The sequence below is a fragment of the Gluconobacter sp. Dm-44 genome (assembly GCF_018256175.1).
GTDB classification, from domain to species: Bacteria; Pseudomonadota; Alphaproteobacteria; order Acetobacterales; family Acetobacteraceae; genus Gluconobacter; species Gluconobacter cadivus.
In genome coordinates, this window is sequence record NZ_JAERLZ010000002.1 from 1 (window position 1) to 230,686 (window position 230,686).

A 230,686-nucleotide genomic window follows, 5' to 3' on the forward strand; every position below is an offset into this window, starting at 1 on the left:
GGCCCACCCTCCATCGGTAAGACTGTGAATCACGGAACACCGCTCAGTTCAATAAATTAATAGGTCCTGAGCCTAGAGGCGCACCAAGAGAGCTACGTCGCCCCTTTGCGTACCAGTGCTGGTTTGAGAGTCTCTCAACGAGAGCTGTCCATATCTTTTTGATACAGCCATTTATCTCGCTCGCTGTTCTCAGCAGATCTGAATGAAGAGGAGGTTGAAGTCCTCCCGCCTGATTCCACTCATCAAGCTGAGTCATATGCCTACGGGCATTTTCCAACTGAAACTGCCATTGCCGCTGGTCTTCCGGCAAAAACCATCCGGCGTTTGCCCAATATTCTTCTTTGTCTTCCATAGCCGCCCCACGCCAGCCGTCCCCACGCATAAACTGGAGCGACGCGGCGGGCCAGACGTGGGGTTCCGGCGTTCGGCGGCCAGACCTAGCCGCGCCAGCCATCACCATGCGCCCGCCGCAAAAAGGAAACAAGCCGTGAACAGAGCCCGAAGACATGGAACCGGCCGATAACGACATGGCCCCGCTCACGCCGTCACCTCAGCACCCTGCCAGAGCTGCTCGAACAGCCCGTGCTCCTGCTCTGGCATCTGGAGCGTTACCGCATCCACCACCTCGCTCAGATCGCGCTCACTGGCTTTCATGAGAACCGGCAATGCAGAGGACAGGCACCTGACCACCCGCGTCACATTCTCTGAGCGGTACAGAGGAACGGTGCCACCCACTGGCTCCAGATCCACCGCCCGAAGCGTTTCCAATGCCGTAAAGACCTGCACAGCAGCGTCAGCCAGCGTCCCGGACGGCAAGAGCGGCAGCATATCGTGTAGGGCAAGCTCCACGCTTTCGGCCGCAGCGGCATCCAGAGCAGACCGCCTTTGATTCACAATCTCTCCCGGTCCCGTCAAAACCTCGGCAGCGTCCATACGCTGATCCTTGAGACGTTGAGCCCGGCGTATGCGTTGCGCGACCTCATAAGGCCCAGACATGGCCGTAGACACGGAGACAGGCGATTGCGTCGGGCCAGCGTGCATGATCTGCGCCTGATCCCGCAGGATCGCCGCAGCCACCTGCCCGAACCAGTCCGGAGCCTCGGCAATCAGACGGTCATAATCCATCTGAGGACGACCCAGAGCAGCCAGAGCCTCCATCTGAGCCTTATGCCCTTCCGGCGTTGTCGCCCGCTGCACCAGGAGATCATCCAGAAGCTCACGCGCCCGATCGGACACAGCCGGAGCCTCAGGACTGGCAGGAGCCGTCTCCATCAGCTCATCCTTCGCCCGCATCACCTGGACGAACTCACCACACAGAGGGACCAGAACCGCATCAGGAGAAGGCTGGCCTGCAACACAATGGGCCGCATCATTTTTGATCGTCTGCATCACAGGAGCCCTCCCTGCATGTCTTCCAGCAAGGAGCGCATCAGGGCCTCCCGCATATTTCGCGGCACCACCGCATCTCCCAGGACGAGGCGCACGGCCCGGGCCTTGGCTTTAAGACCGTCCCTGCTGGCTGCTCTGGTTTCGCAAACCGCGGACATCAGCATCTGACGCCGAGTCAAAAGCCCACCCAGCTGAACAGAGGTCAAATTACGCGCGGCCTCCATCTGGCGATGACGCTCCCGCTCCGTTGACGCCAGATCCGCGCAAAGCCCGACCAAACGCGCATCAGCAGGAGGCGCACAGAGCGTCACAGAGTCCGCCGCGATGGCATCTGTCCCCGTCATGGCTGCGCCTCTCCCGCTTTCGCAGAAGCCAGCAGGAGTGAGGGGCGGGCATAATGGTGAGGGACAGATTTCGCCGGGCCGTGCAGATACTCCGGCTGGGCCAGTGTCAGGACAGAAAGCAGGAACAGACCTGCACCCAGAACAGCAGGCACTGTCTCAGATACAAGATGCACAGACGCAATCACTGCCCGGCACAAGCCGGACGTGTTAAAGGCATGAATAGCCATTGCCGAGGATCCTCTCGGTATGTGGTTAGGCCGGTAGGGAACTTCCACCTTCCCTACCGGCTGCAAATTTCTTGCCCATATATCCGAACACAGTTACGATCTCTCTGCAATAAAAATCGTATCAGGGTTCTGATTTTGCTACCTGTTCAATGTAAGATGGCGCGCGCCGCCATAGCTTGGGGCGTCCGTGATTTGGCTCGTGAAGCCAATGTATCGCCGGATACGATTGCCCGGCTCGAACGGGGCGACCCCCTTAAAGAGAATACGATCGCAGCCATCCGCAAAGCCCTAGAAGCCGCAGGCGTAGAGTTCATTCCCCAAAACGGAGGCGGCCCCGGCGTGCGGCTGAAGGACTGAAAATGCCAGCCTTTACAGATGCACAGGTTCGCAACTGGATCGAATATGGTGGGGATGATCTCTACCTGTTTTATTCGACAGTCACAGACGAAAGTTTCCCCGAGCTCGGCCCACATGAAAAACGCGAGCTGTTTCTTGAGGTTTTGGAATACTGCCTACAAAAGCGATACCTGCTCCTGAAAGAGCATCCTGAATTTGTAGAGTACAAATATTCAAAGATGCACCCCGGAGAAAAGGGCAAACCCAAGCAGCCCCATACCCCGAAAGAATTTGTAGAATATTACAGAATCTCTTGGCCTGACCCTACTCAGTCAAAAGACTACGACACTGATGTGATGATCAATCTGGAGATGGGCGGCCGCATGTGGTGGACAATTGACGGCAACGAACCGACAGAATGGTTCAACGATTATCCGGAAAACTTTCAGTGGCCGCACCAAGAATGATCTCACGCCAGAGATAAGGATATTGGGAGGTCTCTGACGAAGGAAACATCCCAATAAGCAGCAGTGAATATTGAGAACGTCAGGAGACAAAATGCGCGGCCCTAATACCAAAACACTCCTCATGGCTCTTGCGCTGCTCTCTCCTGCCACCGCCCTGGCAGACGGCGTTTTTCATCCCGCCGGGCAGTCCTATGCCTGCGTGAACCCACGAGCCACGCGCGCACTCGCCAATCACACGGATCCACGCCAGAACGATCCCGGCTGGGTCCATTTCGTCATCACGGACGGCCGCTGCTTTCAGGTGGACCCCAGCGAGAAATGGGAACAGATCAGCCAGGAAAACGGACTGCTCCTCTTGCGCCGAGATCCGCCGCGCACTGGCATGCCCCCGCTGTTCTTCCTTCCTCAGCAGGTATCTTCCGGCCTTCCCATACCTCCTCAGTCTTCTGCTGAGGCTCCAATAGACGGGCCGGGGCAGATTGCCCCTGTAACTCCGGATACGGAAACGTCACAGCCTTCTGGCGAGAACACCGATGTTCTCCCTAGAGGATGGGAAAAACCACGACATGACGCGGAACCTACAACCACCGAAGCATCAGGAGACAATTCTTCACTACTTGAATCCGCGCCTTCCATCTCATCTTCCAACGTTTCGAACTCATCGCCAGATACAGAGACAAAATTTGGCGGTTTATTAATTTTTACTCCACTTTTAATCGGAGCCATTGGATATTTCGCTTTTCGCGAACGTCGCCGGGCCACCCGTGAACGTCGGGCATGGGGAATCATCGACAAAGAGATCCGCAACCAGGCTACGGCCTTGCAGATCCGCCGCCTGCAACTGGTGACGACAGATGCCTATGGCACGATTCATCTGACCAAATGGGCCAAGGAAATCGGCTATTTCTGCAACACCCGTATCCTGTCCCTCCTCCAGATCGAAGGGCTGACAGATCAATGGCCGCCTCTCAAAGCCCGTGCAGAAGCCCGAATTGAGGAGATTGCCCAGCGTACGCCGCCCGGCGCTGTGCTCAATCAAAAGCCCCTAAGTGATCCGCGTGTGTTCGATCCTCAGATGGACCCCTTCGACTACGAACGACACTGTGCCCTGCTCCTGGAGCAAGCCGGATGGGACGCCCGCGTAACACAGGCCAGCGGCGACCAGGGCGCGGACATCATTGCCACCAAAGGCGGCCGGAAGATCGTGGTTCAGTGCAAGCTCTATAGCCAGCCTGTCGGCAACAAAGCCGTGCAGGAGATCTACACAGCCAAGCAGCACCAGCAGGCCGATGAGGCTGTCGTGGTCTCAAACGCCGGTTACACCATCCCAGCCCGTCAGCTCGCAGCCACAACCGGCGTGCATCTCCTGCACCATCAGGAGTTGGCTTCGTTCTGTGAGCGGCTGGCGGCTTAGTCATCATATCAGTTTTGAATGTATAATTTTGGATTCTCGAAATTAATCCACGCATCCATGTCAACATAAAATAGCCGCAAAGTTTGGTTGCGAAAATTCTCAGGTGGAGTAGATAATCCCGAGTAATGCCTACTCCAACTTATCACCTCTTTGTAGATGATAGCGGATCTCGCTTCATCGATCGTCCATCCACCCCTCGAAATGATGGAATGGACTATTTTGCAATGGGGGGAATCCTCATAAAGGCTGAAGAGGCACGTCAAACTACCGTCGATTTAGATAAAATCTGCGAAAAATATAGTATAAATTATCCGCTGCATTCCACAAAAATTCGTTCCAAAAAGAAAGAATGGTCTTGGTTGGGAGACCAAAAACAAAAGAATAAAGCTGATTCATTCATGGAAGACCTTAGTAATTTTTTGTGCAATATTCCAGGACATGCAACAGCTTGTGTAGTTCATAGGCCGGGATACCTAGAAAGATATTCTCATTACCCGGCCCTAGAAAGATGGAAGCTGTGTAAGAGCGTCTATTCTATTCTCATAGAACGAGCTGCCAAAATAGCTTTGAGAGATGGAAGAAAGCTAGCCGTTTACATAGAACAAACCGGCAAGCGTGAGGACGCTGATATTTGCCGATATCATACAGAAATGATAGAGAAAGGAATAAATTTCAATCCCGTTACTTCTTCGAAATATAATCCTCTCAATTCGCAAGATTTTTCTTCATCCCTTTTAAAGAATCCAAATTTTTTCAACAAATCTCTTCGAATGGGACAAGTTGCTGATCTCTTATTGTATCCCTTGGTAAAAGGTAGATATGATAAGAGTTACCTTCCTTATATTAATCTCCACAATTCATGTAAAATTATTGACAATACACTAAAGGAAACCGAGGAGCACCTTGGTGTGAAATACTACTGCTTTGACGGAGTTTAAACAGACAAAAGGCCCGAGAGTATAAACTCCCGAGCCTCCTATCCCGCTGTCATACGACAGCGCCCGGCCTCAGTTGGCCCTATGGGTCGCCTTATAACGACTTACTTGTAACTTTTGAAGCCTCAAAAAGTTTAAATTTATATTTTATCTTATATGACCGAAAATCGTCGAAGATTATCAACTGCTTAATGTCAAAATGTCATAGCTTCACATTTATACTACTTACTGATTACAAGCACGTAAGTCGTCCAACTATCCATGGCAATCTCCCGTTCTTTAAGAAACTCATGGCGTTGATAGACGGCCGCCACACCTTTGATCGTTCCCTGCACATGGTTCAGCACCCGATCCGCCACATGCGGTCCCACCCCTAAACGGGCCATGACCGTCACACCTGTCCGCCTCAGGTCATGCAACCGCCAGCCCGGCGCGGGCAGGGTGCAGACTTCTTTTCCCGACGAATTTTGAGCCTGCTCCGCCTCAATCAGCTTCTCTAGCCGTTCCTTGGCCCCTGAGAAGTCCGAGATGGGCGTTCTGCCGGTATTGGTGAAGACGTAAGGCGAGATAGCTCCCGTCTTTGGATCTGTCTGCCTATGCAGCACAGCCAGCACATGTCGGGCCGGTTCGGAGAGATGGACGATATGGGCTCTGCTGTTCTTCGTCCGTTCGGCCGGGATCGTCCAAGTCGTCAGATCCGGCGATATTTCCTCCCACCGCATCTCCGCAACCTCTGCCCGGCGTTGAAGGGTGAGCATCAGCAACCGAAAGAACGGTCCAAAGGGGTAGGCCATCTGTCCGGCCGCCCGCCATATCTCACCGACCTCCTCATCAGTCAGAACGCGATCCCGCGAGACCTCCCGTCCTTCCACGATCAGGCGGGCAAACGGATTATCCTCCACCAGCTGACGCTTCACGGCCCAAGCATACATGGCGCGGGCATAGGCTTGCAGCCGCCGGGCCGTGGTGGGGTGCTCTGCTGCAATCTCATCCAGCCGCGCCTGAAGCTCAGAGGCGGTCAGGGACTGGGCAGGACGAGCCAGAAACTGCTGGAAATTATACCGGATTCGCTGCGGCCCTTCCTTCCTGTAAACCGCGCTATGCTCCCTGAGCGCCATGCTGGCCCAGCGATCAATCAGGACATCCAAGGTCAGGGCATCTATCGCAGCCTGCGCTACCTTCTCCTGAAGGGAGGTCTGATAGGCCACCACCTCCGCCTTGCGCTCACCCACTGGATCTCCGCCAGCCAGGACGCGCCCACGAGCCTCCTCAGCCATCTTCCGAGCCTGGCAATGGTGACAGTTCCATACTCTCCCAGCTTGAGACGACGGACCTTCCCCGCGTAGCGATACTGAAAGAGGAAGATCTTTGCTCCGGTTGCCGTGACACGGACCAGAAAACCCTTGGTCTCCGTATCCGAAAACAAGGCGTCCCGTTTACCCGGCGGGCAGGTGAGGGCGTCTATTTCCCGTTTTGAAAACCTCATGCCCGAGGCTCCATAACACCTTTAACACCTTCGAAATCGAAAGGTGTTAGTGGAAAAACAGGCAAAAAACACAGTGAAATCAGTATATTATATATGTGAGTAACACTAATAACACCTATAACACCGTAATTGTGTAGCTACCTGAATTTCATTTTGCCCATTTCCCCTATCCGGACCCGCTGACGTGTTTTCGCGGACTCAATCCGGACTCATCTGAAATAGCAACCGGTGCGCTTTGGTGCGTCTCTTTGCATGAACCGTCCCAGACGCCTTTCTGTAAGACGTTGTTATTGCACGTCTTTGCGTTTCTCTGCGTCTTAACTGTATTTCGCCGGGCGTAACTCTTAATCAGCGGGTCCAAGGTTCGAGCCCTTGTGTGCCCACCATGCCCGTCTCCGGTTATTTTCCAGAAATTTCATATTGAATTTCCAAAGCCCGCCAAGGCTCTTTTCGTGCTTTTCGGCAGCCCCTGAAATCCAGAGACTGCCGCGCAAGTTCAGCCCCGGAAATCTGGCAGTTCGTTGACCGTCACGACACGCCACAGGCAGTCGATACGCTCCAGAATGGTGATGGACAGGTTCTGGATCGAAAACCGCAGCGCCGTATCAGGATGCACGCCCAGCGCATGCGCCAAAGCTGCGCGGATGGCCCCGCCATGACTGACGACAACCATGTCCTCACCTTCATGGGCATTCGCCAGATCCTCCAGACCATGCGCCACACGCGTACAGACATCCAGCATACTCTCCCCGCCCGGCGGCAGTTCACATGCGGAAATGGACCAGAACGGATTGGGGGGCAGTCGCAGCAGGGACATGAACTGCGTATGCGGCGTGCCATGCCATTCCCCGATCGACTGCTCGATAAAGCGGTCGTCAATCGTCACATCCTGCGAGAACGCCCCCGCCCTGCGGATTTCGCTCGCAGTATCGCGCGCGCGTTGAAGCGGCGAACTATACCACAGCGCATCGGTCGGCAGACGCCGCGCCAGCGTGGCATAGCCGCCCTGCTGGCTCGCCATTGCCTCGCGGCACAGCGGCACATCGAGCGCCCCATACATTGTCTTGCGCGCACTGGCTTCCACGACCGCGTGGCGGATCATCCAGAACCGGGTCACGCCCTTCGGCAGTTCCGGCGTATCGAGAAAATGCCCGTGCGGGACCGCTTTATCTGTCTGGGTCATACTAATGGGGCGTAACGGGGGACGGGGTTCGCGTCCAGCAGAACATCCCAGTGTTTGAGGATCAGTTCCAGTTTTCCAAGCACCCGGCGCGCATCCATGCATTCGCGCTGTAAGCGGCGCTCCTCGTCCAGCCCTTCATGCGACGGCTCACCCGAAACCAGCCGCGCCCCCGCACACAGACGCAGCGCGCCCGCCGGTCCATCCAGCATCGGATGCGGCACTGGGACGGGCTGCCCCAGAACACAGAGCAGACTGCCCTCCCCTTCCGCCACCCAGGGCGACAGATCCGCATTCAGCCAGCGATGCAGCCGTCGCGCATCTTCCAGCGCAAGAGGCTGACCGGGCACATGAGGGTCCTCCACCAGAAACGACAGGATGGTCGGAACCGCATCCCAGCGCCCGTCATCAAAAGGCGTCCCCATGGGCAGCATAGTCAGGACAGGACGGGCCCGCACCATGGCAACGGCCTCCGTCATGAACCGCGTCAGACGACTGCGAATGACCGGATCGGGCAGCGCAAACAGCGCGTCCATTTCGGCCAGCGCCGCATACCAACGCAGGGCCAGCCCGATATTGTGACCGTTATTGAGCGCCGACGCATCCGCGCCTTCCGGCCACTCATCGCGGTTGCCATAAGCCCGCAATCCCTTCGGAAGCGACAGGGACGGTAAACGGTTGCGAATTTCAAGAGGGAGAAGAATGGCCCCACAGAAAGGTGGGCCCGTAAAGAACTTGGAGCCGGTCACCATGACGATGATTCCCCGCTCCACCCAGTCCGCCACCCGCGACGGACTCAGTCGCGCCTGACAGACATCGATAACGACGCTGAGCTGATCGCCCAGCTCGGTACACAATTCCCAGACAAGATCCATGTCCGGCGCGGCAAGCCCGGTCTTGGACTGGTCCAGCCGATGCAGCAGCACATGACGCCCCTCAGCCGCTTCGCGTCGCACAAGAACCGCACATTGCGCATTGATCTCCGCAACAGGCCGCGCCGTCCCGTCAGCCGCACGGATATCAACACCGATCAGCCGCGTTTCCGGAGAAAACCCTTCGATCACCTCGCCCTTGCCCACCAGCGTGGAGCACGCACTGTCCGTCGCAAAATGTCGACCACAAGCTGCCAAAGGCACCCCGCTGCCCGTTTCATCCGGGGCCAGAAGAATGGACGTCACCGGGCGCTCCGTTCCCGCCGCCACAAGCGCCAGAACCGCCAGTTCACAGTCCGTCCCGGATGCCGACAGCAGAACCGCATCTTCCGGCAGACCATAATGAGCCCCGATCGCCGCACGGGCCCGGCGCACGACACCTTCCTGAACCAGATCCGGGTCCTGCTTGGCAAGCAGCGCACTCATCATGGTGCGTCGAGCGGATTCAGCCCCCCCAAAACCGCGTTCGGACAGCGAAGACGCCGTCGATGACCCAAAAGTGATCGCCCAAGGCCGAGGACGATGGGAGCTGGAATAGCGGTTGAGCCCGGTATGCGGATCAACGGCCAGCCGGGAATCCCCGCCCCCGCTCATCAGGCTCTCGGCGGGTGCCAGAACGGGCCACAACGGGCTCAGAACCCCTTGCAGACGCTCGGCTTCAGACTGTGTGAAAGGCGGCAGATCCGGCAAAAACGCGCTCAGCGTCTCCCAGCTCTGCAAAAGGGCCGGAGCGTCAGGCACGTCGCCCGCAAACACGGCCAGCCAGGCCGGAAGCGGCGCGACATCACCAGTATCCAGCGCATGAAACAACGCCGCCACGCGCGCCGCGGCAAAGCTGGCCAGAAACGGATTGGCGCCCGGCTCCAGCAACCGCATAAGTTCAATCGCATGGCGCAGGAAAGTCGGCGCAAGGCGCGGGGCCTCAAGACATAGTCCGCCGAGCTTGAGCGTCGCTGTACGCAGGCAGAAAGCCTGCCCCGGCACCAGCTCTCCCTCGATCCGGAACGGAAGCGGCAGTGACACATCCAGAACCGGAACCAGCCCATCCGCAATCACCCGCAGATCGGGACGCTCCAAAACATCCGTCAAAGAGCGTGTCAAAGTATCAGCCAGCATGCCTGCCTCTCCTGCCTCCGCACGACTGTGGGATTAGCCCATCCGCCCCGCCAGCGCGAGAGGCGAAAACAGTCCGTGAAAATCATCTTCATGATTTCACAGAAGCTCTCGCAGCGTTATTTGCGCTGTTCCAACAACACTGTAAGATCAAATGACTCTGCAGGGGTCCAGACCCTGATTTTAACCAAGAGGTTCAAATGCGGATTTTGCTGACAGGCGGTTGCGGCTTCATAGGATCGGCCGTTATACGCCATCTGATCCGGAACACGGACCACTCGGTCCTGAATGTTGACTGCATGACTTATGCAGCCTCAGAAGACACCATCAGCGAAGTCGCAGGCGACCCCCGCTACTCCCATGCGCGTGCGAACATCGTGAACGGTGTGGAAATGCAGCGCCTGTTCGAGGAATATCGCCCCGACGCCGTCATGCATCTCGCGGCGGAAAGCCATGTGGACCGCTCAATCGACGGCCCCGGCATTTTTATCCAGACGAACGTCGTCGGCACCTACTCCCTCCTCGAAGCGGCCCGCAAATACTGGAACACGCTGGGAGACGCTGAAAAGAAAGCCTTCCGCTTTCATCATATTTCCACGGACGAAGTCTTCGGCCATTTGGAGCCCAACGATCCGCCCTTTACGGAAACAACCCCCTACGATCCCCGCAGCCCGTATTCGGCCTCCAAGGCGTCGTCCGACCATCTGGTCCGTGCCTGGTTCCATACCTACGGCCTGCCGACCTTCGTCACCAACACCACCAACAACTACGGCATCTGGCATTTCCCGGAAAAGCTGATCCCGCTGGTCACGATCAATGCGATCGAAGGCCGCGACCTTCCGGTTTACGGCAAAGGCGAAAACGTCCGCGACTGGCTGTTTGTCGAAGACCACGCCGAAGCTCTGGTCAAGGCGGTCGAAACCGGCAAACCGGGCGAAACCTATGCCATCGGCGCCCGCCAGCCCCGCACGAATCTTGAAGTCGTCAAGAAGATCTGCGCCATCCTCGACGAGCTTCAGCCCGACCCGGCTGGCCCGCGCGAACGCCTGATCCGCTTCGTCACCGACCGTCCCGGCCATGATTTCCGCTACGAAATCGACCCGTCCCATGCCGAGAAGGAACTCGACTGGAAAGCAACGCACGATTTCGAAAGCGGCATCCGCAAGACGGTCCAGTGGTATCTCGACAACCGCGCCTGGTGGGAAGGCATCCGCTCCAAGCGCTACACAGGCCAGAGACTGGGAGCCAGCAAGTGAGCACCATCGAGACCAAGCCCATGAAGGGCATCATCCTCGCCGGCGGTTCGGGCACACGCCTGTATCCGATGACGATGGCAGCCTCCAAGCAGCTGCTGCCGGTCTATGACAAACCGATGATCTACTATCCCCTCTCCACGCTGATGCTGGCGGGAATCCGGGACATCATGATCATCACGACGCCCCATGACATGCCCCAGTTCCAGCGTCTTCTAGGCGACGGCTCGCAGTTCGGCGTGACTTTCGAATATCGCGTCCAGCCCTCCCCGGACGGTCTGGCACAGGCCTTCCTGATCGCCGAAGACTGGATTCAGGGTGCACCCTGCGCGCTGGCGCTGGGCGATAACCTGATTTTCTCCGAACATCTCGGCGTCCTGCTGCGCGCAGCCTCCAACCGCCCCGAAGGTGCCACCGTCTTCGCCTATCAGGTCCGCGATCCGGAGCGTTATGGCGTGGTCTCCTTCGATGAAAGCGGCCTCGCCCTCAAGGTCGAGGAAAAGCCGACCCATCCAGACTCCAACTGGGCCATCACCGGGCTCTATTTCTACGATCACCGCGTCGTGGACTTCGCCAAAAAAGTGAAGCCTAGCCCCCGGGGCGAACTGGAAATCACCGACCTCAACCGCATGTATCTCGAAGAAGGTACGCTTCAGGTGGACCGTCTGGGCCGCGGCTGCGCTTGGCTCGACGCCGGTATGCCCGACAGTCTGATGCAGGCCGGAACTTTCGTGCAGACCATTCAGTCCCGCCAAGGCATGCTGGTCGGCTCTCCCGCCGAGGTCGCCTTTCGCAACAAGTTCATCAATGCTGATCAGCTTCGCGATCACGCCAAGAAGATGGGCAAAACCGAACTGGGCCGCCTGCTTCTGGAACTGGCCAACAGCTGATTTTGTTCCCAGGGTTCCTGGTCCGCTGAAATACGCGACCGGAACCCTTTTTTAGAAATTTTCACGGCAGGATTTCAGCATGAAGGTCGAACGTCTTTCCATTCCAGAGGTCATTCTCGTTACGCCTCCCCGTTTTGGTGACAATCGCGGCTTCTTCTCCGAGACCTACAATGTTGATCGTATGAACGACGCTGGCATTACCCTGCCTTTCGTTCAGGACAACCAGAGCCTGTCGCGCCAGAAAGGCGTCGTCCGTGGCCTGCACTGCCAGCTGGCCCCCTATGCGCAGGGCAAACTGGTGCGCGTCACACGCGGCGCCATCTGGGACGTCGCCGTCGATGTCCGCACAGGATCGCCAACTTACGGCCAATGGGCAGCCGCTGAACTGTCCGCAGAAAACTGGTCCCAGCTCTGGGTGCCGCCGGGCTTCCTGCACGGTTTCGTGACACTCGAGGAAAATACGGAAGTCCAGTACAAATGCACTGCGCTCTACAGCAAGGCGTCGGAACGCGCGGTCATCTGGAACTGCCCGGAACTGAAGATCGACTGGCCCGTTTCCGAAGCTGATGCCGTCCTGTCCGACAAGGATCTGGTCGCACCGCATTTCTCGGAATCCAAAGGCTGGTTCCAGTACGAAAAGTGAGCATGACCATGCCCGGCACAGGTCCCATTCTCGTCACAGGCGGCAACGGTCAGCTTGCCACGTCCCTCCAAACGCTCGGCAATGACCGCGTCATCCGTATCGGACGGCCGGAATTTGATTTCGACCACCCGGAAACGATCCCCGCCGCCGTCGAAAAATACAAACCTTCCGTCGTCGTGAACGCTGCCGCCTGGACGGCTGTCGATCTGGCCGAAACGGAAAAAGAGGGCGCTGCCCGCGCCAACACGTCCGGCCCGGCTGCACTCGCGTCTGCCTGTGCACAGGCAGACATTCCGTTCATCCACGTCTCGACGGACTATGTTTTCTCCGGCGACAAGGGCGCGCCTTATACCGAAGACGACGCTACCTCTCCCGAGACCGTCTACGGCAGCACCAAAGCCGAAGGCGAACAGGCCGTCCTGACCGCGAATATCAAAAGCATCATCCTGCGCACGTCATGGGTCTATTCGGCCCATGGTAAAAATTTCGTCCGCACCATGATCAATGCGGGCGCCAAAAACCCCGTGCTCAAGGTCGTAGGAGACCAGAGCGGCAATCCGACCAGTTCAGACGATCTGGCCGAAGCCATTCTCGCCATCATCGCTCTGATCGAGCGGGATGGCTGGAAACCGCAGTACAGGGGCATTTTCCATGCCAGCGGCTCCGGCGAAACCACATGGTACGGCCTTGCCGTCGCCGCTCTGGAAGAAGCCGCGAAACACGGCCAGACCATGCCGCAGGTCAACGCCATCCGCACCGAAGACTGGCCTACCCCAGCCAAGCGTCCGCAGGACTCCCGGATGGACAATGACAAGCTCCATCGCGTTTTCGGCGTAAAGATGCCAGACTGGCGCCACAGCGTGACGCGTATCGTTCACAAGCTGTTTTCTGAAGCCTGACCGACTGTTGCCCTCTCCCGGCAGGGGGCAACCGCCTGTCTCTCTCTGGCGTTGCGTTCGAATGATTCCCTTTCTCCATCTTTCGGCCTTAAGCCCGGGTGCCGAAACATGACACAGAAAAGGGCCGAACCTTCCCGCCACGTCGCCATCCTCCTGTCATTACATAACGGTGCCGCTTATCTGGACGCGCAACTCGCCAGCATCCTGGCCCAGACCCATACGGACTGGACCCTGTACTGGCGCGACGATGCCTCCACTGACGGCTCCAAAAGCCAGATGCGCACTTTTGCAGAAGGTCCCGGACGGGGACGATGCGTCGAAATCGCAAACCGGCATGAACGCCTTGGTGTCGCCGGGTCCTATGCCCATCTGCTCGACGCCGTCCCGGACACACCCTATGTCGCCTTCGCCGATCAGGACGACATCTGGGAAAAGCAGAAACTCGGATGGGCCGTGAAAGAAATCGAAGACGCGACCCGCCGACACCCGAACGGAACCCCGCTCCTGTATTGTGCCCGGCAATATCTGACGAATGCCAATCTCACCATTCTCCAGAAATCCCCGACCCTGCGACGCAAACCCGACTTCCCGGCCTCCCTGACACAGAACATCGCAACAGGACATACGGTTCTGCTGAACGCCACAACACACAGGCTGCTGCGAAACAACCCTCCGCCGCCGTCGATCCTGCATGACTGGTGGGCCTATCTCCTGACAGCCGCCGCAGGCGGCGAGATCATTTTCGACAACCGTTGCGTCAGCTACTACCGGCAGCACGCCCAGAATACGGTCGGTGCAACCGGATCCTTCATCAGACGTGCCGTGGCAGCCTGCCGCCGCGGCCCCAAGGCCTTCATGACGATCTTCCACACCAACGTGACACATCTGCTGGACCAGCCGGAAAACCTGTCTCCCCCAGCCCTGCGTCTTCTGCAGGATCTCGCGGCGGCACAAACATTCCCTGCGCGCCTGAGCCTGCTGTTCAGATACCAGAACCTCAAACGCCAGAGATTTTCCGAGAATGTTGTCTTCCGGCTCTGGTATCTATTTGCAGACCAGGAATGATTGAAACTCAACCAACACGACAATAAGATTTTCTACGCTCTCAGCCGAGAGAGGCTGGAATGACCGTAATATTCCAGATAAAATCTTGATTAACTTTAATATTGTGGGACTATATTCATAAATCTTTCAGCCGTCTGACAGATAACCAGATCGGGCTTCTCTTTTTCCACAAGATCAAAATCAATATTTGATGACCAGACGCAATAAAAATTTTCTAAATAGTTGGAAAACCACCACCCAAGACATCCCTGGTCAAGACAGTTTCCAAAAAAAGAATTTCCAAAAGCAATTACTTTCTTTTTTACGGGCGCTGATGGATTGTTCCAGACTGAATATTGCCCTGTATGCTTTCCAGGAACGCCATGGAAAGTTTCCACATTAATCCTGTCAGACATAAATTCATCATTTTCAGTCTCATAGAATTTATCGTAAATGAAATTACCTAAAATTCGATCACTCAAATCCCCTTTTAAAATCATTTCTTTATTAAATTCTTTTTCTTCAGAAATAAAATTAAAAATTAATCCCAATATGTGTGAGAATATTTCATAACTTCCTCTTGGCTGAAGGTGCGTATCAAGCTTTTTATATAAATTTTCCTTATTTTTTAAGTCTTTCCTAGAAAAGACACTCAAAATAGACGTGTAAAAATCATCTTCATGAAGTTTTTTTTCTAATTCAAACAAATTGTTTGTTGGAGTTCTAATTTCAAACGGAAATAAATCAGGGTAAACAGATATTTTTTCTGGTATTATTATTTGAATAAATTTTGAATTCAAACTACTTACTTTTTTATTTCTTATTTTTAATAGGGAGTACCATGCTTCTGACGTCAGATCCTTTTCATTTTTATTATCATATTGTTCAATCAAATTATTTGAACCACCGGTCAAAAAAGCATGACCCTTTCTCCCCATCACCGCATCTTTATGCGCAGACATAAATCCCACTGGGATTTCAATAGGAGTTGTCTCAAATACTTGGGAATTTCTATCTCTTTCAATATAATTTCTTAAAGAAGCGGAGAGAATTCCAACACCAAGATCAGGAACAATGTCAAAACTATCTGATTTTTGATTTTTTAAGAAATAAACTGCTTCTTTTATTGAATTTCCTATATTTTTCTTTATAATTCTTAGGTAGTTTTCATTCTTTACAATATATTCTTTTAAAAGAAGTGGATAAATATCTAAGTTTAAATCTCTAAAATTCTTTATTATATATAAATCCTTTACAAAGCTTGCCCAACCCAAATCTGAATTTAAAATAATATCTCCATCTAAGTGAGATGCTTTTATAATTTCTTCGCAAACTAATTTAACATTTTCATCAGATTTATTTTCATCAAAATATAATTCATTCAATTCTTCCCATCCTAAATAATGAAACCCCAAATCATCAACAGTCTCACTAGACGGTATACATCTTAGATAAGTTCCTGTTTCTAAAAAATTTATTCCAATACTTTCTCTTAAATATGCTTCATCTATGGAAATAATTTTCTTAAAACATTTAGTAAAACTTTCAATTCCAATATCAGGATCAAAATTTTCCAGAGAAAAAATAATTCCTAAAGCCGGAAATTTCTTAAATTTAAGCATTATTATTTTACGCAACGGATTTTTTGGATTTTTATTTTTTGAAAATTCTTCGTTGCATCTAATAACGAATTCATCTTCTGCTGATTTTATATAATATGCCATAATAACTTTCTTTAAAAAATCGGCGTGGTTTTTATTAAATAGATCAAACCTGTATGCAAATCTACTCCAACAATCGCCTTGGAAAAGATAACCATTTCTTGAGAAAACAAGAAAATAACCCCTGGATTCACTATCTCAACAAAGAAAACCTTACGCGTTTTCAGCGGATACGATCATAGGTTTATTACATCCTGAGCCAGAAATAAAAACCGGCGCATGGCCTCCATGAACGCACCATCCTGCTCCACGCTGGACGCACGCGCGGCGTCGTAATCATAGACCGTCCCCGCCGGACGCTTAGCTTTTTCGGGATCTTCGGACGCATAGCGCGGCACGATATGGGTATGCAGGGACGGCGCCAGATTGCACCACGTCTCATAATTGATCCGCACCGCGTCCGTGACCGCCAGCAGCGCATCCCCGACCGCCGCCATGTCGGCCAGATACTGTGCCCGTGCCTCGCCGTGCAGGTCATTGATCGTCGGCACAACCGGGTCGGCCAAGAGCTGACAATATCCCGGCAGAGGCTGCGTCTCTCCGATCACCAGCCAGCCCGATTTCATCCGCCCGATAACAGAAGGGTTGCTGCTACGTCGTGCGGCAGCAACCCTCTGTGCGATAACATCCGTCATGGTCGGTTCCCCTTCTGCGTGAAGGGGAGAGCGTATCATGCAGCGACTTCGACGTCCTCGTCTTCGCTCTGCACGATCCGCGTATTCCCGCGGGTGGGGCGAAAGCGCTTTTCAACCAGCGCTTCTTCAATATCTTCCAGAGAGGCCCCCGCCGTTTCCGGTACGAAGAAGAACACGAAGATCACGGACGCCAGATTGACGAACGCATAGAACCACATCGTCCAGCTCAGCCCGATGGCTTCCGCCATGCTCAGCGCCGTGCTGGTTACCAGCAGATCGGCTCCCCACAGCGTCGCGGCATGAAGCGATGTCGCCTGTCCACGCATCGACAGCGGGAACATTTCCGCCCCCAGCAGCCAGCCACACACCTGAATCCCGCCGGAATTGAACATCATGAACAGCAGCAGGAACACAACGATCAGATAGGCCCCCGTGCTGCCCGGAGCCGGATGGCTCAGGAACATCACGCCAAGCCCCACGAGCGACAGCGCAGCCCCCGGCCCCATAATGAGCATCAGACGACGACGGCCGATCCGGTCCACGAACATGCAGCCCAGAAACGTCATGATGCAGTAAATCACCGCCACACCCAGCGACGCCAGAAGGGCGGAAGACGTGCCGAAACCCGCATCATTCAGGAAGGTCGGAGTATAGTAGATCATCATCTCCAGGCCGCCGCACTGCGTAAAGAACGCAACACCAAGCGCCGCCACAAGCGCAGGACGAACCCACGGCTGGAACAGACCGCGCCAACCCCGGTTCTGCGGCTCGATCCCTTCCGCATTTTCGCGAATGGTCTGGACTTCCCGGCGGATGGCCCGCTTGGTCGTGCGGATGCGCCCAAGCTGAATGATGGCACTCTTCATGCCTTCATTTTCAGCCACCCAGCGTGGGCTCTTGGGCATGAAGAACATGGAAACGAACACGATCGCCGCCGGAATGGCCGCAATACCCACCATCGGGCGCCAGCCCCAGGCCACACGCTGGGTAAAGCCGATGATGTTGGCAATCAGAATGCCCAGACCGATCGCCACATTAAACAGCGTCACCAGCGTGCCGCGACGTTCCTGCGGCGCCAGTTCGGAAATATACATCGGCACGACCTGCGTCGAACCGCCAACCGCCAGCCCCAGCACAAACCGTGCCGCAATCAGGCTCCAGACATCCGGCGCCAGCGAGCAGGCCGTCGCTCCCGCCACGAACACGCCACTGACCAGACAGGTGGTGTTCCGCCGTCCGAACTTCTCCGACAGACTTCCTGCACCAAAGGCCCCGAAAATCGCCCCCAGAAGGATCGCGGAAGCCACCCATTCCTTCATGGTGGCATTCAGATGGAAATCATCCCCGATCAGAGGCAGCGTGCCCGAGATGATGCCGGTGTCATAGCCATACAAGCCGCCGCAGATCGCAGCGACCACAGCGGCCAGAATCAGCATCAGCTTGGCATTGGGAGAAACTTCGATGGACGCGGGATCAATATGCTCCCGTCCGGTTCGGACTGTTTTCGTATCGTTTTCCATAGGGGGATAACATATCACGAAACGATTGGTTTTTCAGGTTCGGCAGAAAACAGCCGAAAAATACACTCAAAATACGTTCAGGATTGACTATCGTCCTACAAAACCGTCAGGATACCCATCATGCAGACACCCGATACAACCAACGATGTTCCCGTTATTGGCACGAAAGCGCTGATCATCATGCATGTGATGCTGGTTGCATTCATCGCTCTGGTGCATTTCAAGCTGACGAGCGCTACGGACTTCTGAACCGCCGCCACAGATCGGCCAGCGCATAGGACAGGGCAGCCCCAAGCCCGATCCAGAACGGAACCGGCGCATCCGTCACCCAGGACAGCATCAGTCCACCCCACGACAATCCCAGCGCCAGCCCGACGGAAACGGCAATCCCGGCGAGCGGTCCCAGCCCGAGCTTCAGCGCTGTCGCGGCAGGCCCGATCATCAGGCTGAACGCCAGAAGTGCCCCGGCCACTTCCGCACAGGCCGCACAGGCCAGCGCCGCCACGGCCATAAACACCACCGACACCAGCCGCGCCGGAACACCCCGCGCCCGCGCCACTTCCGGCGCCAGACTGGCAAACAGCAGCCGACGCCCCAGAAACGCCAGCAGCCCCAGACACAGCACGGCCACCCCGCACAGCGCCTCCAGCGTCGGCACATCAATGCCCAGAACATCGCCGAACAGCAGCGTGGTCGCCAGACTGGAGCCGCGGTTGCTCATATGCAAAAACCACGCCCCAAGCCCCAGACTGGCCGCGAGCACAAGCCCGATCGTGCTGTCGCGCTGGGCGGGAACACCGCGCTCCCCTTCGCGCTCGGCCCCGATAACGAACCCCGCCATCAGACTGAACGCCACCATCCCCGAAAGCGGCGGAAAGCCAAACCAAACCGCCCCGGCTGCCCCACTAAATCCGATATGCGACAGCGCATGGGCCGCAAACGCCTGACGCCGCAGCATCAGGAACCAGCCCACCGTTCCCGCCAGAACAGAAACAACCGCCGCGCCCACAAAGGCATGGCGCATGAAATCAAACTCGAACATGCAGCCCCCCGTCCGCAAGCTGCACAACCCGCGTAACAACCCCGGACAGAGCCTCGGTTTCATGTGACGTCAGAACAATCCCGATCCCCAGACGATCCGTCAAATCCCGCAACAGACGCACCGTCCGCTCCTGCCCCGCCTGATCGAGCGCCGCCAACGGTTCATCCAGCAACAGCAGATCCGGACTGCCCGCCAGAGCCTGCGCCAGCCCGACCCGCTGCCGCTCCCCGCCGGACAGCAGCCCCAGCGGACGATGCGCAAACGCCGAAGCCCCCGTCAGCGCCAGAAGCCGGTCCGCCTCTTCGCGCCGAGACCGCAGACGCAGCGGCAGCCCCCAGCGCACGCCGTCCACCGCCGCCCGCACATGACTGACCGCCGGAAGCAGCAGCGCCGCATCCGTCACACTCTGCGGCATGTAACCGATATGCTGCCGGGCCTGCGCCGGCGGCAAACCATGCGTGAGAATTTCGCCCGCCTGAAGTGGAATCAGCCCCAACATCGCCCGCAGCAGCGTGGACTTCCCCGCCCCGTTCCGCCCGGACAGAAGCGTCATGCCCGAAAGCGGCACCGTCAGGGACGCATCCCGCAACACACAGGTCGATCCTGCCGTCAGCGTCACGTCCCGCAGAACCAGCCCGCGCTCCGGCTGACAGCAGACCCGTTTATTTTCCGCCATCACCCAGCGCCTGCTCCACCGTCTGAAGAATGCCATGAACCCAGCCCTGCCAGGACTGCCCCGGTGGCAAAGTCTCCCCAATCGCCACAACCGGCAAGCCCACAGCCTGCGCCCGGTCCACCAGCCGGTCGATCTGCGGCGAATGAATCGCCGGATTGGTCATCAGCATCCGCACCTTACGCCCGTCAATCAACATATCAACCTGCGCCACATCGCGCGGAGACGGTTCCGCATGGTTCATGATCGCAAGAGCAAAATTCTCATCCACAACCGCCAGCCCCGCATCACGAAGCAACGTCTCCCCGACCGGCTCCACCGCCGCCACGGGCACAGCCTCATGACGGGCCTTCATCGCCGCCAGACGATCCGTCACGCCGTCCAGTTGCTTGCGGAACGCCGCCAACCGCTCCGCCACGGCCGGTGCGGAAATTCCCGGCTGATGCGACAGCCTGTCCGCAAAGACCTGCGCAACTTTCCCTACCGCCACCGGATCGAGAAAGAGATGCGGATTGTCGCCGGGCCGCCACCCCGCCAGAGACGCCACCACGATCCGCTCCGGCACGGAAGCCGTAAAGGGAAGCGCCCAGTCGTCATAGGTCGCCCCATTCACGACCGCGATGGTCGCCCCCGCCATGGCGCGCGCCATGGAGGGCGAGGGTGTCAGATCATGCGGATCGATCCCCGGCGTCGCCAGAAGGGCCTGCGTCTGCACATCCGCCCCCCCGATCTGCGCCGCCACATCGCACCAGGCTGCTTCAACGCACACCACACGCACGGGGGCCTGCGACGGCTCGGCCTGAGCGACGGCTACAGATCCTGAAATCAGTGCAGCCAGCAACAAAGCTGGAAAAAAACGCATCATGGTCCTCAGGGCAGGGGTCAAGGCTCAGGTGTTATAAAGTAACATTTACAGCCTGACCATCCTCACCGGATCGTCTTATCCCTGACGCAGATAAAGTGCCGCCGCCGCGGCCACAACCTTGCGCTGGTAATCCAGATTGAGCGGCAGCGTGCGGGAATGATAATCCCCGATCGCCTTCATCAGATTGCCATGCTCCTCATTCAGCGCCCTGCGCAGGATCATCGCCGCCGCTGCGATATTGAAACACGGCTCCAGCGCCAGACGCGCCGCAACCTGCGACACCGGCTGATGGGTCATGGACGCGATCGGCAAAATCCAGCGCGAATTGATCTGCATGAGCCCGATATCGACCGAACCGTCCGTATTGGTGCTGACATGCCCCATCGTCCCGCCCTCGACCCGCTGGATTGCAGGCAGGATGCGCGGCGGCAGATGGTAATGCAAAGCCGAAGCCAGCATACAGGCCAGCAGACCGCCAGCCATGATTATGAACAAACCACAGGGTGAATCATGCCCCAACCCTAGCATCGGAAGCGCCTGCCTGCCATCCTGAACCCCTCGTGATGACCGCAAAGGACAGGAGGACACGTGCAGGACACATCCGCGACCCTGACACTGGACGCTCTCGGCATTCCCTATGAACGCCATGTCTATGACTACGACCCCTCAGCAGGGAAACTCGGCGTGGCCGCCGCCGCAGCGCTGGGCCTGTCGCCGGATCACGTCTTCAAGACCCTGATGGTTCAGATCGACGGACGCCCCGCCTGCGTGGTGCTGCCTGCGGATCGCGAACTGGATTTCGCCCGCGTGGCACAGGCCTTTGGAGGCCGGAAAGCCAAGATGCTCTCCCGCCCCGATGCCGAACAGCGCACCGGCTACCGTATCGGCGGCGTGAGCCCTTTCGGACAACGCAGCGCCGTCCCCACGGCCTTTGAACAATGCGGCATGGACGGCCCGCCCGTCGTCATCAATGGCGGAAGCCAGGGCCTTCTGATCACGTTGTCCCCGCAGGATGCCCTGACCGCCACTGGTGGCCTCGTGGCCGATCTGGTCAAACCGCTTTAAAGGGCCGCTTTAAGCAGCGCCATATCCATCTGGATGGTCCACACGCCAGCGCAGAGCCGTCTCGACAATATCATCAAGCTGACTGAACTTCGGGTCCCAGCCCGTTTCCTTGCGGATCTGCGAAGAATCCGCCACCAGAACCGCCGGGTCTCCCCCACGGCGCGGCGCCCATTCCCAGGGCACTTTCCGGCCGCTGACGCGCTCGACACTCTGGACGACTTCCAGATTGGTAAAGCCCAGACCATTGCCCAGATTATACGTCACGGACCGCTCATCGAGCTGCCCCATGGCGCGGATATGCGCATCGGCCAGATCCGTCACATGGATATAGTCGCGCACACAGGTGCCATCGCGCGTCGGATAATCGTTTCCAAACAGCTTCAGCCCGGCCCGACGCCCCAGCGCCGCGTCGATCGTCAACGGAATGAGATGCGTCTCCGGCCGGTGATCCTCACCCAGACGTCCCTGTGCATCCGCACCCGCCGCATTGAAATAGCGCAGGCACGCGCTCTTCATACCGCAAATCCGGTCCGCCCAGACCAGCGCCCGCTCGATCAGATATTTGCTCTCGCCGTAAGGCGATCCCGGATCAACCGGCGCATCCGCCGAAATCAGCGGCGGACGATCATCGCCACCAAACAAAGCCGCCGTCGAGGAGAACACAAAGCGCTTTACGCCATGCCGCGTGCAGGCCTCGATCAGGTTCAGAGCTGTGATGTAATTCCGGCGCAAATAGAGAAAAGGCTGGCTCATGCTTTCGCCCACAAGCGACAGCGCCGCGAAATGCAGAACCGCATCCCACTGTCCCGAAGCCACCGCCCGGTCCGTCGCCTCTGCATCCGCCAGATCGACATGAATGAACTGCGCGCCCTGCGGCACGGCCGCCCGATGGCCCGTGCTCAGATTGTCGAGAACAACAACCTCATGTCCGCCATCTACCAGAGCCTGTGCCAGATGACTTCCGACAAACCCGGCCCCGCCCGTAACGAGATACTTCACTGATCCAGTTGTCCTTTTTCCAGAAATACCCGGCCCGCCATGACTGATCCATGACGGGCCGGCTCAAGTAAGAGAAGACCAGAACAGGTCAGAGAAGATTCTGGGCGCGGCTGAGGATCATGCTGCACAGCTTCTGCTTCATCTGCCCCTTGAGGCTCGACAGCGACAGCGGATTGCTACCCCCCGTCAGAAGCTGCCCCTGCTGTCCGGCGGCATAATCGCTGGAGGACGTCACGTCCTGTTTGCCTGTCAGGCTGCTCAGGGCTGAAGTGGCGCTGCTGCCACTCAGATAGTTGTTCTGCACACAATAGCTCAGAACACCCGCAACATTGCCCGTGCTGGCGGAAGACACGTTCGGCAGCATGCTGCCCATGATGCCGGTGCCCCCGGTCATGCCACTCATGCCCGACATGCCGCTCATGGCATTGCCCGCACTGCCAACACCCGGAATGGACTGGGCATGTGCCGAGGACGCAACAAGAGCAGCGACCACAAGACCCGCGAAGAGACCGTTCGAGTAACGCATCCTATTTCTCCTTCAGAAGACGCTCAGGGCAGCACCTGTCAGAAGTCACCGTCGCTGCCGACATGTTTACCGAAAGTGACGCTAACATAGGATGGCAGCGGGTTCACCCGTCTAACGTCCGCAGAACTCCCGCGCTGCACCATAAATATGGTAGAGCGAGCTGGCCGGAACGTCAGAGACTGTCGCGTTTCCAAAGGCGTCGAAGCGATCCACCCACAAAGCGCTCTTCTGATCGGGGCTGAACGTTCCAAAGAAATGTTCCGTCAGCCCCCGCAGAATATCCGGCCTCTCATTCCGACAGACAAGTAGGCGGCAAAGCTCGGTCTGCGGCCAGATCCGCGTTGCCTTTTCAACGGTCTGCCCTCTCTCCGTCACGGCATCCCACACGACAGCGCCCTCTCCGACACGCCCCACGCCATGTGCTATTCCGAACGCGAACAACCCGTCCGCCGCCCGGCCAATCGCGCCGGCGTCCGGCGTTCCCGGCTCAAGACGCAGATACTCTCCCAGCAGCCAAGCCCATTCAAAGAGATGCCCCGGTTCTACCCGGTTGCTCCCCACAGGAGCCGTCGGGCGCCAGTCTGTCATGAAATCTTCAAGAAGCGCCCCCGATCCGGGCTGGATAAATTTCCCCAGCGCCAGACGCACCAGAGAACGCGCCTCGTCCAGATAAAAGCTGTCTCCCGAAACCTCGAACAGCACCAGAAATGCCTCAAGCAGATGCATATGCGGATTCTGATGCCGGACCGCTCCCGTCAGCGGCACCTCGTCCAGAAACCCGCCATGCTCCGCCCGGAAAATCTGATGCAGTTCCAGCACCGTCTGCCGCGCCACTGCCAGAAAATCCGGATTGCCACTCAGGCGATACGCCCAGCCATAGGCAAACAGAATGAAGGCATGCGCATAGAGGTCCCGTTTCGTCCCGACCGGCGTTCCGTCCGGTGCGACGGAAAAGATCCACCCCGCCTGCCCGTCCCGATGGCGATAAAGCCGCTCGACCTTTTCCAGACACATCAGCGCCTGCCCGGACGCCTCATGCAGCCCGTCCAGCGCCGCCCGACAGAATGTCGAAATCTGCCGCGCCTGCACCATCAGCCGCGACGCTTCCAGAACCAGAGGCTCTCCGGAAAATGTCAGACGCTCGTGATACAGACCGCGTGTGCGATCAAACCCCACATCGCTCCAGAACGGCAATACCGTCCGCGTCAGCCAGCTGCCCCAAGGGGCCTGCTGCTCAGCATTCATGAGGGTCGGCAAAGAGGTGTGAGGCGTTCCGGTCTGCATTTGACTGCCGTATGAGAGCTGAACGTCCGCGTCAACAGACATAGATCAACCACAGCAGAGCCGGACCGGAAATTTCATATTTTTAGGAGAGAAGGAAACTGGTGGAGCCAATCGGGATCGAACCGACGACCTCCTGAATGCCATTCAGGCGCTCTCCCAACTGAGCTATGGCCCCACATGTTTCATCTGCGGCCCCTTTGGGACGGAGCCGGATGAGGGCGGTATATCGTCATGATTTCGCCCTGACAAGCCTGAAAAACAGATTTCGACAGCAGTTTTCACGCAGAAATCGCCTTCAGCCTCCGCAGTTCCTCCAATAACGGAAGCAGCGGCAGCCCCAGAACGGCATCCTGCGCCCCTTCGACAGCCGAAAAAAGCTGTATTCCAGGGCCTTCCAGTCGATACGCCCCCACACAGGATAGGATCGCCGCCCCTTCCCGCTCCAGATAGGCCTCAAGAAATGCCTCCGAAAACTCCCGCATCGTCAAACGCGGCGATGCCAGATGCTCCCAGATTTTCTCGTCCCCCTTATAGAGAACCACCGCCGTGCGCAGAACATGCGTCCGCCCCCGCAGCCGACGCAGATGCTCTCCTGCCTCCGCCACAGAGCCCGGCTTGGCAAAGGCCATTCCGTCCAAATCGAGAATCTGGTCCGCAGCCACAGTCAGATCCTCGAAGCCCACATCCCGTGTCGCGAGATTGGCTTTTGCATCTGCCAGAGCGATCGCCGTTTCCGAAAGCGTCTGTCCCTGTACCTCACAGGATCGCCGCAGCGCTTCCTCATCGAGATCGACCGGTCTGGCCTGCACCGTAAGACCTGCATTTTCGAGCAACATACGCCGGGCTGACGACCCGCTGGCAAGAATCAGGGAAGTACTGAAAGACATCATGATGTACGACTCCGTACTATCGACTGCGGAAAGGAGGACGAGTACTGCAAGAAACCCTGTGAAGGCATTGCGTCAGTACTGGGGTACATGGGGATAGTACCTGCCCTCCCGAAAGGAGTACCGAGTACCGTGGATTGTACGGTACACCAGCCGGAACTGGGGGTTGTACACAGCCTCTCTGTGGGCAATTCGGGATAGAATCAACGACTCCCTTGCAGACTGCGGCCTTCAGAGTTGTACACAGTGTGAACAAGACGGGGTACATTTTCAGAAAGCCGGGTACCCCGGTATCCACAGGGATCATCTTAACCTCCAGCATTTCTTTCTTTTTTCTTTTATGATTAGTGGGCGGCATGATTTCGGAAAACGCATCTTCCTCACCCTCATCAAAACCGCTTTTGCGGGCTCTCCGTGGTGAAGCCGTCTGGCCGCCTCCGGTCTGGCTCATGCGTCAGGCAGGCCGCTATCTCCCCGAATTCCGCGCCATGCGCGACAAGGCCGACTTCCTGACCCGGTGCATGACTCCGGACATGGCCACCGAACTGACGATCCAGCCGATCCGCCGCTACGGCATGGACGGCGCGATCCTGTTTTCCGACATCCTGATCCTGCCCTGGGCCATGGGTCAGTCTCTGGACTTCATCGAAGGCCGCGGCCCGGTCCTCGGCGCCATCCGCTCCGAAGCCGACCTCGCCCGGCTCGATCCCAAGCGCGTACAGGACGCCGTCGCACCCGTGCGCGAGACCTTGTCTCGCCTCGCCAAAGAGCTTCCTGACGTCACAACCCTTCTGGGCTTCGCAGGCAGCCCGTTTACGGTCGCCTGCTACATGGTCGAGGGCGGTGGATCGCGGGATTTCGCTGAAACCCGCCGCATGATGCAGACCAACCCGGCCCTGTTCGATCGCCTGATCGACACCCTGACTTCGAGTACCGCCGAGATGCTCTGCGGCCAGATCGAAGCCGGTGCGGAAGCCGTGATGCTGTTCGATTCCTGGGCCGGAATCTTGCCCCCTTCAGCATTCCGCCGCTACGTGATCGAACCGACGCGCCAGATCGTCGCGTACATCCGCGCCCGTCACCCCAACACCCCGCTCATCGGCTTCCCACGCCTCGGCGGCATCATGGTCCGCGAATACGCGCAGAAAACCGGCATCAACACGCTGGCGCTCGACACGGTCGCCGACCCGGCCCAGATTTCCGAACTCCTGTCTGAAGCCGTTCCGGGCCTCACCCTTCAGGGCAACATGGACCCGATGATCCTGTTCTCCGGCGGTGAGACAATGATCCGTGAAGCCCAGGCCATCCGCGACGCCATGCGCGGAAAACCCCATGTTTTCAATCTCGGACACGGCGTCATGCAGCATACGCCTCCTGAAAACGTGGCGGCCCTCGTCGAAGCGGTACGGTCCGTATGACAACCGCTCTGGATCCAGCAGGCGAGCTGAAACTGGTCATCTTCGACTGTGACGGCGTGCTCGTGGACAGCGAAGGCCCGTCCTGCCGGGCCACGGCGGAATTCGCCCGATCCAAGGGCCTGTCTATTTCCGACGAAGAGGCGCATCAGCGTTTCGCAGGCATGGCCCTGCCGCAGATCGTAACCGAACTCGAACACGAAATCGGTCATGCCCTTCCGGCAGAAACGGCAGTCATGCTGCGCGAAAATCTCGTACAGATGATGCAGAAAATCGCAGAACCTGTAGGCGGAGCGCCAGAAATGCTGGCAGGCGTACGGTCTTTGGGACTGCCGGTTCGCGTCGGATCGAATTCTTCCGTCCGAGAGATGGAAGCCAAGTTCGAAAAAACCGGAATGTCGCAGTATTTTCCCGAAAACCGCGTCCACTCCGCCAACGATATGGGCTGCCCCAAGCCCGCCCCGGACGTCTATCTGTACGCGGCAAAAGTAGAGGGCGTCCTGCCAGAAAGCTGTGTCGTGATCGAAGACAGCGATACTGGAGCAGAAGCCGCCTGGAAGGCTGGCATGGCCTGTGTGCTTCTTCGCCCGGAAGACATGCCCGCACCGCCCTTCTGGCCCGTCGAAGGCTCGGTCCGCATCGCCCATCTGGACGAGTTGGTACCGCTGTTGCGCCGGACGCTTGAAAGCCAGACACACGCATGACCGACTTTCTCGCGACCTATCAGAGCTGGATACTGTCCCTACACATCATGGCGTTCATCGCCTGGATGGCCGGGACGTTCTATCTCCCGCGCCTGTATGTCTATCACTGTCAGGTGGTACCGGGGTCTGCCGAGAGCGAGCGGTTCAAGGTCATGGAGCGCAAACTCCTGCGCCAGATTATGACGCCCGCCATGATCGTGACATTCCTCGCAGGCGGCGCTCTGGCCTCCATTCCCGGACTGATCGACTGGAACGCAGGATGGTGGTGGACAAAGCTGATCTGCGTCTTCGGTCTCGCCGGATTCCACGGTGCCTGCGGCACATGGCGTCGCGGTTTCGCCGAAGACCGCAACCAGCATCCGGAAAAATTCTACCGGATCGCCAACGAAGTCCCCACCATCCTGATGATGGTTATCGTCATCATGATCATCGTCCGCCCCTGAAAAAGATCCCGAATAAAAGTTTTTGGTGAAGCTTTTTTCAAAAAGCTTGAAAAGACCGTCACCTTTTTGAAAAAAGGCGACACCCCAAAACTTTTATCACTTTTAGATCAGGCAGTATTTTACGCCGGTCATCTGTTCCGAGACGGTCCACAGACGCGCGGCCAGTTCGGGTACATGCGCCAGAGCCGGCAGCCCCGCGATCCCCGGCACGCCACGGCGTTCTCCCGGCCCCTGCGGGCCATAATAGCTGCCGTCATGCGCCTGCGGACTGGCAAGAGCATAGAGCAGCGGCCACGCCCCCTCCTCGACGGTTTGCCCCATGGCGTGAAACACCGGCCCGGCGACACTGCGCGCCAGACTGCGCATGAACCGCGCGGCTTTGTTGGCGGACTGGTCCAGACTGCCGTTATTCGCGACGATATCACTCGCCGCCCACCCCGGATGCGCCGCACGCGAATGAATGGGCCAGGGCGCTTTCGCGGCCCGGCGGTTCAGTTCGAGCGCAAATAGCAGGTTGGACAGCTTGCTCTGACGATACCGCACCATCGGATTGTAGGAATGCCGCGCATTCAAATCACCAAACGGGATTTCGCCCTTCAGCGCCGCGAGAGAGGCCACGGTCATGACCGTGGCATTCCCCGCCGCCAGCAACGGCAGCAGCCGTCCGGTCAGAGCGAAATGCCCGAGATGGTTTGTCCCGAACTGCAGCTCGAAACCGTCTTTCGTCGTCAGACGCGTCGCAGGCCCCATGACCCCGGCATTGTTCGCAAGAAGATGGATCGGCTCGCCCCGGCTGCGCATCGCGGAGGCAAACGCCTCGATCCCGGCCAGAGACGCCAGATCCAGCAGTTCAAACCGCGCTTTGACGAACGGCACGCGCTCCTGAAGCCGTGCCAGCGCCGCCTGTCCTTTGTCATGACTGCGACCGCTCAGCACGATCGCAGCACCCTGCTTCGCCAGCCCGCAGGCGACTTCGAACCCCAGCCCTCCGGTCGATCCGGTGATGAGCGCCGTCTTTCCGTCCAGACGGTCAAGAGAGTCCGTAGACCATGCGGGAGCGGAGGGCTGTGTCATGACGTCTGTCCTTCCAGTCTGTGTCAGCTCGGTTTCTTGTCCATACGCGATTCCTCACGCTTTTCGTCTTCCTCGGCCTGCCGGAGCGCCTCATCCGTCAGGCGCTTCTCGTTCTTCTTGAGAAAAACGAGCCCCCCGATCAGACAGCAGACCCCCACGACCGCCATGGCGATCCCGACCGGCCCGGTGATCTTCTCGATCTGCTTGCCAAGCTCATAGGTCACAAAGGCATAGCCACCGGCCCAGCAGATGCCACCGAGCGCATTGAAGAACAGGAACGAATGCCAGGGCATCCGGTTCGCTCCCGCCAGCAATGCGACGAACACGCGCAGCACCGCGACGAAACGCCCCAGAAACACGACGATCCCACCATGCCTGCGGAACAGATACCGCCCCAGCATCAGCCGCTCTTCAGTCAGACCAACTTTCTGACCGTGCTTTTTCAAAATGCCGTAACCGAAGTGATGGCCGATCAGATAGCCGATATTGTCGCCCATAATGGCGCCAAGCACGGCTGCCAGCGCGATCCAGCGGATTTCAAGATGATGGGTGCTGCCTGCATAAAGCGAAGCGGCGATAATGACGCTCTCCGCTGGAAGTGGAAGTCCCATGCTCTCGAACATGACGGTGATGCCGACGACGCCATAGCCATACTGCACCAGCATGTGATCGAGAAAATGACTGAGATGAAACAGTGTCCTGGTCCTGTTCAAGCTGTGGCGGAAGAGAGTGCCACGGGCTACGATACTACGGCATCGGAGACAGGATGAAAAATGACGCCCCCTTCCCCCGCATCTTCCGCAGCCTTGTCGGGACACTGGCCGTCCTGGGTGACGCCCGAACTCGTGGCCGGACGCACACTGTCCTTCTCCGAACTGCGCACTGCTGGGGAGTGGATTGTGTGGCTCGAAAGTCGCCCCGACGAACAGGGTCGCTCCGTCATCACGGCCCGCGACCCTGAAGGCCACATCCAAAACCTGATTCCGCCGGAATACTCGGTCGGCACCCGTGTGCATGAATATGGCGGTGGCGCATGGGACGTACGCCTGAAAGACAACGCCAAAGACAATGCCCCGCAGGTCGTTTTCAGCGATCGCAAACGCGGCGGTGTCTGGTTCAGTGACGGCACGACAGCCACGCAATGGGCCGTGGCGGGTGAAAGTCCCGAACACCGATACGCCGACCTGACGTTCGACCCGGTTGCCAACGCCGTATTTTGCGTGCGTGAAAGCCATGGCGATGGCGTGCCGGTCGCAGCGCTGGTCCATGTGCAGGCCGACGGACGCGAAATCGTGCTGGTCGAAGGCGCGGATTTCTACGCCGCCCCCCGCCCCTCACCCGATGGAAACTTTCTGGCTTGGTTCAGTTGGAACGACCCGGCCATGCCCTGGACCGCCACGACCCTTTCCGTCGCCCCCTTCGACCGCACAACCGGCACACTCGGCCCCGTCACCGACCTGACCGGACCCGAACCCTGCAGCATCATCGAACCCTGCTGGTCCCCCGACGGCACGCTCTACGCCACGTCCGACGCTGAAGGCCGCTGGACCCCCATCCGCTTTTCCCATGACGAGACAGGCTGGCACCCCCACTCCCTCGATGGCGCCAATGCCGAAATCGGCCTGCCGCACTGGGTGTTCGGGCAGCGCAGCATGGCCCCGCTGCCCGGAAACCGCCTGCTGGCCCTCGGCATCCGCCACGGCCTCAACCACGTCCTGCTGGAAGACAACGGACGCTGGACCGAACTTGCGCTCGGCACGCCCGTCAACGTCCCCGAACCTCTCGGAAACGGGCAGTTCGCATGGATCGACGCCCCGGCCGATGCCCCCGCCGCCATCGCCTTCGGCCGCCCCGGCGAAGCCTACGACCGCTTTCGCATCAGCGTCACCCTCCCGCACGGCGTCACGAAAGCCGATATCGCAACCCCCACCCCCCTGAGTTTCCCAACTGCAAACGGTGCAGAAGCTCATGCCTTGGCCCACGCCCTGTTCTACGCCCCCGCCAGCAGCACCAGCGCCCTGCGGGAAGGCGAAAAACCCCCGCTTATCGTCATGGCACATGGCGGTCCGACCGGCCGCGCCAATCCGTCCTTCGCCTTTAAAGTGCAGTGGTGGACGTCGCGAGGTTTTGCCGTCCTCGACGTCAATTATCGCGGCTCAACCGGCTTTGGCCGCGCCTACCGCGAAGCACTGGACGGACAATGGGGTGTCGCGGATATCGAAGACTGCCTCGCCGGCGTGCAGGCCGTGCTCGATCGCGGCCTCGCCGACCCCGCCCGCTGCGTCATCCGCGGCAGCAGCGCCGGCGGCCTGACGGTCCTCGGCGCCCTCGCACAGTCAGACCTCTTCGCCGCCGGAACCTCCCTCTACGGCGTCACGGATCTGCGCGCTCTCGCCGAAGAAACCCACAAATTCGAAGCCCGCTATCTGGACGGGCTGATCGGCCCCTATCCCGAAGACGAGGCCGTGTATCTGAAACGTTCTCCCATCACGCAGGCCGAGGGCATTACCGTTCCTGTCCTGTTCCTGCATGGCGGCGCAGATAAGGTCGTCCCCCTGTCACAGGCGGAGTCCATGCGCACAAAACTCGAACATTCCGCCCTGCACGTCTATCCGGAGGAAGCCCATGGCTTCCGCGCCCGCGAAACCATAGAAGACGCCCTGCAACGGGAACTCGCCTTCTATCAGAAGGTTTTTAGTGCATAGATCCCGATTTTAGTCGTCAGAGAGTCCAAACTGGCTGGGATAGGGCATGGCGTTGCGGCTGAGCCTCTTCTTTTTCCAGTCCGCCAGCGCCCTGTCATATTCGACATGGCGCAGGGCGAACTGCAGCGCTTCCACATGTCGCTCGTTTTCGGGGTCCATCAGGTTCCGGCGCCAGCCCGCCGCAATCAGCCAGTATTCCCCGGCCAGTCGCCAGTCTCCGGCCTCATGATGCTCCAGCGCCAGACGCTCAAGTCCATGATATTTATTTTTCGGATTGGCGAGCGCTTCGGGCGTGAGAATGAAATCATCCCCTTTCCAGAGGAACGTCGATTTCATGTAGGGAAACTGCCGGGTCATCACACCCGGATCTCCGAAATGTTCTTTAATCAGCATCGGAACCAGTCTGTCGTAAGACCTACGCCATTCGCACTGCACAGACCGTTTCCCTGAAAATCACATTGAAAGAGTGCGGCCTCTATAACGAACAGGAACACCAGAGTCGATTTCTTCAACCTGCTCCCTGTCCCGCGTTAATAACAATATAATTGTTATTAATAAATAAAATTATGTTATCATTCAATCTATACCGTAATTGTCAAAGAAAATATTCGAAGTCCCGAAAACAGGTTTGAATTTCCATAATACTTCTTCTAAGAAGCCTGACCGCAATTACCGATGCCCTTTTCAGGCCCGAACGCTCTGTCATGCGTTCAGAGGGCACAGGGTTATTTTTTCGGCACGATTCCTTCTCTCTCCCGTCAGAGTCCCCGAGCCTTATGGACACCAAAACCCTCTTCTCCGGAATGGCGCTGGCCTTCGGAGCATACTCCGCATTCGCCATTAGCGACGCCTTCTCCAAATTGCTGGACGGGAGTCTCGATCCCTTCGAGGTTGCGTTTTTTGGCGGGGTGTTCGGGTTCCTCGTTCTTCCCTTCATCCGCAAATCAAACGAGTCCTACCTCGACATCGTGCGCCCGAAGCTTCGCGGCATGTGGCTGCTGCGGGCTGTCTGCGTCTTCGTCGCCACGGCTGCCAGCGTCGAAGCTTTCATGCTGCTCTCGATGCCCGAGGCCCTGTCGATCACCTTCCTGATGCCGCTGTTCGTCACGATCCTCTCCGTCGTGCTGCTCAAGGAGAAAGTGACGTTCTGGGCATGGCTTGCGGTTGCTTTGGGCTTTGCGGGCGTTCTGATCGTGCTGCGTCCGGGAATGCGCCCGCTCAATCTGGGCCATCTCTGTGCGCTTCTGGCAGCCTGCGCCAATGCGGGCAGCGTGATCGCCTACCGGATCGCCAGCAAGGAGACCGTGCGCCTGTCGCTCTTCGGGTCCAGCCTGATGGGCGCACTGGTCGGCAACGGTCTCCTCATGCTCGCCCACGCCACATGGCCCTCCAGCACAAAGATCTGGTTCTACCTGTTCGGCTACGGCTCCCTGGCCGCCCTCGGACAGCTCTGCATGATGCTCGCAACCGCCAGAGCACCGGCAAACCGCGTCGCCCTGCCGCAATACAGCCAGATGGCCTGGGGCGTTGCGCTGAGCTACTTCCTCTTCAAACAGCCGCTTGATCGCTGGACCTTCGTCGGTATCGCGGTCCTGACAGCATCAGGCATGCTGAACTGGATCCGTCAGCGCATCCGCTACGAGAAAATGGCAATGAAAGAGCGTCTCGAACGCCTCAAGGCGCGCAAAGTCGCCAAGGGAAACCTCAAAGCCGCCAAGCAGAGCGCGCTCTCCACTCGCTAAACACGCGTTCCGCCGCTGCGCATGCGGGTCAGAATGCTGACTCTCAGAGACGCGGCGGCACGCCTGATGACGGCTCTATAATCCCTGGCTCCAGCTTCCGGATCACCCGGAATGCCGTCACGACCGCGAGACTGCCAAACAGCACCACGCCCAGCGACTGCCCGACCAGAATCCCGACCGGCCCATAAGCCGACCCGATCCAGACGAACGGAATGGTCCCCAGCGTCGCCCGGCCCCAGTTGAAACCCGTGGAATAGAACGGGTGCCCCAGATTGTTGAACGCCGTATTGGCCACAAACAGCAATCCGACGAACATGTAACTCAGCACCAGCCAGCAGCAGAACAGTCGAACGATATCGACGCCCACCCCCTGAAGCTCGAAAAGCTGGATGATGTAAGTGTGCGCCGCTGCCAGAACCAGCCACGTCGTGCCCACACACAGCGCCGTCAGTTTCAGTGCCGCTAGAAGCGCCTCCTGCACACGAGGGATCTGCCGCGCGCCGAGGTTCTGCGCCATGATCGGCCCGACCGATCCTGTCAGTGCAAAAACGAGCGAAAACGCCACCGGCACGATCCGGTCGATGGTCGCCTGTCCCGAAACAGCATTGAGCCCGAACCGCGCCATCGCATGCGTCACGAACAGCGCGCCCGTCGGCGTCGCCAGATTGGTCGCAATCGCCGGAACCGCAATCCCGCCAATCAGCCGTGTGGACGGCCCGAAAGCGGAACGCTGCGGCCATTCCAGCATGGCGTGGCCCCGAAGATTCAGAAATCCGCTCGCCGTAATGGCCAGCCGCGCCAGAACCGTGCTGATCGCTGCCCCCTCAAGTCCCAGATGCAGCCCGAAAATCATGATCGGGTCCAGACACGCGGACACAGCCGCCCCCGTCAGTGTCACCCGCATCGAGCGTTTGGCATCTCCCACTGCCCGCAGCAGCGATGAAAGCGCCATCCCAAGACACACAAGCGGCAGCGCCGGCGACACGATATGCAGGAACGTGGCGGCATGCTCCTGCGCCGCGCCATGCGCGCCCAGCAAGCCAAGCAGAGGCATGGCAAAGGTCGCCGTCAGCAGGCCCAGAACGGTCGCAATCCCAACCATGACCACCAGAAACGCCGAGGCCATCCGACGCGCCTCGGCATGCTGACACGCCCCGATCAGCCGCCCCGTGCAGGCCCCAAGCCCGATCGTCATGCCAATGGAAACCGACACCTGCACGTAGCTGACCGCCGTCGCAAACGCGATCGCCGCCGTGAGCGTCTTGTCATGCAGATGCGAAATATAACCGTAATTGAGCAGATCCACGGCAAACACGGCCATCAGCCCGATCGCCCCGGTCCCGGCCATCGTCACGACATGACGCATGATGCTGCCATGAACGAATCTGGCCGGTCTTACCGGGGAATCGTCGGGAATACAGGGCTTTTTGGGGTCGTCATCTGGCTCTGGCATGTCCCTATATCATGCCCGTTTCAGGGAAGGAGAACCAGAGGTCGGGAGCGTTTTTTCGCCCCGGTCTTTACTCTGTCTCTGTTCGTAACAGTAGGCGAATCCGCCCTTTTCGGGCTTGTAAGGACTTCTTTAATATCCGGTGTGGAATCCTCGGCAGCGATGCTCGGGCATACGACCCGCAGCCTGTTCCATGTCCGGGAGTATGCCATGTCCTCGATCATCAATGCAGTTCACACTGCCGTCAGCGGCCTGAACTCGCAGTCACACGCCTTCAGCGATCTGTCCAATAACATCGCCAACAGCCAGACCACCGGTTACAAGGCCAGCACCACCAGCTTCGAGGACTACGTCACCAACAACGAACTGGCCAGCGACGGCGAAGCCCTGAGCGACAGCGTCGTCGCTACCACCCGCCAGCACAACGACAACCAGGGTATGGTGACGACCTCGACCAACAGCACGGCCCTCGCCATTTCGGGAAACGGCTTCTTCAACGTCGTGCAGGCCACCGGCCAGAGCAACGACAGCACCCCTGTTCTCGGCACACAGCAGTATTACACCCGCAATGGTGACTTCTCGCAGGACAAGAACGGCTATCTGGTCAACACGTCGGGCTATTACCTCGAAGGCTACAATGTCAACGCCTCCACAGGCACCCTGAGCACAGCCCTCAGCCCCATTCGGGTGCCCTCCACCGTCAAATTCCAGCCGACGGAAAGCACGAAGCTGACCCTGACCGGCCAGATCGGCAGCACCGCCACTTCCAGTGGCGGAAGCGCTACGACGTCGGCTACGGCCTATGACAGCAAAGGCAACGCCCAGACTGTCTCCCTGAACTGGACACAGGTGAACGCCACGACCTGGACCGTCAGCAACGCCAGTGACGCGACCAACAGCGCGACCGTGACGTTCGATTCCTCCACCGGCGCGATTGCCTCCGTCAACGGACAAAGCCAGGCCTCTGGCTCTACCGCCAGCTTCGAATATGACGGCTCACCCCAGGACATGACCGTCAGCCTCGGAACCATCGGCGGCACGAGCGGCGTCAGCCTCGCAACGGACGGCTCAACTCCGACCGGCGTTACGGCGGTGTCCGACAGCGTGACCACCGGCACGTTCTCCGGCATTTCCATGCAGACGGACGGCTCGGTTATGGCAACGTTTGACAACGGCTACTCCCAGCTCGTCGCCAAGATCCCGCTGACAACCTTCGCAAGTCCGAACAACCTGTCTCCCCAGAACGGACAGGCCTACACCGCCACGTCCCAGTCCGGCACTCCGCAGATCAACGCCGTCAATACCAATGGCGCCGGCACCCTGAGCACGGCCTCGGTCGAAGACTCCACAACCGATCTGACTGGCGATCTCAGCAAGCTGATCGTGGCCCAGCAGGCCTATGGCGCGAACACGAAAGTCGTCTCCACGGCCGACCAACTTCTTCAGACAACCCTGGCAATGATCCAGTAAGCACGACTGAAGGGACACCGGATCCATGGGACTGAACAGCGCACTCTCGATTGCAACTTCCGGCCTGAATGTCGTTCAGAATGCCATGGCCGTTGCCTCCAACAACGTCTCCAATGCAGGGACAAGCGGCTATATCAAGGAAAGCGCCAACGTCCAGTCGAGCGTGGCTGGCAATACAGGCAACGGTGTCCGCACTGCTGCCACCACACTCGCGACCAACCAGCAGGTCCAGAAGGCGCTTTACGCCCAGAACGCGGATGTGGCGGCCTACACGGCCACCAGCAATTCCCTGTCCAACATCACAGCGCTTCAGGGCTCCACCAGCGCCACATCCGGCAGCAGTGGAACGCTTTCAGATGAACTGGGTAACCTCCAATCGGCCCTGACGTCCCTGACTTCTACGCCTGATAGCGCCTCGGCCCAGAGCACGGTCGTCTCCGCCGCGTCCACCTTCGCCCAGTCCGTCAACACGCTGGCTTCGGCCTATCAGACCCAGCGTCAAACGGCCCAGAATGCTGTCGTTTCTTCGGTCTCGGACATCAATACCGATCTTACCACGATCGGCACCCTGTCCACCAAGATCATGAACCTCAAAAGCACGGGTCAGGACACGGCCGCGCTGGAAAACCAGCGCTATACGGCCCTCTCCTCCCTGTCCTCCGAGCTTTCCGTCTCATGGTCCGAGTCCGCAAACGGCGACATGACCATCGCCACGGCCGATGGTGTCACCTTGCCCACGCGTGACACCAGCAGCTCCAGTGGCGCGACCGTCTCGTCAACATGGCCGCTCACCACGTCGTCCGCCCAGATTTCGGTCAGCACGACCTATCCCGGCACATCGTCCAGCAACACCATTCCCGCCATCACCCTGAACGGTCGCGATGTCACCACGCATCTGACGGGCGGGACGCTGGGCGCAAACATCACCCTGCGCGATACGACGCTCCCCACCATGCAGGCGCAGCTGGACTCCCTGTCTTCGACGGTCGCCACCCGTTTTCAGGCTCAGGGCATGTCCCTGTTCACGACATCGGGCACAAACGGCGTTGTTCCGGGAACCTCCCAGACAGACCTTATTCCCACCGGAAGCGTCGGCTTTTCGCAGGACATCAGCGTGTCCAGCACCTATTCCAGCGACCCATCCAAACTGCTCGACAGCACGACGTCCGGCACGCAGACCATCCAAAACGTCCTGAGCTACACGTTCGGCACAACCTCAGATGCTTCCGGAACTGCCCAGACGGCTGCGCCCAGCACAAATCTCGGAATGACCGGAACCCTGTCCACCGGATACACGGGCAACCAGAAAATTATTTCCCTTGCGACATCCCTGACCGCCAATCAGGCCGCCACGGCCAGCGATGCAAGCAGCGGCCTTGCCCTGTCGCAGACAACGCAGACCAGCCTGACGTCCAATCTGTCCGGAACGTCCACCGTCTCCATCGATACGGAAATGGCGAATATCGTCACGCTCCAGAACGCCTACGCTGCCAACGCCAAGGTTGTTTCGACCGTCCAGACAATGTTCAGCGCCCTGCTGAGCGCAATCGGAACCTGATCATGACCGGAACCATCTCCAGCTTCGGCTTTGGCGGAATCTCCAGCCAGCTCCTTCTCGGCGTCCAGAATCTGTCTCAGGCGAAAGACGCCCTTCAGCTTCAGGCCAGCACCGGCGTTCTCGCCAGCAGCTATGCCGATCTCGGGTCTTCGCGGACACAGGCCCTTGCGCTTCAGCCCGCCATCACGCAGGTTTCTGCCTGGACAAGCAACGTCACGAACGCCCAGACGACGCTGACGACAACACAAAGCGCCCTGTCCCAGATTTCCACCATCGCCCAGGACCTGACGAGTTCGCTTTCCACTCTTGGCAGCACGCTGTCTTATTCAACCGTCACGACGGCTGCCTCTGCCGCCCAGTCGGCGCTGACCTCTCTCGGCAACCTGCTCAACACCCGACAGGGCGACAGCTACGTCTTCGCCGGGCAGCAGAACACGACCGCTCCCGTCAGCACGGATCTGGGCACGTCGGACCTCGCGACCCAGATTGCCAAAACAGTCAGCCAGCTCGGATCGACCAACGCAGCGGATGTGCTCAGCACAACGGAAAATCTGGCCAGCAATACGGCTGCCGGACAGCCTTTCTCGGCCACGCTGTCCACATCGCCCGATCAGGCACAGCAGCAGAACACGCGCATCGTCGTCGGACAGTCTGAAACAGTGTCCGTCGGGATGGTCGCCACACAGGGCGCGACATCCACGTCCACCACTTCCCCGATCCGCGATCTTATGCGCAATCTGATGGTGGTCGCTTCCCTAGGCTCGTCGTCCACCAGCACCACCGACTACGCCAGCCTGATTTCCGGCCTTCAGAGTTCCATGAGCACGGTTACGAGCGGCCTTGGCACCATGAGCGGCCTGCTCGGGGTCCAGCAGAACAGCCTGACCAACCAGACCGCCATGCTGACCCAGATGTCCTCGGCTTTAACGACCCAGCTCGGTCAGGTGAAAGACGCTGATCTTGCACAGGTTTCCACGCAGGTGACGGATACCAACAACCAGCTTCAGGCGTCCTATTCCCTGATCGCGGACATGAAAGGCATGACGCTGGCTTCTTACCTCTGATCAGGCCTTTGATCCCGGTTGAAAAACCGTTTGTGACATCGCATATCAAGATCACTTTCCTGAACGGAGATTGATGAAATGAGTGAAACGAACAACCAGCAGGCCGCCGAAAAGCATGAGTTCAGTGCAGAGGTTGGACGGCTGCTGGACCTTGTGGTCCATGCCCTTTACTCGGATCGTGAAATCTTTCTGCGCGAACTCGTCGCCAATGCGGCGGACGCGACGGACAAACGCCGTTTCGAAGCTCTGACAGACAGTGCTGTGGCGCTTCCCGAGAATGCGTCCATTCGCATCAATCCGGACAAAAGCCAGAAAGAGCTGACAATCTCCGATGACGGCGTGGGCATGACCCATGACGAACTGGCCCAGAACCTTGGCACGATCGCCCGCTCCGGCACGCGCGCTTTCGGAGAAAAGCTGAATTCGGCAAAGCCTGAAGACCGCCCGAACCTGATCGGTCAGTTCGGCGTCGGGTTCTACGCAGCTTTCATGGTCGCGGACCGTGTGGAGGTTACCTCCCGCAAGGCCGGTTCCGATCAGGCCTGGACCTGGTCTTCGGACGGCAAGGGCGCCTTCACGCTGAGCCCCGCGTCCCGCTCCACGCCGGGCACCGATATCGTCCTGCACATGAAAGACGATGCCGACGAGTTCCTCGACAGCTGGCGCCTGAAATCCATCATCCGCAAATGGGCGGACCATATCTCCTGGCCCATTACCCTGCGTGAAACCAAGGAAGACGGCACCACGGAAGATCAGGCCGCCAATGAAGGCACGGCCCTGTGGAGCAAGCCGAAATCCGACATCACGCCGGAACAGTATGCCGAGTTCTACCGGCACATTGCCCACGCTTTTGACGAACCCTATGCGACGCTGCACTGGCGCGCGGAAGGCGTGACCGAATTTACGGCGCTGCTGTTCCTGCCCAGCGCCCGCCCGTTCGACTTCATGGAACAGTCCCGCGAAAGCCGGATCCATCTCCATGTCCGCCGGATGTTCATCACCGACGAAGCGGAACTGGTTCCGAACTGGATGCGCTTCGTGCAGGGCGTGGTCGATACGGAAGACCTGCCGCTCAACGTTTCGCGTGAAATGCTTCAGGCCACCCCGGTTCTGGCCCGCATCCGTAAAGCGGTCACCAAGCGTGTCCTGACCGAGATTCGCAACCGTGCGAAGGACGCCGAGGGCGGTTTCAACACGTTCTGGGAAAACTTCGGCGCGGTCATCAAGGAAGGCTTGTGGGAAGACGCCGAACACCGGACGGAAATCGCCGGTTTCGCCCGTTTCCATTCCACCCAGGGCGACGATCTCGTCACGCTGGACGACTATATTGCGCGCATGAAGGATGGTCAGGACGCCATCTATTACCTGACCGGCGACAATCTTGACGCACTGAAATCCTCTGCCCAGCTTGAAGGCTTCCGCGCCCGGGGTCTTGAAGTCCTGCTGCTGTCCGATCCGGTTGATGGCTTCTGGCCGGAGCGCCTGTCCTCCTATCAGGACAAGCCGCTGCGTTCCGTCGCCCATTCCCATGGCGATCTGGAAAAATTTGAATCCACGGATGCCGATACGACCGAAGCCGCGGATGTCGAAAAGCTGGTTCCGGCCCTCAAGGACGCCCTTGGCGAGCAGGTCAAGGACGTTCGCAGCACGGTGCGTCTAACGGGAAGTGCCGTCGTCATCACATCCGATGGCGGACCGGACCTGTCGATGCAGCGCCTGATGCGCCGCTCGGGTCAGGCCATGCCCGCCATGCCGCCGATCCTTGAAATCAACCCGAAGCACCCGCTCATCAAGGCTCTGGCCGAGCGGGTTGCAAAGGGCGAGAGCATTACCGCCTATGCCAGCGTCCTGCTGGATCTGGCGCGTGTGCAGGAAGGCGAACCCCTGCCTGACCCGACCGGTTTCGGCCGTTCGCTCGCCACGCTGCTGGCGGGGCCGGCTGTCGGATAAAGCGGATCTGAACGCAGCATTCGTTTCGTTCCTATCCATCAAAGGCGAGGGATTTTATTCCTCGCCTTTTCTTTTTGCTAAGTTCCGGTGAGATATGGAACAGGTGCATGATTAAAGGAGTAGCAGACCGTGATCGACGATTTCCGCTTTGGCCGCATAACGATCATCGGCGATCTGCTGCTGGATCAGTATATCTCAGGAGACGTCAGCCGTATTTCTCCTGAAGCCCCCGTCCCCGTCGTCCTGCATGATGGCTTGCGCTGCGTGCCGGGCGGAGCCGCAAATGTTGCGGTCAATGCTGCCGCTCTGGGGGCGCAGGTGCATCTTGTCGGTCTCGTCGGCGAAGATGAGTCGGCCCAGCGACTGAAAGACAGCCTGAACCTCTGGCCCACCATCCAGACGGACGGGATCGTCTCCGCCCCGGACTGGACCACCATTACCAAGACCCGCGTCGTCAGTGGTCGCCAGCAGATTGTGCGTATCGACGTCGAAAAACTGGCCCCCCTTTCCGACGCACTTCAAAAGCGCCTCATGGAAGAAGCCCTCCGCGCGATTGAGCTTTCGGACGTGCTCGTCTGCTCGGACTATGCCAAAGGCGTTCTGACGGATGAGGTCCTGAAGGTCATCATTGCAGCGGGACGTGCCAAAGGCATTCCTGTTATTGTCGACCCTAAAAGACGCACGCTGGATGCCTATGCCGGTGCCACACTCGTGACGCCCAATCGGATCGAAGCGGAACAGGCGAGCGGACTGTCTGTCCGGACGGATGACGATGTCCTGAAGGTTGCTGAAATCCTCTCCCGGCAGTTCGGCGGCGACGTTCTCGTCACCCGTTCGGAAGACGGCATGACGCTGTGGCAGCGTGACGCGACCCCCCTGCATGTCGCCAGCCGCAAATCCGAAGTGTTCGATGTTTCCGGCGCCGGAGATACCGTCGTCGCCACGGTCGCCGCAGTGCTGTCTGCCGATCAGACGCTGGAAACTGCCGTTGTCATCGCGACAGCCGCGGCCGCCCTGTCTGTCAGCAAATTTGGCACCGCCACCGTCTCGCGCGAAGAACTCTCCCGCGAACTTCTTCAGGAAATGCCTGAAACAGGCGCGCTTGTTCCGGTCAAACAGGCTGCCCGTATCGTGGAAAGCTGGCAGCGGCATGGTGCAAAAGTCGTGTTCACGAATGGGTGCTTCGATCTGGTCCATCCGGGACATGTCAGCCTGCTTCAGGCGGCAGCCCGCGAAGGAGACCGCCTCATCGTGGCCCTCAATACCGACAGTTCCGTCAGCCGTCTCAAAGGGCCAACCCGTCCGATTCAGAAGGAAGATGCCCGGGCCAGGGTGATCGGCGCCCTGCGTGCGGTCGATCTGGTCGTGCTGTTCGACGACGACACCCCGCTCGACGTCATCCGCACCCTGAAGCCCGATATTCTCGTCAAAGGAGCGGATTATACGGAAGATCAGGTCGTCGGTGCCGATGTGGTGAAGGGATATGGCGGCAAGGTGGTGCTGGTGGACCTCGTGGAAGGCCAGTCTACCACACGCCTCGTCAAAGGAATGCAGTCAGCCCCGGCCTGAGGCCCGTGTCCCCGGCCTCATGGCCGCCCGCTGCCGGATTTCACGGGGAGATGCACCGAATTTCTGCCTGAAACGCCGGGAAAAATGCGCGGCATTGCGAAAGCCGTGGTTTAGAGCGATTTGAGCAATCGGGAGCGCATCATGGGCCGGATTCGTCAGATCCGAGTGAATGCGCTCCAACCGACGGTTCAGAATCCAGCCCGCGACCGCGCCTTCTTCCCCGTCGAAAAGCTGGTAAAGCGCCCGTGTCGAAATCCCGGAAGCCTCCGCAATGCTCTGCGGGGTCAGATCATGCTCGTGCAGCCGTGATTCAATATGACGCCGGATATGCCTCTGCCGATGCCGCCGGCGTCCCGCCACGCTGACTTCCAGATCCAGACAATCCAGAATTGTCGTGATCATCAGATCCGTGACATGTTGCAAAAGGCGCTGACGCGTCTGGGGGATGGCATCGTCCAGAACGCCAGATTCAAGCATGGAAGCCTCGGCCAGCAGAAAAGCCCCTGGCCCCCGCGCCAGATCAAACGACAGCGGGGGCAGGCCCGAAAGCATGGGAAGATGTCGCAACAATGCCTGACGCGCCACACTGAGCAGAAAGACATCAGCCGTGGGCTCGATGCCGGGCGGTTTGGCGAGTGTGGAGAACTGGTGCGGGTCCAGATACAACTTGCCCGTGGACTGCCGAGACAGCACCAAAACCGTCCGACCCTGATCCAGAAGGGTGGCAATTGCCGGTGACAGCGCCGTGCGAAGACGAACGACAGACGGGTCCATCCCGCGGGGAGAGGCCGCAAGCGTCGCCAGCGGAATGATGCGCTGGGCATTCAGGCTGCCGTGAGGGATGTCAGTCACGACCATGCTCTGGAGAAGAATGTTGAGATTCCGTTAAACACCATTTTCAGTAGTAAAGCCAATTGAAACAACCATAACGGGCTGGATATAGGGAAAATCAGCCAGAATGGAAATAGTTGTCTCGTATTTCATACTGTGTCGCCAAAGGACGTGCTCTGGATGTCTGAAGCGTAGCCTTCAAACAAAGTAAATATTTTTTTATAAAAAGAATTATATTTCTATAGAATATGGAATTTCTTTCGAATTATTTATAATATACCCGTGGTGGGTAAAAAACAGAACTTGGGTTTTCTCTGAAAGCTCCGCGAGTATCTCCATTCCCGCTCCCGTCCGGGCTTCATCGAACGTCACGAACAGATCATCCGCCAGAAATGGCAGACGAATACCCCGCTCCAGCGCCTGTTCTACTGATGCCAGACGCAGTGCCAGATAAAGCTGATCGCGTGTGCCCTCGCTCATTGCGTGAACCGGAACAGGCGTCGTGCTCGCCATGCGCTGCCCCGCCAGAACCAGACCGTCCGACCCGCTCTCTTCCGTCACAAGCCCCTCGTACCGCCCAAGCGTCAGACGTGAGAACAGGGCCCCCGCCCGCGACAGAAGAGGTCCATGCGCCTGCTGACGGCCCTGCTCCACCAGCCGTGACAGCATCAACTGTTGAAGCCGGAGCGAAACATACCGGCTGGCCCGCTCGGTAATTTCTGCTTCCGTCTCCTGAATATCTTCCGCGACCTCACGCACGCCACGGGCATTTTCCAGTTCCGCCAGCGCGCTCCGCGCCCGCAACAGTCGTTCCATAACCGCTGATTTGCGGGCATCCAGTGCGATTGTTTCAGCTTCGATCTCCTCGAAGTCCCGCTCAAGCTGCTCCGGGTCCGTCATGCGCGCTTCGTCCAGAAGCGCCTCAAGGGAGCGGCCATTCCCGGCCTGAAGAATCTGCTCCTGCAACTCGTCGTGCCTGTCGCAGAGCCCTGCCCGCTCCCGTGCCCGGGATAGCGCATGACGCAGGTCGTCCTCTGCCCCAAGACCCAGAAGACGCCGCACGGGGTCCAGCTCCTGTTCCAGTTCCACAATCCGCAGATCGGACTGCGCGATCTCGTCTGCAAGAGCCGCACGCTGCTGCAGAACGGATTTCCGTTCCTGCTCGCGCTCCTGCTCCAGCATCAGGAACCGTTCAAGTTCTGCTGCAGATCCCTGCCCGTAGCGCTGAAGAAACACGCCCAGTTCCATACGGAACGCTGCGATATCGCGCGCTTCGGAGTCCTGCTCTTTCTGCTCGCTGTCCAGCCGCGTCCGGATTGTCAGCGCCTCTTCCACATCCCGCAGATCAGCCTGCTCGGGCCGCCCCGGATAGCGGCAGTCTCCACATGCCCGGCCCCAGTCTTCCTCCCAAAGCGCCAGCTTCTGCTCCACGCCGGACAGGGCTGCCCGGTCTTTAAGCAAAGACTCCTCCCGCTGAAGACGGTCCTTTTTCCGCGCATCCGCCTGCCGCGCCGCGTCCTCTCCTTGCTCCAGCAAGGACGTCGCCTGCCGAATCTGAACCGCCAGTCGTTCGGACGCAGATTCCGCACCAAAAACCTGCAATCGTCGGCTCATATCGGCCCGGCTGTCCGTCTCGGCCTGAAGCTGTTTTTTTGCGCTCTGCAACGCCTCTTCCGCGGTCAGAGCCTCCTGACGTCGAACCACCCAGACCTGAAAAGACGCAGGCGGCAGCACCGGAGCCCCGAATGTTTCCAGCAAAGCGCTCCACGCGGTCTGACGGCGGTCTAGTTCGTCCTGCGCCCGCATTCCTCGCCGACGGGCTTCCTCCGCCCGAAGCGCGACATCCTCACTCTGTCGCAACAGGGCCGCAAGCTGCGCCGACTGCTCGGCATGAGCATGACGCCGGTCCGCCAGACTATCCGCATTCTGCATCAGAACCCCGAACGCCTCCCGCGTCGCAGGAGCGGGACACCCGCCGGAGCGGAACTGATCCTCCATGCCCTGCCAGAGCCGGTCGCGTTCCTGCCGCGCTGCGGAAAGCTGCTCCCACGACACGGCCTGCCCGTCTTCTTCCAGACGCCGACACTGCTGCGCAAGACGCGCCCCTTCCGTTTCCGCCGCCTGCGCCTCGTCCCGTGCAACGCGCCGTTGCTCGTCCAGCATTGCCCAGAGCCGCGTTTCTTCTTCCAGAACCGTCCCGTCCGGCAATCCAAGCGCCGTCAGTTCTCCCTTGCGATCGGCAGTGCTGGCGCGCCATGGCATCAGCGCCCCATAAGTCGCAGTTGTGGTGTCTTCCTGCCGCAAGATTTCGGCGGCAAGACTGTCAATCCGGTCATCCACTGCACCCAGACTGCGGGCCTCATCCAGCTCCAGCCGGAACCGGCGCAGATTTCCAGGGTGGATTTTTTCGTTCGTTTCCGAAACGGACTGAGGATGCAGAATATTCAGCGCCTGCTCCGTTTCCTGAAGCCGCGCTCGCAGATCCTGTTCCTGTGTCCGCAGCAACGCCCGCGCCTGAAGCCTCTGCTCCAGATCGTCCAGTTCTTCCCGACTGGGCAGCGTACCGGCCTCACAGCCATGCCGTGCCCAGAACTGTTCGAGCGAGATCGCATCCCGCGTTAGTCGTGTTTTCCGCTCGTCGACCTTTGTTTCAAGGCGCGCGATCAGATCACTGCGTTTCAGAAGCGTTTGGATGGCATCTTGTTCTGCAAGGACTGGGGAGCCGTCGCCAAATGCCTGAATTTGCCCGCATAACGCTTCGAACCGCTGCCGCGCGATCGAGATGTCATGTGCTTCACGCTCTAACGATTTAAGAATATTTTCAAACCGAGCACAGTCTTCAATCGTTAAAACCCAGCTTGGAAAAGACCCTATTTCCGTTTCGATTTGCATGAGTTTTTGAAAAGGAACGGATGTCATTTTCAGCCGGGAATTGGTTCTGCGACGCACACCAAGTTCCTGTGCCGCCGCGTCGCAGGATTGTTTTTCTGTTTCTGATTCAGAAAGTTCCTTATTGGAAACGGATAGTTTTTTGACGGTTACGGCGTCGCTCCGCAGGGTGCTTTGCAATGCCGTCAACTTCAGTCTGGCCTGTTGCAACGCCGAACGTGCGCGTCCAGATTTCCATTCCGAACCAACATCCTCCTGCAGCCGCGCACTCAGTTTTCCAACACCCTCAAGTCCCAGTCCGGCCGCCAGAATCTGAAGTCCGGCATCGTCTTTTAGGCGGCGCATTTCCTCGCCGCCGCCGCGCAGCCGCGTATGATCCAGCGCCCAGGCCGCCTCAAACCCCTTCGAATCCAGCCCTCCCAGCCAGCTCCGCAATGAAAGATCCTCCAACGGCGTCCTGTCATCGGCCGCAAACAGTGTCTGGGTCCGCCCCCTGCGTCGCACGCCCTCAAAAACCGTTCCATCCTGCTCCAGACTGGCCCCGACCCGCAGCAGCGACGCCGCCGTCATCCAATCCCCGGCGATATGATGCGGAAACCCGAACAGGAAATCCCGGATTGCACAGAGAGTCGTCGATTTTCCGGCTTCATTCGCGCCATAAATGACGTGCAGGTCGCGCGGCCCTTTCGGAAAATTCAGCGTGGTCTCCTGAAATCCGCCATAGCGCAGAAGATCGAGGCGTTCGAACCGCATTATTCCGTCTCCCCCAACAACCGTGCCCTCAACGCCGCCCGCGCCTGTTCAAGCGGGAACTGGCCCTCCGGCATCAGACTGTCACGCTCCACGCAGGAGGGCAGGGCAGAGAAAAATCCTTCGAAATCGTCGGGTAGGGACGCCAGAAACGCCTCGTCCTGCATGAGCCCGTCCAGCGCCAAATCAAGTTCCCGCGTCTCTTCCACGCCGCTCTGCCGAAGGGGCGCAGATGTCTCGTTGCGAATTTTCTCTAGAGCAATCTGTGCCGTCCCGTCGGCGGACTCCTGCGCCATCGACACTGCAATGCCCCGCAGATCGTCTTCCCAACTCTGCGACGCCCATAACCGGTCATGCAGAATGCTGCGTCCCGTCAGGACGATCCGCGCAATCACCGTGCGTCCTTCCGCTTGGGAAAGGGCGCGTTCCATCTCCCGTCGCGCGGCCCCCAGAACGCCATCCATGCTCTGCATGTCACTGACATCCAGCTCCAGCCGACACCAGCGCACGACATCACAGTTCACGAAATCGACCGAGCGGACGATCCCGTCCTCAACACTCACCAGCGCACAGCCACAGGCTCCGGTCTCGCGAGCGTGACGCCCCTGAAGCACGCCCGGAAACACGATCCACGGATGTTCGCAGACGATTTCGCGCGCATGCACATGCCCCAGCGCCCAGTAATCATACCCCTTCGCCGACAGCGTTTCGACGGAGCAGGGCGCGTAGGTCTCGTGCTCGCCATACCCCGATAGCGACGTATGCAGCACACCAATATTGAAATACCCCGCGACGGGCGCGGGATAGGATCGCGTCATGTCGTGCGGGACATGACGGTCGCGAAAACTCTGCCCATGCAGCGCCACGCCGAGGTCCGCCCATTGAAATGTCAGCGGGGTCTCATAGGAAAAATGCTCGATCCCGTCGGGCAGCGGCAGTTCGCGTGCAATAACCGACTGTGCATCATGATTGCCCGAAAGTGTCACAACCCGGATGCCCGCCTGAACCAGTCGGCTCAGGGCCTTGAGCATGTAGAGCCCGGTCCCCACATCCTGCCAGGTCCCATCATACAGGTCCCCCGCCAGAATGACGAAATCGACTTTTTCAGTCAGGGCTGTCTCGACAAGCCGATCCAGCGCGCGCCGCGTGGATCCACGGATTTCCGTCTCGGGAAGCCCCTCGTAACGGCTCAGCCCCTTCAGGGGGCTGTCGAGGTGAATATCAGCGGCATGGAGAAAGCGGAAAGAGGACATTCGCGAAGTTTACGCCCTCCACGATGTCTTGCAAGCAGCCCCGCCGGGATCAGGCGGCGGCCAGATATTGCGACACGATATCCGGCATCAGGCGCTCAAGCGCCTCGGCCGAAGCCGTCTCTTCGTCCTTCAGACATTCCAGCGCCGAGGCATCCTGCGCAAAACCAAGCTGCCGCGCCAGCACGATCAGAACTTGAAGTGACGTGATCTGGTGCGCCCGGTATCCACTCGCCGCCAGCACGTTCTTCAGAACGTCCCGCGCTTCGCCGCCATGCAGCAGCCCTGAAACGGTGCTGAGAATGGACGACACCGTTTCATGCGGAACCGGGGCAGGGTGCCCGTGCCGCGAAAGAAGGACCGTGATCTCCCGCGCATGGCTCCTCCCCATCGCCAGATCCTGCTCCATCCGCTGGCACAGCCCCGGATACCGCTCACACACCGGAAGCTCCGAAAGCGCGGTCTCGATAGCCTTGGATTCAATGGACAGATGATCCCGAAGAGCGCCCAGATAGATATCCAGAGCTGACCTGTCCGTCGTTTTCGTTCTGCCCACCGTGGATCCTTATGTGTCTCTGGTGTGTCGCGAGTGTGAACTTAAATGGCCATATTGTCCAATGGAGTGCAAGAGCGCAGCACTCCGTTTTGGAATCCCTTCATGGTCATGAAAAACCCCATGCCGGAGACCGGCATGGGGCATTCAGGGACAGCAGGATCTGAAGGATCAGAAACCGGCGCTGATGGAACCCGTCGCAGCGAACGGTGCCGCGATCATGTAGTTGGGAGCGGTACCCTTGATCGAGGTGCCGAAGATGCCAGTCTGCGTCTGGGCGTTGACGCGGGTGCTGGTCGGGAAGCCCAGATAGTGCTTGTTCGTGATGTTGGTCAGGTTGAACTTGATGTTCGGTGCCTGCAGGAAGCCGAGATTCTTGAAGCGGTAACCCACGGTGATGTCCATCTTGACGTAACCCGGGATGCTTTCGTCATTCATGAACGTGGCATACTGCTTGGCGACATATTTCAGCTTGTAGGCGCCGAACAGGTTGCCGTCGTCATAATCGAGGTTGAAGCCGACCTGATACTTGGGGGTGTCAGGCGCGAACTTGCCGCTTGTGCGCATGTAGTCGACCTTGTTGCCCGAACTGGAGAGCAGGTTGCTGGTCGTGCGCGCGTCCACATACTCGAACGAGGCATAAGGACGGATGTGATAAAAGATCGGACGCGTTCCAATTTCCGCATCCACACCGTTCGTGCTCTGGCCACCCGCGTTGATGTTGGTGGTTGCGTAGTTGAGGCACGCGTTGTCGAGGCATTCCTGCTGGGAGATCAGGCGGTTCGTGAAGTTGTAGTGGAAATACGTGACCGAGGCCATGACCGTCGGGCCCGTGTAACGCCAGCCAGCTTCTTCCGAGATGGAGATTTCCGGCTGCTGGTTCTTGTTGGCCTGTGTGCTGTAGCCGCCGTTCTTGTAATAGGCGCCGGCGTCATACAGGGAGTAGTTCGTCGGGATACGGAAGTTCGTGGCGCCCGAGACGAAAACCTGCATTTCGGGATTGATCTGATAGCGGATCGACGCTGTCGGCAGGGGCTCGTAATACGTCTTGTCGATATACGGACCCGTGGAAGTGTCGGGCAGCATGTTGTGACCGTCACGGGTGACGATCGCATATTTCAGACCGGCATCAATGGTGAGCTTGTTGTTCAGCAGCGACAGGCTGTCACCGATGAACATGGTGTGCGTCCGCGTCTGCGTCAGGCTGGCGCGATACTGATAGGTGGTGCCGTCATTGAATACGTAGTTCGGTCCGCCACCCCAGATATCCCAGGGCGTACCATCGGCGCCGATACCCGTGGCGGGAGCCGTCTGGGACTGTTTGGCGTATTCGAACCAGTAACCGACCATCAGGCGGTTGACGCCGGTGGTAAGCGTCAGCTTCGTGACGGCACCCGGACGATAGGTCGTGGTGATGGACGGTTCATAAAGCAGCGAGCCTTTGGCGACGGGCTTGCCATCCAGTGTGCCGCTCATGGACGTTGCGCCCCAGCTCGTGGGAACCGTGTAGGCTCCACCACCGCTGCCGCTGCCGTACCAGAAATATGGCGTCTCGGTCAGGACAAGGTGATCCGTCAGCTTGAAAGTCGAGGGAGCACTTGCGTATATGTTGGTGAACGGGTTCTGGTGGAATTTGTAATAGTTGGCGTCGCCAGCCTTGTAAGCGCCGTTATAGACCGTGTTGTTGATCGTGGCGTTGCTGGTGTTCTTGAACGTCGTACCATCCGGACGGGTACAGGTGCTGCCGCTGTAGCAGGAGGCCACATACTTGTCTTTGACGCCGAAGCCATAAGCGTCCCAGGACGCCTTGTTCACGCTGGGTGTCAGGTAGTTGTACAAACGGTTGCCGACGATGGCGAGCGAGACGCGGTTTCCGTCGCCCCAGTCGTTCACGATCTTGGCTTCGGCATGCAGCTTGCGGTTCGTGGCCATCGAATGGATGGCATCTTCGGTCGCATAGGAACCGGAGAAATAGGCACGCAGGTTGGTCTGGCCGATCTTGCCTGTGTCGAGACGCAGGAAGCCGCGCGTATAGGCGTAGGAGCCGTAGGACACGTCGAACGCGCCACCCTTCTTCATCTTCGGGTCGATCATATACATGTCGACCACGCCGCCGGTGGCGCTCAGATGGGGGCTGTCGAGGTCAGCAGAACCCTGTGCGAGGCTGATTTTGCGCAGGTTTTCGGAGTCCACGATTTCCTGGGAGTAAACCGCGAAGGACCCGATATCGTTGATCGGGAAACCTTCAAGCGTGAAACCCATCTGCGACTGGTCGAGGCCGCGGGCGCTCATGTGGCTGCCCGTCAGACCTGCCGGATCGGAGGATGTGACGTTTGCGCCCGGAAGCATGGCGATCAGCTGCATCGGGTCCTGACCCGGCGCCTGCTTTTCGATGTAGTCGCGCGAGATGGCTGAAACGGACTTCGCCGCGTCCTGTTTCTGCATCAGACCACCACCAACATCGCGGCGTGTTACGCCATCGAAATAGGAATGGTGACCGCTGACTGAGACATGTTCTTCATGTTCGTCTGTTGGAGCCGTGTTGCCCATCATGGACGGAGCGGCAGCTGCGACTTTCGTAGGGCTCTTCTTTGTCGAAGGAGCCGTGCTGTCTGCGGGTGCGGCAAATGCCGACACTGTACCAAACGCAAACAGGGCCGAAGTCGAAAGCAGGCGAGCAAGGCGCATTGTGTTTTCGGTCTTTCTCGGTCAGGTGAACTTTCGGCCGAGAAAAAGCATGAGTGCACACTTCATTTCAATCAGATGTGCCATGATACACTATGACATGAGGGGGGTATGGCAATTTAGTCACATTTCACCTTCGGAACGGCGATAAATGGCAGGAAACTCCCTGCCGATTGTGACATTTGGAAGACATGTCCCGTTTTTCTGAGGAAAGATCGTTTCAAAATCCTACCCTGTGGGGCGCAGGTCTTCATCTGCGCTGTAGATCTGTCGAATCCTCTTTGCCTGTGCAGGCGTGGCGACGGTATCGTGGCTGTTGCTGTTCAGATGGGGCACGATCCTGCCGCGCAGGGCAGGTACCAGATCGGGCAGGGACGAGATCCGCTCCATCGGAACAAGCTGATCCACCGCAAGCCGACCATTCCGATCACAGACATACAGGCTCTGGGGCCGGAACACGTGGTCCATGTCATAAACGGAGGAGCAGGATTCCACATGGTTGATGGCATCATCCAGCGTGTGGAGCGAGCGGTAGAACTGGTTGAAGGAAGGATGGATCCGAACGCGCGCCGTCCCGCCGCGCCGTGCGAAAGACCATGCGGAGACGAAACGCTTCACAGGATCGCGCCAGATCGCAAAACTGGGTAGCGTTCGACAGAGTTCTGGCGCCACATGATGATAATACCGCCATGTCTCATGCAGCATGATCCCGCCATAAAGCAGGTCACAGACCGATGTCCCGCCATTTTTGGGAACATGGATGAACAGCGCTCCGGCTTCTCGGATACGTTCAAGCCGCTGCAGGCGCTTTCGACCAAGCGGCAGTTGTAGCCTCAGATCGGCGGCACGGGCATGAACATCGGGATACTGATGCACTCCGAACAACTGACACAACATCCGTTGCGGAAGGCCGGAGCCTTCTGGGCCGCGATCGACGGGGTCAGCGAGAAGGGTATGGGTCTCGTCACTCATTCGAACGGCAGAAGGGGGCGTCATGACCGTGTCCTGATCCTGTCTCTGTTGAAACGGACACTGGCGGCGGCAGGAAACGGAGGCAAAGGGTAGATTGTAACGGAATGAAAGCCATGTTGCGGACTTTACTGTGTCAAATCTGTCACAAAAGGTCTTTTGTATTTGACTTGCCCTGTGCAGGGCGCTTCATGACAGCTGACGGTGCCCGTTTGCGCGGGTGAAAAGGGAATGCAGTGTGAAACTGCGGCTGCCCCCGCAACTGTAAATGCTGGCTGCTACCCCAACAGGCGAGCAGCACGATTTCAGGACAGAACCCACTGGCGCAGGCCGGGAAGGGACCTGAAGACGGAGCATGAGCCAGGAGACCTGCCGTCAGCATGAGTTGTCCGAAGGACGGTCCGGGCGGGGTGCATCGGAACGCCGGGTCAGACCGCGCGACGGCGGGTCTGCCTCCTTCTTGAGGGCAACGCAGAACGACGAGACACCACCATCACCATGCCCCGTATTTCCCGCCTTCTTCTTGCGACAAGCATGCTCGTCGCTGTTCCGGCGCTGGCGTCCGTTCCGGCACAGGAGCCGGTTTCGCCGCCGAAGCCCAAGGCATCCCCGGCTCCGAAAGCCGTTTCATCGTCCGTCCCCGAGACTGTTACGGTCACGGCAAACCGCATCCCGCAGGATCTGAGCAAGGTCGGCTCGCAGGTTACGGTTGTGACCCAGCGTGACATTGAACTTCTCCAGCGGCGTGACCTCGCGGACCTTCTGTCTCGTGAGCCGGGTCTGAACATGGTGCGCACGGGTGGTCCTGGGGGTACGGGGTCGATCTTCATGCGCGGCACCAACGCCAATGAAGTGAAGGTGCGGCTGGACGGAATGGACATCAACGATCCGTCCACTCCGGCCGGGGCGTTCGATACGGCGCAGTTCCTGACGGACGGGCTGGCCCGCGTGGAAATCCTGCGCGGCCCGCAGAGCGGCCTGTACGGTGCGGATGCGATGGGTGGTGTCATCGACATGACAACCAAGCAGGGGCAGGGACCGCTGCACGGTTTCGTCCGGCTCGAAGGCGGCAGCTATTCCACCAAGAACCAGACGGCCGGGTTCTCGGGCTCGCTCCATCGTTTTCATTATATGGTCGAAGTCTCGCACAACCATGTCGGCGACTATCAGGCCGTGCCGAAAGACATTCGCGCGCAGGTTCACGGTCATGACGTTGCGTCCAACCGCAACGACAACCGGACGGCCAATGTGCGCCTCGGCTATGACGTGACGGATAATTTTGATCTCGGCTTCACGGCCCATCTGACGCAGGCGGACTACGAATACGTCGCCGACGATTACAGTTCCTACCCGACGCTGCCCTCAGCCAAGCAGAATGAGAGCGATCTCAAACAGGCCATCCTGCGCGGAACGGCCCATCTGAAATCTTTCAAGGGTGTGTTCGAGCAGACGCTGGGCGTCGGTTACGTCACCTATCGCCGCCATGACATTACGGCCGGGGAATCAGACATTGCGTCCAATCGTGGCGACCGATTGAAAGTGGACTGGCAGGGCCTGACGCATCTCGGCCATAACGGCTCATTCCTCGTCGGATATGATTATATCCGCGAGCGCATCCTGACGCCGATCGACGCCCAGACCACGACGAACGCCGCCTGGGGGCAGCTTGAGGGGCACTGGCACGATATTCTCTTCGGCTCGGCCAATATCCGCTACGACAACAATTCGCGTTACGGCAACTATGTGACATGGCGTGTGGCCCCGGCTGTAAAAATCCCCGGAACGGGTCTGACGCTGAAGGCCAGCGGTGGCTCGGGTTTCCACGGACCGTCGCTGAACCAGCTTTTCGTCAGCTACCCGGCCTATTATTTCCTCGCGAACCCGAACCTGCGGGCCGAGCGCCTTCTGGGCTTCGATGCCGGGTTTGAAGAGCGCCTCCTCAACGGAAAGCTGACCTTCGGTGCCGACTATTACGGCAACCATGTTCGCAATCTTATCAATACAGCGCTGTCGGGCTACAACTACACCTATGTCAACGTGGCCCGCGCCCAGACGCATGGTGTGGAAGCCTTTGTTGATTACCGCATCATCAAGAGTGTCGATCTGCGCGGCACCTATACCTGGACGGACGCCACGGATCGCAGCACGGGTGCGGCTCTCGTGCGTCGCCCGCGTCACAAAGCCACGGCCAGCGTCATCTGGACGCCGACCAAGCGCCTGAGCATCACACCAAGCCTGCTTTATGTCAGCGGCTGGCACGATCTCGACCGGTATACGTCCATGAGCACGATCGGCCATGATTATGTGACGGTGAACATTGCCGCCGAATACAAGCTGGCCAATTTTGTCACCCTGTTTGCGCGTGGCGACAATCTGGGGAACCGGTATTATGAAAACCCGGTCGGCTACCTCCAGCCGGGCCGGTCTTTCTACGGCGGTGTCACGTTTGGCCTTTAAGGCGTTCCTTCGCGTCCTTTCAGCTCCGGCGGCAGTGCTTCTGCTGTCGGGCGCTCTCGCCGGATCAGCCTGTGCCGGTCCGGTGCGAACCCGTATCGTCTCGCTTAATCTGTGTACGGACGAACTGCTGCTTGAACTGGCGGACCCCTCTCATATCCTCGGCCTGAGCCCGCTGGCCACGGATTGCGCGGAATCCGTCCGCTGCGAACTGGCACAGACTTATCCCGTGCAGCGCCCTGACGGGGAGAACCTCGTCGCCACTCATCCCGATCTTGTTCTGGACGGCACATGGCACCGCCTGACTGCCGCGCTCGTGACGGGTGCCCTGCATGTTCCGTTCGTCCAACTCCCCTCTATCGCGTCCCTTGCGGACATTCCCGTTCAGATCCGGACAGTCGCCCACGCCATTGGCGAAGAGGCGCGCGGCGAGGACATGATCCGCGCCTTTGAGGAACGGCTTGAAAACCTCCATCCCGCCCAGCCTGAAAAAATCCTGACGGCAACGGTTATCGGTGCGAACCTTGCAGGAGAAGAGGGGGGGCTGATCTCCGATCTTCTCAAACGCGCCGGGTTCCGCCTGTCCGCTTCCGAGCGCCCGGATGGCACCATCGCGCTCGAAACTCTGATCGCCCATCCGCCAGACCTTTTGGTAACCGATATGATTTCCGAAAGTTCGTCCCTGGCTGAAAATGTCGTTCACCATCCCGCCTTACAGGGACGATTTACAGGCGCGCACCGTCTGGCACTCCCCGGCCGTTTGACAATGTGCGGCACACCCGAGACCCTCGATGCGCTGGAGGCGCTGGTCGCCGCGCATGATCGCCTGACCGCAGCGGAGCCTTCACCATGAGCCGTTACGCCCTGACCGTCGCTGTTTTGGGGGGATTGGTTCTGGCTCTCGCCATCCTGTCTCTGGCCGCGGGCCCGGCGGGGATCGGCGTTCTTCCGGGGCTGTCCGATATGCTGCATGGCCGCGAGACGATCGCCGCGACCATCATCGGCCAGATCCGCCTGCCGCGCATGATTCTCGCCCTGCTGGTTGGCGGGACGCTTGGTCTGTCGGGAGCTGCGCTTCAGGGGCTGGTCCGTAATCCGCTTGCTGATCCGGGTGTGCTGGGCATTTCGGGCTGCGGCGCGCTTGGGGCGGTCCTCGTTTTTTACACCGGCGTCTCGGCAGTCTGGGCGCCCGCACTCCCGTTGGCGGCGCTGTCCGGCGCCGGGCTGGCAACGCTTCTGCTTCTGGCCCTCACGCGCGGCGGAACGCTCGTTCTGGTACTGGCCGGTGCAGCGCTGGGCTCCATGAGCGCAGCACTTCTGGCGCTGACGCTCAATCTCGTGCCAAGCCCTTATGCGTCCTATGAAATCATGCACTGGCTGATGGGCTCCTTGTCCCGTGCGAGCCTGCATGACGTTCTGATCGCTTTGCCCGGTCTGCTGATCGGGTCGGCGTTTCTGCTCGGGACCGGACGGTCTCTGGATGCTCTGACTCTTGGCGAGGATGTCGCCCACACGATGGGTTTTTCCCTGCGCGCCGTGCAGTGGCGCGTCGTGATCGGAACGGCACTGGCTGTTGGAAGTGGTGTGGCGGTCGCAGGCGGGATCGGGTTCGTCGGCCTCGTCATGCCTCACCTGCTGCGCCCGCTCGTCGGAGCGCGACCCTCACGTTTGTTGTTGCCGTCCGCGCTGGGAGGGGCCGCACTGCTGCTGGCGGCTGATCTGTTCGTGCGCCTGCCTGTCAGTGGTACCGAACTGCAACTCGGCGTCGTCACTTCCCTGATCGGAACGCCGGTTTTCTTCTGGCAGGTCTGGCGCCTGCGCGGCCGGCCGGTATGAGGCACGAATCATGATCCTTCAAACCGACACACTCAGCCTGACCCTTCAGGGGAACAAGCTTCTGCATGACATCACGCTCGACGTCCGCCCCGGCGAAGTGCTTGGCGTGATCGGCCCGAATGGCGCAGGTAAAAGCACGCTCCTGCGCGTCATGGCCGGGCTGCTTCGTCCCGAGACCGGGCGTGTCCTGCTGGACGGGCAGGACCTGTTCTCCATGCCGCCCGATCAGCGCGGGCGGCATCTGGCTTATCTGCCGCAGGACGCCCCGGCCGCCATCGGCATGAGCGTGCGGGACGTTGTGACGCTCGGTCGTCTGCCCCATCGCCGCACAGCCTCGGCGGAACAGGACATAGCTGCCGTTCAGCAGGCGCTTGAGGCCGTGGGAATGCGTGCCTTCGCTGACCGCTCCTGCGCCAGTCTGTCAGGCGGCGAACACGCGCGCGTTCTGCTCGCCCGGGCGCTTGCGGTGCAGGCTCCCGTCCTGCTGGCGGATGAGCCGGTCGCAGCGCTCGATCCCGCTCAGGCCCTGATGGTCATGGAGTGGTTTAACCGGTATGCGGCGCAGGGTCAGGCCGTGGCCGTCGTCCTGCACGATCTGGCGCTTGCAGCCCGTTTCTGCACCCGGATCGCCGTGTTGTCGGAAGGTGCTCTCGTCAGCATCGGCACGCCATCAGACGTACTGACGGACGCGCTCTTCGCCGAGGTTTACGGCGTGGCGGTGCGGCGCTGTGGAGAGGTTGTCGTCCCCTGGTCGCTGGTGTCAAGAAAACGCGTGCTATAGCGCCGGGCCAGCAGCGTGCAGGTGAAAAGCTGGATCTGGTGATAGATCATGAGTGGCAGCACGATGATGCCGACCGACGCCGCCGGGAAAATGACGCTCGCCATCGGCACGCCTGACGCCAGAGACTTCTTCGATCCGCAGAACTGAAGCGCGATACAGTTTGATGTTGTCTGCCCAAGCCCCTTGCCCATCAGATGCGACAGACCCAGAACCAGCGCCAGCATGGCACTGTCGAGCAATGCGACTTCCAGAAGATGCGCGCCCGAAACACGATGCCAGATCCCCTCCACCACGGCGGAGCTGAACGCGGTATAGACTACGACGACAATAGAGCCGCGATCAGTAAACGAGATCAGGATCTTGTGTTTGCGCACGATCGGCCCGACCCATTTCTGAAGGATCTGCCCGAGTGCGAAGGGCAGCAGAAGCTCTTTGCTCACGTCGAGGATAGACCCCAGCGGGGAATGCTCCGCCCCCACATGCCCGAGCACCAGCCCGGTCAGCAGCGGCGTCATCGCGATGCCCGCAATATTAGAGACTGTCGCAGCACAGATCGCCGCCGTGACATTTCCCCTCGCAATGGAGGTCAGTGCGATGGAAGATTGCACGGTGGACGGTAGGCAGCACAGGAACAACACGCCCGACCACAGTTCCTCGCCGAACAGCGCATCAGGAAAGATCGCCCGGAACAGCAGATGAAGCCCGACCCCGAGCAGAGGAAACAGAGCGAACGTGCAGAGCAGAACGCTGCCTTGAAGTTTCCAATCCTTCACGCTGTCCACGATAGCATGACGTTCGAGCTTCGCGCCCTGAAAGAAGAACATGAAGGTGATGAGGATCGTCACGACATGCTGAAGAAGATGCTCCATCTGTCCGCGGCAGGGCAGGATGGAGGCCAGCGCAATCGCGCAGATCAGGGAAAAGAGGAAAGGGTCAAGGCGCTTCATGCCACACTATGTCCGTATTCACCCTGAACATGCAACGGTTCGGGAAATGAGGGGTTCCAAACCGTGTCGGGATTTGATCGGTGCCCCTTAGGGACATGTTTGACATCTGCTGGTATCTGGAAGGTCCTTCGGACATTTTATCTTGCCTCATCAGGTTGTTACAAAATCCTTAATTCTTACCGTGCAGATCTTTTCCAACAGACAAACCAACGATATGTTATTTTCCATCTTCGATGGAGTTACATTTCTATGGCTGGCAAGTTAGGTATTGGGATTATTACCTATAATAGAAAAGATATTCTTTTAGAGACAATCCAAAATATCTTCCGTTTTACAAAAGTACCGTTTGATTTTGTTGTGGCTGATGACGGGTCTTCTGATGGCACTCAGAAAACCCTAAAAGAGATGCGGATCACATGTGTTACCGGAGATAATAGAGGAATAGCGTGGAATAGAAATAGAGCTATTTGGTATCTTAAAAACGAAAGAAAATGTGACAATATCATCATCTTTGAAGATGACTGCAAGCCTGTAGAATTCGGGTGGGAGCAACAATGGATTGATGCGTTAGAGTCCTTTGGGCATATCAATTATATGCCTGAGATCACCATCGAAATAGACAATGATATTTCCTCCGGATCGGGAACAGCCGTCGATCCTTATATTGCGCCCATGCATCAGGCATTATGTGTGGGATATCACGCAAAAGCTCTTGATTACGTCGGGTTCTTGGATGTCAGATTTAAGAAATATGGCGAAGAGCACGTTGAACATACGCACCGGTTTCTCCGAGCAGGCTATGGAGGTCTGCCTCAATACCTTACTCCGGAACGGGGGCAGGTTTATTATCTTCGCGGCGGGCTCAGTGTTATGCCTTCCGAAAGTCATGGAGATCATGAAATTGCCAGCTATAATCAGCGTGTTCATGAAGAGATCAAAAAAGATCCCATATACCGTTCGCCCTGGAGAACGGACGAGCAAATGTTTTTATTCAGAGAAGAAATTAATTCTTCACTGAATCGCCCTTCAACAAATAACGATTTCGAAGACAAAGAATTCGATTCCATAATTTCGTTGGGAGGAGACCATCGCTCTTCCTTATTTGTGGAAAGTTTCTTTCATAAAACAGGTCCGGACCTGTTTGGACAGTTTGTTACGCCTTTTCATACACTGATATCGCTATTTGAAACGAATTTTGAGCATCTCCTTTCTACGGTATGCCTGTATGGATATTATGATGCCCTGCGATGCCGTGAAACATTATTGATTTATCATAAAAACATTAATAATATTGCAGAGCCAGCGGAAAGAGTTGGAAATTTTGTCTCCAATATAGATGATACAAGAAAAAACTATCATTCTCTAATTGAGAAGATGGACAGTGCGTGTGATGGTTCCAAAAAGGTTCTGTTCGTAAGGGACTGGCGGGACAGTTATCTGTACGCGGGAAGTCATCGTCCTGAAGGCTCTAATACAGCTGATTTTCAGCGTCTTATTAAAGCTATATCTGCCCGCTATCCTAATCTGGACTTTAAAGTCTTGTTCGTTAATTTTGGCTCTTCGGCTAAGGCCGATCCTAGAATGCTATTTTATAACACCGATGTCCCAGATATCTGCGAAGTCGAAAGAGAACAGGAAGCATGGAATCAAATGTTCAGGAATTTGAACATATCGTGCCGTATACAGGACTAAAATTTAACTGAATTTCGAAATAATAATAGTAATATATTGCCTGTATGCCGTCGCCGCAATGCGGTCGGCATACAAAGGGTTTCTTGATTCTGTGTGATAAAAGATAGTTTTTGGCAAGAATGGGCGTAATTCAACACTGCTCTTTACGAAGAGCAGTGAATGCACTCCGATCTGATGGAAAAATCAAACGATCATTGACGATCTTCTGTCGCGCTGGTTGGTGACGCGTTGTGAGCAATGAATCAACGTTGCAGAAATCATGATCCACATCCTCATGGGAAGCCTGATGATATGCCGAATTGCTCCTCCATGAGGTTTCAAAAATCTCTTCACACACTGAAAAATTGAGGAAAGTTCGCGCATTGGAGGAGTGTTAGCTATAAGGGTTTCAGTATATAAACCGCTTTTGGTTCGTAAGTTACATATACGGTAATTTCTAGTAGAGCAGGAATATAGGATGATTGTTGTTACCGGAGGAGCCGGATTTATTGGGTCTAATATCGTTGCGTCTCTTAACGAATCTGGCCAAAATAATATTGTCGTCTGCGATACTCTCGGGTCCGAAGGAAAATGGCAAACCCTTGGGCGACGAATCGTGCAAGACGTCATTCCTCCGGATGAACTGATGTCGTGGCTACAGGGCCGCACAGACATCGAAGCCATTGTTCACATGGGCGCCAATTCATCCACCCTGGCTCAGGATGGGGATGAGGTCATGAAAAGTAATTTTCGGTTCTCCCTGAAGCTGCTTGACTGGTGTACGGAGCATCAAGTCAAGCTTATTTATGCCTCATCGGCTGCGACCTACGGTGATGGCAGCCATGGCTTCGACGATGATATTTCTCTCTCGTATTTGCGCCAGCTGAGGCCTCTCAACCTTTATGGCTGGAGCAAGCATCTCTTCGATCAGGTTATCGCTACCCGTCTTGAGAACGGGGAAAAATTGCCTCCCGTCTGCATCGGACTGAAATTTTTCAATGTCTTTGGACCCAATGAGCAGTTCAAAGGTGGAATGATGAGTCTGGTCTCTAAATATTTTCCCCTCATCCGAAATGGCGAAACCGTAAACCTGTTTAAAAGCTACAAACCTGACTACAAAGATGGAGAGCAGCTTCGTGACTTCGTCTATGTCCTGGATATAACCCGCACCATCGAATGGTTACTGCAACACGCTCAGGGCGTCGCTCTTTACAATCTTGGGAGCGGCGAAGCGCGGAGCTTCCTGGATCTTATGTATGCCATTTTCGATACGCTGGGTCTGGAAAGACGGATCCGTTTTGTTGAAATGCCCGAAACAATGCGTGAGCGTTACCAGTATTATACCAAAGCTGATCAGAAGCGTCTGCGAGCAGCAGGTTATCCTGTACCGTCCACTTCTTTGGAGACAGCGGTACGTCATTGCATCGACACGTATCTCAATTCTGAAGACCCTTATCGTTAAGCTGCATTGTCCATTTTTCACTATGGAATTTAGAGTAGGATTGTCTCGCCGTGCATTCAGATGACATATTGCACTCTCATGACTGGCAGTACGGCAATGGCAGTCGTTCTCTATTCGGCATTGCAGAGCGTTGGTCTGATTTGCCTGCCTATCAGGCCTTCAACAAAAAAGTGCCTCTTGAGCGCATCTTGCTGATCAAGGCGGATGCCATAGGTGACTTCATTTTATCGCTTGATGCTATGCTTGCCATGCGTCAGGCATTTCCTAATGCACATCTGACATTAGCTTGCGGACCCTGGAATGTAGAAATTGCACGGGCGCTGGATTTCTTTGACGAAATCCATGTCGTAAATTTCTTCGAATCCCGTGCAGACATACCTAGGCCGCCTTTCTCCGTTAAGCTCCTTAATGGCCTCGAAAAGAAATTTTTCGATCTTATCGTGGATGTGCGTATCGATATCGATACACGGGTCATGTTTCCTCATCTTCAGGCAACTTATAAATGTGGCTTTGATTCAGGCTCGCATAAATTAAATCAGATGATGACCATGTGGCTCCCACATGCCATGCCTCCAGGAACAGACATGAACCTGGGCATGCATCAGACCCTTCTGATGAAAAGACTGGCTGATAGTGTTATCGGCCTGTTCCGGACCTCTCCAGATATCGGTCGACTCTTGAGGGAACGCCTTGCGCAACCTGCTGCTGTCGATTTGGGATTTGCTCAGGGGCGCATCGTTGTCGCTATAAATACTTCGTCCGGGCGTTTGGTAAAAAACTGGCCTCTGAGTCGTTATCAGTCTTTGATTTCATGGCTCTGCAACAAAATGAAAGTAGCGGTTTTTCTTTTGGGAGGGCCGGATCAGAAAGAAGATTCGGATTATCTTCTGGAAACCTGCCGAACACCTTTTCTTGCGTCGTTTATTGGTCAAACGACTTTAAGAGAATCTATGGATCTGCTGACTCGCGCTGACTTATATATCGGCAATGACACGGGCCTGACCCATATGGCGGCGAGGATGGGAGTCTCATCGGTCAGTATTTTTTCCGGCATTGATCCTACCGCTATGTGGGCACCTGTCGGGGAAGACGTTACCGTTCTGCGCGTTCCCACACCCTGTTCAAGTTGCCATATTTTGCAGCTGAAAGACTGTAACCACAATCATAGCTGTATTCTCGATATCACTCAGGAAGATGTGCGGGCGGCTGTTAGAAACAAGATTATCGCGGCCCATCGACGCCGCATGACGACCGGCGTAATAGGGGCATAAGGATTTCACATGTTTCAGATGGCAAAAAATATTCGCAGTTTTCCACGCGATGTTTTCAGCGTTCTTAAAGTTATTCTTGATAGACTGGATATACTCTCAAACAGAGTGGATGTTCTTGAGAGAAAGAAAATCATCATACCGCAGTCTCTTATCCGTGAAATGACTTCGGGTATGTCTTCCGTAAACGAGTTCTGTGATGAAACAACTCAGTTTCTGATCGAGCAGCAGCGCGATATCACTAATTTGCTGAATACCCAGAAAAAGCTGTTGGAGCAAAGCACCAATACAGAAGCTCTGGCCAGAATCATTGTACCTGCAATGGAGCAGAGTATCCCATCCATCGTTCAGGAACAGATCGACAGGTTAGCGCGCCTTTCTGAAACTCAAAATCAGAAGCTGGAGGTTTTGGAAAGTCTGGCGCGTGCCCAAGAAACAGTCTTTCCAAGCTGGAACGCGACGCCCGAAGGGTCGGAGGAGATACGCCATATTCTCCGCTTCCTTGCTCCAAGGAGAGCAAAAGACGTCGAAAAATGCCGTGTTGGACGTGATTACGATGGCGGATATGTCATGCTTGACAGTTTTCCATCGGGAAGCGTGGCAATTTCCCTAGGCATCAATGATGATGTTTCCTGGGACCTCGCTGTTGCAGAACGCGGTTGTGACGTCTTTCAGTACGACCATACTATTAGCGCATTACCGCAGTCGCATGAGCGTTTTCATTTCTACTCCCAGCGTATTACAGCCCAGGAAGAAGAGGAGGGGCGTCTCCTTCGGGATGTAATTTCGGATAACGCTATTCCTCAAAATGCCCCGATCATTCTGAAAATGGATATCGAGGGAGATGAATGGTCGGTTTTCGATACAACCTCCTTGGATATCCTCGAACGGTTCACTCAGATTGTTGTGGAATTCCATCATTGCGAGCGTCTTGCAGAGCAGGAATTCCGTGCGCGAGCAGAAAGGGTTTTTAAGAAGCTGGCAGAGAAATTTTTTGTTTTTCATGTCCACGGGAACAACTGCGGCAATCTCGTAAATGTGCAGAATATTATTCTGCCGGAATCTCTTGAGATCAGTTTTGCCCGAAAAGACCTTTATTCATCCGAAGAGACGGATGAACTTTTCCCGCAGGTTCTCGACATGCCCAATCAGGAAGGGCGTGCAGACTTCTATCTTGGCTGTTTCAGATTCTGACGGGAAATTGTATCCATGACATGTCGCATAGGTTTTTTAGGAAACTGTCAGGTACAATCCTACAGTGCTTTAACGCCCCTTATGGTCGCCGGAGCTGAAGTTGTAGCGCTGGATTATTCACGGCCTGAAACCCGTGAAGAGGCTGTTCGTGAGCGGTTTGTTGAGCAGTTGGAAGACTGCGATTATATTTTTACCCAAACAGCATCCTTTTCGATCACAAACGAAACAGCTCTGCGTGAACGTTTTGGTTCGAAAGTCAAAACAATTGCAAACTTCTATTTTCGAGGGCTTTTTCCCGATAGCTGTATGATAGGCAGCTTTGGAAATCGCCTGGATAAACCTACGGCTATTAACAGCATTGTTATTCTGGATGCCTTCCTACGGGGAGAAAGCGAAGAAAATGCTGCCCATTGTTTTAACAGGGAAAACTATAGTCGGCTTGGTCTCCTGCAGGCATGGGAGAACAGTATGGCGGAAATGTTTCGCCGTGAAGGGAGCAATAGTGTCGATGTTCCAGGCGCAGCCCTCATGGAACAGGCCTGTTTGCGCTATCCCGCATTCATCACAATGAATCACCCTTCTCTCGCCCTGATGTCAGAATATCTTGAGAAGGTTTTTCTGCATTCTGGTGTGATCTATAGAAGTATCAACCCTGTTATTATCGAAGACCCTCTGGAAGAGCATGATACAACACCGATCGATAATCTGGTTGCTGAAATGCGAAACCTACCTTATCGGGGGTCGGGCTATTGGCGCATCAATTCGTTGGGGCGTAGATTTATAAATCGTGCTGAATTGATTTCGCAGTTCTATGATACGTATAAAAATACACCACGTAGAGATCTTGTTGTTCACTCCCCAAGCGATTTGACCCAATATTATTCTAACGAAAGTAATCTACGTTTTCTTGTAGATCCGGATGCGCCTGTTATCCAGCCCCCTATGAGGGCCAGTCTGAAACGTCGGTTTTAATATTTCCATATCTTTGGTCCTGAATTAAAACCTAACCAAGGATATGAAAGCCCTTATCTAGACGCGGCACTCATAGCCAAATCCACTCACTGCGAGATACCAGTGCTCATTGCCGCGATCAGAATTCTCCACTGATCGGGCTTGGTAAACTCTATTATGGAAATGATGATGAGGCCTGATCATACACAAAACGAGGACGTTGGTTTGCCTGGAGATGTTCCAACCCTGAATGCAACACATGAGGGTCAGCAGTATGAATCCTCTATAAGGTGCGATAATCCGCAGGACAGCGTGCCGGATGAGGAAAAACAGTTTGAATGTCCCTGTTGCGTGAACCCTTGGTTTCGCTGACTGATAATCGCTCACATCAGCAGACATTCTGTGCAGAAAAACACATGAATGTTTTTCCGTTTGACAGGTTTTGGTCTGTCGGAAATCCATAACTTCAGACAGACCGGATACCTCATCAGTCCAGCCGAATGGAGGGACGGACAAAACCTTCCACCCAGTCGGAGAAAAAGGAAATCAAACCGCGATAGTATCCAAACAATTCGATTTGATGCTGTCGATACAACATAATATGCCCCAGCCTTGCCGACAGGCCGTGAGAAAAGCCACCACCCCAGACAGTCCCCCCCGGTAAGGCTGCCCAGCCGTTGTATTTACCCAACGCCACGATGGCGCCTTTGTTGTGGAAGATGCATCCTGGCACGTCCCGCCCATGCTCGATCCAGGCCGGCAGATGTCGCCCCAGATGATTGGCCTGCTGTCGCGCAACCTGTGCTGTCGCTGGTAATGGATCGTCTTCGATGAACGAGCAGTCTCCCATGGCAAAGATATTCGGATCATCTTTCGACGAAAGATTGTCATGAACCAGAATCTGCCCGGACCGGTTTAGTGGCAGGCCGCCATAAGTCTGCGTGATCTGCGGGGCTTTTACACCAGCAGCCCAGACACGAAGTTTGGCCGGAACATGTGTGCCATCCTTGAGAATGAAACCGTCCGCATCCGCGCCGGCAACACGGGCACCGGTTCTGACCGTGACGCCAATCCGCTCCAGTTCATTTTTGGCCGCTTCAGAAACTGATTCAGGGAAGGCGGGTAAAATACGCGCCCCGGACTGCAGGAGCGTGACATGCAGCTTGGGGGGGGTACGGCCGAAAGCATGCAGGCTGTAGGGATCTACAATATCAAGTGCTTTGTGCAGTTCCGCCGCAAGCTGCGTCCCTGTCGCCCCTCCGCCAACGATCGCGATATCCAGTTCCGAGGTGTTCGCGAATGCTTTGAGTAACTCCATGCGGAATTTTTCATTGAAGTGGTTGGCATCGACCAGATTGTCGATCGGCAGACAATGTTCCTTTACACCTGGTGTACCGAAATCATTAGCGCAGCTACCAATCGCCAGCACCATGGCATCATAGCGCAGGGTACGGCTATCCAGGACGAGCGTGCCATCAGACGCATAAAATGGGCTGAGAACAACCTCCTTCTTGCACCGGTCAACCGAGACAACCTCTCCGGGCCAGAATTCAAAATGATACCGGCTGGCCTGCGTGATAAAACTGACACGGTCGTTTTCGTTTAAAACCGTTCCTGCTGCAAAACAGTGCAGCATCGGTTTCCAGACATGGGAAAAACTTTTGTCGATAAGGGTAATCCGGGCTTTGCCACGCTTACCGAGGGACTTTCCCAATTGGGTTGCCAGAGAAAGTCCGGCCACACCTCCGCCAACAATCAGAATTTCAGGACGAGACGTCATTGGTTTACAAGCCTCTGTTTGCACGGCTCCTGTCAGAAAAACCATATTTGTCTGAATCAAACAGGGTTTTCTGACACACTGAAAGCTCCGGATGACGAAGTGTTATCCGCTGGCTCCAAGATTCATGCGTTTTTCTTGAGAAAGGTCCGTCAGCCAACTCCCGGCGTCATGCGTGATCAGACGCCGGGGTTAGAAGGCAATGGGAATAATTCCATCGCCCTTTTTTCATTACAGCGGAGCGTCAATATCAACGATGTTGATCAGCTTGTGATTGACGAACTCCTTGATGCCCAGACCAATCAGTTCACGACCGAAGCCGGAATTCTTGATCCCCCCGAATGGCAGGTCTGCCTTGGGAATGAGCGGATGATTGACGAACACCATGCCCGTGCGGATGCGAGATGCCACACGGGCGCCACGGGTTTCATCCTTCGTGAAAACGGCACCACCCAGCCCATAGGGGGAGTCATTTGCGATGCGCACCGCATCATCTTCATCCTTGGCACGATAAAGCTGCGTTACCGGCCCGAAAAATTCCCAGTGCCGGGCGGCGTTGTTGCTGTCCAGTCCCGTCATCAGGAGCGGCTGGAAGAAAGAGCCTTTTTCGGGCACGGGTGCCCCAATGACCTCAATCTTCGCACCATGTTCCTTGGCCTCTTTGACCTGGCGTTCCAGATCTTCCTTCGCGCCTTGGGAGCAGACGGGTGCCAGGGTTGTCGCCGGATCCATCGGGTCGCCAGCCTTCAGTTCGGCAACACCCTTCTTATATAATTCCAGGAAACGATCATAAATGGCATCAGCCACAATAAGACGCTTGGCCGAAACGCAGACCTGACCGGCATTCCAGTGACGTCCAATCACTGCAAACTTTGCTGCCTTTTCAACATCTGCATCTTCCAGAACGATGAAAGCATCTGCCCCACCCAGTTCCATCATGGATTTCTTGAGCGCCTTGCCTGCCGTGGCGGCGATGATGGTTCCTGCCCCTTCGGAGCCCGTCAGCGCAACGCCGACGACACGGGAGTCACTCAGGATCATCTCGGTATGATGACGGGCCGTGTAGAGATTACGGAAAAGTCCCGCCGGAAGACCGGCTTCCTTCATCAGTTCTTCGCAGATGGCGGCGCATTGCGGCAGGTTTGACGCATGCTTCAGAATGACCGCATTACCAGCAGACAGCTGTGGCGCAATGATGCGGACAACCTGATAAAATGGAAAATTCCACGGCTCGATCGCAAGAACAATTCCAAGCGGCTCATGCACCAGAACAGCCTTGCCTTCGGCAGAATCGGCAACTGGCAGAGATTCCGGTTTCAACAGCTCTTCGGCATATTTGGCGTAATATTCGAAGATTTCGGCGGAAAGGATAACCTCTTTCTTCGATTCCGAGAAAAGCTTGCCCATTTCCAGTGTTCCAAGACGGGCATATTTATCGACGTCACGACGCAGAATGTCAGCCGCAGCCTTCATGATTCGTGCGCGTTCGGCAAATGACGTCTCACGCCATTTTTCGTAGGCAACATTGGCCTGCGTCAGAGCCGCCTGAACCTCCGCATCTGTTGCATTTGGGAAAGTTGCCAGCACTTCGCCGGTAAAAGGATTGGTACTTGCGTAAGCCATTCTTACCTCGTGTTGCATATGTGGAAAAAGTGACGCTGAGCAGAGCAGGCCGCCGTCATACAGATGACCATCAAGTTCCAACCGATCAGGATACGAAACATACGGCTCTCTGCTGAATGGGCAGAGCACGGCATCAAGAAAACTCCCTTCTCAGGCGGTCTTTTCCATAAAATTAGACCGGTCGACTATTATTAGACCGGTCGTCTATAGAATCGAGCCAACAGGAGGCAGGGCCTCGCTGCTGGCTTCAGGTATGATCGAGAAAGCTTTTCGTCGCTACCCATGCATTATCAAATGGATGTGAGTCCCTCGTGATTTTGACCATCAGGGTTGCGCCAAGCCATTGCTGATAAAGTGCTTGTGCGAGGATATAGGAATTCATGGCGGACTGGATGGACCCATCCTCCTGGCCTGCCCGAATGATCGCCGTAATGCGCTCGACAGCCTGTTCCGTTCCTTTTTTGAGGATATGCCGCATGCGCTCGGAAAGATCGGAAACCTCGGCTCCCAGCTTAACGATCAGACATTTGTCGCCTGTTTTTCCATCGACGTGTGTTTCCCACCAGAACTGGCAGTAGGCGAGAATTTTTTCCCGGCCATTTTTCGGGGAGGCACCGAACATGACGTCCATCTTGGCCAGATAATCCGAGATATAAAGATGGAGAAGCTCTTCGCCAAACGCCTCTTTGGACTCAAAATAATGATAAAAAGAGCCTTTTGGAATCCCGGCGACCTCAATGATCTGAGAAATACCAACCGCCGAAAAACCCTGACTTCCGATCAGGGGGCGGGCCGCATCCACAATGGTGCGTCTGGCAAGCATCTGTTTGGTTGAAACGGTCATCTGTCATTCATGCGTCTGGTCGTCGGACGGGTCAATATCTTCTACGGGGTTTCGGGAAGACAGAATAATTTCAGCCGAAATCTGGCCTGATATCGGCAGACAGCCCGCCCCCCAAAAAATCATACTGAACCAACTGACCACACGATAGACAGGGTATATTTTATAATTACTTACATACGAGGCGGCATATGGTTTCAATATTAAAATCAATTCTCTCTTTAAGCGCTTCTGGTGCTGTAAAGTCGCGTTCGAATATAACCGATCCGGTAAATCTGTTGGTAAAATAATAGTAATTTATTGAGGCAATGGTGATGTTTAACTGTGCTGCGTCAATGCCGGCACGGAAAACATTTTCCCGAACCCCTCGATCCAGAAGCGTTTGGATACGGCGAACGAATTTCTGGCTGATCGTTTTCAAGGTAGGCGAATTTTTGATATGGGCGGCCTTGCAAAGGTTTTCACTGTTCACGAGCGTGATGAACTCGGGATTTGCAATGTAATATTCCCACGTGAAGCGGACGAGCGTCTCAAGAGCGGTTCTTGGAGGGAGGTTCTCCAGATCCAGCAAATTCTCTTCAGCGCGGATTTTGAGATATTCCCGTTCCAGTACCGTTCTGAAGAGACCGTCCTTACTTTCGAAATAATGGTAGAGCATTCTCTTATTGGCTTTGGCATCCAGGGCGATGGCATCGACCCGTGCGCCTTCAAGACCATTCTTTGAAAATTCCTTTTTGGCGGCTTCGAGAATGCGTAATTTTGTGGCGTCCGCGTCCCTCACACGTTTTTTCGTCGCCTGGGACAATCTGCTTTTCTCAAGGGGCATCAGGGCCTGTTCCGCACTCAATATGGACGTTCTTTTTGAGGGAATCTGTCCCAAAAGAAAAGTAGCGCCTAAAATCACATATAAAATGAATAAAAATATCAACGTAACGTGATTTCATGGTGGCACACCCCTGAGATATATGTAAGTAACTAAACGGTGCGTTATGCGTTGGGAAGTTGGAGCCTGAGCGTCTCCGGTCAAATGAAAGCGAGGAGCATCCGAGAACGGAAATTATACGTTTCGATATTTCCAGGATCATCCACGTCAGAACAGTAAAAACCGGGCTGCACCTTGGAAAAGGAATGACAGCTCCAAAGTCGGCAGGAATAAGTCTCATGAATGTTGTTGCAAAGAATATTTCTTTACCGTCAAAGCCTCGTACATTCGGATTCTTTGTTGATGGAGAATGGCGCGCAGGTAAGGAATTCTTCGACCGCTCTTCGCCCGCACATAATGTTCCCGTTACCCGCATTCCACGATGCACGCGTGAAGATCTTGATGATGCTGTGGCCGCTGCACGTCACGCCTTCGAAAATGGAAGCTGGTCGGGGCTTCCATCTTCGGAGCGCGCTGCGGTTCTTCTGAAGGTTGCGGGCCTGCTGCGTGAGCGCCGGGATGACATTGCTTATTGGGAAGTTCTTGAAAACGGAAAACCCGTTAGCCAGGCCAAGGGTGAGATCGACCATTGTATCGCCTGTTTTGAAATGGCCGCAGGTGCTGCGCGTTTGCTGCATGGCGATACGTTCAACAATCTGGGTGAGGGACTGTTCGGTATGGTCCTGCGTGAGCCCATCGGTGTTGTCGGGCTAATCACGCCGTGGAATTTTCCGTTCATGATCCTGTGTGAGCGCGCACCGTTTATTCTCGCGTCCGGCTGCACACTTGTCGTCAAGCCCGCCGAGGTGACCAGTGCCACGACGCTGCTTCTGGCAGAGGTTCTTGCGGATGCGGGCCTGCCAAAGGGTGTGTTTAATGTGGTGACAGGAACAGGACGCACGGTTGGTCAGGCCATGACCGAGCATCAGGATATCGACATGCTGTCCTTCACTGGTTCCACGGGGGTTGGCAAGTCCTGCATCCATGCGGCGGCCGACAGTAACCTCAAGAAACTCGGCCTCGAACTAGGCGGCAAAAACCCCATTGTGGTGTTTGCTGACAGTGACCTCGAAGACGCGGCTGACGCGGTGGCATTCGGGATCAGCTTCAACACCGGCCAGTGCTGCGTTTCTTCAAGCCGTCTGATTGTTGAGCGGTCCATCGCTGAGAAGTTCGAACGTCTGGTTGTGGCAAAAATGGAAAAGATCCGCGTTGGTGACCCGTTTGATCCCGATACGCAGATCGGCGCCATCACGACGGAAGCTCAGAACAAAACCATTCTGGACTATATCGCGAAAGGCAAGGCCGAGGGCGCCAGACTACTTTGCGGTGGCGGGATCGTCGATTTCGGCAAGGGGCAGTATATCCAGCCCACGCTGTTTACGGATGTGAAGCCGTCCATGGGCATAGCGCGTGACGAAATCTTCGGCCCGGTTCTGGCATCCTTCCATTTCGACACCGTCGATGAGGCGATCGCGATTGCGAATGACACGGTCTACGGCCTCGCCGCATCGGTCTGGAGCAAGGATATCAACAAGGCACTGGCCGTAACCCGTCGCGTTCGCGCAGGCCGTTTCTGGGTCAACACCATCATGAGCGGTGGTCCGGAAACGCCTCTGGGTGGTTTCAAGCAGTCGGGATGGGGGCGTGAGTCGGGCCTGTATGGCGTCGAGGAATACACGCAGATCAAGTCTGTCCATATCGAGACTGGCAAACGTTCGCACTGGATTTCATGATGACGCGTGGCTTTGATTACATCGTTGTTGGTGGCGGTTCGGCTGGCTGTGTTCTCGCAGCCCGCCTTTCCGAAAATCCGTCCGTCCGTGTCTGCCTCATTGAGGCGGGGCGGCGGGATACGCATCCCCTGATCCACATGCCGGTCGGCTTCGCGAAAATGACCACGGGCCCGCACACCTGGGACCTTCTGACGGAACCGCAAAAGAACGCGAACAGCCGTCAGATCCCTTATGTGCAGGGACGGGTTCTGGGCGGTGGCTCGTCCATCAACGCGGAAGTTTTCACGCGCGGTCATCCGTCCGATTTCGACCGCTGGGCTGAGGAAGGCGCAGATGGCTGGAGCTTTCGGGACGTCCAGAAATACTTCATCCGCTCCGAAGGAAACGCAATTTTTGCAGGGGACTGGCACGGCACGAACGGACCGCTGGGCGTTTCCAATCTCGCAGAGCCAAACCCGACCAGCCGTGCGTTCGTGCAAAGCTGTCAGGAAATGGGGCTGCCCTACAATCCTGACTTCAATGGCGCGTCACAGGCAGGGGCTGGCATCTACCAGATGACCATCCGGAACAACCGGCGCTGTTCTACGGCCGTGGGGTATCTGCGTCCGGCTCTGGGGCGCAAGAACCTGACGGTTGTAACGCGGGCACTGGTTCTGAAGATCGTGTTCGACGGCACACGCGCCAAGGGTGTGCAGTACATTGCCAACGGCACCCTTGAAACAGCCGAGGCCACGCAGGAAATCGTTGTGACCGCGGGTGCCATCGGCACGCCGAAGCTGATGATGCTGTCGGGCGTCGGCCCTGCCGCGCATCTGCGGGACAAGGGAATTTCCGTCGTTCAGGATCTGCCGGGCGTGGGCGAGAACCTACAGGACCATTTCGGCGTGGATATAGTGGCGGAACTCAAGACGGATGAGAGCTTCGACAAATACCGCAAACTGCACTGGATGCTCTGGGCAGGCCTTGAATACACGATGTTCAACTCCGGTCCCGTTGCGTCCAACGTGGTTGAAGGGGGGGCCTTCTGGTATTCGAACCCGTCTTCGGACGTGCCTGATTTGCAGTTCCATTTTCTCGCCGGTGCCGGGGCAGAAGCCGGAGTGACGTCCGTTCCCAAAGGAACGTCCGGTATTACGCTCAACAGCTATGTGCTGCGGCCGAAGTCGCGCGGAACTGTCCGGCTGCGCTCGGCGGACCCGAGGCTTAACCCAATGGTCGATCCCAATTTTCTGGGCGATCCCGCTGATCTGGAAACCTCTGCGGAAGGCGTTCGGCTGAGTTATGAGATGTTCTCCCAGCCCTCCTTGCAGAAGCACATCAGAAAAACCTGTTTCTTTAGCGGTAAACGGCCAACGATGCAGATGTATCGTGACTACGCGCGGGAACATGGCCGCACGTCCTATCATCCGACATGCACCTGCAAGATGGGGCGGGATGAGATGTCCGTCGTCGATCCGCGCCTGAAGGTTCATGGCCTTGAGGGCATCAGGATCTGCGACAGTTCGGTCATGCCCTCGCTGCTGGGGTCAAATACGAATGCCGCAACGATCATGATCGGGGAGCGCGCGGCAGATTTCATTCAGGGGAATGCCTGAATGAAATCTGCCCGCACCTTCTGAAACTACGGGATAACAGAAAGCCGCGCAGTCATGCTGGACTCTTTCGTTGAAATTTATAGTAACCAACTAGTTAGATACTAAGGCATTGGAACATGACGAAAGTCAGGACAGCGACCGAGGCCGTGAGCCTCATCAGGGACGGAGCCATGGTTGCCGTCAATTCGTCTTCGGGGCTTCTGTGTCCCGACGCGGTTCTCGAAGCCCTCGGACAGCGTTTCGAAGCCACGAAATCACCCGCGAAACTGACGACCGTCCATCCGATTGCCGCGGGAGACATGTTCGGGACCAAGGGCGTGGACCATCTCGCCCGTCCGGGCATGATCACGAAAATCATCGGCGGTTCCTATCCTTCAGGCCCGAGCAATGCCGAGCCGCCGCTGATCTGGCAGCGGATCCAGGCAGAAGATCTGGCCGCCTATAATGTTCCGTCCGGCGTCATTTTCGACATGTTGCGGGAAGGGGCGGCGAAGCGTCCCGGCGTTCTGACCAAGGTCGGTCTCGATACCTTCGCCGATCCGGTGCGCGATGGCTGTGCAATGAACGAGACGGCCCGTCAGAACCCGCTGGTCCGTCACATGGATTTCGAGGGCGAGGACTGGCTCTATTTCCCGGCACTTCGTCCTGACGTGGCGATCATCCGGGCGTCGACGGCGGATGAGAACGGCAATCTGACATTCGAGCAGGAAGGCGCCACGCTGGGGGCCATGGAAATGGCTCTGGCGGCGCATAACAATGGCGGTCTGGTGATCGCGCAGGTCCGCCGTGTCGCGGCGCAGGGCACGCTTAAGCCGCATGACGTCAAGGTTCCGGGCATTCTGGTGGACCTGATCGTCGAAGCGCCGGAGCAGCTTCAGACAACCGCAACAGCCTATGATCCTGCCATTTCAGGCGAGATTTTCCGTCCGCTGTCCACGTTCGAAATTCCGGATTTCGGACCATCCAAAGTCATGGCCCGTCGCGTGGCGCAGGAACTGAAACAGGGCTGGGCGGTCAATATCGGCTTTGGTATTTCCGCCAATGTTCCGCGTATCCTTCTGGAAGAAGGACGGCATGGTGCGGTGACGTGGGTGATCGAACAGGGGGCTGTAGGCGGCATCCCTCTGCTGGACTTCAAGTTCGGCTGCGCCAGCAATGCCGAAGCCTTCGTCGCCTCACCCCATCAGTTCTCCTATTTTCAGGCGGGTGGCTTCGATTGTTCCCTGCTGTCCTTCCTTGAAATCGGACAGAATGGTTCGGTGAATGTCAGCCGTTTGGCTGCGACCCCGCATCGCACGGCCGGGGCAGGCGGCTTCGTTGACATCACGGCGCGCGCCAAACGGATCATTTTCTCGGGCAATTTCAATGCCGGGGCGAAAATGCATATCGAAGACGGACGTCTGGTGATCGACCGGGAAGGCAAGATCGCGAAAATCGTGCCGGAAGTGTCTCAGGTCAGCTTTTCGGGCGGCCGCGCCGCCGAGACCGGACAGGAGATCACTTATGTGACGGAGCGTTGCGTCCTGAGGCTGCTCGATGGCAAGCTGACGGTCACCGAAATCGCGCCGGGGATCGACTTGCAGCGGGACATTCTGGGTCAGGCGATGGCTCATCTCGAGGTTTCGCCGGATCTGAAATACATGAACGCGGCCCTGTTCCGGGATGAACCCATGGGTTTGACCCTGTGACCGTCTCCCCTCGCGCCAGCCAGACAGACAGGAACTGACCATGATGCTTCAGGACCGCATGTTTCTGACAGAACTCTTCGACGCTGCCGTTGCCGCGGCAGAGCCGGAGCAGATTTTGGCAGCGCATCTTCCCGCCCCTCCTAAGGGCCGGACGGTTGTCGTCGGCGCAGGAAAAGGCGCGGCCCAGCTGGCCGCGGCTTTCGAGCGCGTCTGGAAAGGACCGCTCAGCGGGGTCGTGGTCACGCGTTACGGCAATGTCTGCCCAACGCAGTTCATCAAGGTTCTGGAGGCCTCGCATCCGGTGCCGGACGAAGCGGGTCTGAAGGCCACGGAGGCGCTTTTCGAAGCGGTGAAGGGACTGGGGCCGGATGATCTCGTCGTGGCGCTCATCTGTGGGGGCGGTTCTGCCCTTCTGCCGTCACCGCCGCCGGGTATGACGCTCGCGGACGAGGCCGAACTGAACCGTGCCCTGCTCGCATCCGGTGCGCCGATTTCAGTCATGAACAGCATCCGCAAGCAGGTGTCGGGCATCAAGGGCGGCCGTCTCGCGGCCGCTGCGGCTCCGGCAAAGGTTGTGTCTCTGGTCGTGTCGGATGTCCCTTTCGACGATCCGGCGCAGGTGGCTTCCGGACCTACCGTGCCAGATCTGGGAACGCGGGAAGATGCCCGTCGCCTGGCGAAGACTTGGAAACTGCGTCTGCCTGAAAAAATCCAGTCCTGGTTGGATGGAGAAGAGGGCCGCGCCCTGCTGGCAACCGATCCTGTGTTCAGCAGCAACGAGGTGCGCGTCATCGCCTCGGCGCATCTGTCTCTGGAAGCGGCGGCGGATAAGGTCCGGCAGGCGGGGATTTACCCTGTTGTTCTCTCCGATGCGATCGAGGGTGAAGCCCGGGATGTCGGCAAGGTTCATGCTGCACTGGTGCGGGAAATCATCCTCAGAGGGCGACCTTTCCGCCGACCCGTCGTCATTCTGTCAGGCGGCGAAACCACGGTAACGATCCGCGGAAAAGGGCGGGGCGGGCGCAATACCGAGTTCCTTCTGGCTTTTGCGCTGGCGGCGGAGGGCCTGCCGTTTGCGGCTCTTGCGGCGGATACCGATGGTATTGACGGTTCGGAAGACAATGCCGGGGCCTTCGCCGATGGTGTCAGCATGGAGCGCCTGAGGGAGAGGGGGTTCAACCCTATGGATCTTCTGATGGAGAACGACGCCTATACCGCGTTCGAGGCGCTGGGAGACCTGTTTGTTCCGGGTCCAACCGGCACAAACGTGAATGATTTCCGGGCCGTTCTGGTTCGCTAGGACCGGCCCGAAAAGCTTCAATAATGATTGATCGGTGCATGTGGCGAAAGCCGTAGTCTTTAACAGTTTTCAATAGTAACCATCTAGTTAGTTACTTATGTGGAGTCGGCAATGTTTCTGAACGAAATGCAGGAAGAAGTCCGCGAAACGACACGCTCTTTCGTGGATAACGTCATCCGTCCCGCTGCCGAGGCGCTGGATCGTGAGGAACGCTTCCCGGCGGAAATTTACGAGGAAATGGGCAAGCTGGGCCTGTTCGGCATCGCCGTTCCCGAGGAACTGGGCGGACCGGGTTTCGATACGCTGACCTATGCGGTCGTAATGGAAGAACTGTCCCGCGGTTACGCCAGCGTGGCGGATCAGTGCGGTCTGGTGGAATTGATCTCCACGCTTCTGGTGCGTCACGGAACGCCGGAGCAGCAGAAAATGCTCCCCGACATCCTCTCCCTGAAACGCAAGGTCGCCTACTGCATCACGGAACCCGAGGCCGGGACGGATGTCTCCGGTATCCGCACAACGGCCGTGCGTGACGGGGACGGCTGGGTCCTGAATGGCGGCAAGATCTGGATCCACAACGCGCCGGTCGCCGATACGGGCTTTGTTCTGGCCCGCACCGACAAAGACGCGGGCAATCGGGGCATGTCCATTTTCATCGTGGACCTGCACGCCAAGGGCGTCGAGCGCGGCCCCAAGGAACACAAGATGGGCCAGCGCGCGAGCCAGGTCGGCGCGCTTGACTTCTCGGACGTGCGTCTCGGAAGCGACGCGTTGCTGGGCGAGATGAACCGCGGCTTCCATATGATGATGAGCGTGCTCGACAAGGGGCGCGTTGGTATCGCGGCTCTGGCGGTTGGCATCGCGCAGGCCGGTCTTGAGGCAGCCGTCGATTATGCCGGCACCCGCAAGCAGTTCGGCAAGCACATCTCGGAATTTCAGGGCGTACAGTGGCTGCTGGCCGACATGGCCAAGGACATCGAGGCCGCGCGACTTCTGGTTCACGCCGCTGCGACGAAGATCGATCGCGGACAGGACGCCACGCGCTCCTGCTCAATGGCCAAGTGCTTCGCCGGAGATATGGCGGTGGCGCGTACCGCCGATGCCGTTCAGGTCTTTGGTGGTTCGGGCTATATCCGTGGCTTCGAGGTCGAGCGTCTGTACCGCGATGCCAAGATCACCCAGATCTATGAAGGCACCAACCAGATCCAGCGCATGATCATCGCCCGCGAGCTCCTGCGTAAAGGCGCACGGGCATGAGACAGGTCGCTCTCGTCACAGGTTCCTCACGGGGCATCGGTTTCGCCACGGCTCAGGCCTTGGCGAAACGGGGCTTTGCTTTAGCGGTCAACGGGCCGTTCGAGGACGAGGAACTGCGCTCGGCTGTCCGCCGCCTGTCTGAAACCGGAGCATCTGTCATGGCGCTCCCGTTCGACATCACGGATCTTGCCGTGCATGCGGAAAAACTGGCGCAGGTCGAAGTAGAACTCGGGCCGCTGACAACGCTCGTCAACAACGCGGGTGTGGGCGTCCTTCAGCGCGGAGACCTGCTGGATGTGAGCGAAGCGAGCTGGGACCGGTGCCTGACGGTGAACACGAAGGCGCTGTTCTTTCTCTCGCAGGCTTTTGCAAAGCTGCTCCTGTCACGGTCGCGGCCCGAGAGCGTGTTTCATTCCATCGTGAACGTCACGTCGTCCAATGCGACGGCGGTCGCCGTCCAGCGGTCGGAATACTGCGCGTCCAAAGCGGCGGCGGCGATGGTGTCCAAGGCTCTGGCCGTGCGGCTGGGGCCGGAAAACATCGCGGTCTATGACGTCCAGCCCGGCCTGATCGCGACTGACATGACCGCCGCCGTGATCGGCCAGTACCGCCAGAGAGCGGAAGACGGTCTGACCCTGCTGCCGCGTATCGGCGAGCCCGAAGACATGGGCGGTATCATCGCGACTCTTGCTTCGGGCGGACTTCCCTACACCACAGGCCAGGTGATTTCGGCGGATGCCGGAATGCTTGTGCCGCGTTTCTGAGAGCGGTCATGAAAATCATTCTTCCCGATGAAACCGGCCGCAAGACGGACTATCACCTGATCGGAACCCCCGCGCCGACAGGTGTGCTGGGGCGTAATCCGGCTCGCATCGTCTATTCGGCGGCGCATGTCGTCGCCAACCCCTATACGGGCAGCGCACCGTCCGGGCCCGGTGCCATAGACTGGGACAGGACGATGGCGTTTCGCCGCCACCTTGCGGATCTTGGGCTCGGCATCGCCGAAGCCATGGACACGGCCCAGCGTGGCATGGGGCTGGACTGGCCCATGGCGCTGGAACTGATCCGCCGCACAAAAGCCGAACTGCCGGACGCTGATGTCGTCAATGGCTGCGGCACCGACCATCTGGACCCTGCGAGCGTGCGGGATGTGGATGCGGTCATCCGCGCCTATCTGGAACAGGTCGAAGCCATTCAGGCCGTCGGTGGCCGGATTATCCTGATGGCGAGCCGGACTTTGGTCCGCGTCGCGAAAGGAGCGGCGGATTATCTGCGCGTTTATCGCGAAGTGCTCTCCGCCTGCGACGAACCGGTCGTCCTGCACTGGCTGGGCGAAGCGTTCGATCCCGCCCTCGCCGGATACTGGGGCACCGACAGCTTCGATCAGGCCCTGCAAACCGTGCTGGAAATGATCGGACAAAACGTCGCCAAGGTGGACGGCATCAAGATTTCCCTTCTGGACAAGGACAAGGAAATCCGGATGCGCCGTCTGCTTCCCGAAGGCGTGAAGATGTATACCGGGGATGACTTCAATTACCCCGAACTGATCGAAGGCGACGAGCAGGGCTTCAGCCATGCGCTTCTGGGCGTGTTCGATCCGCTGGCGCCGCTGGCCGCCTATGCGGTGAGCAAACTCGGCGAGGGTGACAAGGCCGCTTTCCGCGCGGCGCTGGACCCCACGGTTCCGCTGGCCCGGGTGATCTTCAAGGCGCCGACCCGGTATTACAAAACGGGCGTCGTCTTCCTGGCCTGGCTGAACGGTTTCCAGGATCATTTCGTCATGCTGGGCGGCGCGCAGTCCATGCGGCCGCTGCCGTATTTTACAGACATCTTCCGGTTGGCGGATGGTTGTGGACTGCTCCGGCATCCGGAACTGGCCGTCCGCCGCATGAAGTCGCTTCTGTCGCTCTATGGAGCCGACTAATGCGCGACTTCACCCACGATCATTTCGCGCTGGCGCTGAACACCGCGACCCTCGGTCACAACGTCCCGGGCGCGGGGGCAGGATGGTCCGCTGAACGCACGATCGACGCCTGCGCCGAGCGTGGCATCGGCGGCATCGTCTTCTGGCGTCCGGAACTTCAGGGACGCGCCGCCTCCATCGGGCAATATGCCCGAGCGGCCGGGGTCAGCGTCGTGGGTCTGTGCCGTTCGCCATTTCTCGTGGGGCCTCTGGCGCCACAGGGGCGGCAGGGGGGCGTGGATGATTTCCGTCGGTCGATCGACGAAACGGCGGAGCTGGGAGGGGAAATCCTGACGATCGTGGTGGGAGGCGTCGAGCCCGGCACCAAGGGCGTCCGGGAGAGCCTCGGCATCGTCACGGACCGCCTGTCCGCGGTGCTGGATTATGCGGCTGACCGGGGGGTGAAGCTGGCGTTGGAGCCGTTGCATCCGATGTATGGCGGCGATCGCTCCTGCCTGCCGACTGTCCGCGATGCGCTCGATATCTGCGATGTCCTCAACTCCGAGACGCTCGGGGTGGCGGTCGATGTCTATCACGTCTGGTGGGACACCGACCTCCCGCGTCAGCTCGAACGGGCCGGGACACGCATCATGGGGTTACATCTGTGTGACTGGCTCGTGCCGACGACGGATTTTCTTCTGGATCGCGGGATGATGGGGGACGGCGTGGCGGATCTGAAAGCCCTGCGCGCGGGTGTGGAGCGCGCGGGTTACGCCGGGTTCTGCGAAGTCGAGATTTTTTCTGCAAACAACTGGTGGAAGCGCGATCCGGCCGAAGTGCTGGATGTGATGGTGCGGCGCTTCCGCGATATCTGCTGAGAACGGAGAGTATCATGAAGATCCTCGTCCCCGTGAAACGGGTCGTCGACTATAACGTCCGCATCCGCGTCCGTCCGGACGGATCTGGCGTTGACTTGGCGAACGTCAAGATGTCCATGAACCCTTTTGACGAAATCGCGGTCGAAGAGGCCATTCGTCTCAAGGAAAAAGGGGTTGCGACCGAAGTGGTCGCCGTCTCCATCGGGGTTGCGCAGGCGAAGGACACACTGCGGACCGCCCTTGCGATGGGGGCGGACCGCGCCATTCTCGTCACTGTGACGGATGATGTGAACGTGGATCTGGAGCCGCTCACGGTGGCCCAGGTCCTGAGTAAGGTCGTGACGAACGAACAGCCCGGCCTCGTGATCGCGGGCAAGCAGGCGATCGACAACGACATGAACGCGACCGGCCAGATGCTCGCCGCCCTGCTGGGCTGGGGACAGGGCACGTTCGCTTCCGCCCTCACGGTCGAGGACGGATCTGCGCTGGTGACCCGTGAAGTCGATGGTGGTCTTCAGACCATCAAACTGAAGCTTCCTGCCGTGGTGACGACGGATCTGCGTCTGAACGAACCCCGCTATGTGGCGCTGCCCAACATCATGAAGGCGAAGAAAAAGCCGCTTGAAGAGCTGTCACTCGACACGCTCGGCGTCGCGGTTCGCCCGCATCTGACGGTTCTGAAGACGGTCGAACCGCCGCAGCGTCAGGCGGGCGTGAAAGTCGGCTCCGTCGATGAACTGGTGTCGAAACTGAAAAATGAAGCAGGAGTCCTGTGATGTCCGTTCTGCTACTTGCCGAAGTCACCGAGGGGCGCCTCGGGACGGATACGGTCGCCAAGGCCCTGACAGCGGTTGGCACGCTGGGAGACGTGCATGTTCTTGTTACAGGCGAAAACTGCGCGGCAGCCGCCGATGAAGCGGCGAAGCTGGCGGGTGTGTCGAAGGTTCTTCTGGCGGACGATGCGTCTCTGGCGCACGGGCTTGCCGAACCCGTGAGCGCACTGGTCGTCTCGCTGGCAGCGCATTACAGCCACATCGCCGCTGGAGCAACGGCGTTTTCCAAGAACGTGCTGCCGCGCGTCGCTGCCCTGCTGGATGTTATGGTGCTCTCCGAAGTGACCGCCATACATGACGCCGACACGTTCGAGCGTCCGATCTATGCGGGCAATGCGATCCAGACGATCCGGTCCTTTGACCCGGTGAAAGTCTTCACAATCCGCACGGCGGCCTTCACGGCCGCTCAGGGTGGTGGAAGTGCTGCTGTCGAGGCAGTTAGCGTTCCGGCCGATCCCGGTCTGTCGCAGTGGGTCGAAGACAAGACGGTCGCCTCCGAACGCCCGGACCTGACATCGGCTAAAAGCATCGTGTCCGGTGGTCGTGGTCTCGGATCGAAGGAAAACTTCGATACCATCACCCTGCTCGCTGACAAACTCGGTGCCGCGGTCGGCGCAAGCCGTGCGGCGGTGGACGCGGGATATGCGCCGAATGACTGGCAGGTCGGCCAGACCGGCAAGGTTGTGGCGCCAGACCTTTACATCGCAGTTGGTATCTCGGGCGCCATCCAGCATCTCGCTGGCATGAAGGACTCCCGCGTGATCGTGGCGATCAACAAGGATGAGGACGCCCCGATCTTTCAAGTCGCCGATTACGGGCTGGTCGGGGATCTGTTCACCATCCTGCCCGAACTGACGGCAAAGATCTGACCATGCGCAGCCTCGGCATCACCTTCGGACAGGGAGAACGTTCATGACGACCATTGAACGCGAAAGCATGGAGTATGACGTCGTCATCGTCGGTGGCGGCCCGGCAGGCCTGTCCGCGGCCATCCGTCTCAAGCAGCTTGACCCGGACCTGTCCGTTGTTGTGTTGGACAAGGGATCCGAGATTGGCGCGCACATTCTCTCCGGGGCGATTGTTGATCCTTGCGCGCTTGATGTTCTGCTACCGGAATGGCGAAACATGAACGCGCCGATCAGCGTGCCGGTGCAGACAGACAGTTTTTACGTCCTCGGCGAGAAGGGACAGACACGTCTGCCCAACTGGCTCATGCCGCCCTTCATGAACAATCACGGCAATTATATCGTGTCGCTGGGGAATGTCTGTCGCTGGCTTGCCGAGACAGCAGAAGCGCTGGGCGTTGAGATTTTTCCCGGTATGGCGGCCAGTGAACTTGTTTATGGCGACAGGGGCGAGATCCGGGGCGTGGTCGCCGGAGAATTCGGTCGTAATGCCGACGGTACGCCGGGAGAAAATTACGAACCCGGCATGATTCTCGCCGGAAAATATGTGTTGATCGCCGAAGGTGCGCGCGGGTCTTTATCGCTTCAAATCATGGAGCGTTACGGCCTGTCGGATGGTCGGGACCCGCAAAAATTCGGGATCGGCCTGAAGGAAATCTGGGAGGTAAACCCGGCAAAGCACAAACCCGGCACGGTCGTTCACACGATGGGATGGCCGCTGGGGCGCAATGCAGGTGGCGGCGCGTTCATCTATCACCTCGACAACAATCAGGTCTGTGTCGGGTTCGTCGTGCATCTGAGCTACGAAAATCCCTATCTGGACCCATACCGGGAATTCCAGCGTTTCAAGCATCACCCGCTGATGGCCAGGCTGCTGGAAGGTGGAAAGCGGATTGCGTATGGCGCCCGCGCGATTTCGGAAGGAGGGTGGCAGTCGATCCCGGAAGTCGTTTTCCCCGGGGGTGCGCTGCTGGGCTGCTCGGCGGGGCTTGTAAATGTTCCGCGCATCAAAGGCAGTCATAACGCCATTTATTCAGGGATACATGCTGCCGAAGCTGCTTATGCGGCAATCCGAAAGGGGCGGAGCGGCGATGAACTCAGAGCTTATGAAACAGCCCTGAGGGAGGGACCAATCGCCCGCGACCTCAAGACCGTTCGTAACGTCAAGCCGCTCTGGGAAAAATACGGGCTTGCGGGCGGGATTGTGCTGGGCGGTCTGGATATGTGGACGGCGTCTGTAATCGGCGCGCCTTTATTCGGAACGCTCCATCATCACAAGACCGATGCCGCGGCGACGGGAAAGGCGGCGGATTTTTCGCCCATTGCCTATCCGAAACCAGATGGAAAGCTCAGCTTTGACCGGGTAACCAATGTGGCCTTTTCGTTCACCAATCATCATGAAGGCCAGCCCTGTCATCTGAAGCTCAGGAATCCTGATCTTCCGATCACGGTAAATCTGCCGGTCTATGCCGAACCTGCACAGCGCTACTGCCCGGCCGGGGTTTACGAGATTGTCGAAGATGCGGGCAAGCCGCGCTTTCAGATCAATTTCCAGAACTGCGTGCACTGCAAGACCTGCGACATCAAGGACCCATCCCAGAACATCGTCTGGACGCCGCCGCAGGGCGGGGACGGTCCAAATTACCCGAATATGTAAGTTTTACAGTTCAGATCAAAGTAACGGCATCCATGCAGGGTTCGGAATCCATGCCTGCCGAAGTGTTTCTTCCGATCATACAAGACGATCAAGAAGAGGAAGATGGTCATGAGTGACGTTGGCGTCGTACAAAGCATTCCGCGCGTTTCACTCAACGGCAGAAGTGCCCTTGTAGCCACACTGGCTGCGGTGGCGGGTCTGATGTTCGGGCTGGACCTTGGGGTCATATCCGGGGCGTTGAAATTTATCGGGATCGAGTTTCAGGTTAATGATTTCGGCAAGGAGTGCATCGTCTCCGGCATGATGGTCGGCGCGGCGCTGGGGGCGCTGTTTGGCGGTCGGCTCTCCTATGTTTTAGGGCGCAAAAAGCTGCTGATCATTTCGGCGCTGCTCTTCATTTCCGGCTCGGCGCTGTGCGCTCTGGCACCATCTGTCGCCCTGCTGATCGGCGGACGCGTCGCCCTCGGTCTGGCGATCGGTGTCGCAAGCTTTACGGCACCGCTCTATATTTCGGAAATTGCGCATCAGCAGCATCGTGGCGCCCTGATTTCCGTCTATCAGCTCATGATTACTGTTGGCATTCTGGTGGCGTTCATTTCCGATGCGCTTTTGGCATATTCCGGGTCATGGCGCTGGATGCTCGGAATTGTGGGAATTCCCGGCGTGCTGTTTCTGATTGGCGTGCTGTTCCTGCCGGATAGCCCGCGTTGGCTGGTCCTGCGTGGACGGCATGACGAGGCCTTTGACGTCCTGCACGGTCTGCGCGGCAATGATGCGCATGCCCGTGACGAAATCGTCGAGATCCGCGAGCAGCTTGCCCAGTCTGACGGTGGCTATACACTCTTCAAAAAGAACCCCAATTTCCGCCGTGCGGTCTATCTGGGCGTGGCTCTTCAGGCGATCCAGCAGTTCACCGGCATTAATGTGGTCATGTATTACGCGCCCCACATCTTCGAGATGGCGGGTTTCGGCACCAGCGCCGCGCTCTGGGGCACGGTCATCGTGGGGCTGGTCAATGTGCTCTCCACCTTCATCGCCATTGGATATGTCGACCGCTGGGGGCGGCGGCCGATGTTGATTGCAGGCTTCGTCATGATGGCGCTGGGCATGTTTACGGTCGGCATGCTGCTCTATTTCGGTACGGGCAACAGCGATCTGGCGCGTTACGCGGCTGTCGCGATGCTGCTGTGCTTCATCGTCGGGTTTGCCTTTTCCGCCGGGCCTCTGGTGTGGATCCTGTGCTCTGAAGTGCAGCCCATCAAGGGGCGAGACTTCGGTATCGCCTGCTCCACCTTCACCAACTGGGGCACCAACATGATTGTTGGTCTTACATTCCTGTCGCTTCTCACGGCGATGGGAAATGCCCAGACCTTCTGGCTCTACGCGCTGCTCAATCTCGTCTTTATTTTCGTGACGATGAAGTTCGTTCCCGAAACCCGGGGCGTCTCGCTTGAGCAGATCGAGCGGAATCTCATGGCGGGCAAATCCCTCAACCGCATCGGCCTGTAAGCACAGGTTCCTCCTCCCTCACATAAAAACAGGCCCTGACATCGGGCCCCCAAACGGAGACAGTATCGTGGCAGTCAAGATCGGGATCAATGGATTTGGACGGATAGGGCGTCTGACCCTGAGAAGCATTATCGAGAGCGGTCGGACCGACATCGTTCCCGTTGTCATCAATGGTCCTGGCAGTGTCGAAGACAAGGTTCACATGCTGGTTTACGACAGCATTCACGGCAGGTTTTCAGGGAAGGTCCGTCTTGAAGGCGACCATCTGACGATCGAGGCACAGGGCCGGACTTACGGACCGATCCGCATTTCCTCAGAGCGTGATCCAGCGGCGCTGAACCTTGATGGCGTGGATGTCGCCATGGAATGTTCAGGGCTGTTTACATCGAAACAGGCCGTACAACCCCTGTTACAGGCGGGGGCGCGAAAAGTCCTTATCTCTGCGCCCGCGAGTGATGTGGATGCCACGATCGTCTATGGCGTAAATCATGGGGCTCTCAGGCCGGGCATGACCGTTGTCTCGAATGGTTCATGCACAACCAACTGTCTCGCGCCGCTTGTAAAGATCGTGGACGAAGCGTTCGGAATCGAATGCGGTTACATGCTGACCGTTCATTCCTACACCGGCGACCAGCAGATCGTGGACCGCAGACATCGGGACCTGCGGCGCGCCCGCGCCGCCGGATTGAATATGGTGCCAACCTCCACAGGCGCAGCCAAAGCGATCGATCTTGTCCTGCCACATCTCAAGGGCCGGCTTTCCGGATCGTCATTGCGTGTGCCGACACCAAATGTCTCGATGGTCGCACTCGATTTCATGCCGTCGCGCGCGCCGTCATCCGTAGATGAGGTCAATGCCGTCTTCCACGATGCGGCCACAGGGGCTCTTGCAGGCATACTGGATTATAGCGACGCCATGCTGGTCAGCAGTGACTTCAATCACAGTCTCGCGTCCTCCAATTTCGACGCGACACAGACATCCCTCATCCGGAATGGTGAAATGGTTCATGTCTGTAGCTGGTATGATAATGAATGGGGTTTCTCGAACAGGATGATCGACACCGCCGTTTTTATGGCTTTGCAATCTGACTGAGCGCAGGCAACTTTGGTAAGTCGTCCATTTTGAAAAAGAAACGGAATGACCGTTTTCACCTGTTTTGCGGATAAGTTGTAGCTGCTTTTGCCTTCTTGGGAATAAACACTGGCCGGTGGCGCGCGCCGCTATGACGAGGCTATGTCATTTCCGAAAGGACAAAATCAATGATCCGCGTTTTTCTCAGCCTGATTTTTGCCGTTGCTATCGGCGGCACGGCCTTCGCAGGAGCTAAGCCGGAATCGTTGGAGGAGTTAACCCATAACCTCAACATTGTGCTCAACGAGGAGCTTGATGGAAAAGCATCTCTCAACGGGCGGCTGATCGTGCGCGTCGAACGTGCCTCGATTTGCAAGTCGGCGGTCTGGACACAGAGCAACGGCGTCGGATCGCCATTGCGGCGTGACCTGCTGGAATGGGACGAGATGTTTGATGACAATCCTTGGTTCGATGCCCGGTTTCACTATTGGAAGTTCGTCTATGCCGACCATCGGAGCGACGATGTCGTGTCCATGCCTCTCACGGCGCATCCGGACCGTTTTGACGATTCCGCTGGTATCAACCTCCTGTCGTGCCAACCCAAGCGGCATCATCGTTAACTACGATCCCACCAAAACGGACCAAAATAAACGAGCCCCATAAACTTGATGAACTGGTGCTCTTAAATGGAACTGAGCATCAGGCTGGTCTCTGAATTGAGAATACCATCGGTCATACGAACTTCCCTCAGAACACGATCGAAATTCTGAAGGGTATCTGTCCGAATTTCCGCAATAAGGTCCCAAGCACCATTCGTTGTGTGAAGCGTATAGAGCTCCGGAATGGATCGCAGGGCGCGGATCACTGAGGTGGTCGATTTTCCTGCAACCTCGATCAGCATAATGGCCCTGATATCGTCGTGATGTTCACGCGCCCGAACTGTAAACCCTAAAATGGAGCCATTTTCCAACAGGCGATCCAGCCGCGCCTGAACAGTCGCGCGTGATACGCCGATGATGGATGCAAGCTTGGCGACAGGTGCCCGCCCATCCTCACGCAGAATGGAGATAAGGGTACGATCAAGGTCGTCAAAAATATACATGCGTCATTATGCCATATTTCATAAAGCAATATGAATGATTTTTTTCATATTTTATATCATATTGATTATGTTAACCAGCATATCGTGAAGGCACCATCATCCCACAGCAGAAAGCAGGAGAGATCATGGTCCAGTATGTCGGCGTCGAAAACCTAATCCAGCTGATACGTTCGGTTGGGGTAGAAACATTTCTGACGGAACTGGCCACTTATGTCGAAGAAGACTTCCGCCGTTGGCCGGAATTCGACAAGACGCCGCGCGTGGCGAGCCATTCCCGCGATGGTGTGATTGAACTGATGCCAACGGCCGATGACGCGCTCTATAGCTTCAAGTATGTTAACGGTCATCCCAGGAATACGCGCAAAGGCCTCCAGACCGTTACGGCATTCGGTGTGCTGTCAGATGTGCAGTCCGGCTATCCGCTCATGCTTTCTGAAATGACCTTGCTCACCGCTCTGCGAACGGCCGCGACGTCTGCAGTGGCGGCTCGCTGCCTGGCACGGCCCAACAGCCGGGTGATGGCCATCATCGGTCTCGGCGCGCAGTCTGAATTCCAGGCGACGGCCTTCAAGGCGCTGTGCGGCATTACGCATCTCAGAGTTTACGATGTGGAGTCTGCCGCAACGGAAAAATTCTGTCGGAACATGCAGACCAGTGGGCTCGATATCACCGTCGCAAACAGCAGTCAGGATGCCGTATCGGGCGCCGATATCATCACGACCGTGACGGCTGACAAACTGAAGGCCACGATCCTGTCTGATAACATGATCGGCGCGGGCGTTCACATCAATGCCGTCGGTGGCGACTGTCCGGGAAAAACCGAGTTGCAGGCCGCGCTTTTGAACCGTGGACGCGTTTTTGTAGAATATCCTGAACAGACCCGTGTTGAAGGTGAAATTCAGCAGATGCCGCAAGATTTCCCCGTGACGGAACTCTGGCAGGTCATAACCGGAGACGTTCAGGGCCGCCGCTCCGAACAGGACATTACAATCTTTGATTCGGTGGGTTTCGCCACGGAGGATTTCTCTGCGCTGCGTTACCTCAGAGACAAAATTCTGGGCACAGATTTTTATACGGAAATCGACCTTGTGGCCGAGCCGGAAGACCCCCGTAACCTCTTCGGTCTTCTCAACCAGGTCTGAACTCAGTCATTCCAGAGCATTTCAGGGGAATATTGTCATGACGTCCTTCTCAGTTCAGGCCCCGAGAGCGGTGGTCATGATCCGACCGCACCATTTCCATCCCAATCCGGAAACGGAACAGGACAACGTCTTTCAGACGCGGGACGGTACGCGGACGACTTCAGAAATTGCGACACAGGCCCATGCCGAAGTCACCCGGGCGGCAGAAGCTCTGGAACAGGTCGGTGTGAAAGTCCATCTGTTCGAAGACGAAACCAAGGAAACACCGGATTCCGTATTTCCCAACAACTGGTTTTCCACTCATGCTGGTGGCCATATTGCAATTTACCCGATGTTCTCTCCAAACCGCCGCCGTGAGCGCCGCGGAGACGTCATCGAAATGCTCAAACACGAATACCGCGTTCAGGATGTCATTGATTATTCCGGACTGGAGCAGGACGGCCTGTCTCTCGAAGGGACCGGGGCCATGGTCCTCGACCATATCAGCCGCATTGCCTACGCGGCCAAATCCAACCGGACCAACGAGGTTGCCATGGAGCGCTTCTGCACCCATTTCAACTTTGAACCGATTATTTTTGACGCGGCAGATGAGGCCGGGCGCCTGATCTATCATACAAATGTGCTGATGTGTGTGGGTACCAGCTTTGCAATGATCAGCCTGGAGACAATCAGCAACCTGCACCGTCGTCAGGAAGTACGAAACAGACTAACCGAAAATGGTCGTGAAATCATTGATCTGTCCTTTAATCAAATCAATGACTTTGCAGGAAATGCTTTAGAGCTTTCAGGATCTCAGGGGCGTGTTCTGGCCCTGTCGCGACGCGCCCTCAAGGCGCTGCGGCCAGAGCAGATCCGGATCATCGAGCGCTCGGCAACGCTTTTGCCTCTGGACGTCCCAACCATCGAACTGGCCGGCGGCTCCGTTCGCTGCATGATGGCAGGAGTTCATCTGACACCGCGCTTCTGAATGCCAAAATCGCCCGCGATATGCCCCCTCGAATGTATCGATCAACGAGGCGGCAGCATGTGTGCCAGGTAGCGCGAAAGCTGCGCCTCCAAATTGTCAGAAGGAATAATTCCGGCGATGTAACCGTCCGGACGCACAAGGACCCACTGACCGGGTTCGATTCCGTACGCTTCGGCGATATCGCCTTCTTCATCGACGAGTTCATGCCCCGCGCCAATGGTGACGATCCGAACACCTGCGATGACCAACGGCCGATCACGCACCTCGTAACCGAGCAGGGTCCAGTGAGACCCTTGAAAAACCGCAAACAGCCGCGTCCGCTGCCCGGCCTGTCCGCGACAGGGCGCATCAGGGGCGCGATCGCCCGCCTGCACTTTGCCGCTCACCGAACCGGGCACGTTCAATGATGAACCGCGATAGCCGAGGTCAAGCTGACGCGCCTCGCGATCGCGTCGCATGGTGCCCTGCTTGACTTCCCCAAGCAGCCGCGTCGAGAGACGCAGCATGTTCAATGCGACCGGTCGCCGCTCCGCCTCGTAACTGTCGAGCAGCGCCTCCGGCGCCCTCGCGAGCACGGACGCCAGCTTCCAGCCGAGATTATAGGCGTCCTGAACGCTGGTATTGAGGCCCTGCCCGCCGGTTGGCGGGTGAACATGTGCGGCATCCCCCGCAAGGAAGACGTGCCCGACCCGATAGCGATCGGCCAGACGCGCACTCATCGTATAAACCGAGGACCACGACACAGAACGGACCGTAATGTCTTCCCTGCCGGTCCGGTCTTTGATCAGCGCGGTCAGCCCGACCGGAGACAGATCGACCTCTCCGTCCAGAGCCACAGGGGCCTGAATCTGGAACAGGTCCGTCCCCGCCAGAGGACAGATCATCACCTGTGTTTCGGGTGAGCCGAACTGGAACCGATGCCAGACAGACCGATCCAACCCCTCCAGCCGCACATCGGCAACGATCGCACGCACGCCCAGTGCTTCTCCCGGAAAATCGATCGCCAATGCATGACGCACGAAGCTGCGGCCACCATCGGTCCCGACGAGGAACCGGGCGCGGATAACCTGCTCGCCGCCGTCCTGTTCGATCCTCGCCGTAACGCCCTGGGCGTCCTGTTCAAACCCTGTCAGTAGCGTCCCAAAATGTGGATGATGGCCCAGTTCGGCAAGCCGCTCCCGCATGACGGCTTCGGTGGCGAACTGCGGCAGCATCAGTGGCGCCGCATAGGGCTCGGCTGCGGTCGGGAAGACGTCTGCTTCCGTCAGAAGCGACATTTTATGGGTTCCATCAGGGCGATACTGACACAGCGGCGGATAGGGGCCGCCTGCCGCAGCCACACGATCAACGATGCCGAGATCCTCGAAAATCTCCATCGTCCGGGGCTGGATGCCCTTGCCGCGCGACCCGCTGAACGGCTGCGTATTCTGCTCGATCAGTCGGAACGAAATTCCACGTCGGGCGAGGTCGATGGCAAGTGTCAGGCCCGCAGCCCCCGCACCCGAGATCAGGACGTCTGTATCGAAAGACACTGGCAGCTCCGCGAATCAATGTGTAATATTCACATATATAGGCTCCGCGTCGAAGGCAACGAAAAACGTGAATAATGCACACGATTCTGAAATCCTGCGCGGACTCCATGCCGCAATTATCGATCTGGTCGATGAAATCAACCGGCCGCGTCGGGATGATCGCCTGATCGAAGAGGCCGGTATTCCGCTGGATCGGGCCCTGTTTCCGCTTTTGGCGCGCGTATGGCGTTATGGTCCGATCGGTGTTGTCGAACTCGCGGATCGGACGGGCCGCGATCATACGACCATCAGCCGACAGATGACCAAGCTGGAGGAACTGGGCCTCATCGAGCGCAAGCCGTCCATGACGGACAGGCGTGTTCGGGAAGCGACAGTGACAGAAAAGGGGCAGGAAATGGTCGACCTGCTCAACGCAGCGCGCGAGAGGCTGGCGAACCGCATTCTCGTCGACTGGACCGACGAAGACCTCGCTCAGTTGAGGGCGCTTCTGAGACGCTTCGCTGACGATCTGATGCGATGAGTTCGAAAACAGACGTTGCGGCCCGATCCTGATCCAAATCCGTCACGTTGTCTGCTCTTGCGTCCCCCCGCACAGCCGCCGAGCAGGGTCTCGACTGGTTCCACGCGTTGCGAGCCATTGTGCATGGCCTGATCGCGACGCGGGATCGAGCAACTTATATGGCAGAACGGAACTGGGGATTGACAGGCGCTACGCTCTGAGGAGCGACCATCTGCTGATAGGGCGGAATGCACCCGATTTCAGGGGAAATAAATGGTGCCCAAGGGCGGAATCGAACCACCGACACTGCGATTTTCAGTCGCATGCTCTACCAACTGAGCTACTTGGGCACCGAGCTTCAGGGCGAACCCCGTTGCGGAGATGGGATGTAGCTTATGATTGCGGTGGGATCAACCCTCTCCGTCGCGATATTCGTCCTGTTCTTCGTCATTGTCCTGACGAAAGGACGGAACGCGGTATGTTCCGCTGAACCAGCGGCCCAGATCGACGTCTGCACAGTGCCGGGAGCAGAACGGGCGGAACTGGGGATCTGTGGGGCGGTGGCAGATCGGGCAGGTGGACTCGCTCATGACAGGCTCCAGCTTGCAGGGGAGGCGTTGGGATCAAGGACAAGGTCTAACGTCCGCGCGCGCCGTGACGTGAAATCAGCGAGAGCCTCGGGATCACTTTCCAGCGCCTTGATGAGGCTGATCGAGGCCGTCAGCGTCTGGCCGGGGCGGTCTTCGCGCAGGATCGTCCGCAGGATGGACAGAGCCTGACCCTGTGGGGAAGACAGCAGTTCATGCAAAGGAGGGCGACGGCGCGGGCGCGTCAGTTCCAGCAGGCCGGATGGGGTCGCGCCGAGCACTTCAGGTTTGAGCGGGTCGCCGGACAGAACCTCACGCAGGAAGGGGACCAGAGCGGGGCGTTTGCGCGTCTTTACACCCGCCGGATCGACCAGAATCGTGCCTGACAGGTTCCGTAGGCGGATCTGCCGGGCAAGGTCTGGAAAAGCTGCGACATTTCCCTTGAAGTCAGGAGCGCCGCTGCTGTCGAGGTCGATGGCGATCAGGGCGGGAGTCGGAAAAAAACTGGCGGTCAGCAGACCCAGATCGGCATCGGAACTGCAAAGACTGTCGAAATCGGATTCAAGTGCGCCATCGAACGCCTGCTGGCAGCGCTGAAGGCGCGGACGCAGCCGGATGGGCAGTTTTGCCGCAATACCCGGATCGTCCACGAAGATCGGCGCATCCGGATAGCGGTCCGCCAGTTCGTCCAGCGGGGTCGGGCCGTGTTCCAGCAGTTTGGGGGCGGAAGCTGCTTCGGCAGGCATGTCGGCCCGACGCAGACGTAAGCCTTTGCCGTTCTGGGCCGAGCGACTGACGCGGGCTGCGATCAGGACCCCTTCGATCAGGGCATCGCGGGTGGAAAGAAAACCACTCTGCCCATCTTCTAACAGAACGAATGCGCCGCCCAGAGCCGGGGCGGCCTTCTGGACGCGGACAACGTGCCAGTCTTCCAGACCATCCGGGCAGCCGGGACGCCAGAGTGCGACGTCCAGCAGCGTATCATGGTCGGTAACGGCAATCCGCACTTCGCCCGGAGAACAGGCTGCGCGGATTTCAGTCATGCGATCCAGCCACCCGAAGGTTTGCCCATCGGTTGTCCGCGTAAGAGCTGCGCGGTTTCAAACAAAGGCAGCCCCACAACGGCGGAGTAGCTGCCGCCAATCTGGCGGATATGGGCGGCGGCGGCGCCCTGAATGGCATAACCGCCCGCCTTGCCCTTCCAGTCCCCCTGCGCGATCAGGGCATCGATCTGCGCATCCGTCAGGCGATGGAAGATGACGGCGGTTTCCACCAGCCGTTCACAGGAGTTGCCCTGCGGCCAGCTCGCGCTCGGGCGCAGGACAATAGCGGTCAGAACCTTGTGCCGACGGCCCGACAGCAGCTTCAGGCAGGCGCGGGCCGTCTTTTCATCTTCGGCTTTTGGCAGGATGCGCCGACCGACCGACACCACGGTATCCGCGCCGAGAACCAATGCGGCATCCGTGCGCTGCGCGGCCACATGCTCCGCCTTCTGGCGGGCGAGGCGCTGCGCAAGCGGACGCGGCAGTTCGCCGGGGCGCGGTTCTTCGTCGATATCGGCGCTGACGACGGCGTCGGGCACGATGCCGATCTGTTCCAGCAGGCTCAGGCGGCGCGGGGAGGCGGAGGCCAGAACGAGCTTCGGACGGTCCAAAAGGCCGGATGACCCTTCTGCGGAAGACGGGGATGCGGTCATGCGGCGGACTGTCTTACTTGAAGCGGAACGTGATCCGGCCCTTGGACAGGTCGTAGGGCGTCATTTCGACGTTGACACGGTCACCGGCCAGAACGCGGATGCGGTTCTTGCGCATCTTGCCGCTCGTATGGGCGAGGATGGTGTGCTCGTTGTCGAGCGTGACGCGGAACATGGCGTTGGGGAGCAGTTCCATGACGGTGCCGGTAAACTCGATCAGGTCTTCTTTTGACATGTGAATCCTTGCTTCAGGGACAGGGTAATGATCTGCGCGCGGCAGTGGCTCCGGTGCGGAGCCAGAAAATCCAGCCCGCTATGTGCGGACTGTCAGCCGAAAGGTCAAGCGCGACCGGCCCCTGTCCCGGGATTCTTGCGGTTTTTATGCCGGTCGGGCGTGGTTTTCAGGAGGCTTTGCTAACGCCCTGAGCCGCGGCGCGGGCGGCCATCTTTTCTTCCTCAGTCCAGATGCGGCGTTCGCGCACCTTCTGCGGCTTGACCTGCTTGACCGGACCGCCGCCGAGCACGGGCGGGCGCATGGTGGAGTTCCGGGCCTTTTCGCAGTGCCATTCATGGCTGTCATGAACGTCTAGAGTCCGGCCGATCTCACGCTCCACGGCATGCAGCCAGGCGCGCTGTTCGGCATCGCACAGCGTGATGGCAAAGCCGCTGCGGCCCGCACGGCCCGTGCGGCCGATCCGGTGGACATAGCTTTCCGGCAGGCTCGGCAGATCATGGTTGATGACATGCGTGACCGTATCGACGTCAATGCCGCGCGCCGCGATATCGGTCGCCACCAGAACCTGCACGTCACCCTCGCGGAATGCATTCAGCGCCCGCTCGCGCTGGCCCTGCGACCGGTTGCCGTGCAGCGCTTCCGCCGTGATGCCGGACTCCGTCAGGAAGGTGCAGACCTCGTTGGCGATGTTCTTCTGCAATGTGAAGACGACGGCCTGACCGATACCCGGCGTCTGAAGCTGGGACAGAAGAGCCGCTTTCTTGTTGGACGCATCCAGGAACATGACCGACTGCGCGATGCGGTCCACCGTGGTGGAGGGAGGTGCGATCTCGACCTTTGCCGGGTCGCGCAGGAGGCTCTCGACGAGGGCCGTAATGGATTTCGGCATGGTCGCGGAAAACAGCACCGTGTGCCGGTCTGCGGGGAGCGTTGCGACAATGCGTTCGATGGGCTTGGCAAAGCCCATGTCCAGCATCTGGTCGGCTTCATCCAGCACCAGTGCCTCAAGCTGCGACAGATCGCACAGGCCCTGCTCGATCAGGTCCAGCAGGCGTCCCGGTGCGGCGACGATGATGTCCACGCCCTCTTCAAGAGCCTTGACCTGATGCACCTGACTGACGCCACCGAAAATCGTGGTGACACGCACGGGCTGGTGACGGCTGAAGCTCTCGAACCCGTCTGCAATCTGCGAAACCAGCTCGCGCGTGGGCGCCAGAACCAGAATGCGCGCACCGTTTTTAGGGGCCGGGCGCGGGGTTTCGGCAAGCCGGTGCAGCAAAGGGAGCGCGAAAGAGGCTGTTTTGCCCGTGCCGGTCTGCGCCAGTCCGAGCAGATCGCGACCTTCCAGCAGAAACGGAATGGACTGGGCCTGAATGGGTGTCGGCTTGACGTAGCCTGCGTCGTCCAGAGCGCGAAGGATCGTGGACGCAAGGCCGAGATCGGCAAAAGTTACGGACATAATAAAGCGGCGCCTCCGGCGCTGAGTAAAGCTGCGCCTGATGGGGCTTCGCGGATTCAGAAAACGGGCTTGTACGAATGATGCTTCCTGCCGTCAACGCGGCTGAAAAGCATGCAGCCTCAGCCCATCAGGACAGTTTGGAAATATCGCGCATGGCGACGACCAGATTCATATGTGACGCCAGAAGCCTCTGCGGAAGTGACGGCAGATAGATGCGGATGGCCTCAAGCCGTTTGGACTCCGGAAGGGCCGCAAACGGCGTGCGCGATCCCGGACCGTCGCTCCCCGCGTCATAGCTTTTTGCAATAGCGGCAAGCAGCGTCGCGGGGATGGAGGCCAAAAGCGCTTTCTGCGCCGGGTTCAGGAGGCGGTCCCGCAGGGGGCCGGAGAGCGTGCGCTCTTCGGCTATTTTCGGTTCTTCATAAGGCTTGAGCTGACTCAGCGGAAATTCGACTTCCACGCCATTGGCCTGCTCGACATAGCCGGTGGTGCCGTCGATATCGACCAGCCTGCCGTCATGCGTGCCCTTGAGGTCCGAAACACGGTCACCGATCGACAGGCCGGCCATCAGTTCTTTTCCAGCCGGACCGACAGGCTGAGGGCATGGGCGTCCAGTCCTTCGGCGGTTGCCAGAGCCACACCCGCGGGTCCGATCCGGCGCAGACCGGCTTCATCGGTTTCGATGGTGGTGGTGCGCTTGATGAAATCGAACACCGACAGGCCGGAGGCGAACCGCGCCGTGCGGCTGGTCGGCAGGACGTGGTTCGGACCGCCGACGTAATCGCCCACGGCTTCGGGGCAGTTGCGCCCCATGAAGATCGCACCCGCATGGCGGACCATCGCCGAGAAGTCGCGCGGGGCGTCGAGCATGACTTCCAGATGTTCGGGCGCCAGTGCGTTGACGATCTCGGCGGCTTCCTCAAGCGAGCGTACGACAATGACCGCGCCATGATCGTCCCAGCTTTTTGAGGCGATGGCCGCACGGGGAAGGGTTTCCAACTCTTTGCGGACGGCCTCGGCGGCGCGCTCTGCGAAGGCAGCATCCGTCGTCACGAGAATGGCCTGAGCCTGCTCGTCATGCTCGGCCTGCGCGAGCAGATCGAGGGCCACGAGACGCGGATCGTTCTGCCCGTCAGCCACGACCACGACTTCGGACGGCCCGGCGATGCTGTCGATGCCGACATGGCCAAAGACCTGCCGCTTGGCTTCTGCGACATATGCATTGCCGGGACCTACGATGCGGTCCACCGGGGCGATAAGGTCCGTACCGAACGCCATGGCGCCCACGGCCTGAGCGCCGCCAATGCGGTAGATTTCCGTCACGCCGCAAAGCTGCGCGGCTGCAAGAACCACCGGGTTCAGCACGCCGTCCGGGGCGGGAACGCACATGGCCAGCCGCTTCACACCAGCCACACGGGCGGGCAGAGCGTTCATCAACACGGAGGACGGATAGGCTGCCTTGCCGCCCGGAACATAGAGTCCGACCGCATCCAGCGGCGTCCAGCGCATGCCGAGGCGGATGCCGTCTTCGTCCGTGAAATCCAGATCTTTGGGCATCTGGGCCGCATGAAACGTCTCGATCCGGCGGGCGGCCGTGCGGAGGGCAGCCATCAGGTCCGAGGGCACGCGCGCGGCTTCGGAGGCGATTTCTTCGGCGCTGATGCGGAGTTTGTCAGCGGGCAGCGTCAGCCGATCGAAGCGCGCGGTATAGTCGCACAGGGCCTCGTCGCCCCGGCTGCGGATGTCTGCGAGGATCGCACGGACCGGTTCGGCCACGCTGCGTTCGTCGCTTCCACGGGCGGCGAGCAGCGTGGCGAAGTCTGCGGAAAAACTGGCAGCGGATGTATCGAGGCGTTTCATCAGACCGTACCCTCCGTGGCGAGGGCTGTGCGGAAGCGCTCGATCAGGGCGCTGATTTCTTCAGGCCGGGTCTTGAGCGCGACGCGGTTGACGATCAGGCGGCTCGTGACATGGGCGATAGTCTCGGTTTCCATCAGGCCATTGGCGCGCAGCGTGGAGCCGGTATCGACCAGATCAACGATCACGCTCGCCAGATCCAGCGTTGGCGCGAGTTCCATAGCACCGTTCAGATGCACGATCTCGGCATTGATGGCGCGGGACGCGAAGTGGCGGCGGGCAATGGTCGGGTATTTCGTGGCGACGCGCAGGCGGGACTGGCCTGTTGCCGGATCCTCGACCATGGTTTTCGGGCGCGCCACGCAAATGCGGCAGCCCCCGATGCCCAGATCGAGCGGGGCATAGATATCCGGATAGTCGAATTCCATCAGCACATCCGCGCCACACACGCCGATATCCGCCCCCCCATAGGCGACGAAGGTCGCGACATCGAAGGAACGGACCCGCACGACATCCAGATTCGGATCGGACGTGCCAAAGCGCAGGCGGCGGCTGCTTTCGGTCAGACAGTCCGGGTCGGGCTCGATGCCCGTTCGCGTCAGGACCGGGGCGAGCGCCTTGAGGATGCGGCCTTTCGGAAGAGCGAGGATGAGCGGCGTATGATGATGCGCGGTCGTGTCCGTTCCGTTCCGGGTCATGATCGGGGGGTCGGTCTGGAGCGCTGTCATGCGACGTCTGGTCCTTGGCTGTCCGCAGGCACTGGGAACGGCAGCGCATATCACGAAGCCGGAGTCTTCCCAAGCCTTGCGCGGTTTCAAATGCCCCTGAGGAGGCTTTGACGCGGAATCTTCTTGACGGACGTTCCGAAAGCGGATCACTCTTGTATGCATGTCTGCTGACATAGAAACATACCTCTTCCCCACGCCGCTTTCGGATGCCAGCGCCCTGCCGCTGCGCGTTCAGATCCGCGAGCGGGTGCTGGCCGCCATCGGGTCGGGGCTGCTGAAACCCGACGACCGCCTACCGACTATGCGTGCGCTCGCCGTCCACCTGAGGGTGGATCTCAACACCGTCCAGCGGGCCTATGCGGAACTCGAGCGGCTGGGCGCGATCCGGACGCTGCGGGCGCGGGGCAGTTTCATCAGCGACACACCGCCACACCCGGACGGCGCCCTCAAAGCCGCGGAAGTCCGCGCGCTCGCGGCCTCCACCATCGCCCGCAGTCAGGCCGCGGGCCTTGATCCCGAAGCGGTCGTCATCGCCATGCGCGATCTTCTCGGTCTGCCTCCCACCCCATCCGAGCCCGAGAGCGGCTCTGCCAAAGGCTGATGTCCATGCCGGATTTCCCCGTCCTTCCTTCCGTGTCGCTGGTGCCATCCATGAATCGGAAACTGCCTCTCAACACGATTTCCGCCTCCATCGCGGCGATCGTTTTTTTGCTTTCGGCCGGACTGACGGCTCTGACGCGGCAGCACGGCTGGGTCATCGGTGGCTTCGTGCTGGCCCTGCTCGTGCATCTATCGCTCAAGATGTGCAATTCCTGGCAGCGCGTTCTGGTTCTGCGGGCAGGAAAGATTCAGGGGCTGCGCGGTCCGGGCCTGTTTCTGATTGTGCCCTTTCTCGATCAGATCGACGCCGTTGTGGACCAGCGTATCCGCACGGTGCCCGTCCATACGCGTCAGACCCTGACGCGCGATACAACGCCGGTGGATGTGGACGCGGTCGTGTTCTGGATGGTGCATGATCCGCTGCGGGCCATCACGGAGCTGGACAATTACGAGGGTTCGGTCTCGATGGTCGCGCTCACGACGCTGCGCGAGGTTGTCGGCAGTTCGGATCTGGCGACGCTGCTGGAAGACCGCCGCCGTATCGACGGCGAATTGCGCGATCTTATCGAGATCAAGACGCGCGAATGGGGCGTTACAGTTCAGGCTGTCGAAATCCGCGACGTACAACTGCCCGACAGTCTTCAGGATGCCATGAGCCGTCAGGCGCAGGCCGAGCGCGAGCGTGCTGCCCGCGTCACGTTGGCTTCGGCGGAGCGGGAAGTGGCGCACGAACTGGCGCAGGCGGCCAAAACTTATGAAGCCTCGCCGATCGCGCTCCAGATCCTTCAGATCAACCGAATTTTTGAAATGAACAAGAACCGCGGCACCACCATCCTGATGCCGACAACCATGGCGGATGCCATGACATCCGCAACAGCCTTTGCGGCCGCGATGCAGACCGTCCAGCCGGATGCAGGCGCCCCGGCTGAGACTGGTGGAGTCAGCGGCTGAAGCTGGCGACCATGTCCGGCAGGTTGCGCTGACGTCGCGTAGCCAGCCGCGCGGCTGTCAGGACGGAGCGGGCCTGCGAGATAGCGGTATCGAGGTCCGAATTGATGATCGTGTGATCGAATTCGGACCAGTGGGAAATCTCGTTCAGCGCCGCCTGCATGCGCTTGGCGATTTCTTCGGGATGGTCTGACGCGCGTTTGTTCAGGCGGCGTTCCAGTTCTTCCAGAGACGGCGGCAGAACGAACAGGCTCACCACATCGTCCGGTAGGGCCGCGCGCAGAAGGCGGTGCCCCTGCCAGTCGATATCGAACACCATGTCATGACCGGCATTCAGCGCTTCCTCAACTGGTGCGCGTGGCGTGCCGTAGCCCCGACCAAAGACCTCCGCCCATTCCAGCAGTTCGCCATCCGCAGCCATGCGGCGGAATTCCTCGATATTCCGGAAATGGTAATGCACACCCTCGACTTCCCCCGGACGCGGCCCGCGCGTCGTGACCGAGACGGAATGGCGCAGGGTTGGTTCCGAAGCGCGCAGGGCGTTGGCAATGGTGGACTTGCCCGCGCCAGACGGGGCCGAGATCACCAGACAGACGCCACGGCGGGGCAATTGGGTCATGGGGTCTCCTTGGAAGAATGAACCGGACAGGAATGTTCTGCCGAAGCGTCTAGCGTAAAGGGGGCGGTTCTGGCCAGATATTCAGAGCCTGTTCAGGGCGCTGCCCTGAAACCCGCCAAAGGCCGGTGCCTTTGGAAACCGCTTTATTTGGAATCGGGATCAAAGGGGTGAGCCCCTTTGTGGGGCGCGGGGCAAAGCCCCGATCCTCACGGCTCGGACTGCAGCTGCGCAACAATGGCACTGCTGATCGTCCGCCGCGTCGGGCCACCCAGAACGTGTCCAAGTGGGGCCAGAACTTCGATATGGTCACAGACAATCTTGAAGACCGCGAGCATCGGCACGGACAGGAACGCACCGGAGATGCCCCACATCCAGTCCCAGAACAGTAGCGATCCCATGACGAAAACGGGATTGAGCGTGAAACGCCGGGCCAGCAGCATGGGCGTGATGGTCTCGCCTTCCAACACATGGATCAGCAGATAGATCGACGGCGGCAGGAGCGCGTAAAGCAGGGACGGAAAACTGAACAGACCGACCACGAAATAGACCACCACACCCGTGAGCGGCCCGATGATGGGGATGTAGTTCAGCAGGAACGCCAGCACGCCCCATAGAAGCGGGTTCGGCATGCCGGTCGCCCAGCACTGGATCATGTTCACCAGCCCCACACCCAGATTCATCATCGTGATCGTCACGAGATAGAGCGAGACGTTCTGCTCGATCTGCGTCGCCATTTCCACTAGGCGGCGTTTCTTGGCGTAGGTCGGCATGATCTCGACGCAGCGTCGCAGAAGCGTGTCGCCTTCCGTCATGAGGAAGAACAGCATCAGCAGCATCGAGAAGAAGCCGCCTGCAAGCTCCCGCGTCCCGGCGAGAACGGAAGAGCCGAGCCGCGAGAGTGCCGTCTCCCCGCTGATCGGTCCGGTGACGCCATGTGCCGTATGTGTGTTGCCGGAATGGCCGCTGAACATGGCCGACAGACGCATGTAATCATGCTGGATCATGTCGATCGGTCCGCTGAGAACGGCCAGTTTGCTTTGCAACGCGGGGAGCGTCTGCGGCGCGCGGGTGATCCAGCCAGCAGCCGGGACGGAAATCGTTGTGGCGATTCCGCCCACGATTCCGAACATCATGACAATCAGCAGCAGGCCCGCCAGATGCCGGGGCAGGCGCAGGCGCTGGGTCAGGAATCGCATGGGCGCGATCATGAGCAGGTTCAGCACGAGCGCGAAGACGAAGGGCAGAAGGATGGGGGCCGTGAAATACAGCGAATAGAAGACAGCGAGAATCGTCAGGATCAGGACACACATGTCCCGGATGTTCAGATGGTCGCGCAGCAGGTTCCGGTCGAGCGTAGGGTCCGGAAAATCGCCGTCCGGCAGCAGTTTTTCACCAGCTTTCCCAGACGGGGACGCGGTATCGCTACAGGCAGGGTCGGCGGAGGACGCAATGGGACGGCCGGACATGTTTTTTTGCCTGCAACGAAGACGGAGCTTACGGACCAGAACGGTCCGCGAAAGGACACAGTTACGTGTTCTGCCCAAAAAACCCCTTGAACTCCAGTGGCATCCGGTCACTAAATCATGAGGAGCGCCTGTGGATGTGTTGTTGTCACATCTGCCGGTTATCGGAGACCAAGGAGAAAAATCATGGCCTGGAACACACCGAAAGTTACCGAAATCCCGCTGGGCGCAGAAATCAACTCGTATGTCTGCGGCGAGAAGAAATAAGCCTCTTCCCCGAGGCCCCGTCCTTGAGGAATATGGCACGGCCGCTCCCCTTCGGAGCGGCCGTTTTCATTCATGGGGGCCGCAGGTCACCCGATTCAGACGGTTTGTGAAAAAATGATTGATGTCATCGTGCTTGGCGCGGCGGCAGGGGGCGGTTTTCCGCAGTGGAATTCCGCAGCGCCCGGCTGTGTGGCCGCCCGCACGCGACAGGGCGCGAAAGCCCGGACCCAGGCCTCCATCGCCGTCAGTGCCGACGGAAAACGCTGGTTCATTCTCAACGCCGCGCCCGATTTGCGCCAGCAGATCATCGAGACCCCGGCCCTGCATCATCAGGGCAGTCTGCGCGGAACGCCCATTCAGGGCGTCGTCCTGACCTGCGGCGAAATCGACGCCATCACGGGGCTTCTGACGCTGCGCGAGCGCGAACCCTTCAGACTGATGGGCAGCGACTCGACGCTTCGGCAACTGGCGGACAATCCGATGTTCGGCGCGCTCGACCCTGAGATTGTGCCGCGCATCCCGTTGCTTCTCAACGAACCCATGTCCCTGATGAACAAGGATGGAATTCCCTCGGGGCTGCTGCTGACGGCCTTCGCCGTGCCGGGCAAGGCTCCGCTTTATGCAGAGGCCGCAGGCTCAAAGCCCGACGAAACGCTGGGTCTGTCCATAACGGACGGGCTGAAAACGCTGCTTTTCATCCCCGGCTGCGCGCATATCACGCCAGAGATCGTGGAGCGGGTGGCTGCGGCGGATCTCGTTTTCTTCGACGGGACGCTGTGGCGGGACGACGAAATGATCCGCGCCGGGCTGAGTCCCAAGAGCGGCCAGCGGATGGGGCATGTTTCGGTCAATGACGCCGGCGGCCCCGTTGAATGTTTCACGATGTGCGAAAAACCTCGCAAGGTCTTGATTCATATCAACAACTCCAACCCGATTCTGTTCGAAGACAGCCCCGAACGCAAAAGCGTCGAACGCGCCGGATGGACGGTTGCGGAAGACGGCATGACTTTCAGACTGGACACACCATGACGCTCCTCATCCCTGACCAGCTTGAAGAGAGGCTTCGGCAGATCGGTGCCGAGCGGTATCACAACCGACATCCATTCCATCGTAAACTGCATGACGGCAAGCTCGACCGCGCGCAGGTTCAGGCCTGGGCGCTGAACCGCTATTATTATCAGGCCCGCATCCCGGCCAAGGACGCGACCCTCCTCGCACGGCTGCCCACGGCCGAACTGCGCCGGGAATGGCGTCGTCGGATCGAGGATCATGACGGCACGGAGCCCGGAACGGGCGGTGTCGCGCGCTGGCTGATGCTGACGGATGGTCTGGGGCTGGATCGCGACTATGTGGAAAGCCTCGACGGCCTGCTTCCGGCCACGCGTTTTTCGGTCGATGCCTATGTGAATTTCGTGAGGGACCGCTCCATTCTGGCCGCCATCGCGTCCTCGCTGACGGAGCTGTTTTCGCCCACGATCATCAGCGAGCGCGTCTCTGGGATGCTGCGGCACTATGATTTCGTGTCGGAAAAGACGCTCGCCTATTTCACGCCCCGTCTGACGCAGGCGCCGCGGGATTCCGATTTCGCGCTGGCCTATGTCCGCGAAAATGCCCGCACGCCCGAACAGCAGAAAGAGGTTCTGGAAGCTCTGGAGTTCAAGTGCTCCGTGCTGTGGACCATGCTGGATGCGCTCGATTATGCCTATGTGGACGGCCACATCCCGCCGGGCGCTTTCGTTCCATGAGGGATCAGTCCTGTGTCGCGGAGGAGAGCGTTCTCTCCTTCGCGCGGGGCCATCGGCTCCAGCACGATCGCGTGAGAGACCTGTGGATCGTGCAGGCGCCTGAAAAAGCGTTTGTGATCGAGGGCTCCGCACCGCATATTCTGCGGCTTCTGGATGGGGAGCGCAGCGTCGGCGACATCATCCAGCAGCTTGCAAACGAATTTTCCGCCCCGCGTGAGGTCATTGCGAAGGATGTCCTCGCGCTTCTTTCTGAACTGACAGAAAAGAACGTCCTGCACACATGACACTGCCTTCGCCGCCGATGAGCCTTCTGGCTGAACTGACGCATCGTTGCCCGCTTTCCTGCCCCTATTGCTCCAATCCGCTTGAACTTGAACGAAAAGCGGCGGAACTCGACACCGACGGTTGGCGCTCCGTGCTGGAACAGGCCGCCGAACTCGGTGTGTTGCAGGTTCATTTCTCCGGCGGTGAGCCGATGGCCCGGCCCGACCTCGTCGAACTGGTCGCCCTCGCGCGGGACCTCAATCTGTATTCCAACCTGATCACCTCCGGCGTTCTGCTGGACGAAACGAAGCTGGAGGCGCTGGACAAGGCCGGGCTGGATCATATCCAGCTGTCCTTTCAGGACGTGACTGAGGCGGGTGCCGAGCGGATTGGCGGTCTCAAGGGGGCGCAGGCCCGCAAGATTGAGGCGGCGCGGCTCATCCGGGCGTCCGGCATTCCAATGACGCTCAATTTTGTGGTGCATAGGGAAAATGTGGCCCGTATTCCCGAGATGTTTGCTCTGGCGCGGGAACTCGGGGCCGGACGGGTGGAGATTGCGCATACCCAGTATTATGGCTGGGGGCTGAAAAACCGTGATGCGCTTCTGCCCAGCCGTGAGCAGCTTCAGGAGGCCACACGCGCCGTTGAGGCAGAACGTGCGAAGGGTGGTCTTTCGGTCGATTATGTGACGCCGGATTATCACGCGGACCGGCCCAAACCCTGCATGGGAGGCTGGGGGCAGCGTTTCGTGAATGTCACACCCTCAGGGCGCGTTCTGCCGTGTCACGCAGCAGAGATCATCCCCGATGTCGCGTTCCCAAATGTGCAGGACGGGACCCTGTCGGATATCTGGAACTGTTCGCCCCTGTTCAACATGTTCCGGGGGACGGACTGGATGCCCGAACCCTGTCGGTCCTGCGAGCGCAAGGAACAGGACTGGGGCGGATGCCGCTGTCAGGCGCTGGCGTTGACGGGGAATGCCGCCAACACCGACCCGGTCTGTAGTCTTTCGCCGTTCCATGACCGTGTGGAAAAGGCCGTGGAAGAAGCGTCAGAAAAGCCGGAGTTGCTATACCGGCGTTTCTGACAAGCGGCACTTTTTCCGCAGGGATCAGGAGCGGGCGGGCACGTTGCGCAGGAAGGCCAGTGTCTCGACACAGGCTGCGGCGGCTTCCCGGCCTTTGTTTTCGGCATCTGCGCGGGAGCGGTCCACGGCCTGCTGTTCGGTGTAGGTCGTCAGGATGCCGAAAGCGATCGGTACTTCGGTGGCAAGCTGGGCCTGCATGATGCCGATGGTGGCACCCAGCGAGATGAATTCGAAATGCGCGGTGTCGCCCTTGATGACGCAGCCGAGGCAGATCACGCCCTCGTATTGGCCGGATTTGGCCAGACGCTGGGCCAGAATGGGGAGTTCGAACGCGCCCGGCGCGTCATAGACGTCCACATCGGTGATGCCGCGCTCTTCGAGCCATTCAAGCGCGCCGTTCTTCAGGCCACCGGTAATACTCGTGTTGAAGCGGCTGGAGATGATGGCCAATTTCGGTGCGGGAGAAAGGCGCAGATCGGGGGCTACGGGGATATGTTTGCTCATGCCGGCTGTTCCTGAAGGAAATGGCCCATCCGTGTGCGTTTGGTCGCAAGATAGGCGCGGTTAAAAGGATTGGCTGCGATTTCCAGCCGTTCGCTGGACTGCACGTCAAAGCCGAAGCGGACGAGGTTGGATTCCTTGTCCGGATTGTTCGTCAGAAGACGGAGCGAACTCACGCCCAGATGCCGCAGCAGGTCCGCCGCCGCGTCCCATTCGCGGGCATCGGCGGGTAGGCCGAGGGCCTCGTTGGCCTCGACCGTGTCCATGCCATGATCCTGAAGCTCGTAGGCGCGGATCTTGTTGGCCAGTCCGATTCCGCGGCCTTCATGGCCCCGCAGATAGACCAGCACGCCGGATTCGGATGCCGAAATCCGCTCCAGAGCTTCGCGGAGCTGTGCGCCGCAGTCGCAGCGCATGGAGCCGAGCGCATCGCCCGTCACGCATTCCGAATGCAGACGCACCAGCGGAACGCCCTTGGACGGATCGCCTTTCACCAGCGCGACATGCTCCACGCCATCAACGGCGCGGAAGGCGTGGATGCGCAGATCGTGACCGCCGAAAATGCTGGGGAGGGCGGATTCGGCCACCATTTCGCCCGCAGCTGGAACGGGCGTGCAGATCAGGTCGTGGCCCGCGATGGCACCGCGTCCGTGTTCGCGGCACCAGTCCTGAAGGTCCGCGATGCTGACGATGGGCATGTTGTGACGGGCGGCATATTTCCGCAGTTCCGGCAGGCGCATCATGCTGCCGTCATCGGCCATGATCTCGCAGATCACGCCCGCGGGCTCCAGCCCGGCCAGACGCGCGATGTCGATCGACCCTTCCGTATGACCGTTGCGGCCCAGAACGCCCTCGGGATGCGCGCGGAGCGGGAAGATATGTCCCGGCGAGACGAGGTCGTCTGGCTTGGCCGCGGGGTTGGCGGCGATGACAATCGTGCGGGCGCGGTCTGCGGCAGAAATGCCGGTCGTCACACCTGTTGCCGCTTCGATCGAGACCGTGAAGGCCGTGCCGCGCGGGTCGCGATTGCGGGCCACCATGGGGGGCAGGGCCAGACGGTCCGCCTGTTCGGCTTCCAGCGGCAGGCAGATCAGGCCGCGGGCCTCACGGACCATGAAGTTGATGGCTTCCGGCGTGGCGAACTGCGCGGCCATGACCAGATCGCCCTCGTTCTCCCGGTTTTCGTCATCGACCATGACGACCATGCTGCCAGCGCGGATGGCCTCGATGGCGGCTTTCAGGGACGGCTTCATGAGGCCACCTTTCCAAGGCTGGGGGAGAACCGCAGCAGGTTCTCGACATATTTGGACAGCACATCGACTTCCACATCCATCCGGTCCCCGACCGACAGCGTGGAGAGGTTGGTGTGCTCCCAGGTGTGCGGGATGATCGTCAGGCTGACTTCAAAACCGGGCTGATTGCCGTGCGTGATGTTGTCATGCAGATCATTCACCGTCAGGCTGATGCCGTCGAAGGTGATGGAGCCTTTTTCCACGACATACTGGCGCAGCGCCTGCGGGACGAACACGCGCAGAGCGTAGGAATCCCCTGCTTTCTCGATGCTTGCGAGGGTCGCCACGCCATCCACATGGCCCTGAACGATATGGCCCGAAAGGCGCGTGCTGGCGGCAACGGCGCGTTCCAGATTGACGCGCGATCCGGCTTTGAGCTGATCCAGTGGTGTGCGGGAGAGCGTCTCGCCGCTGAGATGGAACGTCGCCACGCCTGCTGCATCGAAGGTCTCTACCGTCAGACACACACCATTGATCGCCACGCTCTCGCCGAGTTCCAGATCGGGGAAGCCTGTCTCTACGGTCAGGTCCATGGCCTTGTCGCGGACGGAGGCGGCGCGGACTGTGCCCAGACGCTCTATGATTCCAGAGAACATGCGTTTTCCCTCAGCAGTCGCAGCGGGCTTTCGTCCCGCGATTTCAGATCGATGCGGTCAGCACCCGCAGTTTTGTGAATGGTGAGCCAGTCGTCCCAAAGCCCAGCCTCGGCGACGGAGGCCAGTAGGGCTGGTCCGGCTTCGATCATCGCCCAGTTTACGCCGCGCTCCGCCAGCAGGGCCGGGACGGAGAGCAGGTCGGAACTGGTGAGAACCTCGAACCCGGTCTGCGTCATTTCGGCAATCCAGTCCGCCGGAAGGCGGCCATGGCGGTCGCAGACGATCAGAAGGCGCGGCTTGCGCCCCTCGTGGTCCGGGACATGCCGGACCGTGAAGCGCGGGCGGTCTGCCAGAACGGTGCCGATTCCGGTGATGATCGCATCTGTCGCCCGGCGCAGGCGATGCGCGAGGACGAGCGAGTCCGGGGATGTGAAAGTTTTCTGCCCGGCCGGTGGTAACATGGAGCCGTGTTCGTCCAGCGCCTGCTTGACGCTGATCCATGGGCGGTGCCGGACGACGCGGCTTGCGAAGGGGGCAAGAAGGGCCCGGCAGTCTCGGGCCAGATCGGCCATGTCTGGCCGGTCCGCCAGCATGACCACGCGTTTTGCGCCGGGCTCTTCGCGCAGTCGGTCTGCTCCGCCGGAGGCCTGCGGGTTTGGATCGGCCGCACCAATCCAGACTTCCCGAACCGGGCTGTTGCGCAGGGCTTCGCTGCACGGAGGGGTGCGTCCGGTGTGATTGCACGGCTCCAGCGTGACAAGAGCCACCCGTGCCTGATCCAGAACACCTGCCGCTCGGGCCCGCGCCAGAGCCATCGCTTCGGCATGGGGCTGTCCCGCGCGTGGATGAACGCCGACCGTCAGCACACGCCCTTCGGCATCCAGCAGCGCACACCCGACGGACGGGTTGGGTGCCGTGGCACCAAAGGTCTCGACAGCCTGTGAGATGGCCGCACGAAATCCGTCGCGAATGGCGCTCGGTGCTACTGTGTCGGAAAGGGTGGTCTGGTCAGGCAAGTTGCGTCTTCTGGTCCCGTTACAATCGGGACGTCCGCAAGGCGCACGCCGCCCTCAGCCGGAACGGAAAACAGGCAGGGCGGCAAGCGCCCAACCTGTCCGTGACCGGACAAGCGCTGCGTTCTCTTCCATCCGGACTATGACCGTCGGCTCCGGAGTCTCACCGGATCTGCTTGTCCCTTCCGGATCGAAATCCGGAAGGCGCTCGCGGGCTGAGGCGGAGAAATCCGCCAATACCGCCGGTGGGGAGTTTCACCCCGCCCTGAGAACGTCTGTGTTCAATTCGAACTATGGAACCGTCCGGACAGGAATGACAAGCAAAAATCTACACAGGCCTGTTTCCGAAGCCGCAGTCAGAACGTGCCGATACAAAAAAACCGCCGGTCGGGGACCGGCGGTTCTGAAAGCCCGAAGTGGGGTTTTCGCGAAAATCAGGGGGAAACGCCCGTGTGACGGTCAATCGCGCCCTGCGTTGCGGTTGCGCCGCGGGTAACGTTGTGACCGACGGAGCTCACGTCCTGACCAGCGCCGCGCACGGTGTTGCAGGCAGACAGCGTGACAGCTGAACCCGAAAGCAGGGCCAGCGAAAGGGCAATACGTGCAATGAACTTGGTGGACATGAAGAAAATCCTCTTAAAGAGCGTTTCGCCATCTAAACGACATTTCATGACAATGGTTCGCGGCCTTGGGAGAAATTTTTTCGGGCTGTCTCCGGTCCGAATTGAAGTCGTTTCATTCGTTCTGAACGAATGGCGCTGTGGGGCGCTTTATGAAGAATTTCCCCTTTTTGTGAGGATCCATGCCCCGTTCCCGGACCCAATCTTCTTCCCCCCGGCAGACCCGGCCAGCCATCGTCTGGTTTCGGGACGATCTGCGTCTGGCAGATCATCCTGCGCTGCATGAGGCGTCGTCGTCCGGTCGGCCGCTCATCTGTGTGTATGTTCTTGATGACGTGACCCCGGCCCTGCATCCAGCTGGAGCGGCGTTGCGGTGGTGGCTTCATGGGGCTTTGGCCGATCTGCGGGCACACCTAGAACGCCGGGGCGGGACGTTGCTGACGCTTGCGGGTTCTGCTGAGGATCTGCTTCCGCAGCTTGCGCGACACATGGATGCCGGTTCAGTGCACTGGCACCATCGTCTGCATGAACGCGAACGGGCGCAGGACGATCGGATCCGGCGGGCTCTGGAACAGCAGGGCTGTGAGGTTCGGGCGCACTGGGGAACAGTTCTGCTTGATCCGGACACGGTGCGGACGAAGCAGGGCGGATTCTATAAAGTCTGCGGTTCATTCTGGAAGGCGCTTCAGACGCACACTGTACCGGAGCCGTTGGGAATGCCGGACGTGTTGTCGTTTCAGGACGTTCCGGACTCTGTTCTGCCGGATAAACGGCTGAACGAAGCGGATCTCTGTCCGCAGGCTCCGGACTGGGCGGCTGGGTTCCGAAAGACTTGGGAGCCGGGGGAAGCGGAAGGGCAGGAGCATCTTGAGGATTTTCTGAAAGATGCCGTGGCAGAGTATCCGAGGGGTCGGGACAGGGTGGCGGAGGAAGGAACGTCGCGTCTGTCGCCCTATCTTGCGTCCGGTGCGGTTTCACCTCGTCAGGTCTGGGCGGCGTTGCAGACGCATGGGGCACATACGGATGGCCCGCGGATTTTCCTGTCAGAGCTCGGATGGCGGGAATTTGCCCGCTACACGCTGTATCACCTGCCGCAACTGCCGTTTGAAAACCTCAGCCCGAAATTTTCCGGGATGCGTTGGCGGAACAGTGCCGCAGATCTGAAGGCGTGGCAGCGCGGGCAGACGGGGGTGCCGATCGTGGATGCGGGGATGCGTCAGCTCTGGCAGACCGGCTGGATGCATAACAGGGCGCGGATGATCGTGGGATCGTTCCTGACGAAGCATCTGCTGATCGACTGGAAGGAAGGGGAGGCGTGGTTCCGCGATACGCTGGTAGATGCGGATTTTGCGAATAATGCCATGAACTGGCAATGGGTCGCGGGGACGGGCATCGAAGCCACGCCGTTTTTCAGGATTTTTAACCCGACGCGACAGGCTGAAAAGTTTGACCCGGATGGCGATTATATCCGCCAGTGGGTGCCTGAACTGCGTCGTCTGTCAGGAAAGGCGCTGTTTGAGCCTTGGGCCGCGAAGGAAGCGGACCTGCGGCACGGGGGAGTGATTTTGGGCAAGACCTACCCGCGCCCGATCGTCGACCTGAAAGACGGGCGGGATCGTGCCCTTCAGGCCTTCAGGGGGCTTTGAAGGCCTGAAATTCCGGCCCCGTGGCGGGGCCGGAGCGACCGGATCAGAGACCGCCGTTCAGGAAGTTGCTGACATCGCCGCGGGTTTTGCTGCCCAGAGCGTTGAGGCGGTTGCGCTGTTCCTGCGGGGCATTCTTGAGCTGCTGCAGGCGCTGATTTTCCTGATCGCGCAGATTGGTCAGCTTGGACTGTTCGCCGGCGATCTGCTTCTGAAGACGCGCCTTCTCGTTGGCCGGAGCGTTCGTGTATTTGTCCTTCAGGTCCTGAATCCGCTTTTCGCGCGCAGCCTGAGCGTCCTGCGACTGCTGCTGGTAGTTCTGGACCTTGCTGTTCAGGCAGTCTTCCCGCTGTGCCAGACGTCCGATGACATCATTCTGGCCGGTCTGCTGGCAGGCGCTGGATGCCGTGGTGTCTGCCGCATAAGCCTGCGGAGCAAGGGAAACGGCTCCGGCAATCAGTCCGACAGCAAGCATCGTGCGGGGGAAAGGAATGAAAATCATGACATCTCCTGTAAACGATCAGTAAAACATAGAGCGTCCTGATGGCGGGAATGTGGCTTTTTGAAAAGGGGCCTATTCCATGCCTTCTGCGATCGTCGATATCCGTTCAGGCATCAGTAATGTGATGTGGGTAATGCTTCGGATACTGATGAGTTTTTCTTTTTTGAAGGCGCTGAGGATCCGGCTGACCGTTTCAATAGTGAGTCCGAGATAATCCGCGATATCAGTCCGGGGCATGGGCAGGTCGAGTTCGACCGGACGGGACAGGTCGGGCTTTTCCAGATGCTGGCAGCGTTCAATCAGGAAGGTGGCCACGCGTTCGCGGGCTGTTTTGCGTCCCAGCAGGGTCATGCGGGCCTGCATCAGGGCGAGTTCGCGGGAGGCTTCTTCGCGCAAGCGGTGTTCAAGGCTGGGAAAGCGTTCGGTCAGGCGCTGCATGCCGGCATGGGGGAAGCGGCAGAGCGTGGCCCCGCCGAGGGCTTCGGCCCCGAAAGCGTAGCTGGTGGAGGCGGCGAGTCCGAGGAAGTGTCCGCCTTCTGCAAAGCCGGTAATCTGGCGTCGCCCATCCGGCAGAAGGGTAAAGAGCTTGACCCTGCCTCCGGTCACGACAAAGAAATCGTTGGCCGGTGCGCCCTCTTCTATAAAGGATCGACCGTCGGCAACGGTCATTCGTGAAGACTCGTTGGCGAGAATAGCAAGATCACAGTCGTCAATGCTGCTGCACACACTCAGACGTCGCCCTACGCAATGGGCGCAACGATCATGGACATCTTCTGGAGTATGTGACGCAGACATGATGAATCCTGTTCCCGTTGTGCTGAGCGCAGCCTGAAGACTTTCAGCCACACTACCACATAATTTACCAGACTTGATTCAGGTCAAGGTGATGGGAGGGGAGGAGTGCTTTGTGAGGCTCAACGAATGGTGATGGAAATTCCAGATGAAATTTAACGCTTTCGCGCTGGCCGCCGCAGTCGGCGCCGTTGCAACTCCCGCGTTTGCGCAGGTCACTGCTCCTGCTCCCCAGGCTACGGTCAGTGCACCCATGACGGCGGCTCCCGTGCCGTCCGTAAACATCCATGCGCCTGCCTCCGGCCATTGCGGCCTGTTCCAGACCTGTGCCAACACCCGCATCGGGCTGGGCAAGGGCGACTTCATCGTTCGTCTGTCCGCCCTCGGCGTGATGCCGGAAGATCGTGACAGCAGCCTGCGACTGAACGGCGCGCATCTTGGCGGTCGCGTCAAGACGACGCGTCAGGTCATGCCGGAGCTGACGTTCGAATACTTCTTCACGGACAATGTCTCGGTCGATCTGATTGCTGCCAGCACGCGTCATGAGATCGCTGCTGAAGGCGTTCCGGGTCTGGGCAAAGTTGATGTGGGCAGCGCCTGGGTTCTGCCGCCGACTGTTACGTTTGCCTGGCACTTCCGTCCGCACAAGCGCTTCAACCCGTATGTGGGTGTTGGCGCGACGCTGGCCTGGTTCCATAACGTGTCTCCTGCTGGTGGTCCGCTCACGCAGAAGCTCAATATCGGTGTGACGGGTGGCCCGTCCGTCAATGTCGGTTTCGACTATCAGGTCGTTGGCAACTGGTTCTTCAACTTCGACGTCAAGCAGATGTTCATGCGGGTCCATGCCTGGGCGCAGAACAATGCCGAGACCACGAAGATCACGGCGCATGACTCCCTCGACCCGACCGTCGTTGGCGCAGGTATCGAATACCGTTTCTGATTTTCGGGTCAGAAACTGGCATATCAGAAAAGCGGCCTTTCTCCGGAGGGCCGCTTTTTTGCATTTTTGTGGCAATCACATAAAACTTTTGCAATCCGGCCATTCCGTCAGTGCAAAAATCTTTTCGTTTCCGTATGTGACGTCTGGCGTCCTTCCATGGGATATGAAAACGTCCGAATGCTGGCCGACAGGTCATTGTCCAGACGTTTCAGTCAAAACGGGACGTCTGTCCTGACAGAGTTACGGGGTTTTCTATCAGCATGCGCGTTACCCGCGTCGGCGCGTGGGCCATTGGTCTGCTGTGCCTGACCATCCTTCTCGTCGTCGTTCTGCGATTCCGATCCCCGCATTCGACTGTTGCAGCGACCGAACCTCCTATGGTGACGCAGTCGAAGAACGGTCTCGTCGTCCGGGAAGGCAGTCCGCTTGAGAAGCGTCTGACGATACAGGCCGCTGTAAGCGTCTCGCGTGATCACGGCATTCTGCTTCCCGCGCAGGTCATGACGGAACCCGACCGGCAGGTGAATGTGTATGCGCCGGTTGCGGGGCGGATTACGGATGTTCTGGTCCATCTGGGCCAGCATGTGCAGCGCGGACAGGTTCTGGCCACGATTGCTGCCGGTGATCTGGATCAGGCCTGGGCTGACGATACCCGCGCGCGGGCCGCTTTGGATTTCGCACGTCGTGCCTATGCTCGCGCGCAGGGCGTTCAGGCAATCGGGGGGAATGCCGTCAAGGATATCGAAGCCGCCCGTAACGATCTGACGCAGGCACAGGCGGAAGCCGAGCGCACGCAGCGCAGGCTTCAGGTTCTGGGCGCGCGGCCCGGCTATTCCGCAAAGGGTCAGGCGCCGCTCGTGTCTCCCGTCGATGGTGTCGTCTCCACGACGATCATGGCGCCGGGGGAAAACATCACCGATCCGACCGCGATCCAGATGACGGTTCTGGACCTGTCGCAGGTCTGGGTTGCCGCGGCCATTCCGCAGGAAAATCTGGCGCAGATCGGTGAAGGCAACGTCCTGTCCGTCACTTTCGACGAGTTTCCGGGCCGGACCTGTTCGGGTCAGGTCATCAGTTTTGATCCGGCACTTCATATTGATACGCGCCGGGTCAATGCCTATGTCGCCTGTCCCAACGCCGATGGCGCCCTGCGTCCGGGCATGTATGTGAATGCGACCCTGAATATTCCGCAGCCCAGTGAGGTCATCATCCCCAAGGCCGCTCTGCTGATGAACAACGATCAGGTGTCGGTTTTCATTGAAACAGCGCCCCACACCTTCCAGCGGCGCGACATCACCATCAGCTATGATGAAGGTGAGAACGTCCGTGTGCTCAAGGGCATTGCCGCAGGAGAACGCGTCGTGACGAGCGGTGCCATTCTCCTGAATGATGACTGATCCGGTGGCCGTGAGCTGATGATCGAGCGTTTCATCTCCTGGTGCTTCAACCACCGGAACATCGTTTTCTTTTCCGCCCTGATTCTGGCGCTTCTCGGTGGTCTTTCGTGGAAGATCCTGCCGGTCGAAGCCTATCCGGATCTGGGCTCGGTCAGTGTGTCGATCACGACCCAGCAGGAGGGTCTGGCCGCCGAGGAAATGGAGCAGCAGGTCACGATCCCGCTTGAGCGGACGCTGGCCAGCGTTCCCGGCGTGACGGACAGCCGCTCCACCAGTACGTTCGGTCTGTCGCTGATTACGCTGATCTTCCGTGAAGGCACGAATGTCTATGCGGCGCGTCAGCTCGTCGAGACGCAGCTTGCCAACAATCCGCTGAACAATGGCGCCATGCCGTCGCTGGGGCCGATTTCAGGGCCGAGCGGCGAGATCTATCGCTATACGCTGGAATCCGACGACAAGAACCTGATGGAGCTGTCCGATCTCCAGCGCTGGACCATTATTCCGGCGATCCAGCGCGTGCCCGGCGTTGTTAGCGTAGACAATTTCGGCGGTCTGACACGCGAATACCAGCTCGTTCTCGATCCTGACTCGCTGCAACGCTTTCATGTCGGCCTCGAAGACGTGCTGACGGCCATTCGCAACAGCAACGCCAATGCGGGTGGTGGGCGTGTAAGCCGGGGCGAGCAGTCCTATATCATCCGTGGGATCGGCATGATCCATAATCTGGATGATATGGGGAACATCGTCGTGGCCAGCCATGGCGGCGTGCCGGTTTTTGTGAAAGATCTGGGGCGCGTCCAGTTCGGGCATCAGGTTCGTCAGGGTATTCTCGGCAAGGACCGTAATCCCGATACGATCGAAGGTGTGGTGACGATGCTGAGCGGGGAAAACCCCTCGCTCGTGCTCGACGGCCTTCACAATACGGTGGCGAAGCTCCAGCAGCAGCTCGCGCCCAGCCATGTCCGTATCGTGCCGTATATGGACCGTGACCATCTCGTGCTTTCCACGACGCACAAGGTCACAGAAACGATGATCGAGGGCATCGTCCTCGTGGGTGTCATCCTGACGCTGTTCCTGGGCAGTCCGCGCAGTGCCATTGTCACGGCCGTGACGATCCCGCTCGCGCTGTCGGTCGTGTTCGTGCTGATGCATAGTTTCGGGATGTCGGCGAACCTGTTTTCGCTCGGCGCTATTGATTTCGGCGTGATCGTGGATGGTGCCATCGTCATTACCGAGACAATCCTCCGTATCCGTGAGGAGCGCCCGACCGAGGCGCTTGATCCCGTCGAGGTTCTGCCGGTCGCGCAGCGTGCGGGGCGGGCAATCTTCTCGTCCACGCTCGTCATCATCGTGGCCTACAGCCCGCTTTTTGCGTTCGAGGGCAGTGAGGGCAAGCTCTTCCGCCCGATGGCCTATACCGTCAGCTTCGCGCTGCTGGGTGCGCTGCTCTGCGCCCTGACGCTCATTCCGGCCCTGACCTATCTGGCCCTGCGCAAGCCCAAGCACATCTGGCACAACCGCCCGCTGGAATGGCTGCATGCGCATTACACGCGCCTGCTTGGCCATTTTATCGACCGCCCGCTGATCGCCTATGGCGCCGGTGTTGCGGCGATGGTTGCAGTCGTGTTCCTTGGGGCGTCCATCGGGCGTGAATTCCTGCCGGATCTGGATGAAGGGTCGCTCTGGCTTCAGGTCCAGATGCCGACCGGTATCTCTCTGGAGAAGGGCGAGTCCATCGCCAATGAACTGCGTCATGCAGTCCGTGAGTTCCCCGAAACGTCCTACGCCATTACACAGCTCGGGCGCTCGGATGACGGAACTGACCCCTGGACGCCGTCGCATATTGAAATGCCGGTTGGCCTCAAGCCGTATGATCAGTGGCCGTCCGGCGAGACCAAGGCGCAGTTCGTCGAACGTCTGCGTCGGCGTCTGTCGCAGATTCCGGGGATCGATTTCGGCATCAGCCAGCCGATCCAGGACAATATGAGCGATCTGGTCGGCGGAGCGCACAGCCCGCTGGTCCTGCGCGTCTATGGCAACGATTTTCAGGAACTGCGCCGCATCGGTCAGCAGATCGTGGATATTCTCCATCAGGTTCCGGGCACGACGGAAGCATCGATCTTTCAGGAACCGCGCATTCCGCAGATCGAAGTGGTGGCCGATCGTCAGGCTGCTGCGCGTTATGGCATCAGCATATCGGATATTTCCGATGTCGTGTCGAACGCCATCGGCGATGCGCCGATTACGACCGTTTATGTGGGGGATCGCTTCTATAACGCGACGCTCCATATCCGCCGCAAGGACCTGCAGGACATGCAGTCCCTGTCGCAGATCCCCCTTCTGGATGCGGAAGGCGCCTATATTCCGCTGTCTCAGGTCGCGCATGTCGGGCTGCATATGGGCGAGAGCAACATTGCCCACGAAATGAGCCATCGTCAGGTCACCATCCGCGTGGACAATGGCAAGCGTCCGCTGTCGCAGTATCTAGCGGATGCGCAGGGCCGGATCGACCAGCAGCTGCATTTCGACAAGGAAAAATATACGCTCGAATGGGCTGGCTCCTTCCAGCAGGAAGAACGGGCCCAGAAGCGCCTGATGATTGCGCTGGGCGTGATGTTCGCGGTGATGCTGGTCCTGCTGTTTGCCGAATTCCGCAAGATCCGGCAGGCGCTGCTGATCCTCAGCGTGGTGCCGCTTGCGACGCTGGGCGGCCTGATCGCGCTGCATGTCCGTGGTGAGACGCTCAATATCGCGACCGCCGTGGGCTTTATCGCGCTGTTCGGCGTGGCCGTGCAGAACGGGATCATCATGATCGCCAGCATCAACCGCCATCGCTTGGAAGGTCTGGGTGTTCGGGATGCTACCATCGCAGGCGCTGCCGAGCGCTTCCGTCCGGTGCTCATGACCGCGACGGTGGCGACGGCGGGTATGTTGCCGGCTGCTCTTGCCACGGGTGTGGGCACGGACGTGCAGCGCGGACTGGCGACGGTCGTGGTGGGCGGTCTGGGGATCGCCACGCTGCTGACGCTGTTTGCCCTGCCGGTCTATTTCAGCGAGCTTGAAATGTGGGTTGAACGCCGGGATGCGAAGAAGCGTCCGCAATCTGCCACAGAGGGAGCCGGATCATGAAGATGCGCTCTCTGGTGTCCCGCCACGCGTCGTTCCTGCTGTGTCTGACGGCACTTTCCGCTTGTGCAGTCGGCCCGGATTTCCATCGCCCGGACCTGCCGAAGAATGCGGCCTATGAAGGTCAGCCCCTGACCGCGACCGCCGGACATGGTGTGGCGGGTGCAACCATACCGCAGCAGTTCCAGTCCGGCGTGGATATTCCGGGCCAGTGGTGGACGGTGTTCGGCAATCCGTCCCTGAATGCGCTTGTCGATCAGGCGCTGGCCAACAATCAGTCCCTGCGCGCCATGCAGCAGGGGCTGAAATCCGCGTGGGAACAGCGGCGGATCGAGGGTGCGGGCCTGTACCCGACGCTTTCGGCTTCGTTCAACCCGACGCGGAACAAGACGTCCAAGGTCTATTCTCCCGTTCCGAACTCGAATGTGTGGCTCTATAACGTCCACACCGCGCAGCTGAATATCGGCTATGTGCCGGATCTGTGGGGCGGAACGCGTCGCGCGATCGAGGCTGCCGGAGCGCAGGCGGACCTGCAGAAATTTCAGCTTGAAGCCACCGCGCTGACCATGATTTCGGATCTCGTGAATGCGACGATCGAGGAAGCCACGATCCGCGCCGAGATCGACGCCACGAACGACCTGATCCGCAGCCAGCGCGCCGTGCTGAAGACGGTGACGGCCGAGCAGGGGATCGGGAACGCATCCCGACAGGACATTGCGCAGCAGCTGGCCTCCGTGGCCCAGCTTGAGGCAACACTGCCCGGTCTGAGCCTGCAACTGGCGCAGACGCGGGACCAGATGGCAGTTCTGGTGGGCGTGACGCCCAACACGCCGCTGCCCGAGTTTCGTCTGGAACAGTTCACCCTACCAAAGACGCTCCCGGTCTCGCTGCCGGCGGACCTGCTGAACCAGCGCCCCGATATCCGCGCGGCTCAGGCGCAGATCCAGTCCGCCAGCGCGCAGATCGGCGTGGCCATCGCCAACCGCTTGCCGAACGTGCAGCTCAGCGCCACACCGGCGCAGGCCGTGGGCGTGATGAGCGATTTCTTCAAGCCCGGCTATGGCAACTGGACGATCGCCGCGACCGTCATGCAGCCGATCTTTCAGGGTGGTTCGCTCCTGCACGCCGAGCGTCAGGCGCGCGACAACCTGCTTCAGGCTAACGAGACCTACAAGGCGACCGTCCTGTCCGCCATTCAGGACGTGGCGGACAGTTTGCATGCCGTCACGTTCGACGCTGATGCCCTGAAGGCCGACGAGGAGCTGCTGAAGGCCACGACGCAGAGCATGACGATCGCGCGCGGGCAGCTGCGTCTTGGGGATGTCAGTGAGCTTGTCCTGCTGCAAGCCCAGCAGACGGATGCGCAGGCACGTCTGGCCTATGTTCAGGCCGAGGGGGCGCGCTTCTCCGATAGCGTCGGGCTGTTCCAGTCTCTCGGCGGGGGCTGGTGGAACCGGAATGACATGGGCATGACCCCAGCGGCCCAGAAGGCGCTCGGGAAGTCGTTGGTGCCTTGGTGAGGCTCAGGGCTCTGCCCTGAAACCCGCCAAAGGCCCAACGTCGATAAGAGGGGCCTTTGGAAACCATTACGTTTGAATCGGGATCAAAGGGACTGAGTCCCTTTGCGGGGTTCCGGGGCAGCGCCCCGGAAGTGTCAGTCTTACTGACGCGCTGAGTAAATCTCGCTCAGACGATCCGGCGTACCTGCGATACGCTCCAGATGCGGGTAACGCAGACCGTCATGATAGGGAATGGAGACCGTGGTGACATGGTCGCCAGACTTCACGATCAGACGGATGTCCTGCTTTGGATCCTTCTGTGCGTCCGTGACGGCGTGGAGCAGACGCTGTGGCGTGAAGCTCATGTCGTTGACGGCCACGATCGTCACGCCCGGAACCAGCCCTGCCTTGAAGGCCGGGCTCATCCAGTGCTCACGTCCCACATGCCCGGTCGCATTGACCGTCAGGCCGAGCGAGAAGGACAGGTCCGTGGTGTGGCGTGCGGCTTCGCTGGCCTTGATGAAGGCGGTCGGCTTGGACGTATAGACCAGCTTGTACCCACCATTGGTCAGGCCGTTGAGCGGCGCGTGCGGCTGGATCGTGTCCAGACGGTCGTGCAGGAACTTGGCCCAGTCATAAGGCTGCACGCTGTTGAGCGTGGCGACCACATCGTCGAACTGATAGGGGCTGACGACGAAGCTGCCGCTGTTGGTGCCGAAGAAAGCCTTTGCGAAGTCATCAAGCGACTTGTGATCGTTGGAGAGCTTGCGGATCAGAGCATCGGCATCCAGCCAGACAAGCTGCCCTTCAACGTAATAGTCCTCCGAACGCTGCCAGTCGCGCCATGACAGCGGGGCACGCTGTGCAATTACGGGATCGTTCGTCGTGTCTTCCAGCGGACGCCACTGACGACCCGTCTGGTTGTCATAGGACGCTGCCATATAGGCCAGCGCCTCGAAACCCTGATCCTTCGTCACGAGACCCGTACGTGCGGCGAGGACATTGCCCCAATACTGTGTCTGGCCTTCATAAACCCACAGCATGGACCCGCGCTGCGGTGTGTTGAAGTTGGGCGCCCACAGATCGGCCGGACGGCGATACTTGCCGTTCCAGGAATGGGTGTATTCATGGGCGAGAAGGTCACGCTCGGGGAATGTCTTGTCCCACTCCGTGAAATAGCCCGGAGCAGCGCTGTTTTCGCTGGACTGATGATGTTCGAGACCGATGCTGCCCAGTTCATCCGTCAGGGCGAGAAGAAAATCGTAATGGTCGTAGTGGTGCGAGGCGAACAGCGTTGTGGCCTGCCGGACGAGGTTCTGATGGGCCGCAATCTGAGACGGCGTTGCATCCAGCGAGTCCGGCTCGTCTGCCACGACATCCAGCGAGACCGGAACATGATCGGGGCCGGTCAGGTCGAACTTGCGGAAATAACGTCCGGCAAAGATCGGAGAGTCGACAAGCGTATTGAACGTCGTGGCATTGAAATGCGTTTCGTCACCATACACTCCGGCGCGAAGGGCCGAGCCGATCTGCCAGCCATGCGGAATGCGTACGGAGGGCTGAACCGTAATGCCACGGGTGAAATATCCCGCCGGATAGAGCGAAACCTGATCCCACTGCACATTGACGATGGACGGCGTCATGACCACACGGCCCTGACCCGGCGAAATCGGCGTCAGGAGCTGGAAATGAAGGTCCAGCGTCGGGGTGCTGGCAGAAACGGGGATATGGAATGCGGCCACGTTGACTGTATCGCGCTTCCAGTCCAGCGTACGACCGTTGCTCTGCACATGCAGGCTGGCGAGCTGTTCGATCACGCCTGTGGGAGAATGATCGCCCGGAATCCACATCGGGTACAGAAGGACCATTTCTCCCTTCTGCTGCACCTCTTTCGGTACCGGAACTGTCTCATGAATGGACATCACATGATGCAGCGTATCCGTCGCATCGACCGAGACCGTCATGGTTCCGGGAAACGCCCGGTCCTGCGGTTCAGGAATGGCGGCGGGCATGGGGAGCGGCATGGGCTGGGACTGCGCGAGAGCTGGCGGAACAAGGCTGGTGAATGTCGCGAGTGCGACTAAAGTCCGTATGGAGGGCATGGATATGGTCCGACAGGAGATCTATAATGTTAAAAGAAATAACGATATTGATAGGAGTCAACAAGAGTTTTAAAAAATATAACGGTTAACTCGGCATTCAATCAGGTTTATTAAAACATTAAATATTATTATATGGAGATTTTATGATAGTAAAATGCATAACGATGCAAAAAGATGAGAATAATACATTGCTTCCATGGATAAAGTACCATGGTTATTTATTTGGATTTGAAAATATAGTTGTGTTTGATAATGGTAGTACCATTCAGTCTGTTATTGATAATTTATTGTTATTAGAAAGCGTAGGTGGGACAGTTATTTGGGGGTATCGGGACTCTCAACATTTCCATGACAAGGGAGATATCATTGCCAGATTTATAAAAAATCTTGATGAATCTGGCGAAGAATACGATTTTGCATTTCCAATGGATGCTGATGAGTTTTTGGGTGTCTGCAGCAATGGAAATATTTTAGCAAATAAAAATAGTATTCATTCACATTTAGAACGCTTGGATAGATTGGAGGGGCCATTCAGAATAACGATGGATCTGTTCAATATCGTCAATAGTCCTGGGTGGTACTGGCCACAGCCATCAGGAAAGGTTTTTGTTAGAAAAGATACACTTAAAAAATTAGATCACGGTTTTCACTTTTGTGAGACTGTTCTCGGCTCTACGGAAATAAATACGCAATTTATCTATTTTCATTATCACCATAAACCTTACAATGACTTCATCCGCGGAGCATATAATAAATTAGCTCCGTTTGTTGATATCAATGATTCTGAAGCCTTGAAAAATTTTCAAGGCCCTGGCGGACATTTGCTGGGCCGACTGACCGAAGGAGAAAGTTGGTTTAATCAACGCTTGTCAAAAGCTTTGAGGGTCTATGTTCCAGACATCCCTCATATTTTGGGAATGCTGGGATTGGAAAATCCCCTGTTTTCGTGTCGAGAAGCCGATCAAGCTGTTCCCGCGATGGCTGTTGCGGATAGTGCTGATGATGAAGGCGTCGTACGAGAATATAAAATATTCGATGCAAAAAAATATCTTGCCAATTGGCCTCATATAGCTGCCGATGGGATTGATCCGTTCAGGCATTATGTTTATTTTGGTTATAATGAAGGATTGTCTTTATAACTGAAATAAAACTGACAGATTACTATATCGAGGATGTGTGTAGTGGATAACAAAAAAAATATTATACATTCTATTGATAATGTATATTTCAAAGATGGTCACTTGAAGGTTGACGGGTGGGCCTTTGGCGAAGATTATCCAATCATTTCAATGACTGTTCAATTTGAAGAAAAATTTAAAACAGAGCACAGCTTTGTTATAAATTATTTGAATAGTTCAGATGTCGTAAGCCATTTTGGCGAAAAAGCTACAAAATCCAGATTTTCTATTGGGATAAAAATAGAAAATCTCAAAGACTTGGCTATTGTTACAAAAGCTAAGATTGTTTTTTGTTTTTATGATAATTCTATAGAATCTATCAGAATTTTTTCTGATAAAGTTTCACAATTTATTGGTCAAAAGAATTTTTCCGTTGGTGTTTCAGTTACAACCTATAACAGATCTAAATTATTAATTGAAAATTTAAATAAAATAAAAGAGAATTCATTTTTTGATATTGATTTAATTATCTCTGATGACGGATCTGTTGATGAAACTAAAGATCTTCTGAAGGATTTTGGTGGAATATATTGGGCTAGTTCTGAAAACAAAGGTGTGGCATGGAATAAAAACAGAGCATTATTTTTTTCAAATGAAATTTTATCCAACTCGCTAACTCTTTTAATGGAAGACGATGTTTTCCCGACAAAATTTGGCTGGGATATAGATTGGGTACTGTCATCAGCTCTTTACGGTCACATTAATTTCGATCCCCCCTGGTTTGGCCCAGCCAGCGACGGAATGGGGCAATGGAATCAGCCTTATAAATCGGGTTATCTGAGCGGTCAGTGCTCAGGTTTTACAAAAGAAGCTCTTGCCTATGTCGGCTATCTGGATAGCAGATTTGGCCGGTATGGACACGAGCATGTCGAGCATACAATGAGGATGATTCGTGCGGGTTATGGCGGCGAAATAATAAAAGAAAATTCGCCAGAGTGCGTATTTTATTCCATCTCAGGGAATATAGAGGTCTCCCCAAGCGAAAGCTCTTTCCAACAGGAAGATGTTGATCGCAACGGGGAGGTATTGTCTCAGATTTGGAATGAAAGCATCTATAGAGCGCCTTGGCGCAATGATGATGAAATGAGAGTTTTCAGAAAAGAAATTCAGGGGTTCGTAAAAAACCAGTGATGTTTATGTGGTCTCTACAGACCAGCCACTGACTGTAGGGCTGGCCTTGAGTGCTACCGCATTTGGTAGGCGGACATTTGCCGGAAGTCCCATTCCGGCGCGTATTCCCCGAAACAATGCGCCGTGAGCGACAAAGAGCGGTGTTCCGTGTTTGTCGAGTTCGGCGTTGATCGTTGAGATGGCGCGAACGGAGAGGTCTGTGAAACTTTCTCCGTTTTCCAGGTGTCGCCCTTCTTCAATCCAAGACTTGAACCACTCGTCCATGGGAGCACCTTCGTAAAGGCCGAAGCAGACCTCTATAAGGCCTGCATTGATTTCTAGGGGAATTTTGATCCCCGTACGGTCGTGGATTGTATCTTGTGCATATTGCGCTGTGACCAAAGCCCGCTTCAGGGGCGATGATACAATTCGATCAAACGGACGCTTGCCGTTGAGGAATAAGGGGGCGAGTGCTTCTCCTGCACGCACGGCCTGGGCGATGCCCGTCTCGTTGAGAGGGATATCCGTTCTGCCCTGCGCCAGTCCCCGGGCGTTCCAGTCGGTCTCACCATGACGCAGATACCAGTAGGGCTTGGGGGTAATCTGGGTCATGGGCAAGTCCGTTCACGAAGAGGGGGCGTGAGGGTGGACCGGTGGACGCTCAGTCGAACAGTGAGGAAACCGAGCTTTCATCGGCCACGGCGCTCATAGCCCGGGCGAGGAGGTTGGCTGTCGTGATCTGACGGATATTCGGGGTCTCGAGGAGGGCCTCGGTCGCCGGGATACTGTCCGTCAGCGTCAGCATGTTCAACGGACTGTCTTTCACGCGCTGGCAGGCATTGCCAGTCAGAACGCCGTGAGTGACGTAAGCTTCGACGCCTTCCGCTCCACGGGCCATGAGCGCGTTGGCGGCGTTGCACAGCGAGCCGCCACTATCGACGATATCGTCGACCAGCACGCAATAGCGGCCGGCGACGTCACCGATGACGTTCATGACTTCCGACACGCCAGCGCGTTCACGCCGCTTGTCGATGATCGCGAGATCTACGTTCAGGCGCTGTGCGAGCTGGCGCGCACGGACCACGCCGCCAACATCCGGCGAGACGATGATGAGTTCCCGGTCCGGCAGGCGCGTCTTGAGGTCGCGCACGAACAGCGGTGCGGCGTAGAGGTTGTCGGTCGGGATATCGAAGAAACCCTGGATCTGCATGGCGTGCAAATCCATCGTCAGGATGCGGTTGGCACCAGCTTCCGTCAGAAGGTTCGCCACGAGCTTGGCGCTGATGGGCGTGCGGGGTCCGGATTTGCGATCCTGACGGGCATAGCCGAAATACGGCATCACAGCCGTGACGCGCTTGGCCGATCCACGGCGCAGCGCATCCAGCATGACCAGCAGTTCCATGAGATGGTCATTCGTCGGCATGCAGGTGCTCTGTACGACGAAGACATCCTCACCGCGGACGTTTTCCTGAATCTCGACGAAGACTTCGCCATCGGCAAAGCGCTTCACCACGGTCTTGCACAGAGGCATCCGGAGTTCATGGGCGACCGCACGGGCCAGCGGCAGGTTACTGTTGCAGGCTACGATCTTCATGAAAAACGGCCTCGTCCGGTGTCCGACAGGGAAGTTGCTGGCCTTCTAACAGCGCAAAGCCCCCCTGTCATCCGTCGTGTTTCATTCTTTCCGCGCACCAGTTGGCCGGTCACTGCATGCCGTGCCAGCTGGACGCGGTCTGTCAGACGGGGTCAGAACTGCCAAGCCAGACCCGCATGCAGCTTTAGACCGTTGCTCAGGGCGCTGGAGTCGCCCGAATAGGAATATGTTCCTGGTAGGTAGGAGACAATGACTGAGGTATTCCTTCCCCTGTGCTGGCTGTAATTCCCCTCTTGGTCGTGGCCGTAGGAAATATAGGAATAGTCTCCTCCCGCCGTCAGATGGAGACGCTGCGTCAAGCGGTAATCCATGCCAAGACCACCCTCCCAGAGAGGGCGTGGCTGGTTGTTGTAGGAAATGCCGGAATTGAGGACTTCCGCCCATCCGAACCGCCCACGCAGGACGAGGCGGGAGGTGAGGGCGTAATCAGCCTTCAGGCCGGCACCGGCGAAATAATTTCCGGACCCGTAGCCGAAATCTCCGTCACTGCCGCTCGTGACATATCCGCCCTGAATGAAAGGCGTCAGCAGCAAACTATCGGAGAGCAGAAGAAAGCCCTTGCCGATTTCTCCACGATTGTCCGTGCCGTTGGAGCTGTCGTTTCCGCCAGCGGAGAACCCGTATGGTGCAGAATTGCTGGAATAGCTGCGGTAGTGGGACTTGTAGTTTCTCTGGCCGTCTTCGAGCGAGAAATGGAGCGCGCCGTAAAGGTTCTCGATCCCGAAGGCGTTGAACATGACCGAGGCATCGGCTTGAAAGCCGGGAGTCCAACCGATGGTGCGGTAGCGGGAAGAGCTTGTTGACTGTGTGATGAAGCCAGAACCGCTGTTCTCCATCAGGCGGGAATTGCCGCCGCTGACGCTGTTGCGGAACGTGCCCGTCATCGAAAGGCCGATCTCACGGTTTACGGCAATGACAGGGGCCGGGTCTGCAAAAGCGGCGAGGGGAGCAAGGCCTGCACAGAAACCCAGGCTGGACAGCAGCAAACGGAAAGAAAGACGCATCGGACACTCCGGATGAAAAGGCCGGAGTGATGTAACAAATTGTATTACATAAAGATACTCAGAGTTACATTAATGGAATGGAAACCCCGTTCTTCTGTATCAGGCCGCTTTTTTCGGAGGACCCTTTGTCTCCGGCAGCGGGGCATGTTCGCGGCCCGAATAGTTGGTGACGATGGTCCGCACGCCTTGGGCTGCTTCTTCGGCAGCCATGTCCGCTGTATCACCCCATGCGCCATCCAGTGAATGAGGGGCGATGTCGTGCAGCTGGGTGGCAGCGCCTGCCTCTTTCCCATCCGGCGTCAGGACATGCCAGACGATCTCAATATGGTCGACCGGATGACCGGTATTGCCCGCAGCGCCTTTCTTGAGATCGACTGTTCCGCGGACGATGAAGTCTGCACCTTTTTCGGTTGTCGTGACCGTGTTGGTTTTGTCGGGAAATGACGAATAGAAGGCGCGGGCGAGGGAGACATTTCCGTCTCCGGGGGCACCGGTGACGCCTTTGAAGCAGATTTTTGCCGGGCGGTTCATGAGGCTGTGCGGGTCCTGCTGCATCATGTTCGCCTGAATGCCCGTCAGCAGGGTCGCAAGCTGGGGCGCTTCGTGTATGGCGGCGTCCTGAAGCGCCAGCCGGTCTCCTGCGCTCCAGGACGCCATATCCACGGCAGCCCCGTCTGTTTCCGCTCGCGCTTTTCCTTCCGGGGTCATGATGACGTAGTGGGGGACGACCGTATTCCCGTGGGTGGCCGCGCTCAGTTTCAGCCACCAGTCTCCCTTTTTGCGGGGCTGTGCGATGGCGGGAACGGACTGGTTGACCATGGCCTGTGCCACATCATGAGCCCAAAGCGCGGCAGCATCGTCGGACAGCAGGGCGTTCGGCGGGGTCGGGACGGCGAGGCGCGCAGGAGGGAGATTGGCTGCCGTGAGGTATCTGGCCTGCTGTCCGGGGTCGGCGAAAGGGCGGGAAAGGCTGAAACAGCCCCCCAGAGCCAGTGGGAGGGCCAGCGGGAGACAGAGAGGCAGCAGGGCAGAACGGAAACGGCGCATCGGGGCTCCGGCAACAGGACGGTGACCTGACGGACTGTATGGGATTGCGGCTCCGATGTCGAAGCCGCGCCCTCCGCTTGATACCGTGCCCTTACCGGCGGATCAGGATGTAGTTGATCGTGACGTCGATATCGAAATGGTCGCCCTTCATGTCTGGCGGGACCGGCGGCAGATGCGCGCCCTGAAACATGCCGGTCGTCGCCGCATCCAGCGAATAGGAGCCGGACTGGCTCATCAGACGGACGGATTTTACATGGCCCGACCGGTCCAGCACCACATGCACCGAGGAGGGGCCATCCTCGCCAGCGCGAGCGGCTTCTTCCGGATAGTACATATGCGCCCGGATCCAGCGGTCGATTTCCCCGCCGTAATCCTCGCTGACGCCCTTGACGCTGGTGCGGGTCTGATACGGTGCGTTGATGGCGCCGTTCAGACTGAGCGGTCCAAGAGACATGTCGATCGGACCACCGGACCCCGAGGCGCGGCCACGGTGGCGACGATAGGGCGACGGCTGTTCACCGAAGGACAGATCCATCGGATGTGCGAACGGATTGTTCCGGTCGGAGCGGACCGACCGCTGCGCGTGATGGGCATGTGGTGACGTCTGCTGGCTGCGGCGACTTGGCGCGGCTCCCGGTGTAATCGGCGCAGGTGTGGGGGCTGTCTTGGGCAGTTCGGCTGAGGGTTCTTCTGGCACTTCAGGCGCGGACGGTGTCTCAGGTGTTGGGACGGCAGGCGTCGGAGTGGATTGCTCTTTCTGCGGCTGCTGCTGGTCTTCCTGTGTTTCCTGCGGGCTCTGGGCCGAGGGAGGAGGGGGCGCACCGCCTTCTTCGTGTGCCCGTGGCCCGCGCATGCTGCTTTTCGAAGGCGGTGTATCGAAAACCATCTCGACCTGCGGCTGCTCCTGCCCCGCAGGCGAGCCATGCATGCCCTGATGCTGCATCAGCAGGAAGGCCAGAATGGCCGCGTGAAGCCCCGCCGAGAAGATGAACGGAACTGTTGGCCCGTTTTCGACAATGGTTTGCGGACGCATCATCGGCGTCAGCACCGGACGGACCGGGATTGCGGGCGGGACGTAATCCCGCAGGCGTTCGCGCGTTCCGGCCGGGGCGTGCTGCGGACGTGCGGGGGCAGTCCGCGCCGAGGGGGCGAAGAGCTGCGGCTCGCGCTTCTGCGGCTTTCCAGACGTAACTGTGGCTATTCCGCTCATAGGCGGGGCCGTCCGTCGGGAAAGGACCTGGCAGAAAACAGCCGGTCGGTAAGGAGAAGGTGGCGTCGCATCATCGCCAGACCTTTTGCACCAGGGCGGTCGGGGTTGTCATCCGGCAGGCTGGTTATCCGGGGCTGGGGGTGGGCGTCTGTCTTGGCATATCATGGCAGTAATGCGAGACCCACGAAAGACACAAAGAGTCACCCGAACCTTAACTTCCGGAAAGGCGCATGCCTGATGGCTGATTATGCCACACTTCTTGGCTCTGATCCCGGTCTGGCGGCGGCCATGGCGCGTATCGGACCCTGCACCCTGCGGGGCGATGACGGGCAGGAGCCTTACGATGCCCTTCTTCGCGCCATCGCCGGGCAGCAGCTTCATGGAGCGGCGGCGCGGAAGATTTTCGGGCGTCTCTGCGTTCTGGGAGAACAGGGCACGGTGGACGGGCCGCCGCCAGCGCCCGGACGGCTTCTGGAACTGTCTGAGGAAAGCCTGCGTGCCTGCGGCCTTTCCGGAAACAAACTTCTGGCCATGCGCGGTGTTGCAAAGGCCCGTCTGGATGGAACCGTTCCCAGCCGCGCCGAGGCCCGGAGCATGACGGATGAAGAGCTGATCGCGCGTCTTGTCACTCTGCGGGGGATCGGACGCTGGACAGTCGAAATGCTGCTGATGTTCACGCTGAATCGCCCGGATGTGATGCCCGTCGATGATTTTGGCGTTCGGGAAGGCTGGCGGCGCCTGCGGGGGCTGGAACTGCCTCCCAAACCAAAGGCGCTGAAAGAGGAAACGGCCCGCTTCTCCCCCTATCGATCGACGCTGGCCTGGTATTGCTGGCGCGTGGCGGAGGAAGGGAAGAAAACGGCTCCCAATCCCCTGACGGCCTGAAGCAGTTCAGGACGCTTCCATCACGGCCGGGATCGTCGTCATGAACTGACGGGTATCTTCGGGGGAAAGGGGACGTGACAGCAGATAGCCCTGAACTTCCGTGCAGCCCAGACGCTTGAGGTAGGAGAGCTGTTCCTGACTTTCCACGCCTTCCGCAGTCACAGCCACGCCCAGATCGATCGACAGATCAACCACGGCGCGTACAATGGAAGCGGCGCGGGATTCGCGGAGCATGTCCCTGACGAACAGACCGTCCAGCTTGATTTTCGAGAACGGGAAGAAGCGCAGATATCCGAGAGACGAGAAGCCCTTGCCGAAATCGTCGAGCGCAATGGAAATCCCGGCGCTCTGCAGGCGGCTGAGCAGCGTGAAGGTTGCGGCATCCGGCTCCATGAAGATGTTTTCGGTCATCTCGATCTGAAGGCAGCGGGCTGGGAAGCCGGTTTTTTCCAGAACCCGGAACGTGTCCTTGAGGAAGGTCGGGGCCTCAAGCTGCCCGACGGAGACATTGATCGAAAGCACCAACCCGTCTTCCCATTCGCTGGCAAAGAGGCAGGCCCGTTCCATGACATAGACGCCGAGCTTCTGGATCAGCCCCGCTTCCTCGGCAAGCTGGATGATCCGCTCGGGGGGGACGCGGCCATATTCGGGATGGGACCAGCGGATCAGCGCCTCGAACCCGCAGAGCTTCTGGCTCTGGGTGTTGAAGAAAGGCTGATAGACAATGCCCAGACCGCCTTCCTCCAGCGCCTGGGGGAGCGCACGGATCAGGTCCCGGTTTCGTTTGGCGACGGTTCGCAGTTCGGGGTTGTAGAAGCGATGCGTGTGGCCTCCGAGGCTCTTGGCCTCGTAGAGCGCCAGATCACTGGCTTCCAGCAGGCTTCCCACACGTTCCGAGCCGCCGATGGATAGCACGATTCCCACGCTGAGGCCGACTGCGCAGCGCACACCTTCGCCTACCCGGATGGGTACGTTCGTCAGCGCATTGATCAGCCCGGACGCGGTGGCGGAAGCCTGGGCCGGTGTTGTCTGGCGTTCGAGCAACATGAATTCGTCGCCGCCAAAACGGTAGAGCCTGTGGCGTTCGCTCAGGGTGCGGCTCAGGACAACCGTGACTTTCCGGAGCATTTCGTCGCCGGCGGAATGGCCGTGCCGGTCGTTGATCTGTTTGAAGCCGTCCAGATCGAGATTGAGCAGTGCAAACGCTTCTCCTGTGCGTGCGGCCTCGATGAGGTAGGTTTCCATGTCATCGAGGAAAGCACCGCGGTTGGGCAGACCGGTCAGCAGATCATGCCGCGCCCTGAAAGACGCGCTTTCCTGCGCCCAGTGCGTCTGGGTCACATCCGTTCCAACGCCACGATAGCCGACGAAGATGCGGTCCTGAAAAACCGGACGCCCGCTGAGCGACCAGAAGCGCTGCTGACCCTGCAGGGTGCCGGACACCACGATGTCGCGGAAGAAAATCCGGTTGTCGAGGCACTGCCGCAGACGTCCAAGCCCTGTCCGCTCATCGCCGTCAAAAGCGGCCGGGCCGGCCAGATCAGACAGGATGTCAAAGAAGATGCGGGTTTCAAGCCACTCGCGGCTGTTGCCGAAGGCCGAGGCCAGACTGGCTGACACATTGCGCAGGCTTCCGGACGCGCAGGTCTCCCACAGCCAGTCGCCAGTGTCGTCATCGGCATTGCGGAGCAGGAGCTGGACGATGCTGTTGCGCTGTTCGAGGGAATACCGGCTGACCAGAAAAGCCGTGAACAGGGTGCGGACGGCCATCGTCAGGGACAGGACAAAGAATAGATAAACCGCCATTTCGATGGCGATGTAAAAATAGAAAATACCGTGGTCGATCGTCCATGCTTCGAACAGGGCACCGCCGCAGGACAGAATGAGCATGGAGGCAATGATTTCCCCCATGCCCGTCAGAGGAACCAGTGTAATGGTCGTCGCGGTCAACCCGACCATGATGCCGGCGACCAGAACCCGGTCATTCGCGTCTCCGTAAGGAAATACGACCGGAGGCAGGGTGACCCAGCACAGGGCGAATGCGAAATTCAGACCCTTGAGAATCCATGACTGCCGGGTGTCGACCAGTTTTTCGGTGGGGATTGCATAAAAGCAGATGTTGTAAAGTGCGAGCAGGAGCAGGACTGTTCCGCACAGAACCGCGCCGTAAAAAGGATAGTTCCGCATCAGGCAAAGGCCTGCGATCGGGCCACAGCTGATCTGGGGGACGAAATGGAAGAAGTTCAGACCGCGCAGGACTCTGCAACGCGAAAGGCGGATCTCTTCTTCTGCGCCTGCCGGGATCTCGGCCCGGAAGGGAAAAAGTCGCGCAAACCGCATTTGTTTCAGCAGGGTCAGGACGGCTGTCATTATGTCGCGCATGGCGGGAAGGCGACAACGGAAGCCGGTGAGACAGGCAAAGACATCATGAACCTTCCCAATAGCGGAGGAGGGGGCCACGATGACAGGAATTTATGAAGTTTTTCTTTGCAGAGAGCGAATCTGTTGCAGGCAACATCTCCGCGCCTCGGGTATGGCGCCCCGGACACGGAGATAGCTGTTAAAGAGTTAAGGTTTCGTTAGTGTGCCATTTCCGGCGTCGTGGCGTAAATCTCGTGGCTGGCTTTTTCAAACATTTCAATGCATTCGCGCATATTGGCTGTCAGCGCGGCGCGGGTGATGTCCGGGTCGTTGGACGGATAATACCCGCGGGCCAGATCCTCATCGATTTCCAGATGGGACGGGCCGTCATGTTCGTGCTCATCATGCGCCAGACCCCATGTCCAGTGCTTCTTTGCGAACAGGTTGGTGAATTTCGGTGCATGGCACAGATAGGCGGCCAGTTCTTCGGCGATGTATTCGACGGCTGCGAGCCAGGAGAAGAAGACCACGGGATCTTCACTGTCGGCATTGGCGATCAGCTTCTGGACCGTGGGAAGCGTGTCGTAATGCGTTCCGTACAGATCGAGGCCGAATTCTTTTGCGCCATCGGCCCAGAGAATGGCGTGTGAGCCTTCCTCTTCCTTCATTTCCCGCACCGCTTCACGCGCTTCTGAAAAGAAGGTCTTGATCCGGGTCTGCCCGAAGCGCTGGACGAGCGGTTTGATGGGAAGATGGCCGACGCGCACGTCAATAGCGCGCTCGAAAGCCTGAATAAAAGGCCACCAGCCGATCATCATGGCCTTAATAGTCTCTTTATCGCCATGGGCTGCGCCCCGGGCCAATGCGGAAGAATAGATTTTCTCCCGTGTAAAGACACGCATTTCGGCACGATTTACCAAGGGCTCGGAGAACAGTAGAGCGTACATCCGCGTAATCCTGAAGAAGTTTATTACATGCGCCGTTCCGGCAGTGATGTTGTAGTCGTTAATTTTTCAGAAAAGTAACTTTTTTACTTTAATTATAATTGAATTTTTTTAAATTACCAAAATATTAATATATTAGATTTTCAATATGTTGCTTAATCGTAATGATATGGTTCCTGAAAAACCGCCGTCTATCTGATTGATTTGATTTCGTAACGTCTTTTACCGGGCTGGAATCTGAAGAAATTCCATCATTTCTTTCAGAAAAGCCCGGGGCTGTTCCACATGCAGCCAGTGCCCGGCATCGGGCAGGGAGCGGATCAGCGCCTGCGGGAAGAGCGCCCGGATATGATCGTGATGTTCGGGCAGGACATAGGGCGAGGCTCCGCCGCGCAGAAAAAGAACAGGCCCTTCGTAAGGGACAATCTGAAGGTCGGGCCAGCTTTCGATGTCATGAATGTCGCGGGAAAGCGCGTCAAAACCGATGCTCCAGCCCGGAGAATCGCCCAGCCGGATGTTTTGCAGCAGGAGTTCGGCAACGGGACGGCTGCCTGTAATGGGCTCAAGAAGAGCCAGTCCTTCCCGCCGCTCCAGGGAGGGGGGGAATGTGAGGGTTTCGAGCTTCGAGATCATCTCGCGCTGTCCATGCCCCGTCCGTGCCGGGGCGATGTCTGCAACGAGCAGCTTCGTGACGCGCTCCGGGGCGGCGAGGGCGAGCATCATGCCGACCTTGCCTCCCATGGAGTGTCCGACGACCGCAAAGCGCTCGATTCCCAGATCGTCCAGCGTTTCCAGTACGTCCTGTGCCATGAGAGCATAGCTGGCGGGACCATGCGGGCTGTGGCCGTGATTGCGCAGATCCAGCGCCAGCGTCCGGAAGGTCGTAGCCGCGCCGCGCTGGAGAAAGCCGAGATTCCGGGCCCGCCCGAACAGTCCGTGCAGGAAAACGACCGTCTCCGGGCCTTCGCCGCGTTCGATGGCATGCAGTTTCATCGGTGATCCTTCCATGACAGCTGTTGATCGGCAGCGCGCTTGCCGTCAAACAGGATCACACCTGCCGCCCGGGAGCCCGCTTGTCCACCAGTCCCGCCCCTTTTCAAGATCGTTCGCGCATCCTGCGCCAGTGGTTGAACCGCTTTCAGGCGCGTCTGTTTCCTCATGCCCCCCTGAATCTGCGGACTCTGGTGCGTGGCAACGAGATCTGGCTGAGCGTGCTGGCGGGATTTGTCGGCATTCTGTCGGGGCTGTGTGTGGTCGTCATGACCCATCTCACCTTCTGGATGCACAGACTGCTTTTTGGCGTTTCGGGTGTGTCTGGTGGTCATCTGTCCGGTTTGAGCGCTTTGCCGCCTCTTCGCACAGTTGTCGTGCTGAGCGGCGGGGGGCTGATGATCGGCCTGTTCGGGGTGCTGATCGCAAAAATCATGCCGCGCAGCCCGGTGGACCCCATCGAGGCGAATGCGCTGCATGGCGGACGTATGTCGGTACGGGACAGTCTGGTCATTGTCTGTCAGACGGTTCTGTCCAATGGCGTGGGCGGCTCCATCGGGCTTGAAGCCGGGTTTACCCAGATCGCGGCAGCGTTTGGCTCGCGGATCGGGCGCTCCTTCCGGGTGCGTCGTGAGGATCTGCGGGTTCTGGTGGGAGCCGGGGCCGGGGCCGCGATCGGGGCGGCGTTCGATGCGCCAGTGGCTGGTGCGTTCTATGCGTTTGAACTGGTGATTGGGTCTTATTCTCTGGGCAGCCTGTCCCCCGTGGCCGTGGCGGCGTTGGCGGGTGTGGGCGTGACGCGCTTTCTGGGCAGTGTGCCGCCGGGCATCGTTATTCCGTCTCCCGGAGATCTGTCGTGGGAAGGAACGGCCGGGGCGGTCCTCATCAGTGTTCTGACGGCGCTGACGGCTATCGGGCTTATGTTCTGCGTCACCCAGACGGAGGGGCTGTTCCGGCGGATGCCCGGCCCGGTCTGGCTGCGGCCTGCGGTTGGCGGTCTGATCGTGGGAGGGCTGGCAACGCTCCATCCGTCCGTTCTGTCCGCAGGGCATGAAGCAATGCGGACAGTCTTCGCCGGGAATGTTACCGCGCGAATGGCCGTTGTTCTACTGCTCCTGAAGGCGCTGGCATCGTGCCTGTGTATCGGCTCCGGGTTTCGCGGAGGGCTGTTTTTCGCGTCGCTGTATCTCGGGTCTCTGGCCGGGACGATCTATGGCACGCTTCTGGCGCCCTTGGGCGTTGCGCCGGATTCCGTTACGGCCTGCGCGTTGATTGGCATGAGCGCCATGGCCGTGGCCGTCATCGGCAGTCCCATGACAATGGTATGCCTGATGCTGGAACTGACCGGCAGCGTGTCCATGAGCGGTGCCACGCTGGTGGCCGCAGTGCTCTCCCTGCTCACGGTGCGGCGCCTGTTCGGCTACAGCTTTGCAACATGGCGTTTCCATCTGCGCGGCGAATCCATCCGCTCCGCCGTCGATATCGGCTGGATGCGCTCTCTGAATGTGCGCCGGATGATGCGTGGACAGGTCCGAACTCTTCCGGCGGAGACGTCCGTGAGCCGGGCTCAGACCCTCTTTCCGCCCGGTTCGGCCCAGCGGATCGTGCTGCTTGACGAAGCGGGTCATTATGACGGCATCGTCCATCTTGCGGAACTGCATGCCGCGCCTTCCGACCAGACGCCGATCAGAACGTTGGCTCTGTTCCGTAACGCCATGCTCACACCGCTCATGAATGTCCGCGAGGCGATCGAACTGTTCGAAAAAGCCGAGGCCGATGCACTTGTCGTCGTCGAAGATCCACAATCCCGACAGGTGATCGGAACTCTGACCGAACAGCACGCCCTGCGCCGCTATGCCGAGGAACTTGAGCGCAGCCGCAGAAGCCTTGCGGGCGACGACAGCCTGCCAACCTGACCCGGCTCCGGCCTTTCCCCCTTGGCATCGGGCCGTTCCCGCTTCAACATATAGTCCTGTCAGATGCCCGTTCCGGGCGCCCCAACCGGAGATTTTCCCATGACCGCGACCCCCGAATCCCGCCTCGCCGCCCTCGACATCACGCTGCCGGTCGCAGCTGCTCCGGTTGCGAACTACGTCACGACCGTGCGGACTGGAAATCTGCTCGTCGTGTCCGGTCAGCTCCCGCTGGTGGACGGCAAGCTGCTCATTACGGGCAAGCTCGGTGACGAAGTTTCGGCCCATGCCGGTGTGGCCTGTGCCCGCGCCTGCCTTATCAATGTTCTGGCGCAGGCCAAGGCTGCGCTCGACGGTGATCTTTCCCGTATCACGCGCGTTGTTCGTCTGGGCGGCTTCATTGCCTGCACGCCGGAATTCACTGACCACGCCACCGTCATGAACGGCGCGTCCGATCTGGCTGTGGACGTGTTCGGTGACGCCGGACGCCATGCACGCTCCACCATCGGCGTACCGAGCCTGCCCGTGAATGCCCCGGTCGAGGTCGAGGCGCTGTTCGAAATCGCCTGATACGGGAGAAACCGAATGGGAGAAGCGGAGACCATGCCGTCCCCCGACTGGAGCCTGAGCCTTCATGCCTCGATCCACGAGATCGGGGCCGATGCCTGGGACGCCTGTGCGGGAGCGGACAATCCGTTCGTCTCTTTCGGTTTTCTGTCCGCCCTTGAAGACAGCGGTTCCGTCACGGACCGCTCCGGCTGGCTGGTTCGTCATGCCGCTTTGCGCGCGCCGGACGGCACCATCGCGGCCCTCGCCCCGCTTTATGGAAAATCCCATTCCTGGGGCGAGTATGTCTTCGACCAAAGCTGGGCCCGCGCCTATGAAGCCGCGGGCGGGCGTTATTATCCAAAATTCGTCTGCGCTGTTCCGTTTTCACCGGTTCCCGGACCCAGACTCCTGTTGCGTCCCGATCTGCCTGATCTGCAAGCCGTGGCGCAGGCTCTCGCCGCCGCGCTTATTCAGGCGACGGCGCAACTCGGCCTGTCCTCCCTGCACGCCAATTTCTGTGACGTGGCTTCGCTCGATGCCTTCACCGAGGCGGGTTATCTGCCGCGAACAGGCCTTCAGTATCACTGGCAGAATAACGGCTACACAACGTTCGATGATTTTCTGGCCGCGCTGTCGTCCCGCAAACGCAAGTCCATCCGCAAGGAACGCAGCGCCGCCCAGTCCTGCGGCCTGACCTTCAGCACGCTCCGCGGAAACGACATCACGCCGGAAGACTGGACAGCATTTTACCGCTTCTACCAGTCCACGATCGACCGCAAATGGGGCAGCGCCTATCTGACGGAGCGCTTCTTTCCCATGCTGTCCGAACGCCTCGGAGACCGCGTGGTCCTGATGATGGCCCATCATGACGGAAAAGCTGTCGCCGGGGCCCTGAATCTTATGGGGACGGACGCGCTGTTCGGCCGGAACTGGGGCTGCGAGGGGGACTGGCCCTTCCTGCATTTCGAGCTGTGTTATTACCGCGCGATTGCTTTCGCCATCGAACACGGCCTCTCTCGTGTTGAAGCCGGGGCGCAGGGCGAACACAAGATCCAGCGCGGCTATCTTCCGAGCTTCACCCATTCCGCCCATGCCATACTCGATCCCGGTCTGCGACAGGCGATCGCAGCCTTCGTGGAAGAGGAACGGACGGCCCTGCAGGCAGAGGCGGCGGAACTGCTGACTCTTTCACCATATCGTCACGGCGAGTCGGGTTGAGGGCGTTCGTTTAACGATTGGGAAAGCTTTGTGCCGCTACGCTGTGCTTCGAAATCGGGATTGACCGGAGCCTGTAACGCCCATGGAGAACAGTACCTATATCGCGCTTTCGCGCATGGATGCCCAGCAGCGCGCCATGTCCGTGGTTGCGGACAACATGTCGAACGCATCGACCGTGGGCTACAAACGCGAAAATGTCCTCTTCAGTGACTTCCTGTCCCATCAGCACGGCTCCAAACAGGCCGAAGGTGCGGATACGGAATCCTATACGCAGGACCGTGCGACATATCGGGACTTTCAGCAGGGCGACATGCAGTCCACCGGCAATCCGCTGGATCTGGCGCTTGGAGGCGAGGGGTATTTTCAGGTCCGTACCGCCAATGGTGTGCGCCTGACCCGGGCAGGGCGGTTTGAGGAACAGCAGGACGGCGCCGTCGTTGATGAAAGCGGCAATGCCCTTTTGGACCGTGATGGTCAGCCGATCGTCATTCCCCAGACCGACCACCGTATCACCATTTCCGCCGATGGCGTGATCTCGACCGAAACGGGCGAACAGGGTCAGATCGGCATCGTGACGGCACAGGACGACAACAAACTTCAGGCCGAAGGCAGCAGGCTTTTGCGGACGGAGCAGCCCACAACCGCTGTGGAACGGCCCAATATCGTGCAGGGCATGGTGGAAGGCAGCAACGTCCAGATGATGACCGAAGTCACAAAGATGATGGAAATCCAGCGGAATTTCCAGTTCATGGCGCAGTTCGTAGATGCCGAAGCCACGCGCCAGAAAAATGCCATCGACAAGATCGTTCAGGTTTCAGCCTGATTATTTCCCCTGACGGGACAAGGATAATTTTTCATGCGCGCACTCGACATCGCCGGAACGGGCATGCAGGCCCAGCAGACCAACGTCGAAACGATTTCCAATAACATCGCGAACATGAGCACCACGGGATATAAACGCTCCCGCGCCGAGTTTCAGGATCTGATCTATCAGAATCTCCGTCGCGTGGGCGCAAGCTCTTCCGATACCGGGACGACTATTCCCGCCGGCGCACAGGTCGGCCTCGGTGTGAAGACGGCGGCGATCTATCGCATTAACGATCAGGGCAGTCTTGAGCAGACGAGCAACTCCCTTGATATGGCGGTTCAGGGTCGCGGTTATTTTCAGGTCCAGCTTCCTTCGGGACAGCTTGCCTATACCCGCGACGGCACGTTTTCGATGGACAATAACGGTTCTCTCGTGACCGCAGACGGCTATCTCATCAGCCCGACGATCACGATCCCCAACAATGCCCAGAGCATTTCGATTGATCAGTCCGGTCAGGTGAGTGTGCAGATCGCCGGGCAGAACAACACGACGCTCGTCGGCCAGCTTCAGCTTGGCATCTTCACCAACGAGAACGGTCTGGCCGCGATGGGGCAGAACCTGTTCACGCAGACGACGGCCTCTGGCGATGCCATGATGGGCAACCCTGAAGCCGTCGGCTACGGCAGCATCATGCAGGGTTATGTAGAAAACTCGAACGTCAATGTTGTGACCGAAATCACTGACCTCATTACGGCACAGCGCGCCTACGAAATGAACAGCAAGGTCATTACCGCATCTGACGATATGCTGAAAACCGTCACCAATCTGGGCGGCGCTTAAAACATGAGCCGCCCCCTGCTGACGGGTGGCATTCTGCTATTGGCAGGGTGCGGGGCATTTTCCTTTGTGTCGGCGGCGACGTTACGCACGACAGTCAATGTCGATCATCCACGTGTGCGTTTGTCTGACCTGTTCGATGATCTGGGCAAGGGGCAGGACACCGAAATCGGAGATGCTCCGGCGCTTGGAGCCAGTTATGTGGTGGGTGGTCCGCAGTTGACGGCTATTGCCGCTCAGTTCGGCGTGGACTGGCCGGATGCTTCGCCTCTGGTGTCTGTGACCGTAACCCACACGGCGCGGATGATTACGGCAGATGATGTCCTGCCTGTTGTCCGCGAAGGACTTGAACTTCCCTCTGAAGCGCGGGTTGAAGTGGCACTGACGGGGTTCAAGCCGGTGCCAGTTCCGGTTGCGGATCAGGGCGTACCCGCCATTTTGCATATTGACCGTCCGCCGCATGGCAGCGAGCATTTTACGGCTCGGCTTGAGGTGCCTTCTGCCAAAGGTGGGCAGGGAACGGCTTTCAATGTGAGTGGCACGGCAACCATGGAGGTGCGTGCGGTAACCCTGCGTCACGCCATGCATCTGGGGCAGCCTATTCTGCCAGACGATGTCACCATGACGTTTGTCCGCGTCGGTCTGATTCCGGATGATGCGTTACAGAACCCTGAGGATGCGGTTGGGTTGGAGGCGCGTGGCGTGCTTGCCGCTGGTCAGGTTCTCAGTGTGTCGCAACTTGCACATCCCCAGCTTGTCCATCGCGGTTCGCCTGTCGTGGCGACGTTTTCCGGTCAGAGCCTTCACCTGACGGTGTCTGGAACCGTTCTGGAAACAGGCGGGAAGGGCGATACCGTGCATGTTTACAATGCCAGCAGCCATATGGTGCTCACAGGGCGTGTCGTGGACCGGACGGAAGTGGAAGTCATTCCCGGCATCATGCCGCTTTCCGCTGACAGCAGAACCCATCAGCAGACGACGGCTCTTCCGTCTCTCTGACGGGCAGCGGTGGCTGCCCGTCAGGTCGGTTTTTTTACTGCGTCAGATAGGTGTCGAACCAGTGGATGGTCCGCTGTACGGCATCGTCCCAAGACTTTGGATCGCTCATACCGTGGCCCTGTCCCGGATAGATGACGAGCGAGCTCGGCACATGCAGGGTCTGGAGCGCATGGAAAAATTCCTGACTCTGGGGCATCGGGCATTCTTCATCCGCAGAGCCGACGAAAATAAAGGTCGGAGTATGAGCCTGTCGGATATAGAGAATGGGTGAGGAATGGGCGTAGATGTCCGGGTCGTCGTAGACGGATTTTCCGAAGAAGGGTACCATCCAGCTATCGATGTTGTTTTCACCGTAATAGGACAACCAGTTTGAAATTCCGGCTCCGGCAACAGCTGCCCGGAAGCGGTTTGTCTGGGTGACGCTCCACATCGTCATGTAGCCGCCATAGGAAAATCCGGTCAGGCCCAGACGGTGGTCGTCGACAGGCGCGATTTTCTCAACCGCATCAATCCCGCGCAGGACGTCGCGGAGATCGCCATGTCCGAAATCCCGACGGTTTGCTGCGGTAAAGGCTTCGCCCTGTCCGTAGCTTCCCCGTGGGTTGGGCATGAAGACGTCATAACCCGCATTCAGAAGCGCCATCGCAAGCTTGCTGTTATCGCGGAAATAGCGCGGGTTGGAAGCGCTGGACGGTCCGCCGTGAACATAGACGATCATCGGAACTTTGCCGTTCTGCTCCATCCCCGGCTTGCGCGTCAGAGGTTCCAGAAGCCAGCCCTGCACGGAATAGCCATCGCTTTTCCATGTCAGACTGCGCGCCTTGAGACGTGCCGGAAGGGCTGCATTGTCCTGATTGACGGGTTTCCATTGCCCAATGGGACCAGCGGCGATTTCAGGGGCTTTTTCAAAGCTCTGCCGGATAATGGCGGTGTGCTGCCCGGCACAGGACAGGCTTGGTTCCGAGCGGCCATTGGACAGCATCATGGTCTCTTCCCACAACGACCTCTGGCCTCCCTGAAGGGACCAGATAACGCTGCGGTCTCCCTTGAGACCGGTTGCAATGAGGCCCGGGCCACACTCCCAGGAAAGGTCGGTGACGGTGGCCTTCAGCCCTGGTGTCAGGTTGACGGGTTTCGCGCCAGCTTTGGTCAGATCCAGACTGTACGCATCGCCGCCGATCGCTCCGTAGTCACTCATCAGGCCGCCGATGAAGGACACCTGTTTTCCATCCGGAGAGACACGCGGAAGGTTGAGCTGCTGTTCCTGAGGCGGGGTGTAAAGAACGGTGTCCGTCCCATTTGCGATGGCGTGGAGCTTTGCAATCCACCAGTGATCGTCTCCGTTTCCCGGCGCAGCCGTGGCGATAAAGCCTTCGCCGTCCGGGCGCCAGTCATACTCATAAACATACAGATTGGCGGGCGACTGCCAGTTCAGATGGCCATTTTCGATCGTAGCGATCCGCTGTTCGTCGATCTGTGCATTGATTTCCCCGGTCGGGGCTGCGCCTGCTTCCATGGCGCCGGGCTGTCGATGGGCGTTTTCGATCGCCAGAACGCCAAGCTGCCCTTTGGGTCCATAGGACAGCGATTGAAGGGTTCCCTTGAAGGTCAGGACCTGTGTTGCATGGTGACCATCCTTGTCCGTTTGCCAGACAGACAGGGTTTTGACGGACGGATCTTTCAGAACATAGGCGAGTGCCTGCCCGTCCCGACGCCAGGCGAACGCGCTTGCTTCACAGCCATGACACAGAGCCAGATTGCTGCGGGCTCCGGAGGGGAGGGTATACAGCACGGGCTGGGAAATGGTGCTTGCTGCAGGCTCCCCGACGGGTTCCTGCAATGAAAGCAGTCGGCTTCCATCGGGAGAGATGGAGATATGGTCGAAAAGCTGAACAGGGGCGGCAAGGGCCATCGTGGGGAACAGCGCGGCCAGCAGGGCGACGCGACGATAAGGGATCATAGTTTTCAGGTCCGTCTGGCGGAAGGGGCGGAGGTATTATGGCGGCGCAGCAGGCCGAGCAGCCAGTGGCACAGGCGCTTCGTTCTCGTACCGATGGCATCCATCCAAAGATAGACGATTGGCGTCGTGTAAAGGGTTAGAAGCTGGCTGACGATCATCCCGCCGAGGATGGAAACCCCAAGCGGACGGCGCATTTCCGCACCGTAGCCATTGCTGATGATGAGCGGGACCGCCCCGAGTGCAGCGGCGAGGGATGTCATCAGGATGGGGCGGAAGCGGGTGATGGAGGCTTTGAAGATGGCATCTTTCGGGGAGAGTTTCTCGACACGTTCGGCATGGATAGCGAAGTCGATGACGAGAATGGCGTTTTTCTTGACGATGCCCGTCAGCAGGATGATGCCGATCATGGCGATGATGCTGAAAGACTCTCCCGCAATCCACAGCCCCAGAACCGCGCCGATCCCGGCAGAGGGCAGGGTGGAGAGGATCGTGATGGGATGGATCAGGCTCTCATAAAGAATGCCCAGCACGATATACATCACGGCAATGGCGGCAAGGAACGCTAGGGCGCCATTGATCATGAGCTTGCGCGTATCGCCGGCTGTTCCGGTGAAGTCGCCCAACACGCCATCGGGGGCGTGTGTGCTCTGCATGGTCTGTTTGATGAGCGCGACCGCATCGTTGTAGCTCACACCCGTCGCCAGATCGAACGAGATGTTGGCGGAATAATAGTTGCCGCGATGGGTGATATCGAGGGGCTGCGGTTTCCACAGGATGGACGCGACGTTCATCAGCGGGATCATGGTTTCGATCGAGGACGAGACGGCGGAACCGCTGGAGGTATTGCCGGAAAGCTGGTTGGCCAGCGAGTTCTGGATGGAGGCCGTTGCGAGCGATGTGAAACTGCTGGCGGAGGTGCTGGAGTCGCTGCGGGCGCGGATCAGGTTGGAGGCCACGCCACCCGCTGCTGTCCCTGCGGAAGTGGAAATCCAGACCTGATGAAGCGTCTCGGGGTCCATCCGGTATTTCGGGGCCAGCACCATGACCACGCGGTGCTCGGTCGTGGGCAGATGGATCGTGGAGACGATGGCCTGACCGTAGGAATCATACAGAACGTTCTGGATCAGCTGCGGGGTGACACCATAGCGCGCTTCCGTATCGCGCTGGACGGTGATGTAAGCCGCGACGGACTGCCCCTCGGTCGTGGACGAAATGTTGACCAGCTTTCCAGAGGCGCGCAGGGCGTTCAGCAGGATCGGGATATAACCGAAGAGGTCCGAAACATTGTCTCCGCGCAGGACGTAGCGGTAGCTGCCGGTATTCTTGGAACTGCTGCCGCCCTGACTGCTGCCGCCCACACTCCAGAACGAGACGTCCGCTCCGGGTTCGTTAGGTACGCGTTTGCGGATGCGGTCCAGAATGGTTTCGGCGGAGACGCGTTCGTCCTTTTCCTTCAGATGGATATAAAGCTCGCCGCTGTTTTTATCGTCGCTGAAAATGGTGGTGGACGTGACATCGGGGTCCGTCTGGGCGATGGCGCCGATTTCCCTCAGACGCCGGTCGATTTCCTGAAAGGACATCGTGGGGTCGCCCTTGATGCGTCCCGCCAGCAGCGACATGTCCTGTGACGGGATGAATTCCTTGGGCATCAGCACGATGGAGCCGATCAGCACCACGAAGCTCAGCGGCAGCGTCATACCCATCAGGATCGGGTGACGCAGACACCAGTGCATGGAGCGGCCATACTGCTTCAGCGTCCAGTCCAGCGAGGTTTCCGTGAGGAACGCGATCGAGCCGATCAAGCCTTTGCGGGGCTGATCGCCGTGGTCGATTTCCAGCATCCGCGCGCACATCATTGGCGTCAGCGTGAGGGAGAGCCACATGGAAATGACGATGGCGGAAATCATCGTCATGCAGAACTCGAACATGATCGAACCCGCTCCGCCCGGCAGAAACAGCAGCGGGATGAAGACGGCGACCAGCGAGGCGCTGATGGACAGGACCGTAAAGCCGATCTCCGAAGACCCGACCAGACTGGCCGTGTAACGGTCCTTTCCTTCCTCCATATGTCGGGCGATATTTTCCAGCACGACGATGGCATCATCGACCACGAAGCCGACTGCGATGGTCAGGGACATGAGCGACAGGACATCGAGCGTGAAGTTGAACGCCGCCATCGCCGCCAGTGTGCCGGAGAGCGCGATGGGGACCGTCACGGCCGGAATGAGCGTCGTGACGAATCTGCGGAAGAACAGCAGAATCACAAGCACGACCAGCACGACGGACAGGATCAGCGTCAGTCTCGCATCCGCCAGCGATGCCCGGATGGAGCGGGACGTGTCGAGGCCCACGACCAGATTGACGTCTGCAGGCAGCGCGTCACGCAGATGCGTCAGGTTGGCGTTGATGCCGTCCACGATAGCCACGGTATTGGCATGGGGCTGTGCGGTCACAACCAGTGTGACGGCGCGGTGTCCGTTGATGTAGCTGGTCTGATAGACGTCCTGAACGCTGTCCGTGACGGTGGCGATGTCGCTCAGCCGGACGGGATAGAAGTCGTTGCGATATGCGATGATCAGGTCGCGGTACTGGGCTGCGTTGACGGCCTGATCGTTGGTGGACAGCATCATCCGCTGGCCATTGCTGTCGATAAAACCCTTGGGTGTGAAGGCATTGGCCGAGGCGAGAGCGGTGCGGATGTCTTCCAGACCGATGCCCCATTTATAGAGCGGGTTGGGATTGAGTTCGACGCGCACGGCGGGATTTGTCGACCCCACGACCTCCACACGCCCCACGCCCTTGACCTCGGCGAGCAGCGGCTTGATGCGGATATTGGCGATATCGTAGAGTTCGGCCTGTGTTTTCTGGTCACCTGTCAGGCTCATCAGATAGACCGGAAAGCCGCCGCCATCCATTTTGAAGGCCTGCGGATCGGCATCCATGGTTCCGGTCGGCAGATCGGCACGCGCGGCACGCAAGGCGGCCTGCGTGTCACGTAGGGCGCCGTCGATGTTCCGCGACGACGAGAACTCCAGAAAAATCTGGGCCTGTCCGGCACTGGTGTCGGATTCGATGCTTTCCAGATCCGCGATGGAGCCAAGCCTGCGTTCCAGAGGCGTTGTGACGGATGTCGCCATCTGTTGCGGGTCAGCGCCCGGCTGGGTTGCCACGACCATGATGGAGGTTGTGGTCATGTCCGGCATCGTGGCGACGGGCAGGAGCGGATAGCAGATCAGTCCCGCCATGAAGATGGCAATGGACATCAGTGTCGTCGCGACCGGGCGGTCTATGAACAGGCGGCAGAAATTCATGCGGTCAGTTTATCCACAAAACCGCGTTTCAGGTCATTACTGATAGGACACAAAATGTCAGTTCTTCAGTGTGCGGGCCGTCAGAAGTCCGGCATGCCTGCCGGTTTGGCGGAGGGTTGGGTGACGTAATAGCGTTCTGCCAGGCGGGGCGGGAGAAGATCCATCAGGCGGGATCCCATGACCAGCCATGCCGGAAAGATTACCCGGCGCGTCTGTCGCAGCGTTCCGCGCAGGATCCGGCGCACGGCCTCTTCCGTGGACACCAGACCCGGCATGGCAAAGCGGTTCTGCCTCACCATGGCCGTATCCACAAATCCGCAGCATACGCTGGTCAGGCTGATGCCGAAACTACCCAGCCGGGCCGCATTGGCCACGATGAAACGGTCCAGCGCGGCCTTGGATGCGGAATAGGACGGCGTGCCGGGGTAACACACGAACCCCGCGACGGACGCCATAACGCAGATCCGCCCGCGCAGGTCTTCGCCATTCCGCTCTTGGCCGCGCATAGCCGCGACAACCGGAAAGAACGTATTGAGCGTTCCAGTCAGGTTGATGTCCAGCATGTCGCGGACGCGCTCTTCACGCTCCAAAAGCAGACCATCGGTGTCGGTATGCGGCAGGCCGCCCGTGATGCCCGCACAGAGAAACGCCATATCGAGCCGCTCTTGCGATGCGGCGGCAACCCAGTCGGCCATACCCTGCCGATCGCGCGTGTCTAGCACAGCTGGGACCGCTCTGGCTCCCTGCCCCTCACAGCGCCGGGCTGTTTCCATCAAGCCATCTTCAGCGTGATCGCACAGATGCAGGGAAACGCCCGGACGGGCCAGTTTCAGGGCAAGACCGCGTCCGATCCCGGATGCGGCCCCTGTAATCAGGATATTCATGGGGCCGATTTTAACAGAGTGTTTCCGGGATGGGACCCCCGAAGGGGCGAAAACATCTCTTCTCCGTCAGGTTACTTCGCGGAATTACAGTCCGAACGGGGTTTGGTGCCCGCAAGAAGCTGCCCGGCGAAGCTGTGTGCTTCCGTAAGCATGGCGGCAAGTGTGCCGTTATGGCTGGCGTCATGAATCCGGTGTGTTACGGCCGTTCCGGCGGCGCAGAGACGCGCGACAAGGCGTTTCTGCTGGCTTGTGGAGGTGTGCAGATCCTGCGCGCCTGATTCGATCAGAACAGGTGAGGGCAGGGAGAAGCCTGGATATTTCGCCCAGTCAAATGCGGGGGCCAGCACGCGGCCCGCTTCAGGTTCGAGCAGGGTCGCAGGCGTCAGATCGGAGCGTTTGGCGATCGGGAAGAAATCCGAAGCGCACATGGAGCCCGCATCATGCAAAAGGCGCTGCCCCCGGGGCGTGAAGGCCTCGTTGATGTCGGTGGACGGATCGGCCTCGACCAGCGACTGCCCGAGCGTCAGAAGTTCCGGCACGGCGGGGGAGAAGCTGTGCGGATTGGCGGGATGCAGAAGCTCCTGCGCTGCCTGTTCGTCCAGATAGGGCGGTGCGGCGGCGATCGTGCCCAGAATATGCAGATGCGGCGCATAGGTCGAGGCCATGGCCGCAGCGGCCAGAGCCGCCTGTCCACCCTGTGCATGACCATTCAGCACCACGTTGTCTGACAGGTCCGGGAGGCGTTCGCGGGCGGCACGCACGGAATCCAGCACGCTCATGCCTTCCGAACGTGCATTCAGCAGAAGCGGTGCGCCGGGCTCGCCCATGCCGGGATAGTCGGTCGCGACGATCGCAAAGCCCTGACGCAGCCATCCGTCATAGAAACGGGCCTGAACGGTACCGATTCCCATTACGGACGGCGCGCAGGTCAGGTGCAGGCCGCTCTCTCCATGCGCCCAAGCCAGAACAGGCCAGCCTCCCGCCGGAGCCGGACCGCGCGGGACCAGAACCTGTGCCGACACGCGCACGAGCTGATGCGGGTTGCGCGCATCCGTGCTGCGATAGGTCAGGCGATAGACGGAAGCCGGTTCATGGGACGGCACGGAATCCAGCCGGATCGCCTGCCCCGCCGAAACGGGCGCGCTGACGGACCAGTTGTCGCCATCGTCATCCGAGGCGCAGCCGGACAGGGTGGCCCCGGCTGTCAGAAGCATGACGAGCGACGTCAGGGCGGTCAGCGGTTTATGGCGAAAAGAGTGATACGGCATGGGCGGTCTGTCTCCGACAAGAAGCGTCTCTCATAGCAGTGCTCCGCGTCCTGTGGGAGCGGCCATATCCGGCGTTGCGTTCGGTGTCGGACTTGGAGAGCCGACCATCCGGCGCTACAGAGAAGACCTCTGACGCGCCGGTCCGACCTGATCGGATCTGATACAACGAGGACAGCCATGACCGACACCATTCCCGATCGTCTCTCCGCCAGCCCCGACAGCCCGTATTACAACGAAGAGCTGCTGTCGCGCGGCATCGGTGTCCGCTTCAAGGGCGAAGAGCGCACTACCGTCGAGGAATACTGCATCAGCGAAGGCTGGGTGCGTCTGGCCGTCGGCAAAGCCATGGACCGTCGTGGCCGTCCGATGACGATCAAGGTCACGGGGCCGGTCGAGGTCTGGATCAAGGATTCCGAAGAAGACGCATGATGACACAGGCCAGTTCCACCGGGACCGCACCCCGCCGCATCGTTATCGACACCGATCCGGGTCAGGACGATGCCGTGGCCATCCTGCTGGCGCTGGCCTCGCCGGAACTGGCGGTCGAGGCCATCACGACCGTCGCTGGCAATGTACCCGTCGCCCTGACGACGAAAAATGCCTGTGCCCTGCTCGAACTGACGGGTCGGACCGATATCCCGGTGTTCGCGGGCGCAGCGCGTCCGCTGCATCGCGCACCCATCAGCGCCGAGCATGTGCATGGCGAAACGGGCATGGCGGGCGCCAATCTGCCCGAGCCGACGCTGCGTCCACAGGCGATTGATGCCGCAACCTATCTCGTGGACCTGCTGCGTCGTGAGCCCGAGGGCACGATCACGCTGGTCTGCCTGGGCCCGATGACGAATCTGGCGCTGGCCCTGACTCATGCACCGGACATCGCGTCCCGGATCGCGGGGATCGTGGCCATGGGCGGTGCCCAGCGCGAGGGTGGCAACATCACGCCGACCGCTGAATTTAACTTCTTCGTGGACCCTCATGCCGCCCGCATCGTCATGCGTTCCGGCATCCCCATCACGCTTCTGCCGTTGGATGTGACGCATCGCGCCATCGCCACACCGGCCCGCCTGAAGCCGATTGCGGCGGTTGGCTCGCCCGTGACGGACATGGTCGTGCGGATGCTGGGGGCGGAAGACCGGTTCGAGAAGCAGAAATATGGCTGGGAGGGCGGTGCGCTGCACGATCCGCTCACTATCGGCTTCCTGTTGTGGCCGCAGCTTTTTGCAGGGCTGCGCTGCAATGTGGAGATCGAGGTCGACGCGCCGCTATGCGTGGGCCAGAGTGTTGTGGATTTGTGGAACGTAACCAATCGCGTTCCGAACGCGTTATGGATCAATGACGTTGATGCAGACGCCTTCTATTCCCTGCTGACGGAAAGACTTGCCCTTCTGGACTAACGTCTTTGCCGTCACATCATGACGTTGGAGGACCCGAACATGGCAGACCCGACACATCAGGATCGCTTCTCAGTCGTCATCGTCGGCGGTGGTGCCGCTGGCATCACCATCGCAGCCCAGCTCAGAGGCGAACGCGCCAATCTCTCGATCGCCATTATCGAGCCGTCCACGACCCATGCCTATCAGCCCGGCTGGACGCTGGTGGGTGCTGGTGTGATGACGCTTCCCGAAACGTTGCGGCAGGAAGGCGGGCTGATCCCGCGCAATGTCGAATGGTTGCGGGACAGCGTTGAGAGTTTCCAGCCCGAATCCAACACCGTGACACTGAAAAGCGGCCGCGTCGTGGAATACCGCCGCTTGATTGTGTGCCCCGGTCTTCAGCTTGACTGGGACAAGATCGAAGGCCTGTCCGAGACGCTGGGTCGCAATGGTGTCACGTCCAACTATTCGCGCGAAACAGTCGCCTATACATGGGAATGCATCCGGCATCTCGATGGTGGAAAGGCGCTGTTCACGCAGCCGCCCATGCCCATCAAATGCGCGGGCGCACCCCAGAAAATCGTCTATCTGGCCTGTGATCACTGGCGCCGCGAAGGTTCGCTGCACCGCACCGACGTCGATTTCTCGATGGCGGGCAATGCGCTGTTCGGTGTGTCCTATTACGTCCCCTCGCTCCAACGCCAGATCGACTATTACGGCGTGAACCTTCACAAGCAGGAAAACCTGATCAAGGTGGACGGCGAGAAGCGCGAGGCCACGTTCCAGATTGTCGGGACGGACGAGACCGTCGTGCGTCCATTCGACATGCTGCATGTCGTGCCGCCCCAGAGTGCGCCGGATTTCATCCAGGCAAGCCCGCTGGCCAATGAAGCCGGGTGGCTGGACGTCGATCCGGCCAGTCTGCGTCACAAGACCTATGACAATATTTTCGGTGCCGGAGACGTCCTAGGCACCAGCAACGCCAAGACCGCCGCGGCTGCCCGCGAACAGGCTCCAGTCGTTGTGGAAAACCTTCTGGCCTCACTCGATGGCCGACCACAGGCAGGCAGCTATGACGGCTATGGCGCCTGCCCGCTGACGGTGTCTTATGGGAAGGTTGTGCTGGCCGAGTTCCTGTATGGCGGCAAGGTCGCGCCGAGTTTCCCGTATGACCAGCGCAAACCCAGCCGTTTCGCGTGGTTCCTCAAGACGGAAGTCTTTCCGAAGCTCTACTGGTACGGAATGCTCAGAGGCTACAACATCAGGATCAAGCATACGTCCAAAGAAACGGGTTGAAGCTTGTAGAATCACTGAATACCAAAACGGGGCGGATGAAAATCCGTCCCGTTTTTTATGTCGGATTAGAGACAAAAAAAGAGGGGCCGAAGCCCCCCATTTTCCAAAGTTCCCTCTGATCGCAGGATCAGAAATGAACGCCGAGGTTCATCTGGAACGAACGGCCAATGATCGCATCATAGTAGCGATTCAGGCTGACCGTACCGGGATATTTCGGCAGCGCATTGGTGATGTTGTTCACCATGAAGTTGGCGCTGAAGTTCTTGGTAATTTCGTAACCAAGCGTCAGGTTGAACATGGCAAAGGACGGACGTTTGTTGGCAAAGTACTGGGTGGCCGGCACCTGCACTGCGTAGTGCGAAGGGCCATACCAGAGGGTCTGCCACTGCAGGCTGAAGGGACCACGGATATAGTTCGCATTCAGCGTGAAGTTGTCGTTGGGTGCTGCTGTTGTACCGCTGAGCAGATAGGTGTTGCCCAGGTAGCTCTGCTGGCTCTTCAGGTAGTGGACGTAGTTTCCTGTAAGGCCGATTTCACCAGCGGAAGACGGCAGGCCGAAGCGTGACAGCGGGCTGTTATATTCAAGACGTGCCTGCAGAGCCTGTGTCTCGTAGTTGGCAATATTATAATAACCAGCTTGATAGTTCTGGAGCTGGCCATCTGCTCCACGTGTAAAGGCAGCGCAGTAGGTATTGTTAGGCCCGTAGGACGTCGAGTCGTAGCAACCGTCCATGATGTCTTGAGCACCAAGATATGTGATCGCATTGTTGATCTTTACGTCTACGAAGGATCCCGTAAAGTCGAAGCCGCGAATAAAGTGCGGGCGGAATTCAAGGTTTCCGGTATAGCTGGTGGAAACTTCGTTCTTTAGTTTGTTATTGCCACCTGCGGTGCCCTGAACGGTGAAGTTGTTGAAGTTTGACTCGAACGGCTGCTTGATCCCGGCCTTGGCGCAGTTAGCGGCACGCACGGCGGGATTCGGACCAGCATCAACACCAGCCGACGAGCAGGGATCGATCCCATCTTCGTAATCCGTGCTCTTAGGAGCGAACAGTTCGGTAACGGACGGGTTGCGGACCGAACGGGCATAGTTGCCGCTCAGGCCGAAGTCCTGCGTCGGCCACCATGAGCCACCGAACATATAAGTCCAGTAGCCACCGGTCATACTGTTATTGATGTAACGACCGTTCGCTGTTGCAGAAAGGTTATAGACACCCGGAACATGCATGCTGGGCGAGACCAGCGGAACGTCAAGCTCTCCGAATACTTCATGCGTGTGGTAGGCGCCGCCTGTGGGCGGCAGTGAGGTTGAGTTGCCATACTGCAGATATGAACCGTCAGACTGTTCCCATCCGCGGGAGAATGCGCCTGGATTGAAGCGATAACCTTCGCGGCGATGTTCGTAACCGATATCCCAGCGGATATCGCCAGCGGGAAGGCGCATGACCGTGCTGGAAATTTCAGCCTGAATGTCGCGTTGTGCGTTGGCATTCTTCTGATGGGCATCAGCGAGGATGTAATTCCGTGCTGCAGGTGTGGACTGACCGGTGCCGAACGGGTTGAAAGGTGCGCAAGTGGAGCTGCGGGTCTTGATGGGAGCGCTGGTATAGCCGGGGGCGCAGACAATATTGCCGCTGGCGTCCGTCGTGGCGTTAAGCGCGTTGACGAGGTTTTGTGTGACGATGGAAGGCTGCCATGTATCGTTCAGATAGCGGCTGTATTCCCCGCGAACTTTCCAATTAAAGTGACGACCGACGGCGTCGAAGTCACCGTTCAGTCCTCCTTGGAAGCGATACATCTGCATCGTTGTCTGATACATGCCCGCATCCAGATCCTGATTCAGGCGCGACATGTAAAACGTGTCAGTCGGTAATCCGGCTGCGGACAGGGCATTCACGATCGTGCTGCGTGCAGAAGACGACAGATACGGATTGTTGGTGCTCAGCGCATAAGCGCCGTTCACTTCAGCATTGTTGTGGTAATTGGACAGTGTCAGTGGGTCTGAGGCAAAGAGCGGAGTATTCCAAGTGCCCTGCCCAACGGTGCTGGACGCAGTGCCTCGAGCGTACCAACCTTGCCACGTTGCATGGATATGGTCGGTGATGTCGTAATGACCGAGCAGCGTCAGGTTCAGCTTGTCGGTAGGGGTATAAAGCTGGCTATAATCCTGAAGTGCCGTTCCGTTGCCACCCACGACCGTAGTTGGACTTTTGGTAGCATAGTTCCACGTCATCGGGACGAGGGACTGGCCATTGCCACTGAACATCAGGGGCTGACCGGCAGCATTGGAGATGCCGCTCAATACCTGACCACCGTAGATCGGCGGATCTCCAGCAGTCAACTGCGGAACGCCAGTGACAGATGCGATGACGTTACGCGCACCCTGCGCAAGATTATAAGTGTACTTGCCTGTTCCGCCGATCGGCTGACGAACATATGTGGTGGCGTTGCGACCGGTCAGATAAGGCCGGTCATTGTCGACCATACCGCCGTTATTTCGGTATTCAACATCGAATACCATGCCGCCTTTGCCGTGATCGAAATCATGGCCGACCTTGAACGTGATCTTCTCACCGGGGGCATCGAGCTTCTGGCTCCAGTTGCCCTGGGCATTGAAGTCTACGCCAGTGAAGTGATCGTCAAGCTGGTAGTTCACCACACCTGCAACGGCGTCCGCGCCATAGGCTGCACCTGCGCCACCCAGCTTGGTTTCCACCCCTTTCAGGATTGAGGTCGGAATGGCACTGATATCAACCTGCGACCCTGATCCCGCACCGTAAAGGGATGCCGTCGACCCGCCCACCATGCGCATACCGTCGACCAGCGTCAGGGTTCGATCACTGCCGAGATTGAGCAGGGAGGTGAAGGACTGACCTGCACCGAAGCTGCCCTGGCTACCGATCGGTGTGTTGTCGCCGACACCGAAAGCGGGATTTTCACGCATCAGCGCGATGCCGATATCGGTATAGCCACGCTTCTTGATCTGATCGGCAGACAGTGACGATCCGGCCATGACGTTCGTCAGGCGCGTCTGGGACAGACGCGTACCGGTGACCGTGACTGTTTCGGCGACTTTCAGGTTGTCAGCTTCGGCAGATGCTTCGGCATCCCGCACGACCTTGCTGTTTGTGTGGGTTGCTGCAGCCGTCGTGACGGGCGTAACTGCTGGAGCTGCCGCTGTCGGGGCGGTCGTTGCGGTAGCGGTTTTTGTATGTGCCTTTTTCTTGGTAGCACTCTTATGAACGGCAGCATGTTTTGTAGGGGCTGTCGTTGTGGTCTGTGCATGAGCGCTGATGCTGGGCAGAACGCTGTAGGAAATGCCGGCCATCAGGAACATCCGGACGACTGTCCGGGGCGCAGGTGTGCGTCTTTTGAGTGAATGTTGCACAGAGGTGGTCATCGCGGCCGTTGTCCCTTCTCGATAAGGTCGCATGAAATTTTTGTATCTCTGGCGACATGTTCATCGAAAATCGAAACGGTGTGCAATGCTTCTGCTACGAAAATGCAACATGCTTGACACATGTCATGAAAGGCGTTGCGCTTATGTCACATTTTTGTATTCCAGAGTTTTATTTCAAATAAATTCAGAAAGAATAAAATAAATATAAATATAAAAACTAAATATAAAAACCAATATGATTTAAATAAATATAAAAACTAAATGATATTTATATATATCGAGGAAAATATTCTAAATAACCGATAAATTAAAATTATTTCATTCATCTATATTTTTTCTTTTAATGCTAAAAAATAATCCTCATGTATATATGGAATTCTTTTTTGATATCTAGGTACTGTCGGGCATTCTTCATAAAATCCGAAAAGTAACTTAGTAGCGATTTATAATCGTTCATATGGAAGATTTTTCTTCCCCTGAACCTACCAGAAAACAAAGGAAAAACGATTCGAGGGCCGTTTTTTGCTCATTAATAACGAATCATAAAGGTTGTTACGGTTTTACGTTGGCTGCTGTCTTTAGAGATGGTCGTACTTTTTGACGGCAGAATGCACAACCATTCCTAAACCCTAATGAAAACGGCAGGGTTGATCCGTGGTTGGCGGTTCGTCCGTCTGGATGACCATTAGGGTGACCGGACCGTCGCCGATATTGCCTGCGAAATGACCGATATGGCCTTTTGCGTCCTTGCGGCTCATCTGGTCTTCGCCGAGAGAGACGTCCCCGGGCCCCATGACGACCTTTTTCCCATCCATGGCCGTCACGTACCAGGAGCCCTTCAGCGGGATGATCCACTGGACTTTGGGGTCGGGGTGCCAACTTCCGTCCCAGTGCGCGGGCTGCACGGTGGAAATGATCCGGGCATTGCCTTCATGCACATGGTCCTGCCATTGCGGCCCTGCGGGTTTGGACATGGTTTTCAGATCGTAATTATGGAACGGGCAGCGAGTCATGTGACTGATGCCGTCATGGTCCGTCCAGTTATGCCAGTACCAGGCCGTTGGCGGAGTGGGATCAGCAGCGTGTGCGGCACCGAAGGCCGTTACCACGAGGAGTGCCGCAGCTAGGGGAAGAAGGCGTGTCATGCGTCTGATCCTTTCAGCGCGGGTGGCTGATATCGGTTCATGGGAGCGATGTCGTTGAAGCGTTCCTGATGTGGCGTGCAGACCAGTTCCACGATCATGCCCCAGGGCGTGCGGCCGTAGCAGAACATGTTGCCCGGTGCGGCTTCGAGAGAGGGCTGGCCCTGTGGCTCGGTCAGGAGCGTTCCGCCCGCTTCCCGGAAACGGTGGCAGGCCGCGTGAATGTCATCGACATAGACGGCGAAATGCTGAAGGCCCCAGTCGCATGGGCGCGCGGCCTCGCGCTGGTCAGGGCCTTTCATCTCGAACAGTTCGATGCCCGGCCCATGACCGAGCGCCATCATGCACATTTCAATGACGACGGTGCCGCCCGGAAGGCCGAGGATTTTTTCCGTCTCCGGACCTTTCTGAGGCGCGGTGCGGGTGACGTTTCGGTAGAGGGCAACTGCCCCGAACGCTTCTTCAAGAAAGCGGATGGCAGAGTTGATGTCCGGGACGGTGACGCCGACATGGTCGATGCCACGCGGCAAGCCTGAATGTTCTGTGGTCAAGGGGCGATCCTCCGTTGCAGAAGATCTCAACCCCTGAGGAAACGCACGGTTGCCAGAATGCCCGTCACATTGCGGCAAACCGTGTCAGCAGGGGAGGCCTGTAATCAGGCCTCGTCGGTTGGGCGTTTGGGCAGCAGGGCCGGGACGAACACCATTGTGCAGAGCAGGGTGCATCCGAGGGACATCAGCAGCAGTCGTCCCATGCTCGCCGTGCCCGGATGGCCCGAACGGGCGAGGGAGCCGAAAGCCGTTGCGGTCGTCAGGGCGGAGAACAGCACCGCGCGCGCCGTCGGAGACGTCAGCGGGCCCTTCACCCCTTCGCGCCAGTTCATGACGAAATAGATGTTGAACGACACGCCTACACCCAGAAGCAGCGGCAGGGCGATGATATTGGCGTAGTTCAGCGTCTCCGGCACCGTGACGATCAGGATGACGGTCAGGAGGGTCGACATTAGCAGCGGTGCCATGACAAGGGCGGCATCCAGCAGGCGCCGCAGCACGACCAGCAGGATGATGGCAATCATGATGAGGGCGCAGATGGCCGCCACCTTAAACGCATGGACGATCGTATTGGCGCTTTCCGTGATTTCCATCGCGGGGCCAGCAACATCCGGATTGACCGAACGCAGTTCGCTGACGAAGCGGTGCAGAACCGGCGTTTCGGACATCTGCCCCTTGGGGTGGATTGTCAGCCGCGCGCGGCCATCAGGCAGGACATAGTCGCGGCGCACATCCTGCGGAATGTTTTCCATCGTGACGGGCGTGGGCTGAAGCGCCATCCGCAGCATCGAAAGTTCGTCCGGCAGGAAGCGCGTCAGGGCGGTGCTGGCCTGAAGCAGCGTGCTGTCCGGGACCGTGGAGAGCGTGTGCAAAGCCTGACGGATCTTTTCCAGCGGTGCGGGAAGCTGCTCCTTTACGGCGTCCAGCTTCTGCACGGCAGCGATGGCGGCAGCGCGGATGGCGGCAGCGTCCGGCGCGGGTTCAGGATTGGCCACCGTGATGGTCGGCAGGAGAATGGAGGCGGTGTCCTCGATCATGGCCAGCTTGGTTTTCTGGTCATCGGGAACCAGCGCGCCGAGCCACAGCACGTCATGCACGCTGGGAAGCTTCGAGAATTCCGCTGCCTCTTTCGCCGCGTCCGTCAGGTTCGGGGTCAGGACCTGCGCGCTGTAGGGCGTCGTGAGCGGATTGGCTTCCAGCAAATGGAGCGCCCGCATTCCCTCGGTGTTGGGGTCCTTGGTGTGCAGCGGGTCGGCGTCGAACTTCAGGAGCGGCATGAGGGCCAGCCCCACGATGCCCAGAAGGGCGAAGATGCCGACGACCTTGTGGCGTTTGTGGCGCAGGAACGCGTCCGCAGGCGCCATGAACGCAAAGCCCGGCTCTCCGCTGCCCAGCTTCGCGCGAAAGACGGACAGCAGGGCTGGCAGAAGCGTCATCGTGCAGAAAAAGGCGATCAGCATGCCGAAACCTGCGATCAGCCCGAGCTGCGCCACACCAATAAAGCTCGTGGGATAGAACGCCAGGAAGCCCGCCGCTGTGGCGAGGGCTGCGACAAGGATCTGCGCGCCGCTTTCCTGACCTGTCAGAACGATGGCGTCATGCAGGGACGGATACGAGCCGTCCGGGTTGCGCTGTCCGCGCAGGCGCACGCTGTACTGGATGGCGAAATCGACCGCGATGCCGACGAACAGGATGGCAAACGCCACCGAGATCAGATTCAGCTCACCCACAGCCAGAGCCGCAAAGCCGGTCGTCAGCAGCAGGCCAGCAATGAGGGTCAGCAGGATCGGAAGGATGACGCGCGGGGAGTGGACCGCAAGAATCAGCCAGACCGCGACCAGAACCAGTGAAATGATGAGCCCCAGCACCATGCCGTGTGCGACGGTGGAGAACTCCTCGTCCGACAGCTTCACTTCACCGGTAATGATGCCCGTGACCTGTTTCGTTTTCACGAATTCAAGGTTGTTGATCGCCTGACGCATGGCGGTCGTAGCGCCTTCGCCGGGCTGGAAGGAGCTGTAATCGAGCTTGGGTTGCGTGACGACAAATTCGTATCGCGACCCCAGTTCCGCCAGCTTGCCGATCAGCAGGTTCTGCCAAGACATGTCCTGCGGATGACCGTCCGCTGCTTGTGTCAGAGAAGTTGCGAAGCCGTCCAGCGCGCCGTTGAAGCCGCTGGGGATGCCCTGACCGGCCTTGATACCCTCACCGATCAGGCCAAGTGCGCCGAACAGGCCCCGGGCGGACGGATCGGCGGCCAGCGTGCCGAGGAAGGGCTGCGCGGAGACGATCGAATCCAGCAGCGGCTCCAGATCCTTCGTGTCGAGGAACAGGAAGCCGTGACTGTTATAGAACGGGTTGTCGCCGGGGAGGCTGACCGTCTTGAAATGCGTGTGGTCCTGCGAAAGCGTGGCCGCAAGCTCCCGTGCCGCGATGCGTCCCTGTTCGGGGATGCGGCTGTCGAGGATGGCGACGAGCTGGTTGCTGTCCTGCGGGAACAGGCGCGTCAGCTCCATGCTCCGCTTTTTCCACGGCAGGCTGTTGGCAAACATCTTGCTCGTGTCCGTCGTCACGCTGATGCGTGTGACACTCAGGGCAACGCAGGCGGCACAGAGCAGTGCAAACAGCGCCAGAACGAGGGGCGCACGACGCGCGCAGACGGCATTCAGCCGACCGGTCAGATCCGAAAACATGGGGGCTACCCTTAACAGAACGGGCAGCGTTTCCCTACCCCATCCTGACATTTCGGCGATCCTGATGCAGAAGGAAAGTCATGACATGGACTCTGCCCGGCCTCGCGACCTACGAAAGTGTGATTAAGAACAGTGTTTTCCGGGCTTCCGCAGCTCCTGTGGAAGACGAAGCCGCCGCCATGGCCTTCTTTCGTGACGTCGCCGTGCTGGAGGCGACCCATAACTGCTGGGCCTTCAAAACCGGTCAGCGCTTCCGATGCAGCGATGACGGCGAACCCGGAGGGACGGCCGGGCGGCCCATTCTGTCCGCCATCGAAGGGCAGGATTTCGACAATGTCATGATCGTCGTCACGCGCTGGTATGGTGGCGTGCAGCTCGGGGCCGGGGGGCTGGTGCGGGCTTATGGCGGCGCGGCGTCGGCCTGTCTGCGCGAGGCAGAACGGATTGAGCGGATTGAAACCGTGCCGTTGCGCTTTCACTGCCCGTTTTCCAGCTATGCGATGGTGGAGTCCAAGATCGAAAGCTGGCGGGCAAGCCGGACCGAATGCGAGTTCGACGCCGAAGGCGCGTGGATGACGCTGGCCGTGCCAGTCGAAGAGGCGGATGCCATCACGGACTGGCTGCGGGATCTGACGCGGGGGCAGATGGACATTGCCCGACTGAATTAAATACTAAAAAAAATAGTCATTTTTATTTAAAACTATCAGGATTGATGTTTTTTTGTTGCTGCATAATGTTCTGACAACCCCGTCTGGAGTTTTCAGGGCATGTTACGTCATCATTCATATCGGAATCGGTCTATTCTGGCTATGATGGCGCTTGGAATCTGCACCTCCCGACTGGCAGCGGCAGCCGATTCGTCCACCGCCCCGACCGCACATTCGGAAGAATGGATCCACGTTCTTTCTACGGAACGTCCCCCCATCCAGAACTATCCCCATGCCGGCGTCGTAGGCCAGCCGCGTCGTGTCGTGGCCAGTCAGAACCATGCGCCGCAGGGGCGGCAGGGTCCGTGGGGTGCGTTCAGTTACGGCAACGGCGAATCAGCGGGCTTCGGGCCGGTCGGTCGTTACGGAGTGGCCCCCTGGGCGGAAGACTGGAGTTTCCTGCGCGACAAGAATCGGCGCGACGATCCGTTCGATCCGCTGAAGTTCATCGCACTGAACGATGCGAGAACGATCTGGCTGTCCTTTTCCGGCGAGACGCGTCTGCGCAACTGGTACGAGGAGGCGCCTTTTCTGGGGAAGAAGGGTAACAGCAATTCCGGCCGGTTCGGTGTGCGGAACCTGTATGGCGCGGACCTGCATCTGGGCGAACATGTCCGGCTGTTCGGGCAGCTCATCAATGCGGATGCGGGAGGATGGAAAGGCTTCGGTTACAATACGACGTACCGCAAACGGCTGGATCTCCAGCAGGCTTTCATCGAGTTCAAGGGCAAGCTCGCGGGCGCGCAGACAGGCTTCATGTTTGGCCGTCAGCAGTTTCTCGATGCGCCGTCTTACGTCCTGTATAACCGCGAAACGCCCAACGTGCCGTTGTCGTGGAATGGCGGCCGCATCTATGCGATCTGGCCCAATATTCGCGTGGATGCGTTCGATTTCGTCCAGACCAAGACCGACGCGACCCTGATGTTTCATGACACGGAAGATTATAACACGCGCCTGTATGGTGGAGACATCACGGCTCTCGTGCCGCAGTTCTCGATCGGTGGCGAGACGGTCCATTCATTTCTGGATATTTTCTATTACGGTTACCGCTATGGCGGCAGCCTGTCCGTCGTCCCGCTTGCATCCGGTGCCCTGAAAGGCACGTCCTCACGCGGGAATGTCGGTTTCCGTTGGTACGGTACCGCCGCATCTTTCGAATATTCGTTCGGCGGCCTCTATCAGGACGGGACGTTCCAGAAATCCGGCAGCGCGAAGAAGAGCGATGTGCAGGCCTATTCGGTCAATACGATCGTAGGATACCGGCATACGCCCTCGCCCCTGCATCCGTTCATCGGCGTTCAGGCGGATCTGTATTCCGGCGGGGCCAACGGAACGGACGGCCCGGTCAGGACCTATATGGCGCCTTTCAACCCGCAGACGAACTATCTGGATACCACGACCTACATCCAGCCCTCCAACCTCGTCAGCCTCTCGCCGGTCCTGAGCGTCACGCCGTGGAAAGGCTTTGCGAGCATCCAGTTCAAGGTGCCGTTCATGTGGCGGGAGAACGCGGATGGCGCGATCTGGAACTCGTCCGGCCCGTACACATTCTCGAAAACCTATCACGGCGGCTATATCGGCGTGGTGCCGCAGGCGTCCCTCAAGCTCCAGCTTAACCGGCACCTGACCTGGCAGATCTATGGCGCGCGGTTCATGGCCTCGAACGGGTTACATGCGGCGGGCGGCAAAAGCGGAAGCTACGCCCAGTCCAATGTCGTCTTCCGCTTCTGAGAGCTTCTGTTATTCGTCCTTGTCGGAAAACAGCCCGACCAGATCCGTCAGATGTCCGATTTCGCGCAGTTTCAGGCCTGTGGGCGGCTTGACCCGCGCGGAGGCCGCCGAAACACGACGTGGCAGGATGGCCTCGCCAAAGCCGAGCTTGGCGACTTCCTTGAGGCGCAGATCGGCCTGACTGACCTGCCGGATTTCGCCTGAAAGCCCGACTTCGCCGAAATAGGCGGCATTGGGAGAAGTTGGATGACCCGTCGCGGCGGACACAAGGGCCGTGGCCACTGCCATATCGGCAGCCGGTTCATTCACGCGCAGGCCGCCTGCGATGTTCAGATAGACATCCATATTCGCAAGCTTGAGGCCACAGCGCGAATCCAGGACAGCCAGCAGCATATTCAGCCGCGACGTGTCCCAGCCCACAACAGCCCGGCGCGGCGCCCCATCTCCGGCCTTGGGAGACAGCAGCGCCTGAATCTCCAGCAGGACCGGGCGCGTGCCCTCCAGCCCTGCAAAAACGGCTGAGCCCGCGATATTGCCTCGCCGCTCCGCCAGAAACAGCGCGGACGGATTAGGCACTTCGGTCAGGCCGATATCGGTCATGGCGAAAACGCCGATTTCGTCGGTCGCGCCGAAGCGGTTCTTGGCCGCGCGCAGAATGCGGAACTGATGCCCGCGATCACCCTCGAAATACATGACCGCATCGACCATATGTTCCAGAACACGCGGCCCGGCGAGGGAGCCTTCCTTCGTGACATGTCCGATCAGGATCAGCGCAAAACCGAGCGTCTTGGCCAGCCGGATCAGCTCAAACGCACTCGCCCGCACCTGAGAAACCGAACCCGGCGAGCTTTCCACGCTTTCCAGCCACATCGTCTGGATGGAATCGATGACCACGACCGTATGCGCCCGGTCCTGTTCCAGCGAGCCCACGATCTCGCCAACATTGATCGAAGCGGCAAGATCCAGCGAGTCCAGCATTTTGGGATCGCGGTCCAGACCCAGCCGCTGGGCGCGGATGCGGATCTGGTCCACCGATTCTTCGCCCGAAACATACAGGACGCGATGCCCTGACCGCGCCAGCGCGCAGGTGGTCTGAAGCATGAGCGTGGATTTGCCGATGCCCGGATCACCGCCGACCAGCACGACGGACGCCGGGACAAGTCCGCCACCCAGAACGCGGTCCAGCTCTGCAATGCTGGTTGTAATACGCGGGGGCGGCCGTGTTTCGCCATCCAGCCGAACGGTTTGCAGACGCCCGGAACTCAATTTTCCGGTCTTGCGGGCCGTCGGCTCGACCGTCTCTTCAACCAGCGTATTCCATTCGCCGCAGGCCTCGCATTTCCCGTTCCATTTCGGAGAGGTGGCGCCACAGTTCTGGCAGACGTAACGGGTGGTCGGCTTTTTGGCCAAGGCTGGTCTCTTCGATTTGAGGGGAACAAACCCAGTATATAGGGAGTGCTTGGCTGTTGATCCAGCCGGGGCTTTGCCCCGGACCCCACCAAAGGTCGCGACCTTTGGAAACCTTTAGAATCAGGGTGCAGGGATCAAGATCCCTGCCGGGCCCGGGCAGAGCCCGGAATCCTTACTCCCGTGTCCGCAGGATCAGGCGCGCTAAAAGCCGCGAGACCACGATAATCAGCAGAAAACCGAGAAGCTGGAGCACCATGTTTGGATGGGCGGGCTGATGGCGGAACATGATGAACAGGAGCGGCAGGGCGATCAGATAGCTCAGCCCGATGCGCTTCCAGACGATGGGATCGGTTTTCGGGAAACGGGGCAGAAGGCTCATTTGCGCAGCTCCATGGTGATGGGGCCTTCGCGTCGGCCATGGGTGAACTGATCCACCATGGCGTTGCCCGAATTCATGAGCTCGGATGCCTCGCCTTGCCAGATCAGCTTCCCGCGATAGAGCATCGCCGCGCGGTTTCCGATCCGCTGGGCGGAGGCCATATCGTGAGTGATGGCAATGGCGGTGGAGCCGAGTTTCTGCACGCAGTCCACGATCAGCCCGTCGATGACGGCGCCCATGATCGGGTCCAGCCCGGTCGTGGGTTCGTCGAAGAACATGATATTGGGACCGCCCGCAATCGCGCGCGCCAGCCCCACGCGTTTCTGCATACCGCCCGAAAGTTCGGACGGGCTGAGTTCGCCAACGGACGGGTCCAGCCCCACCTGTTCGAGCAGACCCCCGGCTATTTGCAGTGCCTGCGTGCGGGACGGGGTCGCGCCATTGCGGTCGGAATGCTTGGCGCGCACGCCGAACGCCACGTTCTCGCCAACGCTCATGCTGTCGAACAGGGCACCGTTTTGAAACAGCATCCCGATCTGCTGGCGCAGGGCGCCCTGCCGGGAGCGCGAAGCCGTCAGCAGGTTTTCGCCGTCAATCTCGATCGTCCCGGCATCGGGCTCGATCAGACCCAGAATGCAGCGCAGCAGGACGGATTTCCCGGAGCCGGATCCGCCGATGATGACCATGGACGTGCCAGCCTCGACATCAAGGTCCACGCCATCAAGCACGATCTTGGAGCCGAAAGCCTTGTGCAGACCCCGGATGCGGATCTTCGGGGTGCTCAAGGGAGTGCCCGGGGAAGTGCTTACGGGAGGAGTGCTCATTGTGAGAAGAACAGATCTGTCAGGAGGTAGTCGAACAACAGGAGCAGGATGGAGGCACCCACGACCGCGGCTGTCGTGGCCGAGCCCACGCCCTCTGCGCCGCCGCGGCTGTTATAGCCGTTATAGCAGCCCAGAAGCGCGATCAGGAACCCGAACACCGCCGCTTTGACGAGGCCGACGACGACATCCATCGTCTTGAGCGAATCCAGCGTGGCCGTGATGTAGGTCGAGGGTGAGAAGCCGAGTTTGGCGACCGAAACCGTGAAACCACCCATGACGCCCAGAATATCTGCGACCAGCACAAGGCAGGGCAGCGCGAGCGTTCCGGCCAGAAGGCGCGGCGTCACGAGATATTTCATTGGATCGGTGGACAGCGTGGTGAGCGCGTCAATCTGGTCGGTTACGCGCATGGTGCCGATCTGCGCGGACATGGCCGCGCCCACGCGTCCGGCGACCATCAAGCCGGCCAGAACAGGGCCAAGCTCACGGGTCACGGCGAGGACGACGATCCCGGCAATCGCGCTCTGCACATGATACTGCCCGAAGCCCACATAGGACTGAAGTGCGATCACGGCCCCGGAAAACAGGGCCGTCAGCGCCACGACGGGGAGGGAGAAGAACCCCGTCTCGATCAGGCTGGAGAAGAAAATCCGCCAGTAAAAAGGCGGTCGCACCAGATGCGACAGGGCCTCCAGCGCGAACAGGGCCAGAGCACCTGCCTGCTTGATAAGGCCGAGAGCGGCGCGGCCAAGGGCCGCTATGGGGTCAAGAACGGCATTCACCCTTCAGCCCCTACCCTGCCTGCATCCGGACGTCAAAGTTTCCGTTCTGCATTCAGGCGCGTCGGCCATCGGTCCGTTCCAGATCCCGGAACTGCCGCTCCAGACTGAAATCGGAGGATGTAACGCAGCGCTCGATCAGGCCGAGCCTGCGCTCCATGCGCGCCAGCCGATCCTGAAGCCGGGCCAGCGGATGGCCAGGCGGGACGGAGCGGGAGAAATCTTCCGTCGGTTCGGGTTGCGGACGCCGGAAACCAAGCACGGCATCCCTGACCACGGCTGTCGCGCTGGCGGCGGGTGTTTCCTGCCATGCCGCGCGGTGCCGGGACCAGCTCCGCACACCCTCCGCATATCCTGCGGCGGCCTTGTCCAGTGTTCCCCGGAACGGAATAACGCCTGTCCGGCGATAGCGTCGGAAAAGACGCACGGCCCAGATGATGAGAAAGATTTTCAGCAGCAGCCCAATCACCCCATGACCGCTGGAATGATGGACAGTGGATGTGTTGCCGAAAGTGATCTCAGGCGTATCCATATGGATATCGAGATGGTCAAGAACCTTGCGTGTCGCATCGGAGAGGATGGCGGACCCGTCCGGTGTGGTCACGGTCGTGATCCTCGCACCGGCTGTGTCCTCCACGGAGAGCGTGCCGGACCCGATCGGACGCTTCTTCAGCGTTTCGCTCACCTTCTGAAGTGTGATGTCGCCGCTGCCGAGAAGGGTCAGATCCGCATCGCGGGCCGTGGCGTTCAGCGTAATATTGGCCGAGCCATAATCCCGGACCGTCAGAACATCCGCGCTCCCACGTTCGATCCGGATATCGCCCGAAGACATAGCCGTGATGCTGGCGCTTGAAGCTGCGAGATCGCCGATCTGCAGGTCGCCGCTGGACAGGCTTTGCACGGTCATCCGTCCCGTCAGCCGCCCGACCGAGACGTTTCCGGGGCCTGTCATCGTCAGGTTCAGGCCGCTGGCCTGATCGATGTCGAGATCGCCGTGTCCGCTCTCCGCCGTGACGTCGCCGTTGACGCCAGTGATGCGATAGAGCGTCGTATGGTTGTGGGAGGACTGGAGGTCGAGGCTGGTCCGGGCCGGAACCATGACGACCGCACTGTCCTGAGCCGCGCAGTCCTGCGGAGTGGTCGTGAAGGTCAGGCGTTCCCCGTGTTTCTTCAGACTGCCGCTGCCGGAAACGATATGCGCATCCGGACCACTCACGACGGATAGGGTCTCAAGACATGTCGCCGGGATGACGAGCGTGTCAGGGCTGCTCGTTGAGGACACGTTGAAGGATGGCGGTGCCGGAGGCGAGGGAGGTGCCGGAGGGGCTGGTGGCGCGGGTGCGGCGCCGCAGCTCAGAAGCGCGAGCAGAGTCAGGCGCGCATGCAGATGGTGGCGCATCCCTATTCTCCCTGAGCGCCGTTCTGAGCGCTCTTTCCGGTCGTCGAGGGTGTGGTCGGATTGGCTGTTGGGGCGGCGGGGGTCACTGCGGGAGCCGGAATCGTTGTCTGCGGTGCGGTCTGGGCGGGCGCGCTTGCGACCGGAAGGCTGGCAGGTGCCTGAGTCGTCTGCTGGACATTCGACGCGGCGTCCTTTGATGGGGCCGGGGCGCTGGGAGCCTGCGGGATGGCAGGGCTGTCAGGCGCGGAAGGCTGGCGGACAGGCGCGGGAGCCGGAACCACGGTTGGCGTGGTTGGGGCCTGAACCGTAGGGGGCTGAACCACAGGTGCCTGCATGACGGGCGCGGAAGCAGCCGGAGGCGTGACCACGGGGGCCGGAACAGTCGTAGCCGCGCTGGCAGGGGGCGTCTGGACCGGAAGGGAGGGCTGCGGCGCTGCGGGAGGAGGTGTCGGTACGGCAGCTGGCGGCGGCGGTGTGGGACGATAGATCACGCCATTCTCCGCGCCAACGCGGACTGTGCCTTTGCCTGAACGGACCATCGGGCCTGTGACGGCCTCGATATTGACATCCCCCGTTCCGTTGGCCGCAACCGTCGCCACCGTGGCGTGAGCCAGAATGGTGGCGCTGGCCTGATCGGCCGTAATCAGCGTCAACGCGTCGATGCTGCCCCCCGAGAGCGTCATCCCCGCATTCTGCGTCAACTGCACCGAAAGGGCCGCGAGCTGCGCCGTGTCCGCCGTCAGCGTCGAGGTGCCGGAGGCCACGATCTGGGCGGCACGTTCGAGGGAGTGGATGTGGACGCTGGAGGCGCCCTGCATGTCCAGGTCGAGGGACTGGGTGTTTTCGATGTCCATGGTGGCGGAATCGAGGCTGGCGTCCAGGGAGGCGAGTTTTCCAGCGATGACGAAATGCGTGTCGTGGCTGTCGTGGATCGTCAGGCCAGTGCTGGGGGAGATGCTGATTGTCAGCTTCCCGTTGGGGGCGCAGGACTTCGTGGCGATGGAGATGCGGCTTTGCGCTTCTTCCTTGCCGGTATGCATGGAGACCTGTGCGAGGCTGCTTGAATCAAGTGTTGCTCCGTCCTTCATGTTGGGATCGACCACGACCCTGACCTGTCCGGTGCAGGGGATCGACAGGTCCAGATCCTCTCCGGACAGGGTCATGCGCGCGGCGTGGGCTGCGGGCGACAGCAGGACGGTACCCGCCAGCAGAGCCAGAAGCGCCGGGCGGCGGCCGGAAAAGAGGACGGGGCGGCGTGTCATCGTGCGTTCCTTGCTCTCCAGCCCGGGATATCCTCGTCGAGGATGCGTTCGAGCTGGTCGATCCTTTCTTCCAGACGCGTAGCATGGGCTTCGGCCTGTGTCAGGGCGGCCTGAAGCATGGGGTCCTGTTGGGGCGCGCCTTTTGGTGAGCTGTTGGCATGTTTGACCATGCTGACGACAGACCAGCAGATGATGGCTGTGATGGGAACAAGGAAGGGGAAGATGGACGAATTCATGCCTTGGGCCTTTCGGTCAGCCTTTTCTCAGCCTGCGCTTTTCTTTTCGGCCACACGGCGCTTGAGGGCTTCGAATTCGTTTTCCACGACGGCATCGGTTTCAAGGGCTGCGAGTTCCTCCTGAAGTGTGGGGTGGCCGGTGCGGCGGCCCAGATCATACGCCTCTGCCTTGCCTTCAAGCTCATCAAGAGCGCGTTCCACCTGATCAAAACGGTTCAGCGTGTCGTCGATGCGGGTGTCGTAGAGTTTTTCGCGGGTTTTCAGGCGGCCCTGTGCGGTGCGGGCGCGGATGGAGAGCGCCTTTTCGCGGGATTTGGCGTCGGCGATCTTGGCCTGAAGTTTGGAGATGTCGTCGTTCTGCTGGTCCAGCCCGTCCGAGATCTGGGCGATCTGCTGTTCCAGTGCTTCGCGTGATTGTTCCACGCTGTGGCGGGCGGCGAGGGCTGCGCGGGCGAGATCGTCGCGGTCCCGTTCGATGGCGAGACCGGCCTTGCGGTGCCATTCGTCTTCTTCGTGCATCATGGTGCGGACGCGGCGTTCGAGCTGCTTGCGCTCGGCGATCGTGCGGACGGCCTGACTGCGGACCTCGACCAGCGTGTCTTCCATTTCCTGAATGACCAGACGGATCATTTTCTGCGGGTCCTCGGCATTGGCGAGAATCGCATTCAGATTGGAGTTCACGATATCGGCGAGGCGAGAAAAAATACCCATGATGCTTTCCTTCCTGTTGAAGAGACTTAGGACAGATCCCTGCTCTTGTCAGTGATGCTGTTTTGAGGGTGTTATGAACTGAAGACCTGAACGGGGGCGTGAGAGACCATAAAATGGCGAGAAGCACCGATATCGACGAGGTGCCGACCCCGATCGGGCGGGCTCCGGCATTTCTGGGGATGCTGGATCAGGTCTCCCGTCTGGCGCCCCTGCGGCGTCCGGTTCTGGTGATCGGAGAGCGCGGGACCGGCAAGGAACTGGTGGCGGCGCGTCTGGCTCTGCTGTCGGACCGGTGGGACCGGCCGCTGGTGAAGCTCAACTGCGCGGCCCTGCCCGAAGCGCTTCTGGACAGCGAACTGTTCGGCCATGAGGCCGGGGCTTTTACTGGGGCGCAGAAGCGGCGTCTGTCGCGCTTTGAGCGGGCGGACGGGGGCACGATGTTTCTGGACGAGATCGGCACCGCGTCTCAGGCCGTGCAGGAAAAACTGCTGCGGGTGATTGAGTATGGCAGCTTCGAGCGTGTGGGCGGCAGTGAGACCATCCGGGTGGATGTGCGGCTGATCGGGGCGACCAATGCGGATCTGCCCGCCATGGCGCGCGAGGGGCGCTTCCGGGCGGATCTGCTGGACCGGCTGGCCTTCGACGTCGTGAATATTCCGCCGCTGCGGGCGCGTCCGGAGGATATTTCCCTGCTGGCCGAGCATTTTGCCACCCGCATGAGTGCGGAACTGGGGCGGAAGATGTTTGCGGGGTTTACGGAGCGCGCGCTGGAGCGGTTGCAGGCCTATGACTGGCCCGGCAACGTCCGCGAATTGCGCAACGTGGTGGAGCGCAGCGTTTACAGGATGGACCGGCCGGAAAAGGCGCTGGACGAAATCGTGCTGGACCCGTTCGTCATGCTGGACTGGAAGGAGGTGCAGGCTCAGCGCGTGGTGCCGGCGGTGGCCCCGGTTGTCCCGGCAGGGGGAGAGACGCTGACGTTCCCGCGTGATTTCGGGGCGGATGTCAGGACGCATGAGCGCGCCTTGCTGGAAGCTGCTTTGCGCGAGGCGCAGTTCAGCCAGCGGCGCGCGGCAGAGCTGCTGGGTCTGACCTACTACCAGTTCCGCCATCATCTGCGGCTGCACGGGCTGGCCGACAAGGAGGCGCGGAAGGCGCTTGGCGTGAAGGAGTGAGGGCGTGTCCATGAAACCCTCTGATGCAGGAACCGTGCCAGATGATGTTTTGGGTGGGGCCGTCGGGGCGGGCGCGCATTTCACTTCATTCAGAAATGGCGTCTGAGGCCATTTTTTATGGTTTCGAACCAATTTGTGTGATGAATAATTAAAACTAAACAAAAAAGTTATATCAAACAAAATAGTTTATTTTTGGCAGGTGTGCGCCTATGTCTCTGGCAGGCCGCCTGAGCGGTCGGACTGATCTGGACACAGGCAGGTGCGACACATGTCTCTTTCACGGACGGAACTGGATCATCTTCGGCAGGTCCCGGAAGACCGGATTTTGCAGGAGACGCTGACACGGCTGCGCGGGCGTGTGGCTGTTGTCTCGTCTTTCGGGGCTGAGTCGGCGGTTCTGCTGGATCTGGTGGCGCAGATCGATCCGTCTGTTCCGGTGTTTTTTCTGGATACGAAGCGGCATTTTCCTGAGACGCTGGAGTATCGCGACCGTCTGGTGCGCAGTCTGGGTCTGTCTGATGTGCGGATCCTCTCGCCCACGCCCAAAGCGTTGCATGACCGTGATCCGCAGGACCAGTTGGCTGCGTTCGATCCGGATGCGTGCTGTGCGTTGCGCAAGGTTGAGCCGCTGGATCTGGTGCTGCCGGAATTCGATGTCTGGATTACGGGGCGTAAGCGCAGCCAGTCCGCAACGCGCACGGCGTTGCCGGTTCTGGACCCACAGCCCGATGGCAGCGTGAAGCTCAACCCGCTGGCGGGATGGGGCCCGGCGCAGATCGAGGCGCAGATGCAGCGCCGGGATCTGCCGCGGCATCCACTGGTTGCAAAAGGTTACACCTCGATCGGTTGTGCTCCGTGCACAAGGGCGGTCAAGGATGGTGAAGATGGACGGGCGGGCCGGTGGGCCGGTCTGGCCAAGACGGAATGTGGCATTCACAGGCCGGCATGACTACGGAGCGGATAATGACGCAGACACCGATCCTGTCGCGGGATCAGTCCACCACAAGCCTGGCACAACCACGCATCATGGATGATCTGGACCAGCTTGAGGCCCAGAGCATTTTCATTCTGCGCGAGGCCTATCGCAAGCTGAAGCCCCTCTCCCTGCTGTGGTCGCTGGGCAAGGACAGCAATGTGATGGTGTGGCTGGCGCGCAAGGCGTTCATGGGGCGCGTGCCGTTCCCGGTCATGCATGTCGATACCGAGAAGAAATTCCCGGAAATGTATGCGTTCCGTGACGAATATACGAAGAAATGGGATCTCGACCTGCTGCTGGGCTACTGCCCGCCGGTTGAGGAAATCGACCCGTCGCTTCCGCCTGCTGCCCGCTCTGCCGCGCGCAAGACGGCCGGTCTGGCCGCGATGATCGAGAAGCACAAGCTGCGGGGCGTTATTGCGGGTATCCGTCGTGACGAGCAGGCGACGCGGGCGAAAGAGCGCGTGTTCAGCCCGCGTGGTGCGGGGCATCGCTGGGACGTGCGTAACCAGCCGCCCGAGTTCTGGGACCAGTATGCGACGCCGTATGAAGACGGCATGCATATCCGTGTCCATCCGCTGCTGTCATGGCGCGAGATCGACATCTGGCGCTACATCGAGCGCGAGAACATCCCGCTGGTGGATCTGTATTTCGCGAAAGACGGCAAGCGGTATCGCTCGCTGGGCGATCAGGACATCACCAATCCGATCGAGAGCAATGCCTCCACCGTGGCGGAAGTGATTGCCGAACTGGAGACCAGCCGGACGTCCGAACGTGCAGGGCGTGCGATGGATCATGAATCCGAAGACGTGTTCGAGCGTCTGCGTGTGGCGGGGTATCTGTGACAATGGGCGACACTATCGTGACCGGACAGTATTCCGAGACCCATCGTGCTGCGGCAACGCCCATCGTCATTGTCGGGCATGTCGATCATGGCAAGTCGTCGCTGATCGGGCGTCTGCTGTACGACACCGACAGCCTTCAGGACGGCAAGCTGGCGCAGATCGTCGAAAGCAGCCGCAAGCGAGGTCTGGCGGTGGAGTGGAGCTTTCTGCTCGATTCCCTTCAGATCGAGCGCGATCAGGGCGTGACGGTTGATTCCACGCGCATTCCGTTCCGTCTGGGATCTCGGGAATTCGTGATCGTGGACGCGCCGGGCCATCGCCAGTTCCTGCGCAATATGATTACCGGGGCCGCCGATGCGGAGGCCGCTGTGCTGGTCGTCGATGCCAAGGAAGGCGCGCAGGAGCAGACACGGCGTCATGCCATGTTGCTGCGTCTGATCGGCATTCGTCATGTGATCGTGCTGCTCAACAAGTCCGATCTTCTGGAGTTTGACGAAGCGAAGATCGTTAAGGTCGAGTCCGACGTGCGTCAGCTTCTGGGCCGTCTGGAAATCGAGGTTGAGGCTGTTGTTCCGGCATCTGCGCGCGATGGCGATAACATTGCCAGCCGTTCCGAGCGGGCGCTCTGGTACAAGGGGCCGACGCTGGTGGAGGCTCTGGCCAATGTGCCGCCGCCGGCCTCGCGGGCTGCGTTGCCGTTCCGGATGCCGGTGCAGGATGTCTATCGTTTTGATGGCGTGCGCTATGTGGCGGGGCGGATCGAGCGCGGCACGGTGCGGGCGGGCGACCGTCTGGCCATCGGGGCGCAGGGGCAGGTTGCGACGGTTGCAGAAGTCTGCCGCTGGCATGCGCCGGAGCTTCCGGTTGCGGGTGCGGGCGAGTCCATCGCGCTGCGTCTGGAGCCGGATCTGGTGCCGGATCGGGGCGATCTGCTGTTCCCGGCGGATGACAAGGTTGCGGCGCCAGAGCGTTCGGCCCGGATTCGCACGCGTCTGTTCTGGCTGCGCGGTGAGCCGCTGCGGGTGGGTGAGAGCTTCACGCTGCGTCTGGCGACGGCCGAGCATGATGTGACGGTGGCGTCCATCGATGCTGTGGTGGATCTGGAAGATCTGACCCTGCGTGAGGGCGACAGCGTGCCGCCGGACGGGTTTGCGGAGATCACGCTGGCGGCGTCTCATGCCGTGCTGTTCGATCCGTTCGCGCCGGGTTTTGGTGACGGGCGTGGTGTTCTGGTGGATCGTTACCAGCGTATCGTCGGTGGCGCGCCGCTGATTGGTCCGGCTGAACTGGCGGATGGCGAACATGCCATTCATCCGACGGCCAGCCGCGTGTCTGCGGCCCGTCAGGTCCAGACGCGCGGTCACAAGAGCGGCGTGTTCTGGCTGACGGGTCTGCCGGGGTCTGGCAAGAGCACGGTGGCGCGGGCGGCAGAGCTGGCGCTTTCGGAACAGGCGATCAACGCGACTGTTCTGGATGGGGACACGTTGCGGGCCGGGCTGTGCAGCGATCTTGGGTTCTCGCCGGAAGACCGTCGCGAAAACATCCGTCGTGCGGCGCATGTGGCGAAAATTCTGGCCGAAAGCGGGCAGGTCGTGATCGTGGCGCTGGTGTCTCCGCTTGAGGCGGACCGGGCGCAGGCGCGGCAGATCGTGGGCGAGAACTTCCATGAAGTCTTCGTCGATACACCGCTTGAGACCTGCGAAAAACGGGACCCCAAGGGACTGTATGCGGCGGCGCGTTCGGGGAAAATCCCGGAGTTTACGGGTGTTTCTGCTCCTTACGAGGCGCCGGTGTCGCCGGAGCTGCGTCTGGCTGCGGATCGCCCGGAGCACGATGCCGTCAACACCCTGACGGCGTTCATCCTGCGGATTGTTCAGCCGTAAGGCGCCGTTTTCTGCGGACGTGACATCAGGCCCCCTTTCCATCCGGGAAGGGGGTTTTTTCATGTGCGGGGCAGGAGGTGTGGACACGAAAAATTTCACGCAAAAAACGAAAACCATCACTTTTGTGATGTTACTTCCTCGAGATGGAGCGTTAAAGAGGACGGATTGGCTACACAATAACGGTCTGCGGCTTCGCGGCGGAAGGTTTTATGATGCAGGGCAGGAACGGGTCCATGAGGTTGAGCGGAAATGCTCTGACAAATTTCATTGCGACGATTTCGGCAACGGGCGGGCTGCTGTTCGGGTATGATACCGGCATCATTTCCTCAGCGCTGCTCCAGCTTCGCAACGAGTTTCATCTTGATACGCTTGGTGCGGAAGTCGTGACATCGGCCATTATTCTGGGCGCTCTGATCGGGTGTCTGGTGGCGGGTGGCATTTCCGACCGGCTCGGGCGTCGGCGGACGGTGATGATTGCGGCGGCGCTGTTCCTTGTGGGAACGGTTATTGTGGCCTCGGCGCATAGCGTGGCTGTTCTGATTCTTGCTCGACTTATTCTGGGGCTGGCGATTGGCGGGGCGTCGCAGATCGTGCCGATCTATATCGCTGAGATCTCCCCTCCGGAGCGTCGTGGGCGCCTTGTCGTGGGCTTTCAGCTTGCGGTGGTGTCCGGCGTGACGATTTCCTTCATCACCGGCTATCTGCTGCGGGATTCGAGCTGGCGTCTGATGTTTGGGATTGGGATGCTTCCGGCGCTGATCCTGTTTCTGGGCATGGCGTTTCTGCCCAATAGTCCGCGCTGGCTGGCTCTGAACGGTCAGACCGAAGAGGCGCGGATGGTTCTGCGGCGGGTGCGGGCGACCGATGAGATTGCGGATCGCGAATTGGACGGTATTCTTGAGAACCACGATGTGCAGGCGCCTTGGTCCGAGCTTGCGAAGCCGTGGGTGCGGCCTGCGCTGATGGCTTCGGTGGGCATTGCGCTGCTGTGCCAGTTCACGGGCATTAATGCGGTCATGTATTACGCGCCGACGATTTTTGCTGATGCGGGTTTCGGTCAGGATTCGGCACTGCTGACATCTGTGGCCGTGGGTGTCGGCATGGTGTTTGCGACGGTGTTTGGCGGCTGGGCTGTTGATAACTGGGGACGGCGCACGCTGCTGCTGCGTCTGCTGCCGGGAGCCGTGGTGGCGCTCGTCGTTCTGGGGACGGCGTTTGCGATGCATCTGACGGGTGGTGTCGGGGCGTGGATCACGGTCGCTGCGGTGATGGCCTACACCATTTTCAATACGGGCAGTCTGTCGGTGGCGATCTGGTTGGTGGGTGCGGAAGTCTATCCGCTATCGTGCCGCAGCAAGGGCATGAGCCTTGTGGCTGGGGGGCACTGGGGCGCGGATCTGGTGATTTCGCTGACGACGCTGTCTCTGGTGCAGGTTCTGGGTGCGGGATGGACGTTCTGGCTGTTTGCCGCTGTCAATGCCTTCGCGTTCTGGTTTGTGCTGCGCTATGTGCCCGAGACCAAGGGGCAGTCGCTTGAAGAACTGGAGCGTCGTCTGAAGAATGGGACGTTTGCGCCGGTGGATCGCGCTGCGGCCCGGGCTGAAGCTCAGGCCCGCTAAGGCAGGTTCTTAAGGCCGTCTCTTCAGGGACGGCCGATGGACTGATAATCGAATCCGGCCTCGCGCATGAGGTCGGGGCTCCAGATATTCCGCAGATCCGCGATGGCGTTGCCGCGCATGGCGTCACGCAGGCGGAGGGGGTCGAGCGCGCGGAACATGTTCCATTCCGTCAGGACGACCACGACATCGGCATCCTGCGCGGCTGACAGGGCGTCTTCGCAGTAGCGCACGCCGTCCGGCAGGAGCGAGCGGGCGGCGTCCATGCCTTCGGGGTCGAAAACCTGAAGGGTTGCCCCCGCGTCGTGCAGGCGGGCGAGGATGGGTAGGGACGCGGCTTCGCGCATGTCGTCCGTATCGGGTTTGAAGGTCAGGCCGAGAATGCCGACCGTTTTGCCCTCAAGGGTTCCGCCCGCCTGTGTGATGATACGTTCGGCCATGCCGGTTTTGCGGGCTTCGTTGATCGCGACTGTGGCTTCCACCAGTTGTGTGGGCGCGCCGGCGTCCTGTGCGATGGCGGTCAGGGCGCGGGTGTCCTTGGGGAAGCAGGAGCCGCCATAGCCCGGTCCGGGGCTGAGGAAACGGCTGCCGATCCGCTGGTCGAGACCCATGCCACGGGCAACGTCATGGATATTGCCGCCGACTTTTTCGCACAGATCGGCCATTTCGTTGATGAAGGTGACTTTCATCGCGAGGAAGGCATTGGCGGCGTATTTGGTCAGTTCCGCCGTTTCCAGATCCGTCAGGACGATCGGGGCCTGAATGGCCGTAAGCGGGCGATAGAGCTGTTCGATCAGGCTCTGCGCGCGGCTGCCGCCATCCGGGCCGGAGCGGTCGATGCCGACGATGACACGGTCCGGGCGCATGAAATCGTCGATCGCGTTGCCTTCGCGCAGGAATTCAGGGTTGGAGGCGACGTCGAAGGTCAGGTCCGGGCTGGTCTGGCGCAGGATGCGGGCGACTTCGCGACCCGTGCCGACGGGGACGGTCGATTTCGTGACGACCAGAAGGTCCGTCCGGGCGGCGCGGGCGATTTCTTCGGCGGCCGCATAGACATAGGTGAGGTCCGCATGGCCGTCGCCGCGCCGGGTGGGGGTGCCGACCGCAATGAACACGGCATCGGCGTTTTCCATGGCCGCACCGAGGTCGTCTCCGAAGGTCAGGCGACCGGAGGCGACATTGCTGCTGACGAGGGCGTCCAGTCCGGGTTCGTAGATGGGGATGCGGCCGTCATGGAGGGCCGCGAGCTTTTTCGGGTCCCGCTCCACGATGGCGACGTCCGCTCCGAACTCGGCGAAGCAGGCGCCCGAGACGAGACCGACATATCCGCCACCGACCATTGCAATACGCATCTCTGGACCCTCTCTTTTACGGTCCGACGTGCATAGCCGGGGGCAGGATAGGGTGCAAATCGGGCCTTAACGCGTGGGGCGGGCGCAGGCATTTGAGGCTGCGAAACCCTGAAGGGCGGGAGGGAGGTTCGTGACCGCGTTGGAATCCGCGAGCATGTCGCGCCCGACCTTCGACCATGTGGCGAGGGAGAGGGTCGGGGCGTCGAAGGGGCCTCTGACGCGCACGGGCACATCGAGCGCAAAGAAGCTTGTCGAGAAGGGGCGGCTGGCGAAGACGAGATCGAGCCATCTGCGGTTGAGGTCGAAATTCGCTTTGGCCGCGATCGTCCCTTCACCTGTGCGCAGGCGGAGCGGGATGACCGTGCCGATGCCCTGATGCATCTGAAGCACGCCGAGCAGGCAGGTGATGGGGGTCACACCCTTGGCGTGACGGAACAGCAGGCGCAAATCCATCGAGGCGGCCTCGACGATTTCCTTTGCGATTTCACCTTTTTCCATACTGACGGCGGCGGTCATGTCGGCGCGGCTGATGGCTTCGTTGAGGGTATGAACGTTCTTGGAACCGGCGGTGATGCGGAAGTTCAGGCTGCCTTTGACCGGAACGGGCGCGAGACCGGCGACGCGGCGCAGGCGGTCGATGTCGCCATGCGTCAGGACCACGTCGGCTGCGACGCGGGACGATTTTCCGTCGGCTTCGATCCGGCCATCGGCGCTGAGGGACGCGCCGATATAGTCCAGTCGCAGAAGGGGAAATTCAATCCGGTTGGGGGTCTGGGCGGCCTGAATCCTGAGGTTGGTAAAATTGAGCGCGTTGTAGATCAGCTGACGGGCGGTCAGCTCGAAATGGACCAGCGGGTCCGGATCGGGGGGCGTGATGAGCAGAAGGTCCGCGTGCAGGGTGGAGGGGCCTTTTTTGGTGCCCTTTGCGCCCGGCGGGGCGAGGATGGGCATCAGGCCGTTGATGTCGAGGCGTCCGAAGCCGGTTTTGGCTGTGACGTCATCGGGTTTGCCATGGCTGCCTTCGATCAGGGTGAAGTCGCCGCTTTCCATCGTGCTGGTCTGGATGGTGCCCTGTGCTTTGGTGAAGTGCCAGTCATCGCCGGAATGGCTGAAATCGCCGGACAGGGCCAGTTTGACGGGGGCGTGGTCGCCTGTGATCCCCGCAACGCTGAACAAGGTGTCGGAGGTGGGGGTGGTGACGGTGGTGTGGCCTTCCACGCCTTCGAAATTCATCGGGTCCGTCAGGGTGCCGGTGAAGTCCGAGGTCATGTCGCCGGAGGTGACATGGGCTGTGGTGGCGTAGGGGCGGTGGGGCGTCTTGCGGAGGTCGCTGATGGGCTCCATTTCGGCGGAAATGCTGACGGGGGTGTCGTTATAGGCCCCGGTCAGGGTCATGGTGAACGGGCTGCTGTCGCTGGTGGAAGCGAACGTGACCTTTTCAAGCGTGGTTCTGTAGGACGCGCCATTGGCCGAGCGGTAGGTGACGTCGCTGTCGAGGATCGTGGCGTTACGCAGGCCCGGTGCGTTGCTCAGATCGGGCGGTGTGTCTGCTTTGGCCTGTTCCTCGGGGGTGAGGGGCGCGCGGGGCTCGTTCTGGTAGGGGCCGAAGCGCCAGTTGGGCAGATGGGCGGGCGTGCGCTCGAACAGGCCGGAGAACTTTGAAATAACGATATTGCGCGCTTCAGGCGGACCCCAGATCAGGGAGGTCAGGCGGATCTGGGCGGCGAAATGGCCGAGCGTCATCATCTGCGGTCGGGTGCCGCTGGCGATATTGGCGACGGAGACGTCGTCGGCGTCGATGGTCAGCCATGTGCCCGGATGGATGTGCAGGGCGCCGATATGGACGGCGCGGCCGAGCTTTTTTTCCAGCCGTGGCGTGGCGAAAGCGGCGAGGTCCCGATGGTCGATCCAGATCCATCCTGCGCCGAACAGGGCCAGAAGGAGGACGATAAGGGACAGGATGGAAACCAGAAACCAGCGCAGCAAGAGGATAGTCTTTCAGGACGTATTCAATGAATCCGGACAATACCGGGAAGTTCTGCAAAGGGGAACTCCACGGTAAAGGCCGGGGGGATACACGGAATATTTCTGAAAATTCTGCTGCAATAAAAAGACCGCGGTTTTTTGATTGAAATAAATGCCGCAGCGTTACTGGAGGGAATCGCGGAATTTTTCGACGGCGTGCAGGGCGCAGGCTTCGTCCTTGTCACCGCCGGGTGCGCCGGAGACGCCGAGGCCGCCGAGAATGGCATGATCGGTTGCGCTGCGCAGGGTGACGCCGCCGGGCACGAACAGGACTTCGGGGATGGTGTTCAGGGCGCCGTTTGCGGGGCCGGTGACGCCTGCGGCGATCAGTTCACTGGTTGTGTTTTTGTTGAAGGCCAGACCGTAGGAATAGGCCGTATAGGCTTTGCGGTAGGACACGGAGAGCGATTGCAGCGGGACCGTATCGCCTTTGACGACGGCCTGTTCATGGCCGGTTGTGTCCACGACGGTGGCGGTGACGGAATAGCCCTGTGCGGCGCAGAGGCGCACGGCTTCGGCGGCGAGGGCAGCGGCAGTTTCCCAGTCGAGTTTCTGGCTTGTGACGATATGGGAGGGTGTTTGCGCGCGGGCGGTGGGGCTCAGAAGGGCTGCGATGAGCGCTGCTGCGGGCAGAACTGTTTTTGCGTTGGGGAGCATCAGCCGGTTCTCTCGTTGTGGAACCAGAAGCATGCTGTGTGCGGGGCATGGGTCGCAATCGGGAATGCGGGGGTGCACGCAATGGTGTTTGGTGGGGAGGGAGCTGGGGGTCTCTCCCGGACCGGAGTCCGGGAGAGGGGAACGGGTCTGTTTTAGAACGCAGCCTGAATACGGGCTGCGAAAGAGTTGCCAGAGCGACCGGAAACGTTGGTGGCAGAGGCTACGCTACGAGACGTGACGAAGTGGCTGTAGTCCACCATGAAGCGGAAATGGCGGTTCGGGTACCAATTCAGGCCGCCGGTATAGACATTCTGCATGCCGCCCCGGACGTAGCTGACGCCGTTCTGGCTCGTGATCCCGGCCGTTGCGGCATTGATGTTGCTGTTCAGGTCCAGGCCGCTGTACTGGGCCACGGCTTCGAGGGCACCCCAGTGGTTGAGCGCAGGGTTGAATTCCTGATCCGCACCGACACCAGGTGCACCGAAAGCGCCTTCCTTGATGTTATACATACGGGGCTTGCCGAAAATCGTGTAGGCAGCGGCACCATACCAGCCCTGGAAGTTGAACGCGGGCAGGTTGGCCTGCGAACGCTGAACGCCAACGTGATAGTATTCGCCCTTCACGAGGAAGCGGTCCCAGCGGAATCCGAGTTCGGGGCCTGCGGCCCAGACCTGGGCAGCCTTGGTGATTGAACCCGTCGCTACGAGGCTGGCTTCACCAATATCAAATTCCGGACGCTGCCCAAAGGACGTCGTACGGGAGCAGTAATTGGCGTTAGCTCCGGTGTTGCAGGCGAGGCGGAAAGCGGCAATCGCCGATACACCGACGTGAAGATCCACATCCTTGGTGGCGATTGGACGGCCAGCGGCGCGGAGCATACCGCCCGTCTGACTGTCTATCGTGGATCCGCTGCCACCACCGTAATAGGTGGAGCTCATGTCAGAGGCGTTGCGGTGACCCCATTCCTGGCCGGTGAAGTAACCGGCAACCCACCAGCGCTTCTCGTAATGCAGGCCGCCGACCACGAAGCGGGCATCACCCGCTGCGATGTTACGGACCATATCCGTGATGCTGGGACGTTCCAGCGTCATGAAGTCATTGGAGCTTTCGGCGTCCTCTTCCGTCACGCGGGGCTGGAAATAGCCGACCGTCAGGATGGTGTTGCGGAAGCCGGTGTAGTTCAGGTTGCCTTCGTAGAGGCCGACATAACCATCGTTATGGTTGGCGCCGAAATCAGGCGTGACGGCCGCGACCCAGTTCTTGTAGCGGAACATGAACGGAATACGCAGGCGGCGCTGGTTGGTGGTGAAGCTGTTGAAAGCACCACGGGTGTCGTTGCCGCGAGGTCCGGAATTGAAGAAGCCGCCGAAGTCTTCATGATAGGCGAGGCCAATCGAGAGGGCATAGGCGCCGTCCGAAGACTGGATCGTCGGGCGACCGCCCGGGAAGCCGACTTTGATGCCGCCGACGCTAACTTCTTCGTCCTGCGCGGTGGCGCGCTGGAAGTCGGCCCAGGAAGAGACGTCAGCGCGGTCTGACGGCGGACGACCATCATCGGCGCCGGGCTTGGCCGGGCGAACGCTGATCAGAGGCTGCGCGGCCGTGCGGGGCTGGCCGATATAACGGCCACGCTGGGCGTAGGGGTTGTTTTCGGCTTCTTCCCGCTGGCGGGCCAGAACGGCACGGGCGCGCTTCACTTCTTCAGCATGTTCTTTCTTCATGCTGGTGAGCTGGGCCTGCATGGCCTGGATCTGCCGTTCCATGATCTGCATCTGGTCGGCGGCCCGGGCGTGGCCACAAAGCGGGAGGAGGGAAACCAGGGTCGTTGTGGCCAAAAGGGCCTTGGGAAGACCTGTGGTCCGACGGAAAGAGAAAGCCATTGCTGCGGTGCGTCCTTCTGGGGAGGGCGTGTGTTCCGCAGTTCAGGTATCTGATTCGCTTTTTGAAATAATGGGAAGGTTTCATGACGGGAACATGACAGTTCCATGACAGAAGGCGCGAAAAGCCCCGGAAAACAGGGAGTTCCGGATTTCATATGTCAGTTTTGTTGCGAAGGAAGCGCTGACCGGCGGGTCGGGGCGAAAGGGGTGTGACATTTCGGCACTTAGGGGTGTGCGGGGGCTGTCATGAAACTATCACGCAGGTCCCACTGTTTCTGTATCCGCGCCAGCGTTACTAAGGGGCAGTTTTCACGCCCCATAAGGGATTCCCATGATCAAGAGCAGAGCTCCGCTATTCGGTCTTCTCGTCGCCACGGCCCTTGGCACTGTTGCCATGACCCCGTTCGTGTCGTCGGCGCAGGCTGCGGACATCACTGGCGCAGGGTCCAGCTTCGCCGCACCGATCTATGGTGCATGGGGCACGGCTGCAAAGAGCCAGGCCGGTATTTCCGTGAACTACCAGAGCGTGGGCTCCAGCGCCGGTCAGGATCAGGTTATCGCCCGTACGGTTGATTTCGGTGCGTCCGACAAGCCGATGAACGGTGAGCGTCTGGCCAAGGAAAAGCTGTATCAGTTCCCGACCGTCATGAGCGGCATCGTGGTTGTGGCGAATGTGCCGGGTCTGGCTCCGGGCCAGCTCCGTCTGGATGGTCCGACACTGGCTGCGCTGTATGACGGTGAGATCACGACCTGGGATGACGACCGCATCAAGGCCCTGAACCCGGGTCTGAAGCTGCCGGATACGGATGTGGCTCCGATCCACCGCGCCGATGGCTCGGGCACGAGCTTTGTGTTCACGTCCTATCTGTCTCAGGTCTCCCCGACCTGGAAGCAGAAGCTCGGTGCCGGTACGTCCATCGCCTGGCCGGGTGGTTCGGGTGCGCGTGGCAATGATGGTGTGGCCGCTCTGGTGCGTCAGACGGAAGGTGGTCTGGGGTATGTCGAGTACGCCTATGCCGCGCAGAACCACCTGAACATTGCCCAGATGAAGAACCACAGCGGTGCTTTCGTAGCTCCGACGCTGGCCAGCTTCACGGAAGCCGCCAAGGCTGCTGACTGGGTTCATGCCGATCATTATGCCGTGAACCTGCTGGACACGGATGGTGCGTCTTCCTGGCCGATCGTGACGGCGACGTTCGTTCTGGTGCCGGTCGATGCGGCGCAGAAGGAGTCCGGCAAGGCTGTTCGTGACTTCTTTACCTGGGGTTTCCAGCACGGCGATGCGGACAATGCCCGCCTCGACTATGTCGGCCTGCCGCAGAGCGTGCGCACGGACATTCTGGCCAACTGGCCGAAGTAAGTTCTGCGTCTGTCTCCGCAATGACGGGCCGGACCTGAATTTCAGGGCTGGTCAGTCAGGATAAAAAGGCGTTGAGTATGGAACGGGCTTCTCCTGTGTGGGAGAAGCCCGTTTTCTGTTTTTTGCTCTGTTGAGTCGTGGTGCCCGCGTGTCCGTTACGTCGCTTTCCGAACAGACATCCCCACAGGGGATGAATGGCCTGACCCGTGTGCTGATCGGTGTGATCTTCATTCTGGGGCCTGTTTCGACGGACATGTATCTTCCGGCGTTTCCGGAACTGGAGCACGATCTGGGGCATGGGGCCGGTTCGGCGCAGCTCACGCTGACAGCGTGGCTGGCGGGGCTGGCGATCGGGCAGTTCACGCTGGGGCCGCTCTGCGATCGGTATGGGCGCAAGCTGCCGCTCCTGTTCGGGTTGGTGGTGTATGCTCTTGCCTCGGTCGGGCTGGCGCTGACGACCAGTTTTCACATGTTCTGCGCGCTGCGCTTTGTGGCGGCTCTGGGCGGGGCAATCAGTTCCGTGGCGCCGCGTGCGATGGTGCGGGATGTTGCGACCGGGTCGGCGGGCGTGAAGCTCATGTCGCAGCTGATGCTGATTTTCGGGCTGGGGCCTTTGCTGGCGCCGTCGATTGGGAGTTTTCTGTTGGACTGGGGCAGCTGGCGGCTGATTTTCTGGGCAAATGTTGTTTTCGGCGTCGTGATGTTTTTTTGCACGCTGTTTCTGCTGCCCGAGACACTGCCTCTGGACCGGCGTTTTGCACTGCCGGTTAGCGGGATGGTGGCGCGTTACCGGGACCTGTTGCGTGAGCCGCTGTTCTGTTCTGCGGTCATGGTCGTGAGTTTTGCGACCTTCACGATGTTTGCCTATCTGTCGAATGCGCCTGCGCTGTTTGAGAATATTCTGCACTTCTCGCCGCATCTGTTCGCCATTTTCTTTGGGCTGAACGGGATCGGCTTCATCATCGGCTCACAGGTGAATGCCAAGCTGGCAAACCGTTTCCTGTTCACGCGGGTGATGGAGACTGCGATGCTGGCGGTTCTGCTGTTCTGTGCGCTGGCGGTGGTGGTGTGTCTGAGCGGATTTGCGGGGCCGCAGAATCCGTGGATCCTGTGTGCGCTGATCTGGTGCACTACATTTTCGCTGGGCTTCATCGGGCCGAATGCGGGCATTCTGGCGCTGACGCATCATGGGCATCAGGCGGGCGCGGCTGCGGCGTTGATGGGAACGCTGAACTGGACGATTGCCGGTCTGGCGGGGGTGCTGATGTCGTTTCTGCCGACGGACTGGGTCGGGTCGACATCGGTCGGAATGCTGGTGGGAATCAGTTTCTGCTGGCTGTGCGATCTGTGGCGCCGCCGGCTGGATCCGCAATCCTATCTGTCTGTCCGGCAATAAGGGCCGGAGCGGGACGCCCGGCGCTAGGCCGGGCTTGTCCCGAGAAGACTGTGATCAGCTCTCGGAAACGCGGTCGGCAGCAACCGTAGCGATCATCAGGGCGCCGATCATCGGAACGAAGGCAACCATCGAGAACTGTGCGAGAAGGCTGGTGGGAAGACCGATCAGGTGGATCAGGGTCATGGACGTCATCTGGAAAATCTCCGTGTGGATCTGTGTGCCGTTTTGCGGCGTGCAGCGGGAGAAACTCCAGAATCGATGTTCGAAGCAACAAATACAGATGCAGGGTCAGACCTGCATTTCCTGCATAAATGCTTTTTAAACTTTCGCCGTCTTTGTGGAACGGAGGTTTCCGTTACGAAGATGCGATTATTTCATCAAGGATGAAGTAAAGCGCGATTCGGGGAATTGCCCGGATTTCTTTCGGAAAACAGTACCGTTCCCGGTGGTTTTTGAAATAAAGTTGCGCGACGGCTTATTCTGCGTTGAGGCTCAGATCGCTGTCATGGCGCAGGCCGTGCCAGCTCAGGAGGGTGTCGGCGAGGAAGAACATGAGCGATCCGACGGTGCAGGCGAGAGCTATGCCAAAAAACGCCAGCAGCCATGCCGAGGTCGAAGCATCGCGCAGAGAGCCTACAAACAGCGCCATGGCCGCGCCGCAGGTCGAGGCGCCTCCGATCCCGTTCAGGAGAATCGCGGCGTCCAGAACGAAGACGCGGCGATGCAGCCGGGCCTGCTGGTTTCGCAGGCGGGCGGGCGTGTCGATGGGATCGACGGGGGTGTCGTCCGTTTTCGGAGTGCCGAGTTTCTTGCGGACGTCTTCAAGATGGTCCGTGACGCGGGCCAGACGGGTGTTGAAGACGTTGATGAGGGTGCCGATGCCGGAGAGCATGAAAACCGGCGTAAGCGCGACCTGAATCAGGTGGGCGGCGCTGTCGACAGGATCGGGGTCGTAGGAAATCGGAAAAGGCATGATGTCTTATACTGCATGATGCGTTTGCGAAAAGACCGGCGTCTTCTGAAAGGAGCGCTTTGGAAACGCGGCCTCTGGAACAGGAAGGGGAAGATGGGGTAGGGAAGGGCAGCCATTGCCAAAGGTGTTCCGGCCCTGATGTTCAACCTGCTTCGCCTGTCGTGTCGTTCTGCCTTCTTCTGTGCGGGGATCGGTCTGTCTGCGGGTTTCGCGCAGGCGCAGGGGTTGTACGAGGGCGGCGCACATTGCACCGGGCTTGCGCTTCAGGCCGAGTTTGCGTGCCGGAGCTGGACCGAGGTGGCGCAGGATGTGAAGGCGGGGACCGATACCGTCATTATTCCTGTCGGCGGGACCGAGCAGAGCGGGCCTTATATCGCGGTCGGCAAGCATAATGTACGGGCTCAGGTTCTGGCGGATACGATTGCGGTTCAGGCCGGGCATACGCTGGTGGCGCCTGTTGTGGCCTATGTGCCGGAGGGCTCGACGAGCCCGCGCACGTCTCACATGAAGTTTCCGGGCACGATTTCCGTACCGCCCGCCGTGTTTGAAGGGCTACTCAAGGGCGCTGCGGAGAGTTTCCGCGTTCAGGGTTTCCGGCGCATCGTGCTTCTGGGCGACCATGGGGGATACCAGTCTTTCATGGCGCAGGTGGCTCAGGAGCTGAACCGGGCCTGGAAGGGCCAGGCCGCCGTGCTTTATGTGCGGGATTATTATGAAGTCGTGCCCCATCAGTATGCCGATGCCCTGCGTGCGCAGGGTTATGGCGCGGAAGTGGGGCTTCATGCGGAGCTGAGCGATACGTCGCTGATGCTGGCGGTTGATCCGTCGCTTGTGCGTCAGGAGGCGTTGCGCAAGGCTTCGAAACCGGGTGTGGCCGAGGGCGTCTATGGTGGCGATCCGCGGCGGGCATCGGCCGGACTCGGCCGGATCGGCACGGACATGCAGATCCGGACTGCGGTTGCGGCAATCCAGTCTTTCCAAAGGAGCCATCCATGACCTTCAAGACTCCTCTTCTGGTGGCGATGACGCTGCTGGGAACTACCTTGGGAGCTGCCGCGGCCCATGCGCAGGACTATTCTCCGAGCGCGCCGATGGTGCCGGTTCCGGCTGATGCTGCGGCCGCCCCGGTTGCGGCATCCGGTATTCAGACGATTCCGGGTATGCCGCCGGTGATTGATCCGAAGAACATCTATAGCGAGACGACGCCGTCCCATATTTCGCCCGCGATCGCGCAGGACCCGGCCCGCGTTTATGTGCCGAACCTGCGGGGAGACAGCGTTTCCGTGATTGATCCGGCGTCTTTTCAGGTTGTGGACACGTTCCCGGTCGGACATTCGCCGCAGCATGTTGTGCCGTCCTGGGACCTGCGGACGCTGTGGGTGACGAATAACAGCGAAGGCCGTCCGGACGGGTCGCTCACGCCGATCAATCCGGCGACGGCCAAGCCGGGCCCGTCCATTGCCGTTGATGATCCGTACAACATGTATTTCACGCCGGACGGGAAATACGCGATCACGGTGGCCGAGGCGCACAAGCGTCTGGACTTCCGCGATCCGCATACGATGGAGCTGAAGGGCTCGGTCGAAACGCCGGAATGCAAGGGTGTCAATCACGCCGATTTCTCCATTGACGGCAAGTACGCGATCTTCACCTGCGAGTTCGGCGGTTATGTCGCCAAGGTCGATACGGTGAACCTGAAGATGATCGGGATGCTGAAGCTGTCCAAGGGCGGGATGCCGCAGGACATTCTGACGGCGCCGGATGGTCACAAGTTCTATGTCGCGGACATGATGGCGGATGGTGTGTTCGTCGTGGACGGGGATTCCTTCAAGGAAACCGGCTTCATTCCGACGGGTATCGGCACGCATGGCCTGTATCCGAGCCGTGATGGCAAGATGATGTATGTGGCCAATCGCGGATCACATCGCATTCATGGTCCGAAGCACGGGCCGGGTGGCGTTTCGGTTATCGACTTTGCGACGGACAAGGTCGTCAAGACCTGGATGATTCCCGGTGGCGGCAGCCCGGACATGGGCAATGTCAGCGCGGACGGCAAGGTGCTCTGGCTGTCGGGTCGGTTCGACGATGTGGTCTATGCGATCGACACCGATACGGGGGCGATGCGCAAGATCCCGGTTGGCGCGGAGCCGCATGGTCTGACGGTCTGGCCGCAGCCGGGACGCTACAGCGTCGGGCATACGGGCATTCTGCGGTAAGGTCTGCGGGATTGATGGATCGGGAAAGGGAGGCAGATTTTCTGTCTCCCTTTTTTCATTTTACGCAGGTGCCTGACTTGTCGTTGATGGCCTTGTTGGGCGTAAGAGTGTGCGCTCGGTTTATGCGGAGTGCTGTGATGCGTGTGGCTTTATGGGCTATTTTTGCCGGTATGATGGTGGCGACGGCTGCGTATGCGCAGAACGACATCGCCCGGCCGTGGGAGCCGTCTATTCCGGATAACGTGCCGGTCACGCTGCATGAGGCTTTGCCGCCTCATGTTCGGGTGGGGAATGTCGATATTGTTCTGGAAACCACGCGACTCAGCGACCTTCAGAGGCTGCATCTCATCGGGGTGATCAATCGCGTCGGAGATGCGGCGGCTTCACTGTCGTGGAGTTGCCGGGACGTTAATACGGTTTCGGCCCTTGTGCGGATCTGTCCGCGAAGTGGTGAGATAGATGGCGGTGACTCGATTGGGTCAGTGACGATCGAACGGATCGGGCCAGCTTCGACTTTAGAGGCGCAGCAGTCTGTGAGCTTTGCGGGCAACGTTGGTTTCGGGGCGACGATCGAGGCACTAGTTCATGCCTTCGGGGCGCCGTCCTATCGTACATCCGGTAAGAATGGGCTGGTCACCCTCGACTGGCGCTACAGTCAGTTACGTCATCCCGTAGGTGTTGACGGTTTTGAGACGGATGGGGACCTGTACGTTCTGTTTGATCGTTCAGGCATGAAAGCCGTGTATTTCAGTCGGACGACATCGGACTGACGACCTCTTTATATTCAGAGGCAGGCAGTCCGGGAGTGTCTCTTAATTGTTGTTCGGGCTCGGGGATTTTTTGGTGAACATGCGGTCGATTGCGGGGCCGATGAAGTAGCCGATGATTCCGGTGATGAGGACGGACGGCCAGGCCCAGCCGGCGTAATCCTTGAAGAAATCCTGATTTTCCAGAACTGTCATGACGGCGATGTCGATCAGGACGAGGGTCCACAATGTCGTGGACAGGAAAGGCTGGAGCCAGGCGTGGCGGACTGTGCGGGACATGCGGGTCTCTCCGGCTTACGAGATCGAAACGTGGAAGACGAAGATCATCCCGCAGATGAAGGCGCCGAACAGTGGCAGCCAGCAGGTGTGCAGGTGGTTGAGGTTGTCCATGTAGGAATAGGCCAGCGCGAGCGCGACATAGACATGGGCGAAGACGAGGCCGAGGACCATGCCGATGAAACGCTTTTTTAGAACCTGCTCTTCCTGACGGTTCTTTTCGGCGAGAGCGGCGGGATCAGGGCGGGCCATCGGTGTTTCGGTGGTGGCCGTGGCGGTGGTTTGATCGGGGGCTGACGGCTCTGGTGAGACCAGGACAAGAGACATCGCTGAATTCCTTGGCATGATCCTCGCCGATCGGCGGGCGATGCGGGGCCACGGGAAGATCGGGCCGGGAAATCGTCTGCGGGGAACCGGGAGGAAGGTTCTCGATAATGTGTGGGCAGAATGAGCCTGTCCGCACGACAATGCAAGACTTTATTTAAATGATTAAGGGTTAGGCTTCCCGGCAATAAAAAACCGGCTCCTGAGAGGAGCCGGTTGGGGGGTCAGGCCTGACCGGGGGCGTTGTTTCCGGGGGCGTCGTTGGCCGGGATGGGCAGCGGGGCATCCGTGGTGATGCGCATGGCGTTGCCGGGCGGCGTCGTGAAGTAGGACGTGCCGGTGTAGAATTTGATGCTGGCGGCGGCGAGCTGGTTGGTGATGCGGCGGTAGAACTCGCGTTTGACCTTCCATTTCATCATTGGTGCCGTGCGGAAGCTGCCGAGGAGGGTGGCGCCGCCGCTGTCGCTGTTGTCCACGCCCAGATCGTTATAGTCCGACAGGATCATGGGGCCGAAGACCGCATCGTCGCGCATCTCCTTGAGGGTTTTCGTCATGATGGCTGTCACGCGCGGCAGGTCTTCGGACAGGTCGAGCTGCTGCTTGACGATGACCTGATTGTAACCGCGGGCCGTGTTGGCGATCGAGGAGACGGACGAGAACGGGATGATGTGAAGGTCCCCGTTGATGTCGCGGACCTTCACGGTGCGGATCGAGAGGTTTTCCACCGTTCCCGAAACACCGCCGGTCGTGACCCAGTCACCGACCTGAATGGCGTCTTCGACGAGCATGAAGAAGCCCGTGATGAAGTCCTTGACCAGACTTTGCGAACCGAAAGCGATGGCCGCACCCATGATGCCTGCGCCGGTGAGCAGCGGAGTGACGTTGATGCCGATCTGCGAGAGCGTTGTGACGGCGACTATGATGATGATGATGGCCAGCAGGACGGTGCGGATAATGGGCAGCACCGTGCGCAGGCGGGTGGCGCGGGCGAACTGGTCCGAACTCTCGAATCGTGTGAGCTGCTGGCTGAGGAAGGCGTTGATGATTTCCCAGATCGTGACCGCGATGCTCAGCGCGACCAGCATGGTCAGGACGGCGTCGAGTAAATGGCGGCCGACGGCGTTTTTGATGAAGAAGCCGAACGTGGGCAGTCCCCAGGCTTCGGTCATGGCGATCAGGGTCAGGAAGAGAATGGCGCCAGTCAGGATACGCCGGGCGAAGGGGTAGTAGCGGTCGGCGCGTTTCTGGATGTCGGGGAAGCGTTCGGTCAGGACGGGGTTGATGCGGAAGAAGCGGTCCTGGAGGCCGTAGGCGAGCACGGCGATCAGACGGGATGCGACGAGAATGCCGATCGTGATGCCGGTGGTGTCGAGAATCCAGCGATAGCCCCCCGGAAGATGGGCGGCCCAGACGATCCAGAGGGAGGCGTCGAGGAACATGGCCGGGACCCACCACAGGCGCGTGATGGCGACGATGAAGGTCCACATCGCGGTGTTGGGGACAGCGCGCGGCTGAAGCGCGCTGCTGACGAGGTGTCGGACGCGCCAGATGAAGACGGCGATCAGGATGTGTTCGATCAGAATGATGCCGCGGATCATCGCATCCGTGCCGCGCGGCGAGAGATTGAACTGGCTGCCCAGTGTGGACAGGCAGAAGACGATCGCGGGGGCTGCGACCAGCACGTTCCACCAGCGGGTCAGCAGGAAAGCGGTTGCGTCCGTGGCGGGCAGGAGGCGGATTGTGGGGGAGCGGGGCGCGAATCCGGTTTCGACGAAAAGATAGAGAATCCGGGCGGCGGCGTAGCAGTTGGCGAGCGTCATGATGACGTTGTCGGTCTTGGTGCTCCAGGGCAGGACCAGAACGGCCAGATAAGCGACGGCCAGAAAAACGAGGACCGGAATCGCTTTCAGGGCGAAATGTCCGAGCGCGTAGGGGACGCGGGACAGGAAGCGCAGGGTTTCGACCTGACGCCGCTGGTCGGCGGCGCGGGTTTCGCTGGAGCCATCAACGATGGGATCATGCGCTGCGGCGTCTTCGTTCGCGACGGTGTTGCGCTGTTCGCGGTTTTCGGCGTTCTGCGTGAGCTGGACCAGCGGTTTGTGCAGGCTCAGGGCGACGATCCGCTCCAGAGCCACGCCGCAGAGCATGACCACGATGCCGCCTGCGAAGGCATGCAGGATCGTGCTGCGGGTATCGGGGGAGGCAAGGGTTGTGTGGGCCCATCGGCCAACGATTCCGAGGTCGCTGAACAGATCGAGGAAATTATGCAGATAGCCGAGGGCCTGAAGGCGGATGCTGCTCAGGCCGGTATGGATGTCGGGCGGCACATCGGCGACGGTTTTGGCGGGTGCGGCTTTTGCGGGGGCTGCGGCTGGAGTTGAGGCGGCGACCGGAAGGCCGCGGGCCATCAGGTCGAGGGTGTGGGTGAAGGCGTCCCGTTCCTTGGGGTTGTTCAGGACGTTGAGGAGCTGCTGGGCTTCCTGCTGGCTGAGGGGATGGGTGCTGTCGGCGGCTTTTGCCGGAAGGGCGGGCGCCAGAAAACCGAGGAGCAGAAAGAGGAAGAGGCCGAGGACGGCACGTCCGGTTCGCGGGCGGGGTGTGGCGGACGGATCGGGACGGGGGATCGACGGCATCGGTCTGTTGGGTCCTTGATGTTACGCGTTCTGGGCTGCGGTCTGATATCCGCGCCGGGTGGTCCGCCGAGGGCGGTTGTTATGTGCAAACATGGCACAGGGGGGTGGCTCTGTCCTACCCCTCTTCCTGTGGGTGTTTTATTCGGAAAGGGGTCTATCGTCAGGCATCAGCCGGTCGAGAGCCTCGGCGTTTCTGATGGCCCAGTGGTAGAGAAGCTCCACCGGTTCCACGAAGGTCTGCCCTAGATCCGTCAGGCTGTAATCGACATGGGGTGGCATGATCTGCCGGACGTTTCGGCGGATGAGGCCCTGCGTTTCGAGCTCGCGCAGGGTCTGGGTCATCATTTTTTTCGACAGGCCGGGGATGCTGCGCTGGAGCTTTCCGGGACGGGCCGTGCCGCCCAGAAGATGCAGCGTGTGCAGGATCATGGTGGTCCATTTTCCGCTGAAAAGCCTCAGGATCCGGCGGGGCGCGCAGTCTTCGGCGAAGGGCGCCTGACGGTAGTGTTCGGGCAGCGGCGGGGTCATGAAGTGGGAACCTTCTGGTCACCAGGGCACGAAAAGGTGCCGTCTGGTGGAAATGCGGATCGTCTTCCAGATGTGGAGCAGACCCTGTTTTCTGCAAAGGAAAAATCCCATGACATCTTCTGTTCCTGCCTCTGCGGGAGCTTCAGCCCGGACCGCGCTGGTCGTCGGGGCGACCGGTATTGTTGGCCAGAATATTGCGGCGCGTCTCGTGGCCGAAGGCTGGACCGTGCATGGTCTGGCGCGCAGGCCGCGTCATGACATGGCGGGCGTGCTGCCGGTTGAGGCCGATCTGCTGGATCTGCCGACGCTGACCCGTGCGCTGCGGGATCTGCGGCCGAGCCATGTGTTTTTCTGCTCCTGGCTGCGTCAGGAGACGGAGGAAGAGAACTGCCGCGTCAATTCCGCGATGATCCGCAATGTGTTCGCCGCTTTGCCGGAGCCGGGGCTTCTGGTTCATGCGGCGCTGACGACGGGAATGAAGCATTATCTTGGTCCGTTTGAATCCTATGCGTCCGGCGAGCCGCCGGTGACGCCGTTCCGCGAAGAGGCGCCCCGGCTAGATCTGCCGAATTTCTATTACGATCAGGAAGACGCGCTTTATGAAGCCGCCGCCCAACACGGGTTTTCGTGGAGTGTGCATCGTCCGCATACCGTGATCGGCTATGCGGTTGGCAATGCGATGAACATGGGGAGCACGCTGGCGGTTTATGCGACGATCTGCCGCGAGACCGGACGGCCTTTCGTGTTTCCGGGATCTCCCGTGCAGTGGAATGCCCTGACGGATCTGACCGATGCGCGGCAACTGGCGCGGCAGCTTTTCTGGGCTTCGACCGAGGCGGGGGGGCGTAATCAAGCGTTCAATATCGTGAACGGAGATGTGTTTCGCTGGAAATGGCTCTGGCCGCGTCTGGCGGAATGGTTCGGAATCGAGGCGGCACCATATCCCGGCCATGCGACATCCCTTGAAGAGACGCTTGCGGGGGATGCGGAACTCTGGGAACGGATTGCCAAGAAATACGGACTTGCGGAAAGCCGGATCGAACGGCTGGCTTCGGCCTGGCATACGGATGCCGATCTGGGGCGGCCGGTCGAATGTGTGACGGATATCAGCAAAAGCCGCCTCGCGGGGTTTGCGGGATATCAGTACACGCCGGACTCTTTCACCGATCTGTTCACGCGGCTGCGGGCTGAGAAGTTGATCCCGTAACACGGGGTTTGCAGGGCCTTCCGGTTTCACGACCGGAAGGGTCCTGCTTTTCGTTTCAGTCAGTGATATGGTGAGGGCTGTTTTCTAAAAACGTGGAATGAGCCTGTCTTGCATCGAATGTTCAGCATGTCGGCCCTGCTCTTGGCAGGGGTTCTGGGTCTGGGTTCCGTGTCCGCACGGGCGGCGGAAAGTGCGCCGGTTGCGTCCGCGAACGACACCGCGACATTGGTCACGGATCGCGATGCGGTTGGGCCGGACCAGCATCTTCGGGTTGGGCTGCGGCTTCAGCTCAAGCCGGGCTGGCACACCTACTGGATTAATCCGGGTGATGCCGGAGACACGCCGACGCTGGATGTGACGGCTGATGGCGGGGCGACGGGCAAGGGCGGCCCGATCCACTGGCCAGTGCCCGTGCGGATCAGCGAGGGCGGCCTCATGTCCTACGCTTATATCAATGAGGTGACGCTGCCGGAGGATCTGGTTCTCAAAGGTTCCGGTGGGACGACGCTTCATGCTCATGCGGAATGGCTTGTCTGCGCGCAGGTCTGCATTCCCGAGAGCGGTGATTTCACGCTGACGCTTCCGGCTTCCACGGCCGATGTGCCGGAAGGCGGCGCGCAGGCGGATCTGTTCCGCAAGGCTGAGGCTGCCACGCCGGTGGCATCGCCGTTTGCGGCCAGCGTGTCGGGCGATGGTGTGTTGACGCTCTCAGGCAAGGGGCTGTCTGCGGCATCCGTGTCGCAGGCGTGGTTCCTGCCGCAGGATGGGGGCGTGATCGATCAGGTGGCGGAACAGAAGCTGCATGTTTCGGACGGCCAGTTGACGCTTGGATTGAAATTCCTGAAATCCGCGCATCGGGACAAGCCGCTTGTGGGCGTGGTCGTGCTCAAGGATGCGGCAGGGCAGGAAAGCCCGTTGCAGATCGAGGCGCGCCCGGTCGGTGGGGCGTCTGCTGCGGCTCCTGTGCAGGCGGATGCGGCACCGGCTTCGGATGTGCCAACCGGGGCTGGTTGGCTGCGGGTTCTGCTGTTTGCTTTTGTGGGCGGGCTGATCCTGAACCTGATGCCCTGCGTGTTTCCGGTTCTGGCGATGAAGGCGCTGTCTCTGGCGAAAATGGGCGGTGCCGGACGGGGGGCGCAGCTTCAGAGCGCGCTGTTCTATACGCTGGGTGTGACCGGAGCGTTCGCGGCGCTGGGCATTGTCATGATCGGGCTGCGTCTGGCCGGGTCTGCGGCGGGTTGGGGCTTTCAGTTCCAGTCGCCGGGATTTGTGGTCGGCGTGTGCTGGCTGCTGTTCCTGATGGGGCTGAACCTGCTCGGTGTGTTTGAAGTCAGCGCCGGGCGTCTGGGGCAGGTTCAGACCGGGGGTGGCCGGAGTGGGGACATGATGACGGGTCTGCTGGCGGTCATTGTGGCGACGCCCTGCACGGCACCGTTCATGGGGGTTGCCATTGCAGGCGCACTGGGTGGGCCGCCGGTGATGGGGGTTCTGGTGTTCCTGTCGATGGGGCTCGGGCTGGCGTTTCCGTATATTCTTGTGGCCGGGGTTCCGGGGGTGGCGTCGCGGATGCCGAAGCCGGGGGCCTGGATGGGTATTCTCAAGCAGGTTCTGGCGTTTCCGCTGTTTGCAACCTGTGTGTGGCTGCTCTGGGTGGCGGCAATCCAGCGGGGCGTGACGTTTGTGGCGCTGACCGCCGGGGGCGTTGTGCTTCTGGGGTTTGCGGGCTGGATCTATGGTGTCGGACAGCGTCGGTCCATGCTGGAAGGCGGCCGTGGGACGGTGGCGTTCTGCCGGATCGTGGCTGTGCTGTGTGTGGTGGTGTGTGGAGCCGCGCTGGCGCAGGGGCTGCGGGCCGCGCCTGTTCCTGTGGTTGTGGGCGCATCGGACTCCGGGATCGAGCCGTTTTCGGAAGCGCGTCTGGCCGAGCTTCGGGCGCAGGGCAAGCCGGTGTTCATCGACATGACGGCGTCATGGTGCATCACCTGCATGGTCAATGAGCGTGTGGCGCTGGATGTGCCATCCGTTCAGCAGGCTTTCCGGGACCACAAGATCGTGTTCCTCAAGGGCGATTGGACGAACCGCAATGCGGCGATCGGCGCGTTCCTCAAGGCGCATGGGCGTGATGGTGTGCCGTTCTATATCTATTATGCACCGCATCAGGATGGCGTCGTGCTACCGCAGATCCTGACGCCGGGCATCGTGCTCTCGACGATCGGGAAATAACGTTGCGATATTCGGGCCGTCTGGAACGATTCAACGGCCCGTATTGCGCGGGTCGTCCTGCGGATTGACGTAGGCCATGCTGAACGGGCCCGTTCCCGAAACCTGCAGCACGGCGCCCTGACGTCCGGCCTTGATGGCGTGTGGGACGTTGACCGGCAGGTGGACGAAGCCGCCCGGGCCGAGCGCGCGCTGCTGCGTTGTGTCGATGTTCTGCCCCACGTAATGCTGGATGTTGCCGCTGATGACCGTCAGCATTTCGTCCAGATTATGGGTGTGGGGCGGGATGAACGATCCGGCGGGCATCATGACGCGCAGGGTGAAGGGGCCGGGTTTTGTGGTGTCGCCGGTCAGGATGGCGATTTTCGTTCCGTGCGGGAACATGGCGGGCGCGGGCTGCCATGCCACGGCGTCTGAACCCTGAATGATCGTAACGCCGGAGTTGTCCTGCGCGGGTTCGGTCGGGATCGGGGCAGCCTGTGCTGCCGAGAATAATGCGAGCGCTGTGCCGAAAAGCAGGGCTGAGCTGGCGGACTGTTTTCTGGAAATCATGCCGAAGGGCATTGGGGGTCTCCTCCGTTCCACAGGGATGTGGGGGCGTGTTGCGGGAACGCAGCGGAGGAGACGTGGTTTTGGGACGAGGCGCGTGCCTCGTCCCTTCCGGTCAGAACGCGGTGGAGATTGTTCCGGTCATGGAAAAGCGTGGGGAGACCATGAAAGAGTTTCCGTAGCCGGTATAGGGCGCCAGATTGCCGCTATGGACGGTGCTCGGGTCCTTGGCGCTATAGACCGCGCCCATGGCGCCGGTGCGGACGATCGAGCCGGTGAGGTTGGTGAAGTTCAGGCGGAAGGTCGGGGACTGCGCGAACATGAAGGGCTTGAAGTGATAGCCCATCGAGAGCGTGTCGGTGACGTAGCCCGGAATGCGCTGGTCGCCGGCGATACTGACGGATTGCGGGCCGGTATAGTGGACGGTGCCGTTCGCGAAGAAGCCTTTATAGGTGTAGGTCAGGCCGAAATTCGCGATGACATGCGGGGCCATGACGGCTTGCGTGCCTTTGGAATGCAGCATCGTGTTCAGATACGGATCGAAGACGTTGCTGTCCTGTGAGGCATGCAGATATTCGACGGAGGCGTAAGGGCTGAAGCCGTGGATCGGGCGTCCGGCGATCATGACGTCAAAGCCGCGCATCTGCTGGCTGCCGATATTGAACGGCTTGTAGCTGTTCATGCCGACATACTGGTCCACGATGCGGTTGGTGAGGTTGTAGTTGAAGAACGCGACATCGGCGACGATGTAATCGTCGTGGTAGCGGTAGCCGAGTTCTTCCTTGATGGAATACTGGTTCTTGGGGATGGCGACGCTGGTGTAGAGCCAGCCGAGATCGACCGCGCTGGGCTGGCGGTAGTCGCCTTCCACGTTCAGGTAGACCTGATGGTGGTTGTTGATGCGGTAGCCGATTGAAAGCTGCGGCAGCGGGGCCGTGCGGTTGGCTTCCTGACGGCCATAATAGTCCTTGTTCCAGATGTTCGTCATGACGAACTTGAACCCGGCGTCCACCGTCAGGTGATCGTTGAAATACTTGGCGGTGTCATGCACGAACAGGGACTGGATTTCGTAACCGGCCGTCTGTTTGTCGCCAGCGGAAATCTGGTACGCGGCCCAGTTGGGGCTTGGCGCGTTGCCGTCCGCCATCTGGTAGCTGCTGGGATAGGACTGGATCGTCTGGGTGTTTTCATACCAGTAGCCGACCGAGAACGTGTTGTGCCGGTCGATTTCCCAGTTGAGTTTCGTGATCGTTCCGACCGAACGGTATTCGTTCTGCAGGAAGTAGTTCGTCAGGCCGCGTGTTACACCTGCGGCATCGGTCGTCGTGCCGCCCGGAGAGGCGTCCCAGCCCTGCCCGAAGCTGAAATAGGGATGGATGTCGAACGACAGGTGCGAGGGGAGAACGATATGAACCGGGGCCGAGATGAAAATCTGGTTCCAGTGATCGTTGTTGTTGCCCCAGTAGTTGTTGCTCTTGCGGTCATCCGTTCGGCCATAGCCCTGTCCAGTGTGTTTGTAGCGGAAGAACTGGTCGGAGGTGGGGTAGTTGTCGATGACGAAGTCGGCGGAGTTCCAGGACAGGAAGAACTTGGCGTTGGAGCCGTTATGCCAGTCTTTTTGGAGGCCGAAATCGATGTGTTTGCGCTGGTTGGTGCCAGCACCCATCCAAGAGCGGGCATGGGTGTTGGAGAACGAGAAATAGCCGCGCACGCCGCTATGACCGATTTCGCCGGATTCCAGACGGAGGAACTCGCGTGACAGGTTGTTGGTGCCGTAGGAAAAGTCGATCAGGCCGCCGCGTTTTTGCGACGGGGTGCGTGTTTCCTCATTCATGACGCCACCGGCGGCGGACATGACTGGAAGATCCGTGGCTGAAGAGCCGGGCGTGACGCTGACACTCTCGACGTTTTCGGAGTCGACGTTCTCGCTCAGATATTTCGCTGCCGCTGCCGGAGCGCCGTCCACCAGAAGGCCCATATCGAGATCCGTCAGGCCGCGGGACTGGATCTGCCCGCCTTGCATGCCCGACGAATCCGGCGTCGTAACGTTGAGGCTTGGCAGGTTCTGGATCAGGTCGAGCGCCGTGCTGGTCGGCGCGCGCATGTCGATGAATTCCTTGGTGACGGTCTGTACCGCATGGGGAGCGGTTTCGACGCGCATCATGCCGCCGCCGCCGTTCAGCGCGCGGCGCGAGGACGTGACGGAGACCGTTTCGGCAGCAGACGCATCAAGCGCATGGGGTGCGCGCGGTGCAGCGGCTGCGCGTGAGGGTGTCCGGGCCGCTTTCGGAGCATTGCGGCTGGAGGTCTGATGGCGGGGGGTGTGGTGTTTCGCTGGCTGTGCGGCGCGGGCTGGCGTTGCGAAAGCGGCGAGCACGCTGCCGGCGAGACAGGTGACGGCGAGAAGCTGACGTCTGTAGCCCAGTGAGCCGGAGCGTGATCCGGAGCCGCGGGACTGATGGTTGTCTTTCATGCTGCCGGGCTCCTGCGTCTGTCGCACCAAAAGGTGCACTTTGGAAACGGTATTTATTCGAAACGTGGATGTAAAACGGATGGCCTATCTCCATCAAAGATAAAATGAAGGCCGGGGCATTGCCGTTTTTAGGGTGGTGCAAAAATGTGACAGTCCGTGTCTCCTGTATGACGCAGTTTTTCGGGGCGGGAAATCAGGTCGCGGGGAGGGGCTGTGTAGTGGGGGAGAGGAACTCTTTTTCGAGTTCGGAAATCACCAGTCGGGCGGCGCCGGACAGCTGCCGGGAGTGGTCCACGCACAGGGCGAGCGTCAGAGGGGCGAGGTCGTGGTTGGAAATTGGAATGAAAGCCAGTTCGCTGCGTGTGACCTCTTCCATGACGTCGAGCGCGCTGAGGATTCCGAGGCCGATGCCCTCGCGAACCAGAGACTTGATCATCTGGATATTGTCGGAGGAGGCAGCGGCGTGAATGTTGAGATTGCTGTCGATCTGAAGAATGTCGATCTGGCGGTGCAGGGCAAGCGGGGGCTCGGGCATAATCATGGGATAATTCATCGCCAGACTGAAACGGGCGCTTTTGCGTTCGGCGACGGGATGGTTCGGCAGGCAGACGAAGCCGAGTGGAAAGTCCTTGTGCGCGCGGACCAGAAGACCGCGGGCATGGGTCGGGTTCAGCAGCAGAGCGAGATCGACAGAACCGTCGATCAGGGTGTTCTGGATGCGGCTGTTGTCGAGGACATGGGTGCAGATGGTGATGCCGGGATGGGTCGTACGCATGGCGCGGAGCAGGCGGGGCAGGAAGCCGCGGGTCAGGGCGTCGGGGACGGCGATATCCACCTGTCCACGGCGCAGGCCGCGCATGTCTTCGATCTGGACGCACATATTGGTCAGGTCCCGCGACCACTGCTTGCCGTGCGCATAAAGCAGTTCGCCCGTGGCGGTCAGGCGCAGGCCGGTGGGCAGGCGCTCGAACAGGGGGGTGCCGAGGGATTCCTCGCCCTGAAGGATCTGTCGGTCGATGGCGGAGGCGGCGATGCGCAGATGTTCGGAGGCGCGGCGGATGGAACCGTGCTGGGCGACGGCGAGGAAGTAGCGCAGGAAGCGTGAGAAGACAGGCATGGAAGAACTGCTCTCTTTTTGCGAACGGGAGGAGCGTTTTTATGGAGTATACGACCTTGAGGCGGTGTGAAACTATCCCGCCCGACAGGTGACCTGTCGTTTTTGATGCGGAAAGACACTCCGGCGCCCTCCGGAGACTGCCCTGTCCGTACCGGTTCTTTGGGGTTTGACCACATGACATCCACCGTTTCTCCCGTCGATGCTCCGGTTCTGGAGGCTTTGGCTGCGCTTTCGGAGCGTGTGCGGGAGGATCTGGCGAAAATCCGTTATGCGACGGGAAACTGGAGCCTGACGCAGGATCGTGACGGTGAAGCGGTTCTGGATGTGGCGATCATCGGCGCGGGGCAGGGGGGCATTACGTCGTGCTTCGGTCTGCGCCGGCAGGGTGTGACCAATGTGCAGGTCTTTGAAAAAGCAGTAAAAGGTGGCGAAGGTCCGTGGGTGACGTTTGCGCGCATGATCACGCTGCGCACGCCCCGGCATGTCACGGGGCCTGATCTGGGAATCCCGAGCCTCACGCCGCAATCCTGGTTCGAGGCGCGTTACGGCGCGCAGGCTTGGGAAGATCTGGACAAGATTTCCCGTCATGACTGGCAGGCCTATCTGGACTGGGTGCGGCAGACGCTCGACATCCCGGTCGTGAACGATCAGGAACTGGTACATGTTGGCTGGGACGATGGACTGCTGCGGCTGACATTCCGCAATGCGGCCGGTCAGGAAACGGTGCGTCTGGCACGGCGGATGGTTCTGGCAACGGGCATTGATGGCGGCGGGACATGGCATGTGCCCTCCTTCATTTCCGAGACGCTGCCGAAATCCGTTTATGCCCATACGCATGAAGACATTGATTTCGAGGCCCTGAAGGGCAAGCGGATCGGTGTTCTGGGGGCCGGGGCCTCCGCGTTCGACAATGCGGCGACGGCGTTGGAAAAAGGTGCGGGCCGGGTGGATTTGTGCCTGCGTCGGGCGAAAATCCCGGCCATCAATCCGTATCGCTGGATGGAAAATGCGGGCTTTCTCGCGCATTTCTCGGAACTGCCGGACCTGACGCGCTGGCGCTTCATGCGGCAGATCTACAGCCTGAACCAGCCGCCGCCGCAGGACACGTTCTGGCGCTGCCGCCGTCATGAGAATTTTGCCTTCCATCCCGGAACGCCCTGGACGGCGACGCGGATGGATGGCGACGAGATCGTGGTGACGACGCCGCAGGGCGAGATGCGCTTCGATTTCCTGATTATCGGGACGGGGTTCACGATCGACCTGTCGCAGCGTCCGGAAACGCGGGATTTTGCGTCGTCTGTTCTGCTGTGGCGCGATCATTTCATGCCCCCTGCCGGGGAAGACAGTGCACTTCTGGGGAGCCATCCCTATCTGGGTGCGCGGTTCCAGTTCCTGCCGAAAGACAAGGCTGATCCGAAGGCGCCGATGCTGGCGGCAATTTACAATTTCACGTTCGGGGCTATGCCGAGCATGGGGCTTTCTGGTGCGTCCATCAGCGGGATGCGTTTTGGCGTGGAGAAACTGGCGCGGGGCATTGCGCGCGATCTGTTCGTCGAGGACGGGGACAGGCATCTGGCGAGCCTTCTGGCCTATGATACGGAAGAACTCGTCAGCCTCGATCCGCCGGTTCTTTGAGAAGGGAGACGCCCATGACGCAGGACAGCTATCCGCGGGACATGATCGGCTATGGCCGCACGCCGCCGGATCCGAAATGGCCGAATGGCGCGCGTATCGCCGTGCAGTTCGTCATCAATTACGAGGAAGGCGCGGAGAATTCGGTTCTGCATGGGGATGCGGGGTCCGAAGCGTTCCTGTCCGAAATGGTGGGCACGAAATCCATCATCGGCGCGCGCTGTGCGCAGATGGAGAGCCTGTACGAATATGGCAGCCGGGCCGGGTTCTGGCGTCTGCGGCGTCTGTTCGATGAAGCCGGGATGCCGGTGACGGTGTTTGGCGTGGCGAAGGCACTGGCCCGTAATCCGGATGCGGTGGCGGCCATGAAGGAGAGCGGCTGGGAGATTGCGTCCCATGGTCTGCGCTGGATTGATTATCAGGATTTCCCCGAGGACGTGGAGCGGGCGCATATCCGCGAGGCGATTGCGCTGCATACCGAAGTGACGGGAGAGCGGCCGCTGGGCTGGTATCAGGGGCGTACGAGCCCGAACACGGCGCGTCTGGTCGCGGAGGAAGGCGGGTTTGTTTACGACGCCGATTCCTATGCGGATGACCTGCCGTATTACGATCGGACGCATGGTCGGGCGCAGTTGATCGTGCCTTATACGCTGGACGCGAATGACATGAAGTTTGCGGCGCTGAACGGTTTTACGGAAGGCGAGCAGTTCTTCACCTATCTGCGCGATGCGTTCGATATGCTGTATCGCGAGGGCGGCCGGATGATGTCGATCGGGCTGCATTGCCGTCTGGCGGGTAAGCCAGCGCGGGCGCTGGGGTTGCTGAAGTTTATGGAGCATATTCAGAAGCGCGAAGGCGTGTGGGTGGCGACGCGGCTGGATATTGCGCGGCACTGGCAGTCTGTGCATCCGGTATGAAGATTTCAGACGTCAATGCACTATCGGCCGAGGCGTTTGTTGCCCGGTTCGGTGGGCTTTACGAACATTCGCCCTGGGTGGCGGAAGGGGCGTTGAAGGCGCGGCCTTTTGTGGATGGGGATGCGATGCTGTCCGCGTTTGCGCAGGTTGTGCGGTCTGCGGGCGTGGAGGCGCAGCTTGCGCTGGTGCGGGCGCATCCGGAGCTTGGGCACCGGGCGGGGATTGATCCGGATCTGACGGAACATTCCGCCTCGGAACAGGCTTCGGCCGGGCTGGATCGTCTGACGCCTGCGGAATATGAGCGGTTCCGGGGGGTGAATGACGCGTATCGCGCGCAGTTTGCCATGCCGTTCGTGATCTGCGTGCGCAAGGTCGCTGCACCCGGAAAAGCGGCGAAGACCGTGATTATGGATGAAATGGAGCGCCGTCTGGCTGGCACTCCCGAACAGGAACTGACCGAGGCGCTGACGCAGATTGATGCGATTGCAGGGCTTCGTCTGAAAGATCTGGTGACGGCATGAGTTCTCTGTCCACGCATGTTCTCGATACGGTGTCTGGCAAGCCTGCCGCGGGTGTGAGCCTGCGTTTGTTGCAGGGGGATCGGGTGTTGTTCGAAGGCCAGACGAATGCGGACGGGCGTTGCCCGGAACTGCGGGATGTTGCAGTTTCGAAAGGGACGTATTGTCTGGAATTCCGGATTGGCGATTACTTCCGCAAAGGCGGGCAGGTTCTGTCTGATCCGCCGTTTCTGGATGTGGTGCCGATCGTGTTCGGGCTGGCGACAGGGGCCCATGCCCATGTGCCGCTGCTGGCGGCGCCGTTCGGATATTCCACCTATCGCGGAAGCTGAGGGCTTTTCATGACTGCCGAGAATGCCGCGATGACCGGTCTGCATCCCGTTGACGAGAAACTGCCGGTCTGGCGGCTTGGGGCCTACGGGTTGCAGCATGTGCTGGCGTTCTATTCGGCGGCGGTCATTGTCCCGATCCTTGTGGCGGGGGCACTGCATCTGCCGCGCGAGACGCTGATCCATCTGATTGATGCGGATCTGTTCACCTGTGGGATTGCCTCGCTGCTTCAGGCGGTGGGGTTCGGGCCGGTCGGGGTTCGGCTACCGCTGTTGCAGGGCGTGACGTTTACTGCCGTGGGGCCGATGATTGCCATTGGCTCTGCCGTGGGGGGCGGGACGCCGGGGCTGTTGTCCATTTATGGGTCGGTCATCGTGGCGGGGTTCGTGACGTTGCTGATGGCGCGGCATTTCGCCGGGCTGGTACGGTTTTTCCCGCCGGTGGTGACGGGGTCCATCATTCTTATCATCGGTTTGGCGCTGCTACCGGTGGCGGCGAATGATATTGTGTCGGGCGCCAGTCCGTCCGTGATGCAGGACCATGTTCCGTTGCGGAGCATCTGGTACGGGTTGGGGACGCTGGCGTCCATTCTGGTGATCCAGCGGCTGTTTCGCGGATTTATCGCGACGATTGCCGTGCTGATCGGACTGGTTCTGGGAACGCTGGTGGCGTGGATACTGGGCGATGCGAATTTCGGGGAGGTGTCGTCCGCGCCGCTCCTGTCCATCACGCATCCGTTCTATTTCGGGATGCCGACATTTCATCCGGTCTCAATCCTGTCGATGGTGATCGTCATGACGATTTCCATGATCGAGACGATTGGCAACGTCTATGCGACCGGTGAAATCGTGGACAAGCCGATCACGTCCGAAGACATTGCCCGCACGCTTCGGGCCGATGGGATCGCGACCATGCTTGGCGGCGTGCTCAACTCGTTTCCCTACACATGCTTTGCCGAAAATGTCGGGCTGGTGAGGATGACGGCGGTGAAGAGCCGCTGGGTTGTGGCGGCTGCTGCGGTCATCATGATGATGCTGGGGTGTCTGCCGCGTCTGGGCGCGCTGGTGGCTGCGGTGCCGCTGCCGGTTCTGGGTGGTGCTGCGCTGGCGATGTTCGCAACCGTAGCTGTGGTCGGTGTGCAGACGCTCTCGCGGGTGGATTTCAACCGGCAGAGCAATGTCATTATCGTGGGGACCAGCATCGGGCTGAGTATGTTGGCGACGGCTCAGCCGCATATTTCCGATACGTTTCCGATGTGGGCGAAGATCGTCTTTGGAAGCGGGATTACGCTTGGATCGCTGTCGGCGATTTCGCTGCATCTGATTTTCAATGTGAAGCGGACGATTCATGAGGCAACGCACGCGACGGATGTTCCGCGTGAAGCGCTGATTGACGAGCGTATTAGGGAGGGGTGAGGCTCAGGGCTCTGCCCTGAAACCCGCCAAAGGCCAGGGCCTTTGGCAACCGATTCATAAAATAGGGTGCAGGGATCGAGATCCCTGCCGGGTCCGGGCAGAGCCCGGAACGCCTTGTCAGAACCCGGTCTGAGCGGAAAAATAAAAGCCCGTCTGGTTTTTGAACGTCGCGATTGTGCCAAGTGACACATAGGCGAGCGTGATGTTCAGGTGCTTGTTGATGAAATAGCTGGTGTAGACGTCGAACCAGTTGCTTTCGTCGGTGAAGCGCTGGTTGCGGGGCTTGGTGCGGTATTCAACGCCGATAATGAGGCCAGGCAGGAAGGGCGGTAGATAGCCGAGGGAGCCTTCGAACTGCGCGTGGTAATTGTTGTCGAGGTCGCCGCCGAAGCCGATGATGCCCCACTGGTTGGCCTTGGTGAAGCGGACGGTGGTGTCGATCAGAATACCCACTTTCGGGAACAGTTTGGTGACGGCGAGATAGGCGTCCGCGCCGTCGGTGTGTTTTGAGCCGACCATGTGAATGATGCGGCTGTCGCTGTCATGTTTGTACATGGCGCCGATGGCGACCTGTGGGATCAGGGTATTGTCGGCGACGTGACCGAAAAGGCGGACTTTTGCGCCAGCGACGTCGAGATCGAACTGGTAGCCGTTGCCGATGCCGAGTTTGGCGCCTGTGGCGCGGGTCTGGAAGAAATTATGGGTGTAGGAAAGCTCGACACGGTCAAAAAGACCTATCGAGGCGCCGACATTCTGATCCCAGTAGCTGGTGAGGTTCACGTAGCTGTAGTGAAAGGCCATGCCTGCGCTCTTGTCGCTGCCATAGCCGCTGATGGTGGCCCAGGTTGCGAGGCCGCCGCCGCTTGAACCTTCAAGAGACGTCATGCCACCGGTGCCGATCGCACGCTGTCCGTCAAAGAGGGTGCGGAACAGGGACTTGCTGCTGCCGTCATTGCCGAGCGTGATCTGCGGCGTCTCTGCTGTGCTGTCTGCGGCGTGGGCGGTGTGGTCTGGAAGAAGGGTGCTGAGGGACAGGACCGCAGTCAGGGACATCAGGGATCGGACGGCCTGTGCGGATGAGGAGAAGCGGTGCATGGGTCCTGCTTTTAGGTCGCGAGCCCGAGGGTGAGCCAGGAGTATTCTCGCAGGTTAAATACTGCCGTCAGTATGACTGTGGAAATACTGATAAATAATTAAGATGGCCGCGCGATTTTGAAAAAATTCAGTGTCAAAAGATGACATCGCTCCTTCTGTAATGTGTGGGCTTGTGGCGTCAGGTTGCGTTGCGCTGGTGGTGGAGCTCCCCGGCCACATAGGTGGCGGCGACGCTGCGGTCGTCGCCCAGCATGGTGAGGGCGAACAGGCGGTCGGCGAGGGTTTCGGCTGTCTGCGCGCGGATGCGGCCCAGAGGTGTGGCGGCGGGATCGAAGACGCAGAGATCGGCATAGAGGCCGGGCCGGATGCTGCCGATCCTGTCCTGAAGGCCGAGGGACTGTGCGCCTCCCGCCGTGGCGAGCCAGAGCCCCTGTGCGGGATGGAGTTTGGTCTGGAGGCCTTGTGCGACCTTGTAGGCGTCGGAGAGAACCTGAAGCAGCGACAGGGACGGCCCGGCGCCGATGTCGCTGCCGATGCCGACGCGCACGCGGCGTTCGGGTTTGAGGGCTTCAAAAAGCGGGAAAGATCCGCTGCCGAGGAACTGGTTTGAACCTGGGCAGTGTGCGATGGAGCAGCCGGTGTCGTGACAGCGCTGGAAGTCGGCTTCTTCGGCGTGGACGGCGTGGGCGAGAATGGCGCGGGGACGCAGGAGACCGGCCTTGTCGTACACGTTTAGATAGGAGCTGCGATCGGGGAAAAGTTCGCGGACCCAGGCGATTTCGGAGCGGTTTTCGAGCAGATGCGTCTGCATGAACAGGTCGGGTTTCGTGGCGAGGAGGGCGCCTGCGAGATCGAGCTGTTCGGGGGTGCTGGTGGGGGCGAAGCGGGGGGTGACGGCGTAAAGCTGGCGTCCGCGATTGTGCCAGCGTGCGATGAGGTCCGCGGACTGGTCGTAGCCGCTCTGGGCGGTGTCACGCAGGTTTTCCGGGGCGTTACGGTCCATCAGGACCTTGCCTGCGATCATGCAGGTGTTGAGGCGTTCGGATTCCTCGAAGAACGCATCCACGGACTGGGGGTGGACTGTGCAGTACACGGCGGCTGTCGTGGTGCCGACGCGCAGGAGTTCGTTCAGGAACTGGCGTGCGACGGCGCGGGCATAGGTGATGTCAGCGTAGCGGGCTTCGGCGGGGAAGACGTAGTTTTCCAGCCATTGCAGAAGCTGTTCGCCATAGGAGGCGATGACCGGGAGCTGCGGGTAATGGACATGGGTGTCGATCATGCCGGCGGAAATCAGCATGTTGGGATAATGATCGAGGGGCGTTCCGGCGGGGATGGTGTCGCGTAGGATGTCCCAGGGACCGGCGGCGGTGATGCGGCCGTTTTCGATCAGGATCAGGCCATCGGGCTCGTGATGCAGGGCGTCCATGGGATCGGCGGTGAAGGGATCGGCATGGAAGGTCAGGAACGGGCCGCGAATGGCTTTTTGGGAAATGGTGTGGGGAGTGCTGCTCTCAGTCATGGGAAATAGTTTACCGCAGGAAACGCGCCCGTGTCTGCGTCAGAAGGGCGTGGATCAGGCCACAGGTATAGAGGAGCAGTGTCAGGTCCAGCACGAGGAGGATGCGATGGCTGGAAGCGTAGATTGTAGGGGAGAGGCCCGTCAGGATCGTGATGATGAACCCTCCGGTCAGGAAGGACAGGAGGGTTGCGGCGTTTTTCAGGGACAGGGCGCACCACAGGATCGAGACGAACAGGCACAGCGTGAGGAAAAACGCGACATAGGTGTTGAGAGAGACCCAGTTCAGATCATAGAGGAACCGGTCGCAGCGCACGGCCCCGAGCAGCTGTGTGGGAAGCATGAGCAGGAGACCCAGCAGCATCACGCCCATGGCGGCCATATCCTGAAAGCCCTGGTTCCGTTTGACGAACGCCAGAAAGCAGAGGGACAGCACGAGGGCTGCGAGCAGGATGTGGTTGTCCGGGCTGATGCTGGTGCGGTGGATGCGGTCGAGGGCGAGGGAGAGTTTCTGAAGGGTGCTGTACTGGGGGAATTCCGGCAGCCAGTTGCCGATTTCCGCGACATAGCGCCGGCCGTTTCCGGGAGCGGCGAGGACGATCGCCGAGAAGATGGCAGCGAGCGTCAGGTAGAGGGCGCTGTAAAGAGAAACCGTTCGGCGGCCCAAGGCGGACAGTGCTGTGGACATGGCTGTGCAGAACAGTAGGAGCAGGGAGGACTGTTCGATCGAGCAGCCGATGGGCAGGGCTGCGAGCGACAGGAAACGCAGCATGTTTCCAGCCTCCTCCTGTCGCAGGAACACGCTGATCGAGAAAAAGGCGAAGGAGACCGGGAGCAGGTAATTGTAGAAGCCTGAAAGCCAGTAAACGGACTCTTCCTTGACCTCGTGCGGGAGGAGCAGAAACAGCCCCATGACGAGCGGGATTCCGAAGGCGGGTCTCAGGGACGATCGCAGGGTGCAGGACCAGATGGCATAGGCCAGAAGAACCGTGCAGAACGGGATGAGGAGTTTCCAGAAGAGCGCATAGCGGATGGTTTCCGCCAGTGCGGCCTCGATGACGACCCTACCGGACCATGTCATGTAGCGCATGTGCAGGAAGGACAGCAGGCTCCGGTGATCGAGGGCATGGCGGAACATGTCGTTGTCGATGAAGATCGACCGGTTGATGTGGGCGTCGATCCAGAAGGTCGCGATCAGAAGGAAGGCGATGAAGGCGGCGTTGCGCTTAAGTGCGGCAGACATGTGACATCCTGTAGAGCGTGTGTCCTGCAATGATGTTCAGGTGTACGTCTGGGGTTAGTCCCTCAGGAATGCGGGCGATGGCGGTGAAGCCGTACCGGTTGTGAAACGCATTGCCGTCCGTATGGGTGGCGTTTGCGATGTCAGGTCGCTCCTGAAGCCTGTAGGGAATGGACACTTCCTGCGCTCCGTCTCCGGCCGTGAGGACGAAAGACGCTGTGGGGCCGGGCCAGAGATCTGACAGGGCCCAGCCGGAAACGGAGATGAATTTCGGGGTGATGTGACAGGTCTCCACGCGGGCTTTCATGGAGGGATCGTCTGCGGAGGTGAAGCTGTCCGGACTGAAGGCTCTGTGTGCTGTCCAGGCATGGCAGATGGCCAGCGTCAGAAGAAGTGAGAGGCTTATCCCGAGCACAAAGGCATGGGTCTTCAGAAGTATGAGGCTCTGATGCAGGGCATCGGGTATCTTCATCGGTCTGCTTTGGCCGTTCGGGAGAGGTCCTGTCTGCCATTCGGGCAGCAGCCTGTCCATGCGGCCTTTCGGGCTGGTATCGAGGCTTTGGCCCTGATATTTCCGGGGCTGTCTTTTTCATCCGATCGCGGCTGTGTCTGCGGTCCCGGTCGCCGGATGCCTGCCTCATGTCCGATAGTCTCGAGCCGATCCGTATTGTCGCGCTGTATCATTTCACGCCGTTCGCCGATCCTGCCGCATTGCGGCAGCCGCTGCTGGAGCTGTGCGAGCGTGAGGGGATCAGGGGGATCCTGCTGTTGGCTCGTGAAGGGATCAACGGCACGATTGCCGGGACGGATGAGGGCATGGAGCGCGTGATGGCGCATATCCGCGCACTTCCGGGCTGTGCGGATCTGGAAAGCAAGGACTCCCGTGCGCCTGAACTGCCGTTTCGCCGCATGAAGGTGCGGCTGAAAAAGGAAATCGTCACGATGGGCGAGCCGGATATCGACCCGCTTCAGGGCGTGGGGCGGTATGTGGCACCGGAAGATTGGAACGCGCTGATTTCCGACCCCGATACGATCCTGATTGATACGCGCAATGATTATGAAGTGGCGATCGGGACGTTCAAAGGCGCGGAAGACCCCAAAACGAAATCCTTCCGCGAATTTCCTGAATGGTTTCGCAAACGGCGGCAGGAACTGGAAGCGGAAGGCCGTCTGCCGAAGATTGCCATGTTCTGCACGGGCGGCATCCGCTGCGAAAAATCAACGTCCTTTGCGCGGGCGGAGGGTGTGGACGAGGTCTATCATCTCAAGGGCGGTATTCTGAAATATCTGGAGACCGTGCCCGAGGAAGAGAGTCTGTGGGAAGGCGAGTGTTTCGTGTTCGACCAGCGTGTGTCGGTGAAGCATGGGCTGGAGATCGGGACACATGATGTGTGCCATGCTTGCCGTCGGCCACTGAATGCGCACGACAAGGCCTCGCTGCTGTTCGTGCAGGGTGTGTCGTGCCCGCATTGCCACAATGAACGGACGGAAGAGCAGCGCCATCGTTATGCCGAGCGTGAACGTCAGGAAGCGCTGGCCCGGGCGCGGAAGGCTGGGCATCTGGGTGCTCGGCAGAAGTGACTGTCGAGCCGCCGCTGCGTGATGTCGTAGTATGGCGGGCGTTTCGGCTTGCGGGGCGTTATGCGCTGCTCAATGCCCTGATCGCCATCCCGTTGCATCTTTTGATTGATGCAGCGGGGTTCGGGGCAACTGGAAAATGGCAGCCGGGGTTCGGAGCGTCAGTCGTGCTGGCTGTTTTGCTGGCGCCAATTATAGAAACGGCGCTTTATTTCTGGTTGCCGATCGTGTTGGTGCGGAAGGTGTTGGGATATCGGCCCCTCACCCCATTTGTAACGTGGCTTGCCTGTGTGGGGCCGTTTTCATTCACGCATTACGGCGGCAGTCTGGGACGCAGTGCCTTGACGGCGCTTTGTACCGGTCTGGTGGGTGGGAGCTGCTTCTATTTCTGTTTTCTGACAGCGGAAAAGGAGGCGGGACTTAACCCGTTCTGGACGACGGCCCTGTGCCACGCGATGTTCAATGGCACGGTTCTGACTGCGTTTGGCGTGGCATATATTCTGGGATTCGTGTCCTGAAAGGCATTTGGCCTTTCAGGATGTGAGTCGGTTCAGGTTTTGGTTTTGTTGCGGGACCCGGCGGGGCGGCCTCTGGGCTTCTTTTCGGGAGTCTTTTCCGCTGCTTTTTCCTTAGCGGCTTTTACTTTTTTCGCGGCTGTGCGTTCGGCTTTTGGCGGTGGCAGGCTGGCGGCGAGCATGGCCTGGGTGATTTTGGTGGTTGTGACTTTTCGCGGCTGTCTGGCGCCCGGTGCGTCCAGAAGCGGGGCGAGGAAGCGGCCGGTATGGCTGGCTTTGCACGCGGCGATGTCTTCCGGTGTTCCGGCTGCGACGACCTGACCGCCGCCGTCTCCGCCTTCGGGGCCGATATCGATCAGCCAGTCGGCGGTTTTGATGACTTCGAGATTGTGCTCGATCACCAGAACCGTATTTCCCTGATCGACGAGGGTGTGCAGCACTTCAAGTAGCTTGCGGACGTCTTCGGTGTGCAGGCCGGTTGTGGGTTCGTCGAGAATATAGACCGTGCGGCCAGTGGCGCGTTTGGCCAGTTCCTTTGACAGTTTGACGCGCTGGGCCTCGCCGCCTGAAAGCGTGGTGGCCTGCTGGCCGAGGGCGACATAGCCCAGCCCGACCTGTTGCAGGATGGCGAGACGGTCGCGGATCTTGGGGGCGGCCTGAAAGAACGGCAGGGCCTCGTCCACGGTCATGGACAGGACGTCCGCGATGGATTTGCCGCGGAACTTCACTTCCAGCGTTTCGCGGTTGTAGCGCGCGCCCTTACAGGTGTCGCAGGTCACGTACACGTCCGGCAGGAAGTGCATTTCAATCTTGAGAACACCGTCGCCCTGACAGGCTTCGCAGCGGCCACCCTTCACGTTGAAAGAGAAGCGGCCTGGCTTGTAGCCGCGCGCCTTGGACTCGGGCAGTTCGGCGAACCAGTCGCGGATCGGCGCGAACAGGTCCGTATAGGTTGCGGGGTTGGAGCGTGGGGTCCGGCCGATCGGGGATTGGTCGATCTCGATGATTTTGTCGAGATTGTCCACGCCTTCCAGACGGTCATAGGGCAGCGGTGTCTGGCTCGATTTCATGAGTTGGCGGGACAGCGCCTTATACAGCGTGTCGATGACGAGTGTGGATTTGCCGCCACCCGAAACGCCCGTGACGGCGATGAAGGTGCCGAGCGGGAAATCGACCGTCAGATCCTTGAGGTTGTTGCCGCGTGCGCCGTGCAGGGTGAGCATGCCGCTGGGCTTGCGGCGTTCGGTCGGGACGGGAATGACCTTGCGGCCTGACAGATAGGCGCCGGTGATGCTGTTGGGGTTTTGGGCGACCTCGGCCGGGGTGCCGACGGCGATGACCTGTCCGCCAAGCTTGCCTGCACCCGGTCCCATATCGATCAGATAATCGGCGGCGCGGATGGCGTCCTCGTCATGTTCGACGACGATGACGGTGTTGCCGAGGCGCTTGAGGCGTTCGAGTGTGCCAAGCAGGCGTTCATTGTCGCGCTGGTGCAGGCCGATGGAGGGTTCATCCAGCACATACAGTACGCCCGTCAGGCCCGAACCGATCTGCGATGCCAGACGGATGCGCTGGCTTTCGCCGCCGGACAGGGTTGCCGAACCGCGCGACAGGGTGAGGTAGTCCAGCCCGACATCGTCGAGAAAGTGCAGGCGGTCCGTGATTTCACGCAGGATACGGCGGGCGATTTCGGCGCGCTGGGGCGTGAGGGTCGCTTCAACGGTGGAGAACCAGTCGAGCGCCTTGCGGATCGGCATATCCGAGGCTTCCGCGATGTTGAGGTCCTTGACCTTCACGCACAGCGCCTCGGGTTTGAGGCGTGCGCCGTGGCAGGCATGGCAGGGTTTTTCGGACTGGTAGCGCGACAGTTCTTCGCGGACCCACATGCTGTCAGTCTGGGCCATGCGGCGGCGCAGGTTCTTCAGCACGCCTTCGAACGGCTTGGTGACGATATGGACCTTCCCGCCATCGGTATAGGGAATGTCGATCGGCTCTTTGGAACCGTTGATGATGAGGTCTTGCGTGGCGGGCTGGAGGTCGGACCAGGGCGTGTGCATATCATCGCCGCAATGGCGGGCGAGAGCGGCGAGCGTCTGGTCATACCAGTCCGTGCTTGCCCCCTTCCATGGAGCAATCGCACCTTCGGCCAGCGTCAGGCTGTCATCCGGGACAATCAGGTTTTCGTCGAAATGGGTTTCGGTGCCGATGCCGTCACAGACCGGGCAGGCGCCCATCGGGGCGTTGAAGGAGAACAGGCGCGGCTCGATCTCCTCGATCGTGAAGCCGGAGACCGGGCAGGCGAAGCGCGACGAGAACACGACATGCGCCGGGGCTTCCTTCTCGCCTGCACGTTCGACTTCCTCGGCATAGGCCAGGCCGTCAGAGAGTTCGAGGGCGGTCTCGAAGCTGTCGGCGAGGCGGGATTCGAGCCCTTCCTTGACGACAATTCGGTCCACGACGACTTCGACGGTATGGCGCGTCTTGCGGTTCAGTTCCGGGGCCTCGGCGATTTCGTAGAGTTCGCCGTCGATCTTCACGCGCGTGAAGCCTTTACGCGTCAGCTCGGCCAGTTCACGCTTGCAGTCGCCTTTGCGGTCCCGCACGACGGGGGCGAGCAGCATCAGGCGCATGCCGTCGGGCATCGCCATGATGCGGTCCACCATCTGGCTGACGGTCTGCGCTTCGATGGGAAGGCCGGTCGCGGGGGAATAGGGGATTCCCACGCGCGCCCAGAGCAGCCGCATGTAATCGTGAATTTCCGTGATCGTGCCGACAGTCGAGCGCGGGTTCTTGGACGTGGTTTTCTGCTCGATCGAGATGGCCGGGGAAAGACCCTCGATGGAATCCACGTCCGGCTTGCCCATCAGCTCAAGGAACTGGCGGGCATAGGCGGACAGGCTTTCCACATAGCGCCGTTGCCCCTCGGCATAGATCGTGTCGAAAGCCAGAGAGGATTTTCCGGAGCCTGAAAGGCCCGTGATGATCGTCAGGGAATCCCGCGGGATCGTGGCGTCGATATTCTTGAGATTATGGGCGCGGGCCCCACGGACACGGATCGAATGATTGTCTGGAAAGCTCACGGAGACCCCGGAATGTGGAGAAAAGGCAGTTGTGAGATCGAACGCGCTTGAATGGCGTTGGATTGTTCCCCATTAGATGGGAACTTACGCACGTATGAAAAGAACAATTCGAGAAAATTGGTTGGGACGGGAATGGCAGGCAGCGTCAACAAGGTGATTCTGGTCGGAAATCTGGGCAAGGATCCGGAAGTCCGCAACACGCAGTCGGGGTCTAAGATCGTCAACCTGACCGTTGCGACGTCGGACACCTGGAACGATCGTCAGTCCGGGGAGCGCAAGGAGCGCACCGAGTGGCATCGTGTGGTGATCTTCAACGAGCGGACGGCGGATGTGGCCGAGCGGTTCCTGCGCAAGGGGCGCAAGGTCTATATTGAAGGCGAGCTGCGTACACGGAAGTGGACCGATCAGTCCGGTCAGGAAAAATACACGACCGAAGTCGTGATTGACCGGTTCCGTGGCGATCTGGTGCTGATCGACAGCAATCGCAGCGGTGGCGGCGATGATGGCGGTTTTGACAATGGTGGCGGCTATGGCGGGGGCAATGGCGGCGGCTTCGGCGGTGGGAGCCGTGGCGGCTCCGCTGGTGGTTCGGGCGGTGGCTTTGGCGGCGGTTCGCGCGGGAATTCCGGCGGGGCTTCTGGTGGTCGTTCGGGTGGCGGCAATGGCGGCTGGGATGCTCCGCCGGACAATGATCTCGACGATGAAATTCCGTTCTGAGTTCAGAGCCGCTTACGGTTTCTGAAGACTGAAAAACCCCGGAGGCTCAGGCCTCCGGGGTTTTTTTTGATCGTCGTGTAGACCAAAAAAAAGCCTCACCCCCGAAAGGGTGAGGCTTTTTCGTTTCAGACCGGCTGGTTTCAGGCGGTCAGGGCGACGTCTGCTTCCGACGTTGCCAGATAGGGGCCGGCGGCCAGGATCTGGATGGCGAGCATGCCGAGGCTGTTTGGCTGACGGGCCGTCAGCGGCAGCATGGCGTTACCGTTCGTCCAGCGGACTGGGGTGTTTTCCTGAACATCCCAGCCGTTAAGGTCTGCGTCCGTCAGGTGCTGATCGATGCGGATCGTGTTGCCCGAGTCGAACAGTGTGACTTCACCCACCAGAACACCGAGCTGACGACGGTCGTCCACGAACGGTCCGACCGTTTCGCTCGGGCTGGAGGTACGGGACACGATGCGAACGCCTGTCACGTCGGACGGGATCATGAACATCGCGCGACCATTGGCGGTGCGGACCTGATGGATGGTCTGGCCCGTGCTGGCGACCAGGTACAGGTTGGCGTCTTCGGTCAGAGCCGGAGCGGCAACCGTGTTCTCAAGGCCAGCTGCAATGGCACGGGCTTCGATCTCACGGAAGATCGGCTCGACCACGTCCCGGCTGACGGACAGCGGGGCTGCTGCGTCGTCATTCCAGTTGCGCTCGCGGCCACCCAGAGCAACAACGCTGCCGTCCTGACGGAAGGACTGGCGGTTGCCGGTGTCGAGGTAGCTTTCCGTCAGCATGCCGTCTGCCATGATGACCGAGTGTTCGGCCGTTTCCACATGGAAGTAGTCATAGACGGCGATCGTACGGTCATAGACCACCGAGCGGCCGTTCACGAGCATACGGGCCGGGATGAAGCCGCCATTGATGAACAGGCAGTGTTCCGGCGTGACCAGCATGTCCTTGTAAGGCACGCCCTCGGCGAGTGCGCCCTGCATGATGCGGACCGGATAACCGGCTTCCGCGTCGGCCAGACCGGCCTTGGCGATCATGTGGGAGCGGCCGGCCCAGGTGACTTTGCGCTCGACGGTTTCGCCGTTCACGAAGGCCAGAACCGTGCTGCCGAGGCGCAGGGTCTCGACGGCCACATCGCCTTCCGGCGTGCGGATCATGCTGCCTGCGAGGAAGCAGGGGCCTTCAGCTATGGCTTCGATAATAAAAAAGCCTGCCTCTGAATCTTCCGCAAGAAAGCCAGTGCTGCCGTCTTGGACGATGGTGGCGTTGGTTCTTGGAACAAAGCCGTTTGCCATATGCAGGTCGCCGAATGTCAGCAGGCGACCGTCAGCCAGCGTGATCTGAAGCGTGTAGGAGCCATCAGCGTTCGGCGTGTAGGTGGCAGCCGTCGGAGCGGAAGACACACCGGAGATGCCGAAATGCGTGTTGGCGGAGACGCCGTTGATCACGACGCTTTGGGTGTTCGATGAGTCTGTGTGCAGCAGGCCGTTAGCCTGAACGTACACCGTGTTGATCGTGTTCGGATCAACATTGATGGTATTGATGTTTTCGCCCGGAGACAGGAACAGGCTGCTGTCTTGCGAGAGGTTGAGTGTACCGCCAGAAACGGAGATTGGGTTGGTGGCAGCGCCCAGCGTTGCGTTGATCAGGTTGATCGTGCCGGCGTTGTTGACGTTGTTTGTATCGAACACGACGTTGTTGTCGTTGTTCATGATCGTGATCGTGCCGTCTTCACGGTTGACCCCGATGCCGCCGAGTTCAACCTTGGACGGGGTGTTGATCAGGATCGTGCCGCTGTTTTCAAAACCGGCCGTTGTGAAGACATAGCCGTTATAAGTGCTGCTGCCCTGCGCGGTGATTTCAAGTGTGCTGTTCTGCCAGACGCTGAGGCTACGGAGCTGGTTGTAGGACGGCGCATCGGCGACGACGACGTTCGGCGTGGTGTTGCCGACATAGCCGACGTTAACGTCAGCGTTCTGATCGCTCTGTGGTACAGCGTTACCGCTGAAGGAATCGCCTGATGTGTCCACGACATTGCCGTGGCCGTCATAGAGCGTCCAGTTTTTGGGGTCGTACCAGTCACCGCCGGTTGCGGAGCCGCTCCAGCGCCATGTGTTGCCATGGTTGTGGTAGCTGACGGCGTTGCTGCTGTACTGCGACGTGTCGCCACCGGCTGCGGCTGCTGCGCTGGCTGTGGCGGCAAGCTGCTGGTGCAGATCGCTGTTGACGTAGGAGGCCGGAGCCGTCGAGGTGCCTGCGTCTTCAATGAGCCAGCCGTTCGAGCCGTCCTGCACGATCGTGGCCTGGGCAGCAGGCGTGTAGCCGTCTGCGACATTGACCGTCGGGTAGGTGATGGCATGGCCGTTATCGAGGGTGATCGTCAGCTTGTAGGAGCCGTCGGCATTGGCTTCATACGTTGCGGAGACCGGCTTGGAGGAGCCGCTCAGGATGCCGAAATGGGTGTTCTCGGAAACGCCGTTGATGACGGTGTTCTGGACGGAGCCGCTATTGTTGGAGAAGCGATCGTTGACATACAGCGTGTTGGTGGTTGCCGGGTCAACGTTGATCGTGGAGCCTTCGCCGTACAGGTTCGCAATGAGCGTGCTGTTCTGCTGAAGGTTGATCGTGCCGCCGGAAACGCTGATGGGCGTTGCAAGGGTGCCGAGGGTCGAGTTGACGAGGTTGAGCGTGCCGTTGTTCAGTTGCCCATCGTCTAATATCACATTGCCGTCGTTGTTCAGGATCGTCAGGGTGCCGTTACCTGTTGTCACGCCGCCAAGTTCGACTTTGGAGGGGGTGTCGATAATGAGGGTGCCGTAGTTCTCAAAACCGGCTGTTGCGAAAACGTTTCCGTTTCCACCCTGTGCGGTGATTTTCAGGGTGCTGTTTTGCCAGATGCTGAGGCTGCGGATCTGGTTGTAGAGAACGGCATTGGAGACGACGACGTTCGGGGTTTCGTTTCCGGAATAGCCGACATTGACGTCAGCATTCTGCTCGCTCTGGGGAATGGGATAGCCGCTGAAGGCGTCGGAGGACGTATCAACCGGATTGCCAGCATCGGTCAGAACCCAGTTGCTGGGATCGGTCCAGTCTCCGCCCGTTGCAGAGCCAACCCAGCGCCAGACATAGTCGTGCTGATGGTAGCTTGTTTCAGTGGCGTTGTAGCTGGCGTTATCACTGCCGGCGGGCGTGATGTCGTCGGTGGTCGTATCGGCCATGATCAGATCTTTCCGAAAAATTTCCGGCACGGACTCGCCGGAGTGTGTTTGAGAATTGCTAACGGATTTGATTGCTGCTCGCAAGTTAATAAGGTGTAAATTAAATTCGTCGATTAGATAATTTTGTCATTTTTTTGTGTTGGCGATTTTTTTGTCGAATTCGCTAAATAATGTCTTCTGAACCACGAGGGTGTGTTGTGCTGGACTAGGTTGGCATGATGGTAACGCATGCGGTATGCTGGAAAAACTGAATTCTAGCGTGGTGACCTGTCTTGACCGAGCTGACCGAGCCGACTGATCTGACCCCTTCCGGTCGTCTTCCTGTGACGATCGAGGAGGAAATGCGCTCCTCCTATCTGGCCTACGCGATGTCCGTGATCGTATCGCGCGCGCTGCCGGATGTACGGGACGGTCTGAAGCCGGTTCATCGCCGTATTCTCTACGCCATGCGCGAAAGCGGCTTTACCGCTGACAAGCCCTATCGCAAGTCCGCGCGTGCGGTTGGTGACGTGATGGGTAAATACCATCCGCATGGCGACAGCTCGATTTATGACGCCATGGTCCGGATGGCGCAGCACTGGTCGATGCGCGTCAAGCTGATCGACGGCCAGGGTAATTTCGGGTCGGTCGATGGCGATAGCCCGGCGGCCATGCGTTATACTGAAGCGCGTCTGGCCAAGGCGTCGTCGTTCCTGCTGGACGATATCGACCGTGATACTGTTGATTTCCAGCCGAACTACGATGAAAGCGAGAATGAGCCGAAGGTTCTGCCGGCGGTTTTCCCGAACCTGCTCGTCAATGGTGCGGCCGGTATTGCCGTGGGCATGGCGACCAATATTCCGCCCCATAATCCGGGCGAAGTCATTGATGCCACGCTGGCGATGATTGCTAATCCGGACATCGAACTCGACGAGCTGATGCAGATCATCCCGGGGCCGGATTTCCCGACGGGCAGCATCATCATGGGGCGCAGCGGCATCCGCCGTGCCTATGAGACGGGTCGTGGGTCCATCCCGGTGCGGGCACGGGCCGAGATCGAGGAAATCCGCAAGGACCGTCAGGCCATCATCATCACCGAGATCCCGTATCAGGTGAACAAGGCCACGTTGCAGGAAAAGATTGCCGATCTGGTCCGGGCCAAGGAAATCGAAGGCATTTCCGACATCCGCGACGAGTCAGACCGATCGGGGATGCGTGTTGTCATCGAGCTTAAGCGCGATGCGACGCCGGATGTGGTTCTGAACCAGCTCTATCGTTTCACGCAGCTTCAGACGTCCTTCAGCGCCAACATGCTGGCGCTCGATGACGGCAAGCCGCGGACGATGGGGCTGAAGGACATTCTGGAAGCCTTCCTGCGTTTCCGTGAGGAAGTCATCCTGCGCCGTGCCCGCTTTGACCTTAACAAGGCACGGGATCGTGGGCATCTGCTGGTCGGTCTCGTTCTGGCTGTCGCGAATATCGACGAGGTCATCGCGCTGATCCGTGCGGCCCCGGATGCTGCGACAGCGCGTGAATCTCTGATGGCGCGCGAATGGGATGCGTCTGAAGTTATTCCGCTTCTGGAACTGATCCACGACGAAGGCAATGTCATCATCGATGGCAAGGTCCGTCTGACGGAAGCGCAGGCGCGCGGTATTCTTGAGCTGCGTCTGCAACGCCTGACGGGTCTGGAGCGCGAGAAGATCCAAGGCGAACTGGGTGAGGTGGCCGTCAAGATCGGTGAGCTGCTTCAGATCATCGAGAGCCGTCCGCGCCGGATGGAAGTCATGCGCGAGGAGCTTCTGGCGGCCCGTGCGGAAGTCGCAACCCCGCGTGCGACGGAAATTTCCGATTCACTTGGCGATCAGACCGATGAAAGCCTGATCGAGCCGGGGCAGATGGTCGTGACCATCACACGCGACGGCTTCATCAAGCGGACCCCGCTGGAGGTTTTCCGGTCGCAGAACCGAGGTGGTCGTGGTCGTACGGCCTCGGGTCGTCGTGGCGATGACGTGATTATCCGCAGCTTCAACGCACACACGCATCAGTGGGTGATGTTCTTCTCCTCGGGCGGCAAGGCCTATCGGATGAAGGTCTGGCATCTGCCGGAAGCCGCGCCGACCGCCAAGGGCCGTGCGCTGGTCAACTTGCTGCCGGAACTGGGAACGGATTCCATCACGGCCGTCCTGCCGCTGCCGCAGGACGAGGAACTGTGGGACGACCTGCACCTTGCCTTCGCGACAGCCAGCGGCAATGTGCGCCGGAACCGTCTGAGCGATTTCCGCAATATCCGTGCGTCTGGCCTGATCGCCATGAAGCTCGACGAGGGGGATTCCCTCATCGGTGTGGCGACCTGTCGTGAAGGTCAGGATGTGTTCCTCGCAACGAAGAATGCGCGTTGCATCCGCTTCCAGATTACGGATGAGACGCTGCGTGTGTTTGCCGGTCGTGGCAGCACGGGCGTGCGGGGCATCCGTCTGGGCGACGGGGATGCGGTGATTTCGCTGTGTATCCTCAATCACGTCGATGCCAGCGTCGAGGAACGTTCTGCCTATCTGCGGATGGCCAATGCCAAGCGTCGTGCTGAAAATGCGGCTCTGGAGGACAGTGCCGAAGACGAAGCCGTGTCCGGTGATGAGGAAATCGTCGAGATCACGGGCGATCTGACGCAGGAGCGTTTCGAGGAACTGGAACAGCAGGAAGAAATCCTCCTGACCGTGACGGATGGTGGCTTTGGCCGTCGTTCCTCGGCCTATGATTACCGTGTGTCGGGCCGTGGCGGCCAGGGCATCACCAACATGACTTTCTCGGCGAACCGTCGGGGCAAGGAAGTGGTGGGTACCCTGCCGACGCTTGATGGCACGGACGTTATGCTGGTCACGGATACCGGGCGTCTGATCCGTCTTCCGGTGTCGCAGGTCCGCGTCATGGCGCGTCAGGCCAGCGGCGTGACACTGTTCCGTCTGAATGACAGCGAAACCGTCATCTGTGTCTTCCCGGTTCTGGAAGATGACACGGAAGAGGGCGATGCCGACGAGACTGTGGTCTCTGAAGCTCCCGCCGCAGGTGATGATGCTGCACCTGACGCCTGAGGCGCGGACGGATCCGCGTGTCGGGTTTTATCCCGGCACGTTCGATCCGGTCACGTTCGGGCATCTGGACATCATCCATCGGGCGTCTGCGCTGTTCGACCGGCTGCTGGTCGGGGTGGCGGTCAATGAAGGCAAGCAGCCGCTTCTGGATCTGGAGGCGCGGCTCTCGGCTCTGCGGCGTGAGGTGGACAAGCTGCCGCATGGGGAGCGGATCGAGGTTGTTGGCTTCGATACGCTTCTGGTGGATGCCGTGCGTCAGGCCGGGGCGGGCACGGTTGTGCGCGGGCTACGTTCGGGGGGCGATTTCGATTACGAAAGCCAGCTTTCTGGCGCTTTGCGTCGTCTGGCCCCGGAAATCGAGACGGTTTTCTTGCTCTCTTCCGAAGAACATCGCAGCACAGCCAGTCGCATCGTGAAGGAAATCGCGCGGCTGGGGGGAGATATTTCACCCTTCGTCAGCGAAGATGTTGCACATATCGTCTTGTCGAAACTGGGCCGAGGGCCGACATAGGAACCTTCAACGATTTCTGGAAGGTTCCAAGATGTCCGATACTGCAGTGCCCGACGGCAACAAGCTGGTTTTCGAGCTCAAGACTGGCAAGGTGGTCATCGAGCTGCGCCCCGATCTGGCGCCTCTGGCCGCCGAGCGCCTCAAGCTGCTGGCCAGTGAAGGCTTCTATGATGGCGTGAAGTTCCATCGCGTGATCGAAGGCTTCATGGCACAGGGCGGCGATCCGACGGGAACCGGCACGAGCGGCAGCTCTTATCCGGACCTCAAGGCCGAGTTCACGAATGCCGCCAAGTTCGAGCGTGGCACGGTCGGCATGGCCCGCACGATGGCCCCGAACTCTGCCAACAGCCAGTTTTTCATTATGTTCGCTGCCAGTCCGCATCTGAACGGTCAGTACACGATCGTTGGTCAGGTCACGGAAGGCATGGAATATGTGGACCAGCTCAAGCGCGGTTCCGGCGCAGGTGGCGTGGTCAAAGACCCCGACATCATCGTCAAGGCCTATGTCGAAGCCTGAATCCTGCCTGAAAGCGGATTTTACGAAAGCCGGTGCAGTGATGCGCCGGCTTTTTTTGTTGCGATCTTCGGTGTGCAGGGGGTGTTTTCTAAAGAAAAAGGCGCCCTGTAACGGGGCGCCTTTCCTGTAGGAGGATTTCAGAAGCTGGCGTTGATCCGGCCGTAATAGTAGCCGCCGGTGATGGGAACCTGCAGAGAGAACTGGTCGTAGATCTGGGCGCCGCGGGAGTTGTTGATCTGCGGAACGCGACGGGGGCGGACGTTGAAGACGTTGTTCGCACCGATCGCCAGATGCCAGTGGCTGTTGAAACGGTAGCCGACTTCGATATCGGTCAGCCAGCGCGGCGTATTCTTGAACTGCGCAAAGCAGCTGTTGGAATAGGCCAGCTTGCCGCCGCTCGGGCAGGTGAGCGTCTTGTCCGTCCAGTCAGAGTAGGTCAGCATGTCCGTGGTCTCACCGTAACGGGTCTGGCGCACGTTGAGGTCCCATTTTCCGATCGTATAAAACGCGTTCAGGATGATCTTGCTGCGCGGATAGGCGGTCGTGATGTAGCCGATGTTCTGCGCGTTCAGCAACGGATTGCCGTTGGTATCTGTTCCGTTGTGGTGCAGACGCGTCCGGTTCAGGTCCAGCGCCATACTGAGGTTCAGGTTGCCGGCATTGTGGAAGCGGAACATGTAGTCCGCCTTGATGTCGAGGCCTTGCGTGCGGGTGCTGGCGCCGTTGGTCATGTAGTAGGCGGAGACGTTGTCGAGCGTGATGCTGTTCAGAGGCAGGGAATATCCCATGGCTTCGATGGCATCGACGGCGGGCTGACCGTTGACGGTACCACCGCCCACGATGCGGTCACGCAGATTGATCTGATAGACGTCTGTTTCGACATGGAAGTTCTTTACGGGCTCCAGGACGATGCCACCGCTGGCACTGACGGAGCGTTCCGGCTTCAGGGCGCTGGCACCCAGAATGCGGGCGGCTGTTGAGTTGACGGGCAGCAGGCCGGAGGCGCCGGTCGGGTCCACGTTCATGGCGCTATAGTGCTGTTCGGCCAGCGTCGGCGCGCGGAAGCCGGTGCTGATCGTGCCACGGATCGCGATGCGTTTGCTCACGTCGTAGCGGGTCGAGACCTTACCGTTTTCCGTGTTGCCGACATCCGTGTAGTGCTCGAAGCGCCCTGCGAAATCGAGATCCCAGTGCGGGAGCGGGTGAAAGTCGCCATCGACATAGGCGGCCCAGATGTCACGGCTCCAGTTGCCGGCGCTGTTGGGGCCGAGACCGGCATAGCCCTGCGTGCCGCCCAGTTCATAGGAGGGCGGGGTGCCTGCCTTGATCTCATAGGTTTCGAGGCGGTGTTCGCCACCGAAGGCCAGCGTCATGGGCACGACGTTGGCGATATTGAAGTGGCGGCGGAAGTCCAGATTGTTGGTCCACTGTGCCATACGATAGGTTTCAGCACGCGTCGTGTTGGGGGACCAGCCGCAACCATCGGTGGAATAATAGGCCGAGCCCGGAACTGTGGAGCATGTGCTGGCCAGCATACCGGTATTGACGGTGTTTTTGTTGCCGATTTTGTTGCCATCGGCGCCGTATGTGGTGCTCAGATCCCAATCGAAGCCCAGAAAGTTGTCGCCCTTGAGGCCCAGCGTGGCGGCGTAGTCGTTCTCTTCCGAGGTTTCGAGCGGGGAGAAGCCAGCCGGATACATGCTAGGCGCGATGACGGGCGTGCGGTAGTTTTCATACGCTTCGCCATGGCGGTGCATATAGGTGATGAGGCCGTAGAAATTTACGCCTTCGGTAATGGTCTTGCCGAAATCGATGGCGAGGCTTTCGCGGGTTTCTTCCGGCGTGCTCATGATTTTGTTGGAATTGGTCGGCACGTTCATCGCATTCGGAACGATACCGTTATAGTAGCCCGTCGTGGTGGCGTTGGTGGGCCAGCTTCCGATCAGGCGGTGGTCCCGCGCGCCGACGACCATGTGATCCGTGTGATAGACTTCGCCGCTGAGATGCAGGTAGCCGTCGCTGCCCCATTTTACGCCGCCATCAGCGCCGACCTTGTACTGCCAGCCATCGCCATTATAGGCGTTTGCGCCGGTCTGCACGGAGGTCTGCATGCCGTGGGCCTGTTTTTTGGTGATGATGTTCACCACACCGGCAATGGCGTCCGAGCCGTACATTGCAGCCGCGCCGTCTTCGAGCACTTCGATATGGTCGATGGCGTTTGCGGGGATCGTGTTCAGATCGGCGCCGGTGGAGCCGAACTGCGGGCCTGCATCGGCGGTGATGTTCGCCGTGTTGTGGCGGCGCTTGCCGTCCACCAGAACCAGCACTTCGTTCGGGCCGAGGCCGCGCATCTGGATGGAGGATGTCAGGGCTGCGGAATCCGCACCCATCGCCACCACGTTGATGGAAGCATAGGTCCGGGTCAGGGCGTCCGAGAGGTTCAGCATGCCCGAACGGCGGAGCGTCGCGGCAGAGACCACGGTGACGGGGGACGTGCTTTCACGGGCTTTGCGGTTCGTCGCGTGGGTGCCGGTGGTGACGTTGATCGTCTCAGCTTCACCCGCGAAGTTGACGTCGGTCTTTTTCTTGCGTGGTGCGGCAGTTGCAGTTTTCGCGACTGGAGTATTGGCGGGATGTGCAGTTGCGTGCGTGCTGCTGCCGGTCCGGGTGCTGTGGTGACGGACAGGATGAGGGGTTGTCGTCGCGGCGAAAGCGGACAGACACGGCATGACAGAAAAGGCTGTTGTCACGAGCAGGGAGATGCGGTGCCGGGATTTCATTATTACTCTTTGTACCTCCATAAGACACCGCCCTTGGGTTCAGCGGGGGGTTAGAAAGAGTAATGACAAAAACTTGTTACGGGAAAGTAGCAAAAATGATTTTTGAAACTGTTTTTCTCCCTGTTGCAGGTTGGCAACAAAAATATTTTACGGTTCGGGTTGGGGAAATTAAATTCCAGATTGGTGTTTTCTGGAGAAATATAGAATTGTTCGTTTCGGTGATGTTTGTAGGGACCGGTTCTGGGTCCGAATTTATGTTATTTGGCCGTATCGGATGAGATCGTGGGGGAAGAAAAAAGCTGTGGCCGGTCCTGTTTGGCATGGATATCGCCGATGGCCTCAATCAGTCGTCCAGACGTACGGTCCGGTTGCGCTTGATTCCCGCCCGGTGGGACTTCCCGTCCAGACGGCGCTGTCTGGCGGCCTTTCCGGGGCGTGTGGCGACGCGGAACGCAGGGCGATGGGCGGCTTTCCGGATCAGTTCTGCCAGACGCTCAATGGCGTCTTCGCGGTTGCGCTGTTGTGTCCGAAAGCGACGTGCAGTGATGATGATTTCGCCATTCTGCGTGGCCCGGCTCCCGGCCAGTTCGATCAGGCGGGTTCTGATCCGGTCTGGCAGGGCGGGAGATCGTGCGGCGTCGAAGCGGAGCTGTGCGGCCGTCGCCACCTTGTTGACGTTCTGACCGCCGGGGCCTGACGCCAGAATATAGGTCACTTTCAGTTCGTCGTCTTCGAGAGCAAGGCCGGGAAGAATCTGGATGGGCATCTGTTTCTTCCTTTCGGGGTTGAGAGACGAAGTGTGTGGCGCCCATAGCCTCTTTTGCGAGGAGAGACCATGTCCGGAGAGGCGCTGGGCCTGTTTTTCGCGGTTGTGAGGTTGACGCCCTATAGGTTGTGGGGTAGCCAGCGTGCGGATGAACCGGTAGCTCAGTTGGTAGAGCATTCGACTTTTAATCGAATGGTCCTGGGTTCGAGTCCCAGCCGGTTCACCATTTTTCCCGAAAAGAGCAGATGCCCCTACATCCAACAGCGATCCGCTGGTGGTCTGTCGGGATTTTGCGGCCTATGATGTCGCAACAGGCTGATACGCAAGGAAAATGCTGATGATGCGGGTTCGGATTGGGATAGCGCTTGGACTTCTGGCGGCGCTGGCGGCGTGTGGGCCGGATTATGGCGGGCAGGGCTCACGGCAGTTCCGTGGTGATGATTACGGGAATGTGGGCGCGGGCCGCAGCAGCTATGGCTATCAGGGCGGCCCGACCTGAGGTTTTTCCTTTTTGGGGTGGTTCAGGACAGAGCGTCCTGAACCAGTTTTTCCTGCTGGGCGGCGTGCACGCCCGGTAGTCCGGTTGCGGGCGAGGCGGCGCTCTCGCGGCCTGCATAGTCCGGGCGCTGTACACGATGTTCGCAGGCGCGCAGGGCGCGTTCGATGCGACGGTCTACGAAAATCCAAGCCCCGTTATTGAGGGGCTCTTCCTGACACCACACGACCTGTTCTGCGTCCGGATGGCGGGCGAGCTGCTCCATGAGTGCATGATGCGGGAAGGGATAGAGCTGTTCCAGGCGGATGATGGCGACGTCGTCAAGGTTCTGGCGCGCACGTTCGGCGACCAGATCGTAATAGACCTTGCCAGTACACAGAATGACGCGACGTGCGCCTTCTTCTTTGGCCGGGTCTGCGATGACGGGCTGGAAACGGGTGTGCGGGCCCATTTCGTCCAGCATGGACACCGCATCCTTGTTGCGGAGCAGGGATTTGGGTGTGAAAACGACCAGCGGCTTGCGGCATCGGCGTGCGATCTGGCGGCGCAGGGCGTGGAAATAGTTGGCGGGTGTGGTGATGTTGCATACGCGCATGTTGTTTTCGGCGCAAAGCTGAAGGATGCGCTCGGGGCGGGCTGAGGAATGTTCCGGGCCACCGCCTTCATAGCCGTGCGGCAGCAGCAGGGTCAGGCCGGAGGTCCGCAGCCATTTGGTTTCGCCGGATGCGATGAACTGGTCGAGGATGATCTGCGCGCCGTTGGCGAAATCGCCGAACTGCGCTTCCCACAGAACGAGAGCTTCCGGATCGCCGAGGGAATAGCCGTATTCGAAGCCGAGAACAGCATATTCCGAGAGCGGCGAATTCCAGATGTTCAGCGGGGCCTGATGGGGCGCGATATGGGTCAGGGGCGTGTCTTCGCGGCCGGTGTCCTGATCGAACAGCACCGCGTGACGCTGGCTGAACGTGCCGCGACGGCTATCCTGACCTGACAGGCGGACGGGGTGGCCGTCCATGGACAGGGTGCCGAAAGCGAGGGCTTCCGCCGTGGCCCAGTCGAGTGGGCCGCCATCGACGACGGCCTTGCCGCGCGCTGTGATCTGCCGGGCCAGACGGGGGTGGACGGCCAGACCTTCAGGGATCGTCCCGATGGCGTCCCCCACATCCCGCAGGCGGCGGAGCGGCACGCCGGTCATGGGCTGGATGCGGTCCTGCTCGTCCTGCAGGCGTGTCGGATCTTCGGGGCCGTCGAGCCAGTCCGTGCTGTTGGGTCGATAGGTTCTGGAGGTTTCGAACTGTTCTTCCAGACGGTTCTGGAAGTGGTTCCACATCTCCTCGACTTCGGCCGCGGTCATGACGCCCGTGCGGGTCAGGTGCTGGGCGTAGAGGCTGCGTGTCGTGGGGCGGGACTGGATGGCGTGGACCATCGCGGGCTGCGTGAAGGCGGGTTCGTCGGCTTCGTTATGGCCGTGACGACGATAGCAGACGACGTCCAGCACGATGTCGGACTGGAAGGTGCGGCGCCATTCATGTGCCAGAAAGGCGCAACGGGAGACGGCTTCGGGATCGTCGCCATTGACGTGCAGGATTGGTGCCTGAACGGATTTGGCGATGTCGGTATTGTGGATGCCCGAATGGGCGTCGGACTGGACGGTGGTGAAGCCGATCTGGTTGTTGATGATGACGTGGACCGTGCCGCCCGTCCGGTAGCCTTCCAGCTTGGACAGGCTCAGGGTTTCGTACACGACGCCCTGACCGGCGAAGGCAGCGTCGCCGTGGACGAGAATGCCCAGATGATGCTGGCGGTCGTGGTCTTTTTCACGGTCCTGATCGGCACGGACGCGGCCCAGAACGACGGGGTCCACCGCTTCCAGGTGTGATGGGTTGGGCAGGAGCGAAATGCGGACGGTATGGCCCGCATGTTCGAGCGTTGTGGCGGTGCCGAGATGGTATTTCACATCGCCCGAGCCCTGAATGGTGTCGGGCTTGAAGGCGGTGCCTGCGAATTCGCTGAAAATGGCGGCAAACGGCTTGCGCAGGATGTTGGCCATCACGTTCAGACGGCCGCGATGGGGCATGCCGAGCGAGACAGAGCGCACGTCGTCCTGTGCGGCAGCGTCAATCAGGGTGCGCAGGGCGACGATGACGCTCTCGCCACCTTCAAGGCCGAAACGGCGCATGCCCATGAAGCGCTTCTGACAGAACTGCTCGAAGGCTTCGGCGCGGGTGAGGGCGAGGAGGAGGCGCTTCTGGTCCAGCGAGGGGCCGGGAACAGGGTTTTCAAGACGCTCGATCCACCACTGGCGCTGGGCGGGGTCCTGAAGATGCATGAACTCGGCGGCTGTGGTGCCGCAATAGGCACGTCGCAGACGGGCGATCAGGTCTCGGTCGGCACCGGGCGGGTTCAGTTCGGCAATGTCGGGAACGGGTGCCAGACCAAGCGGGTCCAGCTTTGCGATGGAATGTCCGCGCAGGCGATAGGCGAATTTCAGGCTCTCGGCGCTGGCGTCGGTTTGCTCCGCTGTTTCCGGGGGTAGGCGGTCGGAGCCGAGGGTTTCGAACAGGGCGGCGAAAGCCGTATCCACGGATGACGGGTCGTGCTGCCAGCGTGTGTGCAGCTCCGCCAGATAGACGGTGTTCTCGCCGTTGATGGCGTCCCGGTCATCGCGATGGTCGCCCATGAACTCGTTCTCCTGTCTCCCCGGCTCCTGTGACGTGATGGGAACCGGGGCCTGTCTTTTGGCCGCGTACTCTTCAGAGACCGAATCCGCGTTTCATGGCGTCGATGCGGCGTGCGATGGAGCGGGTGGCGACCGGGGTGTCTGTCTGGTCGAAGATATGGCAGGCGCCGGGCACGATTTCCAGTTCTACTGAAACGCCCTGATGGATCAGGCGCCGCGCGTAGGCGAGGTCTTCGTCCAGAAACAGGTCCAGCGCGCCCACGGACAGATAGGTCGGCGGCAGATCGGACAGGTCGGTGGCGCGGGCGGGCGCGGCGTAGGGCGAGACGTCAGCCGAGCCGGGCGCTACGGGGTTGAGGAGGGCCGTCCACATGAAGGTGTTGCTGGCGCGGGTCCACAGGAACTCGCCTCCGACCGGGGAAGCGTTGGGCTGACCCGTCGTCGTGCGGTCGTCGAGCACGGGGTAGACGAGATTCTGGAACAGGAGCGTCGGGCCCTCGCGGTCCCGGGTGAGGAGGGCCAGTCCGGCTGCGAGCCCGCCGCCCGCGCTTTCACCGGTCAGGCCGAGGCGGGAGGCGTCGACTCCGAGCGTGTCGGCGTTGCGCGTGATCCAGCAGAGGGTCGTGTAGGCATCTTCAATGGCTGCCGGAAAGGGATGTTCCGGGGTGAGGCGGTAATCCGGGGAAATGACCACGCAGTCCAGATCCTGTGCGAACTGGCAGAGCTGGGTGGCGGTGAGTTCGGGCTGGCCAGCGAAATAGCCGCCGCCATGCAGGTGCAGAAGGACCGGGCGTGGCGCGGTTGCGTCCTTGCGGGGGCGGACGCTCAGGAGGCGGAGGGCGGGCGCGGTGTCCGTGGCGGGGATGGTCAGGCGCTCAAGGATGACGGGATAGTCTTCGGCTTGGAGAAAGGACTGTCCGGCGGCCTGTTCCAGTCCGCCGCGGAAGGCGGGGAGGGAATCCGGCGAGAGATCGACGGTCGGGATCTCTTCAAGGAGCGGAAGAAGTTCGGGGAGGACGAGGGTCCGGGTGTTCATGGGCGTCACCTTGCACAGGGGAGGCAGGAAAACCATCTGTACGCCCAGTGGTCGGACGGCTTGAAGGCAAAAATCTGTTCGCCTTGCCGCAAAGTTGCCGCAACTTTTAATGCCCGAGAGTCGTCTTGTTAACCGACCGGTCCTGAGCCGGCCTTGTTGGATGGGAGTTTCGCTGATGCGTGCTCTGCTGTTGCTTGCAGTTCTGACGGGAAGTGGTCTGGCGCTGACGGATCTGTCGGCGGGAGCACAGGAACTGCGTCCGAATGATCTTTCCGCGCATTCTGTTCTGGCGGATGATGTGGGGCAGTCGGGAGTGGATCATCGGACGCTGGAATGCCGAACGGATCCGCGTCTGCTTCATACCGTGTGGGACGGGAGGATTTCGTCCCTGCCGGGGCCACATGTCTGCACGGGCGGGGCGAACCGTCTGGGGGCAGGATATGTCCGTTATCTGGCGACGAGCCGGATGGTAAGGGCGCATAAGCCGCTGCGGGGGTAATATTCTTTCGTAAAAGGCAGGTCTCACATGTGTGGAATAGGCCTTGTCGCCGACGTGGGCCGCGTCTAGCCTTCCGCGCCATGAGCAGGATTTCTCTTGATTATGATGCGTTCGAGAGCGCACCCGTTGCGGAAAAACCGTTTCCGCATCTGGTAGTGCCGCATTTCATCGGCAACGATGACCTGAAGGCGGTTGTCTCCGATCTGCCGGAAATGAAATCCGGTGGCTCCTTTCCGCCGGAAGCCCTGAAGCTGACGCCGCGTGTTGCGGGCATGATTGCGGACTTGCAGGGGCCGAAGCTCAAGGCGCTGGTGGCGGAGAAATTCGGGCTGGATCTGGCGGAAGCGCCGACCATGCTGACGGTGCGCGGGCGCACGCGGGAAAAGGACGGGCGGATCCATCGGGATTCCGAGGCCAAGCTGGTCACGATCCTGCTGTATCTCAATCCGCGCGGCGAGGACTGGGCCTCGCGCGATGGCTGTTTGCGGTTGCTGAACGGGCCGGATGATGTCGAGGATTTCGATGTTGAGGTGACACCCGCGGAAGGGACGCTTCTGGTGTTTCCGAACGGTCCGGCCACCTGGCACGGACATCGGCAGTTTGTCGGAACGCGCTATGCGATCCAGCTCAACTATATGGCGACGGGGCGCAAGGCCCGCTACGAACTGCGGCGGCACCGTCTGTCGGCGCTTTTAAAGCGTCTGCCCTTTTCGGGCTGATTTTCAGGGAACGGGAAAAGATCATGGGTTATCGGGTTGCGGTTGTTGGCGCCACGGGTGCGGTCGGGCGCGAACTGCTGCGAATTCTGGCGGAGCGGGAATTTCCGGTCGATGAGGTTGTGGCGCTGGCCTCGCCGCGTTCGGCAGGGCGCGAGATTTCCTTCGGGGACAAGACGGTCCTGAAGGTTCAGAACCTTGAGACGTTCGATTTCAAGGGCTGGGATATTGCGCTGTTCTCCCCGGGCGGTTCGGTTTCGGCTGTTTATGCGCCCAAGGCTGCGGCTGCCGGATGCGTCGTGATCGACAACACGTCCCATTTCCGTATGGAGCCGGGGATCCCGTTGATCGTGCCGGAAGTGAACGCCGCCGCCATCGGCAAGGCGAGCCGGGGCATCATCGCCAACCCGAACTGCTCTACCGCGCAGATGCTCGTGGCGCTCAAGCCGCTGCATGACCTGTTCCGGATCAAGCGGATCGTGGTTTCGACCTATCAGGCCGTTTCAGGCGCAGGCAAGGACGGGATGGACGAGCTGTTCGCCCAGACCAAGGGCACCTTCGTCAACGATCCGCCGACGGTCGCTCAGTTCACCAAGCAGATTGCCTTCAATGTCATTCCCCATATCGACCGTTTCATGGACGACGGTGCGACCAAGGAAGAATGGAAGATGGCCGTCGAAACCCGTAAGATCATGGACCCGGACATCAAGGTTCTGGCGACCTGCGTGCGCGTTCCGGTGTTCATCGGTCATTCCGAAGCCATCAGCATCGAATGTGAAAAACCGGTCGATCTGAAGAAGGCCCGCGAAGCGCTGCGTAAGGCGCCAGGTGTGATTCTGCGCGATGAGCGCGAAGACGGCGGCTATGTCACGCCGATCGAATGTGTGGGCGAGGATGCGACGTATGTGTCGCGTCTGCGGATTGATCCGTCGGTCGAGAACGGTCTGGCGCTGTGGTGTGTGTCCGACAATCTGCGCAAGGGTGCAGCCCTCAATGCGGTTCAGATTGCGGAAAGCATTGTGGAGCAGGGGCTTTTGAAGGACGGGCAGCTTTTCCGTCGCAATGAAATTCCGGACGAAGACGAAGCCGAATGACAACGTCCCGCACAGAGACGGTTCTTGCGATCAATGAGGATATCGAGCGTCTGCCGCTCGATGCTCTTCTGGACCGGCTTCTGACGTCGCAGAAGGCGGCGCTGGATCGGGTTGGTGAGGCATTGCCGTCCATCGAACGCGCCGTCGAGGCGGCTGTGCCGCGGCTTCAGGCTGGAGGGCGGCTGGTCTATGCGGGGGCCGGGACGTCCGGTCGTATCGGTTTGCAGGATGGCGTGGAACTGACGCCGACCTTTGGTGTCGCGCCCGAAAAGCTGGTTCTGCTGCTGGCCGGTGGGGCCGGGGCTACGACACAGGCGGCGGAAGGCGCGGAAGACCGGGAAGATCAGGCACGGCTTGATTTGCTGGATTATCATCCGACCGAACACGACGTGGTGATCGGTGTCGCGGCCAGCGGCAACACGCCATACACCTGTGCGGCTGTCCAGCTCGGACGGGAAGTCGGAGCCCTGACGATCGGCGTGAGTGGCAACCCGGAGTCGCGTCTGTTGCGGGAAGCGGAGTTCGGAATCTGCATCCCGACGGGAGCCGAGGTTCTGGCCGGTTCGA

General features: G+C 59.4%; 200 protein-coding genes, 3 tRNA genes, 1 pseudogene and 2 riboswitches (1 of these 206 cut by a window edge). Of the genes and pseudogenes, 103 read left to right on the forward strand and 101 right to left on the reverse strand.

What is annotated here, in order from left to right:
• Positions 1-537: 537 nt before the first annotated feature.
• From JK213_RS03080 to JK213_RS03090, 3 genes are read right to left on the reverse strand one after another with little or no spacing between them, the layout of a single operon-like run.
• Positions 538-1,389, reverse strand: a complete 852-nt coding sequence (locus JK213_RS03080) for a hypothetical protein (RefSeq protein WP_194260976.1) — start codon at positions 1,387-1,389, stop codon at positions 538-540.
• Complete coding sequence (locus JK213_RS03085) at positions 1,389-1,733, reverse strand: hypothetical protein (RefSeq protein WP_194260977.1); 345 nt, start codon at positions 1,731-1,733, stop codon at positions 1,389-1,391. The genes JK213_RS03080 and JK213_RS03085 overlap by 1 nt, the downstream gene beginning before the upstream one ends.
• Positions 1,730-1,960 carry a hypothetical protein gene (locus tag JK213_RS03090; RefSeq protein ID WP_194260978.1) on the reverse strand — a complete coding sequence of 77 codons (231 nt, stop codon included), beginning with the start codon at positions 1,958-1,960 and terminating at the stop codon, positions 1,730-1,732. Before JK213_RS03090 ends, JK213_RS03085 begins: the two co-directional genes overlap by 4 nt.
• Positions 1,961-2,116: 156 nt before the next feature.
• Between JK213_RS03090 and JK213_RS03095 the strand changes: the two genes are divergently transcribed.
• From JK213_RS03095 to JK213_RS03110, 4 genes are all read left to right on the forward strand, one after another.
• Positions 2,117-2,317 carry a helix-turn-helix transcriptional regulator gene (locus tag JK213_RS03095; RefSeq protein ID WP_194261304.1) on the forward strand — a complete coding sequence of 67 codons (201 nt, stop codon included), beginning with the start codon at positions 2,117-2,119 and terminating at the stop codon, positions 2,315-2,317.
• A gap of 2 nt (positions 2,318-2,319) precedes the next feature.
• On the forward strand, positions 2,320-2,763 hold the full coding sequence (locus JK213_RS03100; protein ID WP_194260979.1) for a hypothetical protein: 444 nt from the start codon (positions 2,320-2,322) through the stop codon (positions 2,761-2,763).
• A 91-nt stretch (positions 2,764-2,854) separates the two neighbouring features.
• Positions 2,855-4,177, forward strand: a complete 1,323-nt coding sequence (locus JK213_RS03105; RefSeq protein ID WP_194260980.1) for a restriction endonuclease — start codon at positions 2,855-2,857, stop codon at positions 4,175-4,177.
• A 125-nt stretch (positions 4,178-4,302) separates the two neighbouring features.
• Positions 4,303-5,115: a DUF3800 domain-containing protein gene (locus tag JK213_RS03110; RefSeq protein ID WP_194260981.1), complete on the forward strand. Its 813-nt coding sequence runs from the start codon at positions 4,303-4,305 to the stop codon at positions 5,113-5,115.
• A gap of 218 nt (positions 5,116-5,333) precedes the next feature.
• On the opposite strand, the pseudogene JK213_RS03115 reads toward JK213_RS03110, so the two are convergent.
• The 3 genes and pseudogenes from JK213_RS03115 to JK213_RS03125 all read right to left on the reverse strand — a co-directional run bounded on the left by JK213_RS03115 (position 5,334) and on the right by JK213_RS03125 (position 9,826).
• A pseudogene (locus JK213_RS03115) lies at positions 5,334-6,598 on the reverse strand (tyrosine-type recombinase/integrase).
• A 496-nt stretch (positions 6,599-7,094) separates the two neighbouring features.
• Entirely contained in the window at positions 7,095-7,781 is a 687-nt protein-coding gene (locus JK213_RS03120; protein ID WP_194260982.1) for a histidine phosphatase family protein, read from the reverse strand.
• Positions 7,778-9,826: a hypothetical protein gene (locus JK213_RS03125; protein ID WP_194260983.1), complete on the reverse strand. Its 2,049-nt coding sequence runs from the start codon at positions 9,824-9,826 to the stop codon at positions 7,778-7,780. Before JK213_RS03125 ends, JK213_RS03120 begins: the two co-directional genes overlap by 4 nt.
• Before the next feature lie 197 nt (positions 9,827-10,023).
• On the opposite strand from JK213_RS03125, the gene rfbB reads away from it, so the two are divergent.
• The 5 genes from rfbB (at position 10,024) to JK213_RS03150 (ending at position 14,573) form a co-directional block, all read left to right on the forward strand.
• Positions 10,024-11,079 (forward strand): dTDP-glucose 4,6-dehydratase, encoded by a 1,056-nt coding sequence (rfbB, locus tag JK213_RS03130; RefSeq protein WP_194260984.1) that lies wholly within the window; start codon positions 10,024-10,026, stop codon positions 11,077-11,079.
• A gap of 20 nt (positions 11,080-11,099) precedes the next feature.
• Positions 11,100-11,966, forward strand: a complete 867-nt coding sequence (gene rfbA / locus JK213_RS03135; RefSeq protein WP_194261305.1) for a glucose-1-phosphate thymidylyltransferase RfbA — start codon at positions 11,100-11,102, stop codon at positions 11,964-11,966.
• A 79-nt stretch (positions 11,967-12,045) separates the two neighbouring features.
• Positions 12,046-12,609 (forward strand): dTDP-4-dehydrorhamnose 3,5-epimerase, encoded by a 564-nt coding sequence (gene rfbC / locus JK213_RS03140; RefSeq protein ID WP_194260985.1) that lies wholly within the window; start codon positions 12,046-12,048, stop codon positions 12,607-12,609.
• An 8-nt stretch (positions 12,610-12,617) separates the two neighbouring features.
• Positions 12,618-13,508 (forward strand): dTDP-4-dehydrorhamnose reductase, encoded by an 891-nt coding sequence (gene rfbD, locus JK213_RS03145; RefSeq protein ID WP_194261306.1) that lies wholly within the window; start codon positions 12,618-12,620, stop codon positions 13,506-13,508.
• Positions 13,509-13,616: 108 nt separating this feature from the next.
• A complete protein-coding gene (locus tag JK213_RS03150; protein WP_194260986.1) occupies positions 13,617-14,573 on the forward strand; it encodes a glycosyltransferase in 957 nt (318 codons plus the stop codon).
• Between the two features lie 95 nt (positions 14,574-14,668).
• Here JK213_RS03150 and JK213_RS03155 read toward each other — a convergent pair whose 3' ends face one another.
• The 3 genes from JK213_RS03155 to JK213_RS03165 form a co-directional block, all read right to left on the reverse strand.
• Positions 14,669-16,276 (reverse strand): hypothetical protein, encoded by a 1,608-nt coding sequence (locus JK213_RS03155; protein WP_194260987.1) that lies wholly within the window; start codon positions 16,274-16,276, stop codon positions 14,669-14,671.
• A gap of 173 nt (positions 16,277-16,449) precedes the next feature.
• Positions 16,450-16,908 (reverse strand): HIT family protein, encoded by a 459-nt coding sequence (locus JK213_RS03160; RefSeq protein ID WP_194260988.1) that lies wholly within the window; start codon positions 16,906-16,908, stop codon positions 16,450-16,452.
• A 35-nt stretch (positions 16,909-16,943) separates the two neighbouring features.
• Positions 16,944-18,428 (reverse strand): sugar porter family MFS transporter, encoded by a 1,485-nt coding sequence (locus JK213_RS03165; protein ID WP_194260989.1) that lies wholly within the window; start codon positions 18,426-18,428, stop codon positions 16,944-16,946.
• A gap of 120 nt (positions 18,429-18,548) precedes the next feature.
• Between JK213_RS03165 and JK213_RS16050 the strand changes: the two genes are divergently transcribed.
• Positions 18,549-18,677 (forward strand): hypothetical protein, encoded by a 129-nt coding sequence (locus tag JK213_RS16050; RefSeq protein ID WP_264815894.1) that lies wholly within the window; start codon positions 18,549-18,551, stop codon positions 18,675-18,677.
• Here the strand turns inward: JK213_RS16050 and JK213_RS03170 are convergent.
• From JK213_RS03170 to JK213_RS03185, 4 genes are all read right to left on the reverse strand, one after another.
• Positions 18,664-19,470, reverse strand: a complete 807-nt coding sequence (locus JK213_RS03170) for a metal ABC transporter permease (protein WP_194260990.1) — start codon at positions 19,468-19,470, stop codon at positions 18,664-18,666. The genes JK213_RS16050 and JK213_RS03170 overlap by 14 nt on opposite strands.
• Complete coding sequence (locus JK213_RS03175; protein WP_194260991.1) at positions 19,457-20,146, reverse strand: ATP-binding cassette domain-containing protein; 690 nt, start codon at positions 20,144-20,146, stop codon at positions 19,457-19,459. Before JK213_RS03175 ends, JK213_RS03170 begins: the two co-directional genes overlap by 14 nt.
• Positions 20,133-21,008, reverse strand: a complete 876-nt coding sequence (locus JK213_RS03180) for a metal ABC transporter solute-binding protein, Zn/Mn family (RefSeq protein ID WP_228125272.1) — start codon at positions 21,006-21,008, stop codon at positions 20,133-20,135. The genes JK213_RS03175 and JK213_RS03180 overlap by 14 nt, the downstream gene beginning before the upstream one ends.
• Before the next feature lie 75 nt (positions 21,009-21,083).
• Positions 21,084-21,491, reverse strand: a complete 408-nt coding sequence (locus JK213_RS03185; RefSeq protein WP_194260992.1) for a lytic transglycosylase domain-containing protein — start codon at positions 21,489-21,491, stop codon at positions 21,084-21,086.
• 105 nt (positions 21,492-21,596) lie between these two features.
• Here JK213_RS03185 and JK213_RS03190 point away from each other — a divergent pair, with 105 nt between their 5' ends.
• A complete protein-coding gene (locus JK213_RS03190) occupies positions 21,597-22,073 on the forward strand; it encodes an aminoacyl-tRNA deacylase (protein ID WP_194260993.1) in 477 nt (158 codons plus the stop codon).
• Positions 22,074-22,082: 9 nt separating this feature from the next.
• Here JK213_RS03190 and galE read toward each other — a convergent pair whose 3' ends face one another.
• From galE to JK213_RS03215, 5 genes are all read right to left on the reverse strand, one after another.
• On the reverse strand, positions 22,083-23,072 hold the full coding sequence (gene galE / locus JK213_RS03195) for a UDP-glucose 4-epimerase GalE (RefSeq protein ID WP_062032730.1): 990 nt from the start codon (positions 23,070-23,072) through the stop codon (positions 22,083-22,085).
• An 88-nt stretch (positions 23,073-23,160) separates the two neighbouring features.
• Positions 23,161-23,598 carry a DUF2501 domain-containing protein gene (locus tag JK213_RS03200; protein ID WP_194260994.1) on the reverse strand — a complete coding sequence of 146 codons (438 nt, stop codon included), beginning with the start codon at positions 23,596-23,598 and terminating at the stop codon, positions 23,161-23,163.
• Between the two features lie 111 nt (positions 23,599-23,709).
• On the reverse strand, positions 23,710-24,924 hold the full coding sequence (locus tag JK213_RS03205) for an AGE family epimerase/isomerase (RefSeq protein ID WP_228125273.1): 1,215 nt from the start codon (positions 24,922-24,924) through the stop codon (positions 23,710-23,712).
• Positions 24,925-24,981: 57 nt separating this feature from the next.
• A tRNA-Ala gene (locus JK213_RS03210) sits at positions 24,982-25,057 on the reverse strand.
• A 103-nt stretch (positions 25,058-25,160) separates the two neighbouring features.
• Positions 25,161-25,772, reverse strand: coding sequence for a nucleoside triphosphate pyrophosphatase (locus tag JK213_RS03215; protein ID WP_194260995.1), 612 nt, complete (start codon positions 25,770-25,772; stop codon positions 25,161-25,163).
• 353 nt (positions 25,773-26,125) lie between these two features.
• Between JK213_RS03215 and hemE the strand changes: the two genes are divergently transcribed.
• From hemE to hemJ, 3 genes are read left to right on the forward strand one after another with little or no spacing between them, the layout of a single operon-like run.
• Positions 26,126-27,187, forward strand: coding sequence for a uroporphyrinogen decarboxylase (hemE, locus tag JK213_RS03220; protein ID WP_194260996.1), 1,062 nt, complete (start codon positions 26,126-26,128; stop codon positions 27,185-27,187).
• Complete coding sequence (locus JK213_RS03225) at positions 27,184-27,888, forward strand: HAD family phosphatase (protein ID WP_194260997.1); 705 nt, start codon at positions 27,184-27,186, stop codon at positions 27,886-27,888. Before hemE ends, JK213_RS03225 begins: the two co-directional genes overlap by 4 nt.
• Positions 27,885-28,331: a protoporphyrinogen oxidase HemJ gene (hemJ, locus tag JK213_RS03230; protein ID WP_194260998.1), complete on the forward strand. Its 447-nt coding sequence runs from the start codon at positions 27,885-27,887 to the stop codon at positions 28,329-28,331. Before JK213_RS03225 ends, hemJ begins: the two co-directional genes overlap by 4 nt.
• A gap of 102 nt (positions 28,332-28,433) precedes the next feature.
• Here the strand turns inward: hemJ and JK213_RS03235 are convergent, their stop codons facing one another.
• Both JK213_RS03235 and JK213_RS03240 read right to left on the reverse strand, forming a co-directional pair.
• Positions 28,434-29,405: an SDR family oxidoreductase gene (locus JK213_RS03235; protein WP_194260999.1), complete on the reverse strand. Its 972-nt coding sequence runs from the start codon at positions 29,403-29,405 to the stop codon at positions 28,434-28,436.
• A 23-nt stretch (positions 29,406-29,428) separates the two neighbouring features.
• Positions 29,429-30,028, reverse strand: a complete 600-nt coding sequence (locus tag JK213_RS03240) for a DedA family protein (protein ID WP_194261309.1) — start codon at positions 30,026-30,028, stop codon at positions 29,429-29,431.
• Positions 30,029-30,178: 150 nt separating this feature from the next.
• Here JK213_RS03240 and JK213_RS03245 point away from each other — a divergent pair, with 150 nt between their 5' ends.
• Positions 30,179-32,110, forward strand: a complete 1,932-nt coding sequence (locus JK213_RS03245; protein WP_211571277.1) for a prolyl oligopeptidase family serine peptidase — start codon at positions 30,179-30,181, stop codon at positions 32,108-32,110.
• Positions 32,111-32,119: 9 nt separating this feature from the next.
• Here the strand turns inward: JK213_RS03245 and JK213_RS03250 are convergent, their stop codons facing one another.
• Entirely contained in the window at positions 32,120-32,467 is a 348-nt protein-coding gene (locus tag JK213_RS03250; RefSeq protein WP_228125274.1) for a hypothetical protein, read from the reverse strand.
• Between the two features lie 419 nt (positions 32,468-32,886).
• Between JK213_RS03250 and JK213_RS03255 the strand changes: the two genes are divergently transcribed.
• A complete protein-coding gene (locus tag JK213_RS03255) occupies positions 32,887-33,852 on the forward strand; it encodes a DMT family transporter (RefSeq protein WP_228125275.1) in 966 nt (321 codons plus the stop codon).
• A gap of 43 nt (positions 33,853-33,895) precedes the next feature.
• Here JK213_RS03255 and JK213_RS03260 read toward each other — a convergent pair whose 3' ends face one another.
• A complete protein-coding gene (locus JK213_RS03260) occupies positions 33,896-35,218 on the reverse strand; it encodes an MATE family efflux transporter (protein WP_194261311.1) in 1,323 nt (440 codons plus the stop codon).
• 246 nt (positions 35,219-35,464) lie between these two features.
• Here JK213_RS03260 and flgE point away from each other — a divergent pair, with 246 nt between their 5' ends.
• The 5 genes from flgE (at position 35,465) to rfaE1 (ending at position 42,913) form a co-directional block, all read left to right on the forward strand.
• Positions 35,465-36,772, forward strand: a complete 1,308-nt coding sequence (gene flgE / locus JK213_RS03265) for a flagellar hook protein FlgE (RefSeq protein ID WP_228125277.1) — start codon at positions 35,465-35,467, stop codon at positions 36,770-36,772.
• 25 nt (positions 36,773-36,797) lie between these two features.
• Positions 36,798-38,330 (forward strand): flagellar hook-associated protein FlgK, encoded by a 1,533-nt coding sequence (flgK, locus tag JK213_RS03270; protein ID WP_194261002.1) that lies wholly within the window; start codon positions 36,798-36,800, stop codon positions 38,328-38,330.
• Positions 38,331-38,332: 2 nt separating this feature from the next.
• Positions 38,333-39,394, forward strand: a complete 1,062-nt coding sequence (locus tag JK213_RS03275) for a flagellin (RefSeq protein ID WP_194261003.1) — start codon at positions 38,333-38,335, stop codon at positions 39,392-39,394.
• Positions 39,395-39,472: 78 nt separating this feature from the next.
• Positions 39,473-41,344, forward strand: a complete 1,872-nt coding sequence (htpG, locus tag JK213_RS03280) for a molecular chaperone HtpG (protein WP_194261004.1) — start codon at positions 39,473-39,475, stop codon at positions 41,342-41,344.
• Between the two features lie 129 nt (positions 41,345-41,473).
• A complete protein-coding gene (gene rfaE1 / locus JK213_RS03285; RefSeq protein WP_194261005.1) occupies positions 41,474-42,913 on the forward strand; it encodes a D-glycero-beta-D-manno-heptose-7-phosphate kinase in 1,440 nt (479 codons plus the stop codon).
• On the opposite strand, the gene JK213_RS03290 is transcribed toward rfaE1, so the two are convergent.
• The 6 genes from JK213_RS03290 to JK213_RS03315 all read right to left on the reverse strand — a co-directional run bounded on the left by JK213_RS03290 (position 42,899) and on the right by JK213_RS03315 (position 52,867).
• Complete coding sequence (locus JK213_RS03290; protein WP_194261006.1) at positions 42,899-43,765, reverse strand: helix-turn-helix domain-containing protein; 867 nt, start codon at positions 43,763-43,765, stop codon at positions 42,899-42,901. The two genes, rfaE1 and JK213_RS03290, sit on opposite strands and share 15 nt — an antisense overlap.
• A gap of 210 nt (positions 43,766-43,975) precedes the next feature.
• Complete coding sequence (locus JK213_RS03295; protein ID WP_194261007.1) at positions 43,976-47,386, reverse strand: AAA family ATPase; 3,411 nt, start codon at positions 47,384-47,386, stop codon at positions 43,976-43,978.
• Positions 47,386-48,636: a DNA repair exonuclease gene (locus tag JK213_RS03300; RefSeq protein WP_194261008.1), complete on the reverse strand. Its 1,251-nt coding sequence runs from the start codon at positions 48,634-48,636 to the stop codon at positions 47,386-47,388. Before JK213_RS03300 ends, JK213_RS03295 begins: the two co-directional genes overlap by 1 nt.
• A gap of 49 nt (positions 48,637-48,685) precedes the next feature.
• Entirely contained in the window at positions 48,686-49,189 is a 504-nt protein-coding gene (locus JK213_RS03305; protein ID WP_194261009.1) for a DUF892 family protein, read from the reverse strand.
• 168 nt (positions 49,190-49,357) lie between these two features.
• Positions 49,358-51,874 carry a TonB-dependent receptor gene (locus tag JK213_RS03310; RefSeq protein ID WP_194261010.1) on the reverse strand — a complete coding sequence of 839 codons (2,517 nt, stop codon included), beginning with the start codon at positions 51,872-51,874 and terminating at the stop codon, positions 49,358-49,360.
• 225 nt (positions 51,875-52,099) lie between these two features.
• Positions 52,100-52,867 (reverse strand): sulfotransferase family 2 domain-containing protein, encoded by a 768-nt coding sequence (locus JK213_RS03315; protein WP_228125278.1) that lies wholly within the window; start codon positions 52,865-52,867, stop codon positions 52,100-52,102.
• A 158-nt stretch (positions 52,868-53,025) separates the two neighbouring features.
• A riboswitch (cobalamin riboswitch) is annotated at positions 53,026-53,232 on the forward strand.
• A 106-nt stretch (positions 53,233-53,338) separates the two neighbouring features.
• Here JK213_RS03315 and JK213_RS03320 point away from each other — a divergent pair.
• From JK213_RS03320 to JK213_RS03335, 4 genes are read left to right on the forward strand one after another with little or no spacing between them, the layout of a single operon-like run.
• Entirely contained in the window at positions 53,339-55,297 is a 1,959-nt protein-coding gene (locus tag JK213_RS03320; RefSeq protein ID WP_228125279.1) for a TonB-dependent siderophore receptor, read from the forward strand.
• Positions 55,230-56,147: an ABC transporter substrate-binding protein gene (locus JK213_RS03325; protein WP_194261011.1), complete on the forward strand. Its 918-nt coding sequence runs from the start codon at positions 55,230-55,232 to the stop codon at positions 56,145-56,147. The genes JK213_RS03320 and JK213_RS03325 overlap by 68 nt, the downstream gene beginning before the upstream one ends.
• Complete coding sequence (locus JK213_RS03330) at positions 56,144-57,130, forward strand: iron ABC transporter permease (RefSeq protein ID WP_194261012.1); 987 nt, start codon at positions 56,144-56,146, stop codon at positions 57,128-57,130. The genes JK213_RS03325 and JK213_RS03330 overlap by 4 nt, the downstream gene beginning before the upstream one ends.
• Positions 57,131-57,140: 10 nt before the next feature.
• Positions 57,141-57,911 carry an ABC transporter ATP-binding protein gene (locus JK213_RS03335; RefSeq protein ID WP_194261013.1) on the forward strand — a complete coding sequence of 257 codons (771 nt, stop codon included), beginning with the start codon at positions 57,141-57,143 and terminating at the stop codon, positions 57,909-57,911.
• Here JK213_RS03335 and JK213_RS03340 read toward each other — a convergent pair.
• A complete protein-coding gene (locus JK213_RS03340) occupies positions 57,836-58,858 on the reverse strand; it encodes a bile acid:sodium symporter family protein (protein ID WP_194261014.1) in 1,023 nt (340 codons plus the stop codon). The two genes, JK213_RS03335 and JK213_RS03340, sit on opposite strands and share 76 nt — an antisense overlap.
• 249 nt (positions 58,859-59,107) lie before the next feature.
• Between JK213_RS03340 and JK213_RS03345 the strand changes: the two genes are divergently transcribed.
• From JK213_RS03345 to JK213_RS03365, 5 genes are all read left to right on the forward strand, one after another.
• The gene (locus JK213_RS03345) at positions 59,108-60,550 is read left to right on the forward strand and encodes a glycosyltransferase family 2 protein (protein WP_194261015.1); all 1,443 of its coding nucleotides are present in this window, start codon (positions 59,108-59,110) and stop codon (positions 60,548-60,550) included.
• Between the two features lie 457 nt (positions 60,551-61,007).
• On the forward strand, positions 61,008-61,991 hold the full coding sequence (rfaD, locus tag JK213_RS03350; protein ID WP_194261016.1) for an ADP-glyceromanno-heptose 6-epimerase: 984 nt from the start codon (positions 61,008-61,010) through the stop codon (positions 61,989-61,991).
• A 50-nt stretch (positions 61,992-62,041) separates the two neighbouring features.
• Positions 62,042-63,262 (forward strand): glycosyltransferase family 9 protein, encoded by a 1,221-nt coding sequence (locus JK213_RS03355; protein ID WP_194261017.1) that lies wholly within the window; start codon positions 62,042-62,044, stop codon positions 63,260-63,262.
• A 9-nt stretch (positions 63,263-63,271) separates the two neighbouring features.
• Complete coding sequence (locus JK213_RS03360; RefSeq protein WP_194261018.1) at positions 63,272-64,453, forward strand: FkbM family methyltransferase; 1,182 nt, start codon at positions 63,272-63,274, stop codon at positions 64,451-64,453.
• A gap of 15 nt (positions 64,454-64,468) precedes the next feature.
• The gene (locus JK213_RS03365) at positions 64,469-65,425 is read left to right on the forward strand and encodes a WcbI family polysaccharide biosynthesis putative acetyltransferase (protein ID WP_194261019.1); all 957 of its coding nucleotides are present in this window, start codon (positions 64,469-64,471) and stop codon (positions 65,423-65,425) included.
• Positions 65,426-65,891: 466 nt separating this feature from the next.
• Here the strand turns inward: JK213_RS03365 and JK213_RS03370 are convergent, their stop codons facing one another.
• The 4 genes from JK213_RS03370 to JK213_RS03385 form a co-directional block, all read right to left on the reverse strand.
• A complete protein-coding gene (locus tag JK213_RS03370; RefSeq protein ID WP_194261020.1) occupies positions 65,892-67,184 on the reverse strand; it encodes an NAD(P)/FAD-dependent oxidoreductase in 1,293 nt (430 codons plus the stop codon).
• 228 nt (positions 67,185-67,412) lie between these two features.
• On the reverse strand, positions 67,413-68,804 hold the full coding sequence (locus JK213_RS03375) for an NAD-dependent succinate-semialdehyde dehydrogenase (RefSeq protein WP_211571278.1): 1,392 nt from the start codon (positions 68,802-68,804) through the stop codon (positions 67,413-67,415).
• Positions 68,805-69,051: 247 nt separating this feature from the next.
• Positions 69,052-69,648, reverse strand: a complete 597-nt coding sequence (locus tag JK213_RS03380) for a TetR/AcrR family transcriptional regulator (protein ID WP_194261022.1) — start codon at positions 69,646-69,648, stop codon at positions 69,052-69,054.
• A gap of 166 nt (positions 69,649-69,814) precedes the next feature.
• Positions 69,815-70,471 carry a TetR/AcrR family transcriptional regulator gene (locus JK213_RS03385; protein ID WP_194261023.1) on the reverse strand — a complete coding sequence of 219 codons (657 nt, stop codon included), beginning with the start codon at positions 70,469-70,471 and terminating at the stop codon, positions 69,815-69,817.
• A 335-nt stretch (positions 70,472-70,806) separates the two neighbouring features.
• Here JK213_RS03385 and JK213_RS03390 point away from each other — a divergent pair, with 335 nt between their 5' ends.
• From JK213_RS03390 to JK213_RS03455, 14 genes are all read left to right on the forward strand, one after another.
• Entirely contained in the window at positions 70,807-72,303 is a 1,497-nt protein-coding gene (locus JK213_RS03390) for an aldehyde dehydrogenase family protein (RefSeq protein ID WP_194261024.1), read from the forward strand.
• Entirely contained in the window at positions 72,303-73,898 is a 1,596-nt protein-coding gene (locus JK213_RS03395) for a GMC family oxidoreductase N-terminal domain-containing protein (RefSeq protein ID WP_194261315.1), read from the forward strand. Before JK213_RS03390 ends, JK213_RS03395 begins: the two co-directional genes overlap by 1 nt.
• Positions 73,899-74,014: 116 nt before the next feature.
• A complete protein-coding gene (locus tag JK213_RS03400) occupies positions 74,015-75,586 on the forward strand; it encodes an acyl CoA:acetate/3-ketoacid CoA transferase (protein ID WP_194261025.1) in 1,572 nt (523 codons plus the stop codon).
• Positions 75,587-75,626: 40 nt separating this feature from the next.
• A complete protein-coding gene (locus JK213_RS03405; protein ID WP_194261026.1) occupies positions 75,627-76,886 on the forward strand; it encodes a glycerate kinase in 1,260 nt (419 codons plus the stop codon).
• 111 nt (positions 76,887-76,997) lie between these two features.
• The gene (locus tag JK213_RS03410) at positions 76,998-78,140 is read left to right on the forward strand and encodes an acyl-CoA dehydrogenase family protein (RefSeq protein ID WP_194261027.1); all 1,143 of its coding nucleotides are present in this window, start codon (positions 76,998-77,000) and stop codon (positions 78,138-78,140) included.
• Complete coding sequence (locus tag JK213_RS03415) at positions 78,137-78,904, forward strand: 3-ketoacyl-ACP reductase (RefSeq protein WP_194261028.1); 768 nt, start codon at positions 78,137-78,139, stop codon at positions 78,902-78,904. Before JK213_RS03410 ends, JK213_RS03415 begins: the two co-directional genes overlap by 4 nt.
• Positions 78,905-78,912: 8 nt before the next feature.
• Positions 78,913-80,064 carry a dihydrodipicolinate synthase family protein gene (locus JK213_RS03420; protein ID WP_194261029.1) on the forward strand — a complete coding sequence of 384 codons (1,152 nt, stop codon included), beginning with the start codon at positions 78,913-78,915 and terminating at the stop codon, positions 80,062-80,064.
• A complete protein-coding gene (locus JK213_RS03425; RefSeq protein ID WP_194261030.1) occupies positions 80,064-80,921 on the forward strand; it encodes a sugar phosphate isomerase/epimerase in 858 nt (285 codons plus the stop codon). The genes JK213_RS03420 and JK213_RS03425 overlap by 1 nt, the downstream gene beginning before the upstream one ends.
• A 14-nt stretch (positions 80,922-80,935) precedes the next feature.
• On the forward strand, positions 80,936-81,697 hold the full coding sequence (locus JK213_RS03430; protein ID WP_194261031.1) for an electron transfer flavoprotein subunit beta/FixA family protein: 762 nt from the start codon (positions 80,936-80,938) through the stop codon (positions 81,695-81,697).
• Entirely contained in the window at positions 81,697-82,623 is a 927-nt protein-coding gene (locus JK213_RS03435) for an electron transfer flavoprotein subunit alpha/FixB family protein (protein ID WP_194261032.1), read from the forward strand. The genes JK213_RS03430 and JK213_RS03435 overlap by 1 nt, the downstream gene beginning before the upstream one ends.
• Before the next feature lie 43 nt (positions 82,624-82,666).
• The gene (locus JK213_RS03440; RefSeq protein WP_194261033.1) at positions 82,667-84,316 is read left to right on the forward strand and encodes an electron transfer flavoprotein-ubiquinone oxidoreductase; all 1,650 of its coding nucleotides are present in this window, start codon (positions 82,667-82,669) and stop codon (positions 84,314-84,316) included.
• Between the two features lie 108 nt (positions 84,317-84,424).
• Positions 84,425-85,825 (forward strand): sugar porter family MFS transporter, encoded by a 1,401-nt coding sequence (locus tag JK213_RS03445; RefSeq protein ID WP_194261034.1) that lies wholly within the window; start codon positions 84,425-84,427, stop codon positions 85,823-85,825.
• A gap of 67 nt (positions 85,826-85,892) precedes the next feature.
• The gene (gene gap / locus JK213_RS03450; RefSeq protein WP_194261035.1) at positions 85,893-86,918 is read left to right on the forward strand and encodes a type I glyceraldehyde-3-phosphate dehydrogenase; all 1,026 of its coding nucleotides are present in this window, start codon (positions 85,893-85,895) and stop codon (positions 86,916-86,918) included.
• Between the two features lie 167 nt (positions 86,919-87,085).
• Positions 87,086-87,517 (forward strand): hypothetical protein, encoded by a 432-nt coding sequence (locus JK213_RS03455; RefSeq protein WP_194261036.1) that lies wholly within the window; start codon positions 87,086-87,088, stop codon positions 87,515-87,517.
• Between the two features lie 62 nt (positions 87,518-87,579).
• Here JK213_RS03455 and JK213_RS03460 read toward each other — a convergent pair whose 3' ends face one another.
• Complete coding sequence (locus JK213_RS03460) at positions 87,580-87,999, reverse strand: Lrp/AsnC family transcriptional regulator (RefSeq protein WP_010505571.1); 420 nt, start codon at positions 87,997-87,999, stop codon at positions 87,580-87,582.
• 125 nt (positions 88,000-88,124) lie between these two features.
• Between JK213_RS03460 and JK213_RS03465 the strand changes: the two genes are divergently transcribed.
• Both JK213_RS03465 and ctlX read left to right on the forward strand, forming a co-directional pair.
• Complete coding sequence (locus JK213_RS03465) at positions 88,125-89,141, forward strand: ornithine cyclodeaminase (protein ID WP_211571279.1); 1,017 nt, start codon at positions 88,125-88,127, stop codon at positions 89,139-89,141.
• Between the two features lie 37 nt (positions 89,142-89,178).
• Complete coding sequence (ctlX, locus tag JK213_RS03470) at positions 89,179-90,108, forward strand: citrulline utilization hydrolase CtlX (protein ID WP_211571280.1); 930 nt, start codon at positions 89,179-89,181, stop codon at positions 90,106-90,108.
• 41 nt (positions 90,109-90,149) lie between these two features.
• Here the strand turns inward: ctlX and JK213_RS03475 are convergent, their stop codons facing one another.
• Positions 90,150-91,640: an FAD-dependent oxidoreductase gene (locus JK213_RS03475; protein ID WP_349291790.1), complete on the reverse strand. Its 1,491-nt coding sequence runs from the start codon at positions 91,638-91,640 to the stop codon at positions 90,150-90,152.
• A gap of 67 nt (positions 91,641-91,707) precedes the next feature.
• Here JK213_RS03475 and JK213_RS03480 point away from each other — a divergent pair, with 67 nt between their 5' ends.
• Positions 91,708-92,160, forward strand: coding sequence for a MarR family winged helix-turn-helix transcriptional regulator (locus tag JK213_RS03480; protein WP_194261039.1), 453 nt, complete (start codon positions 91,708-91,710; stop codon positions 92,158-92,160).
• A 253-nt stretch (positions 92,161-92,413) separates the two neighbouring features.
• On the opposite strand, the gene JK213_RS03485 is transcribed toward JK213_RS03480, so the two are convergent.
• The 9 genes from JK213_RS03485 to hisG all read right to left on the reverse strand — a co-directional run bounded on the left by JK213_RS03485 (position 92,414) and on the right by hisG (position 98,698).
• Positions 92,414-92,489: transfer RNA gene (locus JK213_RS03485), tRNA-Phe, on the reverse strand.
• Between the two features lie 60 nt (positions 92,490-92,549).
• Positions 92,550-92,729 carry a DNA gyrase inhibitor YacG gene (locus tag JK213_RS03490; protein WP_062032836.1) on the reverse strand — a complete coding sequence of 60 codons (180 nt, stop codon included), beginning with the start codon at positions 92,727-92,729 and terminating at the stop codon, positions 92,550-92,552.
• Entirely contained in the window at positions 92,726-93,769 is a 1,044-nt protein-coding gene (locus JK213_RS03495) for a ribonuclease E/G (protein WP_194261040.1), read from the reverse strand. Before JK213_RS03495 ends, JK213_RS03490 begins: the two co-directional genes overlap by 4 nt.
• Positions 93,766-94,422 (reverse strand): nucleoside triphosphate pyrophosphatase, encoded by a 657-nt coding sequence (locus JK213_RS03500; protein WP_194261041.1) that lies wholly within the window; start codon positions 94,420-94,422, stop codon positions 93,766-93,768. Before JK213_RS03500 ends, JK213_RS03495 begins: the two co-directional genes overlap by 4 nt.
• A gap of 13 nt (positions 94,423-94,435) precedes the next feature.
• On the reverse strand, positions 94,436-94,654 hold the full coding sequence (gene infA, locus JK213_RS03505; protein ID WP_007282896.1) for a translation initiation factor IF-1: 219 nt from the start codon (positions 94,652-94,654) through the stop codon (positions 94,436-94,438).
• 166 nt (positions 94,655-94,820) lie between these two features.
• Positions 94,821-96,113: a DEAD/DEAH box helicase gene (locus JK213_RS03510; protein ID WP_194261042.1), complete on the reverse strand. Its 1,293-nt coding sequence runs from the start codon at positions 96,111-96,113 to the stop codon at positions 94,821-94,823.
• Positions 96,114-96,240: 127 nt separating this feature from the next.
• Positions 96,241-96,681 (reverse strand): hypothetical protein, encoded by a 441-nt coding sequence (locus JK213_RS03515; protein ID WP_194261043.1) that lies wholly within the window; start codon positions 96,679-96,681, stop codon positions 96,241-96,243.
• On the reverse strand, positions 96,681-97,973 hold the full coding sequence (gene hisD / locus JK213_RS03520) for a histidinol dehydrogenase (RefSeq protein ID WP_194261044.1): 1,293 nt from the start codon (positions 97,971-97,973) through the stop codon (positions 96,681-96,683). The genes JK213_RS03515 and hisD overlap by 1 nt, the downstream gene beginning before the upstream one ends.
• On the reverse strand, positions 97,973-98,698 hold the full coding sequence (hisG, locus tag JK213_RS03525; RefSeq protein WP_408869882.1) for an ATP phosphoribosyltransferase: 726 nt from the start codon (positions 98,696-98,698) through the stop codon (positions 97,973-97,975). The genes hisD and hisG overlap by 1 nt, the downstream gene beginning before the upstream one ends.
• Before the next feature lie 160 nt (positions 98,699-98,858).
• Here hisG and JK213_RS03530 point away from each other — a divergent pair, with 160 nt between their 5' ends.
• Positions 98,859-99,299: a GntR family transcriptional regulator gene (locus JK213_RS03530; protein ID WP_194261045.1), complete on the forward strand. Its 441-nt coding sequence runs from the start codon at positions 98,859-98,861 to the stop codon at positions 99,297-99,299.
• A 50-nt stretch (positions 99,300-99,349) separates the two neighbouring features.
• Positions 99,350-100,249: a slipin family protein gene (locus JK213_RS03535; protein WP_228125281.1), complete on the forward strand. Its 900-nt coding sequence runs from the start codon at positions 99,350-99,352 to the stop codon at positions 100,247-100,249.
• Here JK213_RS03535 and gmk read toward each other — a convergent pair.
• On the reverse strand, positions 100,239-100,865 hold the full coding sequence (gene gmk / locus JK213_RS03540) for a guanylate kinase (protein ID WP_194261047.1): 627 nt from the start codon (positions 100,863-100,865) through the stop codon (positions 100,239-100,241). The genes JK213_RS03535 and gmk overlap by 11 nt on opposite strands.
• A 206-nt stretch (positions 100,866-101,071) precedes the next feature.
• A complete protein-coding gene (locus JK213_RS03545; protein WP_194261048.1) occupies positions 101,072-102,331 on the reverse strand; it encodes an AI-2E family transporter in 1,260 nt (419 codons plus the stop codon).
• 183 nt (positions 102,332-102,514) lie between these two features.
• On the opposite strand from JK213_RS03545, the gene pqqA reads away from it, so the two are divergent.
• From pqqA to pqqE, 5 genes are all read left to right on the forward strand, one after another.
• Positions 102,515-102,595 (forward strand): pyrroloquinoline quinone precursor peptide PqqA, encoded by an 81-nt coding sequence (gene pqqA / locus JK213_RS03550; RefSeq protein ID WP_010502998.1) that lies wholly within the window; start codon positions 102,515-102,517, stop codon positions 102,593-102,595.
• 114 nt (positions 102,596-102,709) lie between these two features.
• On the forward strand, positions 102,710-103,624 hold the full coding sequence (gene pqqB, locus JK213_RS03555; protein WP_077803979.1) for a pyrroloquinoline quinone biosynthesis protein PqqB: 915 nt from the start codon (positions 102,710-102,712) through the stop codon (positions 103,622-103,624).
• Positions 103,621-104,340 carry a pyrroloquinoline-quinone synthase PqqC gene (gene pqqC, locus JK213_RS03560; protein ID WP_194261049.1) on the forward strand — a complete coding sequence of 240 codons (720 nt, stop codon included), beginning with the start codon at positions 103,621-103,623 and terminating at the stop codon, positions 104,338-104,340. The genes pqqB and pqqC overlap by 4 nt, the downstream gene beginning before the upstream one ends.
• Positions 104,337-104,624: a pyrroloquinoline quinone biosynthesis peptide chaperone PqqD gene (pqqD, locus tag JK213_RS03565; protein ID WP_194261050.1), complete on the forward strand. Its 288-nt coding sequence runs from the start codon at positions 104,337-104,339 to the stop codon at positions 104,622-104,624. The genes pqqC and pqqD overlap by 4 nt, the downstream gene beginning before the upstream one ends.
• Positions 104,621-105,691, forward strand: a complete 1,071-nt coding sequence (gene pqqE / locus JK213_RS03570) for a pyrroloquinoline quinone biosynthesis protein PqqE (protein WP_194261051.1) — start codon at positions 104,621-104,623, stop codon at positions 105,689-105,691. The genes pqqD and pqqE overlap by 4 nt, the downstream gene beginning before the upstream one ends.
• Before the next feature lie 24 nt (positions 105,692-105,715).
• On the opposite strand, the gene ribH is transcribed toward pqqE, so the two are convergent.
• From ribH to JK213_RS03595, 5 genes are all read right to left on the reverse strand, one after another.
• Positions 105,716-106,195: a 6,7-dimethyl-8-ribityllumazine synthase gene (gene ribH / locus JK213_RS03575; protein WP_194261052.1), complete on the reverse strand. Its 480-nt coding sequence runs from the start codon at positions 106,193-106,195 to the stop codon at positions 105,716-105,718.
• Positions 106,192-107,445, reverse strand: a complete 1,254-nt coding sequence (gene ribB / locus JK213_RS03580) for a 3,4-dihydroxy-2-butanone-4-phosphate synthase (protein WP_194261053.1) — start codon at positions 107,443-107,445, stop codon at positions 106,192-106,194. The genes ribH and ribB overlap by 4 nt, the downstream gene beginning before the upstream one ends.
• Positions 107,442-108,080: a riboflavin synthase gene (locus tag JK213_RS03585; RefSeq protein ID WP_194261054.1), complete on the reverse strand. Its 639-nt coding sequence runs from the start codon at positions 108,078-108,080 to the stop codon at positions 107,442-107,444. Before JK213_RS03585 ends, ribB begins: the two co-directional genes overlap by 4 nt.
• Positions 108,062-109,096 (reverse strand): bifunctional diaminohydroxyphosphoribosylaminopyrimidine deaminase/5-amino-6-(5-phosphoribosylamino)uracil reductase RibD, encoded by a 1,035-nt coding sequence (gene ribD / locus JK213_RS03590; RefSeq protein ID WP_228125282.1) that lies wholly within the window; start codon positions 109,094-109,096, stop codon positions 108,062-108,064. The genes JK213_RS03585 and ribD overlap by 19 nt, the downstream gene beginning before the upstream one ends.
• A gap of 116 nt (positions 109,097-109,212) precedes the next feature.
• A riboswitch (FMN riboswitch) is annotated at positions 109,213-109,370 on the reverse strand.
• A 157-nt stretch (positions 109,371-109,527) separates the two neighbouring features.
• On the reverse strand, positions 109,528-109,716 hold the full coding sequence (locus JK213_RS03595; RefSeq protein WP_099285974.1) for an entericidin A/B family lipoprotein: 189 nt from the start codon (positions 109,714-109,716) through the stop codon (positions 109,528-109,530).
• 179 nt (positions 109,717-109,895) lie between these two features.
• On the opposite strand from JK213_RS03595, the gene JK213_RS03600 reads away from it, so the two are divergent.
• Positions 109,896-111,359 (forward strand): deoxyribodipyrimidine photo-lyase, encoded by a 1,464-nt coding sequence (locus JK213_RS03600; RefSeq protein WP_194261055.1) that lies wholly within the window; start codon positions 109,896-109,898, stop codon positions 111,357-111,359.
• A 43-nt stretch (positions 111,360-111,402) separates the two neighbouring features.
• On the opposite strand, the gene JK213_RS03605 is transcribed toward JK213_RS03600, so the two are convergent.
• The gene (locus tag JK213_RS03605) at positions 111,403-111,858 is read right to left on the reverse strand and encodes a hypothetical protein (protein ID WP_194261056.1); all 456 of its coding nucleotides are present in this window, start codon (positions 111,856-111,858) and stop codon (positions 111,403-111,405) included.
• Positions 111,859-111,930: 72 nt separating this feature from the next.
• On the reverse strand, positions 111,931-112,527 hold the full coding sequence (locus JK213_RS03610) for a helix-turn-helix domain-containing protein (protein ID WP_194261319.1): 597 nt from the start codon (positions 112,525-112,527) through the stop codon (positions 111,931-111,933).
• Positions 112,528-112,798: 271 nt separating this feature from the next.
• Between JK213_RS03610 and JK213_RS03615 the strand changes: the two genes are divergently transcribed.
• The 4 genes from JK213_RS03615 to JK213_RS03630 all read left to right on the forward strand — a co-directional run bounded on the left by JK213_RS03615 (position 112,799) and on the right by JK213_RS03630 (position 119,633).
• Entirely contained in the window at positions 112,799-113,590 is a 792-nt protein-coding gene (locus JK213_RS03615; RefSeq protein WP_194261057.1) for an OmpW family protein, read from the forward strand.
• Positions 113,591-113,850: 260 nt separating this feature from the next.
• Entirely contained in the window at positions 113,851-114,987 is a 1,137-nt protein-coding gene (locus JK213_RS03620) for an efflux RND transporter periplasmic adaptor subunit (RefSeq protein WP_194261058.1), read from the forward strand.
• A gap of 18 nt (positions 114,988-115,005) precedes the next feature.
• Positions 115,006-118,116 carry an efflux RND transporter permease subunit gene (locus tag JK213_RS03625; protein WP_194261059.1) on the forward strand — a complete coding sequence of 1,037 codons (3,111 nt, stop codon included), beginning with the start codon at positions 115,006-115,008 and terminating at the stop codon, positions 118,114-118,116.
• Entirely contained in the window at positions 118,113-119,633 is a 1,521-nt protein-coding gene (locus JK213_RS03630; RefSeq protein ID WP_228125284.1) for an efflux transporter outer membrane subunit, read from the forward strand. The genes JK213_RS03625 and JK213_RS03630 overlap by 4 nt, the downstream gene beginning before the upstream one ends.
• Positions 119,634-119,773: 140 nt before the next feature.
• Here the strand turns inward: JK213_RS03630 and JK213_RS03635 are convergent, their stop codons facing one another.
• Positions 119,774-121,714: a M61 family metallopeptidase gene (locus JK213_RS03635; RefSeq protein ID WP_194261060.1), complete on the reverse strand. Its 1,941-nt coding sequence runs from the start codon at positions 121,712-121,714 to the stop codon at positions 119,774-119,776.
• Positions 121,715-121,878: 164 nt separating this feature from the next.
• Between JK213_RS03635 and JK213_RS03640 the strand changes: the two genes are divergently transcribed.
• Both JK213_RS03640 and JK213_RS03645 read left to right on the forward strand, forming a co-directional pair.
• Positions 121,879-122,853 (forward strand): glycosyltransferase family 2 protein, encoded by a 975-nt coding sequence (locus JK213_RS03640; RefSeq protein ID WP_211571281.1) that lies wholly within the window; start codon positions 121,879-121,881, stop codon positions 122,851-122,853.
• A gap of 42 nt (positions 122,854-122,895) precedes the next feature.
• Positions 122,896-124,023 (forward strand): glycosyltransferase, encoded by a 1,128-nt coding sequence (locus JK213_RS03645; RefSeq protein WP_194261062.1) that lies wholly within the window; start codon positions 122,896-122,898, stop codon positions 124,021-124,023.
• A gap of 3 nt (positions 124,024-124,026) precedes the next feature.
• On the opposite strand, the gene JK213_RS03650 is transcribed toward JK213_RS03645, so the two are convergent.
• From JK213_RS03650 to JK213_RS03670, 5 genes are all read right to left on the reverse strand, one after another.
• Positions 124,027-124,614, reverse strand: a complete 588-nt coding sequence (locus JK213_RS03650) for a histidine phosphatase family protein (protein WP_194261063.1) — start codon at positions 124,612-124,614, stop codon at positions 124,027-124,029.
• Between the two features lie 49 nt (positions 124,615-124,663).
• A complete protein-coding gene (locus JK213_RS03655) occupies positions 124,664-125,596 on the reverse strand; it encodes a ribose-phosphate pyrophosphokinase (protein ID WP_062027866.1) in 933 nt (310 codons plus the stop codon).
• A gap of 152 nt (positions 125,597-125,748) precedes the next feature.
• Positions 125,749-126,660, reverse strand: coding sequence for a hypothetical protein (locus JK213_RS03660; RefSeq protein WP_194261064.1), 912 nt, complete (start codon positions 126,658-126,660; stop codon positions 125,749-125,751).
• A gap of 99 nt (positions 126,661-126,759) precedes the next feature.
• On the reverse strand, positions 126,760-127,707 hold the full coding sequence (locus JK213_RS03665) for a hypothetical protein (RefSeq protein ID WP_194261065.1): 948 nt from the start codon (positions 127,705-127,707) through the stop codon (positions 126,760-126,762).
• 91 nt (positions 127,708-127,798) lie between these two features.
• Positions 127,799-128,917 (reverse strand): energy transducer TonB, encoded by a 1,119-nt coding sequence (locus tag JK213_RS03670; RefSeq protein ID WP_194261066.1) that lies wholly within the window; start codon positions 128,915-128,917, stop codon positions 127,799-127,801.
• Positions 128,918-129,154: 237 nt separating this feature from the next.
• Between JK213_RS03670 and JK213_RS03675 the strand changes: the two genes are divergently transcribed.
• Positions 129,155-129,802, forward strand: a complete 648-nt coding sequence (locus JK213_RS03675; RefSeq protein ID WP_194261067.1) for a DNA-3-methyladenine glycosylase — start codon at positions 129,155-129,157, stop codon at positions 129,800-129,802.
• A 6-nt stretch (positions 129,803-129,808) separates the two neighbouring features.
• Here the strand turns inward: JK213_RS03675 and JK213_RS03680 are convergent, their stop codons facing one another.
• The 3 genes from JK213_RS03680 to JK213_RS03690 form a co-directional block, all read right to left on the reverse strand.
• The gene (locus tag JK213_RS03680; protein ID WP_194261068.1) at positions 129,809-132,172 is read right to left on the reverse strand and encodes a bifunctional diguanylate cyclase/phosphodiesterase; all 2,364 of its coding nucleotides are present in this window, start codon (positions 132,170-132,172) and stop codon (positions 129,809-129,811) included.
• A gap of 209 nt (positions 132,173-132,381) precedes the next feature.
• Positions 132,382-133,110: a hypothetical protein gene (locus JK213_RS03685; RefSeq protein WP_099285988.1), complete on the reverse strand. Its 729-nt coding sequence runs from the start codon at positions 133,108-133,110 to the stop codon at positions 132,382-132,384.
• A gap of 219 nt (positions 133,111-133,329) precedes the next feature.
• The gene (locus tag JK213_RS03690; RefSeq protein ID WP_194261069.1) at positions 133,330-134,100 is read right to left on the reverse strand and encodes an alpha/beta fold hydrolase; all 771 of its coding nucleotides are present in this window, start codon (positions 134,098-134,100) and stop codon (positions 133,330-133,332) included.
• 134 nt (positions 134,101-134,234) lie between these two features.
• Here JK213_RS03690 and JK213_RS03695 point away from each other — a divergent pair, with 134 nt between their 5' ends.
• The 6 genes from JK213_RS03695 (at position 134,235) to flgA (ending at position 140,421) form a co-directional block, all read left to right on the forward strand.
• Positions 134,235-136,013, forward strand: coding sequence for a chloride channel protein (locus JK213_RS03695; RefSeq protein ID WP_194261321.1), 1,779 nt, complete (start codon positions 134,235-134,237; stop codon positions 136,011-136,013).
• Between the two features lie 99 nt (positions 136,014-136,112).
• Positions 136,113-136,580, forward strand: coding sequence for a RidA family protein (locus JK213_RS03700; RefSeq protein ID WP_062027944.1), 468 nt, complete (start codon positions 136,113-136,115; stop codon positions 136,578-136,580).
• Between the two features lie 15 nt (positions 136,581-136,595).
• The gene (locus JK213_RS03705) at positions 136,596-137,777 is read left to right on the forward strand and encodes a GNAT family N-acetyltransferase (RefSeq protein ID WP_194261070.1); all 1,182 of its coding nucleotides are present in this window, start codon (positions 136,596-136,598) and stop codon (positions 137,775-137,777) included.
• A gap of 82 nt (positions 137,778-137,859) precedes the next feature.
• Complete coding sequence (gene flgF / locus JK213_RS03710) at positions 137,860-138,600, forward strand: flagellar basal-body rod protein FlgF (protein WP_194261071.1); 741 nt, start codon at positions 137,860-137,862, stop codon at positions 138,598-138,600.
• A gap of 33 nt (positions 138,601-138,633) precedes the next feature.
• Positions 138,634-139,425 carry a flagellar basal-body rod protein FlgG gene (flgG, locus tag JK213_RS03715; RefSeq protein ID WP_194261072.1) on the forward strand — a complete coding sequence of 264 codons (792 nt, stop codon included), beginning with the start codon at positions 138,634-138,636 and terminating at the stop codon, positions 139,423-139,425.
• Positions 139,426-139,428: 3 nt separating this feature from the next.
• Positions 139,429-140,421 (forward strand): flagellar basal body P-ring formation chaperone FlgA, encoded by a 993-nt coding sequence (flgA, locus tag JK213_RS03720; protein ID WP_194261073.1) that lies wholly within the window; start codon positions 139,429-139,431, stop codon positions 140,419-140,421.
• A 34-nt stretch (positions 140,422-140,455) separates the two neighbouring features.
• Here the strand turns inward: flgA and JK213_RS03725 are convergent, their stop codons facing one another.
• From JK213_RS03725 to JK213_RS03740, 4 genes are all read right to left on the reverse strand, one after another.
• Positions 140,456-142,381 carry a S9 family peptidase gene (locus JK213_RS03725; RefSeq protein ID WP_194261074.1) on the reverse strand — a complete coding sequence of 642 codons (1,926 nt, stop codon included), beginning with the start codon at positions 142,379-142,381 and terminating at the stop codon, positions 140,456-140,458.
• A gap of 5 nt (positions 142,382-142,386) precedes the next feature.
• Positions 142,387-145,692, reverse strand: coding sequence for an efflux RND transporter permease subunit (locus JK213_RS03730; protein ID WP_194261075.1), 3,306 nt, complete (start codon positions 145,690-145,692; stop codon positions 142,387-142,389).
• Between the two features lie 80 nt (positions 145,693-145,772).
• Positions 145,773-146,576, reverse strand: a complete 804-nt coding sequence (locus JK213_RS03735) for an SDR family oxidoreductase (protein WP_194261076.1) — start codon at positions 146,574-146,576, stop codon at positions 145,773-145,775.
• A gap of 71 nt (positions 146,577-146,647) precedes the next feature.
• Positions 146,648-147,844 (reverse strand): lipase family protein, encoded by a 1,197-nt coding sequence (locus tag JK213_RS03740; protein ID WP_194261077.1) that lies wholly within the window; start codon positions 147,842-147,844, stop codon positions 146,648-146,650.
• A 177-nt stretch (positions 147,845-148,021) separates the two neighbouring features.
• Here JK213_RS03740 and JK213_RS03745 point away from each other — a divergent pair, with 177 nt between their 5' ends.
• From JK213_RS03745 to JK213_RS03755, 3 genes are read left to right on the forward strand one after another with little or no spacing between them, the layout of a single operon-like run.
• Positions 148,022-148,273, forward strand: a complete 252-nt coding sequence (locus tag JK213_RS03745; RefSeq protein WP_099285842.1) for a DUF3297 family protein — start codon at positions 148,022-148,024, stop codon at positions 148,271-148,273.
• Positions 148,270-149,238: a nucleoside hydrolase gene (locus tag JK213_RS03750; RefSeq protein ID WP_194261078.1), complete on the forward strand. Its 969-nt coding sequence runs from the start codon at positions 148,270-148,272 to the stop codon at positions 149,236-149,238. The genes JK213_RS03745 and JK213_RS03750 overlap by 4 nt, the downstream gene beginning before the upstream one ends.
• A 39-nt stretch (positions 149,239-149,277) precedes the next feature.
• On the forward strand, positions 149,278-150,513 hold the full coding sequence (locus JK213_RS03755; protein WP_194261079.1) for an FAD/NAD(P)-binding oxidoreductase: 1,236 nt from the start codon (positions 149,278-149,280) through the stop codon (positions 150,511-150,513).
• Between the two features lie 127 nt (positions 150,514-150,640).
• Here JK213_RS03755 and JK213_RS03760 read toward each other — a convergent pair whose 3' ends face one another.
• The 4 genes from JK213_RS03760 to JK213_RS03775 all read right to left on the reverse strand — a co-directional run bounded on the left by JK213_RS03760 (position 150,641) and on the right by JK213_RS03775 (position 158,299).
• Positions 150,641-153,841, reverse strand: a complete 3,201-nt coding sequence (locus tag JK213_RS03760) for a TonB-dependent receptor domain-containing protein (protein ID WP_228125287.1) — start codon at positions 153,839-153,841, stop codon at positions 150,641-150,643.
• A 701-nt stretch (positions 153,842-154,542) separates the two neighbouring features.
• Entirely contained in the window at positions 154,543-155,058 is a 516-nt protein-coding gene (locus JK213_RS03765) for a cupin domain-containing protein (RefSeq protein WP_194261081.1), read from the reverse strand.
• Positions 155,055-155,606, reverse strand: a complete 552-nt coding sequence (locus JK213_RS03770) for a VOC family protein (RefSeq protein WP_194261082.1) — start codon at positions 155,604-155,606, stop codon at positions 155,055-155,057. The genes JK213_RS03765 and JK213_RS03770 overlap by 4 nt, the downstream gene beginning before the upstream one ends.
• 104 nt (positions 155,607-155,710) lie before the next feature.
• Positions 155,711-158,299 (reverse strand): MMPL family transporter, encoded by a 2,589-nt coding sequence (locus tag JK213_RS03775; RefSeq protein WP_194261083.1) that lies wholly within the window; start codon positions 158,297-158,299, stop codon positions 155,711-155,713.
• An 80-nt stretch (positions 158,300-158,379) separates the two neighbouring features.
• Between JK213_RS03775 and JK213_RS03780 the strand changes: the two genes are divergently transcribed.
• Both JK213_RS03780 and JK213_RS03785 read left to right on the forward strand, forming a co-directional pair.
• A complete protein-coding gene (locus tag JK213_RS03780) occupies positions 158,380-158,967 on the forward strand; it encodes a YigZ family protein (protein WP_194261084.1) in 588 nt (195 codons plus the stop codon).
• 141 nt (positions 158,968-159,108) lie between these two features.
• Entirely contained in the window at positions 159,109-160,737 is a 1,629-nt protein-coding gene (locus JK213_RS03785) for an alginate export family protein (RefSeq protein ID WP_228125288.1), read from the forward strand.
• Between the two features lie 9 nt (positions 160,738-160,746).
• Here JK213_RS03785 and radA read toward each other — a convergent pair whose 3' ends face one another.
• The 8 genes from radA to pspA form a co-directional block, all read right to left on the reverse strand.
• Positions 160,747-162,147: a DNA repair protein RadA gene (gene radA, locus JK213_RS03790; protein WP_194261086.1), complete on the reverse strand. Its 1,401-nt coding sequence runs from the start codon at positions 162,145-162,147 to the stop codon at positions 160,747-160,749.
• A 172-nt stretch (positions 162,148-162,319) separates the two neighbouring features.
• On the reverse strand, positions 162,320-162,526 hold the full coding sequence (locus tag JK213_RS03795) for a hypothetical protein (protein WP_062029257.1): 207 nt from the start codon (positions 162,524-162,526) through the stop codon (positions 162,320-162,322).
• On the reverse strand, positions 162,523-163,350 hold the full coding sequence (locus JK213_RS03800; RefSeq protein ID WP_194261087.1) for an ABC transporter ATP-binding protein: 828 nt from the start codon (positions 163,348-163,350) through the stop codon (positions 162,523-162,525). The genes JK213_RS03795 and JK213_RS03800 overlap by 4 nt, the downstream gene beginning before the upstream one ends.
• Positions 163,347-164,132: an ABC transporter permease gene (locus JK213_RS03805; protein WP_062029251.1), complete on the reverse strand. Its 786-nt coding sequence runs from the start codon at positions 164,130-164,132 to the stop codon at positions 163,347-163,349. The genes JK213_RS03800 and JK213_RS03805 overlap by 4 nt, the downstream gene beginning before the upstream one ends.
• A 52-nt stretch (positions 164,133-164,184) precedes the next feature.
• The gene (locus JK213_RS03810) at positions 164,185-165,528 is read right to left on the reverse strand and encodes a GIN domain-containing protein (protein WP_194261088.1); all 1,344 of its coding nucleotides are present in this window, start codon (positions 165,526-165,528) and stop codon (positions 164,185-164,187) included.
• Between the two features lie 2 nt (positions 165,529-165,530).
• Positions 165,531-166,790 carry a hypothetical protein gene (locus JK213_RS03815; protein WP_194261089.1) on the reverse strand — a complete coding sequence of 420 codons (1,260 nt, stop codon included), beginning with the start codon at positions 166,788-166,790 and terminating at the stop codon, positions 165,531-165,533.
• On the reverse strand, positions 166,787-167,026 hold the full coding sequence (gene pspB / locus JK213_RS03820; RefSeq protein ID WP_194261090.1) for an envelope stress response membrane protein PspB: 240 nt from the start codon (positions 167,024-167,026) through the stop codon (positions 166,787-166,789). Before pspB ends, JK213_RS03815 begins: the two co-directional genes overlap by 4 nt.
• Positions 167,027-167,053: 27 nt before the next feature.
• Positions 167,054-167,737, reverse strand: a complete 684-nt coding sequence (gene pspA, locus JK213_RS03825) for a phage shock protein PspA (protein ID WP_099285830.1) — start codon at positions 167,735-167,737, stop codon at positions 167,054-167,056.
• A gap of 113 nt (positions 167,738-167,850) precedes the next feature.
• On the opposite strand from pspA, the gene pspF reads away from it, so the two are divergent.
• The 5 genes from pspF to JK213_RS03850 all read left to right on the forward strand — a co-directional run bounded on the left by pspF (position 167,851) and on the right by JK213_RS03850 (position 174,235).
• Positions 167,851-168,912, forward strand: a complete 1,062-nt coding sequence (gene pspF, locus JK213_RS03830) for a phage shock protein operon transcriptional activator (RefSeq protein WP_194261091.1) — start codon at positions 167,851-167,853, stop codon at positions 168,910-168,912.
• A gap of 268 nt (positions 168,913-169,180) precedes the next feature.
• Positions 169,181-169,861 (forward strand): phosphoadenylyl-sulfate reductase, encoded by a 681-nt coding sequence (locus tag JK213_RS03835; RefSeq protein ID WP_194261092.1) that lies wholly within the window; start codon positions 169,181-169,183, stop codon positions 169,859-169,861.
• A 77-nt stretch (positions 169,862-169,938) separates the two neighbouring features.
• On the forward strand, positions 169,939-170,733 hold the full coding sequence (cysD, locus tag JK213_RS03840; protein ID WP_099285886.1) for a sulfate adenylyltransferase subunit CysD: 795 nt from the start codon (positions 169,939-169,941) through the stop codon (positions 170,731-170,733).
• Between the two features lie 2 nt (positions 170,734-170,735).
• Positions 170,736-172,616: an adenylyl-sulfate kinase gene (cysC, locus tag JK213_RS03845; RefSeq protein ID WP_194261093.1), complete on the forward strand. Its 1,881-nt coding sequence runs from the start codon at positions 170,736-170,738 to the stop codon at positions 172,614-172,616.
• A 233-nt stretch (positions 172,617-172,849) separates the two neighbouring features.
• The gene (locus JK213_RS03850) at positions 172,850-174,235 is read left to right on the forward strand and encodes a sugar porter family MFS transporter (RefSeq protein WP_194267469.1); all 1,386 of its coding nucleotides are present in this window, start codon (positions 172,850-172,852) and stop codon (positions 174,233-174,235) included.
• A 23-nt stretch (positions 174,236-174,258) separates the two neighbouring features.
• On the opposite strand, the gene JK213_RS03855 is transcribed toward JK213_RS03850, so the two are convergent.
• The 4 genes from JK213_RS03855 to JK213_RS03870 form a co-directional block, all read right to left on the reverse strand.
• Positions 174,259-175,584 (reverse strand): UDP-glucose/GDP-mannose dehydrogenase family protein, encoded by a 1,326-nt coding sequence (locus JK213_RS03855; RefSeq protein ID WP_194261094.1) that lies wholly within the window; start codon positions 175,582-175,584, stop codon positions 174,259-174,261.
• A 66-nt stretch (positions 175,585-175,650) separates the two neighbouring features.
• Positions 175,651-177,570, reverse strand: coding sequence for an AsmA-like C-terminal region-containing protein (locus tag JK213_RS03860; RefSeq protein WP_194261095.1), 1,920 nt, complete (start codon positions 177,568-177,570; stop codon positions 175,651-175,653).
• 162 nt (positions 177,571-177,732) lie between these two features.
• Entirely contained in the window at positions 177,733-178,266 is a 534-nt protein-coding gene (locus JK213_RS03865; protein WP_194261096.1) for a heme-binding protein, read from the reverse strand.
• Positions 178,267-178,418: 152 nt separating this feature from the next.
• Positions 178,419-180,146 carry an OprO/OprP family phosphate-selective porin gene (locus JK213_RS03870; protein WP_194261097.1) on the reverse strand — a complete coding sequence of 576 codons (1,728 nt, stop codon included), beginning with the start codon at positions 180,144-180,146 and terminating at the stop codon, positions 178,419-178,421.
• Positions 180,147-180,477: 331 nt separating this feature from the next.
• Here JK213_RS03870 and pstS point away from each other — a divergent pair, with 331 nt between their 5' ends.
• Together pstS and JK213_RS03880 are read left to right on the forward strand one after the other, a co-directional pair.
• Positions 180,478-181,506, forward strand: a complete 1,029-nt coding sequence (gene pstS / locus JK213_RS03875) for a phosphate ABC transporter substrate-binding protein PstS (RefSeq protein WP_194261098.1) — start codon at positions 180,478-180,480, stop codon at positions 181,504-181,506.
• A 148-nt stretch (positions 181,507-181,654) separates the two neighbouring features.
• Complete coding sequence (locus JK213_RS03880) at positions 181,655-182,902, forward strand: multidrug effflux MFS transporter (RefSeq protein WP_194261099.1); 1,248 nt, start codon at positions 181,655-181,657, stop codon at positions 182,900-182,902.
• A gap of 54 nt (positions 182,903-182,956) precedes the next feature.
• Here JK213_RS03880 and JK213_RS03885 read toward each other — a convergent pair whose 3' ends face one another.
• Positions 182,957-183,094 (reverse strand): hypothetical protein, encoded by a 138-nt coding sequence (locus JK213_RS03885; protein ID WP_156474507.1) that lies wholly within the window; start codon positions 183,092-183,094, stop codon positions 182,957-182,959.
• A 283-nt stretch (positions 183,095-183,377) separates the two neighbouring features.
• Positions 183,378-183,875 (reverse strand): DUF2721 domain-containing protein, encoded by a 498-nt coding sequence (locus JK213_RS03890; RefSeq protein WP_194261100.1) that lies wholly within the window; start codon positions 183,873-183,875, stop codon positions 183,378-183,380.
• Positions 183,876-184,013: 138 nt separating this feature from the next.
• On the opposite strand from JK213_RS03890, the gene JK213_RS03895 reads away from it, so the two are divergent.
• The 3 genes from JK213_RS03895 (at position 184,014) to JK213_RS03905 (ending at position 186,861) form a co-directional block, all read left to right on the forward strand.
• Positions 184,014-184,871, forward strand: a complete 858-nt coding sequence (locus tag JK213_RS03895) for a creatininase family protein (protein ID WP_194261101.1) — start codon at positions 184,014-184,016, stop codon at positions 184,869-184,871.
• A complete protein-coding gene (locus JK213_RS03900; protein WP_194261102.1) occupies positions 184,868-186,091 on the forward strand; it encodes a YncE family protein in 1,224 nt (407 codons plus the stop codon). The genes JK213_RS03895 and JK213_RS03900 overlap by 4 nt, the downstream gene beginning before the upstream one ends.
• A 137-nt stretch (positions 186,092-186,228) precedes the next feature.
• Positions 186,229-186,861 carry a hypothetical protein gene (locus JK213_RS03905; protein ID WP_194261103.1) on the forward strand — a complete coding sequence of 211 codons (633 nt, stop codon included), beginning with the start codon at positions 186,229-186,231 and terminating at the stop codon, positions 186,859-186,861.
• A 42-nt stretch (positions 186,862-186,903) separates the two neighbouring features.
• Here the strand turns inward: JK213_RS03905 and JK213_RS03910 are convergent, their stop codons facing one another.
• The 4 genes from JK213_RS03910 to JK213_RS03925 form a co-directional block, all read right to left on the reverse strand.
• A complete protein-coding gene (locus JK213_RS03910; RefSeq protein WP_194261104.1) occupies positions 186,904-187,137 on the reverse strand; it encodes a hypothetical protein in 234 nt (77 codons plus the stop codon).
• Between the two features lie 15 nt (positions 187,138-187,152).
• Entirely contained in the window at positions 187,153-187,461 is a 309-nt protein-coding gene (locus JK213_RS03915; protein WP_194261105.1) for a hypothetical protein, read from the reverse strand.
• A 221-nt stretch (positions 187,462-187,682) separates the two neighbouring features.
• Positions 187,683-190,091 carry a mechanosensitive ion channel family protein gene (locus tag JK213_RS03920; RefSeq protein WP_194261106.1) on the reverse strand — a complete coding sequence of 803 codons (2,409 nt, stop codon included), beginning with the start codon at positions 190,089-190,091 and terminating at the stop codon, positions 187,683-187,685.
• 138 nt (positions 190,092-190,229) lie between these two features.
• The gene (locus tag JK213_RS03925; RefSeq protein ID WP_194261107.1) at positions 190,230-190,619 is read right to left on the reverse strand and encodes a helix-turn-helix domain-containing protein; all 390 of its coding nucleotides are present in this window, start codon (positions 190,617-190,619) and stop codon (positions 190,230-190,232) included.
• Positions 190,620-190,728: 109 nt separating this feature from the next.
• On the opposite strand from JK213_RS03925, the gene JK213_RS03930 reads away from it, so the two are divergent.
• A complete protein-coding gene (locus JK213_RS03930; protein WP_228125289.1) occupies positions 190,729-191,826 on the forward strand; it encodes an SDR family oxidoreductase in 1,098 nt (365 codons plus the stop codon).
• Between the two features lie 126 nt (positions 191,827-191,952).
• Positions 191,953-194,049 carry a protein-disulfide reductase DsbD gene (locus JK213_RS03935; protein WP_228125290.1) on the forward strand — a complete coding sequence of 699 codons (2,097 nt, stop codon included), beginning with the start codon at positions 191,953-191,955 and terminating at the stop codon, positions 194,047-194,049.
• Between the two features lie 30 nt (positions 194,050-194,079).
• Here JK213_RS03935 and JK213_RS03940 read toward each other — a convergent pair whose 3' ends face one another.
• The 3 genes from JK213_RS03940 to JK213_RS03950 form a co-directional block, all read right to left on the reverse strand.
• Entirely contained in the window at positions 194,080-194,610 is a 531-nt protein-coding gene (locus tag JK213_RS03940; protein ID WP_228125291.1) for a cupin domain-containing protein, read from the reverse strand.
• Between the two features lie 100 nt (positions 194,611-194,710).
• The gene (locus tag JK213_RS03945) at positions 194,711-197,068 is read right to left on the reverse strand and encodes a TonB-dependent receptor (RefSeq protein ID WP_194261108.1); all 2,358 of its coding nucleotides are present in this window, start codon (positions 197,066-197,068) and stop codon (positions 194,711-194,713) included.
• A gap of 193 nt (positions 197,069-197,261) precedes the next feature.
• Positions 197,262-198,185: a LysR family transcriptional regulator gene (locus JK213_RS03950; RefSeq protein ID WP_194261109.1), complete on the reverse strand. Its 924-nt coding sequence runs from the start codon at positions 198,183-198,185 to the stop codon at positions 197,262-197,264.
• Between the two features lie 174 nt (positions 198,186-198,359).
• Here JK213_RS03950 and JK213_RS03955 point away from each other — a divergent pair, with 174 nt between their 5' ends.
• Genes JK213_RS03955 through JK213_RS03975 form a run of 5 tightly spaced genes read left to right on the forward strand, consistent with a single transcriptional unit; the run spans position 198,360 to position 202,997 of the window.
• Positions 198,360-199,820 carry a SidA/IucD/PvdA family monooxygenase gene (locus tag JK213_RS03955; RefSeq protein WP_194261110.1) on the forward strand — a complete coding sequence of 487 codons (1,461 nt, stop codon included), beginning with the start codon at positions 198,360-198,362 and terminating at the stop codon, positions 199,818-199,820.
• Between the two features lie 14 nt (positions 199,821-199,834).
• Positions 199,835-200,734, forward strand: a complete 900-nt coding sequence (puuE, locus tag JK213_RS03960; protein WP_194261111.1) for an allantoinase PuuE — start codon at positions 199,835-199,837, stop codon at positions 200,732-200,734.
• Positions 200,731-201,255, forward strand: a complete 525-nt coding sequence (gene uraD / locus JK213_RS03965; RefSeq protein WP_194261112.1) for a 2-oxo-4-hydroxy-4-carboxy-5-ureidoimidazoline decarboxylase — start codon at positions 200,731-200,733, stop codon at positions 201,253-201,255. The genes puuE and uraD overlap by 4 nt, the downstream gene beginning before the upstream one ends.
• On the forward strand, positions 201,252-201,584 hold the full coding sequence (gene uraH / locus JK213_RS03970) for a hydroxyisourate hydrolase (RefSeq protein ID WP_194261113.1): 333 nt from the start codon (positions 201,252-201,254) through the stop codon (positions 201,582-201,584). The genes uraD and uraH overlap by 4 nt, the downstream gene beginning before the upstream one ends.
• A 9-nt stretch (positions 201,585-201,593) precedes the next feature.
• Positions 201,594-202,997: a nucleobase:cation symporter-2 family protein gene (locus JK213_RS03975; RefSeq protein WP_194261114.1), complete on the forward strand. Its 1,404-nt coding sequence runs from the start codon at positions 201,594-201,596 to the stop codon at positions 202,995-202,997.
• Positions 202,998-203,114: 117 nt separating this feature from the next.
• Here JK213_RS03975 and JK213_RS03980 read toward each other — a convergent pair whose 3' ends face one another.
• The 4 genes from JK213_RS03980 to JK213_RS03995 form a co-directional block, all read right to left on the reverse strand.
• Complete coding sequence (locus JK213_RS03980) at positions 203,115-204,092, reverse strand: DUF3034 family protein (RefSeq protein WP_194261115.1); 978 nt, start codon at positions 204,090-204,092, stop codon at positions 203,115-203,117.
• Between the two features lie 178 nt (positions 204,093-204,270).
• Entirely contained in the window at positions 204,271-205,611 is a 1,341-nt protein-coding gene (gene guaD / locus JK213_RS03985) for a guanine deaminase (RefSeq protein WP_194261116.1), read from the reverse strand.
• 10 nt (positions 205,612-205,621) lie between these two features.
• Positions 205,622-206,851, reverse strand: coding sequence for a DUF6056 family protein (locus JK213_RS03990; RefSeq protein WP_194261117.1), 1,230 nt, complete (start codon positions 206,849-206,851; stop codon positions 205,622-205,624).
• On the reverse strand, positions 206,835-207,320 hold the full coding sequence (locus tag JK213_RS03995) for a hypothetical protein (RefSeq protein WP_194261118.1): 486 nt from the start codon (positions 207,318-207,320) through the stop codon (positions 206,835-206,837). Before JK213_RS03995 ends, JK213_RS03990 begins: the two co-directional genes overlap by 17 nt.
• A 167-nt stretch (positions 207,321-207,487) precedes the next feature.
• Here JK213_RS03995 and JK213_RS04000 point away from each other — a divergent pair, with 167 nt between their 5' ends.
• Positions 207,488-208,429, forward strand: a complete 942-nt coding sequence (locus JK213_RS04000; protein WP_194261119.1) for a rhodanese-related sulfurtransferase — start codon at positions 207,488-207,490, stop codon at positions 208,427-208,429.
• On the forward strand, positions 208,426-208,944 hold the full coding sequence (locus JK213_RS04005) for a hypothetical protein (RefSeq protein WP_194261120.1): 519 nt from the start codon (positions 208,426-208,428) through the stop codon (positions 208,942-208,944). Before JK213_RS04000 ends, JK213_RS04005 begins: the two co-directional genes overlap by 4 nt.
• A gap of 32 nt (positions 208,945-208,976) precedes the next feature.
• Here JK213_RS04005 and uvrA read toward each other — a convergent pair whose 3' ends face one another.
• A complete protein-coding gene (gene uvrA / locus JK213_RS04010; protein WP_194261121.1) occupies positions 208,977-212,021 on the reverse strand; it encodes an excinuclease ABC subunit UvrA in 3,045 nt (1,014 codons plus the stop codon).
• Between the two features lie 132 nt (positions 212,022-212,153).
• On the opposite strand from uvrA, the gene ssb reads away from it, so the two are divergent.
• Entirely contained in the window at positions 212,154-212,738 is a 585-nt protein-coding gene (ssb, locus tag JK213_RS04015) for a single-stranded DNA-binding protein (protein ID WP_194261122.1), read from the forward strand.
• Between the two features lie 140 nt (positions 212,739-212,878).
• Here the strand turns inward: ssb and JK213_RS04020 are convergent, their stop codons facing one another.
• Positions 212,879-215,953, reverse strand: a complete 3,075-nt coding sequence (locus JK213_RS04020) for a Hint domain-containing protein (RefSeq protein WP_228125292.1) — start codon at positions 215,951-215,953, stop codon at positions 212,879-212,881.
• 281 nt (positions 215,954-216,234) lie between these two features.
• Between JK213_RS04020 and gyrA the strand changes: the two genes are divergently transcribed.
• The 3 genes from gyrA to JK213_RS04035 are packed head-to-tail and all read left to right on the forward strand — an operon-like array spanning position 216,235 to position 220,052.
• Positions 216,235-219,024: a DNA gyrase subunit A gene (gene gyrA / locus JK213_RS04025; RefSeq protein ID WP_408869884.1), complete on the forward strand. Its 2,790-nt coding sequence runs from the start codon at positions 216,235-216,237 to the stop codon at positions 219,022-219,024.
• Positions 219,005-219,535: a pantetheine-phosphate adenylyltransferase gene (gene coaD / locus JK213_RS04030; RefSeq protein ID WP_194261327.1), complete on the forward strand. Its 531-nt coding sequence runs from the start codon at positions 219,005-219,007 to the stop codon at positions 219,533-219,535. Before gyrA ends, coaD begins: the two co-directional genes overlap by 20 nt.
• Before the next feature lie 31 nt (positions 219,536-219,566).
• On the forward strand, positions 219,567-220,052 hold the full coding sequence (locus tag JK213_RS04035) for a peptidylprolyl isomerase (protein ID WP_086649281.1): 486 nt from the start codon (positions 219,567-219,569) through the stop codon (positions 220,050-220,052).
• Between the two features lie 137 nt (positions 220,053-220,189).
• Here JK213_RS04035 and JK213_RS04040 read toward each other — a convergent pair whose 3' ends face one another.
• Positions 220,190-222,832, reverse strand: a complete 2,643-nt coding sequence (locus JK213_RS04040) for a TonB-dependent siderophore receptor (protein WP_194261124.1) — start codon at positions 222,830-222,832, stop codon at positions 220,190-220,192.
• A 95-nt stretch (positions 222,833-222,927) separates the two neighbouring features.
• Here JK213_RS04040 and JK213_RS04045 point away from each other — a divergent pair, with 95 nt between their 5' ends.
• The gene (locus tag JK213_RS04045) at positions 222,928-223,110 is read left to right on the forward strand and encodes a hypothetical protein (RefSeq protein WP_194261125.1); all 183 of its coding nucleotides are present in this window, start codon (positions 222,928-222,930) and stop codon (positions 223,108-223,110) included.
• Positions 223,111-223,175: 65 nt separating this feature from the next.
• On the opposite strand, the gene arfB is transcribed toward JK213_RS04045, so the two are convergent.
• The gene (gene arfB / locus JK213_RS04050; RefSeq protein ID WP_062031087.1) at positions 223,176-223,598 is read right to left on the reverse strand and encodes an alternative ribosome rescue aminoacyl-tRNA hydrolase ArfB; all 423 of its coding nucleotides are present in this window, start codon (positions 223,596-223,598) and stop codon (positions 223,176-223,178) included.
• Between the two features lie 150 nt (positions 223,599-223,748).
• On the opposite strand from arfB, the gene JK213_RS04055 reads away from it, so the two are divergent.
• A tRNA-Lys gene (locus JK213_RS04055) sits at positions 223,749-223,824 on the forward strand.
• A 111-nt stretch (positions 223,825-223,935) separates the two neighbouring features.
• A complete protein-coding gene (locus tag JK213_RS04060) occupies positions 223,936-224,097 on the forward strand; it encodes a hypothetical protein (protein WP_194261356.1) in 162 nt (53 codons plus the stop codon).
• Between the two features lie 22 nt (positions 224,098-224,119).
• Here JK213_RS04060 and JK213_RS04065 read toward each other — a convergent pair whose 3' ends face one another.
• Positions 224,120-226,774 (reverse strand): 2-oxoglutarate dehydrogenase E1 component, encoded by a 2,655-nt coding sequence (locus tag JK213_RS04065; protein WP_194261126.1) that lies wholly within the window; start codon positions 226,772-226,774, stop codon positions 224,120-224,122.
• A gap of 73 nt (positions 226,775-226,847) precedes the next feature.
• On the reverse strand, positions 226,848-227,810 hold the full coding sequence (locus tag JK213_RS04070) for an alpha/beta hydrolase (protein ID WP_194261127.1): 963 nt from the start codon (positions 227,808-227,810) through the stop codon (positions 226,848-226,850).
• 175 nt (positions 227,811-227,985) lie between these two features.
• Between JK213_RS04070 and JK213_RS04075 the strand changes: the two genes are divergently transcribed.
• From JK213_RS04075 to JK213_RS04090, 4 genes are all read left to right on the forward strand, one after another.
• Positions 227,986-228,309: a hypothetical protein gene (locus JK213_RS04075; protein ID WP_194261128.1), complete on the forward strand. Its 324-nt coding sequence runs from the start codon at positions 227,986-227,988 to the stop codon at positions 228,307-228,309.
• Between the two features lie 80 nt (positions 228,310-228,389).
• Entirely contained in the window at positions 228,390-229,028 is a 639-nt protein-coding gene (locus JK213_RS04080) for a 2OG-Fe(II) oxygenase (RefSeq protein WP_194261129.1), read from the forward strand.
• Between the two features lie 23 nt (positions 229,029-229,051).
• Positions 229,052-230,119: an aspartate-semialdehyde dehydrogenase gene (locus tag JK213_RS04085; protein WP_194261130.1), complete on the forward strand. Its 1,068-nt coding sequence runs from the start codon at positions 229,052-229,054 to the stop codon at positions 230,117-230,119.
• Positions 230,116-230,686: the 5' portion of an N-acetylmuramic acid 6-phosphate etherase gene (locus JK213_RS04090; protein WP_194261131.1), read on the forward strand. It continues 317 nt past the right edge of the window; the window shows 571 of its 888 coding nt (coding positions 1-571); the start codon lies at positions 230,116-230,118; its stop codon lies beyond the right edge, outside the window. Before JK213_RS04085 ends, JK213_RS04090 begins: the two co-directional genes overlap by 4 nt.

Coding starts and splice junctions, on each gene's coding strand:
- JK213_RS03080 (WP_194260976.1), bottom strand. CDS start 1,389: ATGCAGACGATCAAAAATGATGCGGCCCATTGTGTTGCAGGCCAGCCT.
- JK213_RS03085 (WP_194260977.1), bottom strand. CDS start 1,733: ATGACGGGGACAGATGCCATCGCGGCGGACTCTGTGACGCTCTGTGCG.
- JK213_RS03090 (WP_194260978.1), bottom strand. CDS start 1,960: ATGGCTATTCATGCCTTTAACACGTCCGGCTTGTGCCGGGCAGTGATT.
- JK213_RS03095 (WP_194261304.1), top strand. CDS start 2,117: ATGGCGCGCGCCGCCATAGCTTGGGGCGTCCGTGATTTGGCTCGTGAA.
- JK213_RS03100 (WP_194260979.1), top strand. CDS start 2,320: ATGCCAGCCTTTACAGATGCACAGGTTCGCAACTGGATCGAATATGGT.
- JK213_RS03105 (WP_194260980.1), top strand. CDS start 2,855: ATGCGCGGCCCTAATACCAAAACACTCCTCATGGCTCTTGCGCTGCTC.
- JK213_RS03110 (WP_194260981.1), top strand. CDS start 4,303: ATGCCTACTCCAACTTATCACCTCTTTGTAGATGATAGCGGATCTCGC.
- JK213_RS03120 (WP_194260982.1), bottom strand. CDS start 7,781: ATGACCCAGACAGATAAAGCGGTCCCGCACGGGCATTTTCTCGATACG.
- JK213_RS03125 (WP_194260983.1), bottom strand. CDS start 9,826: ATGCTGGCTGATACTTTGACACGCTCTTTGACGGATGTTTTGGAGCGT.
- rfbB (WP_194260984.1), top strand. CDS start 10,024: ATGCGGATTTTGCTGACAGGCGGTTGCGGCTTCATAGGATCGGCCGTT.
- rfbA (WP_194261305.1), top strand. CDS start 11,100: ATGAAGGGCATCATCCTCGCCGGCGGTTCGGGCACACGCCTGTATCCG.
- rfbC (WP_194260985.1), top strand. CDS start 12,046: ATGAAGGTCGAACGTCTTTCCATTCCAGAGGTCATTCTCGTTACGCCT.
- rfbD (WP_194261306.1), top strand. CDS start 12,618: ATGCCCGGCACAGGTCCCATTCTCGTCACAGGCGGCAACGGTCAGCTT.
- JK213_RS03150 (WP_194260986.1), top strand. CDS start 13,617: ATGACACAGAAAAGGGCCGAACCTTCCCGCCACGTCGCCATCCTCCTG.
- JK213_RS03155 (WP_194260987.1), bottom strand. CDS start 16,276: ATGGCATATTATATAAAATCAGCAGAAGATGAATTCGTTATTAGATGC.
- JK213_RS03160 (WP_194260988.1), bottom strand. CDS start 16,908: ATGACGGATGTTATCGCACAGAGGGTTGCTGCCGCACGACGTAGCAGC.
- JK213_RS03165 (WP_194260989.1), bottom strand. CDS start 18,428: ATGGAAAACGATACGAAAACAGTCCGAACCGGACGGGAGCATATTGAT.
- JK213_RS16050 (WP_264815894.1), top strand. CDS start 18,549: ATGCAGACACCCGATACAACCAACGATGTTCCCGTTATTGGCACGAAA.
- JK213_RS03170 (WP_194260990.1), bottom strand. CDS start 19,470: ATGTTCGAGTTTGATTTCATGCGCCATGCCTTTGTGGGCGCGGCGGTT.
- JK213_RS03175 (WP_194260991.1), bottom strand. CDS start 20,146: ATGGCGGAAAATAAACGGGTCTGCTGTCAGCCGGAGCGCGGGCTGGTT.
- JK213_RS03180 (WP_228125272.1), bottom strand. CDS start 21,008: ATGATGCGTTTTTTTCCAGCTTTGTTGCTGGCTGCACTGATTTCAGGA.
- JK213_RS03185 (WP_194260992.1), bottom strand. CDS start 21,491: ATGGCTGGCGGTCTGCTGGCCTGTATGCTGGCTTCGGCTTTGCATTAC.
- JK213_RS03200 (WP_194260994.1), bottom strand. CDS start 23,598: ATGCGTTACTCGAACGGTCTCTTCGCGGGTCTTGTGGTCGCTGCTCTT.
- JK213_RS03205 (WP_228125273.1), bottom strand. CDS start 24,924: ATGTCTGTTGACGCGGACGTTCAGCTCTCATACGGCAGTCAAATGCAG.
- JK213_RS03215 (WP_194260995.1), bottom strand. CDS start 25,772: ATGATGTCTTTCAGTACTTCCCTGATTCTTGCCAGCGGGTCGTCAGCC.
- hemE (WP_194260996.1), top strand. CDS start 26,126: ATGATTTCGGAAAACGCATCTTCCTCACCCTCATCAAAACCGCTTTTG.
- JK213_RS03225 (WP_194260997.1), top strand. CDS start 27,184: ATGACAACCGCTCTGGATCCAGCAGGCGAGCTGAAACTGGTCATCTTC.
- hemJ (WP_194260998.1), top strand. CDS start 27,885: ATGACCGACTTTCTCGCGACCTATCAGAGCTGGATACTGTCCCTACAC.
- JK213_RS03235 (WP_194260999.1), bottom strand. CDS start 29,405: ATGACACAGCCCTCCGCTCCCGCATGGTCTACGGACTCTCTTGACCGT.
- JK213_RS03240 (WP_194261309.1), bottom strand. CDS start 30,028: ATGTTCGAGAGCATGGGACTTCCACTTCCAGCGGAGAGCGTCATTATC.
- JK213_RS03245 (WP_211571277.1), top strand. CDS start 30,179: ATGACGCCCCCTTCCCCCGCATCTTCCGCAGCCTTGTCGGGACACTGG.
- JK213_RS03250 (WP_228125274.1), bottom strand. CDS start 32,467: ATGACCCGGCAGTTTCCCTACATGAAATCGACGTTCCTCTGGAAAGGG.
- JK213_RS03255 (WP_228125275.1), top strand. CDS start 32,887: ATGGACACCAAAACCCTCTTCTCCGGAATGGCGCTGGCCTTCGGAGCA.
- JK213_RS03260 (WP_194261311.1), bottom strand. CDS start 35,218: ATGCGTCATGTCGTGACGATGGCCGGGACCGGGGCGATCGGGCTGATG.
- flgE (WP_228125277.1), top strand. CDS start 35,465: ATGCTCGGGCATACGACCCGCAGCCTGTTCCATGTCCGGGAGTATGCC.
- flgK (WP_194261002.1), top strand. CDS start 36,798: ATGGGACTGAACAGCGCACTCTCGATTGCAACTTCCGGCCTGAATGTC.
- JK213_RS03275 (WP_194261003.1), top strand. CDS start 38,333: ATGACCGGAACCATCTCCAGCTTCGGCTTTGGCGGAATCTCCAGCCAG.
- htpG (WP_194261004.1), top strand. CDS start 39,473: ATGAGTGAAACGAACAACCAGCAGGCCGCCGAAAAGCATGAGTTCAGT.
- JK213_RS03295 (WP_194261007.1), bottom strand. CDS start 47,386: ATGCGGTTCGAACGCCTCGATCTTCTGCGCTATGGCGGATTTCAGGAG.
- JK213_RS03300 (WP_194261008.1), bottom strand. CDS start 48,636: ATGTCCTCTTTCCGCTTTCTCCATGCCGCTGATATTCACCTCGACAGC.
- JK213_RS03310 (WP_194261010.1), bottom strand. CDS start 51,874: ATGCGCCTTGCTCGCCTGCTTTCGACTTCGGCCCTGTTTGCGTTTGGT.
- JK213_RS03315 (WP_228125278.1), bottom strand. CDS start 52,867: ATGACGCCCCCTTCTGCCGTTCGAATGAGTGACGAGACCCATACCCTT.
- JK213_RS03320 (WP_228125279.1), top strand. CDS start 53,339: ATGCCCCGTATTTCCCGCCTTCTTCTTGCGACAAGCATGCTCGTCGCT.
- JK213_RS03325 (WP_194261011.1), top strand. CDS start 55,230: ATGAAAACCCGGTCGGCTACCTCCAGCCGGGCCGGTCTTTCTACGGCG.
- JK213_RS03330 (WP_194261012.1), top strand. CDS start 56,144: ATGAGCCGTTACGCCCTGACCGTCGCTGTTTTGGGGGGATTGGTTCTG.
- JK213_RS03335 (WP_194261013.1), top strand. CDS start 57,141: ATGATCCTTCAAACCGACACACTCAGCCTGACCCTTCAGGGGAACAAG.
- JK213_RS03340 (WP_194261014.1), bottom strand. CDS start 58,858: ATGAAGCGCCTTGACCCTTTCCTCTTTTCCCTGATCTGCGCGATTGCG.
- JK213_RS03345 (WP_194261015.1), top strand. CDS start 59,108: ATGGCTGGCAAGTTAGGTATTGGGATTATTACCTATAATAGAAAAGAT.
- rfaD (WP_194261016.1), top strand. CDS start 61,008: ATGATTGTTGTTACCGGAGGAGCCGGATTTATTGGGTCTAATATCGTT.
- JK213_RS03360 (WP_194261018.1), top strand. CDS start 63,272: ATGTTTCAGATGGCAAAAAATATTCGCAGTTTTCCACGCGATGTTTTC.
- JK213_RS03365 (WP_194261019.1), top strand. CDS start 64,469: ATGACATGTCGCATAGGTTTTTTAGGAAACTGTCAGGTACAATCCTAC.
- JK213_RS03370 (WP_194261020.1), bottom strand. CDS start 67,184: ATGACGTCTCGTCCTGAAATTCTGATTGTTGGCGGAGGTGTGGCCGGA.
- JK213_RS03375 (WP_211571278.1), bottom strand. CDS start 68,804: ATGGCTTACGCAAGTACCAATCCTTTTACCGGCGAAGTGCTGGCAACT.
- JK213_RS03380 (WP_194261022.1), bottom strand. CDS start 69,648: ATGACCGTTTCAACCAAACAGATGCTTGCCAGACGCACCATTGTGGAT.
- JK213_RS03385 (WP_194261023.1), bottom strand. CDS start 70,471: ATGCCCCTTGAGAAAAGCAGATTGTCCCAGGCGACGAAAAAACGTGTG.
- JK213_RS03390 (WP_194261024.1), top strand. CDS start 70,807: ATGAATGTTGTTGCAAAGAATATTTCTTTACCGTCAAAGCCTCGTACA.
- JK213_RS03395 (WP_194261315.1), top strand. CDS start 72,303: ATGACGCGTGGCTTTGATTACATCGTTGTTGGTGGCGGTTCGGCTGGC.
- JK213_RS03400 (WP_194261025.1), top strand. CDS start 74,015: ATGACGAAAGTCAGGACAGCGACCGAGGCCGTGAGCCTCATCAGGGAC.
- JK213_RS03405 (WP_194261026.1), top strand. CDS start 75,627: ATGATGCTTCAGGACCGCATGTTTCTGACAGAACTCTTCGACGCTGCC.
- JK213_RS03410 (WP_194261027.1), top strand. CDS start 76,998: ATGTTTCTGAACGAAATGCAGGAAGAAGTCCGCGAAACGACACGCTCT.
- JK213_RS03415 (WP_194261028.1), top strand. CDS start 78,137: ATGAGACAGGTCGCTCTCGTCACAGGTTCCTCACGGGGCATCGGTTTC.
- JK213_RS03420 (WP_194261029.1), top strand. CDS start 78,913: ATGAAAATCATTCTTCCCGATGAAACCGGCCGCAAGACGGACTATCAC.
- JK213_RS03425 (WP_194261030.1), top strand. CDS start 80,064: ATGCGCGACTTCACCCACGATCATTTCGCGCTGGCGCTGAACACCGCG.
- JK213_RS03430 (WP_194261031.1), top strand. CDS start 80,936: ATGAAGATCCTCGTCCCCGTGAAACGGGTCGTCGACTATAACGTCCGC.
- JK213_RS03435 (WP_194261032.1), top strand. CDS start 81,697: ATGTCCGTTCTGCTACTTGCCGAAGTCACCGAGGGGCGCCTCGGGACG.
- JK213_RS03440 (WP_194261033.1), top strand. CDS start 82,667: ATGACGACCATTGAACGCGAAAGCATGGAGTATGACGTCGTCATCGTC.
- JK213_RS03445 (WP_194261034.1), top strand. CDS start 84,425: ATGAGTGACGTTGGCGTCGTACAAAGCATTCCGCGCGTTTCACTCAAC.
- JK213_RS03455 (WP_194261036.1), top strand. CDS start 87,086: ATGATCCGCGTTTTTCTCAGCCTGATTTTTGCCGTTGCTATCGGCGGC.
- JK213_RS03460 (WP_010505571.1), bottom strand. CDS start 87,999: ATGTATATTTTTGACGACCTTGATCGTACCCTTATCTCCATTCTGCGT.
- JK213_RS03465 (WP_211571279.1), top strand. CDS start 88,125: ATGGTCCAGTATGTCGGCGTCGAAAACCTAATCCAGCTGATACGTTCG.
- ctlX (WP_211571280.1), top strand. CDS start 89,179: ATGACGTCCTTCTCAGTTCAGGCCCCGAGAGCGGTGGTCATGATCCGA.
- JK213_RS03490 (WP_062032836.1), bottom strand. CDS start 92,729: ATGAGCGAGTCCACCTGCCCGATCTGCCACCGCCCCACAGATCCCCAG.
- JK213_RS03495 (WP_194261040.1), bottom strand. CDS start 93,769: ATGACTGAAATCCGCGCAGCCTGTTCTCCGGGCGAAGTGCGGATTGCC.
- JK213_RS03500 (WP_194261041.1), bottom strand. CDS start 94,422: ATGACCGCATCCCCGTCTTCCGCAGAAGGGTCATCCGGCCTTTTGGAC.
- infA (WP_007282896.1), bottom strand. CDS start 94,654: ATGTCAAAAGAAGACCTGATCGAGTTTACCGGCACCGTCATGGAACTG.
- JK213_RS03510 (WP_194261042.1), bottom strand. CDS start 96,113: ATGTCCGTAACTTTTGCCGATCTCGGCCTTGCGTCCACGATCCTTCGC.
- JK213_RS03515 (WP_194261043.1), bottom strand. CDS start 96,681: ATGGCCGGCCTGTCGATCGGTGACCGTGTTTCGGACCTCAAGGGCACG.
- hisD (WP_194261044.1), bottom strand. CDS start 97,973: ATGAAACGCCTCGATACATCCGCTGCCAGTTTTTCCGCAGACTTCGCC.
- hisG (WP_408869882.1), bottom strand. CDS start 98,698: ATGACAGCGCTCCAGACCGACCCCCCGATCATGACCCGGAACGGAACG.
- JK213_RS03530 (WP_194261045.1), top strand. CDS start 98,859: ATGTCTGCTGACATAGAAACATACCTCTTCCCCACGCCGCTTTCGGAT.
- JK213_RS03535 (WP_228125281.1), top strand. CDS start 99,350: ATGAATCGGAAACTGCCTCTCAACACGATTTCCGCCTCCATCGCGGCG.
- gmk (WP_194261047.1), bottom strand. CDS start 100,865: ATGACCCAATTGCCCCGCCGTGGCGTCTGTCTGGTGATCTCGGCCCCG.
- JK213_RS03545 (WP_194261048.1), bottom strand. CDS start 102,331: ATGTCCGGCCGTCCCATTGCGTCCTCCGCCGACCCTGCCTGTAGCGAT.
- pqqA (WP_010502998.1), top strand. CDS start 102,515: ATGGCCTGGAACACACCGAAAGTTACCGAAATCCCGCTGGGCGCAGAA.
- pqqB (WP_077803979.1), top strand. CDS start 102,710: ATGATTGATGTCATCGTGCTTGGCGCGGCGGCAGGGGGCGGTTTTCCG.
- pqqC (WP_194261049.1), top strand. CDS start 103,621: ATGACGCTCCTCATCCCTGACCAGCTTGAAGAGAGGCTTCGGCAGATC.
- pqqD (WP_194261050.1), top strand. CDS start 104,337: ATGAGGGATCAGTCCTGTGTCGCGGAGGAGAGCGTTCTCTCCTTCGCG.
- pqqE (WP_194261051.1), top strand. CDS start 104,621: ATGACACTGCCTTCGCCGCCGATGAGCCTTCTGGCTGAACTGACGCAT.
- ribH (WP_194261052.1), bottom strand. CDS start 106,195: ATGAGCAAACATATCCCCGTAGCCCCCGATCTGCGCCTTTCTCCCGCA.
- ribB (WP_194261053.1), bottom strand. CDS start 107,445: ATGAAGCCGTCCCTGAAAGCCGCCATCGAGGCCATCCGCGCTGGCAGC.
- JK213_RS03585 (WP_194261054.1), bottom strand. CDS start 108,080: ATGTTCTCTGGAATCATAGAGCGTCTGGGCACAGTCCGCGCCGCCTCC.
- JK213_RS03595 (WP_099285974.1), bottom strand. CDS start 109,716: ATGTCCACCAAGTTCATTGCACGTATTGCCCTTTCGCTGGCCCTGCTT.
- JK213_RS03600 (WP_194261055.1), top strand. CDS start 109,896: ATGCCCCGTTCCCGGACCCAATCTTCTTCCCCCCGGCAGACCCGGCCA.
- JK213_RS03605 (WP_194261056.1), bottom strand. CDS start 111,858: ATGATTTTCATTCCTTTCCCCCGCACGATGCTTGCTGTCGGACTGATT.
- JK213_RS03610 (WP_194261319.1), bottom strand. CDS start 112,527: ATGACCGTTGCCGACGGTCGATCCTTTATAGAAGAGGGCGCACCGGCC.
- JK213_RS03615 (WP_194261057.1), top strand. CDS start 112,799: ATGAAATTTAACGCTTTCGCGCTGGCCGCCGCAGTCGGCGCCGTTGCA.
- JK213_RS03620 (WP_194261058.1), top strand. CDS start 113,851: ATGCGCGTTACCCGCGTCGGCGCGTGGGCCATTGGTCTGCTGTGCCTG.
- JK213_RS03625 (WP_194261059.1), top strand. CDS start 115,006: ATGATCGAGCGTTTCATCTCCTGGTGCTTCAACCACCGGAACATCGTT.
- JK213_RS03630 (WP_228125284.1), top strand. CDS start 118,113: ATGAAGATGCGCTCTCTGGTGTCCCGCCACGCGTCGTTCCTGCTGTGT.
- JK213_RS03635 (WP_194261060.1), bottom strand. CDS start 121,714: ATGCCCTCCATACGGACTTTAGTCGCACTCGCGACATTCACCAGCCTT.
- JK213_RS03640 (WP_211571281.1), top strand. CDS start 121,879: ATGCAAAAAGATGAGAATAATACATTGCTTCCATGGATAAAGTACCAT.
- JK213_RS03650 (WP_194261063.1), bottom strand. CDS start 124,614: ATGACCCAGATTACCCCCAAGCCCTACTGGTATCTGCGTCATGGTGAG.
- JK213_RS03655 (WP_062027866.1), bottom strand. CDS start 125,596: ATGAAGATCGTAGCCTGCAACAGTAACCTGCCGCTGGCCCGTGCGGTC.
- JK213_RS03660 (WP_194261064.1), bottom strand. CDS start 126,660: ATGCGTCTTTCTTTCCGTTTGCTGCTGTCCAGCCTGGGTTTCTGTGCA.
- JK213_RS03665 (WP_194261065.1), bottom strand. CDS start 127,707: ATGCGCCGTTTCCGTTCTGCCCTGCTGCCTCTCTGTCTCCCGCTGGCC.
- JK213_RS03670 (WP_194261066.1), bottom strand. CDS start 128,917: ATGAGCGGAATAGCCACAGTTACGTCTGGAAAGCCGCAGAAGCGCGAG.
- JK213_RS03675 (WP_194261067.1), top strand. CDS start 129,155: ATGGCTGATTATGCCACACTTCTTGGCTCTGATCCCGGTCTGGCGGCG.
- JK213_RS03680 (WP_194261068.1), bottom strand. CDS start 132,172: ATGACAGCCGTCCTGACCCTGCTGAAACAAATGCGGTTTGCGCGACTT.
- JK213_RS03685 (WP_099285988.1), bottom strand. CDS start 133,110: ATGTACGCTCTACTGTTCTCCGAGCCCTTGGTAAATCGTGCCGAAATG.
- JK213_RS03690 (WP_194261069.1), bottom strand. CDS start 134,100: ATGAAACTGCATGCCATCGAACGCGGCGAAGGCCCGGAGACGGTCGTT.
- JK213_RS03700 (WP_062027944.1), top strand. CDS start 136,113: ATGACCGCGACCCCCGAATCCCGCCTCGCCGCCCTCGACATCACGCTG.
- JK213_RS03705 (WP_194261070.1), top strand. CDS start 136,596: ATGGGAGAAGCGGAGACCATGCCGTCCCCCGACTGGAGCCTGAGCCTT.
- flgF (WP_194261071.1), top strand. CDS start 137,860: ATGGAGAACAGTACCTATATCGCGCTTTCGCGCATGGATGCCCAGCAG.
- flgG (WP_194261072.1), top strand. CDS start 138,634: ATGCGCGCACTCGACATCGCCGGAACGGGCATGCAGGCCCAGCAGACC.
- flgA (WP_194261073.1), top strand. CDS start 139,429: ATGAGCCGCCCCCTGCTGACGGGTGGCATTCTGCTATTGGCAGGGTGC.
- JK213_RS03725 (WP_194261074.1), bottom strand. CDS start 142,381: ATGATCCCTTATCGTCGCGTCGCCCTGCTGGCCGCGCTGTTCCCCACG.
- JK213_RS03730 (WP_194261075.1), bottom strand. CDS start 145,692: ATGAATTTCTGCCGCCTGTTCATAGACCGCCCGGTCGCGACGACACTG.
- JK213_RS03735 (WP_194261076.1), bottom strand. CDS start 146,576: ATGAATATCCTGATTACAGGGGCCGCATCCGGGATCGGACGCGGTCTT.
- JK213_RS03740 (WP_194261077.1), bottom strand. CDS start 147,844: ATGCCGTATCACTCTTTTCGCCATAAACCGCTGACCGCCCTGACGTCG.
- JK213_RS03745 (WP_099285842.1), top strand. CDS start 148,022: ATGACCGACACCATTCCCGATCGTCTCTCCGCCAGCCCCGACAGCCCG.
- JK213_RS03750 (WP_194261078.1), top strand. CDS start 148,270: ATGATGACACAGGCCAGTTCCACCGGGACCGCACCCCGCCGCATCGTT.
- JK213_RS03755 (WP_194261079.1), top strand. CDS start 149,278: ATGGCAGACCCGACACATCAGGATCGCTTCTCAGTCGTCATCGTCGGC.
- JK213_RS03760 (WP_228125287.1), bottom strand. CDS start 153,841: ATGGCCGGCATTTCCTACAGCGTTCTGCCCAGCATCAGCGCTCATGCA.
- JK213_RS03765 (WP_194261081.1), bottom strand. CDS start 155,058: ATGACACGCCTTCTTCCCCTAGCTGCGGCACTCCTCGTGGTAACGGCC.
- JK213_RS03775 (WP_194261083.1), bottom strand. CDS start 158,299: ATGTTTTCGGATCTGACCGGTCGGCTGAATGCCGTCTGCGCGCGTCGT.
- JK213_RS03780 (WP_194261084.1), top strand. CDS start 158,380: ATGACATGGACTCTGCCCGGCCTCGCGACCTACGAAAGTGTGATTAAG.
- JK213_RS03785 (WP_228125288.1), top strand. CDS start 159,109: ATGATGGCGCTTGGAATCTGCACCTCCCGACTGGCAGCGGCAGCCGAT.
- JK213_RS03795 (WP_062029257.1), bottom strand. CDS start 162,526: ATGAGCCTTCTGCCCCGTTTCCCGAAAACCGATCCCATCGTCTGGAAG.
- JK213_RS03800 (WP_194261087.1), bottom strand. CDS start 163,350: ATGAGCACTCCTCCCGTAAGCACTTCCCCGGGCACTCCCTTGAGCACC.
- JK213_RS03810 (WP_194261088.1), bottom strand. CDS start 165,528: ATGCGCCACCATCTGCATGCGCGCCTGACTCTGCTCGCGCTTCTGAGC.
- JK213_RS03815 (WP_194261089.1), bottom strand. CDS start 166,790: ATGACACGCCGCCCCGTCCTCTTTTCCGGCCGCCGCCCGGCGCTTCTG.
- pspB (WP_194261090.1), bottom strand. CDS start 167,026: ATGAATTCGTCCATCTTCCCCTTCCTTGTTCCCATCACAGCCATCATC.
- pspA (WP_099285830.1), bottom strand. CDS start 167,737: ATGGGTATTTTTTCTCGCCTCGCCGATATCGTGAACTCCAATCTGAAT.
- pspF (WP_194261091.1), top strand. CDS start 167,851: ATGGCGAGAAGCACCGATATCGACGAGGTGCCGACCCCGATCGGGCGG.
- JK213_RS03835 (WP_194261092.1), top strand. CDS start 169,181: ATGTCTCTTTCACGGACGGAACTGGATCATCTTCGGCAGGTCCCGGAA.
- cysD (WP_099285886.1), top strand. CDS start 169,939: ATGGATGATCTGGACCAGCTTGAGGCCCAGAGCATTTTCATTCTGCGC.
- cysC (WP_194261093.1), top strand. CDS start 170,736: ATGGGCGACACTATCGTGACCGGACAGTATTCCGAGACCCATCGTGCT.
- JK213_RS03850 (WP_194267469.1), top strand. CDS start 172,850: ATGAGGTTGAGCGGAAATGCTCTGACAAATTTCATTGCGACGATTTCG.
- JK213_RS03855 (WP_194261094.1), bottom strand. CDS start 175,584: ATGCGTATTGCAATGGTCGGTGGCGGATATGTCGGTCTCGTCTCGGGC.
- JK213_RS03865 (WP_194261096.1), bottom strand. CDS start 178,266: ATGCTCCCCAACGCAAAAACAGTTCTGCCCGCAGCAGCGCTCATCGCA.
- JK213_RS03870 (WP_194261097.1), bottom strand. CDS start 180,146: ATGGCTTTCTCTTTCCGTCGGACCACAGGTCTTCCCAAGGCCCTTTTG.
- pstS (WP_194261098.1), top strand. CDS start 180,478: ATGATCAAGAGCAGAGCTCCGCTATTCGGTCTTCTCGTCGCCACGGCC.
- JK213_RS03885 (WP_156474507.1), bottom strand. CDS start 183,094: ATGACGTCCATGACCCTGATCCACCTGATCGGTCTTCCCACCAGCCTT.
- JK213_RS03890 (WP_194261100.1), bottom strand. CDS start 183,875: ATGCCTTTTCCGATTTCCTACGACCCCGATCCTGTCGACAGCGCCGCC.
- JK213_RS03895 (WP_194261101.1), top strand. CDS start 184,014: ATGTTCAACCTGCTTCGCCTGTCGTGTCGTTCTGCCTTCTTCTGTGCG.
- JK213_RS03900 (WP_194261102.1), top strand. CDS start 184,868: ATGACCTTCAAGACTCCTCTTCTGGTGGCGATGACGCTGCTGGGAACT.
- JK213_RS03905 (WP_194261103.1), top strand. CDS start 186,229: ATGCGTGTGGCTTTATGGGCTATTTTTGCCGGTATGATGGTGGCGACG.
- JK213_RS03910 (WP_194261104.1), bottom strand. CDS start 187,137: ATGTCCCGCACAGTCCGCCACGCCTGGCTCCAGCCTTTCCTGTCCACG.
- JK213_RS03915 (WP_194261105.1), bottom strand. CDS start 187,461: ATGTCTCTTGTCCTGGTCTCACCAGAGCCGTCAGCCCCCGATCAAACC.
- JK213_RS03920 (WP_194261106.1), bottom strand. CDS start 190,091: ATGCCGTCGATCCCCCGTCCCGATCCGTCCGCCACACCCCGCCCGCGA.
- JK213_RS03925 (WP_194261107.1), bottom strand. CDS start 190,619: ATGACCCCGCCGCTGCCCGAACACTACCGTCAGGCGCCCTTCGCCGAA.
- JK213_RS03930 (WP_228125289.1), top strand. CDS start 190,729: ATGACATCTTCTGTTCCTGCCTCTGCGGGAGCTTCAGCCCGGACCGCG.
- JK213_RS03935 (WP_228125290.1), top strand. CDS start 191,953: ATGTCGGCCCTGCTCTTGGCAGGGGTTCTGGGTCTGGGTTCCGTGTCC.
- JK213_RS03940 (WP_228125291.1), bottom strand. CDS start 194,610: ATGCCCTTCGGCATGATTTCCAGAAAACAGTCCGCCAGCTCAGCCCTG.
- JK213_RS03945 (WP_194261108.1), bottom strand. CDS start 197,068: ATGAAAGACAACCATCAGTCCCGCGGCTCCGGATCACGCTCCGGCTCA.
- JK213_RS03950 (WP_194261109.1), bottom strand. CDS start 198,185: ATGCCTGTCTTCTCACGCTTCCTGCGCTACTTCCTCGCCGTCGCCCAG.
- JK213_RS03955 (WP_194261110.1), top strand. CDS start 198,360: ATGACATCCACCGTTTCTCCCGTCGATGCTCCGGTTCTGGAGGCTTTG.
- puuE (WP_194261111.1), top strand. CDS start 199,835: ATGACGCAGGACAGCTATCCGCGGGACATGATCGGCTATGGCCGCACG.
- uraD (WP_194261112.1), top strand. CDS start 200,731: ATGAAGATTTCAGACGTCAATGCACTATCGGCCGAGGCGTTTGTTGCC.
- uraH (WP_194261113.1), top strand. CDS start 201,252: ATGAGTTCTCTGTCCACGCATGTTCTCGATACGGTGTCTGGCAAGCCT.
- JK213_RS03975 (WP_194261114.1), top strand. CDS start 201,594: ATGACTGCCGAGAATGCCGCGATGACCGGTCTGCATCCCGTTGACGAG.
- JK213_RS03980 (WP_194261115.1), bottom strand. CDS start 204,092: ATGCACCGCTTCTCCTCATCCGCACAGGCCGTCCGATCCCTGATGTCC.
- guaD (WP_194261116.1), bottom strand. CDS start 205,611: ATGACTGAGAGCAGCACTCCCCACACCATTTCCCAAAAAGCCATTCGC.
- JK213_RS03990 (WP_194261117.1), bottom strand. CDS start 206,851: ATGTCTGCCGCACTTAAGCGCAACGCCGCCTTCATCGCCTTCCTTCTG.
- JK213_RS03995 (WP_194261118.1), bottom strand. CDS start 207,320: ATGAAGATACCCGATGCCCTGCATCAGAGCCTCATACTTCTGAAGACC.
- JK213_RS04000 (WP_194261119.1), top strand. CDS start 207,488: ATGTCCGATAGTCTCGAGCCGATCCGTATTGTCGCGCTGTATCATTTC.
- ssb (WP_194261122.1), top strand. CDS start 212,154: ATGGCAGGCAGCGTCAACAAGGTGATTCTGGTCGGAAATCTGGGCAAG.
- JK213_RS04020 (WP_228125292.1), bottom strand. CDS start 215,953: ATGGCCGATACGACCACCGACGACATCACGCCCGCCGGCAGTGATAAC.
- coaD (WP_194261327.1), top strand. CDS start 219,005: ATGCTGCACCTGACGCCTGAGGCGCGGACGGATCCGCGTGTCGGGTTT.
- JK213_RS04035 (WP_086649281.1), top strand. CDS start 219,567: ATGTCCGATACTGCAGTGCCCGACGGCAACAAGCTGGTTTTCGAGCTC.
- JK213_RS04040 (WP_194261124.1), bottom strand. CDS start 222,832: ATGAAATCCCGGCACCGCATCTCCCTGCTCGTGACAACAGCCTTTTCT.
- JK213_RS04045 (WP_194261125.1), top strand. CDS start 222,928: ATGATTTTTGAAACTGTTTTTCTCCCTGTTGCAGGTTGGCAACAAAAA.
- arfB (WP_062031087.1), bottom strand. CDS start 223,598: ATGCCCATCCAGATTCTTCCCGGCCTTGCTCTCGAAGACGACGAACTG.
- JK213_RS04060 (WP_194261356.1), top strand. CDS start 223,936: ATGATGCGGGTTCGGATTGGGATAGCGCTTGGACTTCTGGCGGCGCTG.
- JK213_RS04065 (WP_194261126.1), bottom strand. CDS start 226,774: ATGGGCGACCATCGCGATGACCGGGACGCCATCAACGGCGAGAACACC.
- JK213_RS04070 (WP_194261127.1), bottom strand. CDS start 227,810: ATGAACACCCGGACCCTCGTCCTCCCCGAACTTCTTCCGCTCCTTGAA.
- JK213_RS04075 (WP_194261128.1), top strand. CDS start 227,986: ATGCGTGCTCTGCTGTTGCTTGCAGTTCTGACGGGAAGTGGTCTGGCG.
- JK213_RS04080 (WP_194261129.1), top strand. CDS start 228,390: ATGAGCAGGATTTCTCTTGATTATGATGCGTTCGAGAGCGCACCCGTT.
- JK213_RS04085 (WP_194261130.1), top strand. CDS start 229,052: ATGGGTTATCGGGTTGCGGTTGTTGGCGCCACGGGTGCGGTCGGGCGC.